This window comes from Acinetobacter yuyunsongii (assembly GCF_041021915.1).
Taxonomy (GTDB): domain Bacteria; phylum Pseudomonadota; class Gammaproteobacteria; order Pseudomonadales; family Moraxellaceae; genus Acinetobacter.
This window is the reverse complement of the sequence record NZ_CP157435.1, coordinates 1,441,785-1,672,470: the sequence shown is the minus strand read 5'-3', so window position 1 is coordinate 1,672,470 and position 230,686 is coordinate 1,441,785. Positions and strand designations below refer to the sequence as shown.

Here is a 230,686-nt window from a genome sequence, read left to right as displayed (position 1 = left end):
CAGCAATAATATCATCGGAAGATGCTGTGGTGTAATCGAGAGGTATTGCACCGAGTTCTGAAATCAGTGATTGATCAGCTGTACGACCAGTCGCCCAAACATTTGCATCAAGTGCTTTTGCAAGCTGAACAACCATATAACCAACGCCACCAGCACCACCCTGAACCAGTACAGTTTGCCCTGGTTGGACCTTCGCATTATCCACTAAACCTTCCCAAGCGGTGAGGAACGTCAATGGTAGTACTGCTGCCTCGCGCATAGAGATATTGCGTGGCTTTAATGCGATCAAATCAGCATCTGCTACAACATATTCTGCTAAAGATCCTTGAAGACCACGAACGCCACCAATCAGACCGTAAACTTCATCTCCGACGTTGAAGTGGGTGACACCTTCACCAACAGCAGTTACAACCCCAGCCATATCTGTTCCCAACACGGCAGGAAGCTCTGGCATAGCATATGGTGCTTCACCAAGACGAATTTTATAATCAATAGGGTTTACACCACTCGCATGAATACGTACTAGAACTTGCCCAGCCTCTGGTTGAGGTATAGGCAGTTCTACACGTTTAAATTCATGATCACCAAAATTTTCTAGGATAAGCGCATTCATCATCTTATTCATAGTTGTTCCTTATTGTTAACTGGGGGATGATGTGCACAGTACCAAAGTAAAATAATCCAATAAATGATATTTATAGGATTTAATAATTCCTAAATAACGAATAATAAATATCATCCGCTCACTAAAAATATTCTAGTACAGTCTGTAAAGGCAGTTTAATCTAAACTATCTGTAGTATTTTCAAGGCTTGAAACGTTCAAAATATCTACAAAGTGGCTAAAATTTGAAACATAATTCTAAAAGGTCACAGCATCACAAAGAACATGAGGCAAAATAAAAAATGGGAGCTAAAAGCCCCATTCTTTGTGACTTTGGCATCAGCTCTACGATGTTAATTTAAAAAAACTAAAAACAGGCATAGAAAATTTTCGCTAAAGATCTTTTTGATTTTCGATTTATAAAAAATATTGCTTTTTTTATACTATGGGGTAGTATAGTATTAATGCGAGCAAATAAGGAGGTCTGATGCCTAATCAGATTGAAGACAAAAAAAAGATTCTTCTACGCGTCAGAAAGATCAAAGGTCAGACGCAAGCGATTGAAAAAGCGTTAGAAGACAATGTGGAATGTGTTGCAATTCTGCAACAAATTTGCTCTGTGCGTGGTGCTATTAATGGTTTAATGAATGAAATGTTGGAGGTTCATTTAAAGGACACATTAGTAACAGGTGAAACCACAGAACAACAACGAAAAGAAGAATTGGCTGAAATCGCCAAGATTCTAAAATCATATTTAAAATAGATCTGTATAAGGAATTATTGCATGAAGTCACGTGCTGCCGTTGCGTTTGGTCCTGGTCAACCTCTTCAAATTGTTGAAGTTGATGTTGCACCACCGAAGAAAGGTGAAGTATTAATCAAGATCTCCCATACCGGTGTGTGTCATACAGACGCATTTACTTTATCTGGCGATGATCCTGAAGGTGTTTTTCCGGCTATTCTCGGGCATGAAGGTGCTGGTGTTGTCATTGAGGTGGGTGAAGGCGTGACTAGCGTCAAACCAGGTGATCATGTAATTCCACTTTACACCGCTGAATGTGGCGAGTGCTTATTCTGTAAATCTGGAAAATCGAACTTGTGTATTGCCGTTCGCGAAACTCAAGGTAGAGGTGTAATGCCAGATGGTACCACTCGTTTTTCCTACAATGGTCAACCGATTTACCACTATATGGGCTGCTCAACGTTCAGTGAATACACGGTAGTGGCAGAAGTATCATTGGCTAAAATCAATCCTGAAGCCAATCACGAACATGTCTGCTTACTAGGTTGTGGGGTAACAACGGGTATCGGTGCAGTACACAACACGGCTAAAGTACAAGAAGGTGATAGTGTTGCGGTCTTTGGTTTAGGTGGTATTGGTCTAGCAGTCGTACAAGCCGCACGTCAAGCTAAAGCAGGACGTATTATTGTGGTTGACATGAATCCAGATAAATTTGCGCTGGCAAAAGAGTTTGGTGCAACGGACTTCTTGAACCCTAAAGATTACGATAAACCAATCCAGCAAGTCATTGTCGAAATGACTGGCTGGGGTGTAGATCATTCATTTGAATGTATTGGTAACGTGAATGTGATGCGTGCAGCCCTTGAAAGTGCACACCGTGGCTGGGGACAATCCGTAATTATTGGTGTAGCTGGCGCGGGTCAGGAAATCTCCACCCGTCCATTCCAACTGGTTACTGGTCGTAAATGGCTAGGTTCTGCCTTTGGTGGGGTAAAAGGTCGTACGCAACTTCCAGGAATGGTTGAAGATGCCATGAAAGGTAAAATTCAATTAGAACCATTTGTGACACATACGATGGGCTTGGATCAGATCAATGAAGCCTTTGATCTAATGCATGAAGGTAAGTCAATTCGTACTGTAATTCATTACGAATAATTGCGTCGGACCTTATACTTTTCCATGCATGTGCATCATGAATGACTGCATGGAATCCTCTAAAACGGCACATTATCTGTAAAACCGATTTCTCATGAAGTCTTGCTCAACATAGGTAATTGATTATGGAAATAATTGAGAAACATGCTTCTTTTGGTGGATCGCAAGAAGTGTATCTCCATCAGTCAACAGCATTAAACTGTTCAATGAAATTCTCAATATATCTGCCACCTCATGACAAAGATGAGCGCTTGCCAGTTTTATATTGGTTATCAGGACTGACTTGCAACGAACAGAACTTTATTACTAAAGCCGGAGCACAAAAGTATGCGGCTGAACATAAAGTCATTATTGTTGCACCAGATACCAGCCCACGTGGAGAGGATGTACCAGATCATGCAGATTATGATTTAGGCCAAGGCGCAGGATTCTATGTGAATGCAACACAAGCACCCTGGTCACAGCATTTCAAGATGTATGATTATATTGTGGAAGAGCTCAGAAATCTGATTGACCTAAATTTTCCGACCAATCAAGTCCAAAGCATTATGGGGCATAGCATGGGGGGGCATGGTGCATTAGTCATTGGGTTAAAAAACCCTGAGCTGTATAAAAGTATTTCTGCTTTTGCACCAATTGTTGCACCTAGCCAAGTACCTTGGGGGAAAAAGGCTTTTACACACTACCTAGGTGAAAACGAAACTTTATGGAAAAGCTATGATGCGATTGAATTAATCAAAAACGCAGAAGTTCATTTACCTATTTTAGTCGATCAGGGAACAGCTGATGATTTTCTTGAAGAACAGTTAAGACCTAAGCTTCTTAGTGATATTTGTTTGGAACAAGAATATCCTCTTACACTTAACCTAAGAGAAGGCTATGACCATAGCTATTACTTCATTGCGAGCTTTATAGAGAAACATATAGAGTTTCACAGCAAATTCCTAGCTAAATAACTTTCATAGTTATAAGGATGTACATGTTGTTCTTGAATGCTACTTGAGCAATATTTTTTGATTCAAATGTTAATGATATTAACTTGAATAAATTCATAGCATTATGTCGAAATGAAAACTCAGATTTTGGCTCAGCTATGGAAATTTTTTTAACTTTTATACAACAAAACTTTCTGACATGCATCCATTAGCAATGTCAGAATCGTTTTAATTCTAATCAATTGTGGAGTTTTAGTCATGCTTAAAACAGCTTTATATGTCCGTCTTGAAGCTAAACCGGGTAAAGAAGACGAAGTGGAAGCTTTCCTTAAAGGCGGTTTACCAATTGTAATGGAAGAACCTGCGACAGTTGCGTGGTTCGGCCTACGTCTTGGACCTTCAACATTTGGTATTTTTGATGCATTTCCTGATGAGGCGGGTCGCCAAGCACATTTATCTGGCAAGGTTGCAGCTGCTTTGATGGCTCAGGCCGAAGAGCTATTTTCAGAGCCACCGTCTATTGAGAAAGTAGATGTTTTGGCGAGTAAACTACCAGGTTAAACCGACGCTTAAATGTATGAGGGTGCTGCCTGAAATTTTGAATGAAAGGCAGCACTTCAACCCTGTGAGGTTTGTCAGAGGCTTTTTATTCAAGTTGGGCTACTTTATTGAATGGCTTAATCTTAGCATTTACGGGTCAATATCCAAAACAGGGTAAATAAACGTATGCACCTATGTACATGCTTTATATTGAACCAATCTATCTAATTTAGTGTCGCATTTGTACATCTGTTAAACCGTGCCAATCTGCTTTTAAATATTCAATCACCTCTGTTTTGTATAAGCCATTCACTGTTTTATCCAATGCGTTCACGACCATGTTAGTAGTCATACGTGTTGATACCTTCCATCCAACAATCGCTCGTGAAAATACATCAATAATAAAAGTGGTATAGAACAAGCCTGAATGTGTTTAACCATCACTCAAGTCGCCAAGATGAAATAATTTTTTTAAAAAAATAGACGACTGGTCTATTTTTATGTATAGTTAGCACATGGTGCAGTCAAAAGCCGCAGTGTTGTCCAATTTTTTAAAGTTTATTTGATAAATAACGGTGGTTTTTCAAATCAATTAACTGATCATCCTAGGATAAAAATATGCTGAATTTTAACTTTTATAATCCGACCCGCATTATTTTTGGTGGCGATACAATAGTTAAAATCAATGACTATGTGCCTACAGAAGCAAAAATATTAATGTTGTTTGGTGGTGAAAGTGCACGTAAGAATGGTACTTTAGCAGAAGTGCGTGAAGCATTAGGTGCAAGAGAAATTCATGAATTTGGCGGAATTGAGCCGAATCCGAGTTATGAAACCCTCATGAAAGCTGTAGAGCTGATTCGTGAACAAAAGATAGATTTCTTGATGGCTGTCGGTGGTGGATCGGTAATTGATGGTACTAAATTTATTGCAGCAGCAGTCAATTATACAGGGGATACATGGGAGATTTTAGAAACCCATGGTACTAAAATTACTCAAGCTTTGCCTTTTGCGAGTGTACTCACCCTTCCAGCAACTGGTTCAGAAATGAATAGCGGTGGGGTAGTCACCAGAAAATCGACCCAAGCCAAATTGTCATTTAGCAGTCCCTATGTTTTTCCGCAATTTTCCGTACTTGATCCGAATAAAACTTTTAGCTTGCCGACGCGCCAGTTGGCTAATGGGGTGGTCGATGCATTTATTCATGTCATGGAACAGTACTTAACTTACCCTGTGAATGCACAAGTACAAGATCGTTTTGCCGAAGGTCTATTGCAAACTCTGATTGAGATTGGACCGAAAATCTTGGAAGATTCAGCAGATTATGACACGCGTGCGAATTTGATGTGGTCTGCTAGCATGGCACTGAATGGGCTAATTGGAGCTGGTGTACCACAAGATTGGTCAACCCATTTGATTGGACATGAGCTCACGGCTTTATATGGTATTGATCATGCTCGTACCTTGGCCATTGTGTTGCCGGCCAATCTACAAGTACGTCGTCAAGAGAAGCGAGAAAAATTACTACAGTATGCAGCTCGTGTCTGGCAGATTGTCGAAGGTGATGAAGAACAACGTATTAATACTGCTATTGCTCGTACTCGAGCCTTCTTTGAGCAACTTGGATTGCCGACTCGTCTTAGTGATTATGGACTGGGGGAGACAGATATTGAGATCATCATTACGCAACTTAAATCACACAATCTTACACAGCTAGGCGAACATAAAACTGTTTCATTAGAGATCAGTCGCCAAATTCTCGAGACGAGTATCTAAATAAGCGTATCTGTCATGGTCACGCTACACGACAAGTGATCATGCAACAATGCTCCTCAATCCTGAAAAATATCGGAGAAATAACATGAAAATTTTAATCGTTTTAACCTCACATGATCAACTGGGCAATACTGGTAAGAAAACAGGTTTCTGGCTAGAAGAACTTGCTGCACCGTATTACACCTTTATTGACTCTGGTGCTGAAGTTACGCTGGCGTCGCCTCAAGGTGGGCAGCCACCACTAGATCCGAAAAGTAATTTAGCAGAAGCACAAACTGAAACCACTCATCGTTTTGAAGCTGATCCAACTGCAATGCAAGCATTGGCACAGACGCATAAACTTAGCGAAATCTCTGTAGCTGATTATGATGCAGTGTTTTATCCAGGCGGGCATGGCCCATTGTGGGATTTAGCAGAAGATCCGATTTCAATTTCTCTGATTGAACAGGCGATTCAGTCTGGCAAACCTGTTGCAGCAGTGTGTCACGCCCCAGGTGTTCTTCGTCATGTAAAAACCAGTGATGGCAAGCCTTTAGTGAGCGGTAAATTAGTGACTGGTTTCACCAATACTGAGGAGGCCGCTGTAGGTTTGACTGAAATTGTACCATTTTTAGTTGAAGACATGCTTAAAGAAAACGGTGGTCATTATTCTAAAGTGGATGATTGGCAAGTACATGTTCAAGTAGATGGCTTGCTGGTTACTGGACAAAATCCAGCTTCTTCTGCTGCAACTGCCTCAGCATTACTTCAATTGTTGAAATAAAGAGTAGCTAGTGCCTGTTGTGGTGCTTAGTAGTGAATAAATTTCTGACTCTGAGCAACTGGCTCAATAAGCAAAAAAAACCTCACTTAATGGTGAGGGGCCTAAGTGAATAGCTTTCCTTCCTTGATTTTTCTATATACAGGAAGGAAGGGTATTTTTTTTAATTTAGATCAATTAAGTCATGATGACTTGGATACAATGAAATGAAAGCCAGCAAATTTTTTCAAAACTTAAACTTAGGCCCTTATGTTTTACAAAACCGTATTGTATTGCCACCATTAACGCGGTCACGTAGTACTCAGCCAGGGAATATTCCAAATGAACTGATGGCAACCTATTATCAACAGCGTGCCGGGGCAGGATTTATGGTCACCGAAGATACGCAAATCGAGCCACGTGGTCAAGGCTATGCTTGGACTCCTGGTATCTACAGCCCTGAACAGATTGCTGGATGGCGTAAAGTGACGGAAGCAGTGCATGCTAAAGGAGGCATTTTTTTTGCACAACTTTGGCATGTTGGGCGTGTTTCACATACATCTTTGCAACCCGATCATGCATCACCGGTCGCGCCCTCGGCTATTAAGGCTGATAGTAATGTTAAAGTCTTTATTGAGACCGGGCCCAATGCAGGTGCCTTGGCTGATCCTTCAATGCCACGTGCTTTAAGCAATGCAGAAGTTAAAGAATTAGTGCAACTCTATGCTCAAGCAGCGCGTAATGCATTGGCTGCTGGTTTTGATGGGGTTGAAATTCATTGTGCGAATGGTTATTTGGTAAATCAATTTATTTCTGCACATAGTAACCACCGTGAAGATGAATATGGTGGATCACTAAACAATCGTTTGCGTTTTTTACGTGAAGTAGTAGAGGCAGTTGCTGAGGTGGTTGGTGCAGATCGTTTAGGAGTGCGTTTTGCCCCGCTATTTGAAAGTACAGAGGAAGATCGTGTTTACATAGGGTTGGTTGAAGATGATCCACATGTGACTTATATTGAAGCCATAAAAATACTTGAAGAAGTTGGGATTGCCTATTTATCGATTGCAGAAGCTGATTGGGATAATGCACCAGAACTTCCTCATGATTTTCGTAGAGATGTCAGAGACACTTTCAGTGGTCGGATTATTTATGCAGGTCGATATACGGCAGAAAGAGGGACTCGAATTTTAGAGGCAGGAGTGGCCGATTTAATTGCATTTGGACGCCCATTTATTGCGAATCCAGATTTACCCGATCGCATCACTAATGGCTGGCCATTGAATGCAGTAGATGCAAGCACTATGTATGGTGGGACGGAAAAAGGCTATATTGATTATCCGGCTTACGCAGATTAATCTCGACTAAGTGAGTTATTTTGCCAACCTTTGTGGTTGGCAAAATAAGGACTTAGGATTGCTGTTGCCAGCATAAATTCTTCTTAAAACAAATTCCTAAAATTTTTTAGTTGTGTAATGAGCCAACCAGCCAGTGGAAAAGAAATCAGTTGCGTTACTGGCACTAATACTATGACTTCAATCAACACCATCATCGGGAAACTTTGATGCTGAGTAATTGGCTTTAATAAAGTGAGAACCAGTAATAGTGTGGGATATAAGCCTAAATAACCAACTAAAATACGAGTCATGAGGGCTTTAGAAGGAGAATTCATTGCGCGCTATACTCATGGATTGTAAATCGATCTAATAGCAATACATGAATAAATAATCATTGGGTTGCTATCATAAACCATTAATTATGTAATTGATATTTAATTTAATTTTTATGAATCTTCACTTTTTAATAGAAATTTAGTTGCTCTTAGAGCTTGATGTAATGGTGTTTTATCTTTTTGCAACTTACTCAGTAATGCTGCACCTAACCACATTTGGTAAAGTACTTGTGCCAACGTCGAGGCCTCAGTATCTGCTTGGATAGACTGATCCTGTTTACCCAAATCAATTAAAGCAGCAATACGTTGGATTACATTATCGACGCCAGCGGACATAATGGAGCGCATATCTTCAGATAGATCGGCAACTTCTGCGGCAAGTTTCACAATTAAACAACTATCCGCCCAACCACACTGTGTTTCAGGATCTTCTATCCATAAATTAAAATACTCAATCAGCTTTTGATAAGGGGATTTATCACTACGCCATACATCATTTAAACGGACTTGGTAATTATCTACATAATGCTGTACCAATTCACATCCGAAAGCTTCCTTGGATTGGAAATAATGATAAAACGAGCCTTTAGGGATCTCACAGCTCTGTAAAATTTCCTGTAATCCTACACCGGTAAAACCTTTATGCAAAATCAGGTCTGAACTAGTGTTAAGAATGTGTAAGCGCTTCGCTTCAGACTTTTTAATAGGAGTAGGCTTCATATTAATTATTTACTCTATTGTAAAAATAGACCAGTCGTATTGCTTTTTAGTATAACTCATCTACAATGGATGTAAAGAAATTTTAATCATAATTTTTGATTGTGAATAGAAATACTTCTAAATAAAACATGGAGTTATATGTGTGAAAACAGTTATTAATCAACGTATCGTTTTAGCTCAACGGCCAGTGGGTGAGCCAAAACACAGCGATTTTCGTATTGAACAAGTTGAACTCAATGAACTTAAACAAGGCGAGATATTGTTAAAAACCATTTACTTGTCACTCGATCCTTATATGCGTGGTCGCATGAGTGATGCTCCTTCATATGCAGCACCGGTTGAAATTGGTGAAGTGATGGTCGGTGGAACAGTCAGTCAAGTGGTGGCCTCTAAAAACCCAAAATTCAAAGAAGGCGAGTGGGTTCTTTCAGGAAATGGCTGGCAGGGCTACGCAATTTCTAATGGGACTGCATGTCAAAGCTTAGGTATGCAACCTGAACATCCATCTTGGGCATTGGGTATTTTGGGAATGCCAGGATTTACTGCTTATATGGGGTTGTTGGACATTGGTCAGCCTAAAGCCGGTGAAACATTAGTCGTTGCAGCTGCAACGGGACCTGTTGGTGCTACGGTTGGACAAATTGGAAAACTTAAAGGTTGTCGCGTGGTTGGCGTCGCAGGTGGGCCTGAAAAATGCCGTTATGCAGTAGAAGAACTCGGCTTCGATGCTTGTATCAATCATCATGATGAAAATTTTGCAGAACAATTACAACAAGCAGCTCCCAACGGTATTGATATTTATTATGAGAATGTCGGGGGTAAAGTGTTTGATGCGGTATGGCCATTGCTTAACTCTGCGGCACGTGTACCGGTGTGTGGTGTGGTTTCCCAGTATAACGCTACCGAGCAAGCACAAGGGCCAGACCGTTTACCGGGCTTTATTTCCACCCTTTTAAAAAAGCGTATTCGCATGCAAGGCTTTATTATTTTTGATGATTATGGCAGTCAGTATCCGGAATTCTATCAGCAAATGTCTGAATGGTTGAAAGACGGAAAAATCAAATATAAAGAGCATATGGTGCAAGGTTTAGATAACACGATCAATGCTTTCAATGGTATGTTGAAAGGCGAAAACTTTGGCAAAGTGGTTGTAAAAATTTAAAAAAATAGGAATTATCATGATCACATTACATCATTTAGATCAATCACGTTCTTTTCGTATTTTGTGGTTACTTGAAGAAATCAAGCAGCCCTATGAGCTGAAACGCTATTATCGTGACTCAAGCACGCATTTGGCCCCTGACTCTTTAAAAACCATTCACCCTTTAGGGAAATCTCCAGTATTAGAATGGGATGGCAAAGTTATTGCAGAGTCAGGCGCAATCGTTGAGTTATTAATTCAGCAACTTGCGCCGCATTTAGCACCAGATATGGATGAACCTACCTATGTCGATTATCTACAGTGGATTCATTTCTCAGAAAGCTCTGCCATGCTGCCATTTTTGTTAAAAACGTTTAATGCGATAGAAACCAAGCAGGGTACGAAGTTGGTATTTCTAGAAAATTATACTCAAGTTGAGTTCGATAAAGTATTTAGCTATTTAAATGAATATTTAAAAGATAAAGAATTTCTAGTGGCAGACCGTTTAACCGGTGCTGACTTTATGATGGGCTTTGGACTACATGCTTTAGTTTATCATATGGGACAAGGTGAAAACTATCCGCATATCCAACGTTACGTAGCAGGTTTAAGCCAACTACCTAGCTGGCAAGCCGCAGTACAAGTTGAACAAAATGGTGTGAAAAGTCAAAAATAGCAAGATTGTTTTTTTAAGGCAATTGAGAAAAAGAATCATGATTGACAAGTACATCTGGTTATAAAATAAGCTGACACTTATTTAAAGTAAACGCCTAATGAATTTCATCGGGCGTTCTCTATTTTAAAGATAAGGAATTATCATTATTTAAGACAAGTTTCGCCTATTCTTTCACTGCAAATTCCTATCAAAAGGGCTTGAATATCACGACGGTTACGTTGAAAGATATAATTAACTTTTGAAAGAAAGAAACGTGATTAACGCACAGCAAGATTAAATTATTCCTCGGGGTATTAAACAAGTAAACCACATCATTTTACTCATAAACATATATGCGTAAAAATCACGCCCCGCTTAACTGGCAATAGTTTTGAACACTTGTATTAAAACTTAAACGAATCTAGCAAGTCTTTATTTAATGTTAATACTCATCCAGTATTGAGGTTTTTTATCTTTTCTTGCCTGTGATCTAGGTTGTAATACTCTAATTTCATACTCACCTGAAGCAGGTAAAATATAAATACCATTATCATCAAGCTCTGGAGAATATTCTCCAAGACTGATGGAGTCTTTTAATTGATTACCCCATAAGTAAGTTTCAACATTTCCTCCAGCCAACCTCACTTTTAACTTTTGCCCTTTTTTAGCATAAAATTTGTAGGAATCATACTTGTATCCATCTATTCTTCCGTAATAATTTGCAGAGTAAGCTTTTTTTGCAAACTTAACTACAATAGTCTTTCGTATATCATTGTTATCATTTGCAAGTACGGCAGGGCTAAGCATAGTTAAAGTTAGGGCCATACAAGCACCAGCTAGTAATTTCGTATTCGCTATTTTCATAAGGTTACCTTAATTCTTGTATCGCAGCTGACATAATAACATAAGTAATAAGTGACCTGAATCATGGAGCAGAACTGTGAATAGTCACTAAAATTCTAGACACACATAACCATCTTTTGATAGACCCTCTCATAATCTAATGAAGAACGTTGACCGTTGGAACTAGGCCGCGTTTGAACTGCAGAACACCTCAATATATTCAAAGATATTAGACCTGGCTTCAGTTCTTGCTATATATTTTCTTCTTAATTCTTTCTTGTTTTAACAACTGAAAGAAACTCTAAGGAACAGCAACAGCAACAGCAACTGTGCTGGATTTGCTGGAAATTAACTTTCCTGATATGAGAGCATTAAAAATACTTAGATCAACAAAATCCAATCAAAGTACAACAATTTTCAGATGAAGAACGTATCAAACAACTGGAAGGCGAAAATAAAGAACTGCATCGTGCTAATGACATCCTACGTAAAGCAGCCGCTTTTTTCGGCTAGGCGGAGCTCGACCGCCCACACAAATAGTGATGGATTTTATCCATAATAAGGCGTTATATGGTGTTGAGGCAATTTGTAGAATTTTACCTATCGCAGCTTCAACCTATTACCGAACTCTAGTCCTCTGTGATGAGAAGCATTGCTTCGCAAGGGAACATCAAGCGAAACGAGATTTACATGACTTGCATCATGCTGAACAAATTAAACGAATTTGGAAGGAAAGTTCAGGTCGATATGGTGTACGTAAAGTTTGGCAAAAACTGAAACATGAAGGCTATGTTGCTGCGCGCTGTACAGTTGCTCGATTGATGCAAAAGCTAGGTATACAAGGTGTTTAGCGTGTTAAGAAAGGGGGGCGTTTTTAAATATCATTAGAGGGTTATTTTTACACTGCCGCTAATACGAACAGTAATTCATACGATAATGCTCTGGCTGAAACGGTGAATGGCTTATACAAAACTGAGGTGATTGAATATTTAAAAGCAGATTGGCAAGGTCTAGCAGATGTACAACTTGCGACATTAAGTTGGGTTGATTGGTTCAACAAAAAGCGTGTACACAGTGCACTGGGTTATGTATCGCCTTTTGAGTTTGAAGCAATGTCATATGATAAGATTAACTCGTTAGGTCAGGTGGCCTAACTTAAATAAAAAGTCTCCGACAAACCCGGTATGGTTCAGTTAAAGAGTAAGAAAAATATTGGGGTAAAATCGCTTTTTGTCAAAAGAAAACAGTGTTCGTTCTAATTTATTACTTTCCTCAGAACCCACATCGACTTAAAATCATGAACACTTTTGATGATAAAGAAGTAAGTCCCGTGTCAGACCATTTGGAAAACGAATTTGAGCTAAGTAATGAGGAAATGCATCTCTATAGTCGTCAGATTTTATTAGATGGTTGGGATATCGAAGCACAAGAAAAACTAAAACTCGCCAATGTGCTAATAATCGGCGCAGGTGGTATCGGTTGTACCAGTGCTGAGCTGTTGGCACGTGCAGGTGTAGGTAAAATTACCATTGTCGATGCCGATACGATTGAAATGAGTAATCTGCAAAGACAAATTGCCTTTACGACAAAAGATTTAGGTCGATACAAAGCCGAAATACTGGCAAAGCATCTAAAAGACATTAATCCGCATATACAAGTTAGCTATCAAAATATACGATTCGATGAAACGAATGCTGATGAAGTCGTACAGCATCAAGATGTAGTCTTAGATGGTTGTGATAATTTTACGACTCGTTATCTAGTGAATGGGGTGTGTAGAAAACATCAAGTACCCCTTATTAGTGCGTCAGCCATTGGTTTTGAAGGGCAACTGTTTATGGTGGATGCTGATTCAGCTTGTTATGAATGTCTGTTTCCGAAAGAAGATCATGCCAATGAAGGATTACGTTGTGCGGAGTCAGGTGTATTAGCTACCACTCCTGTAATGATAGCGTCATTACAAGCGCATCACACTTTGTTGTTTTTAGGACTTGGTCTGACACCATTAAAGCAAAAATTGTTGCTTTGGAATGGTTTAAATCTATCGCAACGCATTCTTAAATTTGAAAAAGATGTAAATTGTCCAGTTTGTCAGGCAACTTGATCGGTAAATTGAGCAAAATTTGCTAAACTAAGACCATCTGTAAGGCAATGAAAGATTATGAAAAGAAATATTTTATTCGATGGATTACGTTCTGTTGCACGTATCGGTGAAACAGTTATTGTTGCGGCACAAGCAGGTGTGAAATATGCAACTGAAAAACCAAGTAATGCAAAGCTTATGCGTGAGACCTTTGAGTCGCTTGGTTCAACATATATTAAATTGGGTCAATTTATTGCCAGTACGCCGTCTTTATTCCCTCGTGAATACGTTCAGGAATTCCAAGGCTGTTTAGATCAAACGCCAACCTTACCATTTAGCTATATCCAACAAGTATTAGCTGAAGAATTTGAAGGTCGTAATCTGAATGAAATTTTTAGTTTTATCGATGAAAAGCCACTAGCTTCAGCTTCAATTGCGCAAGTCCATGCCGCTCGACTGGTTACGGGTGAAGATGTGGTATTAAAGGTTCAAAAACCTGGTGTCGAAACCATTTTATATACTGACTTAAATGTAGTGCATTGGGCGACAAAACTATTAGAAAGAGCAGTTCCTAAAATTAAATTTGCTTCACTTTCTGAAATTGTGGATGAGATCAAAACACGTATGGTACGTGAAGTTGATTTTATTGAAGAAGCACAGAATCTGGATGACTTTATTCAATATCTGAACATTTCTGGCAATCAGGCTGCCACTGCACCAAAAGTTTATCATCAATTTTCAACGCGTCGTGTACTTACTATGCAGCGCCTGTACGGGGTGTCATTAACTGATTTTGATGTTGTTAAAAAATATGCCAAAGACCCAACACAAGTTCTGATTACTGCAATGAATACTTGGTTTGGTAGTCTCATGCTATGTAAGAGTTTCCATGCTGATTTACATGCTGGAAATCTGATGTTACTTGAAGATGGTCGTATTGGTTTTATTGATTTTGGTATTGTTGGTCAGTTAAACCCTGAAGTTTGGACAGCATGTATGGCATTTATGGATGCATTACAGCATACCAATTATGTTGCGATGGCTGAGAATATGCTGAAAATGGGCATGACTCATCATAAAATTGACACTCAAGTCTTGGCTGATGATTTAGAGCGTTTATTTAGCGGTGTATTACTGGCAGATCCGCAAGAAATTCTCAGTTCCAATCCAGCAGATTTGAATGACATTATGATGGATATGGTGGCTGTCGGTGAGCGTCATGGTATCAAATTCCCGCGTGACTTCGCTTTGTTATTCAAGCAAATGCTATATTTTGATCGTTTCATGCGTGTTCTCGCACCGTATACCGATATTTATGCTGACCAACGTTTAAAAATGGTTCACAATATTGAACCTGCTTCGTTTTTAAAGCATTAATTTATTTATCGGTTCATTAGGTCATTATGGATGCCATTATAATTGAAGGGTTGAAGGTGGATACTGTGGTTGGCTGTTTCAACTGGGAACGCCAAATTATTCAACCTTTGATGCTAGATCTCATTATTCATAATGATCTATCACAAGCTGCATACTCGGATGAGTTGGAAGATACGCTCAACTATGCGCAAATCTGTGAGCTTGCAGCCCAAGTTATACAAGAGGCTAAACCGAAACTGATTGAGCACGCCGCACAATTGGTACTTGAATGTTTATTTACGACTTTCCCCACGATCGAATCGATCAGTATCACCATTCGCAAACCCGCCATCATTGCACAAGCCAATGCAGTAGGAATTCGCCTTGAACGCAACAGAAACAATTTTTGCGCTCGCATTGGCGAGTAACCTCAAACAAAAACAAAATTTCACTTTTGCTTATCAACAGATATTAAGCTTAGGTATAGTGGAATTTTCTTCAATTTATAGAATCCCATGTCGGGATCGTGTTGGTGCCGATTATTGGAATTCAGCTTGTTTATTAAAAAGTCGACTGAATGTTGATGAGATCACTGAAACCCTGAAAAACTTAGAAGCACAATCTGGTCGAGTTCGTCCATCACATAATATTAGCTTGGATATTGATGTGATTGCTTGGGGGGAGACTTTAGAAGATATGCAATTTAATCCAAAAAAGTTACCATTAGCCTTAGATGTTAAAATTCCACTTTATGATTTGTGGCAGGTTCCAGATTTAGATTACGATAGGAAAAATTCTTACCCCGTTATTTCTATCTAACACTATAATAATAGGAACAATATTCCATGAATAAAATTTCATTGTTACTAGGTTTTACAATTTTACTTTCAGGCTGTGCTGCCATGAGTGTTGAACAATGTAAAACTGCAAATTGGTCTAATGTTGGAGAAAAAGATGGTGCAGCAGGACAGCAATCTCGATTAGATAAATATTATTCTTCTTGTCAAAAAGCCAATATTGTGCCGAATCAAAAGCTTTATGAACAAGGTTACCAAAAAGGTTTGGGCTATTACTGTCGACCAGAAACTATTTTTAATGAAGCGTTAGAAGGGCGTGGTGATTTTCGTATTTGTCCGTTAGACAAACGTGAGTCTTTGCGAATATATTATCAAGTTGCAAATGGCTACTACCAAGCAAACGCGGAGTTTGATCGCTCACAAAATGACATTAACTATTATTTAAAAGAGTTAGAGCGTAAAGACTTATCTGTTAAGGATCGTGAGGATTATAGAAAACGTCTATATGATTTGCGCATCAATAGCAGCAGAGTCCAATCCCGTTATCAAGATGCAGTTCGAAATTTGGAACGTTTTAAAGCTGAACGTGGGTTGCGCTAATTTTTAAATAGAATTATTTAAATTGATTGAAGTAATAAAAAAAGGGGAATGATGAAGTTACAATTTCCCCTTTTTTATTTATAAATAATAACTGGTTTTAGTCATTAATTTTGATATAGCTGTCATGGTAATACGCACAGGTACAGGTAGATCAACACCTCCAGCCTTTAAGGCTGTATCGCGGTGGTGTAATTCATCTTCATTCATTTGTTCTAAAATTTTACGTGAACGATCATCATGAGATGGAAGTTGTTGAATATGTTCCTGTAGATGTTGGCTGACTTGGCGTTCAGTTTCAGCGACAAACCCTAAGCTATATTTGTCACCTGCAATACCTGCTATTGCACCCATGCCATAAGATAAACCATACCAAATTGGATTGAGTACGCTCGTATGACTGTCTAATTCTTTTAAACGATCTTCACACCAAGCGAGATGATCTTGTTCTTCTATCGCAGCTTGTTGCATTTCTTCTCGAACATGGGGGAGTTTTGCAGTGAGCGCCTGGCCGTGATAAAGCGCTTGTGCACAGACTTCGCCACTATGATTGACACGCATTAAACCTGCTACATGGCGAGCATCGCTAACACATAATTGTGAAGATTCTGAATTTGCTGGATTAGATCGCTGAGCAGCAGTTGCCCCTGGCACCAAGCTACGCAAAGCCTGATCAAAAGAATTAATAAGTTTATCGATACCTGTAAAATGACGCATATATTAATCCTCTAAAGTATTGGGTGCATTTTCTAACAACGGTTTTAAACGCTTTAATAACCAAAATGAGAAAATTGCACTTAAAACTGCAGTAATTGTAAATAATATTTTAATATCAATTTTTAAAATGCTTAAGATTAAAATTGAGAAAACTGCAGAAGAAACCATAAATACAGCATTTAGAATATTATTTGCGGCTACAACACGCGCACGATGAGAACGTGGTGAGTAAGCTTGCATCATTGCATATAGCGGCACAATATAAAATCCACCACTAATACCTAATAAAGTCACGGCAAGCATGACATGATAGTACACGGCACCTTGGGTAAAAATATCTTTTAAACTCAGTAAATCGCCAGTTCGCTCAGGAACAAAAGAGAGGCTCGCTGCTAAATACAAAGCAAAGATCGTTAACCCAATCGCACCGTAGGGTACCATTTTAATATTGATCTCTGTACCACCGATACGTCTGCACAGTAAAGAACCTACACCAATACCAACAGAGAAAAAGGTGAGGAGTAGACTGACAACGTTTTCAGAAGCATGCAGGTTTTGTTGGGTCAATTGAGGAATTTGAGTTAAATAGGTTGCGCCATAAAACCAATACCAAGAATTACCGAGCAAAACAATAAATATGATTGGAAGGTTTTTAGCATATTTTAAAGTTTGAAAACTTGTACGAAAAAAATTCCAGTCAATTTGTAAATCTGGCGCTGCAACCTTTTGAGGTAAAATAAATCGGCTACATAAATAGCCTAAGCAAGCTATGATGACAACAGTGACACTAATCCACAATAAGTTTCCTTCCGATGATGCAATAACTGCACCTCCAAGAATCATTCCTAATAATATTGCGATCGATGTACCTGATTGGAAAAGTGCATTACCGGACATCAATTCTTCTTGTTTTAGAATTTCTGGTAAAATTGCATATTTGATTGGACCAAAACAAGTTGAATGCGTCCCCATCAGAAATAATGCAAAAAGTAGTAACCATAAATTTCCAAGCAAGAACCCCGCGGTTCCAATCAACATAATGATAATTTCTAATATTTTTATAAAGCGAATGAGTTGAGATCTTTCATATTTATCAGCAATTTGCCCAGCAGTTGCAGAAAAGAAAAAGTAAGGCAAGATAAATAATAAGGCAGCTAGATTATTGAGTGTACTGACGGGGGCACTTTGTTGCTGGATCCAACCATAAGTGATCACTAAAAGTAGAGCTTGCTTAAAAACATTGTCATTTAAGGCTCCAAAAAACTGAGTGAAAAACATCGGTGCAAACCGACGTGATGTCATTAAGTGCTCATCTTGTTTCATTGTGTGTTCACTTCATTGTGTTTTATAAAAAAATGTGACGTACTGTAAAAATGCTACAAAATGCATGTATGATACTTTGATATTTGATTGGATGAAAATCAAAGATTTCAAGTATTTTCACCAGTCACAAATGATAAATTAAAAATAAGTTTAGAGTTCTACATGTCATCTAATAAAGCTAATTTTAAACAGTTAACGTTGGTTCATTCTATGCATTTAATATTTAAAATGCAGAGCTTTCCTAAACTTATTTGTAGCACTTTTTTAATTACTTCTTGTATATCAGCTGCTTGTGCGCAAGAACAATTAACAGATACATCAAATAATAAAACCGTAGACCAACAGTCTTTGAATCAAGTTAAGTCTGATCAAAGTACTGAGGATACATCAACTGTTTTATCAAGCAGTACAAATCAGTCTCTTGCTAATCAAGCCGAACAAGACAGCTTGTTGGCATTGAAACAGCAAGAGCAGTCTAATAATCAGATTAATGAATTAAAACCGATTCAGCTTGATGATAATTTAGAAAATTTGCCAGTTATCCCTGTTGACCAAACAATGGCGAATGAAATTTTTCGTGAGGCTGAGAATGCAAAAAATGAGGCCCAAGCTTATCGAGAAAGTACGTCAAAAAATCCACCAACAGTTGTTAAAGACATTTCACCGCCTGAACTGATAGAAATTACTAAGGCTCCAGTGGATATTAATCGGCTGATGCAAGATATTCAAACCGACAGTAAGATTGTCGTTGAAGCAAATGAAACGGGTAGAACACTGCCAGAGTTTCAAACACAAAGTGATCAGCCTAAAGAAAAAGTCGGTTTCTTCCGAAAAATATGGAATCGTTTTCACCCAGATAGTTTGATGGGTGCAGAGAAAATTCCGCGTATTACTGCTGATGTAGCTGGCGCGCCTCCTGCGTTGGCTGCAAATATAAAAGCAAAACTATCAAGTTTTACTCAAGAATCTTTTGAAGACTTTAACACCGCTTTACCTCAGTTAAGAGTGTTGACCAATCAGGCTGCACAAGCTGTAGGCTATTATAATGCCACGTATAAATTTGAAAGGGTAAGTGATAATAAAGTTAAAGTCATTGTCACACCGAATGAACCCGTCCGTATTAAAGAGCAAAATATTGAATTTTCTGGTGCGGGTGAAAACCTGCCTCACTTCCAAGTTTTACGCTTGATCCCAGAACAAGACAAAGGGGATATCTTTAATCATGGTAAATATGAAACAACAAAAACAAAGATAGTGAATGCCGCATCGGATAACGGTTTTTTTGATAGTTATTGGCGTTTGCATGATGTCAAAATTACCCAGCCAGAAAAAGTAGCTGAAATTAATCTAAAATATGAGACGGGCGAGCGATATAAACTTAAACAAGTTGAGTATCGTATGAGCGATCCAACTAAGCCATTGCCTTTAACTCAAAAAGTTTTAGATAGTTTGGCACCTTGGAAAGAGGGTGATGACTATGCATTTTGGCGTGTAAATGCCTTAGCAAATAACTTAACGAATACACGTTACTTTAATTACACATTGGTAGATACGATTAAACCTGATCCAGTTCAGCCTACTTTAGAGTTAGCGCCAGATCTTCAAGCTTTAGTCGATCAACAGAAAATCCAACAATCTCAATTGCTAAATAGTCAACAGAAAGCAGAATTGGCAAGACAAAAAGTAACTTCTGCACAACAAGTGACGCAAAATGTCGTTGATGAAACACAATTCTCTGGAGGTCAACCCCCTCAAGCCTATGCTCTAGCACGCTCTATGCCCTTATCACATGAACATGATGATGAAGAAGATGAACGCCAGAAATTAGAAGAGCAAACGAGAATTGAGAAAAAAATTCCAGTCGTAGTAACGCTTAATGCCGACCGTTTGAATAGTTTAGAAACTGGTATTGGTTACGGTACAGACACGGGTGCTCGTGTGCGTAGTCAATACAGACGAGCAATTGTAAATAAGTATGGTCATGCATTTGATGCCAACATTGAGGTGTCGCAAATTCGTCAATCTATAGATGGGCGATATAGCATTCCTTATAAACATCCGTTAAATGATTATTTTAATGTTGTCGGTGGTTACGAGCGTGAAGAGCGCAATGACATTGGCCCAGATATTAATTTATTGGTTGAGTCCGCTGTTTTAGGTGGTGAACGTGTTATTAAAAATCCTTTGGGTGATTGGCAACACATCATTGGTTTACGTTACCGTTTAGATCGCCTAACTAAAAAAGGTGATATTGATATCAATGAATTACCTGACGCTTTTAAAGTATCAGGGATTGATTCGGAACAAGAATCCTTGTTATTTGGATATGAACTTTCTAAGACCAATAGTAATTCCCTCTTGAATCCAACCAAAGGTTTTAAGCAAACCTACAAGCTTGAATTAGGGACAGAGTCATTATTATCAAATGCAAATATGGCAATTTTGACAGGTGGATGGCGTTTTATTTATTCATTGGGTGAAAATGAAAATCACCAATTTGTAGGTCGAGCTGACACCAGTTATATTTTCACAGATGATTTTAAAAAAGTGCCTTATAACCTCCGTTTCTTTACAGGTGGAGACCAATCCTTACGCGGTTTCGATTACAAAAGTCTTTCGCCAGAGGAGAACGGTTTTAAAATCGGTGGACAAGCTTTAGGCGTAGGATCTTTAGAGTACAATTATCAGTTTAAAGATGGTTGGCGAGCAGCAATTTTCTCTGATTTTGGTAATTCATATGACAAACAGTTTAGTAACCCAACCGAATATAGTATTGGTGTTGGTATCCGCTGGAGATCACCAATAGGACCAATACGGCTTGATGTGGCATCTGGTATTTCCAATGACAATAACCCGATCCGATTACATTTTTTCATCGGCTCACAGCTTTAATAATTTAAAAACATCCTTTAGAAAAGCTCAAACAATTTTAGGTTGATTATGACGGAAGTAGAACCACAACTAACGCCACCAGTTGGACCAAGACCAGAACGACGCATCGTGAGAAGTGTTGCTTTAATTTTGTCGATCATACTTTTGTTATTGGTTAGCTCTTTAATCGTTATGATTTCTACCGACAAAGGCAGTCGTTTTTTATTAGATCGGGTATTGCAAAGCCAAAAAATGATTCGTTATGAATATGAGGGGGGAAATTTACTCAGAGGAATCATCCTTAAGAATGTTTTAGTTCAATTAAAAGCTGTAGATGTTACTTTGGATCGTGCTGATGTTTCTCTTGGTTGGCGCGCAATCTTAAATAAAGAAATACATTTAAGTCATGCTGATGTACGTAATCTGAAAGTGATCAACAAAAAATCGCCTTCAGGTAAGCCATTTGCCTTTGATGCAATCAAACTTCCATTCGTATTGCGTGTAGATGAAGCAACTCTTGATCATCTTGAGATTAAAACTCAAACATCGAAAGTTGGTTTTAATGATATTTACTTGAAAGATGCCCTATGGTCTGGAACCAAATTAGAGTTTAAGGATTCTAAAATGGATATGGGATATTTAGCAGTCCAACACGCCACAGGGAAAATGGATTTTAGTGGTAAATATCCAATTAATGCGAAAGCAGATCTAATCATTCCATCGTTAAAAAGTTTAAATATTCATACTATTAAAGTTGTTGCAGCGGGATCTTTAGATACATTAAAAGCAGGTATCGCAACACAGACCCCAGATTTATTAACAGGTTGGGCTGTTATACATCCAGTGCGTGATCACGTACCGATGCAAGGCGAACTGCTTTTTAAAAATTATCATTTACCTTTGTTGCAAGAACAGAAATTATTTGCCAAAGATGGTGTTGCAAGATTTAGCGGCGATATTCGAAAATTGGTTCTAAATCTAGATACCGATTTGACAGGTGAGCAAATCCCCGAAGGTAAATACAATGCTTTAATGGAGACAGATCTAAAGAATCAATTGAATATTCAAGACTTTAATGGTCAGTTAATGGGTGGATCGATTGCGCTCAAAGGTTTAGTCAATTGGCATGAGCATGTTTCATGGGATATTCAAGGTCGTTTGGATCATTTAAACCCTAAAGATAAAACTGTTCCGCAAATCGCAAAGGATTTTTTACCGCCTAACTTAGATGCTAATTTAAGTTCATCTGGGTCTATGGAAAAAGGTTTAGCTTTAAGTGCACAGCTTGCTTTTGATCAATATGAAACTTGGGTTGTTAAACTCAATCAAGCTGCATCGAAAGATCACAAACCACAGCCGATGCTATTAAATGTGGCATGGAAAAATATAGATCGGGCAGTTCCTTATATTGGTTGGTTGACTAGCGAAGACGGTCATACCGACATCGCCTTAAAACAAGGTCAACAAGATATCTATGTTTCTACAACAGTGAAACCTCATGAGAAAGCATTATTACCAACGGGTAAATATGATGCCCGTCTTGATATAAAATCAAATCTACTGAATGTTGAAAACTTTCGTTATCAGGCTGCGAAAGGGAGTTTATCTGGGCAAGCAAAAGTTAAATTACCTACTGAAAAGCAACAGTTAGCCTGGCAGGTTCAGCTTAAAGCCAAGAATTTTAATCCACAAACAGTCGTTGCTAATGCACCTGTTAATTTATTAAATGGCGATATTAAAGCAACTGGTTTTGCAAAACCGAATCGACAGATCATTCAATTTGATCGTATTGATTTAAAAGGTCAAATTGTTCAGTCCGATCGTATAGAAACCGTTGCATTAAAAGGCAAAAGTACAGCCGCTTTAATGTTTAATGATCAGAAGTCTGGTGGAGGTTTTAAAAGTTTTGCAGTTGATTACAACGGTTCATTAAATGCATTAAATCAAGGCAATGGACTGTTGAAAATCAACGTAGCAGGAACACCAGAATATATAAAAATTAATGAGTTAAAACATGATGGCGTGGCAGGTAAGATTTTTGCTACAGGTGCTGTGAACCTAAAAGATAAACTTGGTTGGGATATCAATGCATCTTTAGTACGCTTCAAACCACAGTATTTTGTTTCAACACTTAAAGGTGAACTCTCAGGGCATGTTAAAACACAAGGCGTTTGGTCTGAAAAGCTGAAGCGCATTGATATTCGGGATTTAAACGCGGCAGGTTTTCTGAATAATAAACCTGTTCGTGGTCGTGGTAACCTTACTTTGTTGTTAGACTCCAACCAGAAAGGTTTTTTACCGCAACAGTTTGAAGCCAATAACTTATTTTTTGCCTATGCTCAGAACCAGTTACAAGCCACAGGCAATGCACAAAGTTTAAGAGTGAAACTAAATGCTCCAGCCTTGTATGAGATTTATCCAGGTTTGCAAGGTCGTGCCTACGGCGTTTTAAATGTTCAATCACAACCACGTTTAAAAGCAACTGCAAATATTGTCGTGGATAATTTCGCATTCAAGGATGTGGCAAGCGTTAAATCACTACGTATTCAGGGTGAATTGCCGACTTCTGAAGCAACACCTACATTATTAGTTGCCAAAGTTGATCATTTACGTAGTGGTAATCGTGAAATAGAAAATGCAATGATTAACTTAGGTGGCACGCGTAAAGCACATATATTAAAAGTTGAAAGTAATAATCGCCAATCTAATTTTTATGTACAGCTTGCAGGTGGTTTCAATCAGAACAATGAATGGTTAGGACAATTACAAAAAGGTCACTTTAAATCACGCCGTATTGATTTAGTACAAAATCAAAGTGCAGCGATCATTTATTCTGCAGCCCAGTCTGAACTTTATATTGGACAGCATTGTTGGCAAAGTTTGCATAGTCAGGTTTGTTTAGATCAATCGGCACGTATTAGCCAAAATAAAGGTAATTTTTCAGTTGTTACTAAAAATCTAGATTTAAATGATTTTGCGTTATTTATGCCAGAAGGTTTAGCAGTTACTGGTCAACTGAATGGTTATGCTCGAGCTTCGTGGGCTAAAGGTAGTCGCCCAAAACTAGATGCAAGTTTAGTCACTCGTAAAGGCGCATTGGGCCTTGCACCTGATGATCTTCAAGATATTGCGACCACAGTCAGCTATGATGAATTGAGCTTAATCGCGAAAAGTGTCAATGATGGCTTATTATTCCGTGTGGATATGAAAACACCCGACATTGGTACAGGTTACGCTAACGTGATCGTGAATCCATTTCAAAATGGAATGCCAATGCGTGGTGAAGTTGCTTTTGATAATGTACAACTCAAAGTATTCAAGCCATTTATTAAAGATGTGCGTTCAATGGCGGGCACGCTTGCACTGGCTGGAAAAATTAATGGCACACTGACTCAACCACAATTTACAGGTGAAATGCGCTTAAAAAATGGCGCAATTAGTATGATTTCACTGCCTGTAAATTTAAACAACATTCAGCTTTATTCATCTATTCGACAAGATTCAGCCAGTATTGATGGTGCGTTCAACAGTGGACAAGGGGTTGGGCGATTAAAAGGTAGCTTCAATTGGAAAGAAGATCCTCATCTCGCGCTTAGTTTGAAAGGTGATAATCTTTTAATTCGACAAGCGCCGATGATTACCGCAATCGTGCAACCAGATTTAAATTTGGATGTTTACCCATTTAAACAACAATTAAGTTTAAGAGGAACGATTGATGTACCACGTGCTCGTATTTCTATGCCAGAGACTACCGCACCAGTTGTAAATATTTCACCAGATGTACGAGTTGTACAGCAAGGGCAAGATTTACTTGCGACATTAAAAGCAGCTAAACCGTGGGATATTCGCGCGGATATGACTCTGACATTGGGCAATCAAGTGATCTTCCAAGGTTTTGAAAGTAATATTCCATTGGTTGGTCGCTTGCATTTATCACAACGTGGTTTAGAAACTGCAATGCGAGCAAATGGTGCGATTGGTGTAAGTCAGAAAGTGAAGATTGAAGCTTATGGTCAAAGCTTAGATTTGAACCGCGCAATTGCACGTTTTAACGGTCCACTTGCGAATCCAACACTTGATATTGATGCGAATAAATCAGTGCAAGGTAGTATGGTTGGTTTACGTGTGACTGGGACAGCAACCGTTCCAAATGTTCAAATTTATAATGATGCAGGTTTATCTGAACAAGAAGCATTGAATGCATTGGTCACAGGTCGTATCAATGAGGGAAGTAGCGGCCTAAGTAATACAGAAGGCTTTAAATCTGATGTAAATAATACAATTGCAGCCGCAGGCATCAGTATGGGCTTGGGCGGTACACGAGCATTAACGAATCAGATTGGTCGAACATTTGGTCTCAGTGGTTTAGCACTTGATGCACAGGGTACAGGTGATGACACTCAAGTGAGTTTAACGGGCTATATCACGCCAGACCTGTTTATTCGTTATGGCATAGGCGTGTTTACACCTGTAAATAAATTGACCTTGCGTTATCAAATGAATCGCCGTTTATACTTAGAAGCAAGTCAATCTTTAGAGCGTGCCATTGACGTATTCTATAATTGGCGTTTTTAAAGCTTTTTTAGAAAACCTGTTTTATGAAAATAAAGCAGGTTTTTTTATGCTGGGTATTTTTAAAAATATGCTAAAATAAAAATAAGCTATTGAAAAATATATAGATTAATGAAATTTTTGGGAGAGAGTGGATGAAACCTGTCACTTTAAGTCAACTTTTGGCAACTATAGGCTTAATATTGCTCAGCTTTACAATCCAAGCACATGCAAAAGAGTATTATAAATGGGTCGATTCGAAAGGAGTAACGACTTATTCTGCAACACCACCGCCCACTCAGAAGCAAGATCCTCAACTTGATCCAACTAAAAAAAATATAAATACAACAGTGACAACTCCCAGTGAAATAAATGTTTCCATGGCCAATAACAAAGAACAAAAAAATGTTCCAACGGTAATGACACAAACAGCGAAATCAACACGTACAACTACTGCAACCTCAAATGCAACCATTACAGCCGCGAGTGAAGCACTAATCCCTGTGAAGAATTGCAATGGTGTAAGATGTTGGGATGCGAAAGGTAAACCTTATAATTTAGTTGCAGGCACAACCTATCTTTCTTCTACAGGCGGTAAATGTCAGAAAATGGGGAATAGCATGCGTTGCAGTAAATGATTTGTATTATTTTATTGCAGCTCAAACGGATTTAAACGCTTCTTTTTGCAAAATGAACAACTTTCAGTATGATGTGTGCATCAAATTAATCGCAGTATGATGATGAAAAAAGTTTTTTTGATTGCAATAGGTTTGGTGCTAGTTGGTTGTGCAGATAAAAAGCAATTAACTCCCGCAGAACAGTGGCATGGTTATTGTGTCAGTGTGGGCAATGCAGCGCGTTCAATTACTTTGGACCGTCAAAATGGCATTGAACAAAAGCAAGCAAAAGAACATGCAGATAAAATTGAAGATGAAACAACACGTAAATTTATCTTTGAAATTATTGAAACGGTATATGCAATGCCAATCGACCAACTGAAGGCGAATCCTGATGCAGAACGTGAACAGTTGAAACAGAAATTTACTGAACAATGCTTGGCTACACCACATGACCAGCTACCAAAGTATAAATCATTTTAATAGGTTCATTTGAAAGACACATCAGTTGTCTTTTTTTATGCATGTAATTTGTTGTTTTATTAAGCTTTGATCTAAGACCAAAGCGGTATTCAAAAGAGATGAACATTTCGCTATAAAATAATGGGCATCACGTAGAAATACGGTAGTTGCATTAACTTTTAACGCGAAGTCTAGTAAAATTTTGCTGTCCATATTACTTGTAAAGCTTGTAGCAAGCTGGAACTTACAAGTAATTTTTTAAAAAAGAGGAATAACACTGTGCTAGAAGCTTACCGCCAACACGTTGAAGAACGTGCCGCACTCGGAGTCCCACCGAAGCCGCTTGATGATGCTCAAACTGCTGAACTTGTAACTTTATTAAAAAATCCACCAGCAGGCGAAGAAGCATTTTTAGTAGATTTGCTTGAAAACCGTGTTCCAGCAGGTGTTGACCAAGCTGCATATGTTAAAGCTGCTTTCTTGGCTGCTCTAGCAAAAGGCGAAGCAACTTCTCCACTTGTAACTAAAGAGCGTGCAGTTTACTTACTAGGTACGATGCTTGGTGGTTATAACGTTGCTCCTTTAGTTGAACTTCTTGACAATGCTGAGCTTGCTGAATTAGCTGCAGAAGCATTGAAGAAAACTCTTCTTGTATTTGATGCATTCCATGACGTAGCAGACAAAGCAAAAGCAGGCAATGCTGCTGCTAAAGCTGTTTTACAATCTTGGGCTGAAGCAGAATGGTTCACAAGCCGTGCTGACGTTCCAGAAGAAATCAAAATCACTGTGTTTAAAGTAACAGGTGAGACCAATACTGATGACTTGTCTCCAGCTCAAGACGCTTGGAGCCGTCCAGATATCCCATTACACGCAAATGCAATGTTGAAAAACGAGCGTGACGGTATCTACCCTGAAAAACCAGGTGAAGTTGGTCCATTAAGCCAAATCAAAGAATTGATCGCGAAAGGCAATCAAGTTGCTTACGTGGGTGACGTTGTTGGTACGGGTTCAAGCCGTAAATCTGCAACTAACTCTGTACTTTGGTTCTTCGGTAACGAACTTCCACACATTCCAAACAAAAAAGATGGTGGTGTGTGCTTAGGTTCTAAGATCGCTCCAATTTTCTTCAATACAATGGAAGATGCAGGTGCATTACCTGTTGAAATCGACGTTGCGAACATGAACATGGGCGACGAAGTTGTATTGAAAATTGATCATGCTGCTGCAAAAGTTACTGCATTCAAAGACGGTGCACAAATTGCAGAAGCTGAGCTTAAAACGCCTGTACTATTAGACGAAGTACGCGCTGGTGGTCGTATTAACCTGATTATTGGTCGTGGTTTAACAGCTAAAGCGCGTGAAGAATTAGGTCTTGAGCCTTCTACTTTATTCCGTACTCCAGTACAACCTGCTGATACTGGTAAAGGTTTTACACAAGCTCAGAAGATGGTAGGTCGCGCATGTGGTCTTCCTGAAGGTCAAGGTATCCGTCCTGGAACTTACTGTGAACCTAAGATGACAACTGTTGGTTCTCAAGATACAACTGGTCCTATGACTCGTGATGAGTTAAAAGACTTAGCGTGCTTGGGCTTCTCAGCTGACTTAGTGATGCAGTCTTTCTGTCACACTGCTGCGTATCCAAAACCAGTTGACGTAACAACTCACCATACATTACCTGACTTCATCATGAACCGTGGTGGTGTATCTTTACGTCCAGGTGACGGTATTATCCACTCTTGGTTAAACCGTATGTTACTTCCAGATACTGTTGGTACTGGTGGTGACTCACATACTCGTTTCCCAATCGGTATTTCATTCCCAGCGGGTTCTGGTCTTGTTGCATTCGCAGCTGCAACTGGCGTTATGCCGCTAGATATGCCTGAATCTGTACTTGTTAAGTTCAAAGGTAAAATGCAGCCTGGTATCACCTTACGTGACCTTGTACATGCGATTCCTTACTATGCGATCAAAGCTGGTGACTTAACTGTAGAGAAGAAAGGTAAGAAAAACATCTTCTCTGGTCGTATCCTTGAGATCGACTTAACAGAAATGGAAAATGACTTGACTGTTGAGCAAGCATTTGAACTTTCTGACGCATCTGCTGAGCGTTCTGCTGCTGGCTGTTCAATCACACTTTCTGAAGAGAAAGTTGCTGAATACCTACGTTCTAACATCACCATGTTGAAGTGGATGATCGCAGAAGGTTATGGCGATGCACGTACACTTGCTCGTCGTGCTGAAAACATGCAGAAGTGGTTAGATAACCCAAGCTTGTTAAAAGCTGATGCTGATGCTGAATACTTAAAAGTTTACGAAATCGATCTAGCTGACATCAAAGAACCAATTCTTTGCTGCCCGAACGATCCAGATGACGCAAAACTTCTTTCTGACGTTCAAGGCGACAAGATTGATGAAGTATTCATCGGTTCTTGTATGACCAACATCGGTCACTTCCGTGCAGCTGGTCAGTTACTTGACAAAGTACCTGGTGGTTCATTATCTACTCGTTTATGGTTGGCTCCACCAACACGTATGGATGAGCACCAGTTGATGGAAGAAGGCTTGTATAACATCTATGGCCGTGCTGGTGCGCGTACAGAAATGCCGGGCTGTTCATTGTGTATGGGTAACCAAGCACGTGTAGCACCGAACACGACATGTGTATCGACATCTACTCGTAACTTCCCGAACCGTTTAGGTCAAGGTGCAAACGTTTACTTAGCTTCTGCTGAGCTTGCATCTGTAGCTGCGGTTCTTGGTAAATTGCCAAGCCCAGAAGAATATCAACAGTATGCGTCTCAAATTGACAGCGCTTCTGCTGACATCTACAAATACTTAAACTTCGACAAGATGAGCGAATATACAAAAGAAGCTGATCAAGTTGATACTAAGAAAATCCAAGCTGCTCAATTGACTTAATTTGTTGATTTAGCTAAAAATAAGGGCTGATTAATCAGCCCTTATTTTTTGAGATTTTAAATGGTGAAAAAAATCATAAAGTAAAATTTTTAAATAATACAAAGTCAAAAGTTGCTATGTCATCTAGGAGGTTTTTATTTAATTATGTAGGTAATACAAATATATGGAATGATGGGTTTCATGTTGATTATATGAGCGGGGGCGGAAGTGGAATACTTTTGAAATATAAAAGTAAATATTTTATTTTAACTGCTTATCATGTAATTAAAGAGATAATTGAAAATCCATTACAAAATACCTCACTTTTTTGGATTAGATGTAAAGAAAAAATTGTAGAAAGTATGAATGATTTTTTAATGCCAAAAAAGGTTTGGTTTATTGGAGAGTTAATTCCTGAAATAAAAGGTTGGCAAGATTATACTGATGTAGTTTTTATTGAATTATTTAATCCTCATGAAGATTTTGAACCAGATAATTATGTTGATATAACACAAAAAGGAGAGTGTACTGAAATTTTATCTTCAAAAAAAATTTTTAAAGGTCAATTTTTAGCTGCTTCAGGCTATCCATTAGAAGCTAATTTATTTGAATTTGAGGTAGTCCCAGAGGGTTTCTCTCATGCAACTAACTTACAGCGTCATCATGATATTGGTGTGTGTTTTTTCGATGAATATGGGCACCCATATATAGATTATGAAAAGTGTGCAGATATATTTAATGGAAAAACTTATGATCATAATGGAATGAGCGGTGGCACTATATATAACTTTGAAGCTAATAGTAAAGCAAGATTAGTAGGTATGGTATTAAGTGGTAATAACAAAATAATTAGATTTATTCCAATATCGAAAATTTTATCTCAAATACGTAACTATGATAAAGCAAGTTTTATAGTTTTAGATTATGAGGAGGCTGTTCTAAAAGGATATTTAGAAAGCTCTGGAATATATTGTGTAGAAACAATGCAGGCATGTCTGGATAAAATGTTAAGTGTGAATGGGGATTATGACTCATATAAAGATTGGCTTAAAAATAGAAAATTGAAAAAATCCACATTCTCAGTGGAAAAGGGGGGAGCGTAAAATGCCCAAACAATCCCGTTTCTTATGTATTGGTGGATTTCTTAACGGTTCTGCTGTTAAAGACCAAGGTGACAGCTTTGTTTGTATCGAAAATGACAAACCAGTAACCTACCACAAAAAGGAAATCTTCCATCAAGACTGATGGGATCAAGATTATTACGTGTGCGAAACGACAACAGACCAACAAGCACGCAATTGGGTTTATGATATCAAGAGCGATTAATTAAGTAGATGTAATTTAGTGCTTTTTAAAATAAATATATGAAAAAGCCCCATCATAAGGGGCTTTTTTAAAACTAAAACAATTCTACCAATAACCCAACACTTTCCACCACAGTCCGCCAATCACCACAAAGATGATGATATTGACGACACTCATGACAAAACCAGCTTTCCACCATTCACCGAGTGTGGTGTAACCCGATCCGAACACCACAGGTGATGTACCCGTTGCATAATGGGTTAAGGTCATCATGATGCTCGAAGCTGCTGCCATCATTAAGGCAAACAACATCGGTGGTGCGCCTAGTGCTAGTCCCGCCGTATAGAAGGCGGCAAACATCGCAGTGATATGTGCGGTGGTACTGGCAAACATATAGTGTGCATATAGATAAGCGAGCATCAGTAATAAACAGGCAGGCATCCAGCTGAGACCTAAATGACCAATCCCAGTTTCTATTACACCTGAGAACCACGTGATTAAACCGAGTTTATTTAAATAAGTCGCCATCATCACCAAAGCAGCAAACCAAGTGATGGTATCCCACGCGCTTTTTTGCGTCAGGATATCTTCCCAAGTCAGTACACCAGTAATTAACAGTAAGCCCAAACCAATAAAGGCAGTTGTGGTGGGGTCAACCGCCCAAGCTGAACTGAAGATCATGGCAGGGATGCCTGCCCATAACAGCACTAAAATCCCAAATACACCCAGCATAATGATTTCATTTTGCAGACAGGGCCCATTTCTTTTAGCTTGGTTTTCGCAAACTGAGCTGAACTGGGTGTTTCTTTGACTTCAGGTGGATACATCCAGTACATAATCAAAGGCATGATGATTAAGGCAATTAAACCGGGTAATAACATCGCCAGCGCCCATGTACTCCAACTCAAGGAAATCTGATTGTTGGTTGCTTTCGCGACCAGATCAACCACCAACTGGTTAGGGGCGGTTGCGGTAATAAACATCGCAGAAGTAATTGGATTGGCTTGGTAGTTCCCCAAAGCTAAATATTTCCCCATTCGGCCTTCAGTACCTTTGGCGTGGTCTGAATCATAACTGGTGGAAATCGCACGTACAATTGGATGAATAATCCTAACACCACGAGCTGTATTACTAGGTGTTACTGGTGCAAGAAGCAGTTCAGACAGCACCATGCTATACCCAATACCAATGGTTTTCTTGCCCCAAACCGCGATAAATAAATAGCCTAAGCGTGCACCCAATCCAGTTTTTTGCAAACCTTTGGAAATCATGATTGAAATACCGATCAACCAAATAATCGCAGCAATCACACCGACAAATATGGCTAACAAATGCCATGCATTCGGGTCGACACCTGAAGGAACTGGAATAATGAACCATATGAGGAGCGAAATGAATAAAGAAATAAGGGTTGGAATAGGCTTGAATCCCACGTGAATTCCCTTTGTTGTCATGGGTTTAATAAAATTTATAGTTGTTTATAAATGAGCATTTAAGAAATTTTCATTAAAGATTGATTATTAAAAGTCAAACAGAAAAGTTCAAAGGTAATTTTGTGTAAAGAGCGTTATTTTGATTGATAAGTAAAATTATTGTCTTTGCTCAAAATCACTTATCAAATCGTTAAGCAACGTGTTACATTTTTAGCTTAGTTTACATCATGATCTGTACGATATGGCTCAACTTTCATGGCAACGGTTGCGACTTTTTATTTATAATAATCTTCATAATGATGACTACAAAAGTACAATAAGTGCTTGTATTAACTATTTATTAATTATTCTCATTATTGGTAATGTTGCTGCTGTTCTCCTTGAATCGATTAATGAAATCTATAAGCTGTACCAACCTTATTTTGATTTGTTTGAAAATATCTCAATCCTGATTTTTAGTGGAGAGTATTTATTAAGATTATGGAGTATCGTCGAAAAAAATCCAGACGAGGCTGCATGGAAGCAGCGTATTCGTTGGATGAAAAGTGGCGGGGCGATTATTGACCTAATGGCGATTTTACCTGCGTACTTGAACTTCTTTGTTCATATCGATTTGCGTTTTTTACGAGTTCTACGTTTATTCCGCTTGCTCAAACTGACCCGATATTTTGTTTCATTACAGATATTATTAAGGGTAATTCAACGAGAAAAAGGTTCTTTCCAAGCAGTTATTTTTATTTTAGTGATTATGATTGTCATGACTGCATCAGCAATCTATGTCGTTGAAAATAAAGCTCAGCCAGAAGCGTTTAGTTCGATTCCACAAGCTATGTGGTGGGCGGTTGTTACATTGACAACAGTGGGTTATGGTGATGTAACACCTGTAACCAATTTAGGTCGAATACTAGGTGCGTTTATTACTATTCTAGGTGTTGGTATTGCAGCTTTGCCTGCAGGTATTTTGGCTTCAGGTCTTGCAAATGAATTAAACCAGCGCAATCAAAGACTGGAACAGGAGTTTCGGGAAGTTCTGCAAGCCAAAGGGCTGGACTTGTTGCATGACCAAGTTGAAATTGAACGAATTCGGAAAAAAGTGGGTTTACCAAAAGAGCAGACCCATGAAATTATCATCCAATTGGTTAGGGAGAAGCTGCTTGAAGATCAGCAACAGGAAAAAAAGAAATATCATTACTGTCCGCATTGTGGTGAAAAATTATCCGAATAAACCTCAAGTTTATTGTCAAGTTTCTCTGTACACGACAAATTTCATAGGGCCCTTGTCCTATCAGGCTTTTTCTTTCTTAAAATTGCGAGCACTTTCTTAAATTCTTCTTTTTTTCCAAAACCAATCAAACGTAGAATAGCCATTTGAACATAGTCCAAACCGTATCGAAATAAACTTACTGAAAGTCGTCCATGCTTCTTTATTTTTATCGTTTTTTTTCGATCATGTTGCCATTCACCTGTTAAATAGCACCAACAGAAACCGATCGCTAGCACTGCTATCAATTTCTTGACTCGTCTAGGGTCTGTTAAACGAGTATTTTCAAGATTGAATCCACGTCCTTTGAGACAACTAAATAAGGTTTCGATTTCCCAGCGTAATGCATAATCACGAATAGCAGAAGCATTAAACATACGAGAAACAACAAGTAAAAGTTCTCCATCTTCTAATCGTAGCGCACTAATATACAGTTTCACTCGACCAACCCAAATACGTCGTTTACGACATTCAGTTTGACCAACTTGAAGATGACGAAATAAATCACTAATTTTATGATTCTTGGCTAAGTGATTGGTCACAATAAAGTTTTTTTAACACGTATACAGAAGTTAATGTCATTTTCAATTCACCATGTAAACCATTTCTCACCGATAAATTCTCTGTCTGCGAACACATTCACAATACGATCTTTACCAAAAATGGAGATAAAGCGTTGAATCAAAGCAATACGCTCTTTTGTATCTGAATTTCCACGTTTATTGAGCAATGTCCAAACAATAGGTATCGCTATTCCACGATAGACGATGGCTAACATCAAGATATTGATATCTCGTTTTCCCCATTTCCAATTGGTTCTATCTAAAGTCAGTTGCACTTTGTCGAATGAAAACATATTGAAAATCAACTGAGAAATTTGACGATAATCAAAATACTGACCTGCAAAGAAGCGTTGTATACGTCGATAAAATGATTGTGGTAAGCACTTGATGGGTAAGGCTTTAGATGCAGAAGAAAGGTTGCATGTCTGTTTTACAATTAATGCCAGCATAATCAGTGTAAAACATTTTACATGTGACTTGTTCCACTTTAGATATTTGTTTAAGATGAGATATAACTCATTGAAATGTGTCATCATATTCGTCGTCAGAAAACAAGTATTATGCCATTATTTCAATGAGTTATCTTTTTTTGTCGTGTACAAAGGTCAAGTTTAATGAAAAATAGAGTTGAGGATCAATTTTAAGAATCGAGTCATGTTAAGACAAAATAATAAAATTAGAGGAGATTATATGAGTCAAAAACTGATGTTGTGTTGTGCGGCATTTATTCTTATGTTGATTTTAATCATTTCAGGTATTCATCCATTTGACCGTGGTACATGGGTGATGGAGGTTTTGCCTGTCTTAATTATTGTTCCATTATTGATTTACACCTATAAAACATTTCCGCTCACCAATCTTTTGTATAGCTTAATTTTCTTGCACGCCATTGTTTTAATCGTCGGTGGGGCATATACCTATGCACGTGTACCTTTAGGTTTTGAGATCGCTCAATGGTTCAGTTTGGATCGAAATCCTTATGACAAGATTGGACATTTTATGCAAGGTTTTGTGCCTGCCATTGCTGCACGGGAAATTTTGATTCGACATCAGATTTTAGCCAAAGGGAAAATGCTTAGTTTTATTGTGATCTGTATTGTGCTAGCCATTAGTGCGACTTATGAATTGATTGAATGGGCAGCTGCATTAGCGCTTGGACAAGGTGCGCAAGAGTTTCTTGGTACACAAGGATATGAATGGGATACCCAGTCTGATATGTTTTTTGCCTTAATTGGAGTAATAACTGCCTTGCTATTGCTGTCCAAATGGCATGACCGACAAATTGCAAAGCTGATGAATTGATCTTAATCAATGCATGAATCTGTCATTAAGAAACGATAGATTCATTTTTCTGTGAGTATTTTGCATACGCCAGTGCAATGAGCAGAATTGCCAAACCACCTAGGCTTAAAACAAAACCTACCCAGATCGGTGCTAACCAACCCATATTATGGTTAAGTACCCATCCTCCAAGAAATGCGCCTAAGGCATTGGCTAAATTAAATGCAGAATGATTTAATGATGCCGCTAATGTTTGTGCATCGCCTGCGATGTCCATTAAATGTGTTTGTAATGCGCCACCTAATCCAATCACAGTGAAACCAATCAGAAATAAGGCTGTAATCGCAGTATAGAGATTAGACATCATAAAACTTGCAAGTACAAAGGCGAGTGCAGAACTCACCAAAATTCCAATCATCGTTTTAAATAGGCTTTTATCTGCTAGCCAGCCTGAAACGAGACCTCCAATCACCATACCAACACCCCAAATGGCTAGCGCAATCGGGACGATACGAATATCGGCGTGTGTATATTCAGTTAAAATTGGAGATACATAACTATAAACAGAGAACATGCCGCCAAAACCAACTGCACCCACTGCAAGCGTTAGCCACATATTGATGTTTTTTAGACTTGCCAATTCCGCTCTAATACTGGCTGACTTTTGTAGTGGAATATTGGGAATGAAAAGGCTGACACCGATTAAAGTAATAAAGGCAATCACGGCAGAAAACTCAAAACCAGATTTCCAACCAAATTGCTGACCAAGCCAAGTTGCAATAGGAACCCCAATCACATTTGCAAGCGTGAGTCCCATCATTACTTGTGCAATCGCAGTTGCTCTACGTTGTTTTCCTGCCAATTCGGCTGCAACTAATGCGGCTACACCAAAATAAGCACCATGAGGAAAGCCTGCAATAAAACGGGATATCAGCATAGCTTCTGGTGTGGTGGCAAAGGCGGTTGCCGCATTTGCCAAACCATAAAATAGCATTAATCCCAGTAATAGCGTTTTACGCGGTACTTTAGCTCCTAAAATTGCAATAATTGGTGCACCAACCATAACACCAAGCGCATAGGCGCTAATGAAATAGCCTGCATGTGGAACACAGACATTTAAATCAGTAGCGATTTCTTGAATCAACCCCATAGCAACAAATTCAGTCGTTCCAATACAGAAACTACCAACTGCCAAGGAGAAAATCACTAGAAAAAGAGAGAAATTAGGTTGAGGAGATAAATTTAACAACTGTTTTAATCAGAACCTCTGTACACGACAAATTTCATAGGGCCCTTGTCCTATCAGGCTTTTTCTTTCTTAAAATTGCGAGCACTTTCTTAAATTCTTCTTTTTTTCCAAAACCAATCAAACGTAGAATAGCCATTTGAACATAGTCCAAACCGTATCGAAATAAACTTACTGAAAGTCGTCCATGCTTCTTTATTTTTATCGCTTTTTTTCGATCATGTTGCCATTCACCTGTTAAATAGCACCAACAGAAACCGATCGCTAGCACTGCTATCAATTTCTTGACTCGTCTAGGGTCTGTTAAACGAGTATTTTCAAGATTGAATCCACGTCCTTTGAGACAACTAAATAAGGTTTCGATTTCCCAGCGTAATGCATAATCACGAATAGCAGAAGCATTAAACATACGAGAAACAACAAGTAAAAGTTCTCCATCTTCTAATCGTAACGCACTAATATACAGTTTCACTCGACCAACCCAAATACGTCGTTTACGACATTCAGTTTGACCAACTTGAAGATGACGAAATAAATCACTAATTTTATGATTCCTGGCTAAGTGATTGTTCAAAATAAAGTTTTTTTAACACGTATACAGAAGTTAATGTCATTTTCAATTCACCATGTAAACCATTTCTCACCGATAAATTCTCTGTCTGCGAACACATTCACAATACGATCTTTACCAAAAATGGAGATAAAGCGTTGAATCAAAGCAATACGCTCTTTTGTATCTGAATTTCCACGTTTATTGAGCAATGTCCAAACAATAGGTATCGCTATTCCACGATAGACGATGGCTAACATCAAGATATTGATATCTCGTTTTCCCCATTTCCAGTTAGTTCTATCCAAAGTTAATTGGACTTTATCGAATGAAAATATATTGAAAATTAACTGAGAAATTTGACGATAATCGAAGTACTGATCTGCAAAGAAGCGTTGTATACGTCGATAAAATGATTGTGGTAAGCACTTGATGGGTAAGGCTTTAGATGCAGAAGAAAGGTTGCATGTCTGTTTTACAATTAATGCCAGCATAATCAGTGTAAAACATTTTACATGTGACTTGTTCCACTTTAGATATTTGTTTAAGATGAGATGTAACTCATTGAAATGTGTCATCATATTCGTCGTCAGAAAACAAGTATTATGCCATTATTTCAATGAGTTGTCTTTTTTTGTCGTGTACAAAGACATTTAAATAATTGAGTGAATTTGACAAATGGTATTTTATGCATTCTTTATTAGTTGCAAGGATTATTTTTTTGTTGGAACAGATATTTTGAGATAAATGGCAAGAAATTTTGCTAAATATGCACACTGTTGAGCAAAGTAACTGATAATTTTTGCTAAATTATTATCAAAGTCTGCATGTTCAGAAGCAATCTTCTGATGATGAATTTCATCTTTTTGAATATCTAATACTGCATGATGAATCTCAATATCTTTTTCTTTGAAGAAAATTGCAGCTTCATCAAGTTCTTTGTTTACAATATTTTCAATGCTTGCAGTACTGATCCAAATTGCATTTCTACCTAAATCGATATAGTCGTGATTCTAATTGTGAGTACATTTCATCTCATTAAACAATAATAAAATAAAATTCATAGTGAGACACACTCATGAATAACATGATAGGATGAATTAAATTCAATTGTGGTGATCGTTGTGTTAGAACTTCGTCATTTAAAAACATTAATTGCACTACGTGAGCATGGTTCATTGGTTGCGGCTGCGACAGATCTATGCCTAACTCCTTCAGCAATTTCTCATCAATTAAAAGAACTTGATCATTGGTATGGTGTAGAAGTTGTTAATCGCCGTAGTCGTCCAGTAAGTTTTTCCAATGTCGGCGAGCGTTTGCTTCGACTAGCAGATGATGTGTTGCCTCAGGTTCAGATAGCACAAACGGATATTACTCGTATCGTGCATGGACAAACGGGGAGAATTATTTTTTCATCTGAATGTCATAGTTGTTTTGACTGGCTGATGCCTTTATTAAATCAATATCGCCAGCAATATCCAGATGTCGATTTAGATTTTGCAGCGGGTTTTGAGTCTAATCCGCATGAATTATTGCAAAATGCCGAGTTTGATTTATTAATCACTGCTGATCCAATTGCACTCAAAGGGATTGAATACTTTCCGATTTTTGAATACGAGTCACGGTTAGTACTCTCAACGACACATCCATTAGTGCGTAAAGAAATAATCCTAGTTGAAGATTTGGCTGAACAAACGTTGATTACTTATCCAGTTGATAAACATCGTTTAGATATCATGGCGCATTTATTCATTCCAGCAAATATTCAACCTAAGCATATTCGAACGACTGATTTAACGCAGATGTTAATTCAGTTGGTTGCCAGTGGGCGTGGTATTGCTGCTTTACCTGATTGGGTCGTTAATGAATATGAACAAAAGGGATGGGTTGTCAGTCGTCGTTTAGACTGTGTGTCGCCGCAAGGATTGAGACGCACATTATATGCCGGCTACCGTACTGAAGATAAGGATAAGAATTACTTCGAAGGTTTTCTGAAGCAACTTGAGAAATTTTCAAAGAAGCGTGCGATGTATTATGAAGATTGATTAACTTTGTTATCTAGGTTGTAAAGGGAGATACACATTCTGTTTGAACGGCTTATATACTCTGGTGATGTGTGCTTAAAAAACAGGAGGGTTTAACTTGGTAAGCTATACATACTCATTAGAAGTTTACCATGAGCAAGAAACAGAAGACTTACACCGTAGAATTTAAAGCTGAAGCCATAAAAGCCATTGAAGAGAACCAAGGTAATGTATCGGAATCCGCTAGACAACTTGGCATTTCAATGCAAACCCTTTCGAACTGGAATAACAAAGCAAAGGCTGGAACTTTAGCAGGCACAAAACAGTATTCGCCCGATCTAAACGCCTTACTCGAAGAAAATAAGAAGCTTAAACAACAGCTCAAAACAGCTGAAATGGAACGTGAATTTTTAAAAAAGGCAGCAGCGTACTTTGCAAAAGAAAGTCAGTGAGGTACGCCTATATGAAATCGCAAAGCCACTTATTTCCGATTATTTTAATGGCTCGATTACTTCGTGTATCCATTTCTCGCTTTTATGATTGGCTAAAGCGAGGCATGAGTAAAAGATCAATTCAGCGAAATCAGCAGACAATTTTGGTCAAAATAGCCCATGAAGAAACCAAACAAAGCTATGGCTATGTTCGATTAACCAAGCATTTACAAGCGCAAGGTATCAAAATAAGTACGTATGCTGTGCGCCAAATAAAAAAATCAAATCAGTTGTATTGTAAGCGCCATAAGCGTTTCAAAAGAACCACGAACAGTGATCACAACCGTTCTATTTATGACAATTTACTCAAGCAACAGTTTTCAATGACGAAGCCTAATCTTGCGTGGTCGAGTGACATTACCTACATTTGGACGGCTGAGGGCTGGTTGTACTTGGCAGCTGTCAAAGATCTTTACACGAAACAGGTTGTTGGCTATAGCTTAAATGAGTGCATGACAGCCAAGCTTGTTTGTGATGCATTGAATATGGCTATTCGCAATCAGAAACCTGCTAAAGATCTTATTGTACATTCAGACAGAGGCAGCCAATATTGCAGTAATGAATATCGAAACTTACTTGAGAAATTTGATTTTCAGGGTTCAATGAGCAAAAAAGGCGACTGCTTTGATAATGCACCGATAGAGAGTTTCTAGGGCATACTCAAAAATGAACTAGTCCATCATCGCAACTACAAAACAAGGGAAGAAGCCAAAGTGGATATTACAAAATATATAGAGTTATTTTATAATCAGCGAAGAATTCAAAAAGGCTTGGATTTTAAGACACCAAATCAAATGGCAAAAGACTTTTATCGGTTAGCTGCCTAGATGTTTAGTCCCGGCATTTGATGGATCGGATCAATCTTAAAAAGTTCAGTTTCATCTGTCCACTGTTTGCAGATGAATTCGTAGGGAGTCAGGCCCCTGAGTGTTTTGAGTCTGCGACCGAAGTTGTATGCAGCAATAAAATCAGCAAGGTGAATACATAGCTGAGTGTGATCGTCGTAATGGAACCGTTTGACAGTAGCTTCTTTAATCGTTCGGTTCATCCGCTCGACCTGTCCATTGGTCCATGGATGCTTAACCTTGGTAAGACGATGTTCAATGCCACATTCAGTACAAACCCGATCAAAGATGTGCTCAGAGGCGTAGCGATCACAGGTGCGGTTCGTGAACTGGATGCCGTTATCTGTTGCACCGTATGGATTCTATAGGGCACAGCCTTAACCAGATTGCGCAGGAACTCCGCGGCTGCCATCTTACTGGCTTTAGTATGCAATTCAGTGAACGCGAACTTGGAAGTGCGATCAATGGCAACGAAGAGATAAAGCTTACCCTGTGCTGTTTGCATCTCAGCGATGTCGATATGAAAGTAACCAATGGGGTAGCTCTTGAAGCGCTTCCTGACAGGGCGATCACCTTGCACCTCAGGCAGTCTTGAAATACCATGCCGCTCGAGCGTGTCAGATAAGGAATACTCGGCTGCAATGCATAAAGACAATCGTCTAGCGGCAACAAAGTGCATTTTCGAAAAGCAACAATTGCCGCCTCATCTTCAGGCGATAACACGCTTGAGCGAGGATTCTTTGGCGCGGTTGTAAGATCATCTACTGAAGTACGTTTCTTCCATTTTGCGACGGTCTTTTGATTGATGCCGTAACGCTTGGCTAGCGTTCTTAAGCTCTCTTGACTATTTTGTATTGCTCGACGCACTGCCTGTGTCGTTGTGGCGCTGCTGTGTAGAACTTGTCCCATAGTGCTTCCTTCCATTTATCCGAGAATATTGCACCATTAAAATCTGGGACTAAACACCTAGAGTCTCCCAAGTGAGGGTCTCCTGCTAATTCAGCACACATCATAAGTGATCCTAGCCAAAATAATGTACACATAGTCCCTCTAAAGCTAACGTAATGCTAACTTTGGAGATGTAAAAATGGCTAAATGCTTTTTTAACGAATAACTGTATTCAAAGTATGTCACGCAGCCTTGCGCAGTGCACTGCTCATGTTGGGATAATCCAGTGACAGAAAGCTTCTATGATACATTGAAAGGTCATGTGATACATGGTAGTGCGTTTGCCACTCGAAAAGAGGCGAATGCTGTCTTGTTTGACTATATTGAGATTTATTACAATCGGGTCAAAAGGCATTCCGCAAACGGCTGGTTAACCCTAGAAGCCTTTAAACAGAAACATTAATTAGGTGTGGCTTATTCAACCATAGATAAAGCACATGTGTACTTTCTGATTCCTTATCTTAGTTTATTGCAAAAATTTTTTAGATACTCAACCGATAAGAATAAAACTGCATTATCTACACATTTTAAGGTTTCATAGAAAATTTTGGGAAATTAGGTTTAAAGGTTTTTCTATTTGAATACTCTAAGGCTTTAGTATTGAAAAAAGCAAAGCCTTAAAACTTAGTTCACATTAGATTTGAGCATCTTTAACAGGTAAATAGTTTTTAAAATCATATCCTGACGGTGCTTGATAAATTCTCAAACCAAATTCAGGAATAATTGCAATTAAATGATCGAAGATATCAGATTGAATTGCTTCGTAAGATGCCCATGCTGTCGTATTTGTAAATGCATAAATTTCTAAAGGTAGACCATCACTAGTGGGTTGTAGTTGACGAACTAAAATAGTTTGATTCTGCGCAATACCTTGATGTTGGCGTAAATAGAACTCTACATAAGCACGGAATGTTCCCACATTGGTTAAACGACGTTGGTTGCATTCTGATTGATTGCTTAAATGATCATTAAACTTATTAATTTCATCTTGTTTTGCATCAAGATAATGGTCTAAAAGTAAAAAGTCTTTTAATTTTCGCTGTTCACTATCAGTCATAAAGTGAACACTACTTTGATCAAGAAATATCGAACGTTTAATACGACGGCAGCCTGAATTACTCATACCACGCCAGTTTCTAAATGTATCAGTGACAAGTTTGTTGGTCGGAATGGTGGTCAGTGTTTTATCGAAATTTTGTACGGTCACTGTATGCAGAGACATATCAATCACATCGCCATCCGCATTTAAAGAGGGCATCTCAATCCAGTCTCCAATGCGAACCATATCATAAGAGGCAATTTGTACACTTGCGACTAAAGAGAGGATCGTATTTTGGAAGACCAGCATGAGAACTGCTGCCATTGCACCGAAGCCTGCGAGTAAAGTAAACACATCTTTTTTAAGAAAAGTACCTAAAATCATAAGACCACAGACAACGAATAAAATCAGTTTGATCAGCTGTAAATAACCTTTGATGGGTTTATTTCTCGATTTTGGATTGCGTTGATACACTAAGTTAAAAATATTCAGTGCTTCACTAATTGATAAAGCAAGCGTGAGAAAAATAAATGCCTGCGCTCCCATTTGTATTAATGTAATTACTTTTAATGGAAGATGGGGAACTGCACTGATTCCATTCATGATGACTATCGCAGGAACGATATTTGCAAATCGACGTGTAACGCTGTGTTGGGCAAAAATTGATTGATGGGGTGACTTAAGCTTAGTAATGATATGGCGGATACCACGTACAATAATTCTTTTGGCAATAAAATTTGCTAAAGCCGCTAGAAAAATCAAAATTGCGAATGAAATGAGCATTTCTAACCAAGGGTATTGGCTTAATTCACTTCTAATTTCGCTAATAAAACTTAAATAATTCAAATCAAAACACCTTACAATTTTCACTTTGTTAATTGTAAGGTGTTAAAAGATATTATGATGAGTTGATCACATTTTGAATACGATCTGTAAGATTGTATTACATTAATGAGGTGTGATTTACCACATTAAATCATCTGGAATGACATAAGCGGCGTATGGATCTTCTTCATCAGTTACTTGATCATTTTTCTCAGTATTATTGTTAACTAGAATAAATCCTTGCATTTTTTGATCAATTTTTTCTGCAAGAGCTTTGGGGAGATAAGCATATTTATCTTGATCTTTAGCAATAACTAAAGAACCCGTCACTAACGCATTATAAACTTGTTGTGAAAGATAAACCTTTTTGATTTTCCCCTCATCAATGAATTGATAGGTAACATCACCCTCTGTTTGCAAAATTTTATGTTGCTTGATCATTTGAATAATTGAAGCTTTAAGCGCCTTTTCTTCTAAAACCTTTTGTTTTTCTAAATTCAGTGCTTGGTCTTTGGCTAATTTCTCTTGATTCACTCGATCAATTTCAGCTTTTAATGAGGCATCATCATGTTGTCCAGTGCGTTGTTCATGTTGCACCTGTTTGGTTAATTTTTTGGCTTTTTTATTATCGACCAAACCCGCTTTGAGTAACTGAGCTTGTAATGCATTTTTAACCATAATTCAATCCGAATTTGATGAAGAGCGAAAGTAAATTACCCAGTAAGCTATACTCATAGTCAGACTTAAACTTGCTGGTATTAGAAAAGTTTGTAATTCTAAATAAGGATAAAGCAAACTCGCAATAAGCCCACCGATAAAAAATCCTAGAAAGATGAGCAAGTGTAAAAAAATACGCCTATTTTCTATTTTTAGACCACGAACTTTATAACCTAAGGTTAAACCAATATCCGTTAAAACGCCTGATAAATGTGTTGTACGGATAATTGCACCTTTATAGTGACTGACCATCGCATTTTGTACGCCCATGGCGACACATGCCCACAACAAACCATAGCGCGGGAAGTAAGGTAACAAAAGCCAAGTTAAAAATAGAAATGCAGCAACTAAACTAAGTGGGAAACCGTAATGATGACCAAAAGAGACATTGCTATCCCCAAGAATGAGACCGCTGTAAAACGATCCAATCACGAAGCATAAAACTACTAAACTGAGATAAATAAAATGCTCTGGTTGCCATTCTAGCAAACTCATTGCGAGCATGCTGACGTTGCCAGTCATGTGTGAAACTGATTGATGTAGAACAGTAAATAGCCCCAATACGTTAACCATACCAGCATTTAGTGCGAGTAAAAAAGCACCAAGTTGAATCCAGTTTGGTAAACGCTGTAAGGGCATAACAATCTACTAGTTTTTTCGGTTTCGGAAATCTACAGCAGCAGTAAATAAAACGTCAGTTGACGAATTCAGCGCAGTTTCAGTCGAATCCTGTAATACACTGATAATCATACCAATCGCAACTACTTGCATCGCAATTTCAGATGATATACCAAATAAACTACAAGCAACAGGGATAAGCAGTAATGACCCACCTGCAACACCTGATGCACCACATGCTGAAACGGTTGCAACGACTGAAAGGATAATCATCGTGCTTAAATCAACATGAATATCTAATGTATGAACAGTAGCAAGCGTTAATACTGTAATTGTAACCGCTGCACCCGCCATATTGACTGTTGCTCCAAGTGGAATAGATACACTTGCAGTTGCTTCATTTACACCTAAGCGTTGCGCTAAATCCAGATTCACAGGAATATTGGCAGCAGAACTACGTGTGAAAAATGCTGTAATTCCACTTTCTTTTAAACATTTAAACACTAATGGGTAAGGGTTTGCTCGCATCGTCAATGCGACTAGAATTGGATTAATCACTAATGCAACAAAAAGCATTGTTCCAATTAGTACAATTAACAAATGTGCATAGCTAGATAAAGTTGCTAAACCTGCGTCCGCAAAAGTGACTGCGACTAAGCCAAAAATTCCAACGGGGGCAAAACTAATCACGGTGTGAATAATTTTATTCACTGCATCAGCTACATCAGTAAGCACTTGTTTCGTAGTCTCAGAACTATGACGTAATGCTAAACCTAAGCCGATTGCCCAGGCCAAAATACCAATAAAGTTGGCTTCACTAATCGCTTGTACAGGATTGGCAATAAAGCTTAATAATAAGTTCTTTAAAATTTCAGCCAAACTACCGGGTGCTTGTAGAGCTGGTTGAGTTGATAAATTAAGAAATAGCTGACTTGGGAAGGCAATACTTGCTACAACAGCACTAAATGCTGCGAGTAGCATTCCAACCACATACAAAATCATAACAGGTTTTAAGTTTGAGTTTTGCCCAACTTTGAAATTAGCAATCGAAGCAAGCACTAAAACAAAAACAAGAATCGGGGCAACCGACTTTAATGCTTTAATAAACAATTCACCTAATAAACTCAAATAAGGTGTAAAGTTAGGAAAAAGCAAAGCTACGCCAATCCCTAAAAAAATAGCAATAATAATTTTGCTGACTAAGCTCAAGCGAGACAATAAATTAAACATATAAAAGCCTTATAAACCTATATGTGGTTTAAGGTTAAACAAGCGCCGTATTCTATACCTAAGCACTGTATTTTTTTAAATTTTTTTGATGAACGAATTACTTTAAAAATACCATAAAAATTAAAATAATGTTTTTAAAAGTATTTTATTTAAAAATACAGAATCTTTTTGTGTAAAAAAAGATCTTATCTCTATGGTTTTACTAAAAAACTATAAGTAAAAAGTCAGTATTCTTCTATCTAGTGCTTAAAATTTAGATTGATAACTTATTGATAATTCTAGGAACAATAAATCATTTTATCTCAAAAAATATTGTACAAATGAGTGGTTTTTAAAGAATTTGGTCTTATCCATATAATTATTGCATTAAGCAAATAGTGATTAATACAAATAGAGAAGGGACTTATTTAGTCCCTTCTTTCTCTTACTTGAAAAAATATCCTGTTTCAGGTGAGCTTGCATTGGCCATACGCTTACGTGGCATACGACCTGCTAAAAATGCTTCACGACCTGCTTCAACCGCTTTCTTCATCGCTGAAGCCATTAAAATTGGATTTTGAGCAGCCGCAATCGCTGTATTCATTAATACGCCGTCGCAACCCAATTCCATTGCAATTGCAGCATCACTGGCAGTACCCACACCTGCATCCACTAAAACAGGGACTTTGGCATTTTCTTTGATGATGGAAATAGTATGTGGATTCAAAATACCAAGACCAGAACCGATCAAGCTACCTAAAGGCATGATGGCAACACAGCCCATACTTTCAAGTTCTTGCGCAACAATAGGGTCGTCTGAGGTATAGACCATGATTTCAAAGCCATCATCAATCAAGGTTTGCGCTGCTTTAAGCGTTGCAGTGACATTTGGATATAAAGTTTTTTCATCACCAAGGACTTCTAACTTCACCAAATTGTGACCATCAAGCAGTTCACGAGCTAGCATACAAGTCCGAATCGCGCTATCTGCATCAAAGCAACCTGCGGTATTTGGCAGGATTGTGTATTTCTCAGGTGGAATCACAGAAAGTAGATTTGGTTGATCGGCATGCTGACCGATGTTGACACGACGAATTGCCACTGTGACAATTTCAGCACCACTGGCTTGAATGGCTAAATCAGTTTCATTGAGATCTTTATATTTACCAGTTCCGACCAATAAACGAGATTGGAAAGTACGAGAACCAATAATTAAAGGGGAATCTTGCATGGGCTTACTCCATTTTTAGCCGATTAGCCGCCACCAACAGCTTGGATAATTTCAATACGATCTTCAGGAGCAATTGTCGTTTGCTCAAGTCTACTTTTCGGAATAATCTGTTGGTTCTTCTCTACAGCAAAACGTTTGCCTTCTAAGGCTAAATTCTGAATCAATTGCTGTAGGTTTTCACAAGACGTGTCGATTGACTCGCCATTTAAATAGATGTGCATGATTAATCCTTATTTCGCATGCTTGATTGCTTGCCATGCGAGTAACAGCCAGCCCGCTATCATAAACGCACCGCCAATCGGTGTAATCGCACCTAAAATACGCGGTAGACCGAGCGCCATAATGTACAATGAACCGCAGAAAAAGATGATACCAATTTGGATCAAAATAAAAGGAATTTTTATTGGAAATGTTGCTGTGGTTTTATGCAGGACGCCTAAGATAAGCAAACCAATTGCATGATAGAAAAAGTATTGAGTTGCTGTACCCCACCAAGCGAGTTGTTCTAGGGTTGCAAAAGATTTGAGTCCATGAGCACCAAAAGCACCCAACATAACTGCAAGTGCAAGATTAAGCGCCGAGATAGCTATCCACATAATGATAATGGAACTGGAAATTTGATGAACAAACTTAACATATTCGGGTGCTTAAACAAAGCCAGATAAAACAAAAGGGCATTAAAGCCCTTGTGTTTGATTCGATTTTAGCTTGCAGACATGGCAGTTTTGATTTTTTCCATTGCATTCTTTTCAAGCTGTCTAATACGTTCTGCTGAAACGTTATATTCTGCAGCCAGTTCATGCAAAGTCGATTTATCATCATCTAACCAGCGGCGTTGCAAGATATTACGAGAGCGATCATCAAGCTGTTCCATTGCCTCGTGTAAGGCAGAACTACTTTGCTCTTCATAATCTTCTTCTTCAATCAGTCGAGCTGGGTCGTATCGATTATCTTCAAGATAAAGTGCAGGAGCTGTATGTGGGGTATCGTCGTCATCATCACCTTGAGCTTCAAAAGCAGCATCATAAGCGGTTAGGCGACCTTCCATTTCGAGCACTTGCTCTGGTGTCACATTCAAATCATTGGCAATTGATTTCGCTTCTTCTAATGTGAGTCGTTTGCTTGATTTTTTAAGACTACGTAAATTAAAGAATAATTTACGTTGTGCTTTGGTCGTTGCGATTTTGACAATACGCCAGTTACGAATCACATATTCATGAATTTCAGCTTTAATCCAGTGCACTGCAAAAGAAACTAAGCGAACACCCATATTTGGATCGAAGCGTTTGACCGCTTTCATTAATCCAAGGTTACCTTCTTGGATAAGATCGCCTTGTGGCAATCCGTAACCTGCATAGCTACGTGCAATATGTACGACAAAACGTAGGTGTGACATTACCAATAGTTTGGCAGCATCAAGATCTTGGTCATAATAATAACGTTCAGCAAGTTCTTTTTCTTGCTCGGCCGTTAGAATTGGAATTTGATTGACAGTACTGATATATGCACCAAGATTTACACCTGGCGCAGACAATGACAGGGGCATCAATTGATTGCTGCTGTCAGTAGTCATGGAGTCTCCTTATAGGATGGTATTTAAGTCAACAATTTCATCTTAATGCGAATGTTCTTCATCACTAAGGAAATTTGAGTATAAAAATGTAAAGTTATCTAGTTTATCTTTAGCTAGAGTTTATCAAAGAATTACATAGATTCAATTAAATAGTGAAACTCATTCTCTGAAATTTTTTGTGTCTGGCATTGAAGTTGCTGGATTTGGCAATATCGTGTTACATCAATTTCACTATGTGGATCAGATGATTTCAATAAATACTGTTTAGATCCTTCAGCTTTTTTTAGAGCACGTTTCAACATCAATAGTGGCATTGGACAGGGTTGCCCAAGTGCATCAATCACTTCAGGGCATGCGGATATTTGGGTCATAAAGTTTTAATAAATTGAGTTCGATATGATTTTAACAAATTTATATGGTGATTACTGAGGATTTACTCTGAATTATTTGGGAAGTTATATTAATTCGGTTTTTCTCTTTTGAGCTTTTAATCTTAAAAATGGTTGTGAATGTTTTTTAAACCTAATAACTAGCTCAATAGCGTTGAATGCAAATGAATCGCTTTGATTTTCTTTTCTGATTAATTTTATCTAAAATTGTTTCTCGTTTTATGGCAATAAAGCAGTGCATTTTTATACTAAAAAAAGCGCTTGAAAACTGCTAAATTATTGAAAAAAACAGATAGAAACATTGGAAATAACTCAAAATAAATCTATTAATTATCATGAACCCATGTTAAGCTCGATGCGTTTTAGGATGTATGCTATACGATAAGATCGTTAAAAAACCTATAACAAATGGATGTAACCGGAAATTGTTGATAGTTTTACAGAATGATTACAAGCTTTGAAATTATAAATATTTTAAAACCTTGTTGGCTCTGCTGTTTGCAACACCGGAAGGTCCTTATCTTTCAATATCTGAGGATTGACTTATGACAGCTCGTGAACAAGGCGTAGTAAAGTGGTTTAATGACACTAAAGGCTTTGGTTTTATTCAACGTAATGGTGGTGATGACGTATTTGTTCATTTCCGCGCAATTATGGGTGACGGTCACCGTTCTTTACGTGACGGCCAACGTGTTGAATTCAGCGTAGTTCAAGGACAAAAAGGTTTCCAAGCTGAAAACGTTCAGCCTTTAGACTAATTTGTTGCTTTAACGCAATATAAAAACGCTCCAATGTTATTTGGGGCGTTTTTGTTTATAATGCCACTTTCTTTTGATCATTGATGGTTCGAGAGCATATATGACATCTGGTTTTGAAACCTTAAATTTACATCCGCAGTTGAAGAAAGCAATTGATGCTTTGGGTTTTACACAAATGACCCCAATTCAACAAAAGGTTTTGAAATATACATTAGCAGGGCATGATGCCATTGGTCGAGCGCAAACTGGCACAGGTAAAACAGCAGCCTTTTTGATTAGTGTGATCAATGATCTATTAAATAATCCGCTACAAGAACAACGTTTTCGTGGCGAACCACGTGCGCTGATTCTGGCTCCTACACGTGAGTTAGCACTACAGATTGAGAGTGATGCACAAGCTTTAACAAAATTTTCAAACTTACATCTTGTCACTCTACTTGGTGGTGTTGATTTTGACAAGCAAAAGAAAATGCTGGACAAGAATTTTGTCGATATTATTGTTGCGACTCCTGGGCGACTGATTGATTTTGTGGAGCAAAAAGAAGTCTGGCTTGATAAAATTGAATTTTTAGTGATTGATGAGGCGGATCGTTTGCTGGATATGGGTTTTATACCTTCAGTAAAACGTATTGTGCGTTATTCCCCATTTAAGGAACAGCGTCAAACATTGATGTTCTCGGCAACGTTTAGCTACGATGTCCTCAATCTTGCACGCCAATGGTTGTTTGAACCTGTTACGGTTGAGATTGAGCCTGAGCAGAAAACCAATGTGGATGTTGAGCAGCGTGTGTATGTGGTGGAGAAAAAAGACAAGTACAAGCTTCTGCAAGATATTCTGCGTGATGAACCGATTGATAAAGTCATGATCTTTGCGAACCGCCGAGATCAGGTTCGCCGTTTGTATGATCATCTTAAGCGTGATGGTTATAAGGTTGGCATGTTATCTGGTGAAATCGCTCAAGATAAACGATTGAAGATGCTCGACCAGTTCAAACAAGGTAAGCATAATATTATGATCGCAACAGACGTTGCTGGTCGTGGTATTCACGTTGACGGCGTATCGCATGTGGTGAATTTTACTTTGCCAGAGCAGTCTGATGATTATGTACATCGAATTGGTCGTACAGGTCGTGCTGGTGCTCAAGGTGTTAGTATTAGTTTCTTATCGGAAGATGATGCTTTCTATTTGCCAGAAATTGAAAAAGCGATTGGTAAAAAGTTACCTTTAACGCGTTTAGATGGATATTGTTAAGCCTAAACAAGATTTTTTGATATTCACATAACATTTAAAAAGACTAAATTTTTTCTTAATTTAGTCTTTTTTTATTTTGAAAGGCTTTCATTTGCTAAATTACACAAAAGATTCATGATTTTTGCGGAAATCCATTGATTAGTTGCTGAATTGAAGTAAATCAACATGTAGAATATGGCGCATTACCTGGGAGGATATTATGGCACTCATCTCAATGCGCCAGCTCTTGGATCACGCTGCAGAACATAACTACGGCGTACCAGCGTTTAACGTAAACAATTTAGAACAAATGCGTGCAATTATGCTCGCTGCTGATGCAACGAATTCACCTGTTATTGTGCAAGCTTCGGCAGGTGCACGTAAATATGCAGGTGCACCTTTCTTACGTCATTTGATTTTGGCAGCTATTGAAGAATGGCCACATATTCCTGTGGTAATGCACCAAGATCACGGGACGAGTCCTGATGTCTGTCAACGTTCTATTCAATTGGGCTTTAGCTCTGTGATGATGGATGGTTCATTGGGTGCTGATGGTAAGACTCCAACATCATATGACTATAATGTTGATGTTACTCGTCGTGTTGTCGCAATGGCACATGCGTGTGGTGTTTCAGTTGAAGGTGAGATTGGTTGCTTAGGTAGCCTTGAAACTGGTATGGCTGGTGAAGAAGATGGTGTTGGTGCTGAAGGTGTGCTGGATCATTCTCAATTACTCACTTCTGTTGAAGAAGCAGCTCAATTTGTCGCTGATACGAATGTAGATGCTTTGGCAATTGCTGTTGGTACTTCACATGGTGCGTACAAGTTTACTCGTCCACCTACAGGCGATATCTTGGCAATTGATCGCATTAAAGAAATTCATGCTGCGTTACCAAATACGCATCTTGTAATGCATGGTTCAAGCTCTGTACCACAAGAGTGGTTGGCTGTGATTAACCAGTATGGTGGTGATATCAAGGAAACCTACGGTGTGCCTGTGGAACAGCTTGTTGAAGCAATCAAGCATGGTGTTCGTAAGATTAATATTGACACCGATTTGCGTTTAGCATCTACAGGTGCGATGCGTCGTATGATGGCTGAAAAACCAAGCGAATTTGATCCGCGTAAATTCTTTGGTGAAACAGTTGAAGCGATGAAGCAAATCTGTGTAGATCGTTATAATTCATTTGGTACATCAGGTAATGCAGATAAGATCCGCCCAATTTCTTTAGAGAAAATGGTTGATCGTTACAAATAATTAATTTGTAATATAAAAATAGCGGCAATTGCCGCTATTTTTATTTTGAATGTAGTTAAAATAAAACTGCCTACGATAGCCGGCAGTTTTAACTTGGATTATTTCGGTGCTTTCGTGTCTAGATTTGCATCCTTAATTTCAACATAAGCATTAGCTCGAAGTTCACGCATCCAACCGTCTACTTCGGTATCAAACAAACGCTCACCTAAAATTTGACGAGCCATACGTTCTTGCACTTCTTTAGTCATATCTTGTTGGCGAGTATCAGTCACTTGTAAAATGTGCCAACCAAACTGACTTTGGAAAGGCTTACTAATTTGCCCAACTGGTGTTTCTTTCATGACTTGTTCAAACTCAGGCACCATAACACCAGGACTTACCCATCCTAAACTGCCACCATCACGTGCTGAACCTGTATCATTTGAATAGGTTGCAGCGAGGGTTGCAAAATCTTCGCCCGCCGTCGCACGATTATAAAGACTATCAATCATTTGTTTTGCACGATCTAAGCTGACAACTTCAGATGGTTGAATCAAAATATGTCGAGTTTTATATTGTGATACAAGTGCTTTTTGATCATTTTGTTTGCGTTCTAAAAGTTTTAAAACATGAACGCCATCGCGGACATTGATCAGTTCTGTGGTCTGACCAGTTTGTAATGGTGTTATACGTGCTGCAAGTTCAGTAGGAATGTCTGATAGTGCTCTGAATCCCATATCAGCACCATCAACCTTGATTGCACTGGTCGCAAGCTTGGTACTAATCGCTTTAGGATCATCACTAGTTGCAAGTGCTTGTTTGACTTCTTGTGCAACTTTTTTAACTTCTTCGCTATTTTCACCAGAAATACGCATGTGAATCACATGGACTTGTGTGCCAAGCGCAGCTTGGCCTTCTGGTGAATTTAAAAAGTTTTCAACATCATGGTCACTGATTTTAATACGAGACATGACTTGTTGTTGGCGTAAGCGACCAATTGCTAAATCTTCTGCAATCCTATTGCGTAAATTTTCATAAGTATCTGGTGCAATCGCGTCCAATTTTTGTTGGAATGCTTCTAGTGTATTAGCACCTGATTGATTTGCAATTTTTAAGACTGCAGCATTTAAACTCTTTTCATCAGCTTTAATGCCAAAACGTTTGACCTGTTCTAATTGGGCTTGACGGATAATGAGCTGATCAAGCACTTGCATCTGTAAATACTGTTGGGGCGGCACAGTTTTATTTTGTGCTTTTAACTGATGTTCTGTTTCTGCAATCCCTTGTTCTAAATCACTTTTAAGAATGACACTACTATCAACTATTGCAACAACCTCATCCGTAGGTTGCGCAAAGCTTTGCATTGATGAAGAAATAAGTGTAGCGAGAACAGTCGCTTTAAAGATATGTTGGAAAGATTTTATCTTCATTAACGTTGTGTCCAAGATTGATTAATTTTGTTGAAACCTAAAACTCTATTTTCAAGAAGAGAGGCGAGCTTATTGTTGAGTGCACCTAGACCTTTAAGTGTAACCTCAGCCATAACAGCACGTTTTCTATGAACATCTGGCGAGTTTGGATCATCTAAATCATTGTAGTAAGATCTGCCATAAACTGAAATTGCCCAACAGCAAGATTCATAATTCACACCAAGTAAGTATTCTCGCATTAAACTATTATCTAAGTCATATTGAGCGTGACCCATAATACGCCAATTATCTTTTATTGGTTGTATAAACGATGCAACAGCTTGGTCGTATGAACTTTGACGATCTTGAATATTGCTACGATAGAAATAACCTACATTGTATAAGTTGCCTTTATCTCCAGCATAGTAGGCTTGGAAGTCACGTTGAGCATTGTCGCCATTTGACATCCAAGCAGAATTTGCAGCTATGGTAAAGTTTTGATTCAATTGACTTGAAACACTTACAATTGGACCAGTACGGCGCTGTGTGTCAAACTCATCTGGTTGCTGATTTAATGTGACACGTCGATCACTAAAATAATAGTTTTGCCCAATACTTGCTTTAATACGTTCTAAGCCCTCTGTATCTAATAGGCTATAAGTTACACCCAGAGACAAGAAGTTATTATCATCCAAGCGGTCGTGTCCATAGAATCGATAAGGGTTGAAAAGTTGATCGTAATTAATTGATGCGGTGGTGGAATCAAAGTTAGGATGATCATCTTGTTTTTTATAAGGAGAATAGGCATAAAACGCACGAGGTGAGATACTCTGCAAATATTTACCTTCTTTTTCAAAAGTAACGCCTGTTGCAAAACTAAATTGAGGTACCGCAACTGATTTTTCTAAATCATCAGATATAGAAAGATCGCGACCTTCTTTAGAGTCTTGATCATAAAAAGTATTAATGCTTCTTACAGATATTTCTGGAATTGCATAAAACCAAGATGGAGTTAGGTAGTTATAGCGAACGGCAAATTGATTATAAATACGTGTACCACTTGACTCTAACGCAGAGCCATCGGTAATCGATTTCTTAAAATAAGCAGTGTCGTTATTAAACTCATATTGTAAGCCTTGAGGGTTCCCACCTACATAATTTAATAAAAACTGTGGAAGACGTGCATAAGGCTTATCTGCATCTTTGATACTTTGATCTAGCGTTTGAAAGTCTTCAACCTTTAATTGAGCCTTAAGTCCAGGAATACCATTGCGATAATTAATTTCCCATGCGCGACGTAAGTTAAGATCTGTTCGCGTGTTTGGGTTGTTATTGAAGTCTGCGAAGTAATCTTTATCGGAAGCGTAGTTGTACTCTAAGTTAGTTGACCATTGGTTATTGATTTTCCAATCATGAAGAAAATGTAAATCACTTCGATCTGTATCTTCGTAATAGTTGTCGTTTGGTAAATATCCACCCCAAATACGTCCAGAACCAAAACTTTCAGTCATATAACGGAATTCGGCATCTAATTTTGCGCCGCGTTTGCTCATATAACTTGGTGTGAGTGTAAGATCATAATTTGGTGCAAGGTTAAGGTATACAGGTGCAGTCAGTTGGATGCCACCTTCGTTACTATAACCAAAAGTTGGACTTAATAAACCAGTGGTACGACGGTCATCAATTGGAAAATTGAAATATGGCACGGCTAAAACAGGCACGTCTTTTACATACAGTTTTGTTCCGCGAGTTACGCCACGACCAGTTGCTTGGTCAAGTTCAATTTGTTTAGCTTGGATTTTCCAAGCCGGTTTTTGTTCAGGAGGGCAAGCGGTATAACTTGCATCTTTCAATACAACTAAATTTTCATTCTGTCGTTTAATCTGACTTGCATGTCCGTGAGCATGTTGCTGTTCAGAAATATAAAAACTATTGTTCAAATCACCTGTTTGGGTTTTTAAATTATAATTTATTGCGTCACTTTGAGTAAGTAGGCCTGATTGAGCCAGTTGTACTCGACCTTGAGCGGAGGCGTGCGTCTGAGTTGAGTCAATCGTAACTTGATCGGCACGAATTGTGCGACCTTCTTGATCAATCACGACATTGCCTTGCAAAACAGAATCGCCAGTTGGGTTGTAATGCCCATAATCAGCGGTAATCACGGAAGTCGTTGTATTGGAATTGCTTGCCTTTGTTTCGGGATTAATTGGTGTGACCCATGTTCCCTGACAAAAAGAAGAGCTTAAATAACGATTGTCTCGTAATTGTGCTTCTGGTGCAGATTTGTCGACATAATATTGCTGAAAAAATTTTTCACCAGGATAACTGTCTTGATCTTGGTTTTTTTGGATAGTGGCTTTCAGCTGTTTATTGTCAAGCGTAGAGACAGCATCAGCTGGAGCTGCGAAACCTGATTGGATCGAGCCGCCACACAAAAGTGTCAAAATAGCTGTTGCTAAAGGATTAAATTTAAACTGATGTTTCATTGTCTCATTAACCAGTACGCTAATTCACAATTAATTATTGTCGCATCATAGAGAAAAAGTTGATAAGTGGCTACACTTAAGCTTTCAAAATCTCAGCTAGTTTTAGATTTTATTGCAAATGAATACACAACGTGAACAATTGATACAAACTTGGCTCCAAGCCACTCTCCAATCTGATCAATTCGAGATCAATTATTTGGCTGGAGATGCAAGCTTTCGCCGTTATGCGCGAATTAAGTTACAAAACAAAACATATATGCTGATGGATGCGCCACCTGAACAAGAAGATTGTGCACCATTTGTAAGTATTGATGAGTTTTTTGACAAAAATGGTGTGCGTGTTCCGCATATCGTTGCTAAAGACCTAAATTTTGGGTTGCTGTTATTGGAAGATTTTGGTGATGTTGTTCTTTCAACCTTACTAACAGATGAAACTGTTGACCAATACTATGCACAAAGCTTTGAACAGTTGATTGAATTACAAAAAATCGACGGTCTTGAACAACTGCCTGCATACTCTTATGAAAAATTAATGACAGAGATGCGTTTGCTGACTGAGTGGATGTTGCCTTCATTAGATATTCAGCCTACAGAGCAACAGTTAGAAACGATTGAACAAGCTTTTGACTTTTTAGCTGTTGAGGCGACGCATCAGCCACAAGTGATTGTGCATCGTGATTTTCATAGTCGTAACTTGATGAAAATAGAAAACGAGCAAGCATTAGGCGTGATCGACTTCCAAGATGCAGTCATTGGTGCAGATACCTATGATCTGATCTCGATTACACGTGATGCTTATGTACAATGGAATGCTGAGCGTGTCTACGAATGGTTTGAGGTGTTCTATAACTTATTACCAGCTGTAGCGAAAGAAAATCGTAGTTTCGAGCAATTCAAGCGAGATGCAGATTTGATGGCAATTCAACGCCATCTCAAAATTCTAGGTATCTTTGTTCGTCTGTTTGAGCGCGATGGTAAATCTGGGTACTTAAAAGATTTACCACGTGTAATGTGGTATTTGCTTGAAGAAAGCCAAGGTTATGATGAGCTGAATGAATTTATGCAGTTTATTCGTGACGTGGTCATGCCTAAATTTATTGCGAAATATGGCGATTACGAGGTTGCAGCATAATGAAAGCGATGATTCTTGCTGCAGGGCTAGGGAATCGCATGCGTCCTCTGACCTTACATACACCTAAACCTTTGCTTGAAGTAGGTGGGAAGCCACTGATTGTTTGGCATATTGAAAAGTTGCAAAAGATTGGTGTTACAGAGATTGTCATTAATACCGCTTGGTTGGGTGAAAAACTGGCAACTACTTTAGGAGATGGCTCAAAATTCGGTGTGACGATTTTGTGGTCTCATGAAGGAGAAGGGCTTGAAACTGCAGGTGGTATTATCAATGCTTTACCATTACTGGGTGATGAACCTTTTATTTTGGTGAATGGTGATGTTTGGACTACGATGGATTTTTCGTCATTGTTAAATGTCCATTTGGGAGATAAGCAAGCACACTTAATATTGGTTGAAAATCCACCGCAGCACCAGAAAGGTGATTTTATCTTGTCTAATAATTTGGCCCATACTTTTGAGCAGGGACAAATAGGTGAAGCCTTAACTTATAGTGGTGTTGCAGTATTAGCTCCGCAGATGTTTAATGGTTTGGAAAATGGTAAAAGACCTCTAGCGCCACTGTTAAAGCAAGCGATGCAACAACAACAAGTGTCAGCTGAAAAATTACAAGGGATTTGGGTTGATGTTGGCACACCTGAACGTTTGGAACAGCTAGATCAACAAATTAAGCAAAATAAGTTTTCGTAATAGGTTATTGTCTTATTTACCTTAAATTTGTCTAAGGAAAGACAAAAAACTGAATAGATTGTGCAGTTTATCAGGTTTGAAAATGTTTAACTGCATAATCGTTCAACAAGTCCTACTGTGCCTTGCATCAGAAATGGGTATACTGCACGGCAAGTTTATCGAGATGTCGCACTGTTATGCATCCTTTTTTTCAAGAATTAAAGCAAGGTAGTCAAGCGTTAGGTTTAAACCTAAGTGAGGAAGCGCTAACACTCTTATTGAAATATCAAGATGCTCTCGTGCTATGGAATAAAGCATATAACCTGACAGCCATTCGTGACCCGAAAGAAATGCTGGTTAAACATTTATTAGATAGCTTAAGTATTTTAAATGATTTGCCACAAGGACGTTTATTAGATGTTGGCACGGGTGGTGGAATGCCGGGCATGATCATTGCATTATGTCAACCAGAGCGCTCGTGTGTATTATTAGATTCAAATGGAAAAAAAATTCGTTTTCTTAAGCAATTTATTGCCGATTTAAAATTGGATAATGTTGTTGCAGTTCAAACACGTGTAGAAAATGAGGACACGATTGATGAACTTGGTCAGTTTGATGTCATTACTAGTCGTGCATTTGCTTCATTAACTGATTTTATAGATGCAGCGCAACCCTATATGCATGAGCAGAGTATTATTGCGGCAATGAAAGGTTTGGTTCCAACTGATGAAATGGAACAGATGAAAGAACAGTATTCATGCAAAGTGATTGAGTTGCGTGTGCCGCGATTAGATGAACAACGTCATTTACTTTTACTTCAACGAATTCAATAAAAAATATTAAGGGTAATCATGGCTCAAATTATTGCGATTGCAAACCAAAAAGGTGGCGTGGGAAAAACCACAACAGCCGTTAATCTTGCTGCTTCTTTGGCGATTTTGAAGAAACGTGTCTTATTGGTTGATATGGATTCTCAAGGTAATGCCACTATGGGGTCTGGCGTTCAAAAGAATGACTTACTTTACTCGATTACCGATGTGTTGTTGGGTGAAGTGCCAATTGAAACAGCAATTCAGAAAGCTGACGTTGGTTATAAAGTTTTAGGTGCAAATCGTGAACTTGCTGGCGTTGAGTTAGCAATTGCCGAGCAAGAAGGGCGAGAGTTTATTCTCAAAAATGCGTTACAAGAAGTAGATTCAGCATTTGATTATATTATTGTAGATTGTGCACCAAGCCTAAGTTTGATAACTGTGAATGCTTTGGCTGCGGTCAATGGTGTAATTATTCCGATGCAGTGTGAATATTATGCTTTGGAAGGTTTGGCAGATTTGACACAAACAATTGATCGTATACAAAAAGCCCTGAATCCAAACTTGGAAATTGTAGGGGTGTTACGTACGATGTATGATGCTCGTAATGCTTTAACCCGTGACGTGTCTGCTGAGTTAGAGCAATATTTTGGTAAAAAGTTATACGAAACGGTGATCCCTCGAAATATTCGTTTGGCTGAAGCGCCAGCACATGGCTTACCAGTGATTTATTTCGAAAAAAGCTCAAAAGGTGCAGTTGCATATTTGAATTTAGCTGCAGAAATGTTGAAGAAAAGTAAAGTGAAAAAAGGAAGTGCTGTATGAGCATCAAAAAACGCGGATTGGCTAAAGGTCGTGGTTTAGATGCACTATTGGGTTCAATTCAAAAAGAGAAATTGCAACTTGAAGCACAGGCTTTGGATCATGGTCAACTCAAGCAAATTGATGTTAATTTACTGAAACGTGGCGAATATCAGCCACGCCGTTTTATTCAAGAACAAGATTTACAGGAACTTGCTTCATCAATTGAGAAGCATGGCGTAATGCAACCGATTGTGATTCGTCCAGTAGATGATGAACAACACCCTTATGAGATTATTGCAGGTGAACGCCGTTGGCGTGCTGCCCAATTAGCAGGTTTGGCTGAAATTCCAGCAATTGTACGTGACTTAAATGACCAAGTCGCAATCGCATTGGCGTTAATTGAAAACATTCAGCGACAAGATCTCAATCCAATTGATCAAGCGGTAGCTTTGCAGCGTTTCCATGATGAATTTGGTTTAAGTCATCAAGAAATCGCGGATACAGTAGGTAAGGCTCGTACTACGGTGAGTAACTTATTGCGGTTATTAAGTTTGGCTGATCCAATTAAGGACTTAATGCAACAAGGTCAACTTGATATGGGACATGCTCGTGCCATTCTGACCCTAAAAGCAAAAGAGCAAATGGATGTTGCTAAAATCGTAATTGAAAAAGCATTATCAGTGCGTCAGACTGAACAGTTAGTACGTGAGTGGAGTGAACCAAAGCCTGAAAAGGAAAAGGTGCAGGTTTCTCCTGATATTGAACAATTGACTCAGAAACTATCGGAACGTTTTGGAGCAAATGTTAAAATTGACCATAACCAAAAAGGTAAAGGAAAAATGGTCATTCATTATCACTCATTGGATGAGTTGGATGGAATTTTAAATATTTGTTTACCTAACTAATATTTAAGGTGCGTCCTTTTATATTTTAAATATTATTGGGGAATAATATGTGGGAACTTGTGAAAGCCGGTGGTTGGTTAATGCTACCGCTTATTCTCTCATCAATTTTTACGGTTGCTATTACAATTGAGCGATATATTCGCTTAAGACGGTCACAAGTTTTACCTCAAGCATTACTGGTTCAAGGCTCAAATGTGGACAATGTTATTTCACATTTAGAGCAAGAAGACGTTGTAAAAAGTCCGTTAGGTCGTATTTTAAAAGCTGGTTATGATCATCAAGATCAAGGTGAGCAGTTTGCGCGTGCACAAATGGAAGCAACAGCTTCCCAAGAAATCAGCTATCTAGAAAAAAATATTAACTTTTTAGGTACATTGAGCGCGATTGCACCCTTGCTTGGTTTGTTAGGAACAGTACTTGGTATTATTGAATCGTTTTTAGTGATTGATATCGGTTCTGCTGGAAATGCAAGCATGATGATGCCTGGTATCTCTAAAGCATTGATTACTACGGCTGTAGGTATGCTGATAGCGATTCCAGCAATGATTGCTTATCGTTATTTTCAACGTGTAGTACATGAATATATTGCTGAGTTAGAACAACAATCAACATTATTTCATGCTGCACTTTTCTACAAAAAAGCACCTCATGTGCAAGAAAATCGCCGTGCAAGCTGAGCATAGGTGACATTATGAAATTTAAACGTTCTCAAGTTGAAGATATTCATATCAATTTGACGCCAATGATTGACTGTATGTTATTCATTTTGGTGTTTTTATTATTATCTACCACATTTAGTCAGCAAAGCCGTATAAATCTTACTTTACCAGATGCTCAAGGTGTTCCGCCTAAACAATTCGATCACAAAATTGAAATCATGGTAGACTCCACGGGACATTATTCTGTGAATGGTCAAGCATTATCGACCAAAGATAGTGCCGATCTCAGTACTGCGATTAAACAGGCTGCACAGGATCGTCGTGATTTTATGTTTATTATTGCAGCTGATGCAAAAGCAAAACATGAAGATGTGATTCGTGTAATGGATGTGGCAGGTCAACTCGGCTTTGTTAATGTCAATATTAGCACCAAAGTTCCAACTAGAGGTTTTACTGAGTGAATCAGGATTTTAAGGTTTATGTCCGTTTAATATCATATTTAAAATCTTATTGGGGCGTTGCCTTATTCGTCTTACTTGGTTTTGGAATCAACGCTGCGACAGAGGTTTCTGTCGCAAAGTTATTGAAATATATTATTGATGCAATCCAAAATGGTAGTCGCGAAAATTTAGATTGGTTCCCGGCCTTAATTGTCTTACTTATGTTTTTCCGTGGCCTTGGTTTGTTCTTAGGTGGATACTTTTCAGCAGTTATTTCACGTAGTTTGGTATTTAGTATTCGTCAAGAAGTTTATGCTAAATTACTGCGCTTACCTGCGCAATATTATCTTGATAACAGTGCAGGTCATATCAGTGCAAAATTGATGTATAACGTCGAACAACTCACAGCAGCATCATCTGAATCTCTACAAACATTAGTTAAAGATGGTTTAATTGTTATTGGTTTGTTGAGTTATTTACTCTATACCAACTGGCGTTTGACTCTATGTATCGTGGTTTTCATGCCTTTCATTGGGATATTGGTCAGAATCGCATCTAAGAAAATGCGTAAGTTGTCAATTCAAGTGCAAAACACGATGGGCGATGTGAACCATGTGGTACAAGAAACGATTAATGGAAACTCGGTGGTTAAGAGTTTTACGGGTGAGGTTTTTGAGCAGCAACGTTTTTACAAATCTTCTGAGGAAAATCTTCGTCGTGGCCTAAAAATGGTTGTGGTGCAGAATATTAATAGCCCGATCATACAATTACTATTGTCTATGGCAATGGCAATTATTTTATGGTTAGCGCTTCGCCCACAGGTTTTAGGTGACACCTCAGCAGGAGAGTTTGTTTCCTACATTACTGCGGCAGGTCTGATCTCTAAACCAGTGAAGAATTTAACTGATATTAATGAGAAACTTCAACGTGGTTTGGCAGCAGCGCATTCGGTATTTGAACTGCTTGACATGCCAGAAGAAGAAAATAATGGTCAGCTTAAGCCGGTTTTGAAAGGCAATATTAAATTTGATCATGCTAATCTGCGTTATACAGATGGTACGCATGCAATTAAGGATTTTTGTCTAGATATTGAAGCAGGTCAGACCATTGCTTTGGTTGGTCGATCTGGTGCAGGGAAAACCTCATTAGTAAATATGCTGCCGCGTTTTCAAGAATTAAGTGAAGGGCAAATTTATTTTGATGATATTCCTGTACAAGAGATAGAGCTTTCTTATCTTCGCTCACAAATTGCGACAGTCAATCAACAGGTTGTGCTATTCAATCGTTCAGTGCGTGACAATATTGCTTATGGTCAGCTTCAGGATTCAAGTGATGAGCAGGTAGTTGCAGCTGCAAAAGCTGCTTTTGCGCATGACTTTATTATGAATTTGCCACAGGGTTACGACACAATACTTGGTGCGCAAGGTTTAAATCTTTCAGGCGGTCAGCGTCAACGTATCGCGATTGCCAGAGCAATCTTAAAAGATTCTCCAATCTTAATCTTAGATGAAGCAACTAGTGCGCTTGATAATGAGTCTGAATACTTCATCCAACAAGCTTTTGATGAAGCGATGCAAGGTCGTACGACGATAGTAATTGCGCACCGTTTATCTACAGTTGAAAATGCAGATCTTATTGTGGTAATGGACAAAGGACAAATTATCGAGCAGGGCACACATACTGAGTTGCTAAATAAACATGGCGTGTATTATCAATTGCATCAACGTAATTTTGAGGAAAATTAATAATGTCTATTGCGCAACACGTACAAGATGCTTGGAATAAAAAAGCGTCGTGGTTGATCGTGTTGCGTCCTTTATCATTATTGTATCGCTTAATTTTTGAATTAAATAAAACCTTATATACGGTTGGTCTTAAGAAAAAATACACTGCCCCAATTCCTGTGATGATTATTGGTAATATCACGGTTGGAGGAAGTGGGAAAACACCTTTATTAATTCAGCTCGTTAAACATTTACAGCAACAAGGTGTTCGCGTTGGTGTAATTAGTCGAGGATATGGTGGCAAAGGACCTTTTCCAGTTTTGGTGAATGCTTTGTCTGAACCAGATCTTGCTGGTGATGAGCCGTGCCTAATCGTTCAATCTACTCATGTACCCATGGCGGTTGGGCCAAATCGTCAAGCATCAATTGAATTATTATTGGAATCTGAAAAACTCGATTTAATTATTAGCGATGATGGTTTGCAGCATTGGGCATTAGCACGTCAAATTGAATGGATTGTTCTAGATCAAAATCGTGGTTTGGGGAATGAGAAGTTGCTGCCTGAAGGGTATCTACGTGAGCCTAAATCACGCTTAAATAGAAGTACGGTTATTGAACATACTAAAATTGCTCAATCACAAAAGAATATGCATTTAGCAATTGGTCAGCCATATCTGTTAAATTTAAATACAGATTCAAATGTATTTGATCCAAATCAGTATTTTAATGTGGTTGTTGGTATTGGCTTCCCACAACGATTTTATCAAACTTTAAATCAATTGAATGTGAAGCAATATCAAACACATGAGTTTGCTGATCATTATGATTATCAGATCGATGATCTCACCTTCAATAATCAAGATGCAATTATTACCACAGAAAAAGATGCGGTAAAGCTTAAGGTTTTATTGAAACAATACCCAGAATTTAATATTCCGATTTGGGTTGTGCCTGTTGAAGCGGTTTTATCTGCAGACTGTTATGATTTATTGAAACAACAATTGCAACAAGTCGGTATCCAATTTTCTTAGAGTTCTAACATGAAACATATTGTCATTCCTGCTCGTTTTGCGAGTTCACGTTTACCTGCAAAACCACTTTTACTTATTCATGGTCGCCCAATGATTTTACGTGTCGTAGATCAAGCGAAGAAAGTTGCAGGTTTTGATGATTTATGTGTTGCGACTGATGATGAGCGTATTGCAGATGTGTGTCGTTCGGAAGGAATTGATGTGGTTTTAACCAGTGCTGATCATCCGTCAGGCACAGATCGTTTGAGTGAAGTTGCTCGTCTAAAAGGCTGGGCAGAAAACGATATTATTGTCAATGTACAGGGTGATGAACCATTACTTCCTGCTCAATTGGTTCAACAAGTTACTCAGCTTTTAGTTGATCAACCGCATTGCTCAATGTCTACTTTATGCGAGCCTATTCACGCATTTGATGAATTCCAGCGTGATAGTATCGTCAAAGTCGTGATGAGTAATCGTAAAGAAGCATTATATTTTAGTCGAGCAACTATTCCTTATGATCGTGATGGCGCAAAATTACAGCAGCCAAAGCTGCATGATCGTGCTTTTCGTCATCTGGGTTTATATGCATATCGTGTGAAATTGTTGCAAGAATATGTGTCATGGGAACAAGGCGATCTTGAAAAATTAGAAAGTCTTGAACAATTACGCGTATTAGAAAATGGTCATCGTATTGCGATCGATATTGCTGAAGCCAATCTGCCACCGGGTGTAGATACACAAGCTGATCTAGAGCGTTTAAATGCGCTACCAGTAAGTTTATTTGAATAATTATGATGAGTATGCAGTCAACAACCGTTTATCCTTGGCACAAGCAGACATGGGCGTTGTTGACAACGCGTTTTCCCGATATAGGTCATGGTTTACTTTTTTATGGTAAACATGGCTGCGCGAAACATCAATTTACTGAGCGTTTTGTGGCATGGGTATTATGTTTAAACAAACAAGCCGAACAAGCTTGTGGTGAATGTACAAGTTGTCTTTGGTTGAAGTCTAATACACATCCTCGCTATGTCCATATCACCACAGATGAAGAAAATAAAAAGCAAAATGCCAAGATAAAAATCGAAAAGATTCGTGATTTATTACCATTTGTTCAACAGACTGGTGATGGGTGGCGAGTCGTTGTGATTGAGCCAGCGGAGGCTTTGAATATAGCATCCGCAAATGCATTGCTAAAGACTTTAGAGGAACCTGGAGAAAGGGTTATTCTGATTCTATTGGCGGATCATTACTTGAAATTACCAGCAACGATTCGAAGCCGTTTGCAGCATTTCGCTTTAGACCGTCTAGACACCCAAGATGCACAAAAATTTATTCAGCAGCAAATACTGAATATCTCAGCTGAACACATTGATTTGTTGCTTAATCTCGCAAATGGCATGCCATTGACTGCCGTTGAAATTAATCAGAGCGATTGGTTGCATAAAAGAGATTTATTCTTGAAAGATTGGTTTAAGTTGGTCTCAGAAAAAAATATGCCTTTAAGTTATTCAAGCAAGTGGTCAAAAGAGTTGAGTTTCTCTGAATTTATGACAATGTTTGAATATTTATTGGCCGATTTAGTCGCTATAAAATTAAATCAATGTTTGAGAAATAAAGACTTAGATTTAACACAGCTTGCACAGCTTTATGACTTGGAAAGCTTATTTCAAATTTATTCTGACCTGCAACAGAAAAAATTGATGGTTGAGCAAAATGTACAAACACAGTTGATACTAGATCAGTTGTTTATTCAATTGATGCATGTGGTTTAGATAGGGTATTAAAATCTTTTATGTTGATTGAATGCTTGATTTTGTAATAGCCAAAAAGCATTTGCTTTCCTTATGGTGATCACCTCTGAAAACGTGATTCATCGAAGGCTATATTTGTTTAAATAAAAACCATTTTTGTTTGTTTTCGAACAGTTTTCCTCAAACATTATTTGTTGTTTGTCGGATTGTTTCCTATAATTAAAATAGCAGTAATTCTAGGTTTTTAAATTGACGGTAGAAAATATTGAATTTGAGAGGCATGTAAATATGCTTAAAAATTTACTAATGCTATGAAAATATAGATATTTCAAACTATTTGTATTTGACAGGGGAATGTTATGCAACCACAAATGATGGGCGGAATTATACAGGTCAATATTCCTGATAAAGCAACTTTGCAATCAAGTTATATGCCTTTTGTACAAGGTGGAGGTTTATTTGTTTCCACGAAACAAGCCGTAAAAATGGGACAGGAAGTTTTTGTTTTAGCGACTTTACCAGAGCAGTCACAAAAAATCCCATTAACGGGTAAGGTGATTTGGATTTCGCATAAACAAACACATTTTAAACCACAAGGTTTTGCAATTCAGCTTGCTGGTGAAAAAGGTGTGTATTACAAAAATGAAGCTGAGAAATTATTGGCTGGTTCAAAAGCGATGGATCGCCCAAGTTTTACAATGTAAGTGATAGGAAATAAGCGTGTTTGTTGATACCCATTGTCATTTAACGATGTTAGATCTGAGTCCTTACGATGGGAGTTTAGATCAAGCGCTTGCCCAAGCTCGCCTTGCAGGTGTTTCAAAATTTATGGGCATCTCAGTTGATTTGGATGATTATATTAAATTGGCTGAAATCGCCTCTCGACATGATGACGTGGGTTATTCTGTAGGTGTTCATCCATGCGAGGATGATCATATTATGGCGCAAGCAACAACAGACTACCTCGTAGAGCTAGCACAGTCTGATAAGGTATGGGCATTAGGGGAAACAGGTTTAGATTATTATCACAGTACAGATTTTATTGCAGAACAGAAACGATGTTTTGCCCGTCATATTCATGCATCAAAAATTGTAAAAAAACCTGTGGTTGTGCATACACGATCAGCCAAACACGATACCGTCGATATTATAAGAGCAGAGCAGTCCACACATGGTATTTTGCATTGTTTCACCGAAGATTGGGAAACAGCGAAGGCTGTTTTAGATTGTGGTTACTATATTTCTTTTTCTGGTATTGTTTCATTCAAAAATGCACAAGAATTACGTGATGTAGCTAAACAAGTGCCGCTTGATCGGTTGTTAATTGAAACGGATAGCCCATATTTAGCACCTATGCCTTATCGGGGTAAAACCAATGAGCCTAAATATGTGCCTTATGTTGCAAAGGCGTTAGCGGATGTATATAACAAGTCAGTTGAAGAAATAGGTATGATTACCACACAGAATTTTGAGAATCTTCTTCGTTTGAAGTAAACGGTTTAGTTGTATTAGCAAAGAGAGTTATCACGTGAAAATGGATCGCCAAGCTCAGTTTAGAGCACGAGAAGCCTTAATTTTTCAGATCGCTGAGCAACTCCTATTAGAAAATGGTGAAGCAGGCATGACTTTGGACGCTTTAGCGGCGGAATTAGATCTTGCTAAAGGCACATTATATAAGCACTTTCAGAGCAAAGATGAATTGTATATGTTGCTGATTATTCGTAATGAACGAATGCTGCTTGAAATGATTCAGGATACAGAGAAAGCTTTCCCTGAGCATCTAGCTTTTTTCATGCTACATCATTTACATCATCCTGAACGTACTGCTTTATTTCATCAAATTGAAGAACGCCTCTCTACGACGGGTCAAGGTATTCAGTTATTATTTAGTGAATTGTATAAAGTTCGTCGTCAACGTTTACGTATTATCATTCGTATGACAGAAAGTTATTTATTAGATATAAATAGCACGATGACAACGCGTGATTATTTGGCTTCGATTTGGTCTCTGACTTATGGTGCAGCAGTTATTCTGAATTCGAGCTTTTATCAGCGTTATTTAGGTTCACGTGATAGTTTACGTGTGGCTTATATTGATCAAGCTTTAGGTTTGCCAAAACAAATTGAATATTTAGCGAATGGCTGATAAATAAAATGAAATCACCTCATAGATTACAACAAGGTTTTACCCTCATTGAGATCATGGTGGTGATTGTAATCATGACGATTATGACATCTTTGGTTGTTCTGAATATTGGTGGTGTAGATCAACGTCGAGCGATGCAAGCCAGAGAAATGTTTATACTTGATTTAAAAAAGATTAATAAAGAATCAACGGATCAAGCTAAAGTTTTTGCCTTAAATACTCAAAATGCGACTGACGTTGCACCATTTCGCTATAATTTGTTTGAATATCATGATCAGAGCCATGAGCAAATTCAGCAAGCTGATCGGACTTGGCAGCCGTATAAAGAGTTTAAACTTCGAGAGCTACCGACTAGCGTATCTTTTAGTATTCAAACTTTAAATGCTGAAGAATATCGAAAAGCGAGAAATGAGGACTTATTAGGTGGTAAAGCACCGCAACTCATATGGTTTGGCAATGGTGAAGTTAAGCCTGTCCGTATTCAATTTTATTATGAGCAACAGCCAATTGGACATGAGTTTGAAATAGATCATTTGGGTAAAATAAATGAAGAAGATTAAAGCATTTACCCTGTTGGAAGTAATGGTTGCTTTAGCGATATTTGCTGTCGCTGCAATTGCATTAACAAAAATTGCCATGCAATATACACAATCTACATCGAGTGCGATTTTGCGAACAAAAGCACAGTTCGTTGCAATGAATGAGATTGCAATGATGGAAATGAATCAAGAATGGTTAGATGGAACGCAATCGAAACAGGTGACTTCTCAAGGTGAGACTTGGCAGATTGATAAAAAAGCACAGGCTACAATTAGCCCCAAAATACAACGTATCGAATTACAAGTAAGTTTATTTAATACTGAGCAAGGTAAAGTTGAAGCGGGCATCACCAATATGGTGTTTTTTAATTATCCAGCAAAAGCTAAAACATGATGAAAATTAAAAAGGGTTTTACCCTTGTTGAATTGCTGGTTGCAATTGCTATTTTTGCCGTACTTTCAATGCTTGGTTGGAAAGTTTTTGATTATCTATTAAAAGTCAAAGATCGTAATGCAGAGCATGAAACACATTTATTTGCGTTACAAGATGCCTATCAGCAGATTCTAAGAGATAGTCTGCAAATTATTCCATTAACGGCAAATGATGGTCGACAATTACAAGCCGCTTTGGTGCTAAATGATCGTGGTTTTATGTTTAGTAAAGCAGGAGTGTCCGATCCGTTGAAACAAGGTTTGTCACCTTATGAACGTATAGAATATCGCTACGATTCAACGCAAAAAAAAGTTTATCGACTCAAATATTCAAATCTAAATATTCCAAATCGAGTACAACCCATCTCAAGTACCTTATTAGAAAATGTAGATCAATTTAAAGTAATCGTGATGAATCCACAGGAACTGACACAATGGCCTGAAAATATTGGTGATCCTAATAATATTAATGAGTTAAAAAAATTACCATTAGGCATAAAAATACAGCTTAGTGTTGCAGGTACGGATTACGAGTGGATTTATAGTCTACTGAATGCAAATCAATTGTTAGGAAATAACTCACCACTATGAAAAACTATTCATCTCAGCGTGGCGTAGCTTTATTAACGATTTTAGTCATGGTTGCTTTAGCAACGATTTTGGCTGCAACAATTGCAAAAAGACAAACCAATACCGCTGAAAATACGGGCTATTTGATGCGTCAGGATCAATCGTTATTGTATGCAAAAAGTGCAGAAGCTTTTTTTTCAGAGTTACTCATTCAAGATAGCGATAATGGTAGTAGCATTGACCATTTACAGGAAAACTGGGCAAAACCGATGCCATCATTTCCCGTAGAAGATGGATCAGTCTCAGGAAAACTACTAGATGAGTCAGGAAAGTTTAATCTAAATAATTTGGTTAAGGCTGATGGCAATCAAGTTGATGATTCTGCTCGACGTTGGTTTGAAAAGTTATTGCAACGTGTAGGTCTGCCTGCTGAACTAAGTCAAGCTGTGATTGATTGGCAAGACACAAATGATGAAGTGACTGGTGCAATGGGTGCGGAGAGTAGCTATTACCAAGGACTAGATCCTGCATATTTAACGCCGAATACCAAGTTTCATAGTATAGAAGAATTAAAACTTGTACGAGGTTTTGAAGGCAAAAACTACGATTTGATCAAACCTTATGTCACGGCATTACCTGAACAGACTAAGCTGAATATGAATACAGCACCTGCATTACTATTAGCCAGTATTGATCCTAAAGTAGACGTCAAAGCTATCGAACAACAATTAAAAATCAAGGAAACTGAGTTAACGCATTTTAATAATGTAGATGATTTATGGAAATTAAGTGCTTTTTCTGGGATTGATGAGCAGAGTAAAACCGATGCTGCGTCTTTATTAGATAGTAAATCAAATTATTTTACGGCTCAAATTGAAGTGATGCTAAGTGAGCGTAAGCGCCAATTTAACAGCTTAATGATGAGAAAAGATAAACAAGTGATTGTGTATTCAAGAAGTCTTGCACCATTCTAGTCTTTGTATAGATTGGATTATTGAATAGTCACAAGGCTTAAAATCAATCCCACCGATGATTTTTTTGCTTTATAATAAAATCTGTTTGCAGATATAGATCAGCTTGGTGCATGTTAATTCGTAAATTATTTAAGTTTGAAAATGCTCATATTGTACGTAATTGTACATCAGATCGCTGTAAGCGTTCGATTCACGGGCATAGTTATAAAGTTGAATTACTGTTAAAAGCCTCAAAATTAGATCATGGGCAAATGGTCTATGATTTTGGTCTATTAAAAGGTGTGATTAAAGAGCTTTTTGACAGTTTTGATCATGCAATTTGTTATTGGCAAAAAGATGATCCTGAATATATTCAAGCGTGTAAAACTTTTAGTGCACGTTGGGTTGGGTTGCCAGTTTCACCATCAGCTGAACAGTTTTCAAGGATTTTCTTTTATCTAGCGCAACAGGTGCTCGCTTCAACCACAACACAGAATGGTGAGGGTGATGTTGAGGTCTATTCAGTGATCGTGCATGAAACTGATACAGGTTACGCACAAAGTTTTTTAGAAGATATTGAAAATGAGCAAATGGGTTTACTTAGCCTAGACCAAATTATTTTTTCAGAGCAAGTACAAGTTGAGTGGAGCGATCCTCAAATGTATGAAAATCTGAAAAATGGAATTAAATTCCAAAATCCAAATGTAGAGTTACAAGTTAATATTTAGGTCAGCAAGATTTAAATGTTGGAGTCGTTATTTCAAGGAATGTTGATGCAATTTACTGAACAGCAGCAGGAAAAACTTAATAAAGTTCAGTTGGACGAGTCATGGAAAATCTCTTTGTCAGAATTTCTACTCAGTCGGAAAATGGATCATTTAAGAGAGTTTCTACAGCAACAAATCCTTGCTCAGAAAACGATTTATCCACCTAGCAAGCAAATTTTCAATGCATTGAATACAACCCCGTTACAGGATGTAAAAGTCGTGATATTGGGTCAAGATCCATATCATGGCCCTAATCAAGCTAATGGTCTAAGCTTTTCTGTACAAAGAGGGGTTGCATTACCACCATCTTTGCGTAATATTTTTCATGAATTACATACTGATCTCACAGTGCCGATTTCACGTCATGGGGATTTAAGTAAATGGGCTGCTCAAGGGGTATTGCTATTAAACAGTGTACTCACTGTTGAAGCAGGACAGCCAACTTCTCATCAAAAACAAGGCTGGGAAGAATTTACTGATGCTGTAATTGATGTGTTAAATGAACAGCGTGAGCATGTTGTGTTTATCTTATGGGGTGCTTATGCACAACGTAAAGGACAGCGCATTGATCGAAATAAACATCTAGTGTTAACAGCAGCTCATCCATCACCGCTTGCTGCAAACAGAGGTGGTTTTTTTGGCTGTAAAGTATTTTCTAAAACAAATCATTATTTGAAACAACATGGCATTGAGCCAATAGACTGGCAACTGGACGCATAATGACTTCTCCCGATTTAAATAGTTATCACCCAGATTTAATCATCGAAAACGCTAAAAATGGTTGGCGTATTGTTCGTTTAAACCGACCAAAATCTTTACATGCACTTGATGAGTCAATTGTGAGCGCTTTATTGAAAGTATTTGAATATTTTCATGAAGATGACAGTGTTAAAGCAATTTGGTTTGATTCAACCACACCGAAAGCATTTTGCGCAGGTGGTGATGTTCGTAAACTCCGTCAACTTGTCATTAATAATGAAGTAGATACGGCAAACAAGTTCTTTGAACAAGAATATGCGCTTGATTTATTGCTTCATAACTATGTTAAGCCAATCGTAGTTTGGGGTGAAGGTTATGTCATGGGTGGTGGTTTAGGACTATTCATGGCCGCGCCTTTCCGTCTAGTCACACCTTATTCACGTCTTGCAATGCCTGAAATCAATATTGGTCTCTATCCTGATGTAGGGGGGAGTCGTTTCCTTGCAGATCGTGGTCAAATTGGGCTGTTTACAGGTTTAACGGGTTCAATCATGACTTCAGCTGGTGCTTTTAGCATTGGTTGGGCAACTCATATTTGTGAAGCACAGCGAGATAATGTTCTTCAAAAAGTTTTGAATGTGGATTGGAATCATTATCCTGCGGGTGCTTTCCGTGCAATCGATGATACTTTAAATAGTCTACATCGCCCTGTATCATCAGGTCCGTTACAAAATTCAATCGATGTGATTCATAGCGTATGTCGTGGTCAAAGTTTTGAGTATGACTATCAAGCGATTATTGGTTTGAGTGATGCAAGTAGTGATTGGTTACGTCAGGCAAGTGAGAATCTGCAAAAAGGTTCTCCAAGTACTGCTGCGATTACATGGTTGCTATGGCAATGGGGTAAGCAAGGACATGCTTGGGATGAAGTTTTTGCACTAGAATCACAAATCTCTGATTGGAAAATCCGCCATCCAGATTTTGTTGAGGGTGTCCGTGCACGTTTAGTTGATAAAGACTTATCACCAGAATGGAAAGCAGCGGAAAAGATTACATTGAAAGATATTTTATCTGATTGTGCTCCAGTAACTACAATTGATAGTTGGAATGCTTTATTAAGACAATATGGTGTTATTGCTTAAAATCGATGAGTATAGACGTCACAATTTCAGAAAACTTTAATGATGAATATTGGATGCAGTTTGCTTATGAGCAAGCTGCACTAGCTGCTTCGCAGGGTGAAATTCCTGTTGGAGCGGTGATAGTGAGTCAAGAGAAAGTTATTGGTGCTGGTTATAATGCACCAATTAAACAATCTGATCCTACCGCTCATGCTGAAATTCAAGCTTTACGTGCAGCCTGTCAATCATTGAATAACTATCGTTTACCAGATGATGCCATATTATATGTGACGCTTGAACCTTGTACGATGTGTGTTGGTGCACTCATTCATGCTCGTGTCAAAAAAGTAGTGTTTGCTACGACAGAGCCTAAGGCTGGTTCGTTGGTCAGTGCTCGACAATTATTAGAAAATGGCTATTACAATCATAAATTCGTATTTGAACAAGGTTGTATGCAAGCTGAATGTTCATTGCAATTAAGTGAATTTTTTAAACAAAGACGAGAAGAAAAAAAGAAAACTCGGCTATTAAAAACGTCCTTAAATGATTAAAAATGTCTCATTAGTTGTGGCAAACTATGCCTCCGAAGATTTTAGCTAAATCAAAAAGGCAAAGTTATGCGTAACGCAATCACCATACAAAAAGAATTCAACGCACCAATTTCTGAAGTTTTTGACTTATTGTCAAAGCACGCAACTTATAGTAAAGCATTTGCTCCTTTACAAGTTGTACGTGTAAAAGATTCTGCTGATCCTCAGCGTCCAGATGGAATCGGTTCAATTCGCCGTATGGGCTTTGGACCAATCAAGCCTCTTCAAGAAGAAATCACATTACTAGAAGAGAATAAGCGTATTGAATATAAATTGATTAATAATCCTTTGGTTAAACACCATCTCGGGCAAATTGATTTTAAAGAAATCACACCGTTTATTACTTTAGTGACTTACAAGATTGAATTTACAGCAAAAGCGCCTTTTGTAAGTAAATTAGTTCTTGCACAACTCAAAGCAGCGATTACACTAGGTTTTTCAAAATTAGCGAAGTCAGTTGCTTCATAAGAGACGGGAATGACAGTTCATATTATTACGATTGATGGTCCTAGTGGTTCTGGTAAAGGGACCTTGGCAGCCAAAATAGCTGCTTATTATGGTTTTAATCTATTAGACTCTGGTGCTTTATATCGTTTACTCGGGCTGTCATTATTTCAACGTGGCTTACTTGATCAAATCGACTCTAATTTAGGTCAATGCATTGAATACGCAACGAATTTAGATATTGAATTTAAAACGACTGAGGCTGCGACCCTTGTTTTACTAGAAGGTGTAGATGTCACAAATACCATTCGTACTGAACAGGCCGGAGAATATGCCTCTAAAGTTGCAACTGTTCCTGAATTAAGAAAAGCATTATTTGCGCGCCAACGTGCATTTATTCAAGCCCCTGGTTTGGTAGCTGATGGACGAGATATGGCGACATCAATTTTTCCAGAGGCTCAAGCTAAAATATACTTAACAGCATCGGCTGAATCTCGAGCAGAGCGTAGAGTAAAACAGTTGCAGGGTATGGGTCTTGATGCTAAAATAAACGACATTTTATCTAACATACAGGCTAGAGATAAAAGAGATATGGAGCGAGCTGTTGCTCCGCTCAAGCCAGCTGAAGACGCGTATATCATTGATAGTTCTACGATAGGCATCAATGAAGTATTTCAGTTAATGGTGAACTATATCGATAGCCGTATTCAATAGATAGACCATTTTATTTTCAGTTGAAGCATTGCTTGATCAGATTTTTTGGACAATGTAACAACTTAACTAAACCGGCCTTGTCTGATCCAAGACCGCGGACTTTATCAGGTATATCATGACCGAATCTTTTGCAGCCCTCTTTGAAGAAAGTGAATTAAACCTCAACGTTGAAAAGGGTGCAGTCATCCAAGGTACTGTTGTTAGTATCGATTCTGACTGGGTTACTGTTGACACTGGCCTTAAATCTGAAGGCGTAGTTGACCGTGCTGAATTTTTAAATGAACAACGTGAACTTGAAGTTCAAGTTGGCGATACTGTTGACGTAGTTGTTGAAGCGCTTGACAACGGTATGGGTCAAACAGTTTTATCACGTGAAAAAGCGAAACGTGCTGAAACTTGGACTAAACTTGAGAAAATCTTTGAAGACGGCGAAATCGTTACTGGTGTTATCTCTGGTAAGGTTAAAGGTGGTTTCACTGTTGACATCGGTCCTGTACGTGCATTCTTACCAGGTTCTTTAGTTGACACTCGTCCTATCCGTGACACAACTCACCTTGAAGGTAAAGAGTTAGAGTTCAAAGTAATCAAACTTGATGCTAAGCGTAACAACGTTGTAGTTTCTCGTCGTGCAGTTATGGAAGCTGAATCTTCAGCTGACCGTGAAGCATTACTTGCTCAACTTGAAGAAGGTCAAACAGTTACAGGTACTATCAAGAACCTTACTGATTACGGCGCGTTCGTTGACCTTGGCGGTATTGATGGTCTTCTACATATCACAGATATGGCTTGGAAGCGTATCAAGCACCCTTCAGAAGTTGTTGAAGTTGGTCAAGAAGTTACTGTTAAAGTACTTAAATTTGACCGCGAGCGTAACCGCGTATCTTTAGGTCTTAAGCAATTAGGCGAAGATCCATGGTTAGCGATCATGAGCCGTTACCCTAAAGGTTCTATCGTTAAAGCACGTGTAACTAACTTAACTGACTACGGTTGCTTTGCAGAAATCGCTGAAGGCGTTGAAGGCTTAGTACACGTTTCAGAAATGGACCACACAAACAAAAACATCCACCCATCTAAAGTTGTTCAGATCGGTGACGAAGTTGATGTTATGGTTCTTGAAGTTGACGAAGAACGTCGTCGTATTTCATTGGGTATCAAACAAACTCGTGCTAACCCATGGGAAGAGTTTGCTAAAGCAAATGAAAAAGGCGAAAAAGTTTCTGGTACGATCAAGTCAATCACTGATTTCGGTATCTTCATCGGTTTATCTGGTGGTATCGACGGTTTAGTACATTTATCTGACATTTCTTGGAACGAACAAGGCGAAGAAGCTATCCGTCGTTACAAGAAAGGTGACACAGTTGAAGCAGTTATCTTATCTGTAGACGCTGAAGGTAACCGTATCAGCCTTGGTATCAAGCAATTAAACAGCGATCCATTCAATGATTTCTTAGCTGCGAACGAGCGCGGTGCTTTAGTTAAAGGTACTGTAACTGCTGTTGATGCTAAAGGTGCTACAGTTAAATTAGCTGATGACATCGAAGCAACGCTTAAAGCTTCTGAAATCAACCGTGACCGCGTTGAAGATGCAACTAAATTCTTAGAAGTTGGCCAAGAAGTTGAAGCGAAGATCATCAACGTTGATCGTAAATCTCGCTCTATCAACTTGTCTATCAAAGCGAAAGACGAAGCTGAAGAGAAAGAAGCTGTGAACAATGCTCGTCAAGCAGCAGCAGCTCAAGTTTCAGAAGCTAATGGTCCTAAGACTATTGGTGATTTGATTAAAGCTCAAATGAAGTAATTTGTTAAAAGGTACATTTCTTGTAACAGAGATGTACCTTTTTATACAAAAATACTGCAAACGGTAGCGTAGTATCGATGTACTGCGCTACCGTTTTGTATTTAAACAGGTTATTATTAAAATATTGAAAAGTAGCAATAATTAAAGAGGTCAACGATGACTACTGACGCACTTAACAAATCTGATTTGATTGAACGGATTGCCCTTAAAAACCCTCATTTGGCAGAACCGTTGGTCGAAGATGCAGTTAAAATTATGATTGATCAAATGATTGAAGCACTTTCGAGTGGCGATCGTATTGAGATTCGTGGTTTTGGCAGTTTTGCATTACATCATCGTGAGCCACGTTTAGGGCGTAATCCTAAAACTGGTAAATCAGTTGATGTTGCAGCAAAAGCTGTACCGCATTTCAAACCAGGTAAAGCACTTCGTGATGCAGTAAACGAGACTGTTGATTAATAAAAAATTGAGGTGTTCATGCGTTATATCCTTATAGCATTACTCATCGCCATTTTTGGTTATTCACTTGCTCTAGTTTTACAAAATCCAGCAGAATTAGAAGTAAACCTATTGTTTACTCAAGTTCCTGCGATGCGTTTAGGTTTATTGCTTTTATTGACTTTGGCATTAGGTGTCGTGGTCGGTTTACTTCTAGGTGTTCAAGTATTTCGAGTTTTCCAAACGAATTGGGAAATTAAACGATTACGTAAAGATATTGACCACCTCAGAAAAGAGCAGATCCAACTTGCTCAGCAAGCAGCCGCAGAAGCTGCTGCAAGCGTAAGACATGAAAAAACTGTTTTAGATGTTTATCCGAATGATAAGATCTAATAGTTGAATTGCTATTTAGTATTGAAAAGGGCTATTTCACAATTGAAGTAGCCCTTTTAGTTTTTGATTAAAAAAAACACTTAATTAATTTTAATTTCATTTTTCAAGTTCAATTCAAGCTGATCTATAAATTGATTAAAAGCATTAAAACTTTTTTCTACTACGATTAATGCAGTTTCATTCATTTCTCGCGTTATAGGCATGTTTTCAAAAACGTTTTCTTCATCGCCTACAGTATGTCCAGTTTCTTGCCTTAAATGAGTTTCACTACATATCTTATAAGTGCCGTTTGATTCGAGACCAAGCCTATTAATTCGTAAGTTAGTTTACGGCTAGGTGACATGTCATCACACCAAATAAATCTAAGGGTGTTGGTAAGTTCTTGTTTATTGTTGAGCTCGAGTGTTTCTAGGTCATGCAAATACCAAGGCCAATGATTAGCATCTTCTTTACAGTGAACATTGATTGCTTCTTCATATTCATTCTGTGGAAAATTAAAGGGCAGTACATATTTATTTAAATCCGCAAAGCTCATTATAAAGTGAGCAAGATTGGGCAAGAATTTTAAGCGTTGTTGTATGGGTATTTCTTGATTTTTCAGAATCTTAAAAAAATGATGGTGACTAAATTGATGCCTTTTTATGCCTATTGCAGTCTTAATCGTTTTCATTTTTAACCTTATTCGTTTTTAATTTATTTTAAGATTAAAATTTAATCAAATTTTACTATTTGGTATGTTTTAGTTTTGTTGTTGCAACTTAAATGTGCGAAGTAAAAATGTGTTGAATGAAATTTTACACTTAAATTAAAACCTATTTATAATAGCGACTTTGAATCAACTGGGAAGAAACGCTCTTGAGTATCATTGTTGCACTAGATGCAAAAAGCGAATATGACGCTTTAACGATTGTGGATCAGCTTGATCCTGCTTTATGTCGTGTCAAAGTGGGCAAGGAACTTTTTACTCATGAAGGTCCAAGTGTTGTTAAAACTTTACAAGATAAAGGCTTTGAAGTTTTCCTTGATTTAAAATTTCATGATATTCCTAACACAACTGCTCAAGCTGTTTGTGCTGCGGCAGATCTAGGTGTGTGGATGGTCAATGTTCATGCTTCTGGCGGTCGAAAAATGATGGAAACCTGTGTTGAAAGACTCAAAGCAGGCAATTATCAAACACAACTTATTGCAGTTACTGTGTTAACTTCTATGGGGCGTGAAGATCTACGTGATATTGGTTTAGACATCGAGCCGGTAGAGCATGTCAAACGTTTAGCTAAATTGACTCAAGAAAGTGGTTTGGATGGCGTAGTTTGCTCAGCACAAGAAGCTAAGATTCTTCGTGAAATGTTGAATGCTGATTTTGCATTAGTTACCCCAGGCATTCGTCCAGAAGGTTCAAATGCAGATGACCAAAAACGTATCGTTACACCTAAACAAGCTATGCTTGATGGTTCGACGCATTTAGTGATTGGTCGCCCGATTACAAAGGCTGAACGTCCAACAGAAATGTTGAAGTCAATTTTGGCGTCTATCTAAGTTTATTTAGTTTATAAATACCTTAGAACTTGAGATTTAAGAATAGGCTGATTAATAAAGGCGCAAGAAGCGATAAAATTAATCCGCTCATCATTGCATGTGGTACGTAATGCGTGCCACATGACTGTTTAACCATTGCAAGGGTGACATCCATTGAGGTTGCTCCAGCACTCGAAATCGCTGAACGTGGAAAACGCCAGCCTAGACAATACATAAGAAGAATGGCGAAAATTTCTCTGAAGAGGTCGGTTAATAAGGCAATGCCACCAAGTCGTGCTGAATGTAATTCAGTGAATAGAATGCCAGACATTGAGTACCATCCATATCCCTGAGCTAAAGCCATTATTTCATTTAAGTTAAAGTGATTAGATAAAATTAAATAATTCACGATTGCTGCTAAGCAGGAACCAACAAAGGCTGCAGCGGGAACCAATAGTACTTTCCAACTTAACCAACTGCGATCAAATTGCGTAAAAGCAAGCTCAATGCCAATCAAAAAGATAAATATGAGTAATAAATACCAACTATTAAATGCAATTTGTAGGTTAGATTGAGTGACTAGTATTCCAAGTAAAATCCCTAAACCTAATGCTAGAAATGCTTTAGCGATATTCTTGAGTGCATTGATAAAGAGGTGTAATGAAATTTTTCCTTGTATGCTTTGACGATCAATCAGTTTGTAAGTAATCAGACAGATAAAGAAAGAACCAACTGATGTAGTAAATGCAATTAATAATGCAGGTGGTAATATTGCTGCTGGATCTGAGATATGATTCAAAGCTTGAGTCAGTTCAAATGCAACACTCATTAATAATAAATAAGAAAAATAGGGTAAAATTTTAAATACAAATTGTTTAATTCGCTGTGATAGTTTTGGGGCGAGAAAATAGCCTAAGCATATTGCGATAAAAATTTGGAAGATAAGAACAAAAGATTGCATAAAAAAAAGCAGGTTACGAATAACTTGCTTATTATGAAGAATTATTGGTTAGGCTGCATTGTTTTTTGCATTTGTTGCTGTATGAATAAAATTATAGTCAGCGACATTTACTTTACGTGTTTCTAACCAATATTTCCAAGTATATGTTGGCCATAATGAGAAGTTTTTACCATCGGCTGCTTGATACCAACTACTGCATCCACCTGCTTGCCAAACTGTTCCTTTGAGTTGTTCCTGCACACGATCATTAAATTGATCTTGTACCTGTTGTTTAATCTCAACAGCTTGAGAACCTGTTTTATCTACGGTTTGAATCAATTGCAAAATATAATTCACTTGAGATTCAATCATAAAAATAATAGAGTTATGACCTAAAATCGTATTTGGACCTAATAGTTGGAATAGGTTAGGGAAGTTTTTCGTACTAACACCATAGTAGCTTTCTGCACCATCTTTCCAAGCTTGCTTAAGTTCGATTCCATTACGACCAACACAATCGAAATGCTTTAAGTAAATACGTGGGTCAGTAATGAATCCCGTACCATAAATCAAACAGTCAATTTGGCGTTCTTTACCATCTTTGGTAATAATGCCGTTAGCTGTAATTTCCTGAACGCCATCAGTAATTAATTCAACATTTTTACGGTTGAACGTTGGGAAGTACTTATTTGAAATCAAAATACGCTTACAACCCATCACGAAGTCTGGTGTAAGTTTTTTAGCGAGCTCTTTGTCTTTGACTTGAAAGCGGATAAATGCTTCTGCAAGCTTTTGACCATATTTCATGATCTGTGGTTGTACGATAGGTACGACACGTGATTCGTTGCTCAAATACAAACGAGTACGATGAATTTGACGATAAATATTTGAAGCTTTAAATAAAGATTTGCTTAATTGTGAATATTTACGTTCATCACGTGGAATGACCCATGCGGCAGTACGTTGGAATACATAAAGCTGTTTCACTTCTTGTGCAATCTCGGGGATATATTGAATTGCACTACCACCAGTACCAATAGAAGCAACAGATTTACCTTCTAAGCTGTATTGATGATCCCATTGTGAAGAATGGAAGACTTTACCTTTAAATTTTTCAATTCCTTTTAAGTGAGGAATTTGTGGAACGTGTAGGGGACCAGAAGCAAAAATAACAAATTGAGCTTCAATGGATGGTTGATCTTTAAAATCTAATAACCAAACATTACGATTTTCATCAAACTCAGCATGAGTAACTTCATGATTGAATTTGCAATAATCTTTTAATCTATATTGTTGAGTAATATCTTGGATATATTCAAAAATTTCATCAGCTTCAGCGTAACGTTTTGACCAATCTGTTTTGGGAGCAAACGAAAGTGAATACATGTGTGATTGAACATCACAGGCAGCACCCGGGTATTGATTTTCACGCCATGTGCCACCAACGTCATTGGTTTTTTCTAAAATTACAAAATCATTCATTTGACTTTGTAATAGTCGAATAGACATTGCTAAACCACCAAAACCTGCACCAATAATTGCAACTTTAGTTTTTTGAATAGCATTTTGGGGTACATCACGCATAGTCCACGCCCTACACATCTAAATTTTATGCAAGTTTAAAGGTTTTGTAGAGATTAAATATGATTGTATAGACGCAAAACTTGATCATTTCGGCAATTCATTTATTCGTATTTTTATAGTACAACGTTAAAGTTTTGGGAATTGCATTCGGAATTATGAAGAGATCTATCCTCGGATTGATGTATTTAATTCAAGGCATGCGTCATGTGGGCATTGATGTTGATGCTCGTTTAGCAGACATTGGAATACAAGCCGAAGCTTTAGATCCGAGTTCAATTATTCCAGATGAAATTGAATGGGATATTTTACAGTATATTAGTCAAGATATTTCTCCTGAACAAGGCTTAATCATTGGTCAACATTATGCGCTTGCAGGGTATGGCCCATTCTTGATGCTGCTTGTTACAAGCGATACTTTACATAAAGCTCTGTTAAATGGTGTGCGATTTCAGCAATTGACACATCTGTTTGGTTCATTACAACTAAATATTAAAAAAGATTACATCCATTTTCATTATCAACCAATTGATTTAAATACACATTTAGGATTATTTCGTGCTCAATGTGAAATCTCAGGAACTTATAAGTTCTTACAAGATATTTTTAAAATGATGGGGCTTGAAATCCCTAATATTCGTATTGAATTACCTTTTAAAGCACCTAAAGAATTAGAATTAATAGTGGCTTATCAAGACTATTATGGTCAGGATGTAAAATTTGAATGTCAGCATGCCTCTTTTATTCTAGAAAATACTGACATTTTAAATATAAAAATACCATCTGCTGATGTTCTTACTTACCGTGTCTATGAAGAAAAATGCCTACAAGATCTGAATAAATTGGAACGAAGTAGCCGTGCAAAGTTGACCATTTTAGAATATGTCGAGGAATATCTTGAAATGCAAAATGGTGTAATACCTACAATGTCTGAAACAGCATGTGCGTTAAAGATTCCTGAGAGGACTCTAAGACATAAATTGCAGCAAATGCAAACAAGTTATAAGGAAATACGCGAAAGGCTCATTAAGCAGAAAGCATTAAAGTTTATTGAAAATAGTGCGTATTCAATTGAGCAAGTTGCGGAAATGTTAGGTTATTCTGAACCTGCTGCATTTAATCATGCGTTTAAACGATGGTTTGGTCAAAGTCCAAGACAATATAATCGTAATCATTAAAATGATTAAAAAATGGTACATTATGATGTTTAAACTCCATGATAATTAAGCCTAAAATCTAATGCCTTTGGACTTAATGTTCGATATAATTTTCACCAATTAAAATTGTAATAACACCTTATGTTAAATTCTAAACCAGACTCACATAGCACTTCATTTATGCCGATCTCACCTGCGGAGCGTTATGCTCAAGCAATCGAATCAGGTCAATTCATGCCAGATGAAGCTCAAGCTCAGGCAGTGCAAGAGTTAGATCGAGTATGGAAAGAGTTGCTTACTCGTTATAAAGCCTCAAAGAAAGCGTTTAGACGTTTCCGTCGTCAAACCTACCCAAAAGGTGTTTATATGTGGGGTGGCGTAGGGCGTGGGAAAACATGGTTGATGGATCAATTTTATGAGTCAGTTCCATTTCGCCGCAAAACACGCATGCATTTTCACCATTTTATGCAACATGTCCATAAAGAATTGAATAAGCTTTCAGGTCAACGTAATCCATTAGATTCTGTTGCGGATCAAATTTATAAAAATGCGGTTGTCATTTGTTTTGATGAGTTTTTTGTATCAAATGTGACGGATGCAATGATTATTAGTGATTTATTTCAAAAGTTATTTGAACGTGGCGTCACGTTGATTGCAACGTCTAATATTGCACCAGAAGGTTTATATAAAAATGGTATCCATCGTGACCGTTTTCTTCCTACAATTGAATTGGTTCAGAAAAACTGTACGGTTCTGAATGTAGATGCTGGTGTTGATTATCGTTTGCGTGTTTTGAAGCAGGCTCAATTATTCAAACATCCATTGAGTAATGATGCTCAATCATGGATGTATGAGCGTTTTCAAGCGCTGACACAGACACAAACGCTCTTTAATACACCTATCATGATTAACAATCGTATTGTAGAAACGCTTGGGCATATAGAAGATGTATTGTGGTGTGAATTCTCTGAGTTATGTTTTAAACCACGTAGTCCAGCTGATTTCATTGAAATTGCTAATATTTACAACACGGTACTGGTAAGTAACGTGCCGCATTTAACTGATTTTCTCTCAGAAGGAACCCGTCGCTTTATTTATTTAGTGGATGAGTTTTATGATCGTGGCGTGAAATTACTTTTAACTTCAGAAGATTCAATTATTGATCTTTATGAAGGTGAAAAATTAGCATTTGAAATTGAACGAACACGTTCACGTTTATTAGAAATGCAATCCGATGATTATCTGCATTCAGAGCATCGTCAAATTCAGGTTTCAAAAACTTCATAAATTATAAAGGCATTCTCAGGAATGTCTTTTTTATAAATTCATATAGAGAAAGCTTTATTCTTAATTGAATTTTGTTATAACTAAATGAGTTTTAAAAAGTGAGTATGTCGCAGAATAGAAGTAGCTAGATCAAAACTTGGTTTTGGTGTTTATAAAAATTATATTTGTCAATACTTAGACTAAGAAAATGCTTACTATTTAGCAATGTGATATTACTATTCAGGCTAGTATAAATCGGTATACTAGGTTTCTTGTTATAAAAAGTTAGCATCATCAGGAAAGACAATGACTGTACGTATTCAACAAGGCAAGCTAGCGATTGCTAAAGAACTTTACGATTTCATCGAAAATGAAGCTTTACCAGGCTCTGGTTTAGACAGTGAAACTTACTGGAAAAATTTCGAGCAAGTCGTTGTCGATCTTAGCCCAAAGAATAAAGCACTATTAGCTAAGCGTGATGAAATTCAAGCTAAGATTGATGAATGGCATCGTAATAATGAATTTGAGTTAAATGCGTATAAAGCATTTTTAACTGAGATTGGTTACTTAGTACCAGAAGTTGCTGATTTCCAAGTAACGACTGAAAATGTAGATGAAGAAATTGCATTATTAGCTGGTCCTCAACTTGTTGTGCCAGTACGTAACGCACGCTATTGCTTAAATGCTGCGAATGCACGTTGGGGTTCATTATACGATGCACTTTACGGTACTGATGTAATTTCTGAAGAAAATGGTGCAGAGAAAGGTAAGGGATACAACCCAGTCCGTGGCGATAAAGTAATTGCTTTCGCTAAAGATTTTCTTAATCAAACATTCCCACTTGCTCAAGGCTCTCATGCCGATGCAACTAAATATGCAGTTGATCACAATCGTTTAGTTGTAACTTTAAAAGATGGTTCAACAACCTCTTTGGCTCATGAAGTTCAATTTGTTGGCTTTAATGGCGATGCTGCAAACCCAACTGAAATCGTTTTATTAAATAATGGCTTGCACGTTATTATTGATATCGATGCAAATAGCCCAATCGGTAAAACTGATGCGGCTGGCGTTAAAGATTTAACTCTAGAAGCAGCAATTACAACTATTCAAGATTTGGAAGATTCTGTTGCAGCTGTTGATGCAGAAGAGAAAGTTGAAGGCTATCGTAACTGGTTAGGCTTAATGAAGGGTGACTTGCAAGAGTCAATCGAGAAAAATGGTAAAACCATTACTCGTGCATTAAACAAAGACCGTACAGTTCAGAACTTAATTGGCGGTACTACAACGCTACATGGTCGTTCATTAATGCTTCTTCGTAACGTTGGTCATTTAATGACTAACCCTGCGATCCTTGTAGAAGGCCAAGAAATATTTGAAGGTATTATGGATGCATTAGTTACTCCATTACTTACAATTGCAGATATTCGTGGCGAAAACGAAAATAAGAACTCTCGTAAAGGTTCTATGTATATCGTTAAACCAAAAATGCATGGTCCAGAAGAAGTTGCATTTGCAGTTGAATTATTTGAGCGTGCAGAACAAGCACTCGGTTTACCTGCAAAAACTCTCAAAATCGGTATCATGGATGAAGAACGTCGTACTTCAGTTAATTTGAAAAACTGTATTGCTGCTGCAAAAGACCGTACGATTTTCATTAACACTGGTTTTATGGATCGTACGGGTGATGAAATCCATACGTCTATGGAAGCAGCGCCAATGGTACGTAAAGAAGCTGTTAAAGCTCAGAAATGGATTGCTGCTTACGAAAATCGTAACGTTGCAATTGGTTTGGCATGTGGCCTACAAGGTAAGGCACAAATTGGTAAAGGCATGTGGCCAAAACCAGATAGCATGAAAGATATGTTGGCGACTAAGACAGCTCATCCAAATGCGGGTGCTTCTTGTGCATGGGTTCCATCACCTACAGGTGCTGTACTTCACGCAATGCATTATCATCAAATTAATGTAAAAGCACGTCAAGACGAATTGGCTGCTGAAGATATGTTGACTTTAGATGATTTGTTAACGCCTCCTTTTGCACCAGAAACAAACTGGAGTGCTGAAGAGTTGAATAACGAACTTGAAAATAACTGTCAAGGTATCTTGGGTTATGTTGTACGTTGGGTTGATCTAGGTGTAGGTTGTTCTAAAGTGCCAGACATCAACAACGTTGGTTTGATGGAAGACCGTGCAACTTTACGTATTTCTTCTCAGCATGTTGCAAACTGGTTGCGTCACGGTATCGTAACGAAAGAACAAGTTGAAGAAGTACTTAAACGTATGGCTGTGATTGTTGATCAGCAAAATGCCAATGATCCGCTTTATACGCCAATGGCACCAAATTTTGATGGTATTGCATTCCAAGCTGCCGCTGATTTGATCTTCAAAGGTGCTGAGCAACCTTCTGGTTATACAGAGCCATTGTTACACGCTGCGCGTTTAAAACTTAAAGGTTATACAGGTGATTAATTTCATCTAAAATAAAAAGCCTCCTCGGAGGCTTTTTTATTAAGTAAGGTGCTTGTGATTTTATGTGTGCTAACTACAAACCAGTAACACTTGAGCAATTACAACAACTTGAACTACCACTTGTTCCTTTTAACTATCTCGATGAGATTTATCCAAGTTATAAAACACCGTTATTATTTAAATCTGAACATGGATTGGAGTGGCGAGAAGTATTATTTGGTTTAGTGCCGAAATGGGCAGAGGATATTAACAGCTCTAAACGTGCTTATAATGCTAGACATGAGACCATTTTTGAGAAACCAAGCTTTCAGGAGGCAGCTTATAAATGCAAGTTCGGTGTAATTCCAGTCACTGAGTTTTATGAAAGTAAATATACTGGAAATAAACCTCAACGATGGGGTGTAAGGCGTAAAGATGGCAGAGCCTTTTTTATTGCTGCACTTTATGAAATTTGTAAAATCAATAATCAAATTATTCGTTCAGCAGCGATGCTCACAATGAACGCAGTCGACCATCCGATGATGAAAGAATTTCATGAACCTGGCGATATAAAAAGATCAGTTGTCATCATTCAACATGATCGTCTTGATGATTGGTTGAGTTTAAAACAACCACATCAAATGATTCAATTTATGCAAGGGTTTCCAGTCGAAGAGTTTGAATGTTCACATGTACCTAAGGCAAAAATAGCAAAACAAACACCTCAGTTAAATATGTTTGATCTTTTCTAAATAAAAAAGGTTTCTAATAAGAAACCTTTTTTTATATTTTATCAATCAACGAGCAAGATTTTTAAACATATGTTTTAAAATTTCCATCGTCTTTTCAATTTGCAATGGTGTTAATCCATCAAATGATTGTTCTAATATTACAGAGGTTAGATCATTAATTTTAGTAATCATTTCTGTACCCTTATCAGTAAGATAAACGCGGGTAATACGACCATCTTCTTTACATGAATAAGTTTCAATATATCCCTCATCTTTAAGGCGATATACGATTTTTGTGGTTGTAGACATTTTAGAAATCACCATGTCTGAAAGTTCAGACACGCTTGCATGTGGTTTGACATTTAATGCAATTAAAATACGACGGCGAGAGTTGTCTAAACCATACTTCTTAAGTACGTTATCGATATTTTGAACGTACTGTGCATTTACTTGAGAAATCCAGAAATAAGGAAAGTCTTCTAAGTTAAATGTTTCTGATGTAGGTAAAAAACGCGCATATTTTTTAGGCATTAAGTTATTTCCTATGCTTGTTACACAGAGTTGTTAGATACAACTCCTAAATTCCATGAAATGTCTACAATTTATACGCTAGAAAAATGATGAAATCTAATTTTTCTAACATTCCATTTATAACAAATCTTCCTAAAAATGGTTGTATAACCATCTTTGCTTAGGATAGGGGTATCATCATGTAAACTACATAAAACTGTTATTAATGATGGTCTTACCTATCCATCTTACCCCAATTGTATTTCTACAGTGCTGCATTGTAGCTTATTTGTAGAACAAATGTATTGTAGAAAATAAATACAAATTATGACGTGACTTTTTTATAAAAGATTCTGTCTAAAATGTCATATAGCTTTAAAATTATTACATTTGTAAAATAAAATAATCGAAAAAACAAATTAAATACATATATTTGAATTTAACATTTGGTTAAAAATTAAAATCCATAGTGCTGCTAAAAAAGTTGAATAAATACATTCTTTATCACATTTAATCATTATTAGTTAATTAATTTGCTTAAAAAGAATACAAATGTAGTTTTATTATTTAATTTTATATTGTTAAAAAATAATTCAGTGTAAAAAACTTCTACTTAGTTATGTCATTTATAGTTTATGTAAATAATTGTAAATTAAAAAGGCGCATCTAAATAGGATTACAAATTTAGATGCGCAAAAGGGTAAAGCTGTGAGTTTAGGGATTACATTCTCAGTTCTTTTTCTAATACGGGCCATAATTTCTGATGTGATTTTTTGAACATCAGCATATGTCCAATTTGTTTGTAACCATATTGTTGTGGTTTCAATTCAATCAAATTGGTTTGAGCATTAGGATAAAGTCTGAGTAAATCTTTAACATTTGCCTGTGTTGCGATTTCATCATCACTTGCCCAAATTGATGTAATCGGACAGACAATCTCTTGGTGATAATCAGCAAAAATACTTTTACCAATTGCATTGATGACATAACCAGGTTGACTACAAAATTCAGCCCATTGTTTTGCTACATTTTTAGGTAAATTTTCACCCATACCAATAAATTGTGTTGCACCGTATCCTTTAATAGCACTGGATATTGGAAAAATGACATTAAACATTAATGGAGCAAGAAGTTTAGTTTTTCCTTTTAAGCCTTTTACATGACCTGTTGAACCAGCGATTGCGACAACTTTAGCAACTTTTTGATGGTTAGGGTTGATTCCAAGTAATTGACCACCGGCACTATGTCCCAAAATAATCACTTGTTTAGCTTGAGCGCGATTCAAGAGTGTTTCGATGGCTGCGGGAATATCTAATAACCCCCAATCATTGATACTGGCATTCGAATTTTTCAGTGCCCCATGTAAAGATTGACCTATTCCTCTAAAGTCAAAACTTAAGACCTTGTAGCCTTGTTGATTTAACCATTCAGCAAATGAGTGATAAAAACCTTTTGTAATACCTGTTGCTGGACAAATTAGAATCGGAAATGGTTTAGTGGCATCACTTGCTGGATAATACTGTGCTGCAAGTTGGTAACCATCTTTACAACTGATCCAAAATGATTCAAATGTAGTCATTTGAGAAATACTCTTGTCTGGACATATTTCCAGTTTATACAAGTTCCAAAAAGAAACCTGTTTAAAAAATGACTTAAAAGTCAAATTTTATGTAATATAGCTATTTTTGGAAAAACCATTTGGGGAAAAGGGAATGTTAATTTTAACCAGTGCAACCAAATTGGCGATCATTTTTAGTGGAATATTTCTTTGGGTAGGGATGCTAACTGGTGTTTGGAAGTATTATCAAATTAGAAATACAGAGCTTGCACGTGCACATTATTATGTCGATATTGCACATCGCAGTAGTTTGCTTTATGCCGCTGCGAGTTTAATCTTGGCTGCATTAAGTTATTTTACAAGTTTATCGGATAGTTTGAGTCTATTTTGCGTTGTGGCGAATTTATTCTTTTTCTCAATGTCGATTTTGGTCTATATCATTCATGGAATGTTAAAAGATACAACGAATCAGTTTAAGCAACCGCATAAGTTAGGGCAGTGGTCGATTCCAAGATGGTGTATGACATTTTTAATGTTGGGTTTAATAATGGTCGAATTAGGTGCTACAGCAGTATTATTATTAGGAACAATCTTAAAATTTACCAGTTAGAAAAATGGATGATTACTCATCCATTTCTTATATTAAAAATTCTTTTGGCGCTCAGCACTTATCTGTCGAAACTTTCGATCAATAATCCCCCACGTACAAAAGGCTAAAGACACGATTAAAGCGTATGCAAAATATTCAGGTTTTAAATTACCCTTAATAGTGCCTTGCAATAACAGCGTCGCCATTAATGCAAATGTCGTAATTGCATATACGATGGAATCATTGGTCTTTAGAGTGTCAATGAAGACTTGCTTGTTGAAATGTAATGAGAACATCTCCATCCCTCCTTGAGTAGTGATGACAAAAGCTAATCGTTTTTGTCAGAATTAAGATTAAAGTTGTACTTTTATTTTTTCAGTATTTCAATAGCTAATTTCACTATTTTTTAAATAAATTTATGAATGTATTGATTTCTATATAGATTGAACATTTTTTGAGTGTATTAAGGTTATTTTTATTATGAATAGTGGTGTGGGTTTTTTACAATTTGAAAAAGTTGCTGAAAAGATGTTGTTGTGATTCAGATCAAATACAGTGTGAATAATACGGGTAGAGGTAGATACAAATAAGATAAAAAATAATTTGTCGTAAACAAAAAATGTAAGTTGGATAAAAGAACATTTTTTGTATAGCTAAAATTATGTTTGGGTAAAACATCATTTTAACGACAAATCATTTTAATTTTGAGAAGCAGTATTGCTAGAGAATCGATCTACAGCAATTGCGATAACGAGTACGACCAATGAAGGCAATAACCAAGCAAGGTTCTGTTCATTCAACGGTAAATTATTAATGAATTGAGGGAGTTGTTCAGAGAATCCAGCCGCTTTGAGTCCTTCAATAATGCCAAAAAGAAAAGCAACAGCAGTAACAGAGCTCACGACAGTTGAAGGTTTATTCCAATATTTCCAGAAGAAACTCATCATAATCACAACAATCGCTGGTGGATAAATTGCACTCAACACTGGAACAGAGAACGCAATTAGTTTTGTTAAGCCTAAATTAGAAATTAATAATGAAAATCCAATTAAGATAAAAACTAATAATTTATACGGTAAGCCTGTTAATTCAGTGAAATATTCCGCACATGCACAGGTAAGGCCAATTGCAGTTACCATACAGGCAAGAAAAATCAAACCAGCTAAAAACAACGAACCTAGATCACCAAAGGCGTGTTGTACATAAGCATGCAGAATTACTGCACCATTCGCTGCATTCGCCGCAACTTCATGGCTACCTAATCCAAGTTTAAATAGGCTGATATATACTAGGGTTAAACCTACACCAGCAATTAAACTCGCGATAATCGCATATTTGGTGATCAGCTTTGAATCTGTCACTCCACGAGACTGAATCGCTTGAATAATCACAATACCGAATACTAAGGCACCCAAAGTATCCATCGTTAAATAGCCGTTTACGAAGCCTTCAGAAACAGGACTAGTCACATACTTATGGATTGGTGGAGAAATATAGCCAGTAGGGATAAGGATTGCTGCAATACCAAGAACCGCTAGAGCAGCAATTTTTAAAGGAGCTAAGACGTGACCTACTGTATCTAATAATTTATTCGGGTAAAGCGAGATCACAGTGACAAGTGTAAAATAAATAACACTATAAATCAGTAGACTGCTATTTGATGTACCAAAATATGGAGCAAATCCTATTTCATAAGAAACAGTTGCAGTACGTGGTGTGGCAAATAATGGTCCAACAGACAAATAACAGACAATCGTGAGGAGTAAGCTAAAAAAGCGTCCAAGTGGCGAGCTGATAATTTCAATAGAGCCTTGCATACGAGACAAAGCCATAATGGTAATTACAGGTAGACCGACTGCGGTAATTAAGAATCCAAAAGCAGCGAGCCAAACATGCTCACCTGCTTGTTGCGCAACGATAGGGGGGAAAATAATATTGCCAGCACCAATGAAGAGTGCAAAGGTCATGAAACCGAGAGCAATAATATCTCCTGTACGAAGATGGTTCATAAAAGGGAGGTATAAAATAAAAGTGCGGATTCTAGAACAAATTTGTAGTCATTTGAAACTAATTTTATGTGAAATTTGGTTTATTTTTGTCTAATAAGAACTGATTAAAATCATATAATTAGCATTGGTAAACTTAATTTATTGAAAAGATTTTAAAAGTAAAAAATATAGCCCTTTATACTTTTTTACTATGATGCCGATTGAAATTAAATGTAAAATAATAGCAGCCGTTCAATCTTAAAACGATTGAAGATTTTTGTACGACAGCGTACAACTGTTGAAATACGAGATGCAGTACAAAAATGAATCTGCATGTTGCATTAACCTATATTTAAATAAGGAAAATCTCGAATGAGAGCTTCTACTGTGACGATTAAATCTGAGCAAGATATTGAGAAATTACGTATCTCAGGACGTTTAGCGGCACAAGTATTAGAAATGATTGGTGATTATATTAAGCCCGGCGTTTCAACTGAATATTTAGACGATATTTGCAACGACTATATCGTAAATACTTTGCAGGTGATTCCAGCCAATGTGGGATATCACGGTTTTACCAAGACGACATGTATTTCAGTCAATGAAGAAGTGTGCCATGCAATTCCTTCCGCAAAGAAAATTTTGCAAGAAGGCGATATATTAAATATCGATGTTGCTGTAATCAAAGATGGTTATTTTGGGGATACCAGCCGCATGTATTTTGTGGGCGAGCCGAGCCCAGAAGCCAAGAAACTGGTGGAAACAACTTATGAAGCCATGCTTGCAGGGATTCATACGGTAAAACCAGGTGCGACACTCGGTGATATTGGTTATGCAATTCAATCCGTTGCGCAACGTGAAGGTTATAGTATTGTCCGAGAATATTGTGGTCATGGTATTGGTCGTATCTATCATGAACAGCCGAATATTTTGCATTATGGTCAAAAAGGACAGGGCATGACCTTGAAAAAGGGTATGGTATTTACGATTGAACCGATGGTGAATGCTGGTAAACGACATGTGAAAGAACTGAATGACGGATGGACTGTGGTGACACAAGATAAGTCCTTATCAGCGCAATGGGAACATATGGTTGTTGTTACTGATGATGGTTTTGAGTTGTTAACACCTTGGCCAAATGGAACAGGGCACTATCCAGCGGTGTAATGTATTTAAAAAAGAGCTTGAATGATTCAAGCTCTTTTTTTATTCGGTGATTCTGTTAATTGTTCTACTAAATAATCGATAAAGACTCGTACAGCGGGTAATAGACCTCTACGTGACGGATAAACGGCATGGAAAATACCATGTGGGGCAGTCCATTCAGGTAAAACTTTGACCAATTGGCCTGATTTTGTGAAATCTTGTGCAATACTATCTGGTAATAAAGCAATTCCACAATTTTGACTTGCCAATTCCGCGAGCATCAACAAATTCGAACCCATAATGACAGGATTTACTTTAATTTTCTTTTGTTGATTTTCAGGTCCAAATAATAAAAAGTGTTGATCTAGATGTTCTTCGGACATACTGATAATACGATGCTCAGATAATTGTTCTGGCGTTGTTAAATGACCGAATTCATTTAAATAAGCTTGACTAGCAAATAGACGTTGCTCAATTGCTGTAAACTGACGCAAAACCAAATTAGGGTCATCGTCTAGCTTAGAGCGAACACGTAAGGCGAGATCAACGCCTTCGTTAATTACATCAATTCTGCGATTGCTTACCATCATTTGAACCCGAACTTCAGGATACTTCTTTAAAAAGCTCGGTAATATTTTCGCCATTTGATTTTGTGCAATATCAACTGGAACACTGACTTTAATTACACCGCGTGGTTCGCTACTTAAGTGATTGACAACATCATGTGCAGCTTGGGCTGCATTCATCATCACTTGAGCATGACGATAAACATCCATACCAATATCGGTAACGGCAAAGTGTCGTGAACTACGTTGAATTAAGCGTACACCCAGCTGTTCTTCGAGATTATAAACTCTGCGACTTAATTTGGATTTAGGAATATCAGTTGCTCTTTCAGCCGCACTAAAACCACCATGTTCGACAACAAGGGCAAAGCAATAAAAATCATCTAAATCCGTTAGCATTACGCTATAAACTCCAGCTTTTGTGATTAGGGTGAATCATTATAAAAGAGATTATTAAACATTTTGGAGTAATAATAAATCTCGAACCTGTTGATATTCGTTTAGTCGCTCAAAGTCTTTGCTTGTTGGCGATGAAATCCGAGACAAGTCCATATTGTCATTGATATCTGCTAATTTAACAACACGTGCGATTGGATTTTGTCGCGCTCGTTGAGCTGCTTCTAGACGAGTTTCTCCTTGTTTTTTAGTAAGCGCGACGATTGCGTCAATGATATGCTCTTGAAAACCGAATTGGTATAAATCTTCAATCGTTGTTTCTGTATCTTCTAAAATATCATGTAAAACGGCCACAATTTTATGTTCAATCGTAGGAACATTTAACATGACTCTTAATGGATGCAATATATAGGGGGCATTTGCTTTATCTACTTGCCCTTCATGTTGTTTTGCTGCTAGAGAAATCGCTTGTTCAAGTGTTGCCATAATTTAAATCCCTGTTATTCAGATAGATTCACAGATCGTATTCTTTTAAACTAAATCCAAATTTTCTATGCTTTAAAATTATGACATACCAACTTATAAACGTTATCGATGCGAGTCAAAACATTGCATGTCCATATTGTCATCAAGCTGTTTTAGATTGGGAACAAGAACAGTATGTTCAGCCGTGTGAGCATACCTTGTTTATGGCGATGGATTTAGGTTTTGAATTTATTGCTGATCGTTTTGAAGAAGTTCTACCACAGTCGGTTGATGAAATTCATGAAGATCCAAGTATGAATATTTATAAGACCATTACTCAGGCGAACTATCCAAATCTACAAATTTACAAAGCCGATTTAGGGGTAGAAGGTATGTTTCGGTATGTTGGTTTCAGCTTAAACTAAAACTCATTGCAATAAAAAAGCCAATCATTTGATTGGCTTTCATTTTTTAGCTTATGCTTCAGGAGCAGGGCTATACTGTTCAACTAATGGCTTTAACTCACCATTTTGGAACATTTCAAGCATGATATCGCTACCACCAATGAGCTCACCGTTTACCCATAATTGTGGGAATGTAGGCCAGTTTGCAATTTGAGGTAATGTTGTACGAATATCTTGATTTTCCAAGATATTTACATAGGCAAATGGGCGACCAATTTGGCTAAGTGCTTCAACTGCACGCGCAGAAAAACCACATTGCGGAAATTGTGGAGTGCCTTTCATGTAAAGTAAAACAGGGTGTTTCGCAATTTGATCACGAATTAACGCTACTGTATCACGCGCTTGTTCCGTCATAGATAGATCCTCAACTAATCTTCGTAAATTATATACTGAAAAACAGTTTTGCGGCTATTGCTAAAGATTTTTCTTATATAAATGTGAGTTTGAGCTTTCAATCTACTCAAGTTTTTGCTTATATAACTTTTTTCACCACAACTAATGATAGATTGAGTTTGTTATGACTAATATCACTCTTGCTCCTGTGCAACCTGATCAACCATCACATCTTATGGCAACTTATGGTCGCCAAGCGATCAGCTTTGTACGAGGACGAGGGGCGTATTTATATACAGCGGATGGTGCGGAATATTTAGATGCCTTAACAGGTATTGCTGTTTGTGGTTTAGGGCATGCACACCCAGTGATTGCGGAAGCGATTGCTGAGCAAGCTGCAACTTTAGTGCATACCAGTAACTTATTTGAAATTCCTTGGCAAACTGCTGCAGCTCAAAAACTTGCACAAGTTTCTGGAATGGAAGAAATTTTCTTCTCAAACAGTGGCGCTGAGTCAAATGAAGGTGCGATCAAAATTGCACGTAAATTTGGTTCTAAACAAGGCATTAGCAATCCTAAAATTATTGTTGCTGAACAATCTTTTCACGGTCGTACTTTGGCGACCTTATCTGCGACAGGCAATAAAAAAGTTCAAGAAGGTTTTGCACCTTTGGTTGAAGGCTTTATTCGTGTGCCATTTGGTGATGTTGAAGCGATTCAAGAGGCAGCTATCAATCATCCAGATATCGTTGCAATCTTGATTGAACCAATTCAAGGTGAAGGTGGTGTCAATACAGCACCGCAGGGTTTTAGTTACCTCGAGGAAGTTCGTGCTTTATGTAATCAGCATAATTGGTTAATGATGCTTGATGAAATTCAAACAGGGAATGGACGTACAGGTAAATACTTTGCTTATCAACATACGAACATTATCCCTGATGTCATGACCACTGCGAAGGGTTTAGGAAATGGTTTCCCTGTGGGTGCAGTAATGACACAGGGTAAAGCGGTAGGCTTACTCGGTGCAGGCAGCCATGGTTCAACATATGGCGGTACAGTACTTGGCTCACGTGTGGTTTACACTGTACTTGATACACTTGAAAATGAAAATGCCGTTGAAAATGCAGCCGTAGTTGGAGCCTATATTGTTGATCAACTACGAGCTCAATTGATTGATCAAAATGTACAGGTGCGTGGTTTTGGTATGATGATTGGTGTTCAATTACCAAAAGATTGTGCTGAACTAGTTGCTATTGCACGTGATCAATATAAGTTGATTATTAATGTAACGGCAGGTTCGGTAGTACGTTTATTACCACCATTAAACCTGACTCAAGCTCAGGCTGATGAATTGTTGAAGCGTCTTGTACCTGCAATTCAAGGCTTTTTAGCAGCGTAATGACGTATTAGTCATACAATAAAAAAGGGCAATTTGAATTGCCCTTTTTTGCGGCGATTAGCCTGAAATATATTGTTGAAGTTGTTCGATAAGAACGCGTTGATCTTCCATTGCAGCTTTGACTAAGTCACCAATTGAAATAAAGCCAACAAGTTTTTCTTTATCTAAAACAGGTAAGTGACGCAAATGGCGATCAGTCATTAATTGCAAGCATTCTTCAACTGTATTGTTTAATCCAACGGTGATGACTTTGGATGTCATAATATCTGACACAGGTGTTGTATTTGATGAACGCTCCATCAACGTCACTTTACGTGTGTAGTCACGTTCAGAGAAAATACCAACTAGCTTTTCATCTTCTGCAACGACTAAAGCTCCCACGCCTTTATCTGCCATAATTTTGATTGCTTCAAGTACAGTCGCATTTGGTGCAATTGTAAAAATTGATTGTACAGCTTTATTTTTGATGACTTGGGCAACGATTGTCATTGTTTATCTACCTCTGTTGTATTGTCATTTTCATTTAACTTAACGGTATTTTTTTTAATTGCAAAGTCCTAAATGCACAACAATGATAACTTTCTCTTGCGAATGTCTAAAAAGTCATCATGATTGGTGGGCAAATTTATTACCCCATAACTGGTTCTGGCATAAAAAAGAAATGCTGCATTTGTTGTGTCGAAAGTTTGAATTTGCGATGCGAAGAATTAAATAAAGCAGGCTCTACTTGTAAACGCGTTAAGGTTGGTAATAGTGATTCATGAAAATCTTTAGGTGTAATTTTACGTGGTTTATAATTTTTCCAATTTGATTTTGCATAACGGTGTGCTTGTACGCCATTCAACCAAAATGGGAATACATGACCATCATGATCGGACTTGATTGCCCAACCTTGATGATATAAACCCCAAAGTACACCACAATACATCATTGTTTTTAGAATTGAAATTTTAATCATCAACTCGCGTGATACTGGTTGGAAATTATTAAAACGATACATGTTCGTAAACTAATTTTATTTAAACTCATGTTTAATTATAAGAAATTTATATGGCATTTATGTTTAAACAATTGATCTAAATCGTAAGCAAATATTCTTTTGGGTCAAAATATCATCTTGATTATTCAATCTTTGCATCAGATAAAAGCAATTCAGAAAGACTCTAGAAATATTTTTTTTATTAAAGTTAACACTACCTGAGCAAATCAAAGCTTTGATGCAGCGCAACTTAGATCGTGGGAGGGAGTGATGTTGTACGTTTTAAGGAGGTATTAAAAAACGCCACCTGAGTGACGTTTTCTTATGCTTGCATTGTTGCTAACTTTTGCCAATATTGAGCTTTCAAAGAATCACGCTCTACTCGAAAACCTTGATAATACAGTTCCGCTAAAAATAATGCTGCTTTACCGTGACCTGCTTGAGCTACTTGTTCAAGCTCTTTCACAGCATCTAGAAAGTTTTTTTGCGATTGAATTGTATTTACTGCATTGGCATACACATGCTCTAGTTCATGTTGTGTAAAATGCTGAATCATATATAACTCCTTATTTTAATTATGATTACTTCAGATTCTATTCAAAGATACTTTACTTTGAACTTAAGTCACTATAACTCTGAATTATTAAATAATTATGACAACATTACTTGAATTGTCAAGTATATTGCGTGTCTTTATGTAATTTGTAAGCTTACACGATTAAACACTTCTCGCAAATATTTTTAAGTAAAATCAAAGTGAAAATAATAGAAATAGATAAGGAGAATAATATGTCAAATGTAATTGATGGCTTCAGCTTTGATGTACCGCCAGCAGAAAGCCAAATTATTGCTTTAGCTCACCATCACCGTAAATTACTCGATGAGGCAATCTTTCATCAGGAGATTCACTTAGGTGACTATTGTTTAGCACAGCGTAAAAGAGTTTACGATTTCGCAAGTCATTTAAGCCCTGAACAAAAAGATCGGTTTTATGATATTTACAATGGCGAGTTGAAACGTATTGCTGATGATGATGATTTACATCCAGCTGATGCTGAAAGTGGTGTAGGGATGTTTGCTATATTTTTGGCACTTGTGATTATTGCATTTATTTTATATTTCGCCTTTGTCCGTTCGCTGATGAGTTGATTAATATCATATGAGCGTTCAATAAACTTACTAGCGGTGAATTATTGAACGCTACACTTGTTCTCAGCGAGCTAGACACATACACTACATCTAATTCGAGGTAGATTATGCTGTCTATAATTTCTAAACATAAAGTTCTACAATCCAAATTGAGGTTGAAAATTGACCAGTTTTATAATGCTTTGGTCAGTATCATTATTTTGTCTATTTTTATCCTTGCATTTTATGCATTGAAACTTCCTGTCAATCCTTTGCAATATCAACAAGTACTTCAGTTTTCACAGCAAGCTAGTCATCCTAAAACACAACAAATGGCAGTACATATACTGGAAAATTCTCAGATTCGCCGTGAAGATTATTTAAAGCTTTTGAACGCTTATCAATTTGAATCTAGTCGAATCAAAGAGTACCCAGCGATGGCACAAGAAGATGAATAAGTTTTAATCGACTCATTTCTATTTATAAATGAACAGTTTGCCTTAGTCAGGAAAAAGAAATCAATTTGTGCTAGACTGACTATCTTTAAAAAAGCTGCTTTTTTCTCAAGGAATCGACATGCAACAGCAATCGAATATGCAAAATAAATTCTTGATAAATGCCGATATCGGAGATGACGATGTCACATTACCAAGTTTACCTGCTGTCGATGTTCCCATTATTGAGCCAGTAGCTAAAAATACTGTTGAAACGCCATCACCTGTAGTTGTGGAAGAAACATCTGTTCCTGCTATGATAGAAGAAGCCAAGTCAACAGGTTTCTTTGGTCGTATGAAGGATGGTTTGACTAAAACGCGTCGTAGTTTTACGGATGGTGTGGTCAATATCTTAATTGGTGGCAAAGAAATTGATGATGAGTTATTAGAAGAAGTTGAAGAACAGCTACTCATCGCCGACATTGGTGTCGATGCGACCAAAACTATTATCGCGAATCTTACTGAAAGAACTGCGCGTGGAGATTTAATTTATTCGCATGCGCTCTACAAAGCATTACAAGAAGAGTTGGTTGCATTACTTGCGCCACGTGTAAAACCATTACATATCGATCCAAATAAATCGCCTTATGTGATTTTAATGGTGGGTGTAAATGGCGTAGGTAAAACGACGACGATTGGTAAACTGGCTAAACGTTTACAAGGTGAAGGTAAAAAAGTCATGCTAGCGGCGGGTGATACTTTCCGTGCTGCAGCGACTGAGCAACTACAAATTTGGGGTGAACGTAACGATATTCCAGTTGTCGCTCAGGGGCATGGTGCTGATAGTGCGTCGGTTATCTTTGATGCTTTTGAAAGCGCGCGCGCGAAAGGCATTGATGTTCTAATTGCTGACACAGCAGGTCGTTTGCAAAATAAATCAAATCTTATGGAAGAGTTGAAAAAAGTTAAACGTGTGATGCAGAAGATTGATGCAACGGCACCGCATGAAATTATGTTAATTGTAGATGCGGGGACAGGCCAAAATGCAATTAACCAAGTACAACTGTTTGATGAGGCGGTTGGCTTAACGGGTATTACGATTACTAAACTTGATGGTACAGCAAAAGGTGGTGTGTTATTTAATATCGCGAGCCGTACCCATGTGCCAATTCGTTATATCGGTGTCGGTGAAAAGATTGATGATTTACGCCCATTCTCAGCAAAATCATTTGTTGCGGCATTATTTGAAACTGATAAGTAATTAGTTTATGTTAAAAGGACTCCACTCAATGTGGAGTTTTTTTATAGTTCACAAATAGTATTGTTTCAAAAATAAAACGATATGTCATATTTTTTAGACTATTCCTAAAAAATGTATCGTTATACACTACATTCAATCCAAGATAACGCCTTAAAGGTATAGTAGGAATAACAACATGAGTAACTTTCTAAATAGCATTAAATCACGTCGTACCATTTATGCAATTGGTAAAAATCTTACAGTTGACCAAGCAACGATTGAAGAAACAATTCGCGAAGCAGTAAAACAAAGCCCATCATCATTCAACTCACAAACTTCACGTGTTGTAACTTTATATGGTGAATCACATCATAAATTTTGGGAAATTGTTCGCGAAACTTTACGTAAAATGGTTCCAGCAGAAGCATTTGCAAATACTAGCGCGAAAATTGATAGTTTCTCAGCAGGTTTTGGTACGGCGTTATTTTATGAAGATCAAGATGTTGTAAAAGGTTTGCAAGAGCAATTCGCATTGTATGCGGATAACTTCCCAGTTTGGTCTGAACATTCAAGTGCAATTGCACAGTTCGCAACATGGACTGCATTATCTGAGATTGGTGTTGGTGCATCATTACAGCACTATAATCCAATCGTGGATGCCGAAGTGGCTGAAACTTTTGATATTCCATCAAACTGGAAACTACGTGCACAGTTAGTATTCGGTTCTATTGAAGCGGCTGCTGGTGAAAAAACCTATATGGATGATGCTGCACGTTTCAAAACTTTTAACTAAGTAAATATACGTATCATTAAAAAGAGCACTCAATGTGCTCTTTTTTTATTTAAGGGTTTGTATTCGCCAAAAGAACTATGGCGCTTAGCATTAGAATTGATGTATATATCTTAAAAAAGCCAAATTGTTGGAATAGACAGTTTTGTTTTATGTCATAAAATGGTCATAATCGCAGAGCATAGTGCTTACGATTTCATAAATTGTTTATATCGAGAAGAGTCTAATGTCTTTAAGAGTTGGTGTTGCTGCTTTCGGGTTATTATTGAGTAGTTCAGTTTTTTCAGCAGTCACAATCACTGCACCTGAAGAAATCGTGATTCTTGCGGTAAATGGTCAAGAAGTAAATAATGGCTTAATTCCTTCAAAGAAAAACAACTATCAGGTTGATCCTGGGAACTTAACGGTAAATGTTCGTTATCGTGAATATTTTGAACACTTAAATGGTGAACACGATATTGTGAAATCTGGTGTGGTAACAATTCAAACAGCAGATCTAAAAGATAATCAAACTTATAATTTGGCACTGGTAAATGCTCCAAAAGACTTTAGTGAAGCAAAAAAATTTGCTGAACAGCCTACGGTTGCTTTATATGATCAAAGCAAAAAACTTGTAGTACAGCAAACTGGTGCAAATAATGAAGCTCAACCGTGGTTTTCAGGTAACAGTTTGCTAGGTCGTACTTTAGATTTAACGCAAAAAAACAAAAATAATGTCGTGAATCAACCTGCACCCGTATATGCAGCTTCGACAACAAATGTAGCACCTGTTGCTGTAACAGCAACAACGGCAGTATCGAGCAATATAAAAACCACAGATCAGCAACTCGTAGACTTGTGGCAAAAAGCATCGAAAGCTGAGCGTCAAAAATTTATGGCGTGGTTAGCAGGTCAAACGAATTAATTGCTCCACTGTAAAAGAACCGATGTTATCATCGGTTTTTTATTGAGCGTATAAAATAGAAATGTCTTTAAACATTAGAAATGCAAAAATTGATGATGTAGCGCAATTGGTTGAATTAATCAATTTGGCTTATCGGGCTCAATCTGAGCGAAGTTGGACCACCGAAAAGCATTTGTAGATGGAACACGCATTACTAATGAGCAATTGAGTGAAGACTTGAGCTGATCAAATTTTAAACTGTTTATTGGCGAGAATGAACAAGGTTTGTTAGTTGCTTGTATTGGACTCAGTCTTGATCATAATTCTGTTGAAATTGGAACTTTTGCGATAGATTCATCGGTTCAAAACTTAGGATATGGCAAACAAATGCTCAATTATGTTGCACAGAGTTGTTCGGAAGTTCGAGATTTAATTATGTATGTCTTGGATGTTCGCTCTGAGTTAATCGCATATTATCAGCGTCGTGGTTATCAAATTACAGGTCATACAGAGCCTTATCCTGTAAATGCAAATGTAGGTCAGCCGTTGGTGCCAATTCAGTTAATTGAAATGAAAAAGACGATCATATAGTCTATTGATTATAAATTAAAAATTTTATTACTCAATATTTTAAATTATATTGTAATTACTTTGTATGTTATTAAATGATCATTCAAAACGACACAAAAAAGAGGAAGCCATGCTTCCTCTTTTTATTTGATTTGTTAAAGATTAATTACCAATCCAAATATAATAGCCTAAGATCATCAGAGGCCATGCAATATAAGGACTAAATAACCATTTCCATAACCAAAATCTTGGTATAAACCCAACACCATGAATAAAACCGCCAGAAATACCGACCATGACGAGCATCAGCATACTGTGGTTGTAGTGACCATTGGCATCTAACATTAATGATGGGTGTACCAATAAAATAGCAGCAAGTGGCAATGCCAACAAAAACGAAACGGTCATTGCAAGCACTTGAGCTTTACTATTCTTCGGTGTTGTCATTGCTTCAGCCATTTTATTATTCCTCATCTAAATTTTGATGGTGTTCGATATAGAGTGCACTGAGTACACCTGCGAAGCATGCCATCAAAATGCCTAGAATCCATGCAAAATACCACATTTCACATCTCCTCATTAGTACAAACTATGTGAATTTTCTTCAATGTGTTTGTTAGTGATGACACCCCACATTTTGTAATAAGACCAAGAGGTATAGATCAAAATGAGAGGAACAAAAATACAAGCAGCAACAGTCATTACACCAAGAGTTTTGTGACTAGAAACAGCATCCCACATCGTTAAACTTGATGTTGGGTTGATACTTGATGGCAATAAGAATGGGAATAATGCAAAACCAGCAGTTAAGATAGCACCCACAATCATCAGACTCGTACCTGTAAAGCTTGCAGCTGCCTTACGTTTTCCAGCACTAAGAATAACCAATAATGCACCTAGGATTGCAACAATTGGTGCAGCCATAGTAATTGGGTAAGTTGAGTAGTTATTCAACCAACCGTGGTTTGCATTTGTTACCACTTCTTTTGCAAGTGGGTTTAATGCAGCATTAGTATTAACAGCAGTAGCATAACTATAGCCTGAGATATTTCCAAACAATAACCAAGCGCCAGCCGCTAAGAAACATACAAGGAATGCGATTGCCATAATTTGAGTTGCTTTAGCCGAACGGTTATGTAAATCACCATCAGTACGAAGCATTAACCATGCGCCGCCATGAGCAGATAACATTGACAAACTCACGATACCGCAAATCAACGCAAATGGATTCAATAATGCAAAGAAGCTGCCTGTGTATTCAGAACGTAAGGTGTCGTCTAAGCTAAATGGTACGCCCAAAAATAAGTTACCAAATGCAACACCGAATACTAGTGCTGGTACAGCACCACCAATGCATAGACCCCAATCCCAAGAAGTACGCCATTGGGTATTTTCTAATTTAGAACGATAGTCAAATCCAACGGGTCTAAGGAATAGCGCAAATAGAACGAGTAGTAATGCCCAATACATTCCAGAGAAAGCGACAGCATAAACCATTGGCCATGCAGCAAAAAGTGCACCACCAGCGGTAATAAACCAGACTTGGTTACCATCCCAGTGTGGTGCAATCGTATTGATTGCAGCACGTCTTTCAGAATCAGTTTTACCTACAAATGGCATCAGCGCCATTGAGCCCATATCAAAACCATCGGTGAGGGCAAAGCCAATCAGTAATACACCAACCAATACCCACCAAATAATTTTTAGGAGTTCATATTCGATCATGATTGAGCCTCCCCAGTTTTTGCAGCTAGTTTTTCAAAATGATATTTACCAGTGTGCAACGAACTTGGACCTAAACGAGCAAATTTGATCATTAAGTACATTTCAATAATGAGCAGTACCGTATAGAACGCAGCAAGTGCAATAATTGATCCCCATACATCACCTGTGCTTAAAGAAGATGCAGATAGATGTGTTGGTAAAACTTCACCAATAGACCATGGTTGACGACCACCTTCAGCTACATACCAACCTGTTTGAATTGCAATCCATGGTAGTGGAAGAGCAAATAGAGCAAATTTAAGTAACCACGGTTTTGTTTCGGCATTACGTTTAGCGACTGACCACGCAGCCAGTAGGAAAAGTAATAACATTAATGCACCAGAAGCCACCATCGCACGGAACGAGAAAAACAATGCAGCGACATTTGGAATGGTATCTTTAGTTGCTGCTTTGATATGTTCTTCAGTTGCGTCAACAACATTCGGTGTATATTTCTTTAATAGCAGACCATAGCCTAAGTCTTTTTGATTTTTTTGAAATGATGCAAGTAACTCTGGGGACTGATCGCCTGCACGGAGTTTTGTTAATTCGCTATACGCCACCATACCATTACGAATACGGATTTCATGCTCTTTCATCAAGTCATGTAAGCCAGTAACTTCTTTGTCTGTCGAGCGAGTTGCAATGATTCCCATAACATATGGAATTTTAATTGCATAATCGGTACGCATTTCTTTTTGGTTAGGAATACCAAATAAAGTAAATGCGGCAGGTGCGGGTTCAGTGTGCCATTCAGCTTCAATTGCAGCGAGTTTAGTTCTTTGCACATCACCCAATTCATAACCTGATTCATCACCAAGTAAAATGACGCAGAAAGTTGAAGCTAAACCAAAAATTGCAGCAATCGCGAAAGAGCGACGAGCAAAGGGCATATCACGTTTCTTTAGCATATAATAGCTTGAGATGGCGAGTACAAAAACTGCACCTGTGACATAACCAGCAGAAACGGTATGTACAAATTTTACTTGAGCGACTGGGTTAAAAATCAATGCACCGAAGTCCACAAGTTCCATACGCATGGTTTCGTAGTTAAACGCAGCACCAACTGGGTTTTGCATCCAACCATTGGCGATCAAAATCCATAATGCCGACATATTTGAGCCAATCGCGACTAACCAAGTTACACCTAAGTGCTGAACTTTAGAAAGGCGATCCCAGCCAAAGAAGAATAGACCAATAAAAGTCGATTCTAGGAAGAAAGCCATTAAGCCTTCAATTGCAAGCGGTGCACCAAAGATGTCGCCTACATAGTGAGAATAATAAGCCCAATTGGTACCAAACTGGAATTCCATCGTTAAACCAGTAGTTACACCTAAGGCAAAGTTAATCCCGAAGAGTTTCCCCCAAAATTTGGTCATGTCTTTGTAAATTTCTTTACCAGAAATCACATAAGTGGTTTCCATGATGGCAAGAATAAAAGCTAGACCTAAAGTTAGAGGGACGAAAAGAAAGTGATACATTGCGGTCATTGCAAATTGGAACCGCGAAAGATCGACCACGCTTTCAGAAATCATCAACGTGTCTCCTGAGTTTTGGACATGTCACCAGCAATACGCTCGGCAACTTCATTGTTAAAATCTTTTGGAATCGTTGGGGCATCAAACCAGATATGTTTAATCACCATGAGAAGGGCAACTTTAATAATAAGAATAATCGTAATTTCTCTGATTAATCTTCGATTTTGATCTTGAGAACTCATGTTCATAGAACTTCGCCTCATATTTAAAAAACATGTAAAACATTATTAAATAAAATTCATTAAAAATAAACCTTTAAGGCTTTTAAATTGAATTAATTTTTATTTTATATAAAAATCAATTGTTTAAATAAATTTTGGTTAAATTTTGAAAATGTTATTATTACCCAACTAAAATAATATGAATTAATTTAAAAAACTGATTAAAACAGTTGTATTTATATTTTTAAATCTGATTAAAAAGGTTTGATTTATATTTAATTAAAAAAAATTTAAACCAACTAAAATAGTATGAATATAAAAATATAATATTTACAATCACTTAAAGAATTAATTATACAATTAAGTAATTTTTATAATAGATTTTGCGCAAAACCTAGTGTATTGGTAGAGTTTGGTTTAAAAAATATGTGAAATATCATCCTTCATTTTAGTCTGAAATTTAGATCAATAAGTTGATAAAAATGGAAGAGGTGATTACACGTTTTTTACTTTTTCTTTATGTAACAAATTGTAATTTTAATGATGAATGAAAAAAATTCTAATCGCTTCAATTAGATTTTAACGGATTTTGGGTTCAGTCTGCGGTAAATAGTTTATTTGAAATAGAGATTTTTTTAGCAATATAGTACGAATTGGATTTCTGACTGATCAACAACACTTGAGATTGTAACTCTAATTCACCATATTCTGGCTCTACTTGTACATAATACAGTTGACCAAATTCATTGCGAACACGTGCTTGTGCAGAGAAGCCTGGACGTGCATTTCCCGTTGAGATTGTTGCTAAACGACCCACTAAGTTAATGTGAGTATGTGTGACTTTAGGTTTAATCACTTGGTCAAGACAATTAATCATAAACACTGTAAAAAAGATGTCGATAATCAAAGCAGGAACAAAAAGATAGTAAGGCGAGATAAAGTAGTGTTGTAAAGCAAAAAATGAAAGCTCTAGAAAATAACCTGCAAAACTAAAATTGATGAGTAAAAATACAAATATTAAGTATTTAGAAAATTTTACATCTAATAGCGGTGAATTTAATAACCACTCTGGTGTCATTTTCTTTACGAGATGACTTGGACGTAACCCAATAAAAATACCAATTGTTTCTGCAATGCTGAGCAAAATCAAAGCCACTACGCTCATGTGAAATGGCATAAGGTAGTAATTTAAAAAAAACTCAGTCATCGCAGAATTCATGATTTAGGTATTAGTCAATATAAATACCACCATCAGAGTGTACTTCCAAATTTACTTTTTCAAGGAATTCACCTAGACATGGTCCTGAAATACATTCACCAGTTTCTACTGAGAATAATGCTCCATGAGTTGAGCATTGGATATACTCACGATCCTGATCTAAAAATTGATTTTCTAAATACTCAAGTTCAGTTTGCAAATGTGGGCAAACATTTTGATAAGCGTAAAAGCTACCATCTTTCTGAGTAATAAAGATTGTTGTTCCTTTCATGGTGTCATATGCACGAGACTCACGATCTGGAACTTCTTCAGTCATGCAAATTTTTTCCATTTTAAGCATATTCCTGTTGAGAATTTTTAAATTGTTCAAATAATTTGGCATAGTTTTCAACGGCTAAGCGTGGACCAAATTGTGCAACAACTTCACTAGAAATTAAAATAGCCAGTTGAGCCGCAGCTTTTAAAGTTAAACCAGCGTTAATGGCATATAAGAATGCACCAGCAAAAGCATCGCCAGCACCGTTAGTATCAACGGCATGAACTTCACGACCAGCAACGTGGAATTGTTGTTCAGGGTCAATGATGACTGCGCCATTTGCGCCTTGAGTGATGACAATATGTTGATTCTTTGATTTTAAAACTTCAATAGCTGCATCAAGTGTTTCAGTATTACTGAACATTAGCGCTTCTTGTTCGTTACAGAATAACAAGTCAACGCCGTCATCTAAGAGTTCTTCTAGCCCTTGACGTGCATATTGCACCATTGCAGGATCAGACAGTGAGAGGGCGATTTTAACGCCATGTGCTTTGGCAAGTTCACGTGCTTGTTTAACCGCAACACGAGCAGTATCACTTGTCGATAAGTATCCTTCGATATAGAGCCATTTTGCAGCTTTTAACGGTTCAAAATCGATTTGTTCAGCAGTTAATTCAGCGGTAATGCCTAAATATGTGTGCATAGTACGTTCTGAATCAGGACTGATCAGAACCATACATGTGCCTGTTACACCTTCACTAATGGATTGTGCAGCGGTTTTAATGCCTGCTTCATTTAAACCATTCAAGTAGATTGAACCGAGGTCATCATTACCTACACGGCATCCATAAAAAGCTGTACCACCTAGAGCACTGAATGCAACAGTTGTGTTTGCAGCCGACCCACCACTTGCTTGACCTTTATAGTTTTGGGTGTCTTGTAATTGTTGATATAAAGCAGCCTGAGTTTCACCATCGGTCAACTGCATTGTGCCTTTTTGCAAAGCTTGCTGTGTTAAAAACTCATTTGAGACTTTAAATTCTTGGTCAATCAGCGCATTACCAATTGCAAAAAGATCAACAGTTGTCATGTTTGTCATCACATTAAAAAATCAAAAAGCAAAGTTTACACTAATGCTCTGGATTACAGTAGTTTGTTGGAAAAATTAGCGTAGTTCTAAATAGTTAATTGTTGCGTTGATCTGTTTTAATTTTTATTTAAGCGGACCAATCAAGAATAAAAATATTTAATGAACAAAGAGCCGAAATTCTATGGCAATACTTCAGGCGACAACTTCTAGTTCACATGAACTTTTGTCAAAAGTTCCACAAGTCACAGCTTTATTCTGGTTGACTAAAATTTTTGCCACAACATTTGGAGAAACGGCTGGAGATGCTGTTTCCAAGTCACTTAATCTAGGTTATTTGATTAGCACTTTTATTTTTGGTGGTTATCCTTGGGTGTGTATATTGGTCGAAACACAAGCACACTCGCTTAAATCCAACGTAAATATTTTTATATTCGATGAAATCACAGAGAAAAAATGCGTTGAGTTTTGGTTGGCGCATTTTTCTACAAAAACATACCAATTTACATGGATATCCATGTGTATTCTTCGGTAGACTCTCTATATTAAATTAGTGTTATTTAAATAGATAAATTGGAGATCACATGACTGTAGATGTTACTGAAAGCATTACTCAAACCATTCATCCCGCGTTTCAGCTATTACGTCAACACCATGTAGAAGCACTCGATATTCAAGTTTCAGAATATAAGCATAAAGTAACTGGTGCTGTTCACTACCATTTGGCCACAAATCACGATGAAAATGTATTTCTAGTGGCTTTTAGAACTCAACCGATGGATTCTAAAGGAACAGCTCATATTTTAGAGCATACAGCTTTATGTGGTTCTGAAAAATTTCCTGTACGCGACCCATTCTTTTTAATGATTCGCCGTTCATTAAATACCTTTATGAATGCGTTCACAGCAGCAGATTGGACAGCTTATCCATTTGCGACACAGAATAAAAAAGATTTTCAGAATTTATTGTCAGTGTATTTAGATGCTGCATTCGCTGCAAATTTGAATCCTTTAGATTTTGCTCAAGAAGGGATTCGAATTGAATTAGAGAATGATCAAGCCGTTTATAAAGGTGTGGTGTTCAATGAAATGAAAGGAGCGATGAGTTCACCTACAGATCAGCTCTATCACCAGTTGGCACATCATTTATTCCCTGAAACGACCTATCACTATAATTCAGGTGGTGATCCAAAAGACATTCCTGATTTAACCTACGAACAGCTTGTTGATTTTTATAAAACACATTATCACCCAAGTAATGCAGTCTTCATGACTTTTGGTAATCAAACTGCCTATGATTTACAGGAGCAGTTTGAAAAATTAGCATTAAATAAGTTTTCTCAGGGTACAACATTATATTCAAAACCTGAAAAACGTTTATTAGCACCAATAGAAGTGACTGAAAGCTATGCAGTTGATAGCGAAGACTTAAAAGATAAAACTTATCATGTGATGTCATGGTTACTCCCTGAAACCAGTGACATTAAATTACGTTTAGGTATGCGTTTAGTAGAAGGAATTTTATTAGAAAATTCAGCGTCGCCGTTGCGTCATTATTTAGAAACTTGTGGTTATGCACAGTCAACGGGTCCATTGATGGGAGTTGATGATAGTAACTTCGAAATGACGTTCTATTGTGGCGTACAAGGCTCGAATGAAGAACATGCTGAAACATTTAAAAATGGTGTTTTAGATATTTTGAAAGAGGCTGCTTCAAAACCAATTGACCGTGATTTGGTTGATGCGATTTTACATCAAATTGAATTGCATCAACGTGAGATCAATGGTGATGGTACGCCTTATGGTTTAAGCCTTATTTTGAATGGTCTAGGTAGTGCAATTCACCATAATGATCCAATCCATGTTTGGGATGTGGATTCTGCAATTGAGCAAGTGAAAGAAGAATTGAAAGACCCAATGTGGTTGTCTAATTTAATTCAAACCCATTTGTTAGATAATCCGCATCGTGTACAAATGACCTTGGTGCCAGATGCGACCAAATCAGTAAAAGAGCAACAGGCTGAGCAAGCACGTTTGGCTGAAATTACTGCTAATTTGACAGAAGATCAAAAAATTGAAATTCAGCAAAAAACTGAAGCATTAAAAGAACGTCAAGACACAGCTGATGATCTTGAGTTACTTCCTAAAGTTGGTTTGGAAGATGTGCCTGCGGATTTGCATATTGTTCAAGGTCAATTGCGTGAGATTATCTGTAATGGTCTGGATACACCATTAAATCTTTATCATGCAGGCACCAATGGTATTTATTATCAACAAGTTTTGATTCAGATTCCAGACGAAATCGTACAGTCGCCTTATTTCAACTTACTTTCTATCTTGATGGGTGAGGTTGGTGCAGGTGAGCATGATTATTTAGAATTCCAACAAATCCAAACGGCTGTAAGTGGCGGTTTGGGAATGGGAGCGTCTTTACGTAGCAAAGTGGATGATAAAGATCGAATTAGTGCTTGGTTAACACTGACGACAAAATCACTTACGCAAAAGTTAGATTCTATTCAGTTGTTGAAACTTGCCTTTGAGCAGCTTCGTTTTGATGAAAAAGATCGCATTATCGAATTATTGCAGCAACGGAAAACCCGTTGGCAGTCACGCTTGTCAGGTTCTGGACATAGTTATGCAATGCAAATTGCTTCTCGTCAAATGAGTGCATTAGCTCGACGTGATTATCACAATACAGGTTTAGGCGCATTGAATTGGCTTACTCACTTGGTCAATAAGATTGATCAGGATGATACGGCTTATGAAGCTTTAATCGCTGAGTTACAAGCAATTCATCGTAAGTTATTACAAGCACCTAAACAGTTTTTATTGGTTTGCGAAGAACATCAATCTGATCGTTTAGTTGAAGAGATTCAAAACGTTTGGGATAAACTGGCTGTCGATAAATCACCTGTAAGCCTAACCGAAGTTGAACAAATTAATACAGAAAATGATGAAGCATGGCTCATTCAGACGAATGTTCAATTCTGTTGCTCTGCTTATCAAGCCGTCGATGTTGCACATTCAGATGCAGCACCATTGATGGTATTGGCTGCGTATTTGCGTAATGGTTTCTTACATAGTGCCATTCGTGAAAAAGGCGGTGCTTACGGTGGTGGAGCAAGTTATGATGGTAATGCTTGTTCATTCCGTTTTTATAGTTATCGCGATCCACGTTTAGTTGAAACATTTAATGATTTTGAAGCAAGTGTGCAATGGTTATTTAATGTTGAACAGCAACCATATCAACTTGAAGAGGCAATTCTTGGATTGGTCGCAGGTATGGACAAGCCTGGTTCACCTGCTGGCGAAGCAATTACTGCTTGTTATGCATTATTGCACGCACGTACGCCAAAATTCCGTAGAGTTTTACGTGAGCGCTTATTAAGTGTGAGTCTGGAAGATTTGCAGCGTGTTGCAAAACAATATTTATTGGAACAAAAACCAGTAAAAGCAGTTGTTGCGCCATTTGCTAAACGTGATGAGCTGCAAGCACTTGGATTTAATATTCAGCAAGTTAATTAAAATAAAAAGTTGGAGATATCTATGGCGTTCAAATCTTTTGAGCGGGGTCATTTGGAGCTTGGTGTCATTATGACACTGAGCGCTTTGGCGAGTTCTATGGTCAATGCGCAAACAACTACACCTGCAGCACCAGCAACAGTAGACGCTTGTGTCGCTTTGGCTTCAAATGCAGATCGTTTAGCTTGTTATGATAGCCTTTTTAAAGCTCCAACAGTGATCGCACCACAAGTTCAAGCAGCCGAACCAATCATTGCGGTAGCTGCTCCATCGGTAGAGAACAAAAATGAAAAAGCTGAACCTACGACTTTGCGTGATAAGGTTGTTCAAAAAGTAAGTGATTTGCACATCTTAGGTGCTGCGCCTAAATTTGACCCAAATATTTCATTATTAGACCGCCGTTGGGAACTTTCTGAAGAAAGTAAACTGGGTGTGTGGAATATTCGTGCTTATCAACCCGTTTATTTGCTGCCCGCATTTTGGACCAGTGATAAGAATGGATTTCCTAGTAGCCCCAATCCAAACAATACTGTTAAAGATCAACAAAACTTAACCTCTACAGAAGCTAAGTTTCAAATCTCTTTAAAAACGAAAGCCTTAGAAAATATTTTAGGCAATAATGGTGATGTCTGGTTGGGGTATACGCAGTCTTCACGTTGGCAGGTTTACAACTCTGAGGAATCACGTCCATTTCGTGAGACCAATTACGAGCCTGAAGCAAGTTTGATGTTCAGAACCAACTATGGAATTTTAGGTTTAAATGCGCGTCTGTTAGGTGTGACTTTAAATCATCAATCCAATGGTCGTTCTGATCCATTATCACGTAGTTGGAACCGTGTAATTTTTAATTTAGGGTTTGAAAAAGATAATTTTGCGTTGATGGTACGTCCTTGGTACCGTGTCGAAGAAAATGCCAAAGATGATAATAATCCTGATATTAAGGATTATATGGGGCGTGGAGACTTAACAGCATTTTATCGCCATGATGATAATGATTTCTCGCTAATGTTACGTCATTCTTTAAAAGGTGGTGATCGCTCACATGGTGCTGTGCAATTTGATTGGGCATTCCCAATCAAAGGTAAGTTACGTGGACATCTACAACTCTTTGATGGTTATGGTGAGAGCTTGATCGATTATAACCATCGTGCGACCTATGCGGGTTTAGGCGTTTCTTTGATGAATTGGTATTAAATGAGTTTAAATATTCCTGAGTCATTGTTGCAGCTTGAAGCAAATTGTGGGGTGTTTGCGGTCTGGCTGATTATAAAGCAATATCAGATCCATATTGATATTGCTGACCTAATTCAGTTATGTCGCCATGACCAACAAGAGGGAACTTTTACCATAGCATTGGCTGTGGCACTGAAAAAATTAGGCTTTGAAGTGTCATTGTATACTGACCCTGATCCGAATATTGATGAGAAAGAAAAGCAAAGTTATTTGGATGCCCAAGGTCTTCAGATTCCAATTCAGGCTGCTTTGACCTATTCCGAGATTCAGCAGGCATTTGAAAATGGTCACTTTGTTCTCGTGTTTTATGACACCTTACACGGTGTGGGAAACCAATCTTTGATTTATTCAATTGATGAACAAGAGATTAGTTTCTGTGATCATTTTGAAGTGATGTCAAAAAGTACGTTTGAACAACAACGCCAAGCCGATGGAATTTGTCGGCAGGTGATTGTGGTTGAGCAATATTCAGAGTTTTATCCGATCTGAATATTGGCATTTGCATGTTTCAAACGACTTTTCTTTGGTGTAGCAATCAGGTAGGCGAGTGTTAATGGCCCAAGTCGACCTGTGTACATCAGTAAGCTCAAAACAAATAAGCTACCATCATGCAATTCACCTGTAACACCACGAGATAAACCAACAGTGCATGCAGCCGAAACAACCTCAAACATAAGATCTAAAACATCCAGTTTAGGTTCAAGTAAGAAAATTGTGAAACAGCCGATAAACACTAACATACCTGTAATTGCTGTCACGGCAAGCGCTTTATAGGTGGTTTCCTGCGAAACTGAATGATTGAAAATACGAATTTCTTCATTACGCCGTAGAAATGAAATCACACACAACAGCAATATTACAAAAGTACCAACTTTAATACCACCTGCGGTACTCAGTGAACCGCCACCAATAAACATCAATAGCATCGTGAGCAGTGTTGTACTGTGTTCCATCGAACCTGTATCAATAGTATTGAATCCCGATGAACGAGGTACTGTCGCTTGGAACCAAGCATTCATGGCTTGTTCACCAATATTCATTGAACCTAAAGTAAGTGGATTGTTTGCTTCTAAAAGCCAAATCAAAATAAAAGCCACAATATTTAGTGTTGCGATTGCACTGAGGATTAGCTTGCTATTCGGTGTAAGTTTATTCCAACGTTTATTTTGTTTAACGTCAATTAAAACAAGAAAACCAATTCCACCTAACGTATATAGCGTACTAATGGTTAAACAGATAAGATAATGACCTTGGAAATTTATTAAGCTGTTATTGAATAGCGAAAAACCCGCATTGTTGAATGCAGAAATACTGTAGAAAATTGAATAATATAATCCACGGTCAAAGCCATAAATAGGTATAAAAGAAGTACTTAAGATAATAACGCCAATCAGTTCAAAAAAAAGAGTATAAATCACCACACCTTTTGCCACAAAAGTTACTTTAGATAAGCTGGTTTGACCTAAGCTATCTTGTGCCATCATTTGTTGTTTGAGCCCGAGTTTAGGCGCTAGACTTAAGGCTGCCAAAATAGCAAAAGTCATAAAACCCAAACCACCTGTTTGGATTAATAAAAGAATAATAACTTGCCCGAGATGATTAAAAGACTCATTTAAATTCACTACAGATAAACCTGTAATGGTTACAGCCGATGTTGCTGTAAATAAGGCATCCATCCAGCTCAAATTGCCTTTATTGGCGATAGGAAGTTTGAGTAATAGTGTTCCAATGATAATAAAACTTAGAAACCCAATCGCTAATAAGGAGGGTGGACTTAAGTTAAAAATTTTTTGAGTATTTATTTTTATCGTCATTTTATACAAAACATCCTGAGAGCTTTCGGAGATGGCTGAGCGAGCCTTCTAAAATAAGTACGTCTCCAGCCTGTAGAGTAAAACTCACATCGGTTTCATATAGAATTTGTTGATCACGTTTAAGTAATAAAAGTTTGATATTGGGTTCTTGTTTTAAGATGCCCGATAAATTCACATGATTCAGCTTTGCTTGTACTGGAACTTTGACAATATAACGATCATCATCCAAAGCCATATAACGGCTAACCATGGGATAATTTAACGCTTGAGCAACCCGCACACCCATATCTTCCTCAGGGTGAATAATTTTACTAACGTTTAAATGGGAGAGGATAGTGTGGTGGGCTTTAGTTTTGGCTTTAACGAGGATTTTATCCACCCCTAAATTTTTTAGATTTAAAACACAAAGAATACTGGCTTCAATATCTTCACCAATCGCGACCACGACGGCATCACAATTTTGGATATTCAGTTCTTCTAATACATGTTCATCGGTTGCATCTGCAATCACGGCATGGGTAATGCGATCAGCTAAGCTCTCTACATTTCGTTTAATGGTATCGATCCCAATCACATCATGATTGAGTTTGGTCAGTTCTAAGGCAACAGTTGCTCCAAAACTACCTAAACCAATGACTGCAAACTGTGCCATAACTGTCCTTAACTAAATGATAAAAATGTCTTTTTATTCATTTTAAGGTGGATTAATTGATCTGTTTGTAATGATTTTGTTTGCGATCACATATAAAAGATCAAAATCATTGGGTAAAAATAAAGCCGACATGATGTCGGCTTTAAATGATGAGGTGATTTATTTAAGGAAACGTTTGTAACCAGTATTGTCACTGATTTCAGCATATGGATAAGTAATTTTCTCTAAAGTTTCGATCAACCCATCTGGATTTTGTTTTGCATCAGTTGCTTGTAAACCGACTAAAACACGACCTTCGGCTGCACCATGATTACGATAATGGAATAGGGTAATGTTATGTGTTGGACCTAGACGCTCCAAGAAAGTCAGTAATGCACCTGGACGCTCTGGAAATTCAACACGGAACAAGCGTTCATTTTCCAAATTGGCATGACCACCAATTAAGTAACGAATATGCAGTTTTGCAACTTCATCATCGGATAAATCATCGACATCATATTGTTGTTTCAGCAACTCATGGATTTCGTGACGTTCAACTTCGCCACCTTTCAGGCTAATCCCGACAAAAACCTGTGCCTGATTGCTGTCACTGGCCCGATAGTTAAACTCGGTGATGTTACGACCTTGCAGGGCACGGCAAAAATTAAGAAATGCACCTTTCTGCTCAGGAATGGTCACTGCATAAATCGCTTCTTTACGTTCACCCAATTCAGTACGTTCAGCAATATAACGGAGACGATCAAAGTTCATGTTTGCACCGCAAACAATTGAAACCATGTTCTTTCCAATGAGCTGATGTTCGGTAACGTATTTTTTTATACCTGCTAAGGCCATCGCCCCTGATGGTTCAACGATACTGCGATTTTCATCATAGGTATCTTTGATTGCGGCACAGATTTCATCGGTATTGACCGTAACAATTGTTGGATCAACAATTGGACCAGAATTATCTGACTTAGATAAGCGGATCATTTCAAAAGGCAATTCACCAATTTGAGCAACGGCTGTACCATCCGCAAATAAACCCACATGTGGCAGAATCACGCGTTTATTAGATTCAAGAGCAGCTTTTAGGCACGCAGATTCTTCATATTCAACACCAATGACTTTGACATGTGGCGCAACTTCACCAAGATAGGCTGCAACACCCGCAATGAGCCCGCCACCACCGACAGCAACGAAAACATATTCAACATCACGCCATTGGCGCAATAATTCATTGGCAATCGTTCCTTGACCAGCAATCACGAGTTCATCGTCATAAGGTGGGATAAAAACTAATCCTTCATCTTCTGCACGTTGTTTGGCATATTTATTGGCAACATCAAAACTATCGCCGTGTAAAACAACCTGTCCACCTAAGTTTTTAACCGCTTGTACTTTGATGTCAGGGGTCGTGCTTGGCATGACAATAATGGCTGGAATGCCTAATTTTTTTCCAGACAGTGCAACACCTTGTGCATGGTTACCTGCTGATGCGCAAATCACACCTCGATCGAGTTGATCTTTAGGAAGTTGGCTAATCCTGTTGTAAGCACCGCGTAGCTTGAAAGAGAATACAGGTTGTAAATCTTCACGTTTAAATCGAATGTTATTGTTAATTTTTTGACTAATTCGTGGAGCTGCTTCAAGCGGTGTTTCAATCGCAACGTCATAAACCGTTGCTTGTAAAATTTGTCGTACCACACGAGACAGCATGTTCATCTTCCCTATAACAGTTTAAAATAGGCAATCATTGTAGCAAACCCCTGTGCATTTGCGCTGTTTTCTTGCAGCAAATGTCAAAATAGTTGAGTGAAGTCATGAGTCTATATGCAACCCAAGATGAAAAAAAACAAGCTGCGGCAAAAGCAGCATTGAAACATTTGCCTAAAGGCGGCATTTTGGGCGTAGGAACTGGAAGTACTGTTAATTTTTTAATTGATCTATTACCAGAGTTGCAATTGGAAGCAGCCGTAGCAAGTTCTAATGCAACAGCTGAACGTCTTAAAAAATTAGGTATCGAAGTGGTTGATATGAACTCGGTAGGTGGTTTGGATGCCTATGTCGATGGTGCAGATGAAATTGACCGCCATATGCATATGATTAAAGGAGGCGGTGCTGCATTAACTCGTGAAAAAATCGTTGCTTCAATTGCTAAGAAATTTGTATGTATTGTTGACGACTCAAAGTGGGTAGAGCAATTAGGTCGTGATTTTCCACTTCCTATCGAAGTAATTCCAATGGCGCGTTCTGCAGTTGCACGTAAAATCGTAGCTTTAGGTGGTGATCCTGTTTATCGCGAAGGTGTTGTTACTGATAATGGTAACGTTATCTTAGATGTTTTTAATTTAAATATTTTGAACGCACTTGATTTAGAGAAAACGATCAACAATATTCCAGGTGTGGTAACCAATGGAATTTTTGCTTTGAATGCAGCTAGTATTGCGATTGTTGCAACCAATAATGGTATTGAAGAACGTACGGCACAGTAATGCAATCAGTTTCGCTTGAAACACAATTGCCTGAAATTAAAGTAGTTCGACATGCAAGAGCGAGAAATTTGCGTTTGCGTGTTGAACCTACAGGTATTCGTTTAACAGTCCCTATCTTTTGTACAAAGCGGCAGATTCAGCAATTTCTGCAACAGTCTGAACAATGGTTATTAGAGACATGGAGCAAGCAACAAGAACAATTTAATCAGACTATAAATTTTCCTGAACAACTTGTTTTATTTTATCATTTGCAACCATTTCAAATTATTCAGCAACAGCAACGTCATATTTTTAAATTTAACTGGGAACAACATATTTTATTTATTCGAAATGAAAGCCCTGAATTAGCTTTAAAAGCTGCTGTATTAGCATATGCGAAACAGTTTTTACCAGAATATTTAAACTTAATAAGTAAGCAGACGGGCTTACAATATGGCGAATGCACGGTGAGAAAGCCAAAGACACGTTGGGGAAGTTGTAGTTCAAAACATGACATTATGCTTAACGCAGGATTAGTATTAATGCCTATGCATAATGTACGGTCAGTGTGTATACATGAATTAGCACATACGAAGTATTTTGATCATAGTACAGCATTTTGGGGTGAAGTGGCGAAGTATGATGAAAGTTATATCGAAAATCGCAGGCAATTAAAAAGTATTCAATTGCCTGCGTGGTGGTACTAAATCAAATAAAACTACATTCAAGTTGGGTTGTTTGTAGTTGATCCGGTGCCTTGCGAGTATCTAGACCTGCATTAGCACTTACTACTTGATTTCCATTTAATTTTATTTGAATAAACTTGTACTTTTGTAAAGTAAAGTCGATGTCAGTAGAACTACTATTGAGTAGGTAATCTTGACCTGTATTATTGATGAGCATTAAATTATCAGTACTATCGCCATCAACTTTTGAAGTGAAGATTTGAGTACCTTTTTGTAGTTCTAAAACACCGTTAGCTCTGATATTTAGTTTGCAATCGTTAATTTTATCTTCGTAACTGCCAATTAGATATTCAATAGAAGGTAAATTAGGATTAAAGACAGTATTAATTCCAGTTACACCTGATTGGCATAAATAATTCGAATCTAGACATTTTGATGTTGAACTATTAACGGCAAAGCCTACAGCTCTTCTATAGTCACCAGCCCCCGCTACTCTGAAAACATCTGTAGCTTGCATTTTTGGATCGGTACCTGAGTATATTTTTTGTTCAAGTTGTAAATATCCAAGTGGATTAGATGTTTGTTGCTCATATTTTGTGGCAAGTTTTAGTACAGCACTTTTTAATAATCCAGCATATTGATCTCTAATATTTTTTTGATTTTCTGCAATGTTAATTAAAGTGTTTTTATTTGGATCTGTATTTTCAGGGGCTGGGTCAATTAATGAAACAAGTGGACTAGGATCTCCATGTATTTTTTTCCCATCTAAATAACCATCTTTTAAATCGATTGCTAAGTTCTTGGTAAATTCAACAAATGCATTTTCAGGGTTGGAGCTTGACCATTGTTGAATGTAGCCAAAGTTTAAATAGGTATTAATATATTTATTGATGGTAGCAACAGTTAGGTTATTTGATTTAAATATAGTAAGTATTGTGCTTGATGATAAGTTTGGTAAATCAACATTTGAAAAGCCATTTAATAAGGCACTGTTGACATCATTAGTCGCAAATTGTAGCTGTAATGCACTAACTTGTTTGGAGTTAATGATGTCTGTAGGGAGTTGACCAGATCTTACGATAGCACGTTGATAAATTGCTTCAGAGCTTGGGGTTATATAGATTGGTTGCGTTAAATTGCTAGTATTAACTTCTACTAAAGCATTAAAAGTTAAAGAGAAGCTTTTATATTGGCCATTGAGAAAATCATAAATTAATGAGTTAGGTGTAGTAGATATTTCAATTCTATACAAATGATCCGTATTAAGTACTTTCGGTAAGGTAATACTGAGATTTGAAGTAGTACTAACATTTTGTTCTATGACTAAAGAATCATCAAAATTATCATATACTTTGACTATAACATCACGCATTTCTACTGGAACTTTAATATCGAAGTTTTTAGGCTTTGGAATCACAACTTCTGGAGTGGGTGGGACATATTGTGCCTCGCTTTCACCGCTTCCACAGCCTACTAGAAAAGCTGGACTAAGCAAAAAATACTGCTTACGCCTAAACTGATGTATTGGTTTAATCTTTGTTTTGATCTCAAAGAAGGCATTCCAGCTCTCCAAAATTTAGCATCCATGAAATTTATTATTACCGCATGGTTTTTATTCTATGCGAATACTTAGATGATTCAATAGTATTTCTTGACCAGTGGTAAAATTGAATCTATATAAAACAATTTGACAGAACTTTTACACTGTTTTTAATGTTATAGCGGCCAGTCAAGTGAAAAATAAGTTGTTAAATTTACATTTTTGTTTTTAGAAATTTTTATATTTTTACTAACTTTAGCTAGATACAAAATCAATCCCTCAAGTTGTAACTTAGAAATGCTATATAACTTATAGGGTTATGGATTGTGGAAATGGCGTCAAACTGCCATACTACAACCACTATTTATAGTTTGAGGTAGAGCACGTGATTTCTGTTGGCATCGTCGGTGGAACTGGATATACAGGCGTCGAATTATTACGTCTTTTATTAAGGCATCCACAAGCCCAAGTACGTGTTTTAACATCTCGAACTGAAGCAGGAAAACGTGTTGCAGATATGTTTCCAAGCTTAAGAGGGCATACAGATTTAGAGTTCTCCGATCTTGATTTAGATGCATTAAAGCAGTGTGATGTTGTTTTTTTTGCTACGCCGCACGGAGTTGCAATGCAACATGCGGAAGAGCTGATAGCTTCTGATGTTAAAGTGATTGATCTTGCTGCAGATTTTCGATTGCAAAATCTATCTGAATTTGAAAAATGGTACGGCATGCAACATAGCTGTCCAGATGTATTAGTCGATTCAGTGTATGGTTTAACTGAACTAAATCGTGAAAAAATTAGAACAGCTCAAGTGATTGGTAATCCTGGTTGTTACCCTACAACAGTACAGTTGGGTTTAGCTCCTTTACTAAAAGCTTTAGAAAAATTGATCAATCCGCAAAGTATTATCATCGATGCAAAATCTGGTGTTTCGGGCGCAGGTCGCAAAGCTAGTTTAGGCATGATTTACAGTGAGAATGCTGACAATTTTAAAGCTTATGGTGTCGCTGGACATCGTCATCATCCAGAAATTGTTGAAGCTTTAGAAAACATTTCAGGTGAAAAGGGGCAATTTAATCATCTTATTTTTGTTCCACATCTTGTACCAATGATTCGTGGTATGTTGAGTACAATTTATGTCGATTTAACTGAGCAAGCTCAGAATATAGATTTACAAGCATTGTATGAGCGTTTCTATGAAAATGAACGTTTTGTTGATGTAATGCCAGCAAATAGTTCGCCTGAAACACGTAGTGTGCGCGGTGCAAATGAGCTACGTATTGCTTTATATCAACCTCAACCGAATAAATTAATTATATTAGTTGCGCAAGATAATTTAGTGAAAGGTGCAGCCGGTCAAGCGATTCAAAATATGAATTTAATGTTCAATTTTGATGAGGCTGCGGGTTTAGAAGGTATTGGTTTATTACCATAAAAAACGCTTTTTTACTTCACACACATTTAAATTTGGATTTAAATGTGTGCTTTGATGTAAATCATAACGATAGAGATGATGATGGAAAACGCTGAACCGACTACTTCACCAGAAAGTTCCGTTAAAAAAAATAAATTCCTCAAGACGAATTTGCCTTTAGTTATTGCTGCTACATTACTGATTGGTAGTAGTTTTATGTTAGGATATACTGTTGGGCATCGTCAAGGTTTGACTGTTGTTGGTTATGATGCCGATGCTGAACAACTTGTTGATGTTGTACAAAAGCAAAAGTCAGCCTTGGACTCAGTTAGTAAAAGCTTAAATGCTGCTGTCCAAGAACGTGATATGGCAGTCAGTAATGCTGATGAGTTATTTAAAGGTATTAATCAAGCTAATGCTGATAAAACTCAGTTTGAAAGTATGAACGCCATTTATCGTGAAATTTTAAGACAACGTGGTGGTGTTAGCCTAACTGTACAAAATTTAGCGATTAAATCTTTACCCGAAAATGCTTTTGAATATCAACTGGACTTGGTTCAAGTGAACCCAAATAAACGTCGAGCTGTTGGTAGTGTTGAGTTAAGATTAATTAAAGATACTGAAGTTTTGGTTGTGCCATTAGAAGATGCCAATTTTAATTTCGATGATTTTGAACGGTTGACTGGGCGCTGGACCATGCCTAAAGGTTTCACACCTCAGTTTATTGAAGTTCGCTTATCTGGTTCAGCTACACCAGTGATTAAACGCTTTAGTTGGCAACGTGGTCAACCTGTTGATGTGAGTTCTGCTTTTGTATCAGAAATTCCTCAAGCTGAAGCAAATGCCCAATAAAATTTAGTAAGAACTGGATATGCGAAGATATAAACGTCAAATGAATTTAAGTGAAGTGAAAAATGCCTTTCATCAATCTGGATATGTCGATTGGCACTTAAATCCACGTTTAAGTGACTCGCAAGAGGATCATGATGGTGAAGTCATTGTTCAGACAGCACCACCTGAATTAAAAAAACCGCCATTATACGCTGTTGTTTTACTGAATGATGATTACACACCGATGGATTTTGTTATTGAGGTACTACAAAGCTATTTTGGAATGAATCTTGATCAAGCAAGTCAGGTGATGTTGACAGTTCATTATGAAGGCAAAGGAACAGCAGGTATTTATCCACGTGATATTGCAGAAACAAAAGCGAATCAAGTGAATAACTTTGCACGATCTCAAGGCCATCCATTATTGTGTCAGATCGAACCTGAGCAGCGTTAAAAAAAGCGAAGCTTTTTAGCTGCGCAAGACGAGCAACTGTGTTGGGAGTGAAAGCGTTAAAAAAAGCGAAGCTTTGTTCCGAGTGCAAAACGAGCAACTTTGTTGCGAGTAACAGCGTTAAAAAAGCAATGCACTTGCGTCATATATGGTTCATAAGCTAAGAGTGAAAGCGTAAAAAAGCTGCTGAATATCACTTTGAGTAACCATATCTTGCGAATGGGTCTTTAGAAAACAAGGCTATATTTCGATATGTTATTTAAGTGCTAAATCAAGACATATATTGTTTTGTGCTAAAAATATGAATCGATATACTGACAATGTTTATATTCAACCTATATATGATTTGTTAGGTTTTAACTAAGATCATAGAATATTAAAATTTTTCATAGGTTGAATACGCTTTCATAAATAAAGAATAGATTTGCTGTCTTTTTGAGCGACTAGGCAAGTCTTATTCTCTTTGTAATCGAAATTTTACAACAATACTTTGTTTTGAATCTTGACCAAGATACTCAAGTAATGCTAACTGTAGATTATGAAGTAAAGTGTTATTGTAAACGTATACTAGATAACGCTTTAAAGCCTCAGACAAACCAAGTTAATACCAGCTTATTCTAATATTATCCTTTTAGATGAAGCACAAAATATAAGGGGGTTACATGCTCAGTCGTCAATTAGAAGTATCGTTACGTTTGGCTGTTAGCATGGCTCGTCAAAAGAGACATGAGTTTCTGACAGTTGAACACTTGTTGCTTGCTTTACTTGATAATGATTCAGCAGTCAATGCGTTAAAAGCATGTGGTGCTGATATCGTTACATTGCGTAAAGAATTAGAGGAATATGTAGAGCAACATAGCCCAAAACTTGGTGATAATAGTGAACAGGCGCCTCATCCAACTGAGAGCTTTGATCGAATTTTGCAACGTGCAATTTTCCATGTTCAATCGAGTGGTGGTGACCGTACGGTTGAAGGTGCAGATGTTCTAGTTGCAATGTATTCAGAACGAGATTCGTTCGCGGTTTATTTACTTAAACGTCATCAAATTAACCGTTTAACTTTGACTCAATACCTATCTCATGGCACTCGTAAAGATGAGATTCAAGTTGAAGAAGAAGTTGAAGATATTGAAGGTGAAAGTGCAGCTTCAGCAAATGCTGGGCCACTTGAGCAATACACGCTTAACTTAAATATCGAAGCACAAAAGGGCAAAACTGATCCTTTAATTGGACGTGAAAAAGAAATTGAGCGTGCAGCACAAATTTTATGTCGACGTCGTAAGAATAATCCGTTGCTTGTTGGTGATCCGGGTGTAGGTAAAACCTCAATTGCGGAAGGTTTAGCTTGGCTGATTGTAAATGGCAAGGCACCGAAACCACTTGCAAATGCTGAAGTTTATAGCTTAGACATTGGTGCTTTGGTTGCAGGGACTAAATATCGTGGTGACTTTGAAAAACGTTTAAAACAGTTGTTGAATGCTTTGAAAAAGAATCCAAATGCGATCTTATTCATTGACGAAATTCATATGATCATTGGTGCAGGCTCGAGTATGGGCAGCACTATGGATGCATCGAATTTAATTAAGCCTGCATTAGCGAATGGTACTTTGCGTTGTATTGGTTCAACAACTTTCCAAGAGTATCGTCAGGTATTCGAGAAAGATCATGCCTTGTCTCGTCGTTTCCAAAAGATCGATGTGAATGAACCAAGTATTAGTGAAACGATTGAAATTTTACGTGGCTTGAAAAGCAAGTTCGAAGATTTCCATCATGTTGAATACGATGATAAAGCTCTTGTTGCTGCTGTTGAGTTGTCAGCTAAATTTATCAATGATCGTTTTTTACCAGATAAAGCGATTGATGTGATTGATGAGGCTGGTGCACAACGCCGTTTGAAAGCTGAAGTCGATGGTACAACCATCTCGGTTGAAAATATCGAAGACATCGTTTCTAAGATTGCGCGTATTCCACCGAAAACAGTATCTAAAGATGACAAGTCTGTACTTGAGAATTTGGAACGTGATCTTAAACGTGTTGTATTTGGTCAAGATGAAGCGATTACAGCACTTGCATCAGCGATCAAATTATCTCGTGCAGGCTTGAAAGCACCAGATAAACCAGTGGGAAGTTTTGTCTTTGCAGGTCCAACAGGTGTAGGTAAAACCGAGGTTACGAAACAACTTGCGAAATTGCTCGGTGTAGAGTTGGTTCGTTTCGATATGTCTGAATATATGGAGCGCCATGCAGTTTCTCGTTTGATCGGTGCGCCTCCAGGCTATGTTGGATATGATCAAGGTGGTTTGCTGACAGATGCGATTCATAAAAATCCGCATTGTGTACTCTTGCTTGATGAGATTGAAAAAGCACATCCAGATGTATTCAACTTGTTGTTACAAGTCATGGATCATGGTGCTTTAACAGATAACAATGGCCGTAAGTCTGATTTTAGAAATGTGATCATTGTTCTTACGACTAACATCGGTGCAGAAAGTATTGTTCGCGCGAGTATTGGTTTCACTGAACAAGATCATAGTGCAGACAATCAGGATGCAATGAAACGTGCATTCTCGCCAGAATTCCGTAACCGTTTGGATGGTGTTATTCAATTTAAAGCACTTCCGACTACGATTATCGACTCAGTTGTAGATAAATTCTTGACTGAGTTACAAGCGCAGCTTGATGAGAAACAAGTGGTACTTGATGTTGATCAAAGCGCTCGTGATTGGTTGTCAGCTAATGGTTATGACCGTCTGATGGGTGCTCGTCCAATGCAACGTCTGATTCAAGAGCATTTGAAAAAGCCACTTGCTGAGATGATTTTATTTGGTGAGCTTGCAGAGCATGGTGGTAACGTTGCGGTTTCTGTGAAAACAGAAAATGGCAAAAACATTGGTTTAAAATTGGAAGTATTTGAAGATCATATTAACCCGAGTGCTGAACCTGCTTAATGTTTGAACTGTCTTTCTCTATAACCCAAGTACTTAAAGTATTTGGGTTATTTTTCGTCACAGCAATCGCTGAAATCTTAGGTTGTTATTTTCCTTATTTAATTTTGAATCAAGGAAAGTCGCATTGGTTATGGGTTCCTACGGCGTTAAGCTTAGCCGTCTTTGTTTGGTTACTGGCTTTGCATCCTGCTGCGTCAGGGCGTATTTATGCGGCTTATGGTGGTATCTATATTTTCACGGCATTGATGTGGTTACGTTATGTTGATCAGGTGTTATTAACTCGATGGGATATATTAGGAGGAATGATTGTTTTGTGTGGTGCAAGCTTAATTATTTTACAACCACAAGGTTTGGTACGTTAAATGCTACAAAATATTTTTCAAAAACACTTGTCAAATGCTGAAATAGTGCGTAATTTAAGGGTTAGCAACAGTTTTTTAGATATTTGAAATAAACATGTTAAAGCATACTGTAAACACAAACGCATACTTTTATTTTTGGCAATATATGTAGTTGCCTGATGCGTTTCGGGCAGCAAAAAAAGGGTTGCCCAACCAGTTAATACCTGATCGGCAACACCGATCAGGTTTTTTTATGCTTTAACAATCATGATTTTAGGAGAAATACCATGTATACATTCAATTATTCATATTTTAGCAAGATTTCTTGGTTTTACTTTGCAAAAAAATCAACATCACTTAGATCACACTTGCTCAAATAAATGATAGGACTGCGAAGAAGGTCAGTCCAAAGGAATTGAAAATGAATGCTTTAAATACTGCTTTGACACAACCACACACTCATTCAAAAGAATCAATACTTAGCTTGCCATCACAACTCAAAGCACAGTATCCCTTGTCTGCAACTTTAGCGCAGCAAATTTCAAAACATCGTCAAACGATTCAGAATATTTTATCTGGACATGATCATCGCTTAATGGTGATTACGGGTCCTTGTTCGATTCATGATCCTATCGCGGTACTCGAATATGCTGATCGCCTTCAACAACTACAAGAACAAGTAAAAGATCAAATATTCTTGGTGATGCGTGCATATATTGAAAAACCCCGTACTACCGTGGGTTGGAAAGGTTTCTTATATGATCCAAATTTAGATGGATCATCAGATTTACAACTTGGTTTAGAAAAGTCTCGTGCACTTTACTTACAACTCATCGAAAAAGGCTTGCCGATTGCCAGCGAAATTTTAAGTCCAATGGCAACAGGTTATTTTGATGATTTACTGGCTTGGGGTGCAATAGGTGCACGTACCAGTGAATCACAGATTCATCGTGAAATTTCTAGCCATATGCCGTACAGTATCGGCTTCAAAAATGGTACAGATGGTTCAATCCAAATTGCTTTGGATGCGATTCAGTCTGCACTGCATGGTCATCAATTCTTAGGTATGACCCAACAAGGTTTACCTGCAATTTTGCATAGCAATGGAAATCCTTTACCACATTTGATTTTACGTGGTTCAAATCATGGAACTAATTATGATTTAGCTTCGATCCAAGCCATGCATTTCAAACATAAGCAATTACCGGCACTGGTGATTGATTGTAGTCATGGCAATAGTGGCAAAGACCCATTACAACAACCGAATGTTTTAAAGCAGATCATTGCAGAACGTACTGAGTCGAAAGTTCGTGGTGTGATGATTGAAAGTCATTTAGTGAATGGGAATCAAAAGATTTCTTGCGATATGACATATGGGCAATCAGTAACCGATGGCTGTTTAGGCTGGGATAAAACTGAAAAGTTATTGCTGGATGTGGCCGAGCAGATGAGAAGTCATTAAATTAGTTTAATAGCCAGTTTATAAATAAGCTGGCTATTTTTAGGTGGAAAATAGCCTAAGTAAAATTATGTTTCTCGTAAAAAATTGCCAATTTCCTGACTAAATTTTCTAGGTTCAGTAATTAGTGGTGTATGCCCAGAACGTTCAAAATAAACCGCTTTGGCATTGCTCAGACTTTTAGCAATGATGGTTTGTCCTGTTTCAGGGTAAAGCGTAGATTCACGACCAATAAAGAAGGTTGTTGGACAATCAATATGACTGATTGCTTCACGATAATCTTCATCGTGATTTAAATAGTTCTCTACATACCAAAGCAAGTAATCTAGGCGTTGAATTGGGAGTAAATACTTTTGTAAGAATGGGCGATGTAATGCGAGTTTGAAAATTTTAGGGCTGTAATTGTTGCTGCTTTGAAACTCAATGAATCCAACCCATAAACTGACTAGCTTAAAACGTATTTCTTTGGGTAAATCTTCCAGTATTACATCGTCTTTGTATTCCAATAATAAAGTTTGAATATCAAGGAGTAAGTTTTTAAATTGCAAATGTTTCTGACCAAATAACCCATACTGCCAAGTTTCATCGACCGAAATCTTTGGCGTTTGATCGATATGTAAATAGGCTTTGAGTTTTGACCCTAAATCAGCATGTTTCATACCATGCATAGCTGTGGTTGCACCCATGGAATAACCGATCAGGATAAATTGGTCTAATTTTAATTGTTTAATAAGTGCATCTATATCATTCCAATGACTCGAAATGGCATCGGTATTTGGTATAGCACAATCTTTTGAACCACCAAAACCACGCCAATCTGGAATAATAAATTCGTATTTTTTGCGACTTGCAAATAAAAAAGGAAGCCATTGCCAACTTTGCATACCTAGTCCTGAGAGTACGAGTACAGGTTCACCTTCACCCACACGACGTACAAATAATTTTTCTTGGTCAGGCATGCTATAAAACGGCATTATTTTTCTCCAATTTCGTTTGTTTGTTCGAACTTTTGAAGCTGAGGAATCATTTGTTCTAACCATCTTATCCATTCGATTTCTTTAATGATACCGAGTTCCAGAATCATTTTATGAATAAATAAGACACGATTAGTAGGTTCATTATTTTTAAAGTCTTTGTCATGGATTGTTTGATAAAGACTAAGTTTTTCTTTATGAAGTTCTAGATGTCGTTCAAGTTCAGGCAAAATATTATTGCCGCCAAGCTGTGCTTCTGCTCTTAATCTAACCATGAGGTCATCACGAAGTTGAGCAGGCTCGCTTTGTTGTTGAATCCATGCAGCAAGTTCTATTCTGCCTAGTTGTTCAACTTGATAAGTTTTTTTACGGCTATTGGCAGCTTGTTCTTCTAATGTAGAAATCCATCCTTTTTTCAGCATTCCATTAAGTTCGCGGTAAATTTGCTGATGAGTCGCGTTCCAAAAGAAGCCCATTGAACGGTCAAAACGACGAGCTAAATCAAAACCTGTACTTGGTTTCTCTAATAAGCTCGTCAATAAAACATGGGCAAGTGACATGATGATCCGTAATAAAAAATGACTCATCAGAATTATGCAATATGTTGCATAAAAATCAAATCTTGTTTATAACTTTATGCAACAAGTTGCATTAGCAAGCAGATTGCTAGCCAAAGGAGAAAACATGTCAGCTTATCCACATTTATTACAACCACTTGACTTGGGTTTTACCACATTAAAGAACCGTGTGCTTATGGGCTCTATGCATATTGGTTTAGAGGAAGCGCCTCAAGGCTATGAACGTATGGCTGCATTTTATGCGGAACGTGCCAAAGGTGGTGTAAGTCTGATTGTAACTGGCGGTGTTTCTCCAAATGATGATGGTGTTGTATTTGCGCATGGTACAAAATTAGATTCAATAGAAGAAGCAGAAAAACATAAAGTGATTACCCAAGCTGTACATGAGGCTGGTGGAAAAATCGCAATGCAAATTTTGCATACAGGGCGCTATTCTTATCAAGCAAATATTGTTGCGCCATCAGCGATTCAAGCACCAATCAATCCGATTAAACCAAAAGCATTAAGTTCAGCAGAAGTTCAGCAAACGATTGATGATTTTGCAAACTGTGCCAAGCTTGCACAATATGCAGGTTATGATGGCGTTGAAATCATGGGCTCAGAAGGTTACTTGATCAATGAATTCATTGCTGCTCGTACCAATCACCGTGATGACGAATGGGGCGGTAGTTATGAAAATCGTATCCGCTTTCCTATTGAAATCGTTAAACGTACTCGTGACTTAGTTGGTGAAAACTTTATTATTATTTATCGTTTATCGATGCTTGATTTAGTCGAAGGTGGTTCAAGTTTAGAAGAAGTTGTACAACTTGCTAAAGAAATTGAAAAAGCAGGTGCAACCATTATCAATACAGGGATTGGTTGGCACGAAGCACGTATTCCAACGATTGCAACGAAAGTACCACGTGCTGCATTTACCTGGGTAACTGAAAAGCTAAAAGGCTCAGTTTCAATTCCGTTAATCACATCGAATCGTATCAACACACCTGAAATGGCTGAACATGTACTGGTTTCAGGTCATGCAGATATGATTTCGATGGCTCGCCCAATGTTGGCTGATCCAGATTTTGTATTGAAAGCGAGTGAAGGTCGTAGTGACGAAATCAATACCTGTATTGGTTGTAACCAAGCATGCTTAGATCATATTTTCTCGATGAAAATTGCTACATGCTTAGTCAATCCACGTGCATGTTATGAAACTGAGCTGATTTTTAAAGAAACAAATACAATAAAAAATATTGCAGTAATTGGCGCAGGTCCAGCGGGTCTAAGTTTTGCAACATATGCAGCGAGTCGTGGCCATAAAGTTAAAGTGTTTGATTCAAATAATCAGATTGGTGGTCAGTTTAATATTGCGAAAACCATTCCTGGTAAAGAAGAATTTTACGAAACTTTACGCTATTTCAAACGTCAGATTGAGTTACAGCCAAATATTGAGCTAGTACTTAATCATACAGTGACTTATGAAGAACTCAGCCAAGCGAATTATGATGAGATTGTTGTTGCAACAGGGGTAACACCGCGTCAATTACAATTTGAAGGTATTGATCATCCAAAAGTATTGAGCTACATCCAAGTATTAAAAGAGCGTGTTCCAGTCGGTAAGCGTGTTGCGATTATTGGTGCTGGTGGTATTGGTTTTGATACAGCGGAATATTTAACCCATGAAGGTGATAGCGGTAGTTTGAACCCTGAAAAATTCTATGCGGAGTGGGGTATTGATACGAGTTATGCCCATGTAGGTGGTTTAAAGCAACCTGAGCTAGAGAAATCTGAACGTGAGATTTACTTATTACAACGTAAAACAGCAGCTGTTGGTGCTGGATTAGGTAAAACGACTGGTTGGATTCACCGTACAGGCTTAAAACATCGCGATGTCAAAATGATTGCTGGTGCGAGTTATGACAAAGTGGATGATCAAGGTTTACATATTACTGTAGATGGTCAGACCACAGTTTTAGAGGTTGATAATGTTGTGATTTGTGCTGGTCAAGAATCATATACAGCAATGTTCGATCAACTTAAAGCAGATGGTAAGAATGTTCACTTGATTGGTGGTGCGAAGGAAGCGGGTGAATTAGATGCTAAACGTGCGATTCGTCAAGGTGCTGAGTTAGCAGCAGTTCTATAAATAAAAGATGAGACATTCTCTGTGTTAGGAGAATGTCTCAAACTTCATTAGCTTAGAATATAAGGAAATTACAATGACAATCGAAACAACTAAGCAAGCGTTAGAAAAATGGCATCAGATGATCAAAACAGGTGACCTTTCAAATTTAAATGAGTTATTAGCTGACGATGTGGTATTTCGTTCACCTGTTGCTTTTAAGCCTTATGAGGGAAAACGTGTAGTTTTCTTCATTTTAACGAATGTGATTCAGGTGTTTGAAAACTTTACTTATCACCGTGAGTTCTACACTGAAGATTGTGAAAATGTCGTGTTGGAGTTCAGTGCTAATGTAAGTGGAAAATCGCTTAAAGGTATTGATATGGTTCGTTTTAATGCACAGGGAAAAATCATTGATTTTGAAGTCATGATTCGCCCGATGAGTGGTTTGGCCGCATTGGCAGAAAAAATGGGTGCACGCTTCGCACAATATCAGCCAAACGCATCTCAGTAAAATAGCCTAAGCAATATTGAGATCATTAATATGTGGTTAAAACTTTCAACTTTTGCATTATTACCTGTAGTTGTAATACAAGGTTTGAAGGTTCGTAAAAACACACCACGACTTTTAGAAGCGAGTGGTGACCGTGATGGTCTTATTGGACAAGGACAGCCACTCTCTTTACTCATTTTAGGTGATTCGGCAGCAGCTGGGGTTGGTGTTGAGACCCAGCAAGATGCTTTATCTGGTGCGATTATTTCAGAATTAAAAAGAGAATATTTGTTGGACTGGAAATTGCATGCAAAAACTGGTGATACAACAAAACAAGTTTATCAAGCGATCCAACAATTAGAACCCAAAAAATATGATGTAGTCGTCACTTCAGTTGGTGTCAATGATGTGACTAAATTAATTTCTGCTAAAACTTGGATAAAACAACAAAAACAATTATTTACTCAAATACAAAATCATTTTCAGCCAAAATTGATTATTGTGTCTGGAGTCCCGCCAATGCAGCATTTTCCTGCATTACCCAATCCATTAGCATGGTTATTTGGACAATATGCAGAACAAATGAATCAAACATTAAAACAGTGGTTAGCCCCACAGCCACAATTTAGATTTATTGAATACGATATTAAAAATTTTCAGGCGATGAATTTATCTATGGCAAGTGATGGCTTTCATCCAAGTAAAGAAATCTATGCTATTTGGGGGCAACAGGTCGCGACATTGGTGCGACAAACATTTACTCGTGGTTAGATAGAGGTTTTTATTGAATATGGGTATATCTGCTTTAGATAAAATTAAAGTGTTAGGCTCTGAGCTGCTTGATTCTGTACTTGGTGCTGAGCAACCCAAAATGTACTATGACCCGAAAGGAAAAATAAAAGACGTTTTGGAAAAATTACCTCAGTTAAAGAAAAAGTATCGTCCAACACCTTGGCTTAGTAATACTCATGTACATCTTTTATATTTTGATATCATTAGAAAAAAAACAATTAAGCTTGAATATGATCGCATTGACCAACTCATCATGCAAGATGGTGGGGTTACTGCAGTTGCATGGTATAGCTATAATCTTCCGGCCGAAACGCCTACAATCGTAATTATGCATACGATTACAGGTACGCCAGAAAGTATGCGTGAACTTGTTAAAGACTTACATGCATATACGGGTTGGCGGATTGCACTTTGTTTACGCCGTGGACATGCAGGTTTACCTATGCCAGTACCTCGCATTTCTCTTTTTGGCTTGACTGACGATTTACGAGAGCAACTGAACCATATTCAAACTCTTTTTCCAAAATCAGATTTGTATGCAGTAGGTTCGTCAGCAGGAACAGGACTTTTAGTACGTTATCTTGGTGAGCAAGGCTTAGACACACCATTTAAAGCAGCTTTTGCAATGTGTCCTGGCTATAACACTGAAATTGGCTTTAAAAATGTACATCCTTTTTATAGCAAAATGATGACTAAAAAATTATTCAAATACTTTATTTACCCTTATGAAAATACATGGAATCAGGTTGCTTCGCTGAAAAAGGTATTAGCAACAACAAACTTAGAAGCCTTTGAGAAAGAATATTTCGAGATGGTAGGTTTTGACGATTATCAAAGTTACTGTAAAGCAATTAATCCAATTTATGTATTGGAGAATATTAAAATTCCATTGATGGTACTGAATGCAGAAGATGATCCTGTTTGTTCAATTAAAAACTTAGAACCTTATAAAGAAGTTATTCAGCAAATGGAAAATATTGCTGTAGTTACAACAAAAAAAGGAAGTCACTGTGGTTTTTACGAAAGTTTAGAAGTGAAATCGTGGGCATCACGACTGATGGCAGACTTTTTTAAACACTACTCCTAATTTCTAGGCTATAAAAAAAGCCACCAGTCGCTTTACAACGACTCATGGCTTTTTTGAGAGGTTAAATAAATTAATTATTTAATGCAGGTGTTGCTGCCGCAATCGCTGCAGCAACCGCATCGTCTTCAGTTTGTGCTGGAGCGGGTTTGACGGCTTTAGGTTGTTCAACTTTTGCTGGTTTCTGCTCAGTTTGCGCAGGTTTTGGTTGTTCAGCTTGTGCCGTTGTTGTCTCTTCTGCTGTTTGAGCTGGGCGAGTTTCACGACGAATTTCTGTAGTTGTATTTGGCGTTTCTTCTCGACTCATCTCAATCACTGGAGCTGGCGTTGCTGGTTTATCTACGCTTTCCAAAGGCTGAAATTCTTGGTTTTGTTGTGGTTGAGATGCTGCTTGAGTCGTTTGTGTTTCAGAAGTTTGTTCTGATGGTTCTTCATTTTTTGGCTCTTCTTTTTTGACACAAGCAGTAAGTAATAGACCAGTTGCAAGTGCAGCACAGATTAAAAGTTTTTTATTCGCCATTGTTAAAGCTACATATTGAATGAAAGATGCCAGTGATTATAGCAGTAAAATTAAATGAAAAAATCCCTAGGATTTATTGAGCTTGTTGATATTTTATAAATGCTTGCATCAGTGTATCTGTTGAAATTGTAATATGGTCAAAATCTTCAAATGAATTTATTTCTGATCTAAAATTGTTTTTAAACATTAAACGTAATTTATGGATGAAATATCCACAAACCCCATAAATTTTTATTGAAAATGCTGATAGAATAGTCAGTTGTTTATAGTTCTTTGAATTGATGCGGTTTGACTTTGCTTTATAGGGGCAGAGTACAGTAAAATTGCCCAACATTGTAGGCCGATTTCGGCTCGATTGTACGAGAAACTCAATGACCCATTTTATTTTTGTCACTGGTGGTGTGGTTTCATCACTAGGTAAAGGTATTTCTGCTGCTTCTGTTGCCGCACTTTTGGAAGCTCGTGGCTTGAAAGTCACTATGGTAAAAATGGATCCATACATTAATGTCGATCCAGGTACCATGAGCCCATTTCAGCACGGTGAAGTTTTCGTCACAGAGGATGGTGCTGAAACTGACTTAGATTTGGGATATTACGAACGTTTCTTACGTCGTGCGAAAATGACCAAACTGAATAACTTTACCAGTGGTCGTGTCTATCAGGACGTTTTGAATAAAGAACGTCGTGGTGATTACTTAGGTGGTACGGTTCAAGTTATTCCACATATTACAGATAATATTAAAGAACGTGTACTTCGCGCAGGTGAAGGCTACGACGTTGCAATCGTTGAGATTGGTGGTACTGTTGGTGATATCGAATCACTTCCTTTTATGGAATCAGTACGTCAGTTGATGGTAGAGCTTGGTCATAAACGTACCATGTTGATGCACTTGACATTATTACCATATATCAAATCTGCTGCTGAACTTAAAACCAAGCCAACTCAACATTCAGTTAAAGAACTTCTTTCGATCGGTATTCAGCCAGATATCTTAATCTGCCGTACTGAATATGATGTTGATGTTGATACTAAACGTAAAATTGCATTGTTCACCAATGTTGAAGCGCGTGCCGTTGTCGTCTGTAAAGATGCAAAAACAATTTATCAAATTCCACGTACATTCTACGAACAAAATGTTGACGATTTAATTTGTGAACGTTTTGGTTACAACGACCTTCCAGAAGCAAATCTTGAAGATTGGGATAATGTTGTAGAAGCATTATTGAACCCTGAATACACGGTTCGTGTTGCGATGGTCGGTAAATATGTTGAATTACCAGATGCTTATAAATCTGTAAATGAAGCACTTTTACATGCAGGTATTCAAAATCGCGTTAAAGTTCAGATTGACTACGTGAATGCGGAAGACCTTGAACAGCAAGATATGAGTATTTTGAGCACTGCTGATGCGATTTTAGTACCAGGTGGTTTCGGTGAGCGTGGTACTGAAGGCAAGATGAAAGCTATTCAATATGCACGTGAAAACAAGATTCCATTCCTAGGGATTTGTTTAGGTATGCAGTTGGCTGTGATTGAGTATGCACGCAATGTTGCAGGTATGCCTGAAGCGAGTTCAACTGAATTCAATCGCTCAACTAAGTATCCACTCATTGGTTTAATTACTGAATGGTTAGATGAACGTGGTGAATTACAACAACGCAGTCTTGAGTCGGATCTTGGCGGTACGATGCGTTTGGGTGCACAAAAGTCTGAACTAGTTGAAGGCACAAAAACACGTGCAGTCTATGGTAAAGCTGAAATTACAGAGCGTCACCGTCATCGCTATGAAATGAATGATCGTTTTATTCCAGCGCTTGAAGAAGCAGGAATGAAAATTTCAGGTTATTCATCAGTACAACATTTGGTTGAAACTGTAGAAATTCCTGAACATCCTTGGTTTATTGCTGTACAATTCCACCCAGAATTTACAAGCTCGCCACGTGATGGTCATCCATTATTTGCTAGCTTTATTGAAGCTGCAAAAAAACAGCATCAAAAGTAAGTACTAAGTTTTAAATAAACTGGGAAAGTTTGAATGTCACAATTAAAACCACAAGAAGTTGTACGTTTAGGCGATATACAAATGGCAAATCATTTGCCATTTGTATTATTTGGCGGAATGAACGTACTAGAGTCAAAAGATTTAGCATTTGAAATTGCTGAAACTTATGTCGATATTTGCAAACGCTTAGATATTCCTTATGTATTTAAGGCAAGCTTTGATAAAGCAAACCGTTCAAGTTTGAATTCTTTTCGCGGTCCTGGTTTAGAAAAAGGGATTGAATGGCTTGCGGACATTAAAAAACATTTTAATGTGCCAATTATTACGGACGTTCATGAACCTTACCAAGCAGCGCCTGTTGCTGAAGTTGCGGACATTATCCAACTCCCAGCTTTCTTAAGTCGCCAGACTGATCTTGTTGAAGCAATGGCAAAAACTCAAGCCATTATCAATATCAAAAAAGCACAATTCTTAGCACCACACGAAATGCGCCATATTTTGCATAAGTGTTTGGAAGCAGGAAATGACAAACTCATTCTTTGTGAACGTGGTTCAGCATTTGGTTATAACAACTTGGTTGTAGATATGCTTGGCTTTGACATCATGAAAGAAATGAATGTACCTGTATTTTTTGATGTCACCCACGCATTGCAAACGCCTGGTGGTCGTGCTGATTCTGCGGGTGGTCGCCGTGCTCAAATCACGACTTTAGCGCGTGCAGGTATGGCAACAGGTTTAGCGGGTCTGTTCTTGGAAGCACATCCAGAACCTGAAATCGCAAAATGTGATGGACCGTGTGCTTTGCGTTTATCTCAGCTTGAGCCATTCTTGGCGCAATTAAAAGAATTGGATACTTTAGTTAAAGGATTCAAAAAGTTAGATACCCATTGATGTAATTGTTTACATCTTATTTTCATTCAACAGAGGAATTGTTCATGAGCCAAATCGTTGACATCCGCGCACGTGAAATTTTGGACTCTCGTGGTAACCCAACCATCGAAGCAGACGTTATTTTAGAATCTGGGGTTGTGGGTCGTGCATGTGCACCATCTGGTGCTTCGACTGGTTCTCGTGAAGCTTTAGAACTTCGTGATGGTGACAAAGCACGCTATTTAGGTAAAGGTGTTAAAAATGCGGTTAATAACGTAAACACTTTAATCCGTGATGCTTTAGTGGGTAAATCAGTATTTGAACAAAAAGACATCGATAACACGATGATCGAGCTTGATGGTACTGAAAACAAAGAAAAACTAGGTGCTAACGCAACTCTAGCTGTTTCTTTGGCTGCTGCTCGCGCTGCTGCTACTGAAAAGAAAATTCCTCTTTTCCAATACATCGCAGACTTGCGTGGTCAAACAACTTTGAGCATGCCTGTACCAATGATGAACATCATTAATGGTGGTTCACATGCCGACAATAACGTTGATATTCAAGAGTTCATGATTGAGCCAGTTGGTTTCACTTCATTCTCTGAAGCATTACGTGCAGGTGCTGAAATCTTCCATTCTCTAAAATCAGTTTTAAACAAAAAAGGTTTAAACACTGCTGTAGGTGATGAAGGTGGTTTTGCTCCGAACTTGCGTTCAAATGAAGAAGCAATCACTGTTATTCTTGAAGCGATTGGTCAAACGGGTTACAAAGCGGGTTCTGACATTATGTTGGCACTTGACTGTGCATCTTCAGAATTTTACAAAAATGGTCAATATATTCTTGCAGGTGAAGGCAATAAAGCATTCACAAGCAACCAATTCTCTGATTATTTAGCTGGTCTTGTAAATCAATACCCAATCATCTCGATTGAAGATGGTCTTGATGAGTCTGATTGGGAAGGTTGGAGCTACTTAACATCAATCCTTGGTGACAAAATCCAATTGGTTGGCGACGATTTATTCGTAACTAATCCTAAGATTTTACAACGCGGCATTAATGAGAAAGTCGGTAACTCTATTCTGATCAAATATAACCAGATCGGTACGTTGACTGAAACTCTAGATGCAATCTACCTTGCAAAAGCAAATGGTTATAGCACTGTAATTTCACACCGTTCAGGTGAAACTGAAGATTCAACGATTGCTGACTTGGCAGTAGGTACAGCAGCGGGTCAAATCAAGACGGGTTCACTTTGCCGTTCTGACCGCGTAGCGAAATATAACCAATTGCTTCGTATCGAAGAATTAACGAATGCAGCTTACCGCGGTAAAGCTGAATTCAAAGGTCTAAACTAAGGTCAATTTATCTATGTTGAATACTTCTGATCATCTTTTTTTACAAAAGACAGAAACTCTGCAAATTCATAATCATATAGAATTTGCAGGTGATCTTCCTTGTAAGAAGGATGTAGGGAATTTTTCATGATAGAGATGTTTCGATCGACCTCGAGTAAATTGATTCTGTTACTTGTCATCTTTTTGGTGGCAAGTTTGCAGTATCAATTTTGGCTAGGAGAGGGAGGGTATTTTCCTCATCAAGCCTTGACTCAACAGATTAAGCAACAAGCAGAAGTAAATACGGAGCTTAAAGAGCGCAATCGTATTTTAGCAGCCGAAGTTTTCGACTTAAAAAATGGAACGGAAGCGATTGAAGAACATGCACGCTTAGATTTAGGTTTAATCAAGCCAAATGAAACTTTTGTGCAAATGAGTACCATCAGTACCCATTACAAACCAATTTATATCGATCCAAATGCAAAAATAGATACAGCAACCAATGAAAACCCAGACTAAGCTGTGGGCTGTTGTTCCAGCCGCAGGTTCAGGCAGTCGTTTTTCAAAAACTGAATTAAAACAATATCAATATATTCAAAATCGTACTGTACTTGAGCATACAGTTAATCGATTAAATACATTGGATTTAGCGGGTTGTGTACTTGCAATTGGTGAGAATGATAATTTTGCTAGAACACTTTCTTTTGATCATAAAGAGAAATTACATTTTTGCTTAGGCGGTGCAGAGCGGGTTCATTCTGTATTAAACGCACTGATTTATTTATCTGATATTGCGGATGAAAATGATTGGGTATTGGTGCATGATGCAGCCCGTCCTTGTGTTACGCGTGCTAATTTAGAGCAATTGGTTAATTCTGCAATAAAACATAATCAAAGTGCAATTTTGGCTATTCCAGTACGTGATACTTTAAAACAAGTGCGTGTTGAACATCAGATTGAAAAAACTGTAAGTCGCGAGTTGTTGTGGCAAGCACAAACGCCACAGATCGCAAAATTAAAAATATTAAAAAATGCGCTTGAAACAGCATTGATAGATCACTTGACGATTACTGATGAATCAAGTGCATTAGAATACGCTGATTTTCCTGTACAAGTAGTACAAGGTCGTTCAGACAATATTAAAATTACTTATCCTGATGATTTGGAATTGGCTCGACTGATTCTGCAATCACAAAACTCTTATTAATTGATTTTGGCCTATAACTCAATGCATGGTTGAGCTGATAGCAAATCTTAAATAGCCTAAGTAAGCTTAATGCAATATCAATATTTTAACATCAATATAAATGACAACAATTTCACTGTTTGTTAAATTTGAACAACATACTTTATAACGGATCAACAAATGAAAAAATTATTAATCGCAAGTCTTTTTACTTTCACATTAGTCGGTTGTGCGTCTACACCACCACAAGCTCAGGATGCGGTGCAGGAAACCATTCGCTATTCATCTAGTCCATGTTTTGGTGCTTGTCCAATTTATTCGGTAGAAATCTCACCTTCTGGAACAGTGAATTTCAATGGTAAGCAATATACTAAAGTGACGGGTACTCAGACGTTAACAATAGATCCTTCGGTATATAAAAAATTACAACAGGAGTTGAAAACTTATCGTCCAGAAACAGGTGCAAACTTTAAAACAATTGGCTGTCAGCAAACGGCAACTGATCAACCGAGTGCATATTTTGTTTGGATTAGACCAGATGAAACAACAACGAAATTAAGTCACTATACTGGTTGTATTTCACCAGCAAATATAGAATTAAATAAACTGATTGATAAGCTTCCTAAATTGATTGGTATCGAAGATTTAGTACGCTAATGTCCATGAGAGTCTAAAATAGATAAATTTGTCTCAAGTATAAGAATGAACCATGCGGAGGAGTCTTAAATGACAGCTTTTATAATCATGAAAATGAGTATGTAAGAAGAAGATTATCCTCCTAATCTTGCTGTAGAAGCATTCCGCAATGCGTTCAAGCAAGCCAGTGTTCGACTGTGATATTGTGAAAAATCATCTTTTATTGGAATAATCACTGAGAGCTGAAATTGGTATCATTAAAAAATAAATCAACATGTCCTAAAACCCAAGAAAAACAGGCTATTGTATATTTTGATGCGGCAAATTAGCTCTAGAATTCGAATGGTCTGGGAAAAGCAAAATTAAAGATTATTTGTTACTCTGGCATATCGAGGCATATTTTAATGCAGATTTCAGATATAAATCTTCAAATGGTGAAAAAGCAGAATTACGCAAGTTAAATTATCTTGTAAATGATTTTCCTATTTGATTTGTTGGGAGGGTATTGGCTGAATTTGAATAGAAATTCTGTAACAATAAAGAGCTTTAATTATTATACTTAATAATATAATATAAAAATATATAATGTTTTTTTTGCGGATCAATTATGTCTAGCATTATTTCTGCTTTAATCGGTGGTGGAATTTTAGGGCTTGCAGTCGTTGGCTATTTATATGTGAATGGTCGTATTACAGGCATCAGTGGTCTGCTTGCACAAGTGTTACAACCCAAGCTATTGGTTCGAAGCTCAGCTATGTGGTTCTTATTGGGGCTACTGATCACACCATTTATTTATCAGATATTTATAACACCTGAGATTGTTATTAAATCATCTCCAATTGGATTGATTATTGCTGGTTTATTGGTTGGTTTTGGTACTCGTTTGGGTTCAGGCTGTACAAGTGGGCATGGGATCTGCGGGATCAGTCGCCTATCTATACGCTCCATGATTGCTACAGTTACATTCATGTTAGCTGGAATAATAACTGTATATGTTATTCGTCATATCTTTGGAGTTGCGCTATGAAGAATGCACTTGCTTTTTTATTTGGTAGCTTGTTTGCGCTAGGCTTGCTGGTTTCAGGAATGTCTAATCCTGAAAAAGTTTTAGGTTTTCTTGATATTTTTGGAAAATGGGATATCAGTTTGATGTTCGTGATGATAGGTGCAATCATTGTGGCGATTCTTCCATTTCAAAAAGCGATTCGAAATCCGAAAACGATTTTTGGTGAAGAAATATCATTACCAATCAGTACCCAAATTGATAAAAAATTAATAGTTGGGTCGAGTCTTTTTGGAGTTGGTTGGGGCATTGCCGGAATCTGTCCCGCACCTGCAATTACATTGATTGGACTAGGTTATTCACAAGCCTGGTATTTTATTGCTGCAATGCTGGTGGGAATGTTTATCCATCGCTTTTGGGCTGAACGATAGGAGACAAACTTATGCAACCTCAAGTCAAGGCATTCTTTGATCAGGATACCAATACATTCAGCTATGTGGTTACTGACCCAGGTACAAAGGTTTGTGCAATCATTGACAGTGTATTGAATTATGATGCGGCATCGGCTTCAACATCAACTCATGGTGCAGATGAAATTATTCAATACATTGAAGAAAACCAGCTCAAGGTGGAGTGGATTTTAGAAACTCATGTCCATGCGGATCATCTAACTGCCTCACAATATTTAAAAAGCAGGGTAGGTGGCAAAATTGCCATGAGTGAAAAGATTGCAATTGTGCAGGAAATTTTTAGTGCAATCTATCATATTGATCTTAAATATTTTAATACCCATCAAACCTTTGATTACCTATTTAAGGATCATGAACATTTTAAGATTGGTGAGATGGATGCCTACAATATTCCAACTCCAGGCCATACGCCAGCCTGTCTGAGTTATGTGATTGGTGATGCTGTTTTTGTCGGTGATACATTGTTTATGCCTGATTATGGGACAGCGCGTTGTGACTTTCCAAAAGGTAGTGCGGAAATTTTATATGACTCTGTGCAGCAGCTTTATAAGTTACCTGAACAGACTCGCGTTTTTCTTTGCCATGACTATAAGCCTGATGGAAGAACTGAGTTTGTGTATGAAACCAGTATTCAAGCACAAAAGCAGGGCAATATTCATTTAAATGCCACAACCACCAAGCAGGATTTTGTGCGGATGCGTCAGGTGCGTGATGCAAAATTAACAATGCCAAAACTAATTCTACCGTCTATTCAAATCAATATGGATGCAGGACGTTTTCCTGAACCAGAATCGAATGGAATACGTTATCTGAAATTACCGCTAAATTATTTCAAATCCTAGACTTATCTTAGGAAACCTTGTTTTTGGTAATAAGGATTCTTTTAGCTTAACTATATAAATAGCCTAAGTGAATTTTAAAAATTTGGGGAATAAGACTATCTCATAACTTAAAAACAAGATTTAATCTTTAGACAATCATGACGTGTGGACAAGTGGTTCGTGGGGAAATCGTGACAACTCAAGCAGTTTGACAAGAATTTAATTTCTTATTTTGAAGTGGGGCGAATTTGATGCAGATATGATAATCAACACTAAGAGATAGAAAGGTGATGTTTATCGTAGTAATTTGCATCCTGAGCTGCTTAAATTATTAGTGAACAGGTATTTTTTAGCGGCACGATGATAGAAGTAGAAACCCATCCACTCACTCCATTTTTGCCTGGCAATGCAAAACTGCTGATGCTGGGGAGTTTTCCACCACCTAAGAATCGGTGGAAGATGAACTTCTATTATCCAAACTATCAAAATGATATGTGGAGAATATTTGGTCTGATTTTTTTCAGTGATAAAAACCACTTTTTAGATTTACCTAATAAAAATTTTAAGGAAAGTCAAATCCGTGAGTTTTTGTCTCAAGCTGGAATTGGGATATTTGATACGGCCTATCAAATTAAACGATTGCAGGGCAATGCCTCAGACAAGTTCTTGGAAATTGTGACTCCAACCGATTTGTCAGCTTTGCTTGAGCAAATACCAATGTGCCATACCATTATGACAACGGGAGACAAGGCCACAGATACGTTGATGCAGCATTTTCCAGATCAACCTATCAAGCCCATGATCGGTCAATCTGTACAGGTGAATTATGACAATCGTGAGCTAAGCTTATATCGCTTGCCCTCATCATCACGGGCCTATCCATTGGCGCTCGAAAAAAAAGCGGATGTTTACAAACAGTTCTTTGAACAAATTGGTTTGGTTTAACTATAAAAGGAGGGGAAATGAATGAACGATGTTGCCAGTCCAATTCACTTACGCAATCATGATGATGCTGTAGAATGGTAAGACACGGCGAATGTGAAACGCCCGTGGAGAAAGGATTTCTTTGATTATTATGCCAATTTGATTAGAACTCATGCTTCTGATCAAGATCATATTCTGGACTTGGGAGCAGGGCCAGGATTTTTAGCGCAACATTTATTGTCGCAATTGCCCAATATTCAATATACCGCTTTCGATTTTTCTGAGGCTATGCATCAGCTTGCTCAACAGAAGTTAACCTCCTCTGAACGGGCAAGAGCCAATTATTTCATTGGAAACTTTAAAGAGCCTGAGTGGAAAAATGCTGTAAATCAAAAATATGACTTTATTATCATTCATCAGGCATTGCATGAGCTTCGACATAAAAATATGCTGCTGATTTACATAAAAAAGTAACAACCTTATTAGAACCTCAAGGTTGTTACTTGGTTTGTGATCATCTATATGCACCTCATGCCATGCAAAATGACCAGCTTTATATGAACAAACAGGAGTATATCGATGCTTTAAAAGCGGCAGCTTTTGAAAATATCAAGATGCCTTTAGAGATTGAGGGGCTGTGCCTGTTTGAAATGCGTTTAGATTAGATTTTCCATCATTCTTGGGTATTTGATCCATCTAAAATCATTGATCTTGAATACAGGCTTTGGAATTTTGGCTAAGATTTTCACCCAATCTTTCTGTAAATGTATCAAAGAAATAAGCGGTTTGATTAAATATGAATTTGAGCAACTTTTGATAAACAAAAATGCTATTTGCTAAATCATGGAGCATTTGCATTAAAACAAAGCCTTTTAAGCACCAAGATGAAAATTAGAAAAAATAGTATATCTATAAAATAATATAAACATCTGATTTATATGTTTAAAATAAATTGGCATGGATTCTGCATTTTAAAATTCAAACTTGTATACAAGATGGGATTCATAAAATGCATGAAATAAAAACTTTAGGTTGGACAATTTCAGAGTGGCAAACAGCTTATTCGAAAAATGAGATCCAACTCAATACTTTAAAAGATTTAGTTGCATTAATTGATCCTCAAGATAATGCATGGATTTCAATTGCGACGTTAGAACAGATTGAACAGCAAATTCAAGTTCTCAATGAATTAAGCAAAGAAGCTGAAAGTTTAGAAAAACAATTTCCACTCTACGGCGTTCCGTTTGCAGTGAAAGATAATATTGATGTTGCAGGGTTTTTAACTACCGCAGCTTGTAAAGCTTTAACTACTGTTGCAGCAGAAGATGCTGAAACAGTGCGTTTGTTGAAGCAAGCAGGTGCAATCGTAGTTGGTAAAACTAATCTTGATCAGTTTGCAACAGGTTTAGTAGGAACTCGCTCTCCATATGGTGCTGTTGCAAATACATTTAATTCTAAATATGTCAGTGGTGGCTCAAGTTCTGGTTCAGCAAGTGTGGTTGCTCGTGGATTTGTCCCATTTGCATTAGGTACAGACACCGCAGGTTCTGGACGTGTACCAGCGGCATTTAACAATATTGTTGGGCTAAAACCAACCAAAGGGCGGTTTTCAAATCGTGGTTTATTGCCTGCATGTAAAAGTCTAGATTGTATTTCGATCTTTGCTTTAACCGTTGTAGACGCAGACTTGGTTGCAAATGTTTTAGAATCATATGATCCATTGGACAGCTATTCACGTAAGCATCCAAAGAATGTGCCAGCGCATTTCTCTAGCAAATTAAAATTTGCTATCCCAGAAAAGTTAAATTTCTTTGGTGATGAGCAATCAGAAAAAGTATTCCAGCAAACAATCCAATTACTTGAGTCATTAAACGCTGAGATCACTAAAATTGATTTTTCAGATTTTGAGCAACTGGCAGCGCAACTATATCAAGGTTCATGGGTGGCAGAACGTACCGCAGCCGTTGAAGATTTACTCAACAACAATACTGAGGACTTTGATCCAACGGTATTAGAAATTATTAAAAACGGCGAAAAATATTCAGCGGTGGATGCCTATAATGCAGAATATTTAAAACAAGATTTAACTCGAAAAATCCAACAAAGATTGGCTGATTTTGATGCCTTAATTGTTCCAACTGCACCTACAATTTATACCATTGGGCAGCTTCAACAAAATCCGATTGAATATAACGCTCATTTGGGAACATATACCAATTTTACCAATTTAGCCGATCTCAGTGCGCTTGCTTTGCCAGCAGGGTTTAGAGCTGATCATTTGCCATTTGGGATTACTCTAATTGCCCCAGCTTGGCATGATGCGGCATTGGTTCATTTCGGTAAAGCTTGGCAAAACTATCTTGCACTGAAATTAGGGGTATTGGATAAAACGCTAACTTTAAGTTCTGCTACACCTATTTCGCAACATCATATTCGTGTTGCAGTCGTCGGTGCTCATTTGACAGGTATGCCGCTGAATTTTCAGCTCACCACACGTGATGCTGTGCACATCGAAACCACAACAACCTCTCAAAATTATGCACTTTATGCATTGAACGGTACTGTTCCACCGAAACCCGGCTTAGCGCGTCAGCAAGATGGACAAAGCATCATTGTAGAACTTTGGGATGTTCCAACTGCTCGATTTGGTGAATTTGTGGCTGAAATTCCGACACCTTTAGGGATGGGTAATGTCGAACTAGAAGATGGGCGCTGGGTGAAAGGTTTTATCTGTGAGCCTTATGGCATAGATGATGCAGAGAATATTAGTCATTTTGGTGGATGGAGAGCCTATATCCAGCATCGTAACAGCCAAGCAGCAAACACAGCGAATTAATTGGGGGAAATCATCATGTTTAAAACTGTACTTATTGCAAACCGTGGTGAAATTGCTGTTCGAGCGATTCGCACACTTAAAAAATTAGGTGTAACCAGTGTTGCTGTGTATTCGGATAGTGATCGTTATGCGCAACATGTTGAAGATGCTGATATTGCAATTGCATTAGACGGTTTAAAGCCTGCCGATACTTATTTGAGTATCGAAAAATTAATTCAGGCAGCTAAACAAACTGGTGCTGAGGCAATCTTTCCTGGTTATGGCTTTCTGTCTGAAAGTGCTGATTTTTCTCGCGCTTGCGAAGAAAATAATATTGCCTTTATGGGACCAACGGCAGAGCAAATTTTAGAATTTGGTTTAAAACATCGTGCCCGTGAATTGGCGGCTGCGGCAAATGTACCAATGACTCCGGGAACAGGATTGTTGGATAGTTTAGAAGAGGCAATGACTGCCGCAGATCGAATTGGTTATCCAATCATGTTAAAGAGTACCGCTGGTGGTGGTGGTATTGGTTTGACCCGTTGTGATACGCCACAAGCCTTGACCGATGCTTATGAAAGTGTCAAACGCTTGGGAGAACAATTCTTTAAAGACGCTGGCGTATTTATTGAATGCTTTATTGATAAAGCGCGTCATGTTGAAGTGCAAATTTTTGGTGATGGAAAAGGACAAGTCGTTGCATTTGGTGAGCGTGATTGCTCTTTGCAACGTCGTAACCAAAAAGTAGTAGAGGAAACGCCTGCGGCGAATTTACCTGAAGCGACACGTAAAAAACTACATCAAGCAGCGATAGAACTCGGGAAATCCGTTAATTATCGTAGTGCAGGAACAGTAGAGTTTATTTACGATGCCAATCGAGATGAGTTTTATTTTCTAGAAGTGAATACACGTTTACAGGTTGAACATCCAGTCACTGAAATGGTGACAGGTCTAGACTTGATTGAATGCATGCTCAAAGTGGCTGCTGGTGATGAACTTGATTGGGCATATCTCAGCAATATTCAGCCTAAAGGTGCAGCGATTGAAGTCCGAGTTTATGCCGAAGATCCTGTAAAAAATTTCCAACCAAGTCCTGGTGTGTTGACCGAAGTGAGTTTTCCAGAGGGCACTCGGGTCGATACTTGGGTCAAAACAGGTACTGAAATTTCACAATATTTTGATCCGATGATTGCCAAGATCATTGTACATGCCGATGATCGTGCGGCTGCGATTGAAAAACTTAAAACCGTTTTGGCTGAAACACGCTTGAATGGTATTAGCACCAATCTGGATTATGCCCGTGCGATTATTTCCGATCAGCGTTTTGATGATATGCAAATCTGGACACGGATGCTGGATGATTTCAACTACACGCCAAACGTGATTGAAGTGGTTCAAGCAGGAACGTTGAGTTCAATTCAAGATTATCCGGGTCGTACAGGTTATTGGGATATTGGTGTGCCACCATCAGGTCCAATGGATGATTATGCTTTCCAGTTGGCGAATCGTATTGTCGGCAATGATGCTAAAGCCGCAGGTTTTGAGTTTACCTTAGTTGGACCGACTTTAAAGTTTCATACAGATACAATCATTGCTTTGGCGGGTGCAAGCTGTACTGCGTTGTTAGATGATCAGGAAATTGATTTTTGGAAGCCTGTAGAAGTTAAAGCAGGACAAATTCTAAAAATCGGTCAAGTTGAATCAGGTTGCCGTACTTATCTAGCCGTGCGTAATGGTTTGGATGTTCCTGTTTATTTGGGCAGTCGTTCTACCTTTGCACTTGGTAATTTTGGTGGTCATGCAGGGCGTACCTTGCGTGTCGGCGATATGATTAAAATGGTTGATCCAGCATTTGCGAGCACAGAGTTGCCACTTGCTCACGATGAACCTCAGGCATTGTCGGCTGAATTGATTCCTGAATATAGTAATGAATGGGAAATTGCGGTGTTATATGGCCCGCACGGCGCACCAGATTTCTTTAAACCTGAATATGTAGAAGAGTTTTTTGCATCAGAGTGGACAGTTCACTTTAACTCAAATCGTTTAGGTGTTCGTTTATCAGGACCAACACCAAGCTGGGCACGAGAAAATGGTGGTGAAGCAGGTTTACATCCATCCAATGTGCATGACTGTGAATATGCGATCGGTGCAATTAACTTCACAGGCGATTTCCCTGTGATTCTGGCAAAAGATGGTCCAAGTTTAGGCGGTTTCGTTTGTCCTGTGACGATTGCCAAAGCAGAACTTTGGAAAGTGGGACAACTCAAAGCCGATGATAAAATCCGTTTTTATCCGATTAGCGTTGAACAAGCCAATGAACTTGAACGTCAGCAAATTGAAAATATCCAAAACTTTGCGGAAGCAAGTAAAGTTGTAGAAACGATTGAGCCAATTCAAGAAGTTGTCAGTACGATTTTGGCACAACGTGAACCAACGGAATTGTCGCCAAAAACAGTGTATCGTCAAGCAGGTGATAGTTATATTCTCTTAGAATACGGCGAAAATGTTTTAGATTTAGCTTTGCGTTTACGAGTGCATCAACTGATTCAAATGATTCATGATGCAAAAATTGCAGGCGTATTAGAACTTTCACCGGGTGTTCGTTCACTACAGATTAAATACGACGGCTTAGTTATTCCACAATCACAATTGATTGCCCAATTAATTCAACTCGAAGAAGAGATGGGTGATTTGAGCCAATTAAAAATCCCATCTCGTATCGTACATTTGCCGATGGCATTTGAAGATAGTGCCACTTTAGGCGCAGTTGAACGTTATCAAGAAAGTGTTTGCTCTAAAGCACCGTGGTTGCCAAATAATGTTGATTTTATCCAACGCATTAATGGCTTGGCAGATCGAAATGAAGTTAAAGATATTATTTTTGATGCGAACTATTTAATTCTTGGCTTGGGTGATGTGTATTTAACTGCACCTTGTGCTGTGCCAGTTGACCCACGCCATCGTTTACTCAGTTCTAAATATAATCCAGCGCGTACCTTTACTGCCGAAGGAACAGTTGGTATTGGTGGTATGTACATGTGTATCTACGGCATGGATTCACCGGGCGGCTATCAATTAATTGGGCGTACACTACCAATCTGGAATAAGTTTAAGAAAAACAAACAATTTGGTGATAAACAATGGTTCTTACAATTCTTCGATCAAATTAAATATTTTGAAGTGACAGAAGAAGAACTCAATCAATGGCGTGCTGACTTTGAAAATGGTCGTGCTGAGATCAAGATTGAGGAAACTGAATTCGATTATGCGGATTATGTAAAATTTTTAGAGAATGAAGCTGAAAGTATTGCCGAGTTTAAAGCTAAGCAACAACAAGCATTCACAACTGAAGTGGATCGCTGGAAAGAGGAGTTTGCAGCTCAACCTGAAGAACAGATTCAAGAAAATAACCATGCTGATTACAGTCATTTAGCATCATTAAATGCATCGATGACAGGTAATATCTGGAAAATCTTTGTTGAACATGGTCAAGAGGTTAAAAAAGGTGAAACTGTTGCTATTATTGAAGCAATGAAAATGGAACTTCCTGTTTATGCAGAAGAAGATGGCATTGTAAAAGCCATTATTTGTAGAGCAGGGCAAACCGTACATAGTGGTGAACCATTGGTTTATATGGAATAAGGCAAGGTTGCATGAAAGAAACCAAAATAAAAACAACAAAAAGCTCAGACAATTTGTCTGAGCTGGTTTACCAACGCATCAAGAATGATATCTTTGATTTCAAATTGATGCCGGGTGAACGTTTCACTGAATCTGAAGTTGCAAAAGCTTATGATGTAAGTCGTACCCCAATCCGACAAGCGCTGTATCGTTTGCAACAAGAGGGTTATGTTGATGTGAGTTTTCGTAGCGGTTGGCAAATCCGACCGCTCAATTTTCGTTATTATGAAGAACTTTATGATGTGCGGATCGTATTAGAAAAAGATTCGATTCGTAAACTTTGTCAGATGGATCATCAAAACTCGGTTGAGTTATCCGTTTTAAAAGATTTATGGTTGATTGAACCACAACAATATCTAAAAGACATTAAACAACTGTCACAACAAGATGAAGATTTCCATTGTGCTTTAGTTCGTGCCTCTGGAAATAATGAAATGGCGAGAATTCATCGTGATTTGAGTGAGCGAATCCGTATTATTCGTCGTTTAGACTTCTCAAAAGATTATCGCGTTGAAGCGACTTATCAGGAGCATCAAAAAATACTGGGTTATATTTTTAATCGTAAAGTAGATGACGCTATTCAGGCGATTGAAGCACATATCATGCAAAGTCGTGATGAAGTGAAAAAAATTACTTTACAGATGTTGGATTCAAGTCAGTTTTATTAGGTTTTAAATAATAACCTTCCATAAGAGTCGTTAGATTTTTATAAATATATTTTTGAATACTTCAGCGTTCTTCATTAGATTATGAAAAGGCCCATCAAAAGATGGTTATGTGTGTCTAGAATTTTGGTGGCTATTCACTTGGAAGTAAGGCGGATTTAATTGTTCATAAATAGGCTAGAAAAACAGACAAAAGTTATCAATTACATAAAATACTTCTATAATAGCGCCCATTATGACTAGAGTCCGTTTTTTGTTCAGATGAATGAGTGACTCTAGCTACTCTTTTTAATCAATTTCTTATCCGCGATTCGGGTTATTGATCAATATTTGAAATTTTATGTGTCAGTGCTGACACATAACAATATTTAGGTGCCAGCATGGAAATCAAGGTTAATTATCTCGACAATCTTCGACAAGAAGCCAAGTTCGATGATTTTACAGTTATCGCTGACCAACCCATTCGTTATAAAGGTGATGGTTCTGCACCGGGTCCATTTGACTACTTTTTAGCATCATCAGCATTATGTGCAGCTTACTTCGTTAAAGTATATTGTGCAGCTCGTGATATTCCGACCGATAATATTCGTTTGTCACAAAACAATATTGTTGATCCAGAAAACCGTTATAAACAAATTTTCAAAATTCAAGTTGAATTACCCGCTGATATTTCTGAAAAAGACCGTCAAGGCATCTTACGTTCAATTGATCGTTGTACCGTTAAAAAAGTAATTCAAACGGGTCCTGAATTTATCATTGAAGAAGTCGAAAGTATTGATGCGGATGCGCAAGCTCTGTTGATGCCAAGTCTGACTTCAGAAAGCAGCACTTATATCGCAGGGAAAGATTTACCACTAGAAGAAACTATTGCCAACATGTCTGGTATTTTGGCGAATCTAGGGATGAAGATCGAAATTGCATCTTGGCGTAATATTGTTCCAAATGTCTGGTCTTTACATATCCGTGATGCACAATCACCAATGTGCTTTACTAATGGTAAAGGCTCTACCAAAGAAAGTGCTTTAGCATCAGCTTTAGGTGAGTTCATTGAACGTTTGAACTGTAACTTTTTCTATAATGATCAGTTCTGGGGTGAAGAAATTGCCAATGCAGAATTTGTACATTATCCAGACGAAAAGTGGTTCAAACCGGGTCCGAAAGGTAAATTACCAAAAGAAATTTTGGATGAATATTGTCTTGAAATTTACAACCCAGATAATGAATTACTCGGTACACATTTATATGATACCAACTCAGGCAATACAGAGCGGGGTATTTGTTCGTTGCCATTTGTGCGTCAGTCAGATCAGGAGATTGTGTATTTCCCATCGAATCTGATTGAGAATTTGTACCTGAGTAATGGAATGAGTGCAGGTAATACTTTGGCTGAAGCACAAGTTCAATGTTTATCTGAGATTTTTGAACGTGCTGTTAAACGTGAAATTTTAGAAGGTGAAATTGCTTTACCTGATGTACCTCAAGAAGTATTAGCAAAATACCCAAGTATTGTGGCGGGCATCCAAGGTTTAGAAGAACAAGGTTTTCCTGTTTTAGTGAAAGATGCTTCTTTGGGCGGTGATTTCCCAGTGATGTGTGTGACACTGATGAATCCACGTACGGGAGGCGTATTTGCCTCATTCGGCGCACATCCAAGCTTTGAAATTGCGTTGGAACGTAGCCTAACCGAACTCTTACAAGGGCGTAGTTTTGAAGGTTTAAATGATCTTCCTCAACCAACCTTCCAAAGTGAAGCAGTCACTGAACCAAATAATTTTGTTGAACACTTTATTGACTCAAGTGGCTTAGTTTCATGGCGTTTCTTTAGTGCAAAATCAGACTATGACTTTGTCGAGTGGGATTTCACCAATGATGGTGAAAACTCAAATGAAGAAGAAGCGGCTGAATTGTTTGGCATTTTGGAAGAAATGGGCAAAGAAGTATATATGGCTGTCTATGAGCATTTAGGTGCAACAGCATGTCGTATCTTAGTTCCAGATTATTCTGAAATTTATTTGGTCGAAGATTTAATTTGGGATAACACTAATAAAGCGTTGGCATTCCGTGAAGACATTTTAAATCTGCATCGTTTGGATCAGACTCAACTTGAAGCTTTGGTCGAACGTTTAGAAGAATGTGAATTAGATGACTATACTGAAATCGCGACCTTGATTGGCATTGAGTTTGATGACAATACCGTGTGGGGACAGTTGACTATTCTTGAGCTCAAACTATTGATCTATATTGCATTAGAACAGTTTGAAGAAGCCAAAGAACTGGTTGAAACCTTCTTACAATACAATACCAATACCGTTGAACGCGGACTATTCTATCAATGCATGAACGTAGTACTTGAAGTATTGCTCGATGATGAGATGGAATTAGAAGACTATGAAACGAATTTCCGTCGTATGTTTGGTAACGAACGTATGGATGCAGTCATCGGATCTGTTGAAGGGAGTGTTCGTTTCTATGGTCTCACACCAACAAGTATGAAACTTGAAGGGCTTGATCGCCATTTACGTTTGATTGATAGCTATAAGAAATTGCATCAAGCGCGTGCAAAGGCTGTCGGAGTAGCTGTATAAATACAAGCTAAACGTTGAACCTTTAAAAAGTGCATGTTGATCATGCACTTTTATATCGTTAGTCCACTGTTGGGAAGACTATGATGTAATTTATTACACGGGTGGGCACGGCGTGATTTGGGATTTTTTAAATAATGCCGATTAAAAACATTTTGATCATATGCTCTGTCTCTACCTACGGTATACAGAACATTTAAAAATATTAGATAGATGGTGGAAAACGTACTTGTTCAATCATAGAAAATTGTGAATACTCATGCCCGAAAATTTAGACTATAAGATTATCTTTCGGGGTTAGGCAATTACTGTGAAAACATATCCATTTACATTTTCTCGTTTACACAAAGCGTTACTGGCAGTTGGTTCATTTTCATGCCTAGGGCTAAGCTCAGTATTGGTACATGCTGAAGATAAAAATAAGGTATCCCAATTAGAAACAATCACAGTAAACGCCCAAGCAGCAGAAAGCGTATATTTTCAACCAAAGGTGAATTTATCTGGTTTTACTCAACAAAATATTGCTGAGATTCCTGCATCTATTCATGCAGTGACGGCTGAGCGAATTGCTGATCAACATGCGAAAACATTAACGGATGTTGTGAAAAACGATGCTGCGGTAGGTGATGGTTACGCCCCAATTGGCTATTACTCAAACTTTATGATGCGTGGTTTCGCACTGAACCTTGGTTCAAGCTACTTGCTCAATGGTAACTTACTTCGCGGTGAGCAAAATGTCGCACTTGAAAACAAAGAACAAGTCGAAATTTTAAAGGGTATAAGTGCCATTCAAAGTGGTATGTCAACACCTGCGGGTGTGGTTAATTATGTAAGCAAACGCCCTAAAGACATCCGTTCAATGACCGTTGATGCAGATAGTCATGGCGGTAATCGTATCGCAGCGGACTTTGGTGGATTTTTAGATGAGCAGCAATTGGGTTATCGAATAAATTTGGCGCATGAGGAAATCCATCCGTATGTAGAACATGCCAATGGTAAACGCTTATTTGGTTCTTTAGCATTAGACTGGAATATATCAGATCGTTCAAAATTAGAACTTGATATCGAATCACAGCGTCAACGTCAGCGTTCAGTACCTGGTTATCAGTTGCTTGATGGTAAAACCGTACCTACTGGCGTAGAGTGGGATCGTTTACTTGGCTATCAAAGTTGGAGCCAACCTGTCATTAACCAAAGTTTAAACACAGGCTTAAAATATAATTACCAAATCAATAAAGATTGGTCAGCAAATCTAAGTGCTTCTCAAAGTCGTGTTGTGGTGGATGATTATTCAGCGTTTGCCTATACCTTTGATCAAAATGGTAACTATGATATTTATGACTTCCGCAGTCCTGATGACAGTTACCTGACCAATCAATTTAAAGCAGTCTTAAATGGTCAATTTAGTACAGGATCATGGCAACATAAGTTGGGTTTAGAATTATCACAAACTTATAAACGACATGCGCAATATGATGCGATTAACCAAGCTGTCGGTACAGGGAATATTTACACTGATACTGTGGACTTTGCTCCATCAGGCGCGGTTTTGGGCAATCACTACAAATCTTTAAACAGTCAGCAAACAGCATTAAATTTACTTGATCAAGTTGAATTTAATACAGCATGGTCAATTCTAGCAGGCGGAAAACTACTGCATTTAAATGAAGATGCTTATAATGCATCTGGTAATAATATTCGTGACACTAACTTTAATCGCTTTTTACCTCAATTTGCTGTGATGTATCAGCCTGGGGAAAAGACTCATATCTATGCTTCTTATGCCAAAGGATTAAGTGACGGCGGACAAGCACCGTGGTTTGCAAACAATCCTTCTGTGACATTAGCACCTAAACATTCAGCGCAATATGAATTGGGATTTAAGCAGCAGTGGCAAGATTTACTTTTTTCAGCTGCATTATTTGATTTAAAACAAGATAATCAACATACCAATACTTCAAATGATTTCGTAAAAGATGGTGAACAACATAACCTCGGCTTAGAACTTGGTCTACAAGGGCGTATTGGTCAAAACCTAGATATGACATCGATTTTGGCACTGACCCGTTCACGCTTAAAAGACATACAATCATCTGAATATGATGGTCATCAAACTCAAAATGTACCAACTGTACGTTTGGCGAGTTATATCTCATACCAAGTTACCCAAGTTGAAGGATTACGTTTACTCGCTGGCATACAATACAGTAGCAGTAAATATGCCAATAAAATAGGCAGCGTAAAAGTTCCAAGCTACACAGTTTTTAATACTGGTGCAGCTTATAACTTTAAAACTAATGGCTATGAAAACACGTTAAGATTCAATGTAGATAATCTATTTAATAAAAAATATTGGAGAGATGCGGGAAGCTTCTTTGGGGATGATTATTTGTTCCTAGGCGCTCCACGCACTGCACAATTGTCTTGGACTGTGAATTTTTAAATCCAATTCACTGATATGAATAAAGACGATCTGACTTGAAATTAGATCGTCTTTTTTACGAGATTCTGCTATTGGATTAATAAAATTCAAGTTTTTATATCGTTGTAAACAAAAAATAGAAACAAAACATTGTATGTCATTATCTAAAGAATAATTCCAAATTACAAACACGTCCTTATAGCAATAATTCAATCAATATCCTGATAGTTTTTCAGCTCATGATGAAGCTCGTTCAGGTTAGAGCACTGAAACCCATAAAAACACACAACAATGAATTTTATTCATCTTTTGGTTAGATTAAATCATTTTTATTCATTTGATGATTCGAGTATAAATTACAACATAAAGAAGTTTACGGTTTATCGCAAAAATTAGGATACCAATCATCATGAGTAAAGAGTTTGCATGTTCAATTAAACGCATTCGTTTTGATGAAAACTATCAACCAGCGGATAGCACACGTCTAACGACTAATTTTGCCAACTTAGCACGCGGTGAAAGTCGAGAGCAGAATCTTCGTAATACACTTCGAATGATTAATAATCGTTTCAATGCTTTAGCACAAACTGATAATCCAAATGGTGATCGTTATTCACTTGAAATCGATATTATTTCTGCAGATTTAGATATTGAAGGTAATGGTAAAACTTTTCCAATCATTGAAATGCTGAAAAGCACCATTACCGATCACCATACCAATCAACGTATTGAAGGTATGATTGGCAATAGTTTCTCGTCTTATGTACGTGATTATGATTTTAGTGTGGTACTGAAAGAACATAATAAAGAGAACTCAACTTCGTATGCACCCGAAGGTTTCGGTGATTTACACGGTAAGCTTTATCAATATTTAGTAAATTCAGATACTTTTAAGGCTGAATTTAATCAACAACCTGTCATTTGTTTAAGTGTTTCAACAGCGAGGACTTATCAGCGTACTGTTAATGAGCATTCAGTTTTAGGTGTTGAATATAAGCAAGATCAATATTCACGTACAGATGAATATTTCCATAAAATGGGCTTACAGGTTCGCTTCTTCATGCCGAAAGGAAGTGTTGCGCCTTTAGCATTCTATTTTGCGGGTGATTTATTACGTGATTACACCGATTTTGAACTGATTAGCGCAATTAGCACGATGGAAACTTTCCAAAAGATCTATCGCCCTGAAATTTACAATGCAAATTCTTCAGCAGCACAAGTGTATCAAGCAAGTTTAGAGTACCCAGATTACTCATTAACACGAATCGTTTACGACCGTGTAGAGCGTGGTCAATTGGCAGTAAAACAAGGTAAATGGACGGAAGAGAACTTTATCAAACCTTATCAAAACATCCTTGAACAATGGGCTGCTAACTACACCGTACAAAGTAACGCTGCTTAATTTACCTGAAATAGAGATAGAAGATTTAAAATGGCAATTTTATTACCAACATCAACGGCTGGCAGCTTACCAAAACCTTCATGGCTTGCAGAACCTGAAAAACTTTGGTCACCTTGGAAATTAGAGGGTGAGGCATTAATCGAAGCGAAGCAAGATGCTCTGCGTTTATCTCTACAAGAACAGATCCATGCGGGAATTGATATTGTGAGCGATGGTGAGCAAACTCGCCAACATTTTGTCACCACATTTATCGAGCATCTTGATGGTGTAGATTTTGAGAAGCGTGAAACAGTTCGTATCCGTAATCGTTATGATGCAAGTGTTCCATCTGTAGTCGGTGCAGTCTCTCGCCAAAAGCCAGTTTTCGTGGAAGATGCCAAGTTTTTACGTAGCCAAACAACACAACCAATCAAATGGGCGCTTCCAGGTCCAATGACTATGATTGATACGTTATATGATGGTCACTATAAAAGCCGTGAAAAACTGGCTTGGGAATTTGCCAAGATTCTTAATCAAGAGGCGCTTGAATTGGAAGCTGCGGGTATTGATATTATTCAATTTGACGAACCTGCATTTAATGTATTCTTTGATGAAGTGAATGATTGGGGTGTTGCAACATTAGAAAGAGCGCTTGAAGGTCTTAAATGTGAAACAGCCGTCCATATCTGCTATGGCTATGGCATCAAAGCCAATACAGATTGGAAAAAGACTTTGGGTTCAGAGTGGCGTCAATATGAAGAAGCTTTCCCTAAGCTTCAAAAGTCTAAAATTGATATCGTTTCACTTGAATGCCAAAACTCTCGTGTACCAATGGATCTCATCGAACTGATCCGTGGTAAAAAAGTCATGGTTGGTGCGATTGATGTTGCAACCAATAATATTGAAACAGCGGATGAGGTTGCAGATACGCTACGCAAAGCGCTTCAGTTTGTCGATGCCGATAAACTTTATCCATCTACTAACTGTGGAATGGCGCCTTTATCTCGTGAAGTAGCACGCGGCAAACTGAATGCCTTAAGTGCAGGTGCAGAAATTATCCGAAAAGAGCTCGCCGTTTAGTATTTAGCAATTAGGAAATATCGAATGGGCTACTTATTAATTTAGTTAGCAGCCCATTCGGTTTGAAATGATTTAGATGTGCAAATGTGACGCAAGTGTGTGTTAGGTCTTAATCTAAAGAAAAGCTACAGTTCAATTTAGGAATCAGATGATGATTGAAGCAAATGACTTTAGAAATGCGATGTCTTTACTGACAAGTGCAGTGAATGTGGTGACTACAGCGGGAGCATCTGGTCGTCATGGATTTACCGCATCTGCTGTATGTAGCGTTACGGATACACCTCCGACATTATTGGTGTGTATGAATACAGCATCTAGGTCACATGCACATTTTATTGAAAATGAAACTTTAACTGTGAATGTTCTAGGCGCACAACATCAGCATATTTCTAATGTGTTTTCTTCTAAGTTGACGTCTGAAGAGCGGTTTAAACATGGAACTTGGACTAAATTAAAAACAGGTGCACCTGTTTTAGAGGATGCTCTTGTCAGTTTTGATTGTCAGATTGAACAAATTCAGGAAGTAGGAACACATACTATTTTTATTTGCCGTACAGTTGCTATTCAAAAAAGTCAGCATGAACATCATAGTCTGGTGTATTTTAATCGTGCTTATCACCAAGTAGGTGAGACTGAAGTTGCTTAAACCAACATTCGCTATTCATCTAATATTAACCTTCAATCAAGTAAGTATGTCGTGGAATTAATCATTTTTTTAGCTATAGGTGCATTAGCGGGATTCGCTGCTGGACTTTTTGGTGTAGGTGGTGGGCTGATCATTGTACCGCTTTTATATGTTGTCTTTACACAAATGGGCTATGATCCTGAAGTTGTGATGCATCTTGCTTTGGGTACTTCATTAGCCACGATTATTGTGACGTCTATCAGCTCATTAATGGCGCATAATAAAAATGGTGCAGTAATTTGGCCTGTATTCAAAAATCTGACTCCTGGTTTAGTCATTGGGTCATTTTTTGGTGCGGGTATTGCAGGATTACTATCAAGGGAACACTTGCAACTGATTATTGGTGTTTTTGTGATTTGGGTTGCATACCAAATGTTTATTGGAGCCAAAAAAGTAATAGATCAGAATAAAGTCCTTCCATCAACGACTAAACAGGTGTTCGCAGGTACAGGAATAGGCATAGCATCAGCAATTTTTGGTATTGGTGGAGGCAGTCTAACCGTACCTTATTTAAATCATCACGGTGTAGTCATGCAAAAAGCAGTTGGAACATCTGCTGCATGTGGCTTACCTATCGCAATCGCAGGTGCGCTAGGGTTTATGTTATTTGGTATGAAAGAACAAATAAATGTTCCGAATAGCATTGGTTTTGTTCATGTTTATGCATTTCTGGGTATCAGTGCGATGAGCTTTTTCACTGCAAAGCTAGGTGCCAAAGTGGCACATGCTTTATCACCTCAAATGTTAAAAAAATGCTTTGCTGTACTACTGTTGTTTGTCGGATGTTTTTTCCTGTTTAAAGGGATATTTTAGAATTAAGTGAATCTCTTTCTGGCTAATAAAAGCCCATCATGTATGGGCTTTTATGTACTAGAGTTTAATAGATTTATTTTTTAACCATTTGAAATATAAATAATTAACAAATTAAGAGTAGTCTATATTCGCCTTCATTTTCAATAGGTGCCCTATGAACACAAGGTAAAACGTGCTGCATTGGGTGATCAACTGCTAGACGCCAAAGATGTCCTAAACCTAAGTTTAAAGGTCTTGCATCAGGAAGCGGCTGGTAATGTAAATCGAAGAAATAATCTTGTAGAAAACTTTCAAACTCAGCTTCTGAGCCATGATGTAATTCTTTCAGTTTCTCTCTGATTTCGGGAATCAAAACTTTTTGCTTAACTTGATCGCTTGGCAAAATTTCACTTGCTGCGCCGTAATAAGTACATAAAAAAGTATCAGTTGGGATAGGGGAACGATCAACATGAAATGAATACACATCAGTTGAAATAAAATTTAACTCATCATCACGTTCGTAATTTTGAATTAAGTTAAGGGTAGGTGAAGCTCCGAAATCACTTAATAGCTGCATATCTTTTAAGATGATTTCTCTTGCTAAATGACCTTGTTCGGAAAGTTGCAATCCCAATAGGTCATCAATAGAAACTTCAGTGATATTTTCCTTTAGTTCAAGCTGTTTTACGATTTCTTGAAAATCTCCATTCAGGTTTCTATACCAACAAATCGCATTTCTATCTCCTTGAAAATTAGAACCGACAAGTTCGGAGAAACTAGAAACCATGCTAATTTGCTTGTGGTCAGAAAATGCATTCTTCATAAAAAGAAGTTTATCAAAAAGAAATTATGTTTAATGATACACAGTTCGATCACGTTAACAACGATAGGTTGAATCGTATTTTTCAAACATTTATCTTTTCATGCCTTATAACAATGAAATAAAGTGTTTTAAATAGATACTGAGAATGATACTTTCCATAGATCGTTATGAGCAAATTTATGCTCAAAAACTTACATAAAAAAGAATTTTGCGCAAATATATTCACAAATATAAAAAAATAGAGTATTTTTGAGAAAATAATTGCTCATTCATATCAATGAAAAAATTAACAATACAGGCGTTACTTGATCAAAGTTGGTTTGATATTGCTGAACTTACGCTATTAGAACCGAAACTAGGCTCAGCAAGTGCTAGTGAATTAGCTTACGAGTTGGAATACGCAATCCATAATTTGGATAAAAGAGATGAGCATGCCTGTAGTTTATCACTACCTATACAAATACTTATAAAACATGAATCTAAGTCATGGTTTGGTTTTTTAGATGATATTGTTCCATCTGGTGCTGCGCGCCGTTATTGGGTGAATTTTCTAGGTCTACAAAGACTAACGCATGCTGAGCAAGATAGTATTTTATTAGAAAAAGGTGGCATTGCACCCGTAGGCAACTTGAGAATTAAAGAAGCTCTGCCAGTAATCAATCCTGACTCCACTCTACATTTACGTTATTTTAGTCAAAGTGATGTTGCTGATCGAAATGTAGATTTTCTTGAATATGCACAGCAAATGGGGGCAATTAGTGGTGGTGCAACGGGAGCAGGTGGTGAAGCTCCAAAATTACTAATTCGTGCTACAAAAGATCAAAATATTTGGATTGATACTTATCAACAAAACTTTGATCAACCTGATCAACACTATCTAGTTAAATTTCCTCGGAATAATCGTGCTGAGATAGACTGTAATATTCTCAGAGCAGAATACTATTACTATCAAGAGCTTAAAGAGTTGGGATTCAATACCATTGAAACAACAGAAATGAAGCTGATTGAAGGTGAAAAATATCCATCTTTATGGCTGCCAAGATTTGATGTCGAATGGCACAATCAACAATGGCAACGTCATGGGCTTGAATCTGTTTATTCTGTATTAAATAAAGCTTCAGGTAGTCATCTCAATCATTTTGAGGTGATTGAGAATCTATGTAAGTTACTGATATCTATTGATTCCGAATTTGATTCGACACAATTCATTTGTGAATGGTTACAAAGGGACTTATTGAATATTATTTTTGGTAATTCTGATAATCATGGGCGAAATACTTCATTTCTAAAAAAATCTGGCAAAATTTCGCTTGCTCCAATTTATGATTTCGCTCCAATGAAAGCTGACCCAGAGGTTGTTACACGGTCAACAACTTGGGGAAGTCCTTATGAGGAAGGAGGAGAATATCGATGGGAGCAAATTACTCAAAAGCTAGCACATTTATGCGATCCGAATTTGTCTCTAACGACATTAAAATCTTTGGCAAGTAATCTTGTTGGGCTAAAACAAAGATTAATAGATAAAGGTGTACCAAAACAAATTGTGGAGATGCCAGCGCTTTCATTCGACTATGTTGAAGCTAAATTAGAAAGATGGGAACTATTATGAATATAAAAAATCAGACTCAAGATCGTCAGCAAGTTCTTATTGATCTATATATGCAGTACTTATTGAATGAAATAACATTAGGACAATTATTGGCGTATTTACGAAAAAACATTCTGAGTATGTCTCAGGAACAATATGCAAATTTAGTCGGCATAAGTCGCAGGACATTAACTGATATTGAGCAAGACAAAGGAAAACTTACTCAATCTGTTTTAGACAAGGTCTTTAAACCACTTGGATTGAAAGCAGGACTCGTACCAACTCATGAGCACATTGTGAGAAAGATTATTAAACCATCAGAATGAGATCAATGGTAAAGTTTAAGTCTATGTAACAAAGCTGTGTAGCCTAGATTAAAATGCTAAGGCTGGGGTTTTGATAGCTAAGATTTCTGTTTGGTTTTTTGGCGTAAGACGTACAAATATAAGCTTTCTACTTTTTCACGTGCCCATGGTGTGGTACGCAAGAATCGCAAAGATGATTTAACACTTGGATCTATGCAAAAACATCTAATTTCAATTTTACGACTTAAGCCTTCAAAGCCACCGTAGTAATCCAATAATTCATCCAAAATATCAGCAAGTTTTTTGCCATGTAGAGGGTCATTTGAGGCATTCATAATAAATAGATCAAAAATATTTTGGGGAGACCATCATTATAACCTGAGTGAGTTGAAATAGGTCAGCATTACGAAGCATAAGTATCATAGGATAGTCAGTAACGTGATGTATAATCTTAGATCATCACATTACTAAGCTATGACAACAAACAGTGTTGTGTAGACCACAGTCTTAGATATTCTACTGCACTTATGTTTACCTAAAGTCTAGTTCATAAATAATTTTTCAGTTTAATTTATACTTTACAATATCTTATAAAGATATATTGATTTAATTAAACAATCATAGTTCATGAACCTAAAATATTTAATAGTTCATTCGACCGAATCTCTAAACTTTCTTTATGGAGCCGTGATAGCTCAATAGATAGGGCTGCATTTCTAGAATCCTGGTAGATTTTTAATTTCATTAAATCTTAAATAAATACAAAAATTTATCGAACTATGTAGGTACAAAATTCACATTCATAGTTAAAAATTATGCGTCCACCATATCGTAATAGCCATCATGGCAAAATTTTTTGATGGGATACACCGCCTAAGGGCGGTCATACTAGAAAAATATTCAATATAAATTTACAGCTCTGCCAAACTATGTGAATATTTTAATGTATTAGAAAGTTGAAATACCTGCTCCTATAAATCAAAATATCTTTTTAATTCAAAAGTATTTGGTATGACATTACCTTCAATAAAAGAAGTTGGAAAATATTATCCTTGGTCAAAACATAAAATTAATACTAAAACTTTGGAGCTACGTCCTTTTGAAAAAAGTGATATGTCTCCTTTTTTAGTACATATGACAACTGAGAATGCCATTAAAAGCATTCTTGAAAGTAGTACTAAAGAATTTCATGGAAAAATTGATGCTTCAAAACCTACTCAAAGTCAATCTAACTGGTATGGCCATAAAATTGTGTGTTTCACAGAGACACCTATTTTCTCTATCGATTTTTTTAGGCATAAGAGTCATGACAGATGGTTAAAAGATCTAAGATATGGTATCGGTTTCTCAAAAAAATCTTTAGCGGATTGTGGTGTACGTCCTGCTCTATATATAGATAAAAAATTACTAAGGATGATTGCATCTTTACGAAGCTTCTCTATGACTTCGGAAGACTTGGCATTGTATAACTCTATTGCTCCTCTTATGACACCTCTTGATCACGATGCCGATAACCAAGGATTTATGTGGGAAAGAGAATGGAGATATCCGAATGAGGAAGGATTTGAATTTCACTATAAAGACATCGAGATTATTTGTTGTCCATTTGATGAAGTAGATCATATTTCAGAAAGGTTAGGTGAATATTCTAATAATATTACATTTGTGGAAACATGGGGTGAATATGAAGAGGTGTCAAAATATTTAGAGTCAAGACTTACTTCGAATGAGATGAAATTAGTGGTTAATAGCACTGGAATTGACGAACTAGAAACTGCTCGAACCAAGCTCTCAAGTGAACTGTTTAAACTAGAAGCTTATGAAGCCCAATTGAAAAGATTTGCAGATGAATTAGAAGCAATTAGAAGTTCCATACCAACGTTTAAAAATAAAATCTCACATATTGAATCCGAGATTGAAGATCGAAAAAAATGGTATGAAACTCATTGTTGCGCATGTTCAAATTCATTTGAAGAATATTCTTTAACCCTTCATGAATGGGAAAAAGACGGAGAACTTGATACATGGATATGTATTGATTGTAAACAAAAAACAGAAATTTAAATTAGACATTAACCATGATGAGAATTAAAAAATGTTGTTACCTCTATTTGATGGGTTTAATCCACCTTATGATATTTGGTCTCGAATAGAGTTGAGTCTGGATGAAAAATTAAGTGGTAAGCATACCCCCTATGAGATTAACTGGGGTGTAAAGGATAGATTAGAGAAAAGTATATCTAACCCTTTTGAAGCCGCTAAGCATATGGTAGAAAGAGGAGCAGATGGGGCCTTAAATAATTTTATTGAAAGTTCATTGAATAAAAGTTACGTATTTAAGAATTGGCGTAGTAGGATGCCTTCAAGTGTTCCAAAAAATATTGCAAGGTATCAGAAATCTTACCCAAATTGTGATTTAGACATGGTTAACAATGAAGTAATAAATGTTGGTTGTTTACCATCAGAGGGGCAATATTTTTTCCATGGAGGTTATCTTTTTGGCAGTGGTGTACTTGCTTTTAATACATCTAAACCTTTATCTACAACACTGTGCCCACAAGTTGCTTTAAGAGAAGCTGAGTTTAAAGGCAAAGCTTATGATCAAGGTGAAATCCATCTTTATGTTTTATATGCAGTTAACCCTAGAACGAAGGTCTATGTTTTTAGGAATAATGGTTCAAACTTGGGACATGAAAAAGAGGTTTTATTTGGTGCAAGAGCAAATTTAAAAATAGTGCGTAAAACATTAATTAACGATTCGTATAGTGTGGGTAAATTTCAATACCCTGATAAAACAATACCCGCATATGTTATTGAAGTTACAATTTCTTAAAAATTTGTATAGTTGGAGCCCGTCCACTTGGCGGGTTTTTATAAGCAAAATTTATGAAACACCATCATGGTATTAATTAGGAGTAATAACGCCTAAAATAGTAGGAATTAAAAATAGAATCTCACCCAAGCCTTTCTAATTTAAGTAACAATTTGGACTGCTGTTTGCCTAATTCCGTAAATATATTCAGCAAACACGGTATGTGATTCCATGTTAAACCTAACTTTTATCAAATAATTAAATTTCAATCGTTAATTCTTCAAATTGAAAGTCACTATAGTTCCGTTCTTTTGAAGCAATTTTTACCTTACATACATATTTAAATTCAGTTTCAGTATTTCCTATAGATTGAAAATACTGTGGAGAAAGCAATGTGTAAGTCGCACATTTGGGTTTCATTTTAGACGGATAAGTTCTATTCCATTCTTCATTCCAATAACCTGATACACCAAATTCCATATCATTTAATAGATATTTAATAAGATTATTATCTGATTGACCTATAATTTTCATTTCAGTGTCAGGAATGATAGGGATGTATATACCTCTTGAATCCTGTTCAACAGACCAATGACCATATCTATGGTGTGGGAAAGCTGTTCCAACAAAGGAAAAATTATCAGAAGTAGTCTTAGATTCAATATATCTGAACTCTAAATTTCTTTCTAATATTAAGCCAATAGAAACGATTTGAGATCTCTCACTTGCCTCATTTTTATCATTCATTATTGTACAAGTGATGTCTAGTTGCAAATTAGGACTAATTTCTATTGGAAAGGATAAAGCCCCCAGAATTTGACCTTTATTACTAGTGTTGCAAACTTTAATTAAATTTCTAAGATAATCTTTGAGAGCTTCAATACTGTATTCATTTAGGGAATCCCACTTTGTAAACCATGACGCTCGAGATGGTAAGAAATTTAAATATGCTGTTTCAAGGGGCAAAGCTTTTATTGAGAAGAAATTAGCATAATCTTCGGGCATTCTATAACGAAGTTTAGCAACCTCAAATACTCTTAAATATGCAGATCTAGCTCTATGGCTATTTAATGTGTAAAACTGACCAGTGTTATCTCTTTCTAAAAAATATTGATATGTGTCATGAAGCCTAGGCTCATGAATAAATGTTTTGTTCCATTCATGCTGAAAATCTTCAGTCAAGGGAAAAAAATATTTTTCCTCTAGATATTCACAAGTACTTAAATACATAAGTGGAAATTCAGAATTCATCCAATAAGTAAATAAAGTATTTAAACAATGATCGTATACGTTGCGTAATAGTCATATAATTAATGTCAGGATTTACTCTAATACGAATTAAATTATTCTCAAATTTTTTATTATTTTCTAGAAAAACAATAAAGTTATCAATTTCACTTAAATAGATTTCTAGATCATATCCTGATGAGATAAAGGATTCACAGAAAATTGTTTTATATTTTTTAAACCAAAACTCATACCAAAATTTAATTGCGAGTAAATCTGATTGTTGAGTAGCTATACTTTGAAATCGAAGACTTCCCATACAATACAGTAAAGGATAAAGGCAAGGTGCTGATATTGTTGCATCAAATAATAAAATGATTTTATTTTCATTTGAATATTTTTTTGAAAGTCGAATTGTTTTTATAAAGAACATAAATTTTCCGAGAACTTTATGAATTATTTAAAATATAAACATAAGTCATTTTAGTCTAGTTGAAAATAGTAACTAAGTAATTGTTTTGTAGTTTAGTGAGAGGGTTTATGAACTTAAAGTATCATGTACTCAATTTAACATAATATACATTATACGCAATTATTATAGCATTAGTTAGATATTCTATTTTCTTTATTTTGGCATTCTATAGTTACTTGGCGTCATATTTGTCCACTTTTTAAAAGCACGTGAAAAATGAGAAATATCTGCATAGCCTAAAAGATTTGAAATCTCTTGAATGGATAATTTATTTTTTTAAGAGAGTTTTTGCTTTTGCCTGACGGCTTTCACTAAGTAAGATTTGAAATGTTGTTTTTTCATTTGCAAGTTGGCGTTGTAAAGTTCTATCAGTTAAACCAAGATGCTTAGCGATTTGGTTCAACGACAAAAATTGCTGTAATTCTGCTTTAGAAGTTCTTTATTAAATATTAAACGATCTTGATCAGCACCAAACTTTTATTGCCTACCATGTCCTATATATCACAGATGAAGAACGAGAAAAAATTCTTATTCGTTTTGAAGAATACATAGTTAATCTAGACAACTTAACGCGCCACTGGAGTTCCCTAAATTAAAGAATTTCTACGATAAAATGAATTCAGTTTAAAAAATTAAATAAAAACTGCTACTTAGTACCCCAACTAAATAGCAGTTTATTCGGTATTTTTAATTATTATTTTGTAACTTGTAACACTCATCTAAAGCCAGCTCATAATAAGCCAAGCCTTCTTTCGCTGCTAAAAAAGCTTTTCTCTGAGAAACTGGATCTTTATCGCATAATCTCTTAATCAGCTCCATCGCTTCATAAGGATGTAGATCATCATAGTGTGCATGAGCTCTTAACCATGCCAATGATCTTTTATTAATATTTACTTCTGGTGTATCTGTATAAGCTTGTATTCCTTTATAAACATGAATGGTCCAATCCCCTGTCGCCCACTCTATTGCTAAATTTGTTGCAGCAATACTCTCCGCTAAACTTCCCCTAAAATTTACATCCCATAAAAAATGATTGACTGCATTCATTGCTACTGGTGGTCTAACTTCATTCAACATTTCAGTCGTTATGCCAAAACCCTTCGCCCAATCTTGATACCAATGTAAATGTCTTTCTTCAACTTTGATATTTTGAATTAACCAATCTCTAGTCTCAGTTACACCATCTAAAGAAAAAGCCGTCGCTTTAGCTAAAGCACCTGCCATATATGATGGAAAATGAGCAACCAAAGGATAAAAATTTAATAATGCTGACCGAAAGCATTCTAAATTTAGGCTACCGCTTGCCATATTTAAAAATAAAGGGTGTTTGCTTACTCGTTCTTTTGCAGGAACAAGTTCATCCCAAAATTGTTGTGCCCATTCTGAGTGAGGTGTTATTTCTAGTTTTGTTCCATATTGCTTCATAACAGTCATTTCGATCCATCCTATTTCGTATGACTTATTTCAATTATTTTCCACGATTGCTGCTTATTTTTATAGCTAGATTGTATCCTAATACAATTAATATACAATGCTTGTTATTTAATTTGTAACATTTTTTATCTGTTCAGCATTTTATTAAGTTTAATCATTATATTATTTGCTAATACATTCATATTACACCCGAAAAATATAGAATACTGGCAATAAAATCTGATTATCATAAAAAATTATTAATTTTATATAATCCAATACACATTTTATTTAATACAGTGTAACGTAGTTAACAATCCCTATTTACATTTATAAGAACATTGGGGGGCGATGAGAAATAAGATGAAGTTAAAAGCATCCAACTTACTCGGGCAAGAACAGATTGACTTGTTAATTTCTCGCGGACTAAATTTAGTTTGGTTTCCTAAAGAATTAGAGGTCATTTATAAAGATCAGTATAAAAATGAAGCTGCATATGAATTCCGTTACCGTGCACCAATCATTCTATGCCTCTATTTATATTTAAGTTTTGGTACTTACCAAGTTCTACCTACAGAGCTACGCACTGCATGGGTCGCGTACTACGGTTGGGTGGGTATGATAATTGTTTTTGCATGGTTACTTGCTTTCATTCCATCAATGAATAGATGGTTTGATTACTATGTTTGCTTAGGCTCTACAGGTGCCGTCGCTCTTACTTTCACGTTAATTAATGTATTGGAACATGGTCAGAATAACGTTCTTTTTCATGCCGCTATGATGTATGCCGTGGTCATTATATATGGCTTTGTTGGTATGCGATTTTATACAGCAATGTTTGCTGGTTGGTCTGGTGGTTTAATTGGTATTGCCATTAGTGTTTGGCTTAATGGATCAATTGATTGGACTTACTTAAATCGAACTTATACTTTTAGTAGCTTTCTAGGAATGGCTTTAGCTTATGCAATAGATCGGCAACATAGAGAGAATTATCTACAAGACTGTATGATCGAACTAAATCGATTAGAGCTTATGCGTCAGGCGCAACAACTTTCAATTTTATCTCAACAAGATGCTTTAACTGGTTTAGCGAACCGTAGATACCTCGATGAAGTGCTTGAAAATGAGTGGAAACGCTCAATCCGTCATGAAGTTCCTATCACAATCATGATGATCGATATCGATTTTTTTAAACTATACAATGATACATTAGGCCATATTCAGGGGGATCAATGTCTTAAACGAATTGCCATTTTGCTGGGTTCAATCTCATCGCGAAGTGGAGATCTTGCGGCACGTTATGGCGGTGAAGAGTTCTTACTTTTATTTTCCATGACGGATAAAGATCAAGCACTGATACAAGTTCAACGTTTAATGCAATTAATGCAAAATATAGGGATTGCACATCCTAGAAGTAATGTCTCTAAATATGTAACGATCAGTGTGGGTGTTGCAACAACAACTCCTCATCTTAATGACAGCCTATCAGAGTTTATCTCTCAAGCAGATCATGCTTTGTATGTAGCAAAAAATAATGGTAGAAATCAATATTATGTTGCAACGAGTGAAAATGTAATTTCTGAGACTTTATAAGATGAATTTTTTATTATTAAAAAACATACTTGCGCGCAAAGTGTCGCAAGTATGTGAAAAATTAAAATTATGGCTCAATTGGTTGGAATGGAACTACAACATCAGCATTTTGAGCACGATGTCTTAAAAAATGATCCATTAGAACAATTGCTAACATTGCTTCAGCAATTGGAGTCGCTCGAACGCCCACACAAGGATCATGACGACCCTTGGTTAACACATCCGTGTTTTCTCGATCAATCGTAATGGTTTTACCAGGAGTGGTAATACTTGCGGTTGGTTTTAAAGCAATCGCGACACGAATCGTTTGACCACTTGAAATACCACCTAAAATTCCACCAGCATGATTTGCAAGGAAACCATCTGTGGTTAATTCATCACGAGTTTCGTGACCAAACTGTCCAGCAACTGCAAAACCATCCCCTATCTCAACGCCTTTAACCGCATTGATACTCATCATAGCGTGAGCAATATCTGCATCGAGACGATCAAATACAGGTTCACCCCAACCGACGGGTACCTTTTCAGCAATAATTTCGAGTTTTGCACCACAACTAGTGCCTTGCTCACGCAATGCTGTGACTAATTGCTCGAAGCGAGGAACTGCATCAACATCACCACAGAAAAATGGATTATTTGGCACTTCAGCCCAATCTAACTTTTCTGCAATTTCATTCCCGATCTGTGTTACATGCCCGCGGATATCAATACCAAATTTTTCTGCCAAATACTTTTTAGCAATCGCACCTGCCGCAACACGCATTGCTGTCTCACGTGCACTTGAGCGACCACCACCACGATAATCACGGAAACCATATTTTTGAGTATAGGTATAATCAGCATGACCAGGACGGAATGTTTGGGCAATATTACCGTAGTCTTTTGATTTTTGATCTGTATTACGAATCAATAAACCAATTGATGTACCCGTAGTTTTGCCTTCAAAAACACCAGAAATAATTTCAACTTGATCAGGCTCTTTACGTTGCGTTGCAAACTTAGAAGTACCCGGCTTGCGGCGATCCAAATCTTTTTGTAAGTCTGCTTCGCAAAGTTCTAGTCCCGGTGGTACGCCATCTACAATTGCCATCAAGCCAGCACCATGTGATTCACCACATGTGGTCACACGGAATAACTGACCAATACTATTTCCTGCCATTTTCACCCCCTTAATTTTGAATAGATTGCTGGAATATATCTTTATAACGGCGGCATTGTTCCGCAGTTAATGCAAAAATACCAGAACCACCTTTTTGGAATGTAAGCCAATGGAAATCAACAGTATTAAAGTTTTGACGCATCGCCCATTCTGAATTACCGACTTCGATGACGATTAAACCATCTTCTGTCAAATAGTCAGCAGCTTGCGCTAACATTTTACGAACTAAATCCAAACCATCTTGACCAGCAGCAAGTGCAAGCTCAGGCTCGTGTAAGAATTCTTCTGGTAAATCTGCCATATCCTCTGCGTCTACATATGGAGGATTACTTACGATTAAATCATATTGATTTTCAGCAGGAATTTTTGCAAACAAATCAGACTCAAGTAATGCGACTTGATATTGCTTATCATGGTGTTCAGCATTAATTGATGCAACTTCTAAAGCTTCTTTGGAAATATCAGTTGCATCGACTTCAGAATCCGGGAATGCATAAGCTAAAGCGATTGCAATACAGCCAGAACCCGTACACATGTCTAAAATACGTTGTGGTGTTTTCGGATTCGTGTTTTCTGGTAAATTATTCAATGCTTCGAGCATTTGACCATTTTCATTCAAACAATATGGTGCAAATCGTTGTTCAATCAATTCAGCAATTGGCGAACGCGGAATGAGTACACGTTCATCTACATAATAAGGTTTATTACAGAAATATGCCAAATTTAATAAATATGAGGTTGGAATACGATCATTGATGCGACGTTCTAATAGACTTAAAAATTCTGCTTTTTCAGTTGGTAGTAATTTTGCATCTAATATTTCTGCATCAGCTTTCCATTCCAGGGACAGTGTTTGCAAAACAAGTGCAGAGCTTTCCGCAAAATAATCTTCAGTACCTTGACCTAAGTGTGCATCATATTGACGAAGTGCGGTTACACCAAAACGAATAAAATCTCGAATGGTTACTAAGTTTTCAGCCGCTTCTTGTAAATGTTCAGGGCTGATTGTAGGTCGCTCCACTTAGGCGTCTCCAAAAGTGCTAATTGCAAAAACGCTTTATTCTAACGGGATTAGCATCTATTTAACAGAAAAAAAACCGCCTCTATACAGAAGCGGTCATTATAAAGTATTCATATGAATTTTTAACGTGACAAATAACGCGTCATATCCTCAATGCCTTTTAAGGTCATTGGGTACATATGATTTTCAAAAATTTCTTTGATCCAGTTAATGGTCTGGGTGTAATGCCAGTAACCTTCCATTTCAGGGTTTAACCAAGCGGTTTTGTCAAAATGCTGACGTAAACGTCTAAGCCATACTTCGCCCGATTCATCATTCATGTATTCAACTGAACCACCTGCCGACTTGAGTTCGTATGGTGCCATACTGGCATCACCGACAACAATTACACGATAGTCGCGACCGTAAGTATGGAATAAATCCCATGTATTCATACGAGTTGAACTACGGCGATGGTTGTCTTTCCAAACATAATCATAGAGACAATTATGGAAATAGAAATATTCTAAGGTTTTGAACTCAGACTTCGCCGCACTAAATAATTTTTCACACTCAGCGATATAGGCATCCATTGAACCACCAACATCAAACAGCATCAGCACTTTAATACGGTTACGACGCTCAGGAACCAATTGCACATCCAAAATGCCCTGCTTAGCGGTTTCACGAATAGTCCCATCAACATCAAGCTCTTCAGCCGCGCCTTGACGCGCAAACTTACGTAATCGGCGTAATGCAATTTGCATCTGACGTGTTCCCAAAACTTGATCATCATCAAGATTTTGGTATTTACGCTGCTCCCATACTTTTACTGCTGAACGTTTACGCCCTGGCCCACCTATTCGGACACCTTCAGGATGATCGCCAAAAGCACCAAAAGGTGAAGTTCCGCCAGTGCCAATCATACGATTGCCACCCTGATGTTTTTTATGCTGTTCACGTAAACGTTCTTCCAACATTTTCATCAGTTCTTCTAAAGAACCTGCTTTTTGTAGCTCAGCACGTTGCTCTGGTGTCAGATGTTTTTCTAACAGTTCTAGGTCAAACCAGTCTTTAGGTAACTTGTGAACTTGTTTAAGTAACTCATCTAGATCAAAAGTTTCAATGCCATCAAAATAATCTTTCATGGCACGATCGAATTTATCAAAGAAACGTTCATCTTTGACTAAAACTGTTTTAGCCAACTGATAGAATTCTTCCTGATCTGCAAATACCAGACCTGATGCAACCGCTTGGTTGAGATCAATCAACTCACGAGTTGTAACAGGTACACCATATTTGCGTAAGGTGTAAAACAATCGCACAAACATGTGATTACACTCTTAGCGGCGTGACATAAAAGCTAAACGTTCAAGTAATTGTACATCTTGTTCATTTTTAATCAGCGCACCATACAATGGTGGGATTGCTTTAGATTTATCATGATTGCGCAATACGTCTTCAGGCATATCATCTGCCATAAGCAAGCTTAACCAGTCAATTAACTCTGACGTTGATGGTGGTTTTTTTAAATTCGTGACTTCACGTAATTTAAAGAATATTTGCAATGCTTCACTGACCAAAGTATTTGCGATATTCGGGAAATGAACCGCGATGATGTCACGCATGGTGGCTTCATCTGGGAACTCAATATAGTGGAAGAAACAACGGCGTAAAAATGCGTCTGGAAGTTCTTTCTCATTATTTGAGGTGATGATCACAATCGGACGTTGGGTCGCAGTTATGGTTTCACCTGTTTCATAGACATAGAACGACATTTTATCGAGTTCATGTAACAAGTCATTTGGAAACTCAATATCAGCCTTGTCAATTTCATCAATCAGCAATACACAGCGTTTTTCGCTGGTAAAGGCTTCCCATAATTTACCTGGTTTAATATAGTTTTTAATGTCATAGACTCGGTTATCACCTAACTGGCTATCACGCAAGCGAGAAACTGCGTCATATTCATACAAACCTTGCTGAGCTTTGGTTGTTGATTTGATATGCCAAGTAATTAGTTTTAGACCTAAACTTTCTGCAACTTGTTCTGCAAGTAATGTTTTACCTGTACCTGGCTCACCTTTCACCAATAATGGTTTTTGTAAAGCACACGCGGCTTTTACCGCAAGTTTCAGGCTGTCAGTTGCAATATATTGATCTGTACCAGTGAAGTGTTGTGTATCAGCAGACATTTGAAAACCTTATTTTTCTTTAACTTTATGTGAATATCTAAACCGAACGTGCAAATTTATTTGCACTGTATTTTGACCAGCAGAAGCCGATCAATAATCCTGTACCAATGACAAAGAGAATCAAAGATAAATTTGACCAGATTAAATCATGCTCTTTTGTGAGCACACCAAAAATCAAACCAAAAATAGCAGGTGCTAATTCTGAATTGGGACCTTCAGAGATTGTTGGTGTAGCAAGGATTGCAAAAGCAATAATCCAAAGAATTCCGCCTATTGGATTAGGCATACGTGACATCAAACGATACCAACACCATAATGCAATCATTGCACCTGTAACATACACAATAATCGCAACATTCTCTTCAGGGAATTGATCCAGTACAGATAGAATGTGAGACCATATTGCAGTTATCGTTTCAAGCACCACGCAAACCCTCTGGTTCTACCGCATTTGGATTAATAAGTCCTTCTGGCGGCATTTGAATAAAAAAGCCTTTGGTCTGTAATGAGTCTAAGACATGCAATACATTTACACGTGCAAGTTTACGCTCACCATGAAGTTCCAAATGCATTACAAAAGTAGCTTTTCCAAAAGCTTGTAAGACACTCTCAGGAACAGACTCAAATGGATTTTCTGATTCCTGATCTGCAGAATAATTTGGACGAGCAATATACATATACATTTCGTCTTTTTTGCTTGATCTATAAATATCGCAGTGCATGTTTACTCACAACTCTTATCAATCTTAGAGACTATTGGTCATTTTTATTCCAACAGACTTTAAACAGCATACATGAAAAAAAAACTAGGTACATTAACGAATGTTAACGCAACAGTCGTCTTTCACAGCTGAACTATTTTACCTAGCTAACTTCATTTGCGCCGCCAAATATTCAATATCTTGTCGCAGTAATGCCACCAATGGCTTGGTCAAGATATCGTAGCGCCAGCCTAACAAATAACTCGGCAATTCTTGCTCTTCTAAATGGAATACAACATATTCATAAATTGCATTCAGCCATTTCTTACGTAGTAAGATTTCTTTAGGAATGCCAGTTTCAAATACGACTCGATCGATTAAAGCATCAATTTGAGGCGCAACTTCTTTAGAATTATTCTTCACAGGTCTTGCCATTCTTAATGGCCATTCATCTTCAGGTGGTAAAAACTTTAATAAATCCAATATGGTTTTGCCATGTTCACGTACAATATTTGGACGAATATCTTTAACTTGGGCAAGTTGGAAATTATTACGTGGATTTTTTTCCACTAAATCTAGCATTGTTGTATTTTTGAGAACAAAACTACGCGGTTGATTCATGGCTTTGGTAATTTGCTCACGCCAAATACTGAGCTGCTGTAATTGCATTAACTCACGACGTGAATGGCGATAATTACCAATATCGGTATATAGCTCTGTCAATGGAGTTTCTATCGCAATTTCTTTCGTTAAATTCTGACAATCTTCCAAAACATATTGATAAAGCCCTTTACGCTGTAAATCATGTTTTAATGTATCAGCGAGCTTTGTCAAATATAAGACATCATTTGCTGCATAATTAATTTGCTCTTGGCTTAAAGGGCGTGCCAACCAATCTGAGCGAGTTTGATCCTTATCAATATCAATATTTAGGCAGGTTTTTAATGCATTTTGATAGCTTACCTGAAGCCCATGACCAAGAAATGCCATTGCGATCTGCGTATCAAATACATTTTTTAATGGTTTTTGATCTGCATAATGATAAATTAAATCAATATCTTCGCCACAAGCATGAAAGATATTCTGCTGTGCAGTAAAAACCTTCTGCCAAAACTGCTCTAAATCAAGTGCTACTCCATCTAGTAAAGCAATTTGACCATTACAATTAATCTGGCATACCCCAAGTTTTGGATATAAGGTATCAACCTTAATAAACTCAGTATCAAGTGCGTAGGTAGAACATTGTTCCATTTGACTGAGGAGAACAGCAAGGTCTTTTTGCTGTTGAATGAACTGAAACATATTTGCTCAAGTAAAATAATAAAAAACACTAGCAATACAACTGTAAAAATACAGTTTTTGCTGAAACGAAACTAAATTAAATCTACAAAGAATAATTTAATCACTATTCCACATGAAAAACATGAAATTACTCCTATTCTATTCATCAAAAACGAAAATCCTTTTCGTTTGCTTATACTGCCATAAATTAAAGCAAATATACCTAAAATAATGTTAGACAAAATGTAAAAGTGAATTATTTGTTTAAATTAATAGCATGAATTTACAATAAATATAAAACTATTTCATCTTCATACGATTATGTACCGCTTGACTTAACGTATGACTATCGACATATTCTAATTCGCCACCTTGTGGCACGCCTTGTGCGATTCTGGTCATGTGAATTGGTAAATGTTTCGTTGCCTCAACTAAGTAATGTGCTGTCGCTTGACCTTCCACGGTGGCATTAGTTGCTAAAATTACTTCTTCAATCTGTCCTTGGCTTAATCGTTGAATCAAATATGGAATACCAATTTCTTCAGGACCTATTCCATCCAATGGAGACAAATGACCACCAAGTACATGATATTTACCTCTAAAGCTTCCACTTTGTTCGATTGCCATGACATCAGCTGGAGATTCAACCACACAAAGCAATTGCTCATCTCTTTCTACAGATGCACAAATATCACAAATTTCGTTTTCAGTTAAGGAATGACAAATATGGCATTCGTGAATATGGCTCGAAGCCTCGTGTAATGCATAAGATAATGCAAAAGCACCTTCACGATTTTTCATCAACAAATGTAATGCCATCCGTTGTGCAGATTTTGGACCAACGCTTGGTAAAATACGCAATGCTTGAACTAGCTGTTCAAATCGTTCACTAAACACAGATCAACTCTATTATTTATAAAAAAGGTTCTCTAAGCCTCACCAAAAGACTTAGAGACTTTTGGCTTAGAATAAACCAGATAAACCTGGTGGTAAGCCCATACCTGAATTCGCGCCTTGAAGTTTTTCTTCAGAAATAGCTTCGGCTTGACGTGCTGCATCATTCATCGCAGCAGCAATCAGATCTTCAATCATATCAGCTTCATCTTGTAATAAGTCTGGGCTAATTTCGATACGCTTAACGACATTACGGCAAGTCATAGTTACTTTAACCAAACCACCGCCAGCTTCAGCATGAACTTCCGTATTAGCAAGCTCTTCTTTGGCTTTTTTAAGATTTGATTCCATATCTTTTTGCATGCGCTGAGCTTGCTGCATGAGCATATTAATGTTCATAAGTTTCTCTCGTTAAATTAAATCTAAACCGCGTGATAAGTCGCGAATAATATCATTAATATCTTCTAAACCAACAGAAACACGAATTAAGCCTTCTTCAATTCCTGCAGCCTGTTTGGCTTCAGGCGACATTCTACCATGTGAGGTGGTTGCTGGATGGGTAATTGTTGACTTAACATCGCCTAAATTACTGGTAATCGATAAGAAGCGCGTATTATCAATAACCGTCCACGCACCTTCACGTTCGCCTCTTACGACAAAAGATACAACACCGCCAAAACCTTTTTGCTGTTTTTTGGCTAATTCATGTCCGGGATGGTCAGGCAAACCTGCGTAATACACTTTTTCAACCTTTTCATGTTGGTGTAACCACTCCGCAAGTATTTGTGCATTTTCACAATGCGCTTTCATACGAATACTCAGCGTTTCTAAACCTTTTAAGAAAATCCATGCATTGAATGGACTCATTGAATTGCCAAGGGTACGTACAACGCCATTAATTTCTTCAACCAAATCGTTCTTACCGACTACAGCACCACCCAAAGCCCGTCCCTGGCCATCAATATATTTAGTTGCTGAATAAAGAACCAAATCGGCACCAAACTTAATCGGCTGCTGTAACACAGGCGTACAGAAACAGTTATCCACTGCAAATAAAGCACCATGCGCGTGGGCAATATCTGCAACTGCTTGCATATCACCAACCTGTGCCAAAGGATTCGAGGGTGTTTCAATAAAGAGAATACGTGTATTGGGACGAATCGCTTGTTTCCAGCCTTCAAGATCATCCAAATCGACAAAAGTCACTTCTACAGCAAATTTAGCAACATATTTTTCAAATAAAGCAATGATTGAACCAAACACTGCGCGAGAACAAATCACATGATCGCCAGCTTTTAAATATGCCATACACATCGCATGTACAGCAGCCATACCAGAACTGGTCGCAACTGCACGCTCTGCGCCATCCAGAACTGCCAGACGTTTTTCAAAGGCTTGCACTGTTGGATTGGTATAACGTGAGTATGTATTTCCTGCGATTTGCCCAGAAAATTTTGCAGCAGCATCTGCGGCACTTTCGCAAACAAAAGAAGATGTTAAAAAGATAGGTTCACTATGTTCCCCTTCAAAGGTACGATCATGCCCTGTGCGAATAGCCAGTGTTTCAAGTTGGTATTCTAAATCATCGCTTGGATTCATCGTTTTGTATGCCTTATGATCAGGTGTTTAAATATGCCAACATTTTGAGCGCCTAACGTATTTAAGGTCAAGGCATAAGATGAAATTATCGCTTAGACTTCGTGCAATCTTGACTCATGATGAGACTTTCAAAGATGAAATCACTTGTAGAACAGCAAAAAATAAATTTTAAACATCTGGCTATGCGTGTCTTCGATGCAGATAGGCTTGTATTGTCACAATCGACAGCTTATCAAGTGATTGCTGAATTTAAAGAAACTCGTGTTCGTTTTTATGCTTCTGAGAACAAACGTTACAAAGAGCCATTGGTATTTACAGCTCCTCTTGCCATCAAAATGGATATTTATGATCTATATCCATACCGCTCTTTGATTAAACATTTTCAAGAAAGTGGTTTTGATGTTTATCTAATCGACTGGGGTAAGTTGACTTACAAAAACTACCAAGTGAATTTTTTATCTTTTATCGATAAATTTATTCCACGTTGTATTGAGGCGATTCAAAAGCATTCTAAATCTGAAAAAATCTCTTTGCATGGTTGGAGTATGGCTGGAATTTTTGTCACACTTTACACTGCTCGACACAAGCCAAATGCGGTTAAAAATTTAATTGTTTTAGGTAGCCCGATTGATAGTTATGCATCGGGTTATATCGGAAAATTATATAAAACACTGGCATATATTACGACGCGTAACCCAACCATCAAAGATTATATCTGTAACCGTTTACCTAAGTTGATGATTCATTCACCTGGTTTTTTAAACTCATTAGGTTTTAAATTGTTAGATCCTAAGGGTTGGATTGATGGCAATATTCAATTGCTCAAAAATCTTGATAACCTCAAACTGGTACAAGAAGACGCCACACTCAGCCATTTCTTAAATAATATGATTGATTACCCTGGGGGGATCAACCAAGACATGTTGTTTAATGTTTGGATGCAAAATCCATTAAAAAATGGTGCAATCACATTAAAGAATAAAACCATTGAGCTTAAAAACATTGAATGTTCATTGTTAGTTGGTGCAGGTAAAAGTGATCAACTTGTTACTTCTGAGGCAGCTTTTCCTTTAACACAGTTGACAAATAGTCAAGATGTCACGTTTACTCTGATACCTGGCGGACACTTAGGTTTAATGTCTAGTCAAAACAGTTCAATTGAGTTCTGGCCAACACTGACAACTTGGTTATCAGAACGTTCAACTCCAATAAAAAGGTAAACTATGACTCAATCTGTTGCATTCATCGGTTTAGGTGCTATGGGCTATCGCATGGCTGCGCATTTACCCAAGTATTTCGAAAAAGTTTACGTTTGGAATCGTAACTTTGATAAAGCTAAGCAACATGCAACAGAATTTGGCACTTTGGCGGTTGAACTTGCTGAAGCGGTTCAGGCAGATGTTATCTTTTCGTGTTTACCGACTAGTGATGACGTTGAAACATTAATTGATGGTGTGAATGTTAAATCAGGTGCAATCTGGATTGATTGCACCAGTGGTGTTCCTGAGGCAGCACGCCGTCTAGCAGAACGATTGAAAACACAAAATATTGATTTTCTCGATGCGCCTGTCAGCGGACAAACCATTGGTGCAGAAAATGCAACACTTACGGTTATGGTGGGTGGCGACATTAATGCTTTTGAACGTGCTTATCCTGCGATGGCAGCAGTCGGAAAGCTCATTCAACACGTAGGTGATTCGGGTGCAGGATTTGCCGTTAAAGCAATTAATAACATGTTACTGGCTGTCAATTTATGGTCGGTTGCAGAGGGATTTAGTACACTCAAAGCGCATGGTGTAAACCTAGATGCAGCTTTGAATTGTATTAATGCTTCTAGTGGCAAAAGCATGGTCACAGAAACTATTTTTCCACAACGCGTTCTCAGCCGTGAATTCCCTATAACCTTTGCATTACCTTTGCTCGCAAAAGATACAGGGATTGCGTTGAATTTAGTGCATGAGGCAAAGCTTCCAGCGCCTATACTTGCCTTAACCCAGAGTTTGATTCAAGCAGCAAACCTTACTGCAGAACCCAATAGCGACTTTTCTTCTGCTGTCAAAATGTATGAAGAGTGGACGAAAATTATACTAAAGTAAAAGCTCAAGGTGATAAAAATTACACTCCAATAATACAGTTTCATTGAAATTTCATTCATAAACCGTATATTAGTAGTTGAACTTAAGTCAAATCGTGAAAATAGACATATTTTCTTAATTTATTTGAGTTCATGCCTTTTAACTAGAGGAATACCTCATGAATAAGTTTACGGTTGCAGTTTTTGTTGGATTGGTAAGCCTTACAGGTTTTAACCTTCAAGCAGCTACACCAGAACAAGAATGTAAAAAGTTGCAAGATGACTATAATCTCATCTATGCATCGAAAGGATTTTGTTTTAAAGATGCAGATGCCAAGGCTAAATATGGTAATGAAAACTGCCATACAACAAAGCCTAAATTTTCTGACAGAGAGCAACAACGCTTAGATGAAATTAAAGAGCGTCAAAAAGAATTAAATTGCAAATAAAAGCCTTATTTTTAAGTCTTAGCAGTTTATTTTCTATTCTTGTCTGAAAAGCAAAACTTCTCATCTCATTATATTAAAGGACTAATCATGGCGTACGATGACCAAAATATTTTTGCAAGAATCTTAAGAGGCGAACTACCTGCAATCAAAATCTATGAAGATGATCAGGTCCTCGCTTTTATGGATATTATGCCTCAAGCAGATGGTCATGCTTTAGTTATTCCTAAAACACCTGCTGTTACTTTGATGGATTTACCTGCTGATGCAGCAGCCTATACGATTCAAATTGTTCAAAAGATAGCTAAAGCAATTGAAACCGCTTTAGATGCTAAAGGGATCGTACTAATGCAACTTTCAGGAGTTGCTGCTGGGCAAACAGTTCCACATGTGCACTTCCATTTGATTCCTAGCTCAGTTCATGAACTTGGTCGTCATGCAGCACAAATGGGTGATCAGGAAAAGATTAAAGCCTTTGCTGAAAAGATTAAAGCAGTGCTGTAAGTAAAAAATTATCTATACGATGGGGCTTTTCGCCCCACTTTTATTTATTAAATATATAAAAATCAATAACAAATATAATTATTACTAAATATGAATCGTCATCAAACTGTCATTTTTCTTTCACTTATCTGTCACAAAGTTTGCCGATACTGCATACAAGTCAGTGAGCTGTGTAACTTTATGTACACAAGCAAGCTTATAACAGTAACTAAGGCATCAGCCATTTACAAAAAGTGTTTGGAGAAATCTCAATGAAAAAATTGCTTCTTGCTGCTACTGTAGCAACTTTAGCCATGAATGCAGCGCAAGCAGCACCTACATTGTATGGTAAGCTCAATGTGACTTTAGATCAAATCGACAAAAATGGCTTTAAAGATGAAAGCGTAACAAAAATTAACTCAAATGCTTCTCGTCTTGGTGTGAAAGGTGATGAAAAATTAACGAATGATTTATCAGCAGTTTATTTAGCTGAATGGCAAGTAAATACTGACGGTGATGGTACAGATCTTGGTATGCGTAACCGTTACATTGGCCTTAAAGCTGATGGTATTGCAACGTTGAAAGTTGGTCGTTTTGATTCTTACTTAAAAACTGCTGCTGGAAATAACCAAGATATTTTCAACGATCACAACGAACTAGATATGACTGCTATTTTAGCTGGTGAAGATCGTTTAAATAACGTAATCGGTTTTGAAACTGATAAGAAATTACTTGGTGGTTTAGCATTTAACATCATGTTCCAGCAAGGTGAAAATGCAGCAACATCTGCAACTACAAAAACATCTACAACTTCAACAGCTGGCGTTACTAAAGAAACAACTGTAGTTACAAACTATGGTTTAAAAGATGCGCGTGATGGTTTTGGTGATGGTGTTTCAGCATCTTTAACGTATGAAAATAAAGATGTCGGTTTAGCTGCGGCAGTTGCTGCAAACCGTGCTGTAGCAACTAAATTTAGTGCACATAACTTAACTGGCGTTTATGCTGATGCCGTTCGTGTTACAGGCTCTTTAGACTTTACCCCAATTGGTGTTGATGGTTTGGTATTTGGCGCATTATGGCAAACAGCTAAGCCTACAGATGATGTTGTGGCTGTCATCACAACGACTAAAGAAACTGGGAAACCAGACACAGTCACTAATAATTCATTTAAAGGCTTAAAAGAAAATGCTTTTGGTGTAACGGCTGCATATATCATCCCTTCTACACCAGTAAAGTTAAAAGCAGAATATATCTCTGCTAAAACAGAAGCTGATGGGCGTGATGATCGTAAACAAGATCTTTATGGTTTAGGTGCAGATTACCAGATGAATAAACAAGCTCGTTTCTACGGTGTTGTTGCTCAACAAAAAATTGACTGGCAGAAAGACAACAACAAGAAAACTGTTATTGGTTTAGGTATGGAATATAACTTCTAATCAGAAGTTTATTTCAAATGTTAAATAAAAGGGCGTTTCGCCCTTTTATTTTTATATACTTATCTTTTTAAAAAACCACTCACCAAATTCAATATTTGTTGAATATCTTGATTTGCTTCTTGGGGATTGGTATTACTTCCTTGCGGAGTCAAAGAATCAATCACTTGAGGTAGTACAGAAGCAATCGCACTATAAATTTCTTGCTTTGGCGCTTGTGCTTGTTGAGCAACCTGTTCGATATCTTGATCATCAAACAAGCTTTGAATATTTTGGGTTGGAACATCTTGAGCATTTGCTTGTTGAGGATCGACCCAGCTCTTAACCTGATTGGATAAACCTGTACTTTTTAGTTTATCTAATGCCCCTTGTAAGCCTCCCTGTTTTTGAATCCAAGCAAGAACCAACGGCAATACGGCTATAAGTAATGTTTGTGCTGTGTTACCACTAGTATTACTATTTGTCTGAGATGTATTGTTATTCGTACTACCTAACTGACCCAAAACTGAACCTAGGATTCCACCTAAACCACTTTGCGGCTGATTTTGATTGTTTTGTTGTTGACCACTAAGTTGCCCTAAAACAGAGCCAAGAATTCCACCCAAACCACTATTTTGTGAAGATTGTTGCTGACCGCCTAAGGCCTGTTTCGCTAAAATCTCTACGATATTTGTCAAATCTGTCATGATTTTTATATTCCAGTTAGAATTATTTATTCGAAAAGCATACGCTGCTTTTCAACATGAAAACAAAGTTAAAGTGTTAAAATTTGCAAGAACATTTCATCAGTTTATTATTATTTTCTTTGTACACGACAAAAAAAGATAACTCATTGAAATAATGGCATAATACTTGTTTTCTGACGACGAATATGATGACACATTTCAATGAGTTATATCTCATCTTAAACAAATATCTAAAGTGGAACAAGTCACATGTAAAATGTTTTACACTGATTATGCTGGCATTAATTATAAAACAGACATGTAATCTTTCTTCTGCATCTAAAGCCTTACCCATCAAGTGCTTACCACAATCATTTTATCGACGTATACAACGCTTCTTTGCAGATCAGTACTTCGATTATCGTCAAATTTCTCAGTTAATTTTCAATATATTTTCATTCGATAAAGTCCAATTAACTTTGGATAGAACTAACTGGAAATGGGGAAAACGAGATATCAATATCTTGATGTTAGCCATCGTCTATCGTGGAATAGCGATACCTATTGTTTGGACATTGCTCAATAAACGTGGAAATTCAGATACAAAAGAGCGTATTGCTTTGATTCAACGCTTTATCTCCATTTTTGGTAAAGATCGTATTGTGAATGTGTTCGCAGACAGAGAATTTATCGGTGAGAAATGGTTTACATGGTGAATTGAAAATGACATTAACTTCTGTATACGTGTTAAAAAAACTTTATTGTGACCAATCACTTAGCCAAGAATCATAAAATTAGTGATTTATTTCGTCATCTTCAAGTTGGTCAAACTGAATGTCGTAAACGACGTATTTGGGTTGGTCGAGTGAAACTGTATATTAGTGCGCTACGATTAGAAGATGGAGAACTTTTACTTGTTGTTTCTCGTATGTTTAATGCTTCTGCTATTCGTGATTATGCATTACGCTGGGAAATCGAAACCTTATTTAGTTGTCTCAAAGGACGTGGATTCAATCTTGAAAATACTCGTTTAACAGACCCTAGACGAGTCAAGAAATTGATAGCAGTGCTAGCGATCGGTTTCTGTTGGTGCTATTTAACAGGTGAATGGCAACATGATCGAAAAAAAACGATAAAAATAAAGAAGCATGGACGACTTTCAGTAAGTTTATTTCGATACGGTTTGGACTATGTTCAAATGGCTATTCTACGTTTGATTGGTTTTGGAAAAAAAGAAGAATTTAAGAAAGTGCTCGCAATTTTAAGAAAGAAAAAGCCTGATAGGACAAGGGCCCTATGAAATTTGTCGTGTACAGAGTATTATTTTATAACTGCGGCTTATTCAGAGCCGCAGTACAGTCTAAGAAATTACCAACGAAATTTATTCCAATTTTCTGGATTTGCCCAAAATTTAGAGTTAAACCAATCAGGAACATGTTTATAAGTTAAAATATTGAATTGCCATAGAGCAAAATCACTATCATGAGTAGTTTTATCAATAAGTTGAGTAAAACCTAGTGAACGTAATAGCTTTTCATCATTTCGTTTACTAACAACAACAATCCTTTTTGCCATTAAGTCGCGTAACTTCACTAAAAGCTGCGCTTTATGTGTTTCAGTGATGTTTTGCATTTGCTCTGTATCAAATAATACAAAACCTAAATCATAACGTTGTGTAAATGGCAGATTTAAAAAGTCAGTTACGTTAAAATGATGCCATTGAATTTCAGCATTTTGATCAATTTGCTGACCGATACAAAGTGCAGTATGAATGGGCTGTTCTTTAGATAAATCGTCTAGCATAGAAGTGATGACATTTTGTTCAGCCATAACTGCAACCCTTGATTGAGAAAGATGAGAGTTTATTGATGGAACTACAAGGCATTTGTCACAAAATGCACGCAGCGCTCAAAACGCATAGTGTAACTGATCAACCAACCAGCAAGGCAAATGTTGAATATAAATTTATATTAGATCGTTCAGAAACTGATCTACCCTTCGTACTAGGTCAAGAATTAGAAATTGAATGGACTGGAAATATTTTTTGTACTTCGTGTGGTGCAAAGACTCCAAAATCATATTCACAAGGTCACTGTTTCAAGTGCTTCAAGACCAAAGCTGAATGTGATCTTTGTATTATGAAACCTGAGACTTGCCATTATCATCTTGCAACTTGTCGTGATGATGAATTTGCACATAAGGTTTGTTTCCAACCTCATATTGTATATTTAGCTAATTCAAGCGCACTAAAAATTGGAATTACTCGTATCGTTAATATGCCAACTCGATGGTTAGATCAGGGTGCAACCCAAGCTTTACCTATTTTAAAAGTTGGTTCTCGCCGCTTATCTGGTCATTTAGAAACTTTATTTGGTACACAAATTGCCGATAAGACGGATTGGCGTAAGCTCCTTAAAGGTGAAGCTGAACCATTGAATTTAATTGAGCAACGTGACCAGATCTTGGAAGAATTTGCACCTAAAATTCAAACGATCCGAGATGAGTTTAGCCAAAACCTAGAATTCAATGAAGAACTTGAATTTTTAGAACATGAATTGCCTAAAGAATTTATTTACCCAGTTGAACAATATCCAGAAAAAATTAAGTCCTTAAATTTGGATAAAACACCCAAAATTCGTGGTGTTTTACATGGCATTAAAGGGCAATATTTATTACTCGATATTGGTGTCATCAATATTCGTAAATACACAGGCTATGAAATGATTTTAAGAACGTAAATGATAAGGTGGCATTTGAAATGCCACCTTTTTTAACTTAATTTGTTTTTAAACAATTCAGAATTGCATCAACAGGATTTTCAGTATCTCCTGAGATTAATTGTTTGTGCATGCTTAGATGTTGCATCATCTGAATATGTGCTGTTTCATTATCCATTAATTTTTCAATTTCAGAAGCAAGGTGTTCTGGTGTTGCATCAGCTTGAATTAATTCTTGGATGACTTTTTTACCTGCAATGATATTAGGTAAAGAGTAGTATGGAATCTTAACGAGAAACTTAGCAATCATATAAGTTAACCAATGTAACTTATAAAAAGTCACCATTGGGCGATGTAATAACATTGCTTCAAGCGTCGCAGTTCCCGATGCTAGTGCGACAACATCACTCGCATTCATGACCATACGACCTATTTTAGATTCAGCATCGGTATTTTCTAAAATATAAATTTTTGATTTTAAAGTGACATCTAAATTTTGAATACCATGTTCAATTTGTTGTTTTCGAGCATCATTAATTGCTGGAATCAGAAACTCTAGTTCAGGATATTTCTTATGTAGTATTTCCGCAGCCCCAATTAACAAAGGCAATAGTCTGTCAATTTCACCTCTTCGACTTCCTGGTAATAAAGCAACGTGCATTTCATGTGCAGATAAGCCAAGCTGATGTTTTGCTTCTACAATTGGATTTTTTAAAGGTAATTGTTTGGCTAGTGGATGCCCAACAAAAGCTGCTGGAACATCGTAATTTTCATAAAATGTTTTTTCAAATGGGAATAAACACAACACTAAATCTATACTACGTTTAATACCATGTACCCGCCCTTGACGCCATGCCCAAACAGATGGACTTACGTATTGAACTGTTTTAATTGGTAAATTCTTTTCTTTTATTGTTTTAGAAAGACGTAAATTGAAATCAGGTGCATCAATTCCAATAAAAATATCCACTGGATGTTCAGTCCAACGTTCAACTAGACCATCACGTACAGCAAATAACTTCTTTATATCTTTCAAAACCTCCACAATGCCCATTACTGATAAAATTTCCATTGGATAATAACTATGGAAACCCTCAGCAATCATTTGTGGACCGCCAATACCTTCAAATTCAGCATCAATTCCTTGTTCGCGAAAACTGCGCATGAGTTTCACTCCTAGAGTATCTCCAGAAACTTCTCCCACCACGATACCAATTTTTAGTTTTTGCTTTAACAAGACCAATGCCCCACTGAAATATTTGAATGATTCTAACAAAATGATTTTACATCGAATCATAATAAGCTATCCAAATTGTTCAAGATTGGTGAATATAATGTTTGATCTAAAATTCCATTCATTACTTTAAAAATTATCTTGATTAACGATAGTTAAATGATTGCGAGTTTACTTTCAATTTATTAATATTAATAATAATCATTTTCATTTGATATTTATTCTCCTATTGGCTAGTTAAAAATCATTTATGGCAAAATCATCATCACTTACGCTCATCTATCGCCTAAGTATTTTTTACCGCTTTACCTTGAGTTTTAGTGTTGGTTACGTCTGCATGATGTATTTGAGCTTATGTCTGACTGCATTATTTCTTCATTCATTCGCTAAAGCTGAAGCCATTTATTTGGCTGCCTTTATTTCAATAATTTTTTATTTACTATTCATCATTGTTAGTTTCTGCACGAATTCTTTGTTAAAACTTACTTGGATTAGCTTGATTTTGGCAGGTACTTTATTCGGCTTATCTGTAGGTTTAAGTTAATAATGCAAAACAAAAGTGTACGCCAATCTATGGCATGGCTACATGCATGGACGGGTTTAATTTTTGGATGGCTTTTATTTGCCATTTTTCTGATGGGAACGAGTGCCTATTATCGTCATCAGATTAATTTATGGATGCAGCCTCAACTATCGCATTATCAAATTAATCAAGTAACGGCTATTCAAACAGCAACAGAGTATTTAGAAAAAAATGCAGCTGATGCTAAATCTTGGTATATCAAAGTTGCAAATAAAGAAGAACCTGTCAATAAAATTTATTGGGAAAAAAGTATAGGTGGTTATGAAAGCCGAGACTTGGATGCAAATACTGGTCAAGAACTTAAACTTTCTACAACACAAGGTGGTGACTTTTTTTATAATTTCCACTTTCAGCTGTACGGATTACCTGTCCTTATTGGACGCCTAATCGTTTGTATCGCAGCTTTTATTATGTTGATTGCATTGGTTTCGGGCATTATTACCCATAAAAAAATCTTTACGGATTTCTTTACATTGAGAACTTTTAAATCACAACGCTCTTGGCTCGATTTTCATAATATTTGCTCTGTACTTGCTCTTCCCTTTTTCTTGACGATTACTTTTACTGGTTTAGCTATTTTCTTTTACTTATATTTACCGTGGGGTATGAAACAATTATATCCTGAAAAGCCATTTCAATATTTCACGGAGATCAGAACAATCTCTCAAACAACCAATATCGATTCTCCCCCAACCCAAGCAGATATGCAGCCAATCACTGTGTTATTAGAGAAATTACCACAGCACTGGGAGAACGAAGAATTAGCAACGATTGAGGTTAAAAATCCAAATACTAATCAAGCAAAAATCACTTTTAAACAATTGGAAGATCATTCCATTACCTTAAATCAAACACAAATTACCCTAGATGGTGCTGGAAAAATTTTAGGCAACACAAGAAATAATAGTGCAGTAGCAACCTTAAATGCAGGCGTTTATGGTCTACATATGGCTACATTTGCGCAACCACTACTACGATTTGCTTTCTTTTGTTCAGGAATACTAGGTTGTTTGATGATTGCGTCAGGACTACTACTATGGAGTCTGAAGCGCCAAATCCAAAATAAATCTGAGAAGTTTCATCTTGGTTTTTATTTAGTGGATCGTTTGAATGTTGCGACGTTTATTGGCTTACCAATCGCCATGCTAGGTTATCTTTTTTCAAATAGATTGATACATATTACTGAAACCACCCCAAATTATGAAATTTATACTTTTTTTAGTGTGTGGATGCTGAGCTTGATTGTAGCCCTACTCACCCCTAAACAATATTTATGGAAATCACAAGTTTTCTTCTTCGGTTTGATTGCAGTTGTTTTACCAATATATAACTTAGTGTATCTCAATAATCATCGATTAATTTCAGACCTTTCAAGTTATTGGTTATTTCTACGTGTTGATTTATTCTTACTCATTTGCGCTTTATTCGCTATTTTTATTTTTAGATATATTCAACCTATTCAGGAAAAGTCCATACAAAAAATTAAAACAAAATTAGCGAAAAATAAGGTGAAGGCATGATTTTTTTGAGTCTAATTTTGATACTGATTGGAATGACCTTCTTATATAAATGTAGTTCTAAGCAAATCAGCAAAACGAAGCAAGTATATCTCATTCGCTATAAAACTCTCTTCAAATTTTTTGCTTACCTCTGCTTTTTAATTGCAGGAAGCCTACTCTGTCTTGAATATGGAAACGCTATAGGATTTGTAAGTTGGTGGCTATTTGCGACACCGATTACATTTCTACTTGTGTTATGGGTTAATGAATTAAAACCTAACAAAAATAAAATTTTAGCAAAATAGAGAATGTTTAAATCACTCTACTTTTCAATTAATTATTTTACGTCACTTTGATCAAACTAAGATTTACTCTACGAACTCATAAGTGCAAATTAATGAAACATGGCTGTGTAATTCAGTCAGTTTTTATACCGCCATCGACATTCTTTAGCTTTTTTTTGCATAAGTAAATCACTATTCATCACAACGAGTTATCTAAAAAAAGCATAAGATATGCTGGTTTTTGCATATTTAGGCATATTGATTATGTTTGGTCCTGTTGAATTTATTCTAGCTGGGGTTTTGGTTGGTTTCTGTGTAGGAATCACTGGTGTTGGTGGTGGCTCATTAATGACCCCCATTTTGATTAGTTTATTCAAAATTGAACCTCATATTGCAATCGGTACAGACCTGCTATATGCCTCTATTTCTAAATTTTGCGGTTCAATGGTACATGCTAAAAAACTAAATATTGTATGGCCAATTGTACTTTGGCTTGCGCTTGGAAGTATTCCTGCATCTTTTGCCACCTCTTGGGTTTTAGAACATTATTTAAGTCAATCAACGCATTATAAAGCTGTACTGACCATGGTCTTAGGCTTTATGTTGACCTTGACAGGTATCTCTATTGTATTTCGTAGCCAAATTGAAAAGTTCTTTGATCGTTTCCGTAATCGTGAACAAGCAAATATGGAAAGTGAGCAACATGCCCTCCAGCATAAACGCTTATATATCGTCATCATGGGCATGGTTTTAGGTATTTTCGTTACCCTGTCTTCTGTAGGCGCTGGTGCTTTCGGGATTATGGCGCTCGTAATTATGTTTCCTAACTTACCGATGATTCGTATTATTGGTTCAGATGTAGTCCATGCTGTCTTATTAACAGCTGTTGCTGGTTTAAGTCATATGTCTTCAGGTAATGTCGACTTTCATTTATTAATGTGGTTACTTGTTGGTTCTATTCCTGCAATCATTGTCGGAACTTTGATTAGTTCGCGTATGCCAGAAAGACTTATTCGTAGAATCTTAGGTATTACATTATTTGCCCTTGGTGTTAACTTTATGGTTAATCCAGTTAAGGCAAAACCTAAACCAGTTGAAACCCATAAAGTTGCTGTTGTTCAACAAACAAGCCTTTCATCTAGTATGGTTTAATTCTAAAAAAGCCGGTTGTTTTCCGCAATTTTTGCGAATCGATAGTTAATCAATCGGCTTTTCATGCTATATTCGTAGACAAAATAACCTCTTCTTTCGATTGAATTTGTGACAGCAATGAATACTCTACAGTCAAATCCAGTTTCTCAGCCAGATATCGACGACGTTAATATTAAAAGCATTCAAACCTTAATTACCCCTGCGGAACTGAAAGCTGATCTTCCTTTATCTGAAGCTGCATCTCAAACTGTGTTACAAGGACGTGCAACTGTACGTAATATTTTAGACGGCAATGACAAACGTTTGTTTGTGGTGATTGGACCTTGTTCAATCCATGATGTTAAAGCTGCAAATGAATATGCTGATCGCTTAAAAGAATTAAGTGAAAAAGTAAAAGATACTTTATACCTTGTGATGCGTGTATATTTTGAAAAACCACGTACGACAGTCGGTTGGAAAGGTCTAATCAACGATCCAGATATGAATGACTCTTTCAATATTGAAAAAGGTTTACATATTGGTCGTGGTCTTTTGCTTGAATTAAATGAAAAAGGTTTGCCATGTGCGACTGAAGCACTTGATCCAAACTCACCACAATATTATCAAGATTTAATTTCTTGGTCTGCGATTGGCGCACGTACTACAGAAAGCCAAACACACCGTGAAATGTCTTCAGGCTTATCATCTCCTGTTGGGTTTAAAAACGGTACAGATGGTGGTTTAACTGTTGCGACCAATGCTATGCAATCGGTTAAGCACGGTCATAGCTTCCTCGGCTTAAATGAAAATGGTCAGGTGGCAATTATCAATACCAAAGGCAATCCTTATGCTCATGTGGTATTACGTGGTGGTAATGGCAAGCCAAACTACGATGCTTCTTCTGTTGCGGAAGCAGAAGCAGCTTTGGCAAAAGCCAAAGTCAGCAACAAGATTATGATTGATACCAGTCATGCCAACTCAAACAAAGACCCATACTTACAACCATTGGTTCTCAAAAACATCACAGAGCAAATTCTGGATGGGAATAAGTCAATCGTGGGAATCATGGTTGAGAGTCACCTTAAAGGTGGTCGTCAGGATATTCCTGAAAACCTATGTGATCTAGTATATGGTCAATCTGTGACTGATGGTTGTATCGATTGGGATACAACAGAAAAAGCATTGTTAGAAATGCATGAAGCACTTAAAGATGTTTTACCAAATCGTTAATCTTTAAGTAGATGTAAAGCAGGCTCTCATGAGCCTGTTTTTATTTTTAAATTTTCCATTAAAGTTTCATGACTCACTAGATCTAAAACTACTTTTTCAATATTTGCCCTATTTACGTTTGGGATTACAATTAAATTTTCTTGTAAAAATATTGGCTCGAATTTAAATCATCATTTAGTGTTTGCATCAAACGAACAGGGTCGTAGAAAACTAATTCATAATTCTTATTTCTATACGTTAATACTAAAATAATCCATCCTTTAGATTCAAACACCCATTCTTCGTCATCGAAAAAACTGGAAAATTTATACGGTAATCTGCCATATATTTGTGTTCTTAGATATTGAATTTGTTTTGAACTGTAACATTTTTTTAATTATACTGCTGCCACATTTCCCCTACGACGTATTGCTGATATGAAGTCCAGTTTTCGTCAACACTTGCTAAAGTGGCGTGCCTCATTCGGTGCGATTACTTTGCTTTGTTTACTCTGGCATATCTTCTTACCAACGATGGTACATACTGGCGTCGTACCTGCACTCTATGCAATGCCTACACATTGCCAAGTCACAGATATTAAAAATAGTTTGATGTTGTCTGAATCTCATTCAAGTCACCATCACGCTATGCATGAAATGCATCATCAACAGCATTTACAATGGACTGCGCATGATCAACTGAGTGACTATGCCAAAGAGGTTTTTGCTCTTGCTAGTCAAATCATGAAGCATTGTCCTTTATGTACACATGGTTTAGATGCTGTTGCAATTATTCCTTTAATTGCATTTATTTTAATCTTTGTACTGGCTTGGTTTAGTCGTGTACGATGCCTATGTTATACGTGGTCAGAAGATCTGCAAATTCCACGTATCTTCTATATTTTTCCAATTAAACAAGCACCACCGCTCGCTCTATAAAAATGCTTTTTTAACATTCCGTATCCAGTGTCTCACTGCGGTACAGCCTCGTTTATTGCTTTTATAGAGTTAAATATGAATACTCAATTGCGTTTGTCAGTATTAACGACAGCATGTCTATCGATTACCTACAGCTCAATCACTCTGGCTGAAACAGCTTCTGAAAATGAAACAAAAACCCTAGCTACAATCGTAGTCACGGCAAGCCGTGAAGGTGAATCTATAAATAATACTCCTGCTGCGATTAGCAAAATTAGTAGCCAAGATATAGATGATAAACATGCCACATTCATTGGTCAGTTAGTTAATCAAACCCCAGGTGTCTTAATGAATGACTTGGGCAACGAACAACATATGATGTCAATTCGTCAACCCATCACCACTTCTGCTGTTTATCAATATTTAGAAGATGGTATTTCAATCCGTCCAGTCGGTGTGTTTAACCACAATGCTTTATATGAAGTAAATTTAGCTGGAATTGATAGCATTGAAATTTTGCGTGGCCCAGCAAGTAGCTTGTATGGAAGCAATGCAATTGGCGGCACGATTAATTTCCTCACCAAAGCACCGAGTTTAACTCCAACTGCTGATTTAGGTTTGAGTGCAAGCTCTGAAGGTTATCGCCGTTTAGACTTAGGCGCATCCAATACGTTTGATACTGAGTATGGTGAACATGGTTTAAGACTGTCTGCCTATGCCAGTGATCGTAGTGATAGCTGGCAAGATCATGCTGAAAGTAATAAGCAAAGTGTGACCTTAAGACATGATTGGCGTATATCAGATGCCACTCAAATCAAAAATATTTTCAGCTACAACCATTTAAAAACCGATATGACGGGTAGCCTAAATGCAAATGATTTTAGCAAACGTCCAGGTTATAGCTATCAAACATTTACATATCGAGAAGTAGACTCAACCCGTCTTTCATCACAGATTAACCATCAATGGGATGATCAGCAACAAAGTCAATTGACCGTATATTATCGCGATAATACAACCGATCAAAATCCGAGCTACAATATTCGCACTGATGTAAAAGATAAAAAGCCTACAGGAACTTATAGCGGGCAAACCACCTATAACGCTTTTCAATCTTATGGCTTAAATTTACAGCATTCCATTAATTTGGATCAGGTGAAATTGATCATTGGGGCAATGGCAGATCATTCGCCGAACCAAGCTCAAACCAATGATATTCAAGTCTTTCGTGATCCAAACACGCTAGTTTATACGGGTTTCAAACAACGTCAGTTGTTACGTGATTTCAAAGTTGATGTCAATAACCAAGCATTGTACACACAAGCAAATTGGCAAGCTTTGCCGAATCTAAGTTTTGTTGGTGGTGCACGCTATGATTGGATCGGTTATGACTTTGATAACAAGCTTGTTCCCTCTAAAGTTACAGGTGCGCCAGACGAAAAACGTAGTTTTCACAAGGCAAGCCCTCAACTTGGTTTTGTATGGAATATCTCACCTGAATTAGATCTGTATAGCAATTGGTCACAAGGTTTTGTACCACCAGAAGTTAGTAGTTTATATGGCGCAAATCTGGTCACACCAAACTTAAAAGAAGCTACATTTAATAATATTGATGCGGGTTTACGTTTCAAAGTTTTAGATGACCGATTGGATGGAGAAATTACCTTATATCGTTTACAAGGTAAGGATGAAGTTCTAAGTTATACAAAACCTGATAATACCCGTGAACCACGAAATGCAGGCAAAACCTTACATCAAGGTATCGAAATTGGTGGAACTTGGAATATTACTGAACAGTATGATCAACGTTTAAAGTTATCTGGAAGTATCGCTAAACACGAATATAAAGAATTTCAGCCCTCATCAATACTCAACTATAGCGGCAATACAATGCCAAACTCTCCAAAAAGTTTTGGCACAATTGAATATCAAATCAAACCTATTCCAGCATTATTACTTTCGGCTGAAGGTGTTTATGTCGGTTCATATTGGATTGATGATGCTAATACTGAAAAATATGATGGGCATACCATTCTAAATTTACGTGCAAATTATCGTAAAAATGCTTATGAGATTTATGGGCAAATTCTGAATGTAGCTGATGTCCATTATGCTGACAGCACTTCATATAGCAGTAATCAAGCTAGTTATACGCCTGCAGCGCCACGAACCTACTTATTAGGTTTGCGTTATCATTTTGGAAAATAAACAATGAATGCCAATCAACTCAAGAAGTTACTGAAATTTCATCGTAGCTTTGGAATGGTGCTTGGCATTCTGATTTTGATGTGGTCTTTAACAGGTGTGTTGCATCCAATTATGAGTGCAACACAACCTCAACCCGTCAAACGAATGCCTCCACCTCAGCAACTGAATTTAACAAATGCTTTGCCTGCACCTTTGGTTTTACACCAGCATAAAATTGAAGAATTTTCAGGATTACAAACCATTCAGCTACAACCTGAACTTGTGGCTTATCGAGTTTTACAACCAAATCAAAACATTGCGGAGTATTTTGATAGTCGATCGGGTCAACTCATCACAGATGGAGAGCAACAAGATGCAAAACGTCTTGCAATTTGGTATACAGGTTTAGCCAAACAACAGATCGTTTCGACCGAACTGATCACTGAGTTTAGTGATGATTATCCAAGTGTGAATCGTCTATTGCCTGTTTGGCGTGTAAGTTTTGATAATGGTTTAAGAGCTTATGTCGATCCATCACAATCTCGATTAGCCACACTATCCAATGACCAAAAAATGTGGATGGCGAAAATATTTCGTTTAGGTCATACATGGACTTGGGGCGATCAACCGTGGACAGGACAAAGTATACTGATGCAAATTGCCTTAATTGGCATTTTGGTACTGACTTGTATGGGTATTGGATTATTTTTTAGGATTCGTAATAGCCAGAACCATCGTTTAGCTCACAAGCCAATTCGCTTTTTACATCGCTATTTAGGCATCAGTTTAAGTGTATTTATTTTGCTATGGGTATTTAGTGGTTTCTATCATGTTTGGCATAAAAAGCCAGAGATTGTGAACATTCAACCAATATTTTATACACAGGATTTAAGTGCTGTCGCATGGAAAAAGGCTGTTCAACAACCAATACAACGCCTTAATCTTGTACCGATCTCCTTTGCTCAAGATCATGCTCAAGCAGGTTGGATGATTCAATTAACAGGCAAACCGCAGCTACAAGGCAGCATGACCGCAGTCAAAGAACATGATCATCACAATCATGCTAAAAATGCTGCCCCTGCAATTGAATTGATCAATGCGAATACCGCGACAAAATTAAATACGCTTGAGCAAAGTAAGCAGTTGGCTGCCGACTATTTATATTTACCAGTGGATCACTTTACTCAAAGCTCTTGGGTCACCAGTTTTGGTGGTGAATATGGTTTCATCAATAAGCGTTTACCCGTAGTAAAAGTTGAAAGCAATTTAAGCGATCAACTCAGGTTGTATATTGAGCCAAGTAGCGGTGTGATTGCAGCGCAAGTCACTCAACAAGATGCTTTAGAAGGTTTTAGTTTTGCATATCTACATAAATGGACATGGCTACCACTAGATAAAACGCTCAGAGATATCTTGTTAGGAAGTATCGCTGGACTCATCGCTTTATTGGTGATTTTAGGTTGTACATTAGCAGCCCGAAAATCGTCCTAAGTTCTTTATTGATCCTTCTTAGTTTAAGGAGGATCAATGTTTTAGAATTAAACCTGTTAAATATAAAATGAAGCCATCACAAAACTTAGTATTAAACCTGTCTCAACCAGCTCAATTGCAGCGCCAACAGTATCACCAGTAATCCCACCAATTCTTTTGATAAACAAGGCTCTTAAATAAAACAATACAGCAATAAAGCAGATAAAAGTCACCAATCCTAACCATTTAAACACACAAAGTAATGCAATTGTAATGACACAAATAGTCCATGTAAGTTTCTTTGGAATAAAATCAGTAATTGAACGTCCTAGCCCTTTATCACGAACATAAGCTGTGGTTAGAAATAAAAATAATGGAACACTACGCCCAAGCATTGGAACCAGAATCAAAAAAGCATTGAGATGCTGCTCAAGCAGTACATACAGCGCAGCAAACTTGAGTAAACAAACTACAACAAGACTTAGCACACCAATTGGACCACAGTTTGGGTCTTTCATAATTCTGAGTGTACGCTCAGGATCACCAAAACCACCGACCCAAGCATCGGCTGTATCGGCTAAACCATCTAGGTGAAGTCCACCTGTGAGCCAAATCCATAACACTAAAATGATGCTGGCAATCAATAAAATTGGCAGCTTGACTAAAACTAGAGATGAAGCAAACAGAATCAGCCCAATCAACAAACCCACAAATGGATAAAATAAAATCGCTTGACCATTTTGTTTTGCATTAGGCATTGTTTTTAAGTTAATCGGCAAAACTGTCAAAAATTGCAAGGCAATCCAAAAAGCTGTCATGCAAAAAATCTCTATCAAACAATATTGATGATTTACAGATTATGAAGAAACAAAAATGGGAATAGAACCCTATTCCCAAATTAAAATGATGAATCAACTAGATTATTGAATTTGATAACATTGTTTGAGTTTCAAATAATCATAATAGAAACTGTTGGTACTATATTGTGCATATTTACATGATGATTTAAACAAGGTCTCTTTTTCATTGTAGAGCATTTTTACCAAAGTTGTGCCTTGAGCATTTTGGTAAATATCCCACTGTAAATTCGCTGCCATTGGCGATACTACTTCACCTCTCCACGTACTATTGCTGTAGTTATAGGTTTGACGTAAAGGCAAAGGCTGCATCATGTCATGTAACTCCAAACTAGTCGCCAGTGGAATAATGATTTCTGCATGTGCGAAGCGTAATACCGCGCGGTGGGACTGTTGTTTATCGACAATTGCATCTACTTGCTTAAACAAATCTTGTTTTAGACCTTGAGCAATGTTACTGGTGACAGCATTTGATTCTTGAAAGCTTGGCCCTTTCTCATAAAAATCATTTGCATCGTTAAATTCAGCATAGAATTTTGCAGCATCTACAGGCATATATTGATCAAAATTTACATTTTTTAATTCAAGCTGCATGCCACCAGAAATTGAATACAGCTCATAAAGATAAGCTGCTGCGTCTACAGCACTTGCAATGGTATTTTTCCCTTTACCTTTTTCTGTAATGGTTTCACCTTTTGGCGATATCACGGTATAAGTGCCGCTATTACTAAAGGTATAGCCTGTTGTACCTAATTTTTTGATAAATTCAGGCTTAAAAATTGGGTTAAGCACACTCAGCGCAACTTGTTCTGCACGAGTATCTTTTTCAATTTCTTTGAGTTTATTGGTTAAATCGGTATTTTCTTCTTCAAACTGCTGATAAGCTTGGCTAGAATCATAAATTGCTTGTTGCTGAGTTGATAATAGCTTAGCTAAATCTTGATCTTTATTCAAGCTATGGAAATAAAGTTTAAAACGATCTACACCGCCATCCTCAATAGATGGAATACTGGTACTGACCAAACTTGTATATGACGTAGGTGTAATTTGATTCTTCAATTGCGGTTGTTGTTGAATCAATTCAGCAGTAAAAAACTTGGCGCTATCAACCGCACGATCTACGCCTGAGCTTTGAACTAAAATAGATTCAGGTTGTGTCGCTGCTGTTTTAAATAGCTCAGGTAGACGCTGTAAAAGACGGTCTGCGATACCTCGATGTTCTTGAATACCAAGCATCGTTTCATTGCCATATCCATACTGGCGAATCCCATCTACGCCGTAACCCAGCAAAATATTTGCTTTCATCATATTTTCTAAATCAGCACCTAGTTTTTCACCTAAAGGTGTTAAAGCATTCTCAGCCTTGGCTTGTTTCCATAAATTATAAAGTGCCAAATCATATTTAATGCTCGATAATCCTCGAGAACCATGACGTGCGACTAACTCTGTAAAAATAGGTTTAAAACCTTGTGGAATCGCTTCGTATTTTTTTAGATCTTGTTGTGGTTGGTATGGTGTTTTGGTTTGATAATATTTTGATGAGGTATTTTGTTCCGGGCTAGACTGTGATTGTTGCTCATTATTATCACATGCTGCCAATAAGATACTTGCACATAACAGACTGCTTTTCAATAATATATTCATAATGAATTTGCTTATCGTTTAAGAAATGACATGTATCATAGGCAGTAGTAATGACAGTTCGATTACAATTTTATGGCAGTGTGTGATGATCGAAAAATCTCTTATTACTTATTTATCAATGTTTTTCTTCAAAATACATCTCATCTAATCTTTTAGAGCATTCAAGTTGATAGAGCTTGCCCAGTTCAGCAGGCATTTTTAATAAATCATCTAAGTTTTGTTGGCGTGCTAAACAGGTAAGTAATTTGATGACGCCACCATGTGTAATGACTAAAGCCTTTTGCCCATTTTGTTCTTGTATTTGAGTATAAATCTGCTCAAAACCAATGAAAATTCTTTGTTGAAACTGGGTTAAAGATTCACCATTCGGCGCATGATATTGAGTCGGAAATTGCCAAAAATTTGCTAATCGCTCAGGTTCAGCTTCATAAATTACTTGGGTGGAAATACCCTCCCAATCACCAAAATACATTTCTTTGATATGCTCATTGACCCGCATTGGCAATCCGAGCTGATCTGCCAAATGCTCTGCAAAGCGACGACAACGCCGCAAAGGTGAACTGATAATCACATCCCAATCCACTGGAGTAGTGATGTACTGCTGAATGGTTGATTGCATTTGCAACCAACCCTGTTCAGTCAAATCATCATCCAAGTGCCCACGTAGCGTATGGCTTAAAGTCGTTTCACCATGTCGCAGTAAATCAATCTGCAACTTTGTGACCTGTTACAGCAGCTTCAGCAAATGTTGCCATTTGATTATGTAAGACACAGGCAAGCTGAATCATAGATAATGCCGCACCAGCACCACTGCCTTCCCCTAAACGTAAATTCATTGCTAAGATTGGTTGGGCATCCAATTCTTTTAGAACACGCTGATGACCATATTCCGCTGATTGATGTCCAAAAAGCATCCACTCACGGCTTTGTGGTTGAATACGTACTGCACATAAAGCTGCGACCGAACTAATAAAGCCATCGACGATAATAGGTAAACCAATTTGCGCACATCGTAAATAAGCCCCTGTGATTGCAGCGATTTCCAAACCACCTACAGCAGCCAAAATTTTTAATGCATCATTGGCCACATTTGCTCTATGAAGCTTTACTGCTTGATCAATCACTTTTATTTTATGTTGTAATTGCTCAATATTAATTCCTGTTCCTAAACCTGTAACTTGCTGGGCTGATTCGCTCAGCAACAAACAAGCAAGTGCTGAAGCTGAACAGGTATTGCCAATTCCCATTTCACCTGCAATAAAAATATCCGCATCTTTCGCCTTAGCAAGATCGGCGCTATTTTTACCCAGCTCTAACGCTGCTAAACACTCTCTGTTGGTCATCGCAGCTTGCTCTACAAAATTAGCAGTGCCAGCACGAATAGTATGGCATTCAACGCCAACATAATTGTAACTATCGCCTACTGTCCCACAATCAATCACTTGTAAATGGGCATGATGATGTTTAGCAATTACACTAATTGCTGCACCACCCGAAGCAAAGTTTTGCAACATTTGACGAGTTACTGCTTGAGGATAGGCTGAAACATTTTCTGCTACAACACCATGATCACCAGCAAAAATAGTAATCCAAGGTTTGTTAATTTTAGGGAAAACTGTTCTTTGTAAAGCAGATAAATTAATCGCAATTTGCTCTAAATCACCTAATGCGCCTGTTGGTTTGGTCAATTGAAGTTGACGTTGCTCAGCTTGTTGTTTTACATCTAGATCAGGTTGTTGTACTGCGGCTAAAAACCATTGTGCTTGTTGAGTCATATTATTTCTCATCTTTTAAAATCATTGGGAAACCAGCCACACAGAACACCACTTTATTTGCTAATTGCCCTAAAGCTTGATGTAACCGTCCCGCTTCATCCACAAATCGGCGGCTAATTTCACCCATAGGAACGACACCCAGTCCAGTTTCGTTACTCACTAAAATAATATGTGATTTGAGTTGGGGTAATAGGTTTAAAAATTTGTCTGTTTGCTGCTGTTGTAATTCAGCATGATCGGATAACAATAAATTGGTGAGCCATAAGGTCAAACAATCCACCAAGATCACTTGATTATCTTGATCTAATTGCAACAGCTGATCCGCAAGAAAAATAGGTTCTTCACACAATTGCCAATCATCAGGACGTTGTTGTTGATGATGCGCAATACGCTGCTGCATTTCAGTATCTAAGGCCTGCGCCGTTGCAATATAAATGACCGATAAACCTGTCTCTTTGGCTGTTTGTTCTGCCAAACGACTTTTACCTGAGCGCGCCCCACCTAAAATTAGTTGCAACATGTCTAACCTAGTTCAATTTGCTGATAAGGATATAGGAATCCTTGTAAAATCTGTGCCTTATAATAACCAAAAGTCAGTTTTTTGACCTCAATATTTATAGTTTTTATTGAAAGTTGTTCTATCCGCTCAAGTACAATATCACTCAGCCAAGCTTCACGATACAAGCCTAAAGTAATATGCGGACAATATTCGAGTGCTGCAATTTCCCCAGATACTTGAGCAAATTGTTGACGAATTTGAGCCAGCACATGATCTTGATCTTTGATATGCAAGAATAAAGCACTGCTAAAGCTATCTATCTGCCTAATTTCTAGCTCAAAAGTTGTGAGCTGTAATGCTTCAATCAGCTTGATCTGCTGTTGTAATTGTTGAATCTGAAAATCATCGTCGTATTGCTTGACAGCAGGCTGCAAGAAACCACACACAAATAAAGTAATGTGATATTGGCGTTGCTGTGCAGGAAGCAATAGATTTGAAAATTGTGCTTGGATTTCATCTAAATATTGAATCAATTCAGGTTGGTCAATCTCTATATACCAAAGCCCATAATCTGAACGACCCTTGTGCCATTCGGGATAATCACGCATTTCAGTTGCAATCAGTTGGGTGTCTGCTTCTAATAACACAACTTCAGCATCATAGATAAAGTTGCGTTATTCAAACATAAACCCAGATAGAAGTTAAGGTACTTTCACCGTGATCATTGCCGCTTATACAGTTAGCGGTTTCAATTCCTCCAACTGTAACATGAATGCATTATCATTGAGTTGCGCCTGAATTCCGTGATAGAGCTGGTTTAATAAGGCTTTCTTCTGATTTTCAGTGATGTCCATATGCTCAATATTGGTCTGGACATGTTTTACAATCTTAATCTCGTCCAGCTCAAGCATTTTCAGCGCATAGGCATAGCCATAAATTGCACCTTGCATTAACTTCTGGTAAGGAAGTTGTTGCTGCACATGAGATTCTAAACTGCCTAAAACACGCTCATTCAGATTGAGTTTTCTAAGCGGATCACGAGCTACACGCTCACATGGATCTTTATAGGCGGCTCGGCAAGAATGCAGAAAACTTTCCGCCATCCGATCCAGTTCTTTGGCTTGGTTGGGAATCATATTGGCCAAACCCAATTTAACTTCGTTGACCACCTGCTCTGCATATTTCATGATTTTTGGATCAGCCATAGCGATACCAATGGTTTCATGTCCAAGTGCACTGGCATACCACGCCAACATGGCATGACAGCCATTCCATAGCCGATTTTTAATGATTTGAATCTCAGAAATCTGATCAACTAAAATCATTTGACGCATTTTGCTCAACAATGGACTGCGATTTTCCACGTAAATCGGCATATCCATTTCACTATGGAATAGGATCAAATCCATATTTTGTAGGAATTGCCCTGTTTGGAATTGCCCACGCATGTCTTCTAAACAGTAAGTGATCTGCTGTTCTTGCTTTTCAGTCAGAGCGGTTTCCTCTGAAAGTTCAATCGTTTCTGGATTGAAATCATTTTGATATTGTTTAAATAAATTGTGCTTGATATTGAGCTGACGATATAAGGCCTGATCCGTCAGTTTTGACACCATTCGATTGACCACGGTATCGCAAAAATAATGTTCACTTAAAATATGTTCTGCAATATCTTCATCCGTCATGGAAAGTAAGGCTTCACGGATATGTTTTAAGACCAAATACTTTGCGCACACTTTATTCAGAATAATCAAAAAGGTAATCGGCTCATTGTTGTCTGCATCAGCTGACATAAAACGGGCCAATAGTCCCTTCGCAATCGTTTTCGCCTCGGACTCAATTGCCTGTTCTGGCAAACACAGTGCGATCAGGCTAGATTGCATATACATCTCTAACATCTGCTGTTCATTGTCAGCATCAATCACAGTGAGATTATCAATACGCTCATCATAGGAAGACTGACCATATCGAATACTATAGCTGCCAAAACTGTTCACGGATTCCAAATAAAGACGATTTCGGGTTGATGCCAGAATCCGTTTTGGGCGTGTGTAACCATCCCAATAGGACAGGATCTGTGCTACATATCCCCCACCAATGGCACCAAAGCCATGAATCCCAACAGTCAATTGATTGACACTTTGCGGAAATAATTCTTGTAATTGTGGCATGCCCATTTCAGGAATATATTGATCCAAAGCATTCAGGCACTCATACATGTCCTGATAATAGAAATTTGCTTTAGAGAGCATATGATCATTGGGTTCTTTAATATCTTTGAATAAAATCGTGATACCACCAGCTTCATAGGCTGAACAAATCCCGTTTTCCGAATCTTCAAACATTAAACATTGTTGCGGTTGTAAATTTAGCTTCTGCGCCGCTTTTAAAAAGATTTCTGGATGCGGTTTTCCTTTTTCAACTTCATCCCCACAAACCAACAAATCAAAAAATTTATAAACATTGGCATTAATTAGATATTCTTCTGCAATTGCTCGACGACTTGAGGTCGCAACTGCCATTTTTAGACCAGACTTTCTTAAACGTTCTAAAACTTGAACCAAACCTTTTTTAATCGGCACACCATTTTTACGTACAGACTCCAATTCCACCTCATCTGCACGTTTGCGAATGGCAGTATAAGGAACATCTGTACCATAAAACTTTTGTGCCAGTTGCTCCGATGCTTTGGCACTTAAGCCGAGACACTGCATCAAATATTCATCTGAAAATTCCTGTCCAATCAGCTCTTTTGATGCCTGTTTCAATGTCTGGAAGCGCAGGCGCTCGGTATCAAACATTGTTCCATCCATGTCAAAAAGTGCGCCTTGAACAGGATAATCATGAAAAATAAGCATCTTTACTCCTCTTATATTGTTTTACTTCTAATAGGCTAACCCAGAAATGAGCTTAAATTTCGACCGTTAAATAAATGAAATAAATTTGATTAATAAACAACCAAACAACCATCTATGTTTACGTCCTAAGATGTAGTTATGTAAGTTTCCTTGCTTTTTAAAAGAATATATGAATGATTTTTAATCACACTAAGCGTTTAATCTTCGACAAAAGAACTCACTTCTTCTCCCTTTTTGACTAAAACCCACCCTATACATATCCCAACCAATATCATTAAAGCGAATAAAAAATAGAAAGGTAGATTTTGATCAAATTGATATAAATAAGTGCTAACCAGAGGAGCAAAAATCAAGCCAAAAGCTTGAGTTGCAGTGCAATATCCTGCCATTTTAACTTGTGAATCTTGTGTAACTGCTTGTGCTGCCCCTGTTGTAAATGCAGGTAATAAGCAAGCGACTGAAATACCATAGAAAATATAACTGGCTTGAAATACCACAATACTTTGTGCATAAAGAGATAGTAGCAACCCAAAGCACATGGTCAAAATGCCGATTAATACAAGACTATGTAGTTGCAGCTTAATCACTTTTACGATCAGCAACTGTGTCACTACCAGACAGATACCCACAACAACCATACATTGGGAGAAATACACTGCGCTTTGCTGACTACTCAGAAAGAATTTATCTTGGATATAAAATCCAGCAGTCATGTTTAATGTCACGATTGCAACATAAGTAGAAAAACCTAAAGCCAACCAAATTAAACTTTGCTTGATAATATTTTGCTGATTCAAAACTATATTTGAACTTTGTTCTGATGGCTTATCTGCATCTGACCGTATATCACTCTTTTTCTTAAAAAACATACTGAGTGCCAAACTGACTAATGCCAGTAAAGCAACCGCGAACCACATCGGAAATAATAGTCCACCATACAATAATAACGAAGTCGCCAAAGGTCCGACAATCATACCAAAGCTGTTCATCGCACCAAACAATGCCATATTCTTGCTACGAGTCGTTGTTTCAGTTGATTCTGTCATGACATAACTTTGTAGACCAATTTGTGGCATTGCCATAAAAATGCCAGTCGATGCACGACTTAAAACCAATAAAATAAAAATCAATACTGAAGACAAAATTGCATCTAAGCCCAAAGCCAGTATGAAAGTAAAAAGCGCCCATGTTATGGTCATTCCCATAAAACCATAATTCACTAGATTTTCTGGAGATTGATTACTTTTATTCTTAGCAACCCATATTGACGCGATCGCCATAAAGATCGCTCCTGCTGAAACGATCACTCCACCTTGGAATTCGGATAAATGTAGCTGTCGAGTCAAAGGTGCCAGTAAAGGAAGTATCATGGAAAAACACGTTCCATTGATTAACGCAGCCAAAGCTAAAAATTTTAAATGATTGTTCATCATGGAATTCATCAAAAAAAGGCATCTAAAACAGATGCCTTTTTGATTAGATTAGTATTTGAGGGTATAACTCAAACCATAAGTACGACCTTGTGCAGGCAGGCTAGAGATAGGACCATATACAGCTTCAGCTGCTTGACTAAATACGGTTTTATATTCTGTATTCCAAACGTTATAAACACCAAAGCCTACCGTTCCTGGGCCAACTTTCGCATTAGCAATCACATCCATCACTGCAAAACCTTTAATTTCTGCTGGTGGACGGCTTCCATACTTAATTGCATCTTTACACGCTTTATCCGTACCCCCAACAGCCAGAGTTTGAACGCGTAAACCTAGACCATCATTAAATTGCCAATCTGAATATACGGTACCTTTTAAGGGTGCTACACGAATCGCATCTAACTCTTGCCATTTTCCATTTGTATTTTTAAATTGACCACGTGTATAAGCTAAAGTACCACCGACATTCCATGCATCAGTCACCGCATACTTCACATTGCCTTCTAGGCCATAAACACGTTCATCGGTATCAATCACTTCGATTGCAAAGTTTGGTGGACCAAATTTCAAAGATTTATCCGACTTGTTATAGAATGCCGTAAGCCCTGTGGTTAACGCATTGTCTTGTAGACGCCAACCTAGCTCAAAACTATTCACTTTAATTGGATCAATGGTTTGATTGCTTACAACAAAGTTTGCTGGAACGTCTCTGAGCATACGTTGTACGTCTGGTAAGTTTGCACCTTGAGAGAAATTGGCAAAGACTTGTTGAGCATCTGTTAAATGATAAACTGCACCTAAGTTAAATAAAGTTGCATCATGCTTGACCGAACCACCATTTAAAGTTTTAGGACTATATCCTGAGACGAAGTCTGCAACCATCGCTTCAGAATAAGGAACAGAATCCTGCACTTGGCTATCAATTCGTTCATGGCGCACGCCTGCTTGTAGGTTTAAGTGATCAGTGACTTCAAATTGACTCTGTAAGAAGAAACCAAGCTTCTCAGTATCTACATCTGGACCAAAATCATAATTATTTAATGGTTTGAATTTCAAACCATTACTACTCATAAATGTATTCAAATCATATAACTGGGCTGTTGCTTTGCCTTTTTCTTTATCAAAATCCATTCCATATGTTAAATGTAAAGCTCGCTCTGCAAGGTCCAGTTTACTCTGTAACGCCAACCTTGCACCAAATACATCAATATCCGTCTCAGACTGGGTAACAATATATGTTCCTCCTCCTGCAATTGATGAATGTGCCAAAGTATTTGCACTCGGATAGAATCTACCTTTTTCAGTTCGATAGTAAGCCTCCGCATTTAAAGTCTGACCAAAGAAATCTTGGTTTTCATATTGTGCATTGACTGCTGCACGTTTCGTTCTTGGCTGAGTATTAAGTTCCAAACCTTTGACTGCTTTCTGGTTTGGTTTTGCACCTTTAACCAATAAAACAGCTAAACCTGGTCCATAATCTGCACCATAGTCACTGTCTTGTTCATCATTATAATATTGCGCACCAACGCTAATACTTTGCTTGTCAGCAAACTGCCAACCTAAACGCCCATTAACATCGATAGTTTCCGTATCTTGACGATCCGTTTGTGCGACTTCAGGTCCAATTCGGTCACCGTGGCTGTCTTGAATCTCACCGCGTTTGGTATAGCTTGCTCCTAAGAAACCATTCCAATCGCCTTGTTTAAACGCAGCAGATTGATATGCTTCATAAGCCAAAGCATCACTTTTAAAGTTATCGCCTGACGTTACACCGAGTTTGGATTCAAAATGAACCCCATCGGTCGACCCTTTTTTAGTAATGATATTGATGATACCGCCTGTTGCACCAGAACCATAAATACTACTTGCACCAGAGACCACTTCAACACGCTCAATCATATCAGGGCTAATACTATTTAATTGACGTGAACTATCACGCGAACCCGTTTGTGGTACACCATCAATCATATATTGGACTGTACGGCCACGCATGGTCATTCCATAGTTACTGGTAGTACCAGAACTTGGTGTTAGCGATGGAACTAATAAACCTAAAATATCTGCTGTACTTTTACCCGCAGCGGCTTGTTTTGCAATATCTTCTTGTTCAATGCGATACACCGTACCTGCAATTTCAGCAATACTTTGTGCTGAACGCGATGCTGTCAGTACAATAGGTGCAAGTTGGGTTGGTTTCTGACTTGTTACAGCAGCAGTCGTTTGAACAGATGCATCTGTTTCAACTGTTTGAGCATATAGCTGAGTACTGATTGCTAAGCTTAACAGCGTTAATGATGTCGAAAGTGAACGTACTTTCATAAATTACCCCTAGGTGAGTTGTTCCGTTTGTTTTGCTTTAAGGATTAACACTTGGCTGAGCAAGACACTCAACACAGATGCTGCTGCGAGAATGAGATAGAAATTTCCATAGCCAAATGCTTTGGCCAAGAAACCAGACATTGCACCGCCAATGAAATAAACTAGGAGTTCAAAACAGACCAAAATGGTAAAGTCTGTTCCAGCTTGTTCCTGAGAGCTGGTATGCATGAAGTGCGCATATAAAGCAGTCATTGCGACGTAACGAATCGCCAAAATAACCACAACAAATAGCCCCAATAACATTTGCCACTGATTAAACCAGCTGAGTAAGACCGCGATGCCCAGTAAGGCATACACCAAACTGCGTGCCCAACCAGCCCAAATCAGTAATTGCGTTGCTGCGATTTTTTTTAACAGGAATGCAGCTGTAACTGCTGCCAATAAACCAATACCCGCACCGATCACAGACATCAGCACCCCAATCTCTGCCAAGGACCATTTTTGATCGATCAACATCGGATTCAGCATGGCAATGGCTGGGGCTTCAACCACGCGATAACATACGATCAAGGCTAATGCCCATAACATTTCTGGACGTTTAAATGCACGGATCAAACTTGGCTGCTGTTTTGAGATTTTCTCTGCATTTGATTTTTCTTTAATTTGGAAAATAGCCAACATCGTCAATGCTGTCATAGCGGCTAAGGAAATCAGTGCAGTTTGCCAACCATAAAGCTCATACAGCCATAAAGTTGCTGCTCCACCCACCATACTACCGAGCGCAACGCCGATGCTTTGTGCCATGCTTCCTAAGCGATATTCAGACTCTGAAAAGGTTTCGACGGTATAGCCATCAATTGCGATATCTTGAGTTGCAGCAAAAGTTGAAATCCATAAACCGACAATAACAAATACACCAAGACCGTAATCGAATTGGGTAAGTGCCAAAGCAACGACCCCCAACACCAAAGCTATTTGCGTAAACAAAAGCCAAGTTTTACGTTTACCGAGTTTTTTGAAATAAAAACGATCAATTAGTGGTGCCCAAAAAAACTTGAATGCCCAAGGAATATAGAGCAGCGACAACATGCCAATCCAACGTAAATCTACGCCTTGATGACGCAGAATCGCAGGTAAGGCCACATTATAAAAATACAGTGGTAAGGCATGCGCGAGATATAAAACCACCACGACACTCAGGCTCAAGGCTGAGACTTTCTGAATATTTAATGAATTTTGATTCATAAATACCTCTGCAAAGCCCATTGTGTGGCTTCAGCTTTATCTACGCTCACAAAATATGGAACATGCCAAGCTTTGTGCAGAGCTGGTGTATCCAATCGAATACGATCTTCTTCATCTTGAGCAATACGAGCAAAACCCAAGCAATATTGGTAAAAATCTTGTTTATATTGTTTATACCACTTGCCTTGGATTGCTCTATATTCCTCCGGAAATTCTGTATTTGCATCGGTTTGCATGATCAACACAAAATTTCGCTGATGTTCGAAATAGTGCTGAATCCGTGCTAACCATTGTTCAAATTCTGCAACAGAGACATTCGCCGCAAAGCGCATGTCTAAGATATGCATTTCATTGATATATAAGCTCATGTAACACTCAGGAATTTGGCTGGCTGATCTGCTAGCTGTTGTTGTGATGTTTGGTAATATTCCCCAAACTTGTTATAGAAAGTTTCTCTAAAGCAGTAGTACAACATCGCTGTTTTTTCAGGCATCGGTATTAAACGTTGGCTTTCATAACAAAGCTCTGCCACCACTGCTGCATAAGGTTTAACGGTATGATCTGGCTCACCCACAATTTTTTTCGCTTGTGAATGTTCAAAAATATAGAAGCTGAGCAAACGAATGGTTGGACGTAAAAAGCCCTTACCAAACACAGATTTATCACCAAATAGCAAATGCCAACCGAGATCATTGGCATCACCTTCGTAATAACGACCTAAACGATCACGTTTACCTTCATAAATTTCGGTATAGCCCACATCTTTGCCATCAATTCCGACGATTAATAAACGGTGATGGTCATCTGCCAGCATCTTGTCGAAGTAAACCTGTAAATCCAGTTCCGACTTATTCAATTGCCACTGCGGAATTACATGTGGCTCATGCATCCACTTATGTAACAAAGGAATATCTTGGGGATATTGCACTTGACGTAAGTAATACTGTGTTCCATCTTCGTGGTATTCAAAGTAGTCAGGTAATTGCTGAGAAATTGTTTTCATATCGAACCTTTATAAAATTTAGAAGAAGGCTTAACCCGCTTTCGATTCAGTTTGCTGAATCGACCATTCAGCCAATGTTTCAGGACTGACGGGGTTCGGGATTGGATCAAGGAATACCGGTACTGGACGCTCTGCTTCATCGTTATAACTGGTGGTAAATAAACGAACACGGTTTAAACAAATTTTGGTGTAAGTTGGGCGCAGCATCGCAAATTTTTCAGCTCGTTCAGCCAGTTCTGGATGCTGTTGGTTAAACGCAACAATGGTGTTGGAAATGGTCTGCCAAAAATCAAGTTCTGAATATTCTGGATAATCTTGTAAGAACACATTACAGATATAACGGTAATGCACCATGAACAGCCCAGTGAAAATAAAATGACTTAAATCTGTTGCTTCATGACGTAATAACAAACCGCCTTCAGATGGGAATTGAGCCAATTCAGGGAAATCTTCATCCACTAAATTGATGTCATCAATGAAGTCTTTTAATACCAAGGCTTTTGGCACACCATTTTCATGTACCAACATGGTGTTTTCACCATGCGGTGAAAAAGCCAAGCCATAGCGATACAGGCAAAGCAGTAACGGACTGAGGCAGATTTGGGCAAATTGTGCTAACCATGCCAAAGGACTCAAACCAGACGCTTGAATCAGTACACTTAGAATCGATTGACCTGAAATATCTCGATGCAAAAGTGCTGCCTGAGAAAGCACTTGTTGAGATTGATCAACATAGCGATCGACACTTTCACGCCATAAGCAACCGAATAGTTCTTTAAATTGATATGGTGCGCCGTCAATGCGGTCAAAACATGGCTGGTGAATGGTTAAAGTTGCAACCTCACCTAAGAAAATCACACCTGTATTCTGTAAGTCTTGATCTTGCTGATGAATTTGCTTTAACCATGCAGTTACTGCTGGCGCTGCAAGGTTACGCTTAGACGGCAATCCACGATAGACAGCGGTATTAAAGATACTGACTGGCAGTTTAATGTAATGACGTTGTAGGTTTGATGTGTTGCATAATGTCCGAATAGACTGCATTGGTACATAGCTGTCTTGGCTAATGTTCAGCTCAATAATTTTTTGGTCGACAATTTCATTGGCATAAGTTGGCACGAGCCATTGGTGCCATTGCCATGCATGTACGGGAATCAAAAAATAATTTTGAGGGTCTAGATTTTTTTCTTGGAGAATATTGATGAATTGCTGTAGTTCATTGGCATCAAATTCATGTTGATATAAACCACATGCACTCCAATCTTCAGTACTTCGATACTCTGCTAAATCACGATGTACAGCTAACCACAACACTTTAACTTCAGGAGAAAGTTCTGGTGCAGCACTTAAATAATCATCATAACCAAAGCCCATACGGCCCTTGCTCATAATCAGCCAAGGGTGACCACGTAGCATGCCTTCAACTTTATAGTGTGGTTCAGTCAGCACTGCTGTGCTTGGTAAACGCGCTTCATTGAATAGATGCGCTTCTGCCAACCATGTATTATTCATTTCCTTAATCAAATATGCTTTGGTGAATGGCTTTACATTTGCCTTGTCAGACATTGCGACAATAAACTCATGTAAGTTCCAAGCAGGTTGATCATTTTCCTGACTATGAGTCACATCACGTACCGAAGCTTCCTGAATATTCCAGTGTCCGAGTAGATATTGATTTCCTTGAAACTCATACTGACGATTGCCTAAATCTAACTGATAACGTCCTGCTGACAATGCTTTAACTTCAATAATTTCTTCATATAGAAACTCTGCAATCGCCATTTCAATAAGACGTTGCCCTGCGGCACGCCATTGCTGCTGATTAATTTTTAAAGTTGCAAAGTTCATATCAGTTTCTCATATGTTGAATGTACAGAAGCAGTTTGTGTACGTGTGTTTGCACCACGACGATTAGGATGCGCCGTCATCACGTTCTGTTCTGTTTTCTTGAAAATTGAATGGTTTTTATTAGCAGAATTTTCGCAAAGGCACTCTTTTGATTGTGCTTTGTCATCTGCCATACAAATTTTTGGATTTTGAGAGAGATTAAAGTGTTGAAATGTCTGCGCTTGATTGCCTAATTCATAAAGAGGCTCCGCAAGCAATTGATTAATGATCGTTGCTGCACGATAAGCACCAAGACCTAAATCAGGCGTGCCGACACCATGACTATGCATTTCTTGATTTTGAACAAAGATATGACCATTCAACCTGTGTACAACTCGATAGTCTTCTGTAATCTGCAAACGCTGTTTATGATCAAATTCGATGTATGGCTTAAGCAATTGCATAAAACCAAAATCAGGTGTGAAATAACCCGTTGCGGCTACAAGAAAATCACAGTCGAGATGAAAAGACTGAGCTGTAGCACGATGTTCGAAATGCAATCGGATTTTTTGTGTATCCAATGCTTCTGCATCTTTCAAATCACATTGACTATGCAAATGTGTCTGTATGCTTTGGCCTGCAATGCTACGGTGATAAAGTCTTTGATAAATTTCCCGAATGGTTTTTGCACTAATCCCCTTGTATAACAAGGCTTGTTGCTTTAACTGCTGCTCTTTCTGCTGTGCAGACAAATCATAAAAATGTTGTGCATAATCAGGGCTAAAATGTTCTAAACCTAATGGCGCATACTCCATTGGGAAGAAACCTTGAGAACGAGTAAACCAATGCAAATCAAACTGATGATTGTCGGTATCTTGCTGTTCGTCAAACAAGTCGATAAACACTTCAGCTGCGGATTGCCCCGAACCTAGTACAACAACATCGCCATGTAAATCTGTATCTGCATGCGTCATATACTGTGCTGAATGCAGACATTGTTGCGGACAGACTTTCTGAATCTTTGCCAAACATTCAGGCAAAAATGGCACATTACCACTTCCAATCACTAAATGACGGCATAAATAACTTTGCTGAACACCATTTGATTCAACGACTAATTTAAAACCTATCGTTTGGGGTTCAATCCTCAAGACACGAGATTGATATTCGATACAATCAAGTTGTTCTGCAACCCATTGGCAATAATGGTTATACTCACAACGTGGAATATGCGGCTGTTCTAAAAAGTAAAATTTATATAAGCGTTGCTGATGACGCAGATAATTCAAAAAGCTAAATGGGCTGGTTGGATCAACCATTGAGACCAGATCTGCCATAAACGGCACTTGCAATACCGTATTGGGTAACTGCATCCCTGCATGCCAGTCAAACTGAGCTTTCTGTTCGAAAATTGCATAGTTAAGTGTGCTTTTATTATGCAGCAGGCTGGCCAGACTCAGATTAAATGGCCCTAAACCAATTCCAATAAAATCAAGCATAACTGACATCCTTCTGTGAAATACACAGTGGATTTGGCAGTTCGACATAGACAGATTGGTTTTCTACAGGCGCAATCAGCTCATCTAATTCATGTAAACGTGTGAGCAAATTACCTTTATAAGGCAAGGTTGCATTGAACAATAATCCCTGTAATAAGGTACTGTCTGGATATTGCTGTAATTGTTCCTGCAAGAAACTTGTTAGATACCCAAGTAATTCATCTTCAGTAATATAGCCAGTTGCACCAATCGCATTGATAATGCCGAACAAGGTATTGCCAAAGAAATAATAACTAAAACGTTCATCCACGAAATCTTTAGGCCCGACGGCAAACGCTTTTTCTTTTAGCTCAGGCAGCGCTTGCAGAATTTCAGTTGCAAACTCTTCAATATAATAAAAACCTTGGTTATCACGTAGCCATAAGGTTTTTGGGAAATGATTCTCTAGTTCCAACAGCACATTCTGCTGATGTGATTCAAATGCCATGCCATGGCGATGATAGACATACATCAAGGGTTGCAAACTGACTTCAAGGAAACGATTAAACCAATCCAAAGCAATTTCTGAGAAATCGGTTTCGTGATGTGCTTTTGCAATTTTTGCAAATAAAGCATTAAAACGATTTAAAGATTTGCTTGGATGATCCTGACACAAGGATGCAATACAAGTGACTTGCTGTTGAGGATGAAATGGCTGATCACGGAAAATACAGATACTTTCATTCACCACTTCATCATCAATTTTTAAGGCAATCCAAGCTGGGTCATTGACTGCCTTTAAACTTGGAAATTTTTTTAGAATATTCTGACCAAACTCACTGTGCCATAGACGATGAGTGAGTTCACCACGATGGCATTCTTTGGCTAAATTGACACGAATTGAATTGGTAATCATCACTGAAAGTGATGGTTTGACCATCCATGGTGCATTAAAACTCGCCAGTGTTCGGATAGAAGTGGTTGGAGAGAATTGCCAACCACGTAAACCTAAATCAATTAATTGCCCTGTTTGCTTCAAACGTTCAAACCAAGCTTTACCCTGCAAATAGCGGGCTTGCCAAGGATGTAATGGGAGTAATTTATATTCGGTGTGAGTCTTGAGCAGATTGAGATCATTTTCAGACAAATACCACTGTAACGCTGTTTTTAATTGAGCTGAAATACTTTCATCCGTAGCACAACCTTCGGAAATATAGTCCTGATGCACCAGCCAATAATGTAGTTGTGTCTTGCCCTTATGTTCAGGTGAAAACTTTAACCAATCTTCATGTACAAAACCTGTTCTACTTTTCGGCGCTGGATGCATGCTATGCCCCAGTATGAGTGCCTGCTCAGTTTCAATGAAACTCTGCCCTGCTTTGACCAAATCATCAAAATCAGTTTCACGGTATGCTAAAAACTGTTGTAGCGCATCACGACTTTGAATCCACTTCTCTACTAAAGATGCAGCATCTAATGGAATAGACGATTCAAAAACCAGTTCTTCAAGCAATAACCCGACTATTGCAACAGGACTAAATGTCTTGATTTGACCATGAATAATAATTTGTGGAAGATCTGCTAAGCGATGTCTCCCGACTCGACTGACATAAGATAAAGGAAAATTACATTGTGCTTGAATAGAATGTATTGGGATTGATAACAGCGTCAAACCTTGGCTAAACGCATGTTGTTGCAGACTTTGCTGATTTTTATTAAGAAAGTGACCTTTGCCAGTTTCTTGCGTATATGCGTTGACGAAGTGTTGTATCGCCAACCGATTGGCAAGTGATTGCATCTGTCGGTATCCTCTTATAAAGAGAGAGTTAATTTTTTTTCGAATGTTTTGAGCTCTAAACAAACCTTATTACAATGCTATTCACCGTAATTGCTATTATTAATAGTAATAATTATCATTAATAATAGCAATTATAAAACAAATTAGCTTTTTGAACTTAATACTTTGTTTTTTATGGTGAAAAATTAATTTAGATCAAGAAAAATACAAAAGATAATAATTCTAATTATTAAATATTTTAATTATGATTCATTCTTTTATTGTTTTTATAAATCAAATAAAAAAGGGCTTTTATGTTTTATAGCCCTTTTAAAGATATTAACAATCTAAAATATCTGAAAATGTAGCTTCCAGTAACCTAGCTAGATCAATTGGGTTAAGACCAATGTCCAACCCCCTTTTTCCACCACTGACATAGATCTTATTTAATGATTTCGCTGTTTCATCTATTACAGTTTTGAGTCGTTTTTTCTGCCCTAGAGGACTAATTCCACCTACTAAATAACCAGTTAAACGTTCAGCATCTTTTGGATTGGCCATTTGTAACTTCTTACACCCTACTGCTGATGCAACTTTTTTTAAATTTAATTGATAATTCACTGGCAAAACTGCGATGAAATAATTTTTTTCATTGGTGACCATTAGCGTTTTGAATACTTCATCTACATTTAGATTGAGTTTTTCTGCGGCTTCTAAGCCAAAACTTTTTGCATTTACATCATGTTCATATTCATGAATTGTGAATGCTATTTTATTTTTTTCTAATAACTTACAAGCTGGAGTCATTTTTTTTCAGTTCTTTGCTTTAGTGATTAAAGTAGTATAAGTGTAGCATTTAAAAATTAAGGATTAAATTTACTTAGGCTATTTTTGAGATAAATCTATTCTTGATAAACACTCAATTAACCACATATATTTGCTAATAGTAAACAGAATGAGCTCAAGCACCGATGAGTTATAAGCATAATAATTTGATGGCAATGCGTCACAATTATTGGGATGATGAGTCATCTCCTACTGTGCAAGAAGAGAAAATTTTTCTTCGGAATACTTTGATTGAAGAAGGTATTTTTAAAAATGCGACTTTAGACGACACCAAGTATTTTTTCTTTACGTTACCCAGTATCATTATTGTGAAAGCTCATGCTTTAGGCTTTCATCATAGTCATGTAAAGCGTATGTTGATTGCTCATATTCATACTAATCGTGCTGCTTTAATGAGAAAATCTACTCTAAAAATTCAGTTTAGGATTTAGGACATCTGTATACTAAAGCCAAATTTGAAAGTTAAATTTTACTTAGGCTATTCTGATTTATTGACCTAATTCACAAATTTAGACTGATAATTCAAGAGATTGAACTATTTTAATACGTTCAAAAGCTGTAATATCCGCTACAATTTAAGTCTCGGCTTTCAACCCTCCGATTTCAGCATAGGATTTTTCTTTCATGTCAGATCAGAACGATAAGCTTAAGAACCTAAAAACCTCATCCGTGGATCGCCGCTTATCTATTGCAAAAGCCTCTTTACTTGCTGGAACACGCTGGGCAACTGCAAGTGCGACTTCTATTTTCTCCAGTGAAGAAGAAAAAGAGAAGAAGCGTAAAAAAGCCATGGCTGAACAAGCACAATATTTGGTTTCTGAAATAGGAAAACTAAAAGGATCAATCGTAAAGATTGGTCAAATGATGGCTTTATACGGCGAACATTTTCTACCAGAAGAAATTACACAAGCATTAAATACACTGAACAATCAAACTATCGCACTAGCTTGGCCTGCAATCAAAGCGCATTTACAGGAACAGTTAGGTTCAAAATTAGATGAACTCACGATTGATCATGAACCAATCGGTACAGCCTCACTTGCTCAAGTTCATCGTGCGACACGTAAATCAGATGGTTTAGAACTGGTTCTTAAAATTCAATACCCTGGTGTGGCGGAAGCAATTGATTCTGACATGAATCTATTTAAGAACATGCTTAAACTCACACGTATGGTGCCACAAACTCGTGAATTTGATCAGTGGTTTGATGAAGTTCGTGAAATGATGCATCGAGAAGTCGACTATGACATCGAAGCCGCGACAACTCGCCGCTTTGCTGCACGCCTGAAAGATGATCCTCGTTATATCGTTCCTGAAATTGTCGATGAATTTTGCGCTAAAAAAGTGTTGTGCATGACCTTTGAACGTGGTGTGCCTGTAAATAGCCCTGTCATGCTCTCCCTCCCCCAAGAACGTCGTAACCAATTAGGCGAAGCTTCTTTGGAAATTGCAGTACGTGAGCTGTTTGAATGGGGCGAAATGCAAACCGATCCGAACTTCGGTAATTATCTTGTTCGTTTGGGTAACGGCGATGATGTAAAGGACAAAATCGTTCTCCTCGACTTTGGTGCAATTCGTCAGTTCGATGAGAATTTGCTCACTGTTGCACGTAACCTGATCCATGCTGGTTATAACCATAACAAAGATGAAATGGTTAAAGCGATGACAGGCTACGAGTTCTTTGATGCAATGCCTGAAAGTATCAAACCAGGTATGGCAGATGTGTTCCTTATCGCCACAGAAGCATTTAGCTGTCCAGCTAACAATCCTGACATGCCAGCAGGTGTAATGGATGAGCAAGATCGCTACGATTGGAAAAAAAGCCAACTCCATAGTCGTGTCATGCAACAGGCAGCACAGTCTATGGCATCGCGCTATTTCTCGGTTCCACCAAAAGAATTTATGTTTATTAGCCGTAAGTTTATTGGTGCATATACGTTTATGACCGTGATCGAAGCAAAGACAAATGTACGAAAAATGATTCGTCAGTTTGCATAAGCACTATATCTAAAGTCATTTTGACCAATCTGATTTGTCAGTTTGGTCATTTTTTTTAAAATTTATTTTTCTGATATTTTTTTTATTCATTTAAAAACAATAACATAAAATCTATATACGAATTATTTTACCCTTTATCTTTCTTAATTTAGCACGTCAAACAAGACATAGTTTTTTTGACTAGAGCATGTCAGCATAATTTTACAACCATCCTCTAGGATAAAATCATGTCGAATATGATGAATAAAGCTCAAGGCTTTGGGCTATCTTTGATCACTAAAATCGCAGGAAGCGAAGTATTAGATCAGCTCAAATTAAGAAAATTTGTAGAGAAATCATTATATCAAGGATCAAAAACAGGTTTTAAAGTACTGAATAAAACACAAAAAGCGTTTAAACCACAAGCAATTGATAAGCAACGCCTCCCGAATCAAGTTAATAAAAATTTGTTTGATCTCGGCCTGACTGAAGAACAGCAAATGACGGTTGATGCAATGTCTCAATTCGCTGAAGAAGTTTTATATGCTTTAGCGCATGACGCTGATCATCAAGCTCAATTCCCAGAACAACTTTGGCAGCATTTGGTTGACCTCGGTTTAAATTATTATGCACTTCCTGAAGCATTAGGTGGTGTGGCAGCAGAACAAAATATTGTCAGTAATATACTAATCGCAGAAAGTTTGGCAAAAGGTGATTTCAGTTTAACAGCAGGTCTGCTCAGCACATTTAGCGTTATTAATTCAATTACTCGTTGGGGCTCTACCCAAGTGCAGTCCATGTACCTACCTGTATTTGCAGAAGATACCGACGTTACGGCAACATTTGCATTTCAAGAAGCGACTCCTGCATTTAATCCATATCAGTTAAAAACCAAAGCAACTGAACAAAATGGACAAATGACCATTACAGGTGAAAAGACGTTGGTAATTTTGGGTGATACTGCGGATGTATTCCTTGTCAGTGCTGAGTTCAACGGTCAACCTGATATTTTTGTTGTACAGTCAAATGAAACGATCGCAATCAAAGCTAATCCAGCAATGGGTTTAAAGGCGGCAGAAACAGCAACCTTACAATTCAACCAGACCCCTGCCTTACGTTTAGGCGATACTGATTTTGATTACACTGCATTTATCGACCTTGGAAACTTAATGTGGTGCGCCATGGCGATTGGTACAGGAGAAGCAATCAAAGCTTACTGTATCAAGTATGCCAATGAACGTACCGCCTTTGGTGAACCGATTTCACATCGTCAAAGTGTTGCTTTCATGATTGCGGATATGGCCATTGAAATTGATGCTATGCGTATGTTGGTTTTAAATGCGGCAAGCTTGGCTGAAACGGGTAAACCCTTCCATCGTGAAGCCTATCTGGCACGATTACTTTGTGCCGAAAAATCAATGAAAATCGGTACAGATGGTGTTCAAATCTTAGGAGGTCATGGTTTTACTAAGGAACATCCTGTTGAACGTTGGTATCGTGATCTACGCGCAACCGCTATCTTACATTCTGGCTTACATGCGTAATTTTGGAGAATAATAATGAACTTACAAAATCCGAAAAAATTTAAAATGTTGGTTGATCAGGCGCATGAAACTGCTATCAATGTTTTGCGTCCAATCTCACGCAAATATGATAAAGCTGAACATGCCTATCCAAAAGAACTCGATATGCTCGCTGCCCTATTGGATGGTATGAATGAAAGTGGCGAAGGTGTGGGTGCTGCCAATGCGAGTAAACGAGGGACAGCGAACCCAGATGCCATTGTGAATGGCGGTAACATGTCTGCGGCACTTGGTATTATTGAAATGTGTTATGGTGATACAGGCTTACTGCTCAGTATGCCACGTCAAGGCTTGGGCAACTCTGCGATTGCAGCAGTTGCCAATGATGAACAACTTGAACGTTTCAAAGGAACTTGGGCTGCCATGGCGATTACTGAACCTGGTTGTGGTTCAGACTCAGCAGCTATTCGTACAACAGCAACCAAAGATGGTGATGATTACATCTTAAATGGAGAAAAAATCTTTGTCACTTCTGGTGAACGTGCTGACTCCGTTGTAGTTTGGGCAACCCTAGATAAAAAGCTCGGTCGTGCTGCGATTAAATCTTTCGTTGTACCTAAAGGTACAGTAGGTATGAAAGTTGAACGTCTGGAACATAAACTTGGAGTCAAAGCTTCTGACACAGCGGTGATTGGCTTTACGGACTGTCGTGTACCTGCTGCAAATTTATTGGGAAATCCTGAAATTGATGTTACTAAAGGTTTTGCTGGTGTTATGGAAACTTTTGATAACACTCGTCCACTTGTTGCAGCAATGGCAATTGGTTGTGCCAAAGCTTCATTGGAGCGTATCAAGGAAATTTTCAAAGACCAGTTAGATACTGACTACAAAACACCATATTTACAAACCTCGAATTTGGCTGCTCAAATCTACCGTATGGAAGCTGAGTGGGAAGCTGCTCGCCTACTTATGATTAAAGCCACATGGATGGCTGACAATAAAAAGCCCAACTCTAAAGAAGCTTCGATTGCTAAAGCAAAAGCTGGGCGTGTAGGTAATGAAATTACGCTCAAATGCGTCGAATTAGCCGCAAGCGTGGGCTATGGTGAAGATGAGTTATTAGAAAAATGGGCACGTGACTCAAAAATCCTTGATATTTTTGAAGGTACACAACAGATTCAACAGCTCATTATTGCTCGTCGTGAATTGGGTAAATCTTCGAGTGAATTGAAATAAATACCCATTTTAAACAAAAAATTTAAAAAGGACGTTATTTACGTCCTTTTTATTTCCATATAGCGCGCGCTATCGCATCGTCACAAACTCTTCCGCAGATGTTGGATGAATCGCAACGGTATTATCAAAATCTTTTTTCGTCGCTCCCATTTTTAAAGCAACTGCAAAACCTTGCAGAATCTCATCCATGCCAAAACCGATACCGTGAATACCGACAATTTTTTCATTTTCACCCACACAGACTAGCTTCATTTTGGTCGGCTGACGATGTTGCGTAATGGCGCTATACATCGCAGTAAATGATGAATTATAAACTTTCACAACTTGCTGACCATATTTATCAATCGCTTCTTGCTCAGTTATCCCTACTGTTCCAATCGGAGGATGACTGAAAACAACCGTTGGAATATTATCGTAATCTAAATGCTCATCTGGCTTATGATTGAATAATCGCTCAGACAATTTACGACCTGCTGCAACTGCGACAGGTGTAAGCTCCATTTTCCCTGTGATATCTCCCACCGCATAAATGCCTGTTTGGGATGTATTCTGGAATTTATCGACTTGAATATATCCTCGATCATCGAGCTGTATATTGGCTTTTTCTAAATTCAAACTCGCCGTATTTGGCTCACGGCCTGTTGCCCAAATCAAGCAATCGACAGTATGACTTTCGCCACTTTCTAAATGTAATACGACAGAGCCATCGGCCTTCTTGGTGATTTTTTTAGGAACAGCTTGTGTATGTATAGTAATTCCATCTGTTTGCATCACTTCAACCAAAGTTTCACTTAAGAAAGAGTCAAAACGTCGAACAGGTAGATCTTTACGGATAAATAATCCAACTTGTGAACCTAAAGAATTAAGTACCCCAGCCAATTCAACTGCAATATAACCCGAACCAATCACTGCAACTGTTTTAGGTAAAGCCGTTAGTTCAAAGAAACCATTCGAATCAATGCCATATTCAACACCATCAATATCAGGCAATGATGGCTGTGTCCCCGTTGCAATCAGGATATGATCTGCTGTGAATTTCTCACCGTTGACTTCGATAGTATTTTTATCAATAAAATGAGCTGCACCATGGATTAAATCAATTGTATTTTTGCTTAGGCTATTTTGATAGGACTGATGAATACGTTCTATATAAGATTGACGATTTTTGACCAGTGTCTGCCAATCGAAAGATTCAACTTTACTGTTAAAGCCATAATCAGGACCATATTTTTGAATTGATTCAGCAATATGTGCCGCATACCACATAACTTTTTTAGGCACACAGCCGACATTGACGCAGGTTCCACCAATTTCAGCCTTTTCAATCAAGGCGCATTTCTTCCCATACATCGCAGCACGGTTAACTGATGCAATTCCACCACTACCACCACCAATCGCAATATAATCATAATGTTTTGTCATCATTGCCTCATGCTGTCATTACACAATTATTTTTAAGTACTCTTTATAGATATACAGCAACATGATGCAAAAACTTTTGTTTTTTAAATTTTTAATACAAGAAAAAAGCACTGACTATGAATGATCAATGCTTCTGCTTTGGGAAAGTTTTAAGTTATTCGGCTGCCACGGCTTCAACTGAAGTTTCAACTAAAGATTGATCCAAGACACCAAATTTCTTAAATAGTTTTGCACGACGTTTTGGATAGATATTGGCTTTATTCAAATCACCTTTGTAGTGATCAAATACACGCTTATCCATCATTTTTGACCATAGTGGTGGAATTAATGCTGGTAATAACATTGTTGCATAACCACTAGGTAATTCTGGTGCTTCATCAAAATGGCGCAGTGCTTGGAATGGACGTGTTGGATAAGCATGATGATCTGAATGACGCTGTAATTGATACAAGAATAAGTTGGTCACAATATTGTTATTGTTCCAGCTATGCTCTGGCATCGTACGTTCATATTTACCATTCTTATCTTTTTGACGTTTTAAACCATAATGTTCAATATAATTAATGATTTCAAACAAGCTAATACCGTAAAAAGCTTGAGTCGCTAAGTAAGGAATTACACCTTTACCGAATAATCCGATCATTGAACCATGAAAAGCAGCACTCATTCCCCAGCCTTGCAATAATTCATTTTCAGTTGACCAAAATTTTTTACCTTTACGTTTCAAACGATTAGTTTCAATTTCAATAGCAGATTTGAAAGAACCAATGACTGTACGTGGCCAAAACTCATAGAATGTTTCACCCATCTGGGAAGATGCTGGATCTTCTGGTGTTGCAGCACGTTTATGGTGCCCATAAGGATGCTCTACACGGAAATGGTTATATCCTGTTGGTACAAGAGCAAGATGAGAAAGAATATGGTCTATACGGTCATGCTTATGGCTGAGTTCATGTGCGGTATTAATCGCAATACCATTCACTGCCCCCATTGAAATGCCAAGCAAAACTTTATCAATGAAAGATGTTTCTTTACAGCTTGATAGGTAGCATGCATACACATTCGCCGCATATTGCAACGGGATAAAACTTTTAACCAGGCGAGAATAATATGGGTCTTTCTCTAGCAGTTTAATGTCTTCATCTGTTGGGTTATTTGCATCTTTACCAATAAGAGTATCAATTGTTGGGATCACAATATGTAGAACGATTGGACCACCCAGCGCAAAAATCTTTTTGAATGGACGAGGTGCAAATTGATAACCTGCTAAAATGCCAATTCCAATTGCAGGTAAAGCTGGGCTAATTGCCCATAAATAACGTTTACGATCCAATTCAGTTTTCGATTTTGAAATGCTTACTGGCGTAAGTTCTTGCTCAACATTTACTGGTGCATTCATCATCTTATCCATGTCTTTGTATATATGTATATTTTGATGAATTATGAGTTTCATGACAGTTGCAAGCGTCCAAAAAAGCTATGTCAAAGTCTTTGGCATAATCTTCCATGTTTTTGTCCTAAAAACACATATTGAGTTATTGGGATAGCTCTCTATAATTTACAATGAATACATAATTTAAAAATCATATGGATGCTTTAAGTAAAATATTTGCTGATATTCATTTAAACCATACGGAATATATCTACTTGAAAACTCAAGGAGAATGGAGTTTTACGTGCCAAGATCAAACAGCACTTATCGTATACATTGTTTTAGTTGGTTCAGTTTTCATTCAAATTGATTCACAAAATAGTTTAACTGCTCATGCTGGTGAAATTGTCCTAATTCCTTCTGGAACAGCACATACGGGTGCCGATAACTCCATCACAAAGCTTGTGAATGCAGTCGATATTTCAAAATTGTTTGATGGACACAAAGAAGATGCTATTGAATTCGGTACAGATTCGTCAGAGAAAAATCTTATTTTAAGTGTTCGTTGTCAGATTGACACCATCATGGCGCGCCCTTTTATTCAAGCGTTACCTTCAATCATTCATATTCAACACGGAGAAAATACAGCACCTGAATGGTTACAAATTGGTTTACACTTTTTAGCATTAGAGACACAAAATATTCAGGCTGGCAGAGATATTATTATTGATCATCTTGTAAATATTTTATTGATCAAATGTATCAGAGATCATATTCAACAGATCTCAAATCAACATGGATGGCTAAGCGCTTTAAATCATCCTGAGCTCAGCAATAGCCTTGCTGCAATTCATAACCATCCTGAAGATGCATGGACAGTTGAAACCCTTGCAGAACAATGCTGCATGTCGCGTTCAAAATTTGCAAGTTTATTTCATGAGGTGATCGGAGAATCTCCCTTGGCTTATCTACAACAACATCGTATGCGCTTAGCAAGCCAATATTTACGTAAAAGTAATTACTCCATTCATCTGATTGCAAATAAAGTGGGCTATTCTTCTGAAACAGCCTTTAGCCAAGCATTCAAACGAACTTTTGAAGTATCACCCAAGCAATATCGACAACAATTCATCGAAGCAGAAAATTAGAATATTAAAAAAGACACCTCGGTGTCTTTTTTTATTTTTGTAAATTTTAACGGACAATACCGCGTGTAGACTTTTCGAGTGAATCAATAAACAATTGTGCTTCAGGCGTCTTCGTCAGTATGTCGCTACGAATCTGTTCAATCGCTTGCTCAGTGGTTAAACCAGCCTTATAAATCAGCTTATATGCTTCTCTTAAACCCTGAATCGTGTCTCGAGTCCAACCTTTGCGTCGCATGCCTTCAATATTCATACCATATGCATGTGCAGGATTACCAGATGCCATCACGTAAGCAGGAACGTCCTTAAGAATTAAAGCTGCTCCACCAATCATGCTATATGAATCAATACGACAGAACTGATGAATACCCGCATTACCGCCTACAATAACATGATTGCCGACATGGACATGACCTGCAACGCCTACATTATTGGCAAAAATATTGTGATCACCAATTACACAGTCATGCGCAATATGGGTATTCACCATGAATAAGTTATGACTGCCAATTTTTGTTATTGCGTTATCCTGAACCGTACCTCTATGCAAAGTACAATGTTCACGAATAAAGTTATTATCCCCAATCTCTAGCCATGTCTCTTCACCTTGATACTTTAAATCTTGGCAAATTTCACCGACACTCGAAAACTGAAAAATATCATTATTTTTTCCAATTTTCGTAAAACCGCCAATTACCACATGTGAACGTAATTTAGTCCCAGCATCAATCGTTACATTTGGACCAACAATACAATACGGTCCAATTTGTACATCAGATGCAATTTCTGCAGATGGGTCAATAATTGCGGTTGGGTGAATTAGGTTTTGACTACTCATGTCTGCTCAATTTTTTGGTGGGAAATCATGATCTCGGCTGTTGCAGCGACAATACCGTCGACACTAGCCTTGCAATTGTACTTGTAAATGCCACGTTTTTGCATCACTAGTTCTGATTTTAAGACAAGCTGGTCACCAGCAACAACTTGTTTCTTAAATCTTACTTTTTCTGCGCCAGCAAATAAGAACAATGATCCTTCTTTTGGCTTTTGATTTGTCAATACAAAGCCTAATATTCCTGAGACCTGGGCAAGCGCTTCAATAATCAACACACCCGGCATAATCGGGTATGTCGGGAAATGACCTTGCAAAAACTCTTCATTAATAGAGACATTTTTATAGCCGACAATACTATTCTCAGTTATTTCTGTAACTCTATCAACAAGTAAAAAAGGATAACGATGCGGTAAATATTCACGAATCGTAAGAATATCCATGGGTAATTTAGGCATTGTAAATGCTGGAGATGTAGACTCAGTCATAATAAATTATTTACGTAACTTAAAGGTTGATTCAAGGGACTCTAATTGAGCTTGCATATGATCAAGCCTTTTAGTGATTTGGGTCAATGGCACATCTGCTAATTGTCTTAAGCGAACAATTGTCTTTTTCCAATGACTATTTTCAAATAATCCCATTCCAGAAGAATACGTTCCAGGCTCAGAAATATTTTTTGTGACCATTGACATTGCGGTAAGAGTGACGTTATCGGTAATTTCAAGATGGCCAACAACGCCTGATGCCCCACCCATAATACAGTTTTTGCCAATTTTCGCACTTCCTGCGATTCCACAATTTGCTGCAATCGCAGTGTTCTCTCCAATTTGAACATTGTGAGCAATTTGCACAAGGTTATCAATAATGACGCCATCTGCTAAAATTGTGTCATCTAATGCGCCACGATCAATACTACAATTTGAACCAATACGGACATCATTACCGATTCTTACCGAACCGAGTTGAGCAATACGGTGCCATTTTCCTTGATAAGGTGCAAAACCAAAACCTTCTGATCCAATCACCGTATTCGCATGAATACGAACCCGATCTTTTAACTTTGCACCGCCAGTAATCGTGACATGCGCATCAATGAAACAGTCGTTACCAATTTCAACATCATCATCAATAAAAGCATGTGCTTGGATAATTGTATTATGTCCAATAACACAATGCTCACCAATGACAGCATAGTGTCCTATATAAGCATTATCAGCCACGATCGCAGAAGGATGAATTTGAGCAGTACTTTCGATACCTCTTTGAGAAACTTTCTTCTCAAATAAATGTGTAAGAGTTGCAAAAGCGAGATAAGGATTTTCTACAACGATAAAATTTTGCTTCGATGATAATTGTTGTTTTAATGCAGTTGTCACAATATAAACACCTGCTTCGCTTGCTTCAGCTTGTGCTAAATATTTTTCACCATTTACAAAACAAATGTGATGATTTTGTGCCTGTTCCAAACTAGACAAATTAGAAATTTTAAAATCTTTATCACCAAAAAGCTCACCTTTTACAAGATGAGCTATTTCTTCTAAACGATAAATACGTCTATTCATTGATTATTTCAGTGCGTTAACCTTTTGGATCATTTTATCAGTTAAATCATACTGAGCGTCAGAGGCAATTGTTGAATTTTTATTCAAAATAAGATCTAAATTATTTTCTTTTCTTAATTGCTCAGCGACTTGCTTCACTTTTCCTTCAAATGCAGTGTTCATTGACTGTAATGTAGACTGTACTTTAGTCTGTAAACCCTGTTGAGTTGTATTGAACTCATTTAACTTAGCTTGATACTGCGCAGTCATTTTTTGAATATCTGCTTGATTCATCTTAGGACCATCAGTTTGCGCTTTTTGCTGCATAGTTTCCAATTCTTTGCCTAATTGTTCTAATCGTGTCGATGTTGGTTTAACTGATTGGCCAAGAGCAGCATTTTGTTGTTTAAGATATGTGCTACTTTCAACTACGCGAGCTAGATCAACAACACCTATACCAGCAGCATTCGTCATAGCAGAAACCGTTAAACCTAAGCCTAACATCAACATCGTTAATTTTTTCATTATTTCGTCCTTTTATATTTTAAGAGCTTAAGGGCCGTACTTAGAAAGTACGACCAATTTCGAATTGAATAGATTTGGTATTATCACCACTCTTATCATTAAGTGGATAAGCATAACTTAATGATAATGGACCAATCATCGTAATCCATGTGAAACCAGCACCAACGCTATAACGCATATTACCAAAATCGAACTTGTAGTTATCATTACAATATTGTTTGATATCAACCGTACTAGCACCTACTAATATATTACCTTTTGGTACGTCACATTGCGTATCAAATACTTGAGCACCCTCGGCAAAAAGCACAGGTCTAACTTGACGCGTCCAATCTCCTTTAAATGGTAAAGGAAGTGCCAATTCTGTTCCAAATTGAACTAAAGCATTCCCCCCAACTTCTTCTGGACTCGGGTCATTTTTACCAGTTGCTTGGAAAATTACACTTGGGTATTTAGGACCTAATGAACTGTTATCATAGCCACGGACTGATCCATAACCACCCGCATAGAAGTTTTTATAGAATGGTAGGTCATTACCATAACCTAATTTACCATAACCTCTAAGCACAAAACCCATAGGTAATGATTTGAATGCCTGAGCATCATAAGTCATTTTTTGATAGTCAACATCACTACCTGGAAGGCCTACTTCTAGACCAACACGGTGCGACATACCTGACGTCGGAAAAAGTGGTCTGTTCAAGGTGTTATAAGACCAACCTAAATTCAAAGTATAAGTTAGGAAACTACCCTCGAAAGCACTATTATAAGTAATCTCACCACCTGGTTTACATTTACCTGTATAGTTACCATCTAAATCTTTATCTAATTGGTCTTCAGGACAATAAGTGTTCTGTGCAGTTGCTTTACCACCATTTGCCAACAAATAATCACGAATGTATGTAGATACACTTGGACCTGTTCTTACTTTAGTTTCATCGATACCTAAAGACGCACTAATACTCTGATTTTCATCAATTGGATAACCAAAACTTAAACTACCACCGACGCTATCTGTAACATAGTTATTGACGTTATAATTCTCACTTAACTTCGTTTTTCGATAATAAACGTTGTAACCACGACTCACGCCATCAATAGTAAAATATGGATCCGTTACACTTAAGTTATAATAGTCTTGTGTTTCAGAACGAGATAAATCAATCGCAACACGGTTTCCAGTACCCATAAAGTTGGTTTGGCTTAAACCTGCTTGGAAAGTAATACCACCATTCTGAGAATAACCAACAGCAAGTGTCGTTGTACCTGAATGTTGCTCTTCCACATTTACATTTAAATCTACTTGGTCAGGAGAGTTAGGTACACGAACTGGCTTTACATCAACAGTTTTAAAGAAACCTGTACGTTCTAAACGCACTTTTGACAAATCAATTTTTTCATTGCTTGCTAAAGCACCTTCCATTTGGCGCATTTCACGACGTAATACTTCATCCGCTGTTTTACTATTTCCAGTAAAGTTAATACGACGAACAGTGACTTGCTGACCAGGGTTAATATAATAATTTAGATTCACAATCCCTGTTTGATTATTAATTTCAGGTACAACATTCACTTCTGCATAGTAATAACCTGCATTACCATACTTACGTAGTAGCAATTGCTTAACGGCATTTACTTTTTCTTGTGAATAAGTTTCACCATCTTTATATAATTTTAGTGCTTTTAATTCTTCAGGTTTATAGAGTGCATCACCTAAAAATTTACTTTCACCAAACTTAAACTGACTACCTTCATCAACTGACACCTCAATGAAGATATGTTTTTTATCTTCGCTGATGTTGAGTTGTGAATTGATAATATTAAAGTTGATATAACCTTTAT

At 37.6% G+C, this 230,686-nt stretch carries 211 protein-coding genes, 17 pseudogenes and 1 other annotated feature (2 of these 229 only partly in view); of the genes and pseudogenes, 134 read left to right on the top strand and 94 right to left on the bottom strand.

Translation table 11 applies throughout. From position 1 onward, the window contains the following. A protein-coding gene (locus ABLB98_RS08040; RefSeq protein ID WP_348883124.1) for a zinc-dependent alcohol dehydrogenase family protein crosses the window boundary here: on the bottom strand, positions 1-625 show its 5' portion. 371 nt of this gene lie to the left of the window's left edge; 625 of the gene's 996 nt are visible here — the first part of the coding sequence; the start codon lies at positions 623-625; the stop codon falls past the left edge of the window. Positions 626-1,090: 465 nt separating this feature from the next. Between ABLB98_RS08040 and ABLB98_RS08035 the strand changes: the two genes are divergently transcribed. The 4 genes from ABLB98_RS08035 (at position 1,091) to ABLB98_RS08020 (ending at position 3,996) form a co-directional block, all read left to right on the top strand. After that, on the top strand, positions 1,091-1,366 hold the full coding sequence (locus tag ABLB98_RS08035) for a metal/formaldehyde-sensitive transcriptional repressor (protein ID WP_348883125.1): 276 nt from the start codon (positions 1,091-1,093) through the stop codon (positions 1,364-1,366). 21 nt (positions 1,367-1,387) lie between these two features. Then, positions 1,388-2,500 carry an S-(hydroxymethyl)glutathione dehydrogenase/class III alcohol dehydrogenase gene (locus tag ABLB98_RS08030; RefSeq protein ID WP_348883126.1) on the top strand — a complete coding sequence of 371 codons (1,113 nt, stop codon included), beginning with the start codon at positions 1,388-1,390 and terminating at the stop codon, positions 2,498-2,500. Positions 2,501-2,625: 125 nt separating this feature from the next. Then, positions 2,626-3,456, top strand: a complete 831-nt coding sequence (fghA, locus tag ABLB98_RS08025; RefSeq protein WP_348883127.1) for an S-formylglutathione hydrolase — start codon at positions 2,626-2,628, stop codon at positions 3,454-3,456. Positions 3,457-3,693: 237 nt separating this feature from the next. Beyond that, entirely contained in the window at positions 3,694-3,996 is a 303-nt protein-coding gene (locus ABLB98_RS08020) for an antibiotic biosynthesis monooxygenase (protein ID WP_348883128.1), read from the top strand. A 206-nt stretch (positions 3,997-4,202) separates the two neighbouring features. Here ABLB98_RS08020 and ABLB98_RS08015 read toward each other — a convergent pair. Further along, a pseudogene (locus tag ABLB98_RS08015) lies at positions 4,203-4,444 on the bottom strand (IS3 family transposase); the annotation flags it as partial. Between the two features lie 149 nt (positions 4,445-4,593). Here ABLB98_RS08015 and ABLB98_RS08010 point away from each other — a divergent pair. The 3 genes from ABLB98_RS08010 to ABLB98_RS08000 all read left to right on the top strand — a co-directional run bounded on the left by ABLB98_RS08010 (position 4,594) and on the right by ABLB98_RS08000 (position 7,845). Beyond that, positions 4,594-5,751, top strand: a complete 1,158-nt coding sequence (locus ABLB98_RS08010) for an iron-containing alcohol dehydrogenase (protein WP_348883130.1) — start codon at positions 4,594-4,596, stop codon at positions 5,749-5,751. Positions 5,752-5,836: 85 nt separating this feature from the next. Further along, on the top strand, positions 5,837-6,514 hold the full coding sequence (locus tag ABLB98_RS08005) for a type 1 glutamine amidotransferase domain-containing protein (protein ID WP_348883131.1): 678 nt from the start codon (positions 5,837-5,839) through the stop codon (positions 6,512-6,514). Positions 6,515-6,717: 203 nt separating this feature from the next. After that, complete coding sequence (locus ABLB98_RS08000; protein WP_348883132.1) at positions 6,718-7,845, top strand: alkene reductase; 1,128 nt, start codon at positions 6,718-6,720, stop codon at positions 7,843-7,845. A gap of 83 nt (positions 7,846-7,928) precedes the next feature. On the opposite strand, the gene ABLB98_RS07995 is transcribed toward ABLB98_RS08000, so the two are convergent. Both ABLB98_RS07995 and ABLB98_RS07990 read right to left on the bottom strand, forming a co-directional pair. Further along, complete coding sequence (locus ABLB98_RS07995; protein ID WP_348883133.1) at positions 7,929-8,159, bottom strand: hypothetical protein; 231 nt, start codon at positions 8,157-8,159, stop codon at positions 7,929-7,931. Between the two features lie 111 nt (positions 8,160-8,270). Beyond that, positions 8,271-8,879: a TetR/AcrR family transcriptional regulator gene (locus ABLB98_RS07990; RefSeq protein WP_286831867.1), complete on the bottom strand. Its 609-nt coding sequence runs from the start codon at positions 8,877-8,879 to the stop codon at positions 8,271-8,273. Positions 8,880-9,021: 142 nt separating this feature from the next. Here ABLB98_RS07990 and ABLB98_RS07985 point away from each other — a divergent pair, with 142 nt between their 5' ends. Both ABLB98_RS07985 and ABLB98_RS07980 read left to right on the top strand, forming a co-directional pair. Continuing rightward, complete coding sequence (locus ABLB98_RS07985; protein WP_348883134.1) at positions 9,022-10,041, top strand: NADP-dependent oxidoreductase; 1,020 nt, start codon at positions 9,022-9,024, stop codon at positions 10,039-10,041. A gap of 16 nt (positions 10,042-10,057) precedes the next feature. Further along, positions 10,058-10,696, top strand: coding sequence for a glutathione S-transferase (locus ABLB98_RS07980; RefSeq protein WP_348883135.1), 639 nt, complete (start codon positions 10,058-10,060; stop codon positions 10,694-10,696). A gap of 411 nt (positions 10,697-11,107) precedes the next feature. On the opposite strand, the gene ABLB98_RS07975 is transcribed toward ABLB98_RS07980, so the two are convergent. Next, positions 11,108-11,539, bottom strand: a complete 432-nt coding sequence (locus ABLB98_RS07975) for a hypothetical protein (RefSeq protein ID WP_348883136.1) — start codon at positions 11,537-11,539, stop codon at positions 11,108-11,110. 348 nt (positions 11,540-11,887) lie between these two features. Here ABLB98_RS07975 and ABLB98_RS07970 point away from each other — a divergent pair. The 6 genes and pseudogenes from ABLB98_RS07970 to ABLB98_RS07945 all read left to right on the top strand — a co-directional run. Beyond that, positions 11,888-12,672 (top strand): annotated as a pseudogene (locus tag ABLB98_RS07970) (IS3 family transposase); the annotation flags it as partial. After that, positions 12,016-12,129 (top strand) — a sequence feature (AL1L pseudoknot). It overlaps the preceding pseudogene by 114 nt. Before the next feature lie 176 nt (positions 12,673-12,848). After that, entirely contained in the window at positions 12,849-13,622 is a 774-nt protein-coding gene (locus ABLB98_RS07965; protein WP_348883148.1) for a HesA/MoeB/ThiF family protein, read from the top strand. A gap of 57 nt (positions 13,623-13,679) precedes the next feature. Then, positions 13,680-14,978 carry an AarF/ABC1/UbiB kinase family protein gene (locus ABLB98_RS07960; RefSeq protein WP_249571509.1) on the top strand — a complete coding sequence of 433 codons (1,299 nt, stop codon included), beginning with the start codon at positions 13,680-13,682 and terminating at the stop codon, positions 14,976-14,978. A gap of 26 nt (positions 14,979-15,004) precedes the next feature. Further along, positions 15,005-15,385, top strand: a complete 381-nt coding sequence (folB, locus tag ABLB98_RS07955; RefSeq protein ID WP_005160521.1) for a dihydroneopterin aldolase — start codon at positions 15,005-15,007, stop codon at positions 15,383-15,385. Then, a complete protein-coding gene (locus tag ABLB98_RS07950; protein WP_005160519.1) occupies positions 15,342-15,776 on the top strand; it encodes a 2-amino-4-hydroxy-6-hydroxymethyldihydropteridine diphosphokinase in 435 nt (144 codons plus the stop codon). The genes folB and ABLB98_RS07950 overlap by 44 nt, the downstream gene beginning before the upstream one ends. 26 nt (positions 15,777-15,802) lie before the next feature. Then, complete coding sequence (locus ABLB98_RS07945) at positions 15,803-16,354, top strand: DUF2799 domain-containing protein (RefSeq protein ID WP_348883137.1); 552 nt, start codon at positions 15,803-15,805, stop codon at positions 16,352-16,354. A 78-nt stretch (positions 16,355-16,432) separates the two neighbouring features. On the opposite strand, the gene coq7 is transcribed toward ABLB98_RS07945, so the two are convergent. Together coq7 and ABLB98_RS07935 are read right to left on the bottom strand one after the other, a co-directional pair. Next, positions 16,433-17,068: a 2-polyprenyl-3-methyl-6-methoxy-1,4-benzoquinone monooxygenase gene (coq7, locus tag ABLB98_RS07940; protein WP_348883138.1), complete on the bottom strand. Its 636-nt coding sequence runs from the start codon at positions 17,066-17,068 to the stop codon at positions 16,433-16,435. A gap of 3 nt (positions 17,069-17,071) precedes the next feature. Beyond that, positions 17,072-18,391, bottom strand: a complete 1,320-nt coding sequence (locus ABLB98_RS07935; RefSeq protein WP_348883139.1) for an MFS transporter — start codon at positions 18,389-18,391, stop codon at positions 17,072-17,074. Between the two features lie 162 nt (positions 18,392-18,553). Between ABLB98_RS07935 and ABLB98_RS07930 the strand changes: the two genes are divergently transcribed. From ABLB98_RS07930 to ABLB98_RS07900, 7 genes and pseudogenes are all read left to right on the top strand, one after another. Beyond that, positions 18,554-21,283, top strand: a complete 2,730-nt coding sequence (locus ABLB98_RS07930) for a BamA/TamA family outer membrane protein (protein ID WP_348883140.1) — start codon at positions 18,554-18,556, stop codon at positions 21,281-21,283. Between the two features lie 48 nt (positions 21,284-21,331). Beyond that, positions 21,332-25,837: a translocation/assembly module TamB domain-containing protein gene (locus ABLB98_RS07925; protein ID WP_348883142.1), complete on the top strand. Its 4,506-nt coding sequence runs from the start codon at positions 21,332-21,334 to the stop codon at positions 25,835-25,837. A gap of 131 nt (positions 25,838-25,968) precedes the next feature. Next, positions 25,969-26,451 (top strand): DUF4124 domain-containing protein, encoded by a 483-nt coding sequence (locus tag ABLB98_RS07920; RefSeq protein ID WP_348883143.1) that lies wholly within the window; start codon positions 25,969-25,971, stop codon positions 26,449-26,451. Positions 26,452-26,553: 102 nt separating this feature from the next. Next, positions 26,554-26,913, top strand: a complete 360-nt coding sequence (locus ABLB98_RS07915) for a hypothetical protein (RefSeq protein ID WP_005160491.1) — start codon at positions 26,554-26,556, stop codon at positions 26,911-26,913. Positions 26,914-27,171: 258 nt separating this feature from the next. Beyond that, positions 27,172-29,811 carry a bifunctional aconitate hydratase 2/2-methylisocitrate dehydratase gene (locus tag ABLB98_RS07910; RefSeq protein ID WP_348883144.1) on the top strand — a complete coding sequence of 880 codons (2,640 nt, stop codon included), beginning with the start codon at positions 27,172-27,174 and terminating at the stop codon, positions 29,809-29,811. A 191-nt stretch (positions 29,812-30,002) separates the two neighbouring features. Then, positions 30,003-30,893 (top strand): hypothetical protein, encoded by an 891-nt coding sequence (locus ABLB98_RS07905; RefSeq protein ID WP_348883145.1) that lies wholly within the window; start codon positions 30,003-30,005, stop codon positions 30,891-30,893. A gap of 1 nt (position 30,894) precedes the next feature. Further along, positions 30,895-31,116: pseudogene (locus ABLB98_RS07900) on the top strand (hypothetical protein). 84 nt (positions 31,117-31,200) lie between these two features. Here the strand turns inward: ABLB98_RS07900 and ABLB98_RS07895 are convergent. Beyond that, positions 31,201-32,366 (bottom strand): annotated as a pseudogene (locus ABLB98_RS07895) (DASS family sodium-coupled anion symporter). A gap of 403 nt (positions 32,367-32,769) precedes the next feature. Between ABLB98_RS07895 and ABLB98_RS07890 the strand changes: the two are divergent. Continuing rightward, on the top strand, positions 32,770-33,753 hold the full coding sequence (locus ABLB98_RS07890; RefSeq protein ID WP_348883146.1) for a potassium channel family protein: 984 nt from the start codon (positions 32,770-32,772) through the stop codon (positions 33,751-33,753). A 41-nt stretch (positions 33,754-33,794) separates the two neighbouring features. On the opposite strand, the pseudogene ABLB98_RS07885 reads toward ABLB98_RS07890, so the two are convergent. Further along, a pseudogene (locus ABLB98_RS07885) lies at positions 33,795-34,885 on the bottom strand (IS4-like element ISAba33 family transposase). A gap of 157 nt (positions 34,886-35,042) precedes the next feature. On the opposite strand from ABLB98_RS07885, the gene ABLB98_RS07880 reads away from it, so the two are divergent. Beyond that, positions 35,043-35,654 (top strand): DUF2238 domain-containing protein, encoded by a 612-nt coding sequence (locus tag ABLB98_RS07880; RefSeq protein WP_348883731.1) that lies wholly within the window; start codon positions 35,043-35,045, stop codon positions 35,652-35,654. Positions 35,655-35,679: 25 nt separating this feature from the next. Here the strand turns inward: ABLB98_RS07880 and ABLB98_RS07875 are convergent, their stop codons facing one another. From ABLB98_RS07875 to ABLB98_RS07865, 3 genes and pseudogenes are all read right to left on the bottom strand, one after another. Next, on the bottom strand, positions 35,680-36,882 hold the full coding sequence (locus tag ABLB98_RS07875; protein WP_348883732.1) for an MFS transporter: 1,203 nt from the start codon (positions 36,880-36,882) through the stop codon (positions 35,680-35,682). A 34-nt stretch (positions 36,883-36,916) separates the two neighbouring features. Further along, positions 36,917-38,007 (bottom strand): annotated as a pseudogene (locus ABLB98_RS07870) (IS4 family transposase). A gap of 135 nt (positions 38,008-38,142) precedes the next feature. Further along, positions 38,143-38,430 (bottom strand): demethoxyubiquinone hydroxylase family protein, encoded by a 288-nt coding sequence (locus ABLB98_RS07865; protein WP_348882560.1) that lies wholly within the window; start codon positions 38,428-38,430, stop codon positions 38,143-38,145. Between the two features lie 123 nt (positions 38,431-38,553). On the opposite strand from ABLB98_RS07865, the gene ABLB98_RS07860 reads away from it, so the two are divergent. Both ABLB98_RS07860 and ABLB98_RS07855 read left to right on the top strand, forming a co-directional pair. After that, entirely contained in the window at positions 38,554-39,474 is a 921-nt protein-coding gene (locus ABLB98_RS07860) for a LysR family transcriptional regulator (protein WP_348882495.1), read from the top strand. 131 nt (positions 39,475-39,605) lie between these two features. Next, a pseudogene (locus ABLB98_RS07855) lies at positions 39,606-40,771 on the top strand (IS3 family transposase). On the opposite strand, the pseudogene ABLB98_RS07850 reads toward ABLB98_RS07855, so the two are convergent. Continuing rightward, positions 40,768-41,698, bottom strand: a pseudogene (locus ABLB98_RS07850) (IS481 family transposase). The pseudogenes ABLB98_RS07855 and ABLB98_RS07850 sit on opposite strands and share 4 nt — an antisense overlap. A 194-nt stretch (positions 41,699-41,892) precedes the next feature. Between ABLB98_RS07850 and ABLB98_RS07845 the strand changes: the two are divergent. After that, a pseudogene (locus ABLB98_RS07845) lies at positions 41,893-42,140 on the top strand (IS3 family transposase); the annotation flags it as partial. A gap of 231 nt (positions 42,141-42,371) precedes the next feature. On the opposite strand, the gene ABLB98_RS07840 reads toward ABLB98_RS07845, so the two are convergent. The 9 genes from ABLB98_RS07840 to ABLB98_RS07800 form a co-directional block, all read right to left on the bottom strand. Then, the gene (locus ABLB98_RS07840) at positions 42,372-43,622 is read right to left on the bottom strand and encodes a mechanosensitive ion channel domain-containing protein (protein WP_348882496.1); all 1,251 of its coding nucleotides are present in this window, start codon (positions 43,620-43,622) and stop codon (positions 42,372-42,374) included. 117 nt (positions 43,623-43,739) lie between these two features. Beyond that, a complete protein-coding gene (locus ABLB98_RS07835; RefSeq protein WP_287690641.1) occupies positions 43,740-44,279 on the bottom strand; it encodes a DUF2058 domain-containing protein in 540 nt (179 codons plus the stop codon). Between the two features lie 3 nt (positions 44,280-44,282). Continuing rightward, positions 44,283-44,957 (bottom strand): YoaK family protein, encoded by a 675-nt coding sequence (locus ABLB98_RS07830; protein ID WP_348882497.1) that lies wholly within the window; start codon positions 44,955-44,957, stop codon positions 44,283-44,285. A gap of 9 nt (positions 44,958-44,966) precedes the next feature. Continuing rightward, the gene (sstT, locus tag ABLB98_RS07825; RefSeq protein ID WP_348882498.1) at positions 44,967-46,166 is read right to left on the bottom strand and encodes a serine/threonine transporter SstT; all 1,200 of its coding nucleotides are present in this window, start codon (positions 46,164-46,166) and stop codon (positions 44,967-44,969) included. A gap of 424 nt (positions 46,167-46,590) precedes the next feature. Further along, positions 46,591-47,376 carry a thiazole synthase gene (locus ABLB98_RS07820; protein ID WP_004639328.1) on the bottom strand — a complete coding sequence of 262 codons (786 nt, stop codon included), beginning with the start codon at positions 47,374-47,376 and terminating at the stop codon, positions 46,591-46,593. Positions 47,377-47,399: 23 nt separating this feature from the next. After that, positions 47,400-47,597, bottom strand: coding sequence for a sulfur carrier protein ThiS (thiS, locus tag ABLB98_RS07815; RefSeq protein WP_005159852.1), 198 nt, complete (start codon positions 47,595-47,597; stop codon positions 47,400-47,402). Between the two features lie 9 nt (positions 47,598-47,606). Next, a complete protein-coding gene (locus tag ABLB98_RS07810; protein ID WP_005159854.1) occupies positions 47,607-47,972 on the bottom strand; it encodes a DUF423 domain-containing protein in 366 nt (121 codons plus the stop codon). Between the two features lie 107 nt (positions 47,973-48,079). After that, positions 48,080-48,949: an RNA polymerase sigma factor RpoH gene (gene rpoH, locus ABLB98_RS07805; RefSeq protein ID WP_004662417.1), complete on the bottom strand. Its 870-nt coding sequence runs from the start codon at positions 48,947-48,949 to the stop codon at positions 48,080-48,082. A gap of 131 nt (positions 48,950-49,080) precedes the next feature. Further along, positions 49,081-49,320 carry a sulfurtransferase TusA family protein gene (locus tag ABLB98_RS07800; RefSeq protein WP_005159855.1) on the bottom strand — a complete coding sequence of 80 codons (240 nt, stop codon included), beginning with the start codon at positions 49,318-49,320 and terminating at the stop codon, positions 49,081-49,083. 563 nt (positions 49,321-49,883) lie between these two features. Here ABLB98_RS07800 and ABLB98_RS07795 point away from each other — a divergent pair. From ABLB98_RS07795 to fba, 3 genes are all read left to right on the top strand, one after another. Then, on the top strand, positions 49,884-50,096 hold the full coding sequence (locus tag ABLB98_RS07795) for a cold-shock protein (RefSeq protein ID WP_004653893.1): 213 nt from the start codon (positions 49,884-49,886) through the stop codon (positions 50,094-50,096). Positions 50,097-50,196: 100 nt separating this feature from the next. Then, on the top strand, positions 50,197-51,348 hold the full coding sequence (gene rhlB, locus ABLB98_RS07790) for an ATP-dependent RNA helicase RhlB (protein WP_348882499.1): 1,152 nt from the start codon (positions 50,197-50,199) through the stop codon (positions 51,346-51,348). A gap of 199 nt (positions 51,349-51,547) precedes the next feature. Further along, entirely contained in the window at positions 51,548-52,585 is a 1,038-nt protein-coding gene (gene fba / locus ABLB98_RS07785) for a class II fructose-bisphosphate aldolase (RefSeq protein ID WP_005216487.1), read from the top strand. Between the two features lie 98 nt (positions 52,586-52,683). On the opposite strand, the gene ABLB98_RS07780 is transcribed toward fba, so the two are convergent. Next, positions 52,684-53,994, bottom strand: a complete 1,311-nt coding sequence (locus ABLB98_RS07780; protein WP_348882500.1) for a peptidylprolyl isomerase — start codon at positions 53,992-53,994, stop codon at positions 52,684-52,686. Beyond that, positions 53,994-56,459: an LPS assembly protein LptD gene (locus ABLB98_RS07775; RefSeq protein ID WP_348882501.1), complete on the bottom strand. Its 2,466-nt coding sequence runs from the start codon at positions 56,457-56,459 to the stop codon at positions 53,994-53,996. Before ABLB98_RS07775 ends, ABLB98_RS07780 begins: the two co-directional genes overlap by 1 nt. A gap of 118 nt (positions 56,460-56,577) precedes the next feature. Between ABLB98_RS07775 and ABLB98_RS07770 the strand changes: the two genes are divergently transcribed. The 27 genes from ABLB98_RS07770 (at position 56,578) to ABLB98_RS07640 (ending at position 77,971) form a co-directional block, all read left to right on the top strand. Continuing rightward, the gene (locus tag ABLB98_RS07770; protein WP_348882502.1) at positions 56,578-57,591 is read left to right on the top strand and encodes a phosphotransferase; all 1,014 of its coding nucleotides are present in this window, start codon (positions 56,578-56,580) and stop codon (positions 57,589-57,591) included. Beyond that, positions 57,591-58,280, top strand: coding sequence for an N-acetylmuramate alpha-1-phosphate uridylyltransferase MurU (gene murU / locus ABLB98_RS07765; protein ID WP_348882503.1), 690 nt, complete (start codon positions 57,591-57,593; stop codon positions 58,278-58,280). Before ABLB98_RS07770 ends, murU begins: the two co-directional genes overlap by 1 nt. 176 nt (positions 58,281-58,456) lie before the next feature. Next, positions 58,457-59,092, top strand: coding sequence for a 16S rRNA (guanine(527)-N(7))-methyltransferase RsmG (gene rsmG, locus ABLB98_RS07760; RefSeq protein ID WP_348882504.1), 636 nt, complete (start codon positions 58,457-58,459; stop codon positions 59,090-59,092). An 18-nt stretch (positions 59,093-59,110) separates the two neighbouring features. Continuing rightward, positions 59,111-59,893 carry a ParA family protein gene (locus ABLB98_RS07755; RefSeq protein WP_005159877.1) on the top strand — a complete coding sequence of 261 codons (783 nt, stop codon included), beginning with the start codon at positions 59,111-59,113 and terminating at the stop codon, positions 59,891-59,893. Next, positions 59,890-60,777: a ParB/RepB/Spo0J family partition protein gene (locus tag ABLB98_RS07750; protein WP_050039991.1), complete on the top strand. Its 888-nt coding sequence runs from the start codon at positions 59,890-59,892 to the stop codon at positions 60,775-60,777. Before ABLB98_RS07755 ends, ABLB98_RS07750 begins: the two co-directional genes overlap by 4 nt. 47 nt (positions 60,778-60,824) lie before the next feature. Next, the gene (locus ABLB98_RS07745) at positions 60,825-61,454 is read left to right on the top strand and encodes a MotA/TolQ/ExbB proton channel family protein (protein WP_005159881.1); all 630 of its coding nucleotides are present in this window, start codon (positions 60,825-60,827) and stop codon (positions 61,452-61,454) included. 14 nt (positions 61,455-61,468) lie between these two features. Continuing rightward, positions 61,469-61,897: a biopolymer transporter ExbD gene (locus ABLB98_RS07740; RefSeq protein ID WP_005159883.1), complete on the top strand. Its 429-nt coding sequence runs from the start codon at positions 61,469-61,471 to the stop codon at positions 61,895-61,897. Next, positions 61,894-63,621, top strand: a complete 1,728-nt coding sequence (gene msbA / locus ABLB98_RS07735; protein ID WP_348882505.1) for a lipid A export permease/ATP-binding protein MsbA — start codon at positions 61,894-61,896, stop codon at positions 63,619-63,621. The genes ABLB98_RS07740 and msbA overlap by 4 nt, the downstream gene beginning before the upstream one ends. A gap of 2 nt (positions 63,622-63,623) precedes the next feature. Next, entirely contained in the window at positions 63,624-64,631 is a 1,008-nt protein-coding gene (gene lpxK / locus ABLB98_RS07730) for a tetraacyldisaccharide 4'-kinase (protein ID WP_348882506.1), read from the top strand. Positions 64,632-64,640: 9 nt separating this feature from the next. Continuing rightward, on the top strand, positions 64,641-65,402 hold the full coding sequence (gene kdsB, locus ABLB98_RS07725) for a 3-deoxy-manno-octulosonate cytidylyltransferase (RefSeq protein ID WP_348882507.1): 762 nt from the start codon (positions 64,641-64,643) through the stop codon (positions 65,400-65,402). A gap of 2 nt (positions 65,403-65,404) precedes the next feature. Continuing rightward, the gene (locus ABLB98_RS07720; RefSeq protein WP_348882508.1) at positions 65,405-66,388 is read left to right on the top strand and encodes a DNA polymerase III subunit delta'; all 984 of its coding nucleotides are present in this window, start codon (positions 65,405-65,407) and stop codon (positions 66,386-66,388) included. 338 nt (positions 66,389-66,726) lie between these two features. Further along, positions 66,727-67,071, top strand: a complete 345-nt coding sequence (locus ABLB98_RS07715; RefSeq protein WP_004662384.1) for a PilZ domain-containing protein — start codon at positions 66,727-66,729, stop codon at positions 67,069-67,071. 16 nt (positions 67,072-67,087) lie between these two features. Then, a complete protein-coding gene (locus tag ABLB98_RS07710) occupies positions 67,088-67,861 on the top strand; it encodes a TatD family hydrolase (protein WP_348882509.1) in 774 nt (257 codons plus the stop codon). A gap of 40 nt (positions 67,862-67,901) precedes the next feature. After that, a complete protein-coding gene (locus ABLB98_RS07705; protein WP_034601445.1) occupies positions 67,902-68,513 on the top strand; it encodes a TetR/AcrR family transcriptional regulator in 612 nt (203 codons plus the stop codon). A gap of 8 nt (positions 68,514-68,521) precedes the next feature. After that, on the top strand, positions 68,522-69,073 hold the full coding sequence (locus ABLB98_RS07700) for a prepilin-type N-terminal cleavage/methylation domain-containing protein (protein WP_005159908.1): 552 nt from the start codon (positions 68,522-68,524) through the stop codon (positions 69,071-69,073). Next, on the top strand, positions 69,060-69,446 hold the full coding sequence (gspI, locus tag ABLB98_RS07695; protein ID WP_087545361.1) for a type II secretion system minor pseudopilin GspI: 387 nt from the start codon (positions 69,060-69,062) through the stop codon (positions 69,444-69,446). The genes ABLB98_RS07700 and gspI overlap by 14 nt, the downstream gene beginning before the upstream one ends. After that, entirely contained in the window at positions 69,446-70,075 is a 630-nt protein-coding gene (gene gspJ, locus ABLB98_RS07690) for a type II secretion system minor pseudopilin GspJ (protein WP_348882561.1), read from the top strand. The genes gspI and gspJ overlap by 1 nt, the downstream gene beginning before the upstream one ends. After that, entirely contained in the window at positions 70,072-71,028 is a 957-nt protein-coding gene (gene gspK, locus ABLB98_RS07685) for a type II secretion system minor pseudopilin GspK (RefSeq protein WP_348882510.1), read from the top strand. Before gspJ ends, gspK begins: the two co-directional genes overlap by 4 nt. A gap of 110 nt (positions 71,029-71,138) precedes the next feature. Next, positions 71,139-71,735 (top strand): 6-carboxytetrahydropterin synthase, encoded by a 597-nt coding sequence (locus ABLB98_RS07680; RefSeq protein WP_348882511.1) that lies wholly within the window; start codon positions 71,139-71,141, stop codon positions 71,733-71,735. Between the two features lie 45 nt (positions 71,736-71,780). Then, positions 71,781-72,494 carry a uracil-DNA glycosylase gene (ung, locus tag ABLB98_RS07675; protein WP_348882562.1) on the top strand — a complete coding sequence of 238 codons (714 nt, stop codon included), beginning with the start codon at positions 71,781-71,783 and terminating at the stop codon, positions 72,492-72,494. Continuing rightward, a complete protein-coding gene (locus tag ABLB98_RS07670; RefSeq protein ID WP_348882563.1) occupies positions 72,491-73,615 on the top strand; it encodes an enoyl-CoA hydratase/isomerase family protein in 1,125 nt (374 codons plus the stop codon). The genes ung and ABLB98_RS07670 overlap by 4 nt, the downstream gene beginning before the upstream one ends. Positions 73,616-73,620: 5 nt before the next feature. Further along, complete coding sequence (tadA, locus tag ABLB98_RS07665; protein WP_256415044.1) at positions 73,621-74,145, top strand: tRNA adenosine(34) deaminase TadA; 525 nt, start codon at positions 73,621-73,623, stop codon at positions 74,143-74,145. Between the two features lie 66 nt (positions 74,146-74,211). Continuing rightward, on the top strand, positions 74,212-74,652 hold the full coding sequence (locus ABLB98_RS07660) for an SRPBCC family protein (RefSeq protein ID WP_005159930.1): 441 nt from the start codon (positions 74,212-74,214) through the stop codon (positions 74,650-74,652). A 9-nt stretch (positions 74,653-74,661) separates the two neighbouring features. Then, positions 74,662-75,342: a (d)CMP kinase gene (gene cmk, locus ABLB98_RS07655; RefSeq protein ID WP_348882512.1), complete on the top strand. Its 681-nt coding sequence runs from the start codon at positions 74,662-74,664 to the stop codon at positions 75,340-75,342. Positions 75,343-75,457: 115 nt separating this feature from the next. Beyond that, positions 75,458-77,140, top strand: a complete 1,683-nt coding sequence (rpsA, locus tag ABLB98_RS07650) for a 30S ribosomal protein S1 (RefSeq protein WP_005159935.1) — start codon at positions 75,458-75,460, stop codon at positions 77,138-77,140. Between the two features lie 156 nt (positions 77,141-77,296). Then, entirely contained in the window at positions 77,297-77,599 is a 303-nt protein-coding gene (locus ABLB98_RS07645; RefSeq protein ID WP_348882513.1) for an integration host factor subunit beta, read from the top strand. An 18-nt stretch (positions 77,600-77,617) separates the two neighbouring features. After that, positions 77,618-77,971 carry a lipopolysaccharide assembly protein LapA domain-containing protein gene (locus tag ABLB98_RS07640; protein ID WP_005159942.1) on the top strand — a complete coding sequence of 118 codons (354 nt, stop codon included), beginning with the start codon at positions 77,618-77,620 and terminating at the stop codon, positions 77,969-77,971. Between the two features lie 253 nt (positions 77,972-78,224). Here ABLB98_RS07640 and ABLB98_RS07635 read toward each other — a convergent pair whose 3' ends face one another. Next, entirely contained in the window at positions 78,225-78,641 is a 417-nt protein-coding gene (locus ABLB98_RS07635) for a hypothetical protein (RefSeq protein ID WP_348882514.1), read from the bottom strand. A gap of 185 nt (positions 78,642-78,826) precedes the next feature. Between ABLB98_RS07635 and pyrF the strand changes: the two genes are divergently transcribed. Beyond that, on the top strand, positions 78,827-79,507 hold the full coding sequence (gene pyrF, locus ABLB98_RS07630; RefSeq protein ID WP_005159948.1) for an orotidine-5'-phosphate decarboxylase: 681 nt from the start codon (positions 78,827-78,829) through the stop codon (positions 79,505-79,507). Between the two features lie 22 nt (positions 79,508-79,529). Here pyrF and ABLB98_RS07625 read toward each other — a convergent pair whose 3' ends face one another. Further along, positions 79,530-80,447 (bottom strand): lysine exporter LysO family protein, encoded by a 918-nt coding sequence (locus tag ABLB98_RS07625; RefSeq protein ID WP_249571204.1) that lies wholly within the window; start codon positions 80,445-80,447, stop codon positions 79,530-79,532. A gap of 48 nt (positions 80,448-80,495) precedes the next feature. Further along, positions 80,496-82,010, bottom strand: coding sequence for an NAD(P)/FAD-dependent oxidoreductase (locus ABLB98_RS07620; RefSeq protein WP_348882515.1), 1,515 nt, complete (start codon positions 82,008-82,010; stop codon positions 80,496-80,498). A 155-nt stretch (positions 82,011-82,165) separates the two neighbouring features. Between ABLB98_RS07620 and ABLB98_RS07615 the strand changes: the two genes are divergently transcribed. The 4 genes from ABLB98_RS07615 to ABLB98_RS07600 all read left to right on the top strand — a co-directional run bounded on the left by ABLB98_RS07615 (position 82,166) and on the right by ABLB98_RS07600 (position 87,630). Then, the gene (locus tag ABLB98_RS07615) at positions 82,166-83,185 is read left to right on the top strand and encodes a helix-turn-helix domain-containing protein (RefSeq protein WP_348882516.1); all 1,020 of its coding nucleotides are present in this window, start codon (positions 82,166-82,168) and stop codon (positions 83,183-83,185) included. A gap of 120 nt (positions 83,186-83,305) precedes the next feature. After that, positions 83,306-84,451 (top strand): cell division protein ZapE, encoded by a 1,146-nt coding sequence (gene zapE, locus ABLB98_RS07610; RefSeq protein ID WP_249571201.1) that lies wholly within the window; start codon positions 83,306-83,308, stop codon positions 84,449-84,451. A gap of 285 nt (positions 84,452-84,736) precedes the next feature. After that, the gene (locus tag ABLB98_RS07605; RefSeq protein WP_348882517.1) at positions 84,737-86,899 is read left to right on the top strand and encodes a malate synthase G; all 2,163 of its coding nucleotides are present in this window, start codon (positions 84,737-84,739) and stop codon (positions 86,897-86,899) included. A gap of 62 nt (positions 86,900-86,961) precedes the next feature. Next, positions 86,962-87,630 carry an SOS response-associated peptidase family protein gene (locus ABLB98_RS07600; RefSeq protein ID WP_348882518.1) on the top strand — a complete coding sequence of 223 codons (669 nt, stop codon included), beginning with the start codon at positions 86,962-86,964 and terminating at the stop codon, positions 87,628-87,630. A gap of 45 nt (positions 87,631-87,675) precedes the next feature. On the opposite strand, the gene ABLB98_RS07595 is transcribed toward ABLB98_RS07600, so the two are convergent. Next, positions 87,676-88,140: a MarR family winged helix-turn-helix transcriptional regulator gene (locus ABLB98_RS07595; RefSeq protein WP_004662340.1), complete on the bottom strand. Its 465-nt coding sequence runs from the start codon at positions 88,138-88,140 to the stop codon at positions 87,676-87,678. Positions 88,141-88,840: 700 nt separating this feature from the next. After that, positions 88,841-89,698, bottom strand: coding sequence for an alpha/beta fold hydrolase (locus ABLB98_RS07590; RefSeq protein WP_348882519.1), 858 nt, complete (start codon positions 89,696-89,698; stop codon positions 88,841-88,843). A gap of 133 nt (positions 89,699-89,831) precedes the next feature. On the opposite strand from ABLB98_RS07590, the gene ABLB98_RS07585 reads away from it, so the two are divergent. Continuing rightward, positions 89,832-90,287 carry a hypothetical protein gene (locus ABLB98_RS07585; RefSeq protein ID WP_348882520.1) on the top strand — a complete coding sequence of 152 codons (456 nt, stop codon included), beginning with the start codon at positions 89,832-89,834 and terminating at the stop codon, positions 90,285-90,287. Positions 90,288-90,319: 32 nt separating this feature from the next. Here the strand turns inward: ABLB98_RS07585 and ABLB98_RS07580 are convergent, their stop codons facing one another. After that, positions 90,320-90,562: a hypothetical protein gene (locus tag ABLB98_RS07580; RefSeq protein ID WP_005159983.1), complete on the bottom strand. Its 243-nt coding sequence runs from the start codon at positions 90,560-90,562 to the stop codon at positions 90,320-90,322. A 402-nt stretch (positions 90,563-90,964) separates the two neighbouring features. Continuing rightward, positions 90,965-92,275 carry a branched-chain amino acid transport system II carrier protein gene (brnQ, locus tag ABLB98_RS07575; RefSeq protein ID WP_348882521.1) on the bottom strand — a complete coding sequence of 437 codons (1,311 nt, stop codon included), beginning with the start codon at positions 92,273-92,275 and terminating at the stop codon, positions 90,965-90,967. 351 nt (positions 92,276-92,626) lie between these two features. Here brnQ and map point away from each other — a divergent pair, with 351 nt between their 5' ends. After that, complete coding sequence (gene map / locus ABLB98_RS07570; RefSeq protein WP_005216427.1) at positions 92,627-93,421, top strand: type I methionyl aminopeptidase; 795 nt, start codon at positions 92,627-92,629, stop codon at positions 93,419-93,421. 26 nt (positions 93,422-93,447) lie between these two features. Here map and ABLB98_RS07565 read toward each other — a convergent pair whose 3' ends face one another. Both ABLB98_RS07565 and ABLB98_RS07560 read right to left on the bottom strand, forming a co-directional pair. Further along, positions 93,448-94,365, bottom strand: coding sequence for a LysR family transcriptional regulator (locus ABLB98_RS07565; protein WP_005216426.1), 918 nt, complete (start codon positions 94,363-94,365; stop codon positions 93,448-93,450). 54 nt (positions 94,366-94,419) lie between these two features. Next, positions 94,420-94,848, bottom strand: a complete 429-nt coding sequence (locus ABLB98_RS07560; protein WP_348882522.1) for a guanosine-3',5'-bis(diphosphate) 3'-pyrophosphohydrolase — start codon at positions 94,846-94,848, stop codon at positions 94,420-94,422. Positions 94,849-94,928: 80 nt separating this feature from the next. Here ABLB98_RS07560 and ABLB98_RS07555 point away from each other — a divergent pair, with 80 nt between their 5' ends. Next, the gene (locus ABLB98_RS07555; RefSeq protein ID WP_348882523.1) at positions 94,929-95,252 is read left to right on the top strand and encodes a hypothetical protein; all 324 of its coding nucleotides are present in this window, start codon (positions 94,929-94,931) and stop codon (positions 95,250-95,252) included. A 51-nt stretch (positions 95,253-95,303) separates the two neighbouring features. On the opposite strand, the gene grxD is transcribed toward ABLB98_RS07555, so the two are convergent. Continuing rightward, a complete protein-coding gene (grxD, locus tag ABLB98_RS07550) occupies positions 95,304-95,645 on the bottom strand; it encodes a Grx4 family monothiol glutaredoxin (protein ID WP_004662328.1) in 342 nt (113 codons plus the stop codon). Positions 95,646-95,808: 163 nt separating this feature from the next. Here grxD and ABLB98_RS07545 point away from each other — a divergent pair, with 163 nt between their 5' ends. Next, positions 95,809-97,023, top strand: a complete 1,215-nt coding sequence (locus ABLB98_RS07545; RefSeq protein WP_348882524.1) for an aspartate aminotransferase family protein — start codon at positions 95,809-95,811, stop codon at positions 97,021-97,023. A 57-nt stretch (positions 97,024-97,080) separates the two neighbouring features. Here ABLB98_RS07545 and ABLB98_RS07540 read toward each other — a convergent pair whose 3' ends face one another. The 3 genes from ABLB98_RS07540 to ABLB98_RS07530 all read right to left on the bottom strand — a co-directional run bounded on the left by ABLB98_RS07540 (position 97,081) and on the right by ABLB98_RS07530 (position 98,558). Beyond that, positions 97,081-97,512, bottom strand: a complete 432-nt coding sequence (locus ABLB98_RS07540; protein ID WP_348882525.1) for a CBS domain-containing protein — start codon at positions 97,510-97,512, stop codon at positions 97,081-97,083. Positions 97,513-97,651: 139 nt separating this feature from the next. Further along, complete coding sequence (locus ABLB98_RS07535; protein WP_256415032.1) at positions 97,652-98,023, bottom strand: DUF2750 domain-containing protein; 372 nt, start codon at positions 98,021-98,023, stop codon at positions 97,652-97,654. A 301-nt stretch (positions 98,024-98,324) separates the two neighbouring features. Beyond that, positions 98,325-98,558 (bottom strand): hypothetical protein, encoded by a 234-nt coding sequence (locus ABLB98_RS07530; protein WP_004662320.1) that lies wholly within the window; start codon positions 98,556-98,558, stop codon positions 98,325-98,327. Positions 98,559-98,791: 233 nt separating this feature from the next. Between ABLB98_RS07530 and ABLB98_RS07525 the strand changes: the two genes are divergently transcribed. The 6 genes and pseudogenes from ABLB98_RS07525 to ABLB98_RS07500 all read left to right on the top strand — a co-directional run bounded on the left by ABLB98_RS07525 (position 98,792) and on the right by ABLB98_RS07500 (position 103,068). Continuing rightward, positions 98,792-99,151, top strand: a complete 360-nt coding sequence (locus ABLB98_RS07525) for a hypothetical protein (protein WP_005160009.1) — start codon at positions 98,792-98,794, stop codon at positions 99,149-99,151. Positions 99,152-99,258: 107 nt separating this feature from the next. After that, complete coding sequence (locus ABLB98_RS07520) at positions 99,259-99,588, top strand: hypothetical protein (protein ID WP_348882526.1); 330 nt, start codon at positions 99,259-99,261, stop codon at positions 99,586-99,588. A gap of 118 nt (positions 99,589-99,706) precedes the next feature. After that, positions 99,707-100,825: a signal recognition particle-docking protein FtsY gene (gene ftsY / locus ABLB98_RS07515; RefSeq protein WP_348882527.1), complete on the top strand. Its 1,119-nt coding sequence runs from the start codon at positions 99,707-99,709 to the stop codon at positions 100,823-100,825. 175 nt (positions 100,826-101,000) lie between these two features. Further along, a complete protein-coding gene (locus ABLB98_RS07510; protein ID WP_004662314.1) occupies positions 101,001-101,597 on the top strand; it encodes a nitroreductase family protein in 597 nt (198 codons plus the stop codon). 223 nt (positions 101,598-101,820) lie between these two features. Beyond that, complete coding sequence (locus ABLB98_RS07505) at positions 101,821-102,498, top strand: DUF2057 domain-containing protein (RefSeq protein ID WP_348882528.1); 678 nt, start codon at positions 101,821-101,823, stop codon at positions 102,496-102,498. 61 nt (positions 102,499-102,559) lie between these two features. Continuing rightward, positions 102,560-103,068, top strand: a pseudogene (locus tag ABLB98_RS07500) (GNAT family N-acetyltransferase). A gap of 141 nt (positions 103,069-103,209) precedes the next feature. On the opposite strand, the gene ABLB98_RS07495 reads toward ABLB98_RS07500, so the two are convergent. From ABLB98_RS07495 to ABLB98_RS07460, 8 genes are all read right to left on the bottom strand, one after another. Next, on the bottom strand, positions 103,210-103,506 hold the full coding sequence (locus ABLB98_RS07495) for a cyd operon YbgE family protein (protein ID WP_005160016.1): 297 nt from the start codon (positions 103,504-103,506) through the stop codon (positions 103,210-103,212). 4 nt (positions 103,507-103,510) lie between these two features. After that, on the bottom strand, positions 103,511-103,612 hold the full coding sequence (cydX, locus tag ABLB98_RS07490) for a cytochrome bd-I oxidase subunit CydX (RefSeq protein WP_000270276.1): 102 nt from the start codon (positions 103,610-103,612) through the stop codon (positions 103,511-103,513). A 14-nt stretch (positions 103,613-103,626) separates the two neighbouring features. Continuing rightward, positions 103,627-104,772, bottom strand: a complete 1,146-nt coding sequence (gene cydB, locus ABLB98_RS07485; protein ID WP_005160018.1) for a cytochrome d ubiquinol oxidase subunit II — start codon at positions 104,770-104,772, stop codon at positions 103,627-103,629. Beyond that, positions 104,769-106,346 (bottom strand): cytochrome ubiquinol oxidase subunit I, encoded by a 1,578-nt coding sequence (locus ABLB98_RS07480; RefSeq protein WP_005160020.1) that lies wholly within the window; start codon positions 106,344-106,346, stop codon positions 104,769-104,771. Before ABLB98_RS07480 ends, cydB begins: the two co-directional genes overlap by 4 nt. Further along, entirely contained in the window at positions 106,346-106,537 is a 192-nt protein-coding gene (gene cydP / locus ABLB98_RS07475; RefSeq protein ID WP_005160022.1) for a cytochrome oxidase putative small subunit CydP, read from the bottom strand. The genes ABLB98_RS07480 and cydP overlap by 1 nt, the downstream gene beginning before the upstream one ends. Before the next feature lie 568 nt (positions 106,538-107,105). Next, positions 107,106-107,717 carry an OB-fold-containig protein gene (locus ABLB98_RS07470; protein ID WP_171062101.1) on the bottom strand — a complete coding sequence of 204 codons (612 nt, stop codon included), beginning with the start codon at positions 107,715-107,717 and terminating at the stop codon, positions 107,106-107,108. Between the two features lie 22 nt (positions 107,718-107,739). Next, positions 107,740-108,045 (bottom strand): Rieske (2Fe-2S) protein, encoded by a 306-nt coding sequence (locus ABLB98_RS07465; protein WP_087545480.1) that lies wholly within the window; start codon positions 108,043-108,045, stop codon positions 107,740-107,742. 16 nt (positions 108,046-108,061) lie between these two features. After that, complete coding sequence (locus ABLB98_RS07460; protein ID WP_087545454.1) at positions 108,062-109,075, bottom strand: adenosine kinase; 1,014 nt, start codon at positions 109,073-109,075, stop codon at positions 108,062-108,064. 181 nt (positions 109,076-109,256) lie between these two features. Between ABLB98_RS07460 and ABLB98_RS07455 the strand changes: the two are divergent. The 4 genes and pseudogenes from ABLB98_RS07455 to ABLB98_RS07440 form a co-directional block, all read left to right on the top strand. Then, positions 109,257-109,430: pseudogene (locus ABLB98_RS07455) on the top strand (hypothetical protein); the annotation flags it as partial. Positions 109,431-109,656: 226 nt separating this feature from the next. Continuing rightward, positions 109,657-112,596, top strand: coding sequence for an insulinase family protein (locus ABLB98_RS07450; protein WP_348882529.1), 2,940 nt, complete (start codon positions 109,657-109,659; stop codon positions 112,594-112,596). A gap of 21 nt (positions 112,597-112,617) precedes the next feature. Further along, the gene (locus ABLB98_RS07445; protein ID WP_348882530.1) at positions 112,618-113,787 is read left to right on the top strand and encodes a phospholipase A; all 1,170 of its coding nucleotides are present in this window, start codon (positions 112,618-112,620) and stop codon (positions 113,785-113,787) included. Further along, complete coding sequence (locus ABLB98_RS07440) at positions 113,788-114,315, top strand: cysteine peptidase family C39 domain-containing protein (protein ID WP_348882531.1); 528 nt, start codon at positions 113,788-113,790, stop codon at positions 114,313-114,315. Here the strand turns inward: ABLB98_RS07440 and ABLB98_RS07435 are convergent. From ABLB98_RS07435 to ilvA, 3 genes are all read right to left on the bottom strand, one after another. Next, a complete protein-coding gene (locus tag ABLB98_RS07435; protein WP_348882532.1) occupies positions 114,303-115,640 on the bottom strand; it encodes a TrkH family potassium uptake protein in 1,338 nt (445 codons plus the stop codon). The two genes, ABLB98_RS07440 and ABLB98_RS07435, sit on opposite strands and share 13 nt — an antisense overlap. A gap of 1 nt (position 115,641) precedes the next feature. Next, positions 115,642-116,292, bottom strand: a complete 651-nt coding sequence (locus ABLB98_RS07430) for a TrkA family potassium uptake protein (RefSeq protein WP_348882533.1) — start codon at positions 116,290-116,292, stop codon at positions 115,642-115,644. Positions 116,293-116,451: 159 nt separating this feature from the next. Next, positions 116,452-117,996 carry a threonine ammonia-lyase, biosynthetic gene (gene ilvA, locus ABLB98_RS07425; protein ID WP_348882534.1) on the bottom strand — a complete coding sequence of 515 codons (1,545 nt, stop codon included), beginning with the start codon at positions 117,994-117,996 and terminating at the stop codon, positions 116,452-116,454. A gap of 98 nt (positions 117,997-118,094) precedes the next feature. Here ilvA and rpiA point away from each other — a divergent pair, with 98 nt between their 5' ends. Both rpiA and ABLB98_RS07415 read left to right on the top strand, forming a co-directional pair. Then, complete coding sequence (gene rpiA / locus ABLB98_RS07420) at positions 118,095-118,766, top strand: ribose-5-phosphate isomerase RpiA (protein WP_087535810.1); 672 nt, start codon at positions 118,095-118,097, stop codon at positions 118,764-118,766. After that, a complete protein-coding gene (locus ABLB98_RS07415) occupies positions 118,766-119,452 on the top strand; it encodes a SprT family zinc-dependent metalloprotease (protein ID WP_348882535.1) in 687 nt (228 codons plus the stop codon). The genes rpiA and ABLB98_RS07415 overlap by 1 nt, the downstream gene beginning before the upstream one ends. Position 119,453: 1 nt before the next feature. On the opposite strand, the pseudogene ABLB98_RS07410 reads toward ABLB98_RS07415, so the two are convergent. Beyond that, positions 119,454-120,991: pseudogene (locus tag ABLB98_RS07410) on the bottom strand (hypothetical protein). Between the two features lie 365 nt (positions 120,992-121,356). On the opposite strand from ABLB98_RS07410, the gene argC reads away from it, so the two are divergent. The 7 genes and pseudogenes from argC (at position 121,357) to ABLB98_RS07375 (ending at position 128,418) form a co-directional block, all read left to right on the top strand. After that, positions 121,357-122,406: an N-acetyl-gamma-glutamyl-phosphate reductase gene (argC, locus tag ABLB98_RS07405; RefSeq protein WP_348882536.1), complete on the top strand. Its 1,050-nt coding sequence runs from the start codon at positions 121,357-121,359 to the stop codon at positions 122,404-122,406. A 75-nt stretch (positions 122,407-122,481) separates the two neighbouring features. Next, positions 122,482-123,237 (top strand): DUF6776 family protein, encoded by a 756-nt coding sequence (locus ABLB98_RS07400; protein ID WP_348882537.1) that lies wholly within the window; start codon positions 122,482-122,484, stop codon positions 123,235-123,237. Positions 123,238-123,256: 19 nt separating this feature from the next. Then, entirely contained in the window at positions 123,257-123,670 is a 414-nt protein-coding gene (gene clpS / locus ABLB98_RS07395; protein WP_005160061.1) for an ATP-dependent Clp protease adapter ClpS, read from the top strand. Positions 123,671-124,096: 426 nt separating this feature from the next. Further along, positions 124,097-124,216: pseudogene (locus ABLB98_RS07390) on the top strand (ATP-dependent Clp protease adapter ClpS); the annotation flags it as partial. A gap of 113 nt (positions 124,217-124,329) precedes the next feature. Further along, entirely contained in the window at positions 124,330-126,615 is a 2,286-nt protein-coding gene (clpA, locus tag ABLB98_RS07385) for an ATP-dependent Clp protease ATP-binding subunit ClpA (RefSeq protein WP_348882538.1), read from the top strand. Continuing rightward, positions 126,615-126,977, top strand: a complete 363-nt coding sequence (locus ABLB98_RS07380; RefSeq protein ID WP_348882539.1) for a YnfA family protein — start codon at positions 126,615-126,617, stop codon at positions 126,975-126,977. The genes clpA and ABLB98_RS07380 overlap by 1 nt, the downstream gene beginning before the upstream one ends. A 400-nt stretch (positions 126,978-127,377) precedes the next feature. Next, positions 127,378-128,418, top strand: a complete 1,041-nt coding sequence (locus tag ABLB98_RS07375; RefSeq protein WP_348882540.1) for a 3-deoxy-7-phosphoheptulonate synthase — start codon at positions 127,378-127,380, stop codon at positions 128,416-128,418. Between the two features lie 65 nt (positions 128,419-128,483). On the opposite strand, the gene ABLB98_RS07370 is transcribed toward ABLB98_RS07375, so the two are convergent. Continuing rightward, positions 128,484-129,389 carry an alpha/beta hydrolase gene (locus tag ABLB98_RS07370; RefSeq protein WP_348882541.1) on the bottom strand — a complete coding sequence of 302 codons (906 nt, stop codon included), beginning with the start codon at positions 129,387-129,389 and terminating at the stop codon, positions 128,484-128,486. After that, on the bottom strand, positions 129,389-129,949 hold the full coding sequence (locus tag ABLB98_RS07365; protein WP_087535801.1) for a PadR family transcriptional regulator: 561 nt from the start codon (positions 129,947-129,949) through the stop codon (positions 129,389-129,391). Before ABLB98_RS07365 ends, ABLB98_RS07370 begins: the two co-directional genes overlap by 1 nt. 124 nt (positions 129,950-130,073) lie before the next feature. Here ABLB98_RS07365 and ABLB98_RS07360 point away from each other — a divergent pair, with 124 nt between their 5' ends. From ABLB98_RS07360 to ABLB98_RS07345, 4 genes are all read left to right on the top strand, one after another. Continuing rightward, on the top strand, positions 130,074-132,098 hold the full coding sequence (locus ABLB98_RS07360) for an NADPH-dependent 2,4-dienoyl-CoA reductase (protein ID WP_205666490.1): 2,025 nt from the start codon (positions 130,074-130,076) through the stop codon (positions 132,096-132,098). 73 nt (positions 132,099-132,171) lie between these two features. Beyond that, positions 132,172-132,588: a nuclear transport factor 2 family protein gene (locus ABLB98_RS07355; protein ID WP_087546901.1), complete on the top strand. Its 417-nt coding sequence runs from the start codon at positions 132,172-132,174 to the stop codon at positions 132,586-132,588. A 30-nt stretch (positions 132,589-132,618) separates the two neighbouring features. Next, positions 132,619-133,338 carry an SGNH/GDSL hydrolase family protein gene (locus tag ABLB98_RS07350; protein ID WP_087546900.1) on the top strand — a complete coding sequence of 240 codons (720 nt, stop codon included), beginning with the start codon at positions 132,619-132,621 and terminating at the stop codon, positions 133,336-133,338. Between the two features lie 19 nt (positions 133,339-133,357). After that, positions 133,358-134,446, top strand: a complete 1,089-nt coding sequence (locus ABLB98_RS07345; RefSeq protein ID WP_087546899.1) for a YheT family hydrolase — start codon at positions 133,358-133,360, stop codon at positions 134,444-134,446. A 70-nt stretch (positions 134,447-134,516) separates the two neighbouring features. On the opposite strand, the gene ABLB98_RS07340 is transcribed toward ABLB98_RS07345, so the two are convergent. After that, entirely contained in the window at positions 134,517-134,963 is a 447-nt protein-coding gene (locus tag ABLB98_RS07340) for a hypothetical protein (protein WP_005160086.1), read from the bottom strand. Positions 134,964-135,334: 371 nt separating this feature from the next. Between ABLB98_RS07340 and ABLB98_RS07335 the strand changes: the two genes are divergently transcribed. The 20 genes and pseudogenes from ABLB98_RS07335 to ABLB98_RS07240 all read left to right on the top strand — a co-directional run bounded on the left by ABLB98_RS07335 (position 135,335) and on the right by ABLB98_RS07240 (position 160,334). Further along, the gene (locus ABLB98_RS07335) at positions 135,335-136,966 is read left to right on the top strand and encodes a CTP synthase (protein ID WP_087535797.1); all 1,632 of its coding nucleotides are present in this window, start codon (positions 135,335-135,337) and stop codon (positions 136,964-136,966) included. 33 nt (positions 136,967-136,999) lie between these two features. Beyond that, positions 137,000-137,857 carry a 3-deoxy-8-phosphooctulonate synthase gene (kdsA, locus tag ABLB98_RS07330; RefSeq protein ID WP_087535796.1) on the top strand — a complete coding sequence of 286 codons (858 nt, stop codon included), beginning with the start codon at positions 137,000-137,002 and terminating at the stop codon, positions 137,855-137,857. 44 nt (positions 137,858-137,901) lie between these two features. Beyond that, positions 137,902-139,191: a phosphopyruvate hydratase gene (eno, locus tag ABLB98_RS07325; RefSeq protein WP_005160092.1), complete on the top strand. Its 1,290-nt coding sequence runs from the start codon at positions 137,902-137,904 to the stop codon at positions 139,189-139,191. A 126-nt stretch (positions 139,192-139,317) separates the two neighbouring features. Next, on the top strand, positions 139,318-139,689 hold the full coding sequence (ftsB, locus tag ABLB98_RS07320) for a cell division protein FtsB (RefSeq protein ID WP_087535795.1): 372 nt from the start codon (positions 139,318-139,320) through the stop codon (positions 139,687-139,689). Next, on the top strand, positions 139,673-140,377 hold the full coding sequence (gene ispD, locus ABLB98_RS07315; protein WP_087546897.1) for a 2-C-methyl-D-erythritol 4-phosphate cytidylyltransferase: 705 nt from the start codon (positions 139,673-139,675) through the stop codon (positions 140,375-140,377). Before ftsB ends, ispD begins: the two co-directional genes overlap by 17 nt. A 159-nt stretch (positions 140,378-140,536) precedes the next feature. Continuing rightward, positions 140,537-141,013 carry a DUF6438 domain-containing protein gene (locus ABLB98_RS07310; RefSeq protein WP_087546896.1) on the top strand — a complete coding sequence of 159 codons (477 nt, stop codon included), beginning with the start codon at positions 140,537-140,539 and terminating at the stop codon, positions 141,011-141,013. Positions 141,014-141,599: 586 nt separating this feature from the next. After that, entirely contained in the window at positions 141,600-142,019 is a 420-nt protein-coding gene (locus ABLB98_RS07305) for a YeeE/YedE family protein (protein WP_087546895.1), read from the top strand. Beyond that, entirely contained in the window at positions 142,016-142,426 is a 411-nt protein-coding gene (locus ABLB98_RS07300) for a DUF6691 family protein (RefSeq protein ID WP_087546894.1), read from the top strand. Before ABLB98_RS07305 ends, ABLB98_RS07300 begins: the two co-directional genes overlap by 4 nt. An 11-nt stretch (positions 142,427-142,437) precedes the next feature. Next, positions 142,438-143,307: an MBL fold metallo-hydrolase gene (locus ABLB98_RS07295; RefSeq protein ID WP_249571045.1), complete on the top strand. Its 870-nt coding sequence runs from the start codon at positions 142,438-142,440 to the stop codon at positions 143,305-143,307. Between the two features lie 339 nt (positions 143,308-143,646). Next, positions 143,647-144,231, top strand: a complete 585-nt coding sequence (locus ABLB98_RS07290) for a uracil-DNA glycosylase family protein (protein ID WP_348882542.1) — start codon at positions 143,647-143,649, stop codon at positions 144,229-144,231. A gap of 21 nt (positions 144,232-144,252) precedes the next feature. Beyond that, positions 144,253-144,875 (top strand): annotated as a pseudogene (locus ABLB98_RS07285) (class I SAM-dependent methyltransferase). Between the two features lie 344 nt (positions 144,876-145,219). Beyond that, positions 145,220-147,046, top strand: a complete 1,827-nt coding sequence (atzF, locus tag ABLB98_RS07280) for an allophanate hydrolase (RefSeq protein WP_348882543.1) — start codon at positions 145,220-145,222, stop codon at positions 147,044-147,046. Between the two features lie 15 nt (positions 147,047-147,061). Continuing rightward, positions 147,062-150,667 carry an urea carboxylase gene (gene uca, locus ABLB98_RS07275; protein ID WP_348882544.1) on the top strand — a complete coding sequence of 1,202 codons (3,606 nt, stop codon included), beginning with the start codon at positions 147,062-147,064 and terminating at the stop codon, positions 150,665-150,667. 11 nt (positions 150,668-150,678) lie between these two features. Further along, a complete protein-coding gene (locus ABLB98_RS07270; protein WP_348882545.1) occupies positions 150,679-151,374 on the top strand; it encodes a GntR family transcriptional regulator in 696 nt (231 codons plus the stop codon). A gap of 377 nt (positions 151,375-151,751) precedes the next feature. Then, complete coding sequence (locus ABLB98_RS07265) at positions 151,752-153,956, top strand: OsmC domain/YcaO domain-containing protein (RefSeq protein WP_348882546.1); 2,205 nt, start codon at positions 151,752-151,754, stop codon at positions 153,954-153,956. A gap of 307 nt (positions 153,957-154,263) precedes the next feature. Next, positions 154,264-156,396 carry a TonB-dependent siderophore receptor gene (locus ABLB98_RS07260; protein WP_348882547.1) on the top strand — a complete coding sequence of 711 codons (2,133 nt, stop codon included), beginning with the start codon at positions 154,264-154,266 and terminating at the stop codon, positions 156,394-156,396. A gap of 388 nt (positions 156,397-156,784) precedes the next feature. Then, positions 156,785-157,777, top strand: a complete 993-nt coding sequence (locus ABLB98_RS07255) for a DUF1852 domain-containing protein (RefSeq protein ID WP_087544982.1) — start codon at positions 156,785-156,787, stop codon at positions 157,775-157,777. A 30-nt stretch (positions 157,778-157,807) separates the two neighbouring features. Beyond that, positions 157,808-158,836, top strand: coding sequence for a methionine synthase (locus tag ABLB98_RS07250; RefSeq protein ID WP_348882548.1), 1,029 nt, complete (start codon positions 157,808-157,810; stop codon positions 158,834-158,836). A 151-nt stretch (positions 158,837-158,987) separates the two neighbouring features. Then, on the top strand, positions 158,988-159,482 hold the full coding sequence (locus ABLB98_RS07245; RefSeq protein WP_348882564.1) for a flavin reductase: 495 nt from the start codon (positions 158,988-158,990) through the stop codon (positions 159,480-159,482). 51 nt (positions 159,483-159,533) lie between these two features. Then, on the top strand, positions 159,534-160,334 hold the full coding sequence (locus ABLB98_RS07240; RefSeq protein WP_208727795.1) for a sulfite exporter TauE/SafE family protein: 801 nt from the start codon (positions 159,534-159,536) through the stop codon (positions 160,332-160,334). A 103-nt stretch (positions 160,335-160,437) separates the two neighbouring features. Here the strand turns inward: ABLB98_RS07240 and ABLB98_RS07235 are convergent, their stop codons facing one another. Further along, entirely contained in the window at positions 160,438-161,136 is a 699-nt protein-coding gene (locus ABLB98_RS07235; RefSeq protein WP_249571039.1) for a DUF1826 domain-containing protein, read from the bottom strand. A 277-nt stretch (positions 161,137-161,413) separates the two neighbouring features. On the opposite strand from ABLB98_RS07235, the gene ABLB98_RS07230 reads away from it, so the two are divergent. Then, positions 161,414-162,745 carry a type II toxin-antitoxin system HipA family toxin gene (locus ABLB98_RS07230; RefSeq protein WP_249571038.1) on the top strand — a complete coding sequence of 444 codons (1,332 nt, stop codon included), beginning with the start codon at positions 161,414-161,416 and terminating at the stop codon, positions 162,743-162,745. After that, positions 162,742-163,050, top strand: coding sequence for a helix-turn-helix domain-containing protein (locus ABLB98_RS07225; protein WP_249571037.1), 309 nt, complete (start codon positions 162,742-162,744; stop codon positions 163,048-163,050). The genes ABLB98_RS07230 and ABLB98_RS07225 overlap by 4 nt, the downstream gene beginning before the upstream one ends. 77 nt (positions 163,051-163,127) lie before the next feature. Here the strand turns inward: ABLB98_RS07225 and ABLB98_RS07220 are convergent, their stop codons facing one another. Then, positions 163,128-163,364: a VF530 family DNA-binding protein gene (locus tag ABLB98_RS07220; protein ID WP_231765221.1), complete on the bottom strand. Its 237-nt coding sequence runs from the start codon at positions 163,362-163,364 to the stop codon at positions 163,128-163,130. Between the two features lie 676 nt (positions 163,365-164,040). On the opposite strand from ABLB98_RS07220, the gene ABLB98_RS07215 reads away from it, so the two are divergent. After that, positions 164,041-165,093 carry a hypothetical protein gene (locus ABLB98_RS07215; protein ID WP_348882549.1) on the top strand — a complete coding sequence of 351 codons (1,053 nt, stop codon included), beginning with the start codon at positions 164,041-164,043 and terminating at the stop codon, positions 165,091-165,093. Positions 165,094-165,124: 31 nt separating this feature from the next. Beyond that, positions 165,125-165,862: a hypothetical protein gene (locus tag ABLB98_RS07210; RefSeq protein WP_348882550.1), complete on the top strand. Its 738-nt coding sequence runs from the start codon at positions 165,125-165,127 to the stop codon at positions 165,860-165,862. A gap of 237 nt (positions 165,863-166,099) precedes the next feature. Here ABLB98_RS07210 and ABLB98_RS07205 read toward each other — a convergent pair whose 3' ends face one another. The 4 genes and pseudogenes from ABLB98_RS07205 to ABLB98_RS07190 form a co-directional block, all read right to left on the bottom strand. Next, positions 166,100-167,071, bottom strand: a complete 972-nt coding sequence (locus ABLB98_RS07205) for a hypothetical protein (RefSeq protein WP_348882551.1) — start codon at positions 167,069-167,071, stop codon at positions 166,100-166,102. Between the two features lie 13 nt (positions 167,072-167,084). Beyond that, a pseudogene (locus tag ABLB98_RS07200) lies at positions 167,085-167,501 on the bottom strand (hypothetical protein); the annotation flags it as partial. 192 nt (positions 167,502-167,693) lie between these two features. Further along, positions 167,694-167,952: pseudogene (locus tag ABLB98_RS07195) on the bottom strand (helix-turn-helix transcriptional regulator); the annotation flags it as partial. Positions 167,953-168,227: 275 nt separating this feature from the next. After that, positions 168,228-168,974 carry a TenA family transcriptional regulator gene (locus ABLB98_RS07190; protein ID WP_241307470.1) on the bottom strand — a complete coding sequence of 249 codons (747 nt, stop codon included), beginning with the start codon at positions 168,972-168,974 and terminating at the stop codon, positions 168,228-168,230. Positions 168,975-169,316: 342 nt separating this feature from the next. Here ABLB98_RS07190 and ABLB98_RS07185 point away from each other — a divergent pair, with 342 nt between their 5' ends. Continuing rightward, on the top strand, positions 169,317-170,546 hold the full coding sequence (locus tag ABLB98_RS07185; protein ID WP_348882552.1) for a GGDEF domain-containing protein: 1,230 nt from the start codon (positions 169,317-169,319) through the stop codon (positions 170,544-170,546). Positions 170,547-170,613: 67 nt separating this feature from the next. On the opposite strand, the gene aroC is transcribed toward ABLB98_RS07185, so the two are convergent. From aroC to ABLB98_RS07135, 10 genes are all read right to left on the bottom strand, one after another. After that, positions 170,614-171,705 (bottom strand): chorismate synthase, encoded by a 1,092-nt coding sequence (gene aroC / locus ABLB98_RS07180; protein ID WP_005160180.1) that lies wholly within the window; start codon positions 171,703-171,705, stop codon positions 170,614-170,616. A 10-nt stretch (positions 171,706-171,715) separates the two neighbouring features. Then, positions 171,716-172,726 carry a 50S ribosomal protein L3 N(5)-glutamine methyltransferase gene (prmB, locus tag ABLB98_RS07175; RefSeq protein WP_087537106.1) on the bottom strand — a complete coding sequence of 337 codons (1,011 nt, stop codon included), beginning with the start codon at positions 172,724-172,726 and terminating at the stop codon, positions 171,716-171,718. 122 nt (positions 172,727-172,848) lie between these two features. After that, complete coding sequence (locus tag ABLB98_RS07170) at positions 172,849-174,036, bottom strand: VWA domain-containing protein (protein ID WP_005160186.1); 1,188 nt, start codon at positions 174,034-174,036, stop codon at positions 172,849-172,851. 12 nt (positions 174,037-174,048) lie between these two features. After that, complete coding sequence (locus ABLB98_RS07165) at positions 174,049-174,900, bottom strand: MoxR family ATPase (RefSeq protein ID WP_348882553.1); 852 nt, start codon at positions 174,898-174,900, stop codon at positions 174,049-174,051. Positions 174,901-174,937: 37 nt separating this feature from the next. After that, a complete protein-coding gene (locus ABLB98_RS07160; protein ID WP_348882554.1) occupies positions 174,938-175,324 on the bottom strand; it encodes a hypothetical protein in 387 nt (128 codons plus the stop codon). Continuing rightward, positions 175,317-175,577: a YcgL domain-containing protein gene (locus tag ABLB98_RS07155; protein WP_241307477.1), complete on the bottom strand. Its 261-nt coding sequence runs from the start codon at positions 175,575-175,577 to the stop codon at positions 175,317-175,319. Before ABLB98_RS07155 ends, ABLB98_RS07160 begins: the two co-directional genes overlap by 8 nt. A 183-nt stretch (positions 175,578-175,760) precedes the next feature. Beyond that, the gene (locus tag ABLB98_RS07150; RefSeq protein WP_348882555.1) at positions 175,761-176,903 is read right to left on the bottom strand and encodes an HRDC domain-containing protein; all 1,143 of its coding nucleotides are present in this window, start codon (positions 176,901-176,903) and stop codon (positions 175,761-175,763) included. 279 nt (positions 176,904-177,182) lie between these two features. After that, the gene (recR, locus tag ABLB98_RS07145; RefSeq protein ID WP_005160191.1) at positions 177,183-177,779 is read right to left on the bottom strand and encodes a recombination mediator RecR; all 597 of its coding nucleotides are present in this window, start codon (positions 177,777-177,779) and stop codon (positions 177,183-177,185) included. Positions 177,780-177,845: 66 nt separating this feature from the next. Beyond that, positions 177,846-178,175, bottom strand: a complete 330-nt coding sequence (locus ABLB98_RS07140) for a YbaB/EbfC family nucleoid-associated protein (protein WP_004662103.1) — start codon at positions 178,173-178,175, stop codon at positions 177,846-177,848. A 12-nt stretch (positions 178,176-178,187) separates the two neighbouring features. Next, positions 178,188-179,375 carry an O-succinylhomoserine sulfhydrylase gene (locus ABLB98_RS07135; protein WP_348882556.1) on the bottom strand — a complete coding sequence of 396 codons (1,188 nt, stop codon included), beginning with the start codon at positions 179,373-179,375 and terminating at the stop codon, positions 178,188-178,190. A 134-nt stretch (positions 179,376-179,509) separates the two neighbouring features. On the opposite strand from ABLB98_RS07135, the gene ABLB98_RS07130 reads away from it, so the two are divergent. The 5 genes from ABLB98_RS07130 (at position 179,510) to ABLB98_RS07110 (ending at position 183,817) form a co-directional block, all read left to right on the top strand. Next, positions 179,510-180,595 carry an alpha/beta fold hydrolase gene (locus ABLB98_RS07130; protein ID WP_348882557.1) on the top strand — a complete coding sequence of 362 codons (1,086 nt, stop codon included), beginning with the start codon at positions 179,510-179,512 and terminating at the stop codon, positions 180,593-180,595. Positions 180,596-180,598: 3 nt separating this feature from the next. After that, positions 180,599-181,471 (top strand): NAD(P)-dependent oxidoreductase, encoded by an 873-nt coding sequence (locus tag ABLB98_RS07125; protein ID WP_348882558.1) that lies wholly within the window; start codon positions 180,599-180,601, stop codon positions 181,469-181,471. A gap of 157 nt (positions 181,472-181,628) precedes the next feature. After that, positions 181,629-181,898: a YARHG domain-containing protein gene (locus ABLB98_RS07120; protein WP_249570702.1), complete on the top strand. Its 270-nt coding sequence runs from the start codon at positions 181,629-181,631 to the stop codon at positions 181,896-181,898. Positions 181,899-181,985: 87 nt separating this feature from the next. Next, complete coding sequence (locus ABLB98_RS07115) at positions 181,986-182,399, top strand: HIT family protein (protein ID WP_087537097.1); 414 nt, start codon at positions 181,986-181,988, stop codon at positions 182,397-182,399. Positions 182,400-182,650: 251 nt separating this feature from the next. Continuing rightward, complete coding sequence (locus tag ABLB98_RS07110; protein ID WP_288401880.1) at positions 182,651-183,817, top strand: porin; 1,167 nt, start codon at positions 182,651-182,653, stop codon at positions 183,815-183,817. Positions 183,818-183,876: 59 nt separating this feature from the next. Here the strand turns inward: ABLB98_RS07110 and ABLB98_RS07105 are convergent, their stop codons facing one another. Next, entirely contained in the window at positions 183,877-184,500 is a 624-nt protein-coding gene (locus tag ABLB98_RS07105; RefSeq protein WP_348882559.1) for a YidB family protein, read from the bottom strand. Between the two features lie 188 nt (positions 184,501-184,688). Between ABLB98_RS07105 and ABLB98_RS07100 the strand changes: the two are divergent. Then, a pseudogene (locus ABLB98_RS07100) lies at positions 184,689-185,779 on the top strand (IS4-like element ISAba33 family transposase). Between the two features lie 68 nt (positions 185,780-185,847). On the opposite strand, the gene ABLB98_RS07095 reads toward ABLB98_RS07100, so the two are convergent. After that, entirely contained in the window at positions 185,848-186,309 is a 462-nt protein-coding gene (locus tag ABLB98_RS07095; protein ID WP_004662088.1) for a DUF6231 family protein, read from the bottom strand. A 38-nt stretch (positions 186,310-186,347) separates the two neighbouring features. Between ABLB98_RS07095 and ABLB98_RS07090 the strand changes: the two genes are divergently transcribed. Continuing rightward, positions 186,348-187,217 (top strand): DUF2797 domain-containing protein, encoded by an 870-nt coding sequence (locus ABLB98_RS07090; protein WP_348882990.1) that lies wholly within the window; start codon positions 186,348-186,350, stop codon positions 187,215-187,217. 37 nt (positions 187,218-187,254) lie between these two features. Here ABLB98_RS07090 and lpxB read toward each other — a convergent pair whose 3' ends face one another. Then, positions 187,255-188,433: a lipid-A-disaccharide synthase gene (lpxB, locus tag ABLB98_RS07085; RefSeq protein ID WP_348882930.1), complete on the bottom strand. Its 1,179-nt coding sequence runs from the start codon at positions 188,431-188,433 to the stop codon at positions 187,255-187,257. Between the two features lie 247 nt (positions 188,434-188,680). On the opposite strand from lpxB, the gene ABLB98_RS07080 reads away from it, so the two are divergent. The 8 genes from ABLB98_RS07080 (at position 188,681) to ABLB98_RS07045 (ending at position 197,731) form a co-directional block, all read left to right on the top strand. Next, on the top strand, positions 188,681-188,974 hold the full coding sequence (locus ABLB98_RS07080) for a hypothetical protein (protein ID WP_348882931.1): 294 nt from the start codon (positions 188,681-188,683) through the stop codon (positions 188,972-188,974). Between the two features lie 2 nt (positions 188,975-188,976). Continuing rightward, the gene (locus ABLB98_RS07075) at positions 188,977-190,533 is read left to right on the top strand and encodes a PepSY-associated TM helix domain-containing protein (RefSeq protein ID WP_348882932.1); all 1,557 of its coding nucleotides are present in this window, start codon (positions 188,977-188,979) and stop codon (positions 190,531-190,533) included. Continuing rightward, positions 190,530-190,817, top strand: coding sequence for a DUF1634 domain-containing protein (locus ABLB98_RS07070; protein WP_256415542.1), 288 nt, complete (start codon positions 190,530-190,532; stop codon positions 190,815-190,817). Before ABLB98_RS07075 ends, ABLB98_RS07070 begins: the two co-directional genes overlap by 4 nt. Before the next feature lie 243 nt (positions 190,818-191,060). Continuing rightward, a complete protein-coding gene (locus ABLB98_RS07065) occupies positions 191,061-191,948 on the top strand; it encodes a sulfite exporter TauE/SafE family protein (RefSeq protein ID WP_348882991.1) in 888 nt (295 codons plus the stop codon). Positions 191,949-192,065: 117 nt separating this feature from the next. Continuing rightward, a complete protein-coding gene (locus ABLB98_RS07060) occupies positions 192,066-193,157 on the top strand; it encodes a 3-deoxy-7-phosphoheptulonate synthase (protein WP_005160221.1) in 1,092 nt (363 codons plus the stop codon). Between the two features lie 416 nt (positions 193,158-193,573). Beyond that, on the top strand, positions 193,574-194,074 hold the full coding sequence (locus ABLB98_RS07055; RefSeq protein ID WP_348882933.1) for a hypothetical protein: 501 nt from the start codon (positions 193,574-193,576) through the stop codon (positions 194,072-194,074). Positions 194,075-194,149: 75 nt separating this feature from the next. Then, complete coding sequence (locus tag ABLB98_RS07050; protein ID WP_348882934.1) at positions 194,150-196,261, top strand: TonB-dependent receptor; 2,112 nt, start codon at positions 194,150-194,152, stop codon at positions 196,259-196,261. A 3-nt stretch (positions 196,262-196,264) separates the two neighbouring features. Next, positions 196,265-197,731: a PepSY domain-containing protein gene (locus ABLB98_RS07045; RefSeq protein WP_348882935.1), complete on the top strand. Its 1,467-nt coding sequence runs from the start codon at positions 196,265-196,267 to the stop codon at positions 197,729-197,731. A gap of 56 nt (positions 197,732-197,787) precedes the next feature. On the opposite strand, the gene ABLB98_RS07040 is transcribed toward ABLB98_RS07045, so the two are convergent. The 16 genes from ABLB98_RS07040 to ybaK all read right to left on the bottom strand — a co-directional run bounded on the left by ABLB98_RS07040 (position 197,788) and on the right by ybaK (position 217,229). Beyond that, the gene (locus ABLB98_RS07040; protein ID WP_348882936.1) at positions 197,788-198,528 is read right to left on the bottom strand and encodes an adenosylcobinamide-GDP ribazoletransferase; all 741 of its coding nucleotides are present in this window, start codon (positions 198,526-198,528) and stop codon (positions 197,788-197,790) included. Between the two features lie 102 nt (positions 198,529-198,630). After that, positions 198,631-200,211 carry a histidine-type phosphatase gene (locus ABLB98_RS07035; protein WP_348882938.1) on the bottom strand — a complete coding sequence of 527 codons (1,581 nt, stop codon included), beginning with the start codon at positions 200,209-200,211 and terminating at the stop codon, positions 198,631-198,633. Between the two features lie 115 nt (positions 200,212-200,326). Next, positions 200,327-200,926: a histidine phosphatase family protein gene (locus ABLB98_RS07030; protein WP_087548028.1), complete on the bottom strand. Its 600-nt coding sequence runs from the start codon at positions 200,924-200,926 to the stop codon at positions 200,327-200,329. After that, the gene (gene cobT, locus ABLB98_RS07025) at positions 200,916-201,986 is read right to left on the bottom strand and encodes a nicotinate-nucleotide--dimethylbenzimidazole phosphoribosyltransferase (protein WP_087548027.1); all 1,071 of its coding nucleotides are present in this window, start codon (positions 201,984-201,986) and stop codon (positions 200,916-200,918) included. The genes ABLB98_RS07030 and cobT overlap by 11 nt, the downstream gene beginning before the upstream one ends. 1 nt (position 201,987) lies before the next feature. Next, positions 201,988-202,506, bottom strand: a complete 519-nt coding sequence (gene cobU, locus ABLB98_RS07020; RefSeq protein WP_005160251.1) for a bifunctional adenosylcobinamide kinase/adenosylcobinamide-phosphate guanylyltransferase — start codon at positions 202,504-202,506, stop codon at positions 201,988-201,990. A 2-nt stretch (positions 202,507-202,508) separates the two neighbouring features. Next, positions 202,509-203,132 (bottom strand): 2'-5' RNA ligase family protein, encoded by a 624-nt coding sequence (locus tag ABLB98_RS07015; protein WP_348882940.1) that lies wholly within the window; start codon positions 203,130-203,132, stop codon positions 202,509-202,511. Between the two features lie 84 nt (positions 203,133-203,216). Next, the gene (gene mtlD / locus ABLB98_RS07010) at positions 203,217-205,340 is read right to left on the bottom strand and encodes a bifunctional mannitol-1-phosphate dehydrogenase/phosphatase (protein ID WP_348882942.1); all 2,124 of its coding nucleotides are present in this window, start codon (positions 205,338-205,340) and stop codon (positions 203,217-203,219) included. 197 nt (positions 205,341-205,537) lie between these two features. Continuing rightward, the gene (locus tag ABLB98_RS07005; protein ID WP_348882992.1) at positions 205,538-206,770 is read right to left on the bottom strand and encodes an MFS transporter; all 1,233 of its coding nucleotides are present in this window, start codon (positions 206,768-206,770) and stop codon (positions 205,538-205,540) included. A 51-nt stretch (positions 206,771-206,821) separates the two neighbouring features. Further along, the gene (locus ABLB98_RS07000; protein WP_348882944.1) at positions 206,822-209,092 is read right to left on the bottom strand and encodes a TonB-dependent receptor; all 2,271 of its coding nucleotides are present in this window, start codon (positions 209,090-209,092) and stop codon (positions 206,822-206,824) included. Positions 209,093-209,101: 9 nt separating this feature from the next. Continuing rightward, on the bottom strand, positions 209,102-210,337 hold the full coding sequence (locus tag ABLB98_RS06995) for an MFS transporter (RefSeq protein ID WP_348882945.1): 1,236 nt from the start codon (positions 210,335-210,337) through the stop codon (positions 209,102-209,104). Further along, the gene (gene actB / locus ABLB98_RS06990) at positions 210,334-210,705 is read right to left on the bottom strand and encodes a protein ActB (protein ID WP_004281762.1); all 372 of its coding nucleotides are present in this window, start codon (positions 210,703-210,705) and stop codon (positions 210,334-210,336) included. Before actB ends, ABLB98_RS06995 begins: the two co-directional genes overlap by 4 nt. Further along, positions 210,702-211,340, bottom strand: coding sequence for an acinetoferrin biosynthesis acetyltransferase AcbD (gene acbD, locus ABLB98_RS06985; protein ID WP_087548021.1), 639 nt, complete (start codon positions 211,338-211,340; stop codon positions 210,702-210,704). The genes actB and acbD overlap by 4 nt, the downstream gene beginning before the upstream one ends. Before the next feature lie 30 nt (positions 211,341-211,370). Then, positions 211,371-213,188 carry an acinetoferrin biosynthesis protein AcbC gene (gene acbC, locus ABLB98_RS06980; protein WP_087548020.1) on the bottom strand — a complete coding sequence of 606 codons (1,818 nt, stop codon included), beginning with the start codon at positions 213,186-213,188 and terminating at the stop codon, positions 211,371-211,373. Then, positions 213,185-214,666, bottom strand: a complete 1,482-nt coding sequence (gene acbB / locus ABLB98_RS06975; RefSeq protein ID WP_348882947.1) for an acinetoferrin biosynthesis monooxygenase AcbB — start codon at positions 214,664-214,666, stop codon at positions 213,185-213,187. The genes acbC and acbB overlap by 4 nt, the downstream gene beginning before the upstream one ends. Then, complete coding sequence (locus ABLB98_RS06970; protein WP_348882948.1) at positions 214,659-216,443, bottom strand: IucA/IucC family protein; 1,785 nt, start codon at positions 216,441-216,443, stop codon at positions 214,659-214,661. The genes acbB and ABLB98_RS06970 overlap by 8 nt, the downstream gene beginning before the upstream one ends. Before the next feature lie 318 nt (positions 216,444-216,761). Next, the gene (ybaK, locus tag ABLB98_RS06965; protein WP_087548017.1) at positions 216,762-217,229 is read right to left on the bottom strand and encodes a Cys-tRNA(Pro) deacylase; all 468 of its coding nucleotides are present in this window, start codon (positions 217,227-217,229) and stop codon (positions 216,762-216,764) included. Positions 217,230-217,393: 164 nt separating this feature from the next. Here ybaK and ABLB98_RS06960 point away from each other — a divergent pair, with 164 nt between their 5' ends. The 4 genes from ABLB98_RS06960 (at position 217,394) to ABLB98_RS06945 (ending at position 222,004) form a co-directional block, all read left to right on the top strand. Further along, a complete protein-coding gene (locus tag ABLB98_RS06960; RefSeq protein ID WP_087537074.1) occupies positions 217,394-217,699 on the top strand; it encodes a hypothetical protein in 306 nt (101 codons plus the stop codon). Positions 217,700-217,892: 193 nt separating this feature from the next. After that, complete coding sequence (locus ABLB98_RS06955; protein ID WP_348882949.1) at positions 217,893-219,266, top strand: AarF/ABC1/UbiB kinase family protein; 1,374 nt, start codon at positions 217,893-217,895, stop codon at positions 219,264-219,266. A gap of 236 nt (positions 219,267-219,502) precedes the next feature. Continuing rightward, positions 219,503-220,789, top strand: a complete 1,287-nt coding sequence (locus ABLB98_RS06950; protein WP_348882994.1) for an acyl-CoA dehydrogenase family protein — start codon at positions 219,503-219,505, stop codon at positions 220,787-220,789. Between the two features lie 15 nt (positions 220,790-220,804). Beyond that, positions 220,805-222,004 carry an acyl-CoA dehydrogenase family protein gene (locus ABLB98_RS06945; RefSeq protein ID WP_348882950.1) on the top strand — a complete coding sequence of 400 codons (1,200 nt, stop codon included), beginning with the start codon at positions 220,805-220,807 and terminating at the stop codon, positions 222,002-222,004. A 69-nt stretch (positions 222,005-222,073) separates the two neighbouring features. Here the strand turns inward: ABLB98_RS06945 and gorA are convergent, their stop codons facing one another. Together gorA and ABLB98_RS06935 are read right to left on the bottom strand one after the other, a co-directional pair. Further along, complete coding sequence (gene gorA / locus ABLB98_RS06940; protein ID WP_348882995.1) at positions 222,074-223,426, bottom strand: glutathione-disulfide reductase; 1,353 nt, start codon at positions 223,424-223,426, stop codon at positions 222,074-222,076. A 154-nt stretch (positions 223,427-223,580) separates the two neighbouring features. Beyond that, positions 223,581-224,825, bottom strand: a complete 1,245-nt coding sequence (locus ABLB98_RS06935; RefSeq protein WP_348882952.1) for an alkane 1-monooxygenase — start codon at positions 224,823-224,825, stop codon at positions 223,581-223,583. Positions 224,826-225,013: 188 nt separating this feature from the next. On the opposite strand from ABLB98_RS06935, the gene ABLB98_RS06930 reads away from it, so the two are divergent. After that, complete coding sequence (locus tag ABLB98_RS06930) at positions 225,014-225,946, top strand: AraC family transcriptional regulator (protein WP_050039740.1); 933 nt, start codon at positions 225,014-225,016, stop codon at positions 225,944-225,946. Between the two features lie 46 nt (positions 225,947-225,992). Here ABLB98_RS06930 and lpxA read toward each other — a convergent pair whose 3' ends face one another. The 5 genes in view from lpxA to bamA are tightly spaced (at most 40 nt apart) and all read right to left on the bottom strand, a layout consistent with a single transcriptional unit that may run on beyond the window. Further along, positions 225,993-226,781, bottom strand: coding sequence for an acyl-ACP--UDP-N-acetylglucosamine O-acyltransferase (lpxA, locus tag ABLB98_RS06925; RefSeq protein WP_046739600.1), 789 nt, complete (start codon positions 226,779-226,781; stop codon positions 225,993-225,995). Next, positions 226,778-227,263 carry a 3-hydroxyacyl-ACP dehydratase FabZ gene (fabZ, locus tag ABLB98_RS06920; RefSeq protein ID WP_348882953.1) on the bottom strand — a complete coding sequence of 162 codons (486 nt, stop codon included), beginning with the start codon at positions 227,261-227,263 and terminating at the stop codon, positions 226,778-226,780. Before fabZ ends, lpxA begins: the two co-directional genes overlap by 4 nt. A gap of 6 nt (positions 227,264-227,269) precedes the next feature. Continuing rightward, positions 227,270-228,340, bottom strand: a complete 1,071-nt coding sequence (gene lpxD / locus ABLB98_RS06915) for a UDP-3-O-(3-hydroxymyristoyl)glucosamine N-acyltransferase (RefSeq protein WP_348882954.1) — start codon at positions 228,338-228,340, stop codon at positions 227,270-227,272. Between the two features lie 3 nt (positions 228,341-228,343). Beyond that, positions 228,344-228,844: an OmpH family outer membrane protein gene (locus ABLB98_RS06910; protein WP_087537065.1), complete on the bottom strand. Its 501-nt coding sequence runs from the start codon at positions 228,842-228,844 to the stop codon at positions 228,344-228,346. Positions 228,845-228,884: 40 nt separating this feature from the next. Beyond that, positions 228,885-230,686, bottom strand: partial view of an outer membrane protein assembly factor BamA gene (gene bamA, locus ABLB98_RS06905; RefSeq protein ID WP_348882955.1) — the 3' portion only. 712 nt of this gene lie beyond the right edge of the window; the window shows 1,802 of its 2,514 coding nt (coding positions 713-2,514); its start codon lies beyond the right edge, outside the window; its stop codon occupies positions 228,885-228,887.

Excerpts from the sequence above, each read along its gene's own strand:
- ABLB98_RS08035 (WP_348883125.1), top strand. The coding sequence starts at position 1,091 with ATGCCTAATCAGATTGAAGACAAAAAAAAGATTCTTCTACGCGTCAGA.
- ABLB98_RS08030 (WP_348883126.1), top strand. The coding sequence starts at position 1,388 with ATGAAGTCACGTGCTGCCGTTGCGTTTGGTCCTGGTCAACCTCTTCAA.
- fghA (WP_348883127.1), top strand. The coding sequence starts at position 2,626 with ATGGAAATAATTGAGAAACATGCTTCTTTTGGTGGATCGCAAGAAGTG.
- ABLB98_RS08020 (WP_348883128.1), top strand. The coding sequence starts at position 3,694 with ATGCTTAAAACAGCTTTATATGTCCGTCTTGAAGCTAAACCGGGTAAA.
- ABLB98_RS08010 (WP_348883130.1), top strand. The coding sequence starts at position 4,594 with ATGCTGAATTTTAACTTTTATAATCCGACCCGCATTATTTTTGGTGGC.
- ABLB98_RS08005 (WP_348883131.1), top strand. The coding sequence starts at position 5,837 with ATGAAAATTTTAATCGTTTTAACCTCACATGATCAACTGGGCAATACT.
- ABLB98_RS08000 (WP_348883132.1), top strand. The coding sequence starts at position 6,718 with ATGAAAGCCAGCAAATTTTTTCAAAACTTAAACTTAGGCCCTTATGTT.
- ABLB98_RS07995 (WP_348883133.1), bottom strand. The coding sequence starts at position 8,159 with ATGAATTCTCCTTCTAAAGCCCTCATGACTCGTATTTTAGTTGGTTAT.
- ABLB98_RS07990 (WP_286831867.1), bottom strand. The coding sequence starts at position 8,879 with ATGAAGCCTACTCCTATTAAAAAGTCTGAAGCGAAGCGCTTACACATT.
- ABLB98_RS07980 (WP_348883135.1), top strand. The coding sequence starts at position 10,058 with ATGATCACATTACATCATTTAGATCAATCACGTTCTTTTCGTATTTTG.
- ABLB98_RS07975 (WP_348883136.1), bottom strand. The coding sequence starts at position 11,539 with ATGAAAATAGCGAATACGAAATTACTAGCTGGTGCTTGTATGGCCCTA.
- ABLB98_RS07960 (WP_249571509.1), top strand. The coding sequence starts at position 13,680 with ATGAAAAGAAATATTTTATTCGATGGATTACGTTCTGTTGCACGTATC.
- folB (WP_005160521.1), top strand. The coding sequence starts at position 15,005 with ATGGATGCCATTATAATTGAAGGGTTGAAGGTGGATACTGTGGTTGGC.
- ABLB98_RS07945 (WP_348883137.1), top strand. The coding sequence starts at position 15,803 with ATGAATAAAATTTCATTGTTACTAGGTTTTACAATTTTACTTTCAGGC.
- coq7 (WP_348883138.1), bottom strand. The coding sequence starts at position 17,068 with ATGCGTCATTTTACAGGTATCGATAAACTTATTAATTCTTTTGATCAG.
- ABLB98_RS07935 (WP_348883139.1), bottom strand. The coding sequence starts at position 18,391 with ATGAAACAAGATGAGCACTTAATGACATCACGTCGGTTTGCACCGATG.
- ABLB98_RS07930 (WP_348883140.1), top strand. The coding sequence starts at position 18,554 with ATGTCATCTAATAAAGCTAATTTTAAACAGTTAACGTTGGTTCATTCT.
- ABLB98_RS07925 (WP_348883142.1), top strand. The coding sequence starts at position 21,332 with ATGACGGAAGTAGAACCACAACTAACGCCACCAGTTGGACCAAGACCA.
- ABLB98_RS07920 (WP_348883143.1), top strand. The coding sequence starts at position 25,969 with ATGAAACCTGTCACTTTAAGTCAACTTTTGGCAACTATAGGCTTAATA.
- ABLB98_RS07915 (WP_005160491.1), top strand. The coding sequence starts at position 26,554 with ATGAAAAAAGTTTTTTTGATTGCAATAGGTTTGGTGCTAGTTGGTTGT.
- ABLB98_RS07905 (WP_348883145.1), top strand. The coding sequence starts at position 30,003 with ATGAGCGGGGGCGGAAGTGGAATACTTTTGAAATATAAAAGTAAATAT.
- ABLB98_RS07890 (WP_348883146.1), top strand. The coding sequence starts at position 32,770 with ATGGCTCAACTTTCATGGCAACGGTTGCGACTTTTTATTTATAATAAT.
- ABLB98_RS07880 (WP_348883731.1), top strand. The coding sequence starts at position 35,043 with ATGAGTCAAAAACTGATGTTGTGTTGTGCGGCATTTATTCTTATGTTG.
- ABLB98_RS07835 (WP_287690641.1), bottom strand. The coding sequence starts at position 44,279 with ATGGTTAAAAATGCATTACAAGCTCAGTTACTCAAAGCGGGTTTGGTC.
- ABLB98_RS07830 (WP_348882497.1), bottom strand. The coding sequence starts at position 44,957 with ATGCCCTTACAGCGTTTACCAAACTGGATTCAACTTGGTGCTTTTTTA.
- sstT (WP_348882498.1), bottom strand. The coding sequence starts at position 46,166 with ATGTTTAATTTATTGTCTCGCTTGAGCTTAGTCAGCAAAATTATTATT.
- ABLB98_RS07820 (WP_004639328.1), bottom strand. The coding sequence starts at position 47,376 with ATGCAAGATTCCCCTTTAATTATTGGTTCTCGTACTTTCCAATCTCGT.
- thiS (WP_005159852.1), bottom strand. The coding sequence starts at position 47,597 with ATGCACATCTATTTAAATGGCGAGTCAATCGACACGTCTTGTGAAAAC.
- ABLB98_RS07810 (WP_005159854.1), bottom strand. The coding sequence starts at position 47,972 with ATGTGGATAGCTATCTCGGCGCTTAATCTTGCACTTGCAGTTATGTTG.
- rpoH (WP_004662417.1), bottom strand. The coding sequence starts at position 48,949 with ATGACTACTGACAGCAGCAATCAATTGATGCCCCTGTCATTGTCTGCG.
- ABLB98_RS07800 (WP_005159855.1), bottom strand. The coding sequence starts at position 49,320 with ATGACCCAAATATCCGCATGCCCTGAAGTGATTGATGCACTTGGGCAA.
- ABLB98_RS07795 (WP_004653893.1), top strand. The coding sequence starts at position 49,884 with ATGACAGCTCGTGAACAAGGCGTAGTAAAGTGGTTTAATGACACTAAA.
- rhlB (WP_348882499.1), top strand. The coding sequence starts at position 50,197 with ATGACATCTGGTTTTGAAACCTTAAATTTACATCCGCAGTTGAAGAAA.
- fba (WP_005216487.1), top strand. The coding sequence starts at position 51,548 with ATGGCACTCATCTCAATGCGCCAGCTCTTGGATCACGCTGCAGAACAT.
- ABLB98_RS07780 (WP_348882500.1), bottom strand. The coding sequence starts at position 53,994 with ATGAAGATAAAATCTTTCCAACATATCTTTAAAGCGACTGTTCTCGCT.
- ABLB98_RS07775 (WP_348882501.1), bottom strand. The coding sequence starts at position 56,459 with ATGAAACATCAGTTTAAATTTAATCCTTTAGCAACAGCTATTTTGACA.
- ABLB98_RS07770 (WP_348882502.1), top strand. The coding sequence starts at position 56,578 with ATGAATACACAACGTGAACAATTGATACAAACTTGGCTCCAAGCCACT.
- murU (WP_348882503.1), top strand. The coding sequence starts at position 57,591 with ATGAAAGCGATGATTCTTGCTGCAGGGCTAGGGAATCGCATGCGTCCT.
- rsmG (WP_348882504.1), top strand. The coding sequence starts at position 58,457 with ATGCATCCTTTTTTTCAAGAATTAAAGCAAGGTAGTCAAGCGTTAGGT.
- ABLB98_RS07755 (WP_005159877.1), top strand. The coding sequence starts at position 59,111 with ATGGCTCAAATTATTGCGATTGCAAACCAAAAAGGTGGCGTGGGAAAA.
- ABLB98_RS07750 (WP_050039991.1), top strand. The coding sequence starts at position 59,890 with ATGAGCATCAAAAAACGCGGATTGGCTAAAGGTCGTGGTTTAGATGCA.
- ABLB98_RS07745 (WP_005159881.1), top strand. The coding sequence starts at position 60,825 with ATGTGGGAACTTGTGAAAGCCGGTGGTTGGTTAATGCTACCGCTTATT.
- ABLB98_RS07740 (WP_005159883.1), top strand. The coding sequence starts at position 61,469 with ATGAAATTTAAACGTTCTCAAGTTGAAGATATTCATATCAATTTGACG.
- lpxK (WP_348882506.1), top strand. The coding sequence starts at position 63,624 with ATGTCTATTGCGCAACACGTACAAGATGCTTGGAATAAAAAAGCGTCG.
- kdsB (WP_348882507.1), top strand. The coding sequence starts at position 64,641 with ATGAAACATATTGTCATTCCTGCTCGTTTTGCGAGTTCACGTTTACCT.
- ABLB98_RS07720 (WP_348882508.1), top strand. The coding sequence starts at position 65,405 with ATGATGAGTATGCAGTCAACAACCGTTTATCCTTGGCACAAGCAGACA.
- ABLB98_RS07715 (WP_004662384.1), top strand. The coding sequence starts at position 66,727 with ATGCAACCACAAATGATGGGCGGAATTATACAGGTCAATATTCCTGAT.
- ABLB98_RS07705 (WP_034601445.1), top strand. The coding sequence starts at position 67,902 with ATGGATCGCCAAGCTCAGTTTAGAGCACGAGAAGCCTTAATTTTTCAG.
- ABLB98_RS07700 (WP_005159908.1), top strand. The coding sequence starts at position 68,522 with ATGAAATCACCTCATAGATTACAACAAGGTTTTACCCTCATTGAGATC.
- gspI (WP_087545361.1), top strand. The coding sequence starts at position 69,060 with ATGAAGAAGATTAAAGCATTTACCCTGTTGGAAGTAATGGTTGCTTTA.
- gspJ (WP_348882561.1), top strand. The coding sequence starts at position 69,446 with ATGAAAATTAAAAAGGGTTTTACCCTTGTTGAATTGCTGGTTGCAATT.
- gspK (WP_348882510.1), top strand. The coding sequence starts at position 70,072 with ATGAAAAACTATTCATCTCAGCGTGGCGTAGCTTTATTAACGATTTTA.
- ABLB98_RS07680 (WP_348882511.1), top strand. The coding sequence starts at position 71,139 with ATGTTAATTCGTAAATTATTTAAGTTTGAAAATGCTCATATTGTACGT.
- ung (WP_348882562.1), top strand. The coding sequence starts at position 71,781 with ATGCAATTTACTGAACAGCAGCAGGAAAAACTTAATAAAGTTCAGTTG.
- tadA (WP_256415044.1), top strand. The coding sequence starts at position 73,621 with ATGAGTATAGACGTCACAATTTCAGAAAACTTTAATGATGAATATTGG.
- ABLB98_RS07660 (WP_005159930.1), top strand. The coding sequence starts at position 74,212 with ATGCGTAACGCAATCACCATACAAAAAGAATTCAACGCACCAATTTCT.
- cmk (WP_348882512.1), top strand. The coding sequence starts at position 74,662 with ATGACAGTTCATATTATTACGATTGATGGTCCTAGTGGTTCTGGTAAA.
- rpsA (WP_005159935.1), top strand. The coding sequence starts at position 75,458 with ATGACCGAATCTTTTGCAGCCCTCTTTGAAGAAAGTGAATTAAACCTC.
- ABLB98_RS07645 (WP_348882513.1), top strand. The coding sequence starts at position 77,297 with ATGACTACTGACGCACTTAACAAATCTGATTTGATTGAACGGATTGCC.
- ABLB98_RS07640 (WP_005159942.1), top strand. The coding sequence starts at position 77,618 with ATGCGTTATATCCTTATAGCATTACTCATCGCCATTTTTGGTTATTCA.
- ABLB98_RS07635 (WP_348882514.1), bottom strand. The coding sequence starts at position 78,641 with ATGAAAACGATTAAGACTGCAATAGGCATAAAAAGGCATCAATTTAGT.
- ABLB98_RS07625 (WP_249571204.1), bottom strand. The coding sequence starts at position 80,447 with ATGCAATCTTTTGTTCTTATCTTCCAAATTTTTATCGCAATATGCTTA.
- ABLB98_RS07620 (WP_348882515.1), bottom strand. The coding sequence starts at position 82,010 with ATGCGTGATGTACCCCAAAATGCTATTCAAAAAACTAAAGTTGCAATT.
- ABLB98_RS07615 (WP_348882516.1), top strand. The coding sequence starts at position 82,166 with ATGAAGAGATCTATCCTCGGATTGATGTATTTAATTCAAGGCATGCGT.
- zapE (WP_249571201.1), top strand. The coding sequence starts at position 83,306 with ATGTTAAATTCTAAACCAGACTCACATAGCACTTCATTTATGCCGATC.
- ABLB98_RS07605 (WP_348882517.1), top strand. The coding sequence starts at position 84,737 with ATGACTGTACGTATTCAACAAGGCAAGCTAGCGATTGCTAAAGAACTT.
- ABLB98_RS07600 (WP_348882518.1), top strand. The coding sequence starts at position 86,962 with ATGTGTGCTAACTACAAACCAGTAACACTTGAGCAATTACAACAACTT.
- ABLB98_RS07595 (WP_004662340.1), bottom strand. The coding sequence starts at position 88,140 with ATGCCTAAAAAATATGCGCGTTTTTTACCTACATCAGAAACATTTAAC.
- ABLB98_RS07590 (WP_348882519.1), bottom strand. The coding sequence starts at position 89,698 with ATGACTACATTTGAATCATTTTGGATCAGTTGTAAAGATGGTTACCAA.
- ABLB98_RS07585 (WP_348882520.1), top strand. The coding sequence starts at position 89,832 with ATGTTAATTTTAACCAGTGCAACCAAATTGGCGATCATTTTTAGTGGA.
- ABLB98_RS07580 (WP_005159983.1), bottom strand. The coding sequence starts at position 90,562 with ATGTTCTCATTACATTTCAACAAGCAAGTCTTCATTGACACTCTAAAG.
- brnQ (WP_348882521.1), bottom strand. The coding sequence starts at position 92,275 with ATGAACCATCTTCGTACAGGAGATATTATTGCTCTCGGTTTCATGACC.
- map (WP_005216427.1), top strand. The coding sequence starts at position 92,627 with ATGAGAGCTTCTACTGTGACGATTAAATCTGAGCAAGATATTGAGAAA.
- ABLB98_RS07565 (WP_005216426.1), bottom strand. The coding sequence starts at position 94,365 with ATGCTAACGGATTTAGATGATTTTTATTGCTTTGCCCTTGTTGTCGAA.
- ABLB98_RS07560 (WP_348882522.1), bottom strand. The coding sequence starts at position 94,848 with ATGGCAACACTTGAACAAGCGATTTCTCTAGCAGCAAAACAACATGAA.
- ABLB98_RS07555 (WP_348882523.1), top strand. The coding sequence starts at position 94,929 with ATGACATACCAACTTATAAACGTTATCGATGCGAGTCAAAACATTGCA.
- grxD (WP_004662328.1), bottom strand. The coding sequence starts at position 95,645 with ATGACGGAACAAGCGCGTGATACAGTAGCGTTAATTCGTGATCAAATT.
- ABLB98_RS07545 (WP_348882524.1), top strand. The coding sequence starts at position 95,809 with ATGACTAATATCACTCTTGCTCCTGTGCAACCTGATCAACCATCACAT.
- ABLB98_RS07540 (WP_348882525.1), bottom strand. The coding sequence starts at position 97,512 with ATGACAATCGTTGCCCAAGTCATCAAAAATAAAGCTGTACAATCAATT.
- ABLB98_RS07535 (WP_256415032.1), bottom strand. The coding sequence starts at position 98,023 with ATGTATCGTTTTAATAATTTCCAACCAGTATCACGCGAGTTGATGATT.
- ABLB98_RS07530 (WP_004662320.1), bottom strand. The coding sequence starts at position 98,558 with ATGATTCAGCATTTTACACAACATGAACTAGAGCATGTGTATGCCAAT.
- ABLB98_RS07525 (WP_005160009.1), top strand. The coding sequence starts at position 98,792 with ATGTCAAATGTAATTGATGGCTTCAGCTTTGATGTACCGCCAGCAGAA.
- ABLB98_RS07520 (WP_348882526.1), top strand. The coding sequence starts at position 99,259 with ATGCTGTCTATAATTTCTAAACATAAAGTTCTACAATCCAAATTGAGG.
- ftsY (WP_348882527.1), top strand. The coding sequence starts at position 99,707 with ATGCAACAGCAATCGAATATGCAAAATAAATTCTTGATAAATGCCGAT.
- ABLB98_RS07510 (WP_004662314.1), top strand. The coding sequence starts at position 101,001 with ATGAGTAACTTTCTAAATAGCATTAAATCACGTCGTACCATTTATGCA.
- ABLB98_RS07505 (WP_348882528.1), top strand. The coding sequence starts at position 101,821 with ATGTCTTTAAGAGTTGGTGTTGCTGCTTTCGGGTTATTATTGAGTAGT.
- ABLB98_RS07495 (WP_005160016.1), bottom strand. The coding sequence starts at position 103,506 with ATGGCTGAAGCAATGACAACACCGAAGAATAGTAAAGCTCAAGTGCTT.
- cydX (WP_000270276.1), bottom strand. The coding sequence starts at position 103,612 with ATGTGGTATTTTGCATGGATTCTAGGCATTTTGATGGCATGCTTCGCA.
- cydB (WP_005160018.1), bottom strand. The coding sequence starts at position 104,772 with ATGATCGAATATGAACTCCTAAAAATTATTTGGTGGGTATTGGTTGGT.
- ABLB98_RS07480 (WP_005160020.1), bottom strand. The coding sequence starts at position 106,346 with ATGATTTCTGAAAGCGTGGTCGATCTTTCGCGGTTCCAATTTGCAATG.
- cydP (WP_005160022.1), bottom strand. The coding sequence starts at position 106,537 with ATGAACATGAGTTCTCAAGATCAAAATCGAAGATTAATCAGAGAAATT.
- ABLB98_RS07470 (WP_171062101.1), bottom strand. The coding sequence starts at position 107,717 with ATGACTGAGTTTTTTTTAAATTACTACCTTATGCCATTTCACATGAGC.
- ABLB98_RS07465 (WP_087545480.1), bottom strand. The coding sequence starts at position 108,045 with ATGACTGAAGAAGTTCCAGATCGTGAGTCTCGTGCATATGACACCATG.
- ABLB98_RS07460 (WP_087545454.1), bottom strand. The coding sequence starts at position 109,075 with ATGACAACTGTTGATCTTTTTGCAATTGGTAATGCGCTGATTGACCAA.
- ABLB98_RS07450 (WP_348882529.1), top strand. The coding sequence starts at position 109,657 with ATGACTGTAGATGTTACTGAAAGCATTACTCAAACCATTCATCCCGCG.
- ABLB98_RS07445 (WP_348882530.1), top strand. The coding sequence starts at position 112,618 with ATGGCGTTCAAATCTTTTGAGCGGGGTCATTTGGAGCTTGGTGTCATT.
- ABLB98_RS07440 (WP_348882531.1), top strand. The coding sequence starts at position 113,788 with ATGAGTTTAAATATTCCTGAGTCATTGTTGCAGCTTGAAGCAAATTGT.
- ABLB98_RS07435 (WP_348882532.1), bottom strand. The coding sequence starts at position 115,640 with ATGACGATAAAAATAAATACTCAAAAAATTTTTAACTTAAGTCCACCC.
- ABLB98_RS07430 (WP_348882533.1), bottom strand. The coding sequence starts at position 116,292 with ATGGCACAGTTTGCAGTCATTGGTTTAGGTAGTTTTGGAGCAACTGTT.
- ilvA (WP_348882534.1), bottom strand. The coding sequence starts at position 117,996 with ATGAACATGCTGTCTCGTGTGGTACGACAAATTTTACAAGCAACGGTT.
- rpiA (WP_087535810.1), top strand. The coding sequence starts at position 118,095 with ATGAGTCTATATGCAACCCAAGATGAAAAAAAACAAGCTGCGGCAAAA.
- ABLB98_RS07415 (WP_348882535.1), top strand. The coding sequence starts at position 118,766 with ATGCAATCAGTTTCGCTTGAAACACAATTGCCTGAAATTAAAGTAGTT.
- ABLB98_RS07400 (WP_348882537.1), top strand. The coding sequence starts at position 122,482 with ATGATGATGGAAAACGCTGAACCGACTACTTCACCAGAAAGTTCCGTT.
- clpS (WP_005160061.1), top strand. The coding sequence starts at position 123,257 with ATGCGAAGATATAAACGTCAAATGAATTTAAGTGAAGTGAAAAATGCC.
- clpA (WP_348882538.1), top strand. The coding sequence starts at position 124,330 with ATGCTCAGTCGTCAATTAGAAGTATCGTTACGTTTGGCTGTTAGCATG.
- ABLB98_RS07380 (WP_348882539.1), top strand. The coding sequence starts at position 126,615 with ATGTTTGAACTGTCTTTCTCTATAACCCAAGTACTTAAAGTATTTGGG.
- ABLB98_RS07375 (WP_348882540.1), top strand. The coding sequence starts at position 127,378 with ATGAATGCTTTAAATACTGCTTTGACACAACCACACACTCATTCAAAA.
- ABLB98_RS07370 (WP_348882541.1), bottom strand. The coding sequence starts at position 129,389 with ATGCCGTTTTATAGCATGCCTGACCAAGAAAAATTATTTGTACGTCGT.
- ABLB98_RS07365 (WP_087535801.1), bottom strand. The coding sequence starts at position 129,949 with ATGTCACTTGCCCATGTTTTATTGACGAGCTTATTAGAGAAACCAAGT.
- ABLB98_RS07360 (WP_205666490.1), top strand. The coding sequence starts at position 130,074 with ATGTCAGCTTATCCACATTTATTACAACCACTTGACTTGGGTTTTACC.
- ABLB98_RS07355 (WP_087546901.1), top strand. The coding sequence starts at position 132,172 with ATGACAATCGAAACAACTAAGCAAGCGTTAGAAAAATGGCATCAGATG.
- ABLB98_RS07350 (WP_087546900.1), top strand. The coding sequence starts at position 132,619 with ATGTGGTTAAAACTTTCAACTTTTGCATTATTACCTGTAGTTGTAATA.
- ABLB98_RS07345 (WP_087546899.1), top strand. The coding sequence starts at position 133,358 with ATGGGTATATCTGCTTTAGATAAAATTAAAGTGTTAGGCTCTGAGCTG.
- ABLB98_RS07340 (WP_005160086.1), bottom strand. The coding sequence starts at position 134,963 with ATGGCGAATAAAAAACTTTTAATCTGTGCTGCACTTGCAACTGGTCTA.
- ABLB98_RS07335 (WP_087535797.1), top strand. The coding sequence starts at position 135,335 with ATGACCCATTTTATTTTTGTCACTGGTGGTGTGGTTTCATCACTAGGT.
- kdsA (WP_087535796.1), top strand. The coding sequence starts at position 137,000 with ATGTCACAATTAAAACCACAAGAAGTTGTACGTTTAGGCGATATACAA.
- eno (WP_005160092.1), top strand. The coding sequence starts at position 137,902 with ATGAGCCAAATCGTTGACATCCGCGCACGTGAAATTTTGGACTCTCGT.
- ftsB (WP_087535795.1), top strand. The coding sequence starts at position 139,318 with ATGATAGAGATGTTTCGATCGACCTCGAGTAAATTGATTCTGTTACTT.
- ispD (WP_087546897.1), top strand. The coding sequence starts at position 139,673 with ATGAAAACCCAGACTAAGCTGTGGGCTGTTGTTCCAGCCGCAGGTTCA.
- ABLB98_RS07310 (WP_087546896.1), top strand. The coding sequence starts at position 140,537 with ATGAAAAAATTATTAATCGCAAGTCTTTTTACTTTCACATTAGTCGGT.
- ABLB98_RS07305 (WP_087546895.1), top strand. The coding sequence starts at position 141,600 with ATGTCTAGCATTATTTCTGCTTTAATCGGTGGTGGAATTTTAGGGCTT.
- ABLB98_RS07300 (WP_087546894.1), top strand. The coding sequence starts at position 142,016 with ATGAAGAATGCACTTGCTTTTTTATTTGGTAGCTTGTTTGCGCTAGGC.
- ABLB98_RS07295 (WP_249571045.1), top strand. The coding sequence starts at position 142,438 with ATGCAACCTCAAGTCAAGGCATTCTTTGATCAGGATACCAATACATTC.
- ABLB98_RS07290 (WP_348882542.1), top strand. The coding sequence starts at position 143,647 with ATGATAGAAGTAGAAACCCATCCACTCACTCCATTTTTGCCTGGCAAT.
- atzF (WP_348882543.1), top strand. The coding sequence starts at position 145,220 with ATGCATGAAATAAAAACTTTAGGTTGGACAATTTCAGAGTGGCAAACA.
- uca (WP_348882544.1), top strand. The coding sequence starts at position 147,062 with ATGTTTAAAACTGTACTTATTGCAAACCGTGGTGAAATTGCTGTTCGA.
- ABLB98_RS07270 (WP_348882545.1), top strand. The coding sequence starts at position 150,679 with ATGAAAGAAACCAAAATAAAAACAACAAAAAGCTCAGACAATTTGTCT.
- ABLB98_RS07265 (WP_348882546.1), top strand. The coding sequence starts at position 151,752 with ATGGAAATCAAGGTTAATTATCTCGACAATCTTCGACAAGAAGCCAAG.
- ABLB98_RS07255 (WP_087544982.1), top strand. The coding sequence starts at position 156,785 with ATGAGTAAAGAGTTTGCATGTTCAATTAAACGCATTCGTTTTGATGAA.
- ABLB98_RS07250 (WP_348882548.1), top strand. The coding sequence starts at position 157,808 with ATGGCAATTTTATTACCAACATCAACGGCTGGCAGCTTACCAAAACCT.
- ABLB98_RS07245 (WP_348882564.1), top strand. The coding sequence starts at position 158,988 with ATGATTGAAGCAAATGACTTTAGAAATGCGATGTCTTTACTGACAAGT.
- ABLB98_RS07235 (WP_249571039.1), bottom strand. The coding sequence starts at position 161,136 with ATGAAGAATGCATTTTCTGACCACAAGCAAATTAGCATGGTTTCTAGT.
- ABLB98_RS07230 (WP_249571038.1), top strand. The coding sequence starts at position 161,414 with ATGAAAAAATTAACAATACAGGCGTTACTTGATCAAAGTTGGTTTGAT.
- ABLB98_RS07225 (WP_249571037.1), top strand. The coding sequence starts at position 162,742 with ATGAATATAAAAAATCAGACTCAAGATCGTCAGCAAGTTCTTATTGAT.
- ABLB98_RS07220 (WP_231765221.1), bottom strand. The coding sequence starts at position 163,364 with ATGAATGCCTCAAATGACCCTCTACATGGCAAAAAACTTGCTGATATT.
- ABLB98_RS07215 (WP_348882549.1), top strand. The coding sequence starts at position 164,041 with ATGACATTACCTTCAATAAAAGAAGTTGGAAAATATTATCCTTGGTCA.
- ABLB98_RS07210 (WP_348882550.1), top strand. The coding sequence starts at position 165,125 with ATGTTGTTACCTCTATTTGATGGGTTTAATCCACCTTATGATATTTGG.
- ABLB98_RS07205 (WP_348882551.1), bottom strand. The coding sequence starts at position 167,071 with ATGTATTTAAGTACTTGTGAATATCTAGAGGAAAAATATTTTTTTCCC.
- ABLB98_RS07190 (WP_241307470.1), bottom strand. The coding sequence starts at position 168,974 with ATGACTGTTATGAAGCAATATGGAACAAAACTAGAAATAACACCTCAC.
- ABLB98_RS07185 (WP_348882552.1), top strand. The coding sequence starts at position 169,317 with ATGAAGTTAAAAGCATCCAACTTACTCGGGCAAGAACAGATTGACTTG.
- aroC (WP_005160180.1), bottom strand. The coding sequence starts at position 171,705 with ATGGCAGGAAATAGTATTGGTCAGTTATTCCGTGTGACCACATGTGGT.
- ABLB98_RS07170 (WP_005160186.1), bottom strand. The coding sequence starts at position 174,036 with ATGTTTGTGCGATTGTTTTACACCTTACGCAAATATGGTGTACCTGTT.
- ABLB98_RS07165 (WP_348882553.1), bottom strand. The coding sequence starts at position 174,900 with ATGTCTGCTGATACACAACACTTCACTGGTACAGATCAATATATTGCA.
- ABLB98_RS07155 (WP_241307477.1), bottom strand. The coding sequence starts at position 175,577 with ATGTATATTGCTCGTCCAAATTATTCTGCAGATCAGGAATCAGAAAAT.
- ABLB98_RS07150 (WP_348882555.1), bottom strand. The coding sequence starts at position 176,903 with ATGTTTCAGTTCATTCAACAGCAAAAAGACCTTGCTGTTCTCCTCAGT.
- ABLB98_RS07140 (WP_004662103.1), bottom strand. The coding sequence starts at position 178,175 with ATGAACATTAATATGCTCATGCAGCAAGCTCAGCGCATGCAAAAAGAT.
- ABLB98_RS07135 (WP_348882556.1), bottom strand. The coding sequence starts at position 179,375 with ATGAATCCAAGCGATGATTTAGAATACCAACTTGAAACACTGGCTATT.
- ABLB98_RS07130 (WP_348882557.1), top strand. The coding sequence starts at position 179,510 with ATGAAATCACTTGTAGAACAGCAAAAAATAAATTTTAAACATCTGGCT.
- ABLB98_RS07125 (WP_348882558.1), top strand. The coding sequence starts at position 180,599 with ATGACTCAATCTGTTGCATTCATCGGTTTAGGTGCTATGGGCTATCGC.
- ABLB98_RS07120 (WP_249570702.1), top strand. The coding sequence starts at position 181,629 with ATGAATAAGTTTACGGTTGCAGTTTTTGTTGGATTGGTAAGCCTTACA.
- ABLB98_RS07115 (WP_087537097.1), top strand. The coding sequence starts at position 181,986 with ATGGCGTACGATGACCAAAATATTTTTGCAAGAATCTTAAGAGGCGAA.
- ABLB98_RS07110 (WP_288401880.1), top strand. The coding sequence starts at position 182,651 with ATGAAAAAATTGCTTCTTGCTGCTACTGTAGCAACTTTAGCCATGAAT.
- ABLB98_RS07105 (WP_348882559.1), bottom strand. The coding sequence starts at position 184,500 with ATGACAGATTTGACAAATATCGTAGAGATTTTAGCGAAACAGGCCTTA.
- ABLB98_RS07095 (WP_004662088.1), bottom strand. The coding sequence starts at position 186,309 with ATGGCTGAACAAAATGTCATCACTTCTATGCTAGACGATTTATCTAAA.
- ABLB98_RS07090 (WP_348882990.1), top strand. The coding sequence starts at position 186,348 with ATGGAACTACAAGGCATTTGTCACAAAATGCACGCAGCGCTCAAAACG.
- ABLB98_RS07080 (WP_348882931.1), top strand. The coding sequence starts at position 188,681 with ATGGCAAAATCATCATCACTTACGCTCATCTATCGCCTAAGTATTTTT.
- ABLB98_RS07075 (WP_348882932.1), top strand. The coding sequence starts at position 188,977 with ATGCAAAACAAAAGTGTACGCCAATCTATGGCATGGCTACATGCATGG.
- ABLB98_RS07070 (WP_256415542.1), top strand. The coding sequence starts at position 190,530 with ATGATTTTTTTGAGTCTAATTTTGATACTGATTGGAATGACCTTCTTA.
- ABLB98_RS07065 (WP_348882991.1), top strand. The coding sequence starts at position 191,061 with ATGTTTGGTCCTGTTGAATTTATTCTAGCTGGGGTTTTGGTTGGTTTC.
- ABLB98_RS07060 (WP_005160221.1), top strand. The coding sequence starts at position 192,066 with ATGAATACTCTACAGTCAAATCCAGTTTCTCAGCCAGATATCGACGAC.
- ABLB98_RS07055 (WP_348882933.1), top strand. The coding sequence starts at position 193,574 with ATGAAGTCCAGTTTTCGTCAACACTTGCTAAAGTGGCGTGCCTCATTC.
- ABLB98_RS07050 (WP_348882934.1), top strand. The coding sequence starts at position 194,150 with ATGAATACTCAATTGCGTTTGTCAGTATTAACGACAGCATGTCTATCG.
- ABLB98_RS07045 (WP_348882935.1), top strand. The coding sequence starts at position 196,265 with ATGAATGCCAATCAACTCAAGAAGTTACTGAAATTTCATCGTAGCTTT.
- ABLB98_RS07040 (WP_348882936.1), bottom strand. The coding sequence starts at position 198,528 with ATGACAGCTTTTTGGATTGCCTTGCAATTTTTGACAGTTTTGCCGATT.
- ABLB98_RS07035 (WP_348882938.1), bottom strand. The coding sequence starts at position 200,211 with ATGAATATATTATTGAAAAGCAGTCTGTTATGTGCAAGTATCTTATTG.
- cobT (WP_087548027.1), bottom strand. The coding sequence starts at position 201,986 with ATGACTCAACAAGCACAATGGTTTTTAGCCGCAGTACAACAACCTGAT.
- cobU (WP_005160251.1), bottom strand. The coding sequence starts at position 202,506 with ATGTTGCAACTAATTTTAGGTGGGGCGCGCTCAGGTAAAAGTCGTTTG.
- mtlD (WP_348882942.1), bottom strand. The coding sequence starts at position 205,340 with ATGCTTATTTTTCATGATTATCCTGTTCAAGGCGCACTTTTTGACATG.
- ABLB98_RS07005 (WP_348882992.1), bottom strand. The coding sequence starts at position 206,770 with ATGAACAATCATTTAAAATTTTTAGCTTTGGCTGCGTTAATCAATGGA.
- ABLB98_RS07000 (WP_348882944.1), bottom strand. The coding sequence starts at position 209,092 with ATGAAAGTACGTTCACTTTCGACATCATTAACGCTGTTAAGCTTAGCA.
- ABLB98_RS06995 (WP_348882945.1), bottom strand. The coding sequence starts at position 210,337 with ATGAATCAAAATTCATTAAATATTCAGAAAGTCTCAGCCTTGAGCCTG.
- actB (WP_004281762.1), bottom strand. The coding sequence starts at position 210,705 with ATGAGCTTATATATCAATGAAATGCATATCTTAGACATGCGCTTTGCG.
- acbD (WP_087548021.1), bottom strand. The coding sequence starts at position 211,340 with ATGAAAACAATTTCTCAGCAATTACCTGACTACTTTGAATACCACGAA.
- acbC (WP_087548020.1), bottom strand. The coding sequence starts at position 213,188 with ATGAACTTTGCAACTTTAAAAATTAATCAGCAGCAATGGCGTGCCGCA.
- acbB (WP_348882947.1), bottom strand. The coding sequence starts at position 214,666 with ATGCTTGATTTTATTGGAATTGGTTTAGGGCCATTTAATCTGAGTCTG.
- ABLB98_RS06970 (WP_348882948.1), bottom strand. The coding sequence starts at position 216,443 with ATGCAATCACTTGCCAATCGGTTGGCGATACAACACTTCGTCAACGCA.
- ybaK (WP_087548017.1), bottom strand. The coding sequence starts at position 217,229 with ATGACTCCAGCTTGTAAGTTATTAGAAAAAAATAAAATAGCATTCACA.
- ABLB98_RS06960 (WP_087537074.1), top strand. The coding sequence starts at position 217,394 with ATGAGTTATAAGCATAATAATTTGATGGCAATGCGTCACAATTATTGG.
- ABLB98_RS06955 (WP_348882949.1), top strand. The coding sequence starts at position 217,893 with ATGTCAGATCAGAACGATAAGCTTAAGAACCTAAAAACCTCATCCGTG.
- ABLB98_RS06950 (WP_348882994.1), top strand. The coding sequence starts at position 219,503 with ATGATGAATAAAGCTCAAGGCTTTGGGCTATCTTTGATCACTAAAATC.
- ABLB98_RS06945 (WP_348882950.1), top strand. The coding sequence starts at position 220,805 with ATGAACTTACAAAATCCGAAAAAATTTAAAATGTTGGTTGATCAGGCG.
- gorA (WP_348882995.1), bottom strand. The coding sequence starts at position 223,426 with ATGACAAAACATTATGATTATATTGCGATTGGTGGTGGTAGTGGTGGA.
- ABLB98_RS06935 (WP_348882952.1), bottom strand. The coding sequence starts at position 224,825 with ATGAATGCACCAGTAAATGTTGAGCAAGAACTTACGCCAGTAAGCATT.
- ABLB98_RS06930 (WP_050039740.1), top strand. The coding sequence starts at position 225,014 with ATGGATGCTTTAAGTAAAATATTTGCTGATATTCATTTAAACCATACG.
- lpxA (WP_046739600.1), bottom strand. The coding sequence starts at position 226,781 with ATGAGTAGTCAAAACCTAATTCACCCAACCGCAATTATTGACCCATCT.
- fabZ (WP_348882953.1), bottom strand. The coding sequence starts at position 227,263 with ATGACTGAGTCTACATCTCCAGCATTTACAATGCCTAAATTACCCATG.
- lpxD (WP_348882954.1), bottom strand. The coding sequence starts at position 228,340 with ATGAATAGACGTATTTATCGTTTAGAAGAAATAGCTCATCTTGTAAAA.
- ABLB98_RS06910 (WP_087537065.1), bottom strand. The coding sequence starts at position 228,844 with ATGAAAAAATTAACGATGTTGATGTTAGGCTTAGGTTTAACGGTTTCT.